The organism is Bradyrhizobium sp. 14AA (assembly GCF_054185205.1).
Genome location: NZ_JAVAYM010000003.1, coordinates 1 through 230686 on the forward strand (window position 1 = coordinate 1; position 230686 = coordinate 230686).

The window sequence follows — 230686 nt, forward strand, 5'->3', positions numbered from 1 at the left end:
CCCTTGTGCATGTCGAAGGACACGCCGTTGAGCGCAATGATGCCGCCGAACACGACGCTGACGTCGCGAACCGCGAGCAGGGGCGATGTCCCCTGCGCGAGCTGTGCCTGCGTCATCTCGTCTCGCCCACGATGTTCAGTGGGCGAAGGGGCGATGCGAACCGCTCCCGGTGATGACAAAGGCTATCTGATCCCCTCGGCCACACGCGCAACTTTTCCTCCTGATTTCAGCTTTTTGCTGACGTCTTTTTTGGAATGCGGCATCAGTCCCCCGAGTGCCGCTTCGATGTTCCTTACCATCGCAAGCAGACGCGGTCCAATGTCGTTGATCAAACGCTCTTCCGTGAAGCGGAATGCGGGCGCGCCGCAATTGAATGCGTAGGGACCGGTTCCGTCGTTGAGCCTGAGCGCGACGCCGGCAGCGCCGATGTCGTCGTGCCAGTCGCCGACGGAGATCGCAAAACCGTATTTCGCGACGGTTTCGCCGGAGCGTTCCAATCCGTCGCGCATCTTGGGCCAGCGGCTGCCGTAATGTTCGCGCAACAGACGCGACAGCTCTGCGCGGTCCGCGTCGTCGAGCGCCCAGAAATAGGCGCGGCCCATCGCGCTGGTTGCAATCGGCACGCGCGAGCCGACGTCAAGTTGAACTCCGACCGTCTCTGTGCCGCGGCTCTGCCCGAAATAGATCATGCTGTGGCGATCGCGGCCTCCGACGGCAACGGCGCCGCCGGTCGCGCGCATCACGTCCTCGCGAAACGGTTCGGACAAATGCCGAACGCCGAGATTGGCCAGCGCCGCGTAGCCGAGCGACATCGCGGCGGGCGTGAGCTGGTACTTCTCGAAGCGGGGAACCGGCGCCAGATAGCCGAGCTTGGTCAGCGTATAGGTCAGCCGCGACACGGTCGGCTTCGGCAGGTTGGTGCGGGAGGCAATCTCCTGATTGCCGAGCAGGCCGTCATTGGGTTGGAATGCGCGCAATACGTCCAGTCCGCGGGAAAGCGCGACGACGAAGTTCCGATCTGTCGCAGTCTTCTTTGCTGTACGCTTCATCCCTGATCTGCTTCTTGCGCGGAGTCGTTGACAAGCCACGTGCTTCAAAATAACCCTGCCGTCAAGATGCGGAATTAAATTCCGCAGTGCGAAATCCAACAAAAGTAAATCCCCACCAAGGAGGGACACCGTGAGCGAAGTGGTCAAGCTTGAGCGTCATGACGAAGTCGGGATCGTCACGGTCAACAGCCCGCCGGTCAATGCGCTGAGCGCCGCCGTCCGCGGTGGCATCCTGGAGTGCATCAAGGCCGCGGTCGCCGATCCCGCCATCAAGGGTATCGTGCTGACCTGCGCGGGGCGCACCTTCATCGCCGGGGCCGACATCACCGAATTCGGCAAGCCGCCGAAGGCGCCCGCGCTCAACGACGTGCTCGCCGAGATCGAGAACTCCCCCAAGCCGGTGGTTGCCGCGATCCACGGCACCGCGCTCGGCGGCGGCCTCGAGGTCGCGCTCGCCTGTCATTTCCGCGTCGCGGTCAAGGAAGCCAAGCTCGGCCTGCCCGAGGTCAAGCTCGGCCTGCTGCCCGGCGCCGGCGGCACCCAGCGCCTGCCGCGCGCGGTCGGGCCGGAGCTCGCCGTCAAGATGATCGTCGGCGGCGATCCGATCGGGGCGGCGGAAGCGCTCAAGAACGGCCTGATCGAGGAGATCATCGAGGGCCCGGCGTCGGGCGGCGAGGCTTTCGTGCGCAAGCTGCTGGCCGAGAAGCGTCCGCTGCGCCGCCTGCGCGACGACGATTCCAAGATCGCGGCCGCCAAGGCCGACCGCTCGATCTTCACCAATGCGGTTGCCGCCATGACCAAGAAGTCGCGCGGCCTGGAAGCGCCGTTCGCGGCCGCCGACGCCGTCGGCTACGCCATTGACCTACCCTTCGACGAAGGCCTGAAGAAGGAGCGCGAGGGCTTCCTGAAGCTCGTCGCCAGCGACCAGTCCAAGGCGCAGCGCTATGCCTTCTTCGCCGAGCGCGAGGCCGCCAAGATCGCTGGCGTCCCTGAAGGCACCAAGTCGCGTCCCGTGAACCGCGTCGCCATCCTCGGCGCCGGCACCATGGGTGGCGGCATCGCGATGTCCTTTGCCAATGCCGGCGTTCCCGTCACCCTGATCGAGACCGGCGAGGAGCAGCTCAAGCGCGGCATGGGCATCATGCAGAAGAACTGGGAAGCGACCGCCGCGCGCGGCGGCATCCCGGCTGACGCGCCCGCCAAGCGCATGGCGCTGATCAACGGCGTCGTCGGCATCGAGAATGTCGGCGATGCCGACCTCGTCATCGAGGCCGTGTTCGAGACCATGGCGGTGAAGAAGGAAGTGTTCGGCAAGCTCGACCAGTACGTCAAGCCCGGTGCCGTGCTCGCCTCCAACACATCGTACCTCAATATCGACGAGATCGCGAAGTCGACCAAGCGTCCGCAGGATGTGCTCGGCATGCACTTCTTCTCGCCGGCCAACGTCATGAAGCTGTGCGAGATCGTGCGCGCCGACAAGACCGCGCCGGACGCGCTGGTCACCGCGGTCAACATCGCGCGCAAGATCGCGAAGGTGCCGGCCGTGGTCGGCGTCTGCGACGGTTTTGTGGGCAACCGCATGCTGGCGCAGCGCGGCAAGCAGTCGGAGAAGCTCTTGTTCGAAGGCGCGCTGCCGCAGCAGGTCGATGCCGTCGTGACAAAATTCGGCATGCCGATGGGGCCGTTCGCGATGGGCGATCTCGCCGGCCTCGACATCGGCTGGCGCTCGCGGAAAGACCGCGGCATCAAGTCCGAGATCGCGGATGCGCTGTGCGAAGCCGGCCGCTTCGGCCAGAAGACCGGCAAGGGCTACTACAAGTATGAGGCCGGCTCGCGCTCGGCGCTGCCTGATCCCGAGGTCGAGAAGCTGATCGACGAGACGCTGCTCCGTCTCGGCCGCAAGAAGCGCGTCGTCAGCGACGAGGAGATCCTCGAGCGCATGATGTATCCGATGATCAACGAGGGCGCGAAGATCCTCGAAGAGGGCATCGCGGCGCGTCCCTCCGACATCGACGTGGTCTGGCTCTACGGCTATGGCTGGCCGATCTACCGCGGCGGCCCGATGTTCTGGGCCGACACCGTCGGCCTCAAGCACATCGCCGATCGCCTCGCCTTCTACGCCAAGGAGACCAACGACCCCAGCCTCGAGCCCGCGCCGCTGCTGAAGAAGCTCGCGGCCGAAGGCAAGACGTTCGCCTCGCTCGCGGCGGCGTCGAAAGCGGCGTGATGGGTTGGGCTCGGTGATCACGAACACCTTTGCGAGGGCAACACTCTCTCCGTTCCCTCCCCCCTTGTGGGGGAGGGGTAGGGAGGGGGGTAGCCCCAAGCGAGGTCAGTGTTCGTGGCATCCCCTTCCCCAACCCTTCCCCACAAGGGGGAAGGGAGCCCGGACATCGGTGCCCGCCTCACACGATATCGTCACGACCGCTCTGCAGAGTATCGACCGTTAATGACCCATCCCGGCGAACAGTTTTATCCCGCGGGCGTGCGTTGGGACGACACCATCGTCCAGGGCTCGCTGCCTGACCTGCTGTCGAAAGCCGCCGCCGAATACAGTCCGCGCACCGCGCTGGAATTCCGGGAACGTCCGATCACCTACACCGAGCTCGCCGCGATGGCCGAACGCGCGGCCGCGGCGTTCCTGCGCGCCGACTGCGGCAAGGGCACGTCCATCGCGCTGTTCCTCGGCAATACGCCGGATCACCCCGTCAATTTCTTCGGCGCGCTGAAGGCCGGCGCCCGCCTCGCGCATCTCTCGCCGCTCGACGGCGAGATCGCGCTGACCCACAAGGTCTCGGATTCCGGCTCGCGCCTGCTCGTCACCTCCAATCTCGCCGCGCTGCTGCCGACAGCGCTGAAATTCCTGGAGAAGGGGCTGATCGATCGCCTCGTCGTCTGCGAGGACGACAATTGGGGCAAGGTCGGCACGCCGCAGGCGCCGATCCCCGATGATCCCCGCATCGTCACCTTCAAGACTTTTGTGGAGGGCGCCACCGCGCCGGCCGAGTGGCCGAAAGTCACCGCCGAAGACGTCGCGCTGCTGCAATATACCGGCGGCACCACTGGCCTGCCCAAGGGCGCGATGCTGACGCACGGCAATCTCACCTCGGCGGTGTCGATCTACGACGTCTGGGGCAAGCCGTCGCGTGCGAGCCGCGGCGACGTGGTCGAGCGCGTGATCTGCGTGCTGCCGCTGTTCCACATCTACGCGCTGACCGTCGTGCTGCTGTCCTCGCTCAGCCGCGGCAATCTGATCTCGCTGCATCAGCGTTTCGACGTCGAGGCCGTCATGCGCGACATCGAGGTCAAACGCGCGACCTATTTCCCTGGCGTGCCGACCATGTGGATCGCGATCGCCGCGCTCCCTGATCTCGACAAGCGCGACTTCTCCTCGCTCGCGACCATCGGCTCCGGCGGCGCGCCGCTGCCGGTGGAGGTCGCGAATTTCTTCGAGCGCAAGGTCGGCAAGAAGCTGCGCAGCGGCTGGGGCATGACCGAAACCTGCTCGCCCGGCACCGGCCATCCGCCCACAGGCCCCGACAAGCCCGGCTCGATCGGCCTGATGCTGCCCGGCATCGAGCTCGACGTCGTCTCGCTGGACGATCCGACACGCGTGCTGCCGCCCGGCGAGGTCGGCGAGATCCGCATCAAGGGCCCGAACGTCACCAAGGGGTACTGGAACAAGCCGGAGGGATCGACTGATGCCTTCGTCGACGGCCGCTTCCTCACCGGCGACATCGGCTATGTCGACACCGACGGCTATTTCTTCCTGGTCGACCGCAAGAAGGACATGATCATCTCCGGCGGCTTCAACGTCTATCCGCAGATGATCGAGCAGGCGATCTACACCATTTCGGGCGTGCACGAGGTCATCGTGCTCGGCATTCCCGACCAGTATCGCGGCGAGGCCGCCAAGGCCTTCATCAAGCTCAGGCCGGAGGCAAAACCGTTCTCGCTCGACGAGCTGCGCGCGCAGCTTGCCGGCAAGCTCGGCAAGCACGAATTGCCGGCGGAGGTCGAGTTCGTCGACGATCTGCCGCGCACGCCGGTCGGAAAATTGTCGCGCCACGAGTTGCGCCAGCAGCAGAAACCATCACAATCCAAGCAACCAGGAGGTCGTTCTTGACCGACGCCGTCATCGTTTCCACCGCCCGCACCCCGATCGGCAAGGCCTATCGCGGCGCGCTCAACGCCACCGAGGGCGCAACCCTGCTCGGCCACGCCATCGGCGAAGCCGTCGCGCGTGCAAAAGTCGATCCGAAGGAGATCGAGGACGTCGTGATGGGCGCCGCGCTTCAGCAGGGCGCGACCGGCGGCAACATCGCGCGCAAGGCGCTGCTCCGTGCCGGCCTGCCCGTCACCGTTGGCGGCACCACCATCGACCGGCAGTGCGCCTCGGGCCTGCAGGCGATCGCGCTGGCCGCGCGCTCAGTGATCTTCGACGGCGTCGAGATCGCGGTCGGCGGCGGCGGCGAGTCCATCAGCCTCGTGCAGAACGACAAGATGAACGGCTTCCACGCCCAGGACCCGGCGCTGCTCAAGATCAAGGGCGAGGTCTACATGCCCATGATCGACACGGCGGAGATCGTCGCCAAGCGCTACGGCATCTCGCGCGAGGAGCAGGACGAATATTCGCTGGAGAGCCAGCGCCGCACCGCGGCAGCCCAACAGGGCGGCAAGTTCAAGGACGAACTCGCGCCGATCACCACGCTGATGGCGGTCACCGACAAGGCGACCGGCGCCGTGTCGATGAAAGAGGTCACGCTGTCGCAGGACGAGGGCCCGCGCCCCGAAACCACCGCCGAAGGCCTCGCCGGCCTCAAGGCCGTGCGCGGCGAGGGCTTTTCGGTCACCGCCGGCAATGCCAGCCAGCTCTCGGACGGCGCCAGCGCCAGCGTCATCATGAGCGACAAGGAAGCCTCAAAGCGCGGCCTCAAGCCGCTCGGCATCTTCCGCGGCTTCGTCTCCGCCGGCTGCGAGCCGGACGAGATGGGCATCGGCCCGGTCTTCGCCGTGCCGCGCCTCCTGAAGCGCCACGGCCTCACCGTCGACGACATCGGCCTCTGGGAGCTCAACGAAGCTTTCGCGGTGCAGGTGCTGTATTGCCGTGACAAGCTCGGCATCGACCCCGAGAAGATCAACGTCGACGGCGGCGCGATCGCGGTCGGCCATCCCTACGGCATGTCGGGCGCGCGCCTCACCGGTCACGCCCTGATCGAAGGCCGCCGCCGCAAGGCGAAGTATGCGGTGGTGACGATGTGCGTTGGCGGCGGCATGGGCGCGGCGGGACTTTTCGAGGTGTTGCAGTAATCGTCGTCCTGGCGAAAGCCAGGACCCATACTCCGCAGCAGGAGTTTGGCGGACAGACAAGAGTTGCCTTCGCAAAACGGAGGCCGGTGGTAATGGGTCCTGGCTTTCGCCAGGACGACGAGGAAACAGGAGGGTCCGATGGATCTCGCATTCACGAAAGAAGAGCAGGCGTTTCGCGAGGAAGTGCGGTCGTTCTTCCGCGACAACGTGCCGCCGGATACGCGGCGCAAGCTGGTCGAGGGCCGCCATCTCTCGAAGGACGAGATGGTGACGTGGTGGCGCATCCTCAACAAGAAGGGTTGGGGCGTCAGTCACTGGCCGACGCAATATGGCGGAACGGGGTGGACCTCCGTGCAGCACTACATCTTCAACGAGGAGCTGCAGTCCTATCCGGCGCCGCAGCCGCTCGCCTTCGGCGTCAGCATGGTCGGCCCCGTCATCTACACCTTCGGCAACGAGGAGCAGAAGAAGCAGTACCTGCCGCGCATCGCCAATGTCGACGACTGGTGGTGCCAGGGCTTCTCCGAGCCCGGCTCCGGCTCCGACCTCGCCTCGCTGAAGACGAAAGCCGAGCGCAAGGGCGACAAGTGGATCATCAACGGCCAGAAGACCTGGACCACGCTCGCCCAGCACGCCGACATGATCTTCTGCCTCTGCCGCACCGACAACAACGCGAAGAAGCAGATGGGCATCTCCTTCATCGTGTTCTCGATGAAGTCGAAGGGCGTCACCGTGCGTCCGATCCAGACCATCGACGGCGGCGTCGAGGTCAACGAGGTCTTCTTCGACGACGTCGAGGTGCCCGTCGAGAACCTGATCGGCGAGGAGAACAAGGGCTGGGACTACGCAAAATTCCTGCTCGGCAATGAGCGCACCGGGATCGCGCGGGTCGGCGTCTCCAAGGAGCGGCTGCGCCGCATCCGCGATCTCGCCGGCAAGGTGGAATCCGGCGGCAAGCCGATCATCCAGGATGCTGCCTTCCGCGAGAAGCTCGCGGCTTGCGAGATCGAGCTGAAGGCGCTCGAGCTCACGCAGCTTCGCGTCGTCGCCGACGAGGGCAAGCACGGCAAGGGCAAGCCCAATCCGGCCTCCTCGGTGCTGAAGATCAAGGGCTCCGAGATCCAGCAGACCACCACCGAGCTCCTGATGGAAGTGATCGGCCCGTTCGCCGCGCCCTACGATTTGCACGGCGACGACGGCTCGAACGAAGCCATGGAATGGACCGCCCAGATCGCGCCGAGCTACTTCAACAACCGCAAGGTCTCGATCTACGGCGGCTCCAACGAGATCCAGCGCAACATCATCGCCAAGGCGGTGCTGGGGCTGTGATGCTCTCTTCTCCCTCGCCCCGCTCTTGCGGGGAGAGGGTTGGGGTGAGGGGCCTCTCTCCGCGCAGAGACTTGTTAGTTTGAGGAAACAGAAATGGATTTTGATCTGAACGAGGAGCAGCGGCTTCTCAAGGAAAGCATCGACGGCCTCTTGACCGATTCCTACGATTTCGAGAGCCGCAAGAAGTACATGAAGGAGAAGGGCGGCTGGAGCAAAGCGGTCTGGCTCAAGCTCGCCGAGCAGGGCCTGCTCGGCCTGCCCTTCAGCGAGGCCGATGGCGGCTTCGGCGGCGGCGGCGTCGAGACCATGATCGTGATGGAGGCGCTCGGCAAGGCGCTGGTGCTCGAGCCGTATCTCGCAACGGTGGTGATCGGCGGCGGCTTCCTGCGCCACGCGGGCTCCGATGCGCAGAAGGCCGCGCACCTGCCCGGGATCATCGACGGCAGCAAGACGCTGGCGTTTGCCCAGCTCGAGAAGAACTCGCGCTACGATCTCTTCGACGTCTCCACGACCGCGAAGAAGAAGGGCGACGCCTACGTCATCGACGGCGAGAAATTCGTCGTGCTCAACGGTGAGAACGCCGACACGCTCGTCGTCACCGCGCGTACCAAGGGCGACCGCCGCGACAAGACCGGCATCGGCGTGTTCCTGGTTCCCGCGAATGCCAAGGGCGTCACGAAGAAGTCGTATCCGACGCAGGACGGCCTGCACGCCGCCGACATCACCCTCACCGGTGTCGAGGTCGGCGCCGATGCCGTGCTCGGCAATCCCGAGGATTCGCTCGCGCTGATCGAGCGCGTGGTGGACGAGGCACGCGTCGCGCTCTGCGCCGAGGCGGTCGGCCTGATGGACGAGTCGCTGAAGACCACGGTCGAGTACATCAAAACGCGAAAACAGTTCGGCGTCGCGATCGGCTCGTTCCAGTCGCTGCAGCATCGCGCCTCCGACATGTTCGTCGCCGCTGAACAGGCGCGATCGATGTCGATGTTCGCGACCATGGCCGGTGATTTCGAGGACGCCAGGGAGCGCTCCAACGCGATTGCCGCGGCCAAGGTGCAGATCGGCAAATCGCTGAAATTCGTCGGACAGCAGTCGATCCAGCTCCACGGCGGCATCGGCATGACCATGGAGGCGAAGATCGGCCACTACTTCAAGCGCCTCACCATGATCGAGAACTCGTTTGGCGACACCGACTACCACCAGCGCCGCGTCGCGGATGGTGGCGGGTTGATCTAGCCACACGACGACTGTCATCGCCCGGCCAAGCCGGGCGATGACACCGAGTAAATGGCGTCAGCGGAGCAACAACAATGAAAAACACCCCGTTCGATCTCACCGGAAAAGTCGCAATCGTCACCGGCTCCAGCCGCGGCATCGGCCGCTCTTCCGCCGAGCTGCTCGCCAAGTTGGGGGCCAAGGTCGTGGTCTCCTCGCGCAAGGCGGAAGCCTGCAAGGAGGTCGTGGACGGCATCATTGCGGCCGGCGGCGAGGCCACCGTCATACCCTGCAACATCGCGCGCAAGGCCGAGGTCGAGGCGCTGATCGCAGGCGCCACGAAGCATTACGGCAAGATCGACATCCTCGTCTGCAACGCCGCCGTCAATCCTTACTACGGCCCGCTGCTCGACATCACGGACGAAGCCTTCGACAAGATCATGGGCAGCAACGTCAAGAGCAACATCTGGCTCTCGGCGCTCGCGATCCCGCAGATGGCGGAACGCGGAGGCGGCTCCGTCGTCATCATCTCCTCGATCGGCGGCTTGCGCGGCTCCACCGTGATCGGCGCTTACGGCATCTCCAAGGCCGCCGACTTCGCGCTGTGCCGCTCGCTCGCCGGCGAGTGGGGCCCGAAGGGCGTCCGCGTCAACTGCATTGCGCCCGGCCTCGTCAAGACCGATTTCGCCCGCGCGCTGTGGGAAGACGAAGCCATGCTGAAGCGCCGCACCGCCACCACGCCGCTGCGTCGGATCGGCGAGCCCGACGAGATCGCCGGCGCCGTCGCTTATCTCGCGTCCGATGCCTCGAGCTTCATGACCGGACAGACCATCGTCATCGACGGCGGCGTGACCACGGCCGCGGTGTAACCGCGGCCCGCGCGCTCAAGGCCGGCGCGCGCCGTCGCGCCCGGCCAAAGCGCCCTCGATGCCGCGCACGACGATCAGCGCACTTCGTTCGTCGAGATGCACGCCGTCGGCCCAGCGCAACTCGCTCCGCGGCGGATCGATCGGCAGCCACAGCGCGGGATCCGGGAACGCCTCGTGGACGATCGCCTTGCTCGTCCGGGCGTGGCGGGAATTCTCGATCTCCGCGGCGAACGGCACTTCGATGAGGAAGGCCCGTGCCCCGCGTTGCTGGATCTCGTCGATCAGTTGCTTGATGATGGCCACATTCGCGCGCGCCGGCACGGTGGGGTCGCTGTCGTTCATCTGTTCCAGCGCGTGGTCGAGATAGGCCTTGTTGTCGAAGGTGCTCGGCGGCTGGCTCAGCACGCGCTCCTGCTCGGCGCGCGCCCGGGCGGGATTCGGCGGGGCGTGATTCCAGGTCTCGTAGGCTGCGACCGCCGTTCGCACCGGGCGCAGCAGCGGCGCTTCGGCCCGCGTGCCGCCCGAAAATCTTTCGACCAGCGCGCCGTCGGGCTCGCGGGAGAGGATGTTGGTTTCGATCAGCACGATCTTCGGTAGGCTCGGCTGCCTTGCGACGATCTCGAGGCCGGTCACCGGCGAGCCTCCCGCCAGCGCCAGATTACGGATGCGCGGCAGCGAGAAATAGTCCTCCTTCAGACGCCAGGTGACCGAGCTGCCGACCAGCACGATGTCGGGCACCGGCTCCTGCACATAGCGGTTGAGGGTGACGAGGCTGCCGTCGCGGGTGGTGACGGCCGGCTGCTGCAGCGCCGCGCCGAACCGCGCCGTGGCAAGGCCGCAGGCAAGGAGCAGCGCCGTCGCGACGCCCGCGCATCTGACCAGCCATGGAAGCGTTGAGGTCTGCCGCATCGTCAGAACTGGAAGTAGATGAAGGCGGCGTCGGGCCCCGCCTCGAGATAGGCCAGCGCCGCGAGTGCGCCATAGAGATACGGCTCCCAGCGCGAGAGCCTGCCGGCGGCGAGCGCACCGAAGCCGACATGCTGGATGATGACGGGCAGGGCGTAGAGCAGGGCGAGATTGTAGAACAGCTTCGTCGGATTGGGATTGTCGGTCGGCCTGAACATCCCGGCGAGGTAGCCCAGCGCGTGATCGAAGTTCGGCAGCTTGAAGAAGATCCACAGCATCGTCACGCAGAGGAAGACGACGCCCATGCGAACGACCCGCACGGCAGGGCCGGCCTCGCCCAGCACCTTCAGGAAGGGGCGTTCGACGACGAGCAGGAGGCCGTGCAGCATGCCCCACAAGGCGTAGCTCAGGCTGGCGCCGTGCCAGAGCCCTCCGAGCGTCATCACGATCATCAGGTTGAGGCAGGTTCTGGCCGGTCCATGCCGATTGCCGCCGAGCGGGATGTAGAGATAGGTCCTGAGCCAGGTCGACAGCGAGATGTGCCAGCGCGTCCAGAACTCGGAGAACGACGTCGAGATGTAGGGCAGGTTGAAGTTGACGGGCAGGCGGTATCCGAACAGCAGGGCGAGGCCGAGCGCGATCGCCGAATAGCCGAAGAAGTCGGCATAGATCTGGTAGCCGTACAGGAACACGAGCAGCCAGCGATCCTGCGTGCGCACCGTCTCATAGAGCGGATAGTCCATGTAGGACGTCATCTCGTTGAGATTGTTCGCGACGTAGAGCTTGAAGAAGAAGCCGACGAGAACCCACTTCGCGGCCTCGACGAAGGCAACGTCGCCGAGCCGCTTGGGCACGATCTGCGGCATGAACTGGCCCGCGCGCGTGATCGGCCCCGACACGAGCTGCGGAAAGAAGATGATGTAGAGGAAAACGTCGCTCAAGCGTGGTGGCCGCTTCTCGCGCGTGAGGTCGACCAGCAGGCTGATGTTGTGGAATACGAAGAACGAGATGCCGATCGGCAGCGGCAGGCGCAGCAGGAAGTCGAGCGGCGCAACTCCCGTCAGGTGAGCTGTGGCCACATCGACGAACAGGAGCTTGTATTTGAAGAACGCCAACAGGGCGAGATTGAAGACGATCCCGGCCGGCATCCACACCGCGCGGTTGTCGAAGGCCAGCACCAGGCACACGTAGGTTCCGACCACGGCGAGCAGCAGCAGCGGCAGCAGTTCCGGTTGGCCGGAGCCATAGAACACCAGGCTCGCAAGCACGAGCAGCTGGACCTGGAAGCGGCGCAAAGCCGGCAGGTAATAGGCGCCGAACACGACCGCGACGAAGATGCCGAACTGAAAGGAAGTGAAAGTCATGCCGCCCCGATGGTCCGGCCCGGCGTGTAGCATTTTTGCGGACGCGGTCCTAGTCTTGGCGACGGTCTGCTTTCATCACCCTCGAGGGGAGGAGAAGCCAGAGCAACCTTGACCTTCCGCCTCCAATCCGCTCCCTTTGGCGCGACACAATGATCCCTCCGGGATAACGCCAGGAAAACGCCAAGGTAAGCCGCCATGTCTTTCGTCCTCGCCATCGATCAGGGCACCACCTCTTCGCGCGCGATCGTGTTTCGCGGCGATATTTCCATCGCGGCGAAGGCGCAAGCCGAGTTTCCGCAGCATTTCCCGGCCTCGGGCTGGGTCGAGCACGAGCCGGAGGACATCTGGACCTCGACCGTGATGGTCTGCCGCGAGGCGATCGAGCAGGCCGGCATCACCGCCAAGGACATCGCCGCGATCGGCATCACCAACCAGCGCGAGACCACCGTGGTGTGGGACCGCGCGACAGGCCAGGCCGTGCATCGCGCCATCGTCTGGCAGGACCGCCGCACCGCCGACATCTGCGCGAAGCTGAAGCACGACGGCCGCGAGCCATTGATCTCGCAAAAGACCGGCCTGATCATCGACCCCTATTTCTCCGGCACCAAGGTCGCCTGGATCCTCGACCACGTCCCCGGCGCCCGCGCGCGCGCTGCGCGCGGCGAGCTGATGTTCGGCACGGTCGACTGCTACCTGCTCTGGCGCCTCACCGGCGGCAAGGTGCACGCCACCGACGCCACCAACGCCTCGCGCACGCTGCTGTTCAACATCCACACCGGCCAATGGGACGACGAGCTCCTGGAGATCATCGGCGTGCCGCGCTCGATGCTGCCCGAGGTGAAGGATTCCTCCGCGCGTTTCGGCGAGAGCACGCCTGATTTGTTCGGCGGCGCGATCGCGATCTCCGGCATCGCCGGCGACCAGCAGGCGGCGACCATCGGCCAGGCCTGCTTCCGCCCGGGCATGATGAAGTCGACCTACGGCACCGGCTGCTTCGCGCTGCTCAACACCGGCACCACGCCCGTGGTCTCGAAGAACAAGCTGCTCACCACCGTTGCCTACCAGCTCGACGGCAAACGCACCTACGCGCTCGAAGGCTCGATCTTCGTTGCCGGCAGCGCGGTGCAATGGCTGCGCGACGGCCTCGGCATCATCAAGCACGCGGCGGAGACCGGGCCTCTTGCCGACCAGTCCGACTCGATGCAGAGCGTCTATCTCGTTCCTGCCTTCGTCGGCATGGGCGCCCCCTACTGGAATCCGCGCGTGCGCGGCGCGCTGTTCGGCCTCACCCGCAACACCGGCCCCGCCGAGCTCGCCCACGCCGCGCTGGAAAGCGTCTGCTACCAGACCTTCGACCTCTGGGCCGCGATGCGCGCGGACTGGCCAAGCTCGGAAACCGCCAGCGTCGTGCTCCGCGTCGACGGCGGCATGACGGCGTCGGACTGGACCATGCAGCGCCTCGCAGATTTGCTCGATGCCCCTGTCGATCGCCCCGTGATTCAGGAGACGACCGCGCTCGGCGCCGCCTATCTCGCCGGTCTCCAGGTCGGCGTCTATCCCGAGCCGACCAAATTCGCCGACAACTGGCGCCTCGAGCACCGCTTCAAGCCGAACATGAGCCAGGCGACACGCGAGCGAAAGCTCGCGGGCTGGGCAAGGGCAGTGAAGGGCGTGCTGGCGAGTGATGAGGGAGAATAGCGGGTGCGCGCAACCCGCCCCGATAGCGGCGGACGCGATCACACTGACGGCGAGGTGAACGAGACGCGTCCTCAAACTCCGCCGTCGTCCTGGCGAAAGCCAGGACCCATAACCACCGAGCCAAATTGCTTTGGACCGCTATCGGCCCCAGCCTGCCGCAACAATGACCAATTGTGGTAATGGGTCCTGGCTTTCGCCAGGACGACACGGAGTGTGTGGCCGGCGTTCAACTTCAAAAGGACGCATCCCATGATCCTCCCCGACGGCTATTCCGACGTGCCCTCCGGCAAGATCGCCACGGTCGTCACGCATCTGGAGATGACCGCACCTCCCGCGCGCCGCGACGATCCACCGGGCAACTGGACCCTGCGCAAGGTCGACGCCCCCGCGCTTGACTGGTATCGCGACCTCTACCGCCGCGTCGGCGACGACTGGTTGTGGTTCTCGCGCGCGCGCATGACCGACGCCGAGCTCACGGCGGTCATCCACGTGCCGGGGATTGAAGTCTACGCCCTGGTCGTGGACGGTCACGACGAAGGCCTGCTGGAGCTGGATTTCCGTCAGCCCGGCCAATGCGAGCTGGTCTATTTCGGCGTCACCGCCGGGCTGATCGGCACAGGCGCCGCCCGCTTCCTCATGAACCGCGGGCTGGACCTCGCCTGGTCACGCGACCTCCGCCGCGTCTGGGTCCACACCTGCACCTTCGACCATCCCTCCGCCGTCGCGTTCTACCAACGCTCCGGCTTCCGTCCATTCCGCCTGCAGATCGAGATCGCCGACGATCCGCGTCTCGACGGCACGGCGCCGCGCGATGCGGCGCGGCATGTGCCGATCATTGAATGATGCGTCGAGACCTGTAGCCGGCGATCAATCGCCGGCCCGCCGTGATCTGGTAGACGGCCGGGTCTGGTCGTAATGGCCTAGCACAACCTTGTCTTGTTGCCATTTTGAAGTGTATCGTCTCTGCTTGCCCGACCAGAGGTCGTCATGCGCCATCTTATGGCATCGAATCGTCTGAAGACCTTAGTCGTCGCCTTGATTGGCATGCTGATGCTGAGCGTGCCAGCGCCGGGCCAGGATCGGATGGTGCTGGGGTCCCGTCAGTTCGAGGTCGACAAGAGTGGCAATGGCGCCGTTCTTTGCGCTTGGTCGATGTATCTTTCCATCCAGGCCGAAACGGCGGCGTGTGGGTTGACGCGGCGCCAGACGGACGATGCGATGGATGAGGCGATTGCAGCGATTGACGAGTTCATTCTTGCGAACTCTTCCCTGCATCCGACGCGCGCGATGTTGGACGAATTCAAGCAGCGCGCAGCAGAATCGCATCTCGGTTTGGCGCGGCGACAAGGCCTTCAGAATTTTTGTAGTCGACCCGACTTGGAGCATTTCCGGAGTATCAGTCCGGATCAAATCAGGGCAGGCGTGAAGAAGCTGCTAGAGATTCCGCGCGAGCCTGTCATGAATCCCTGCCTCTAATCTCCGCGGTGGCGTCGTTGCGCAGCGCTCGCCTTCAAAGGTATTTGTTGCAGGCGGCGGGCAATAACGATGAACTGGACGGCCCTGCCGGGACCTTCGACTGAGAGGCGCAAGAACATGTTCCTGATCGGCCAATACGATTCCCCCTTCGTCCGCCGCGTCGCGATTGCGCTGCGGCTTTACGGGCTCGCCTTCGAGCACAAGCCGTGGTCAACCTTCGGCGACGCCGACAAGATCGCGCCGTACAATCCGCTGCGCCGCGTGCCGACGCTGGTGCTCGACGACGGCGAGGCGCTGATCGAGAGCACGATCATTCTCGATTATCTCGACGAATGCGTCGGTGAGGAGAAAGCGATGCTGCCGCGCAGCGGCGCCGAGCGGCGGCATCATTTGCGCATCTGCGCGCTTGCCTCCGGCCTTGGCGACAAGGCCGTGAGCCTGCTCTACGAGCGCGTGCTGCGGAAGGAGCAGCTCGCGCTGTGGGTCGAGCGTTGCCAGGCGCAGATCGCTGACGTCCTGAAGGTGCTTGAGGCCGAGCGCGCGAAGGTGGCGACGCCGTACTGGCTGGGTGACCGGATCGGCCACGCCGACATCGCGGTCGCCTGCGTCGTCCGCTTTACCCGAGAAGCACATCCGCAATTGTTCGAGCCGTCGCGCTATCCGGCGCTGTCGGCGCATGCCGAGCGTTGCGAGGCACTTGCGCCGTTTCAGGAGATCGTACAGCCGTTGGCGCCGCCGAAGGGGTGAGCCGCATCAAGCGCCTCTATGCGAACCCGATTTTGATCAGGATTGTCAGGAAAAGGCCTCCGACGACCGCGCAGACCGCGGCACCGATCAACGGCCCCAGCGCGCCTTCCCGGCTCGCAGGCTCCAGCACCGCGTGTCCCGGCTGTTCCGGATCGTAATAGACTTTGACGTTCTGCCCGGGACGATGTTTCGCCGCGGCCTTTTCGGCGACCTCGCGCAGCCCGGAGATCATGGTGCCGCCCCAATCGACTTCTGTGCCGATGAAGTCGCGCTTGCCGACCCTGTAGGCGTAGCGGAGGTCGACCTGATAGCGATATTGGAGCTTGCTGGACCGTGACTTGTCGTCGTCATCGCTCTTCTCCTCGATGATTTCCTCGATCACGTCGCAATGGGTGACCCTGCCGGCCGCGGTCGGCCAGCGCAGGCTAGCGCTCGCCAGCCGGCGCGTCCGGACATACGCTGCGAGGCAGAACACGCCGCCCACGAGCACGATGATCGGCAGCGCGAACGCGAACAGCGGAACGCCGTTGCTGGTGTAGAGCACGTGACCCGCGAGCGAATGCGCGGTGAGCGTGGCGGCAATGACGCCGAACACGATGGTGAACGCCACCAGCGCCGCGAGGTTCTGCGCGGCAGCAGGTTCGAGCAGCGCCTCGGTTGGTTGCTTCGGATCGACATGGACGTCGACATGCGCGCCAACCGGATATCGTCCGATCAGTTTTGCGGCCAGTACCCGCGTCGTGATGACCTGGCCGCCGACAAAGACCTTGTCGCTTTCCAGCTCCTGGCCGCCGGCCTGATAGCGATAGCGGATGACGGGCTTGGCGTCGTTCTGATCGTCCGAGGCGTGCGTCGCCGGCTGATCGACCCTGGAAACCGTGATGACGCCCTCCACCTTGTCCCAGCTCCGCGCGGTCTGCATCCGGCCCCGCATGCGGACCAGATTGAACAGCATCAATCCAAACAGAAGCACGGCGACGCCGGCGGCAATCTGCGTCCACATCAATTGTTGGGCGTCCAGCATCCGATTCCCCCGCGCTTCGGCCGTGATCGCCATTGGTCGCGGCGAGCGCGCGTTGCGTTCACGGCACTGTCGCCGTTCCGGGAGATCGTGCAGCCGCAGGCCGCCGAAGGGATGAAAGCGCGGGGCGGGCCTTATTTCCGCGAGCACGGCCTGATCTGCTCGCCCGTCGCCGACGTCATGCCGACCGGACTTGGCGACAGTCGTATGCCAAAGAACAACTGAGAGCCGGACACCTTGTCGTCAGCCCCCTGGTGTACGTCCAGGTCGAGCTTCGCGGCGATCTCGGATGTCAGCTTGGCCTTCTCCTCCATCGAAATCGCATTGTGATATTTGATCTCGTAGACGACGTCGGCCTCCAGCACGGACCGCGTCTGGCACACGACGCCGCCGTTCGAAACGTTCTGGGTGACTGCGTCCGCGCATTCGGCCCTCAGCAATGCGTTCCGGGTCGATATCAGCGACTCGTCGGAAATCAACAAAATGTTGGCATTCTCGAGCTTGAGGTTGACCGCCTCGACCTGCTGCATCCCGGCGACGGCCGACAGCTTCTCCCTGACCTGGGCCGACACGTCGAGCTTTTTCTCGAGCGACTGCTTCAGGTCCCGGTCAACGGTCCGCGATCTCTGGATCTTGCCGGTCAGCAGCGTGGGATCGACGTCGCAGGTCGGATGCAGCTCCAGCCGGCCGTTGCTGAGATACTCGATCGTGTTGATCGTGCCGGGGCCGCCGAACGTGCTTGGCGGCACCACCTCGAAATATCCGGTCTCGGAGAGAATGGCCGTGATCGTTTGCTTCTTTCGCGGGAACCCGGCGTAGACCGAGACCATCACGAGTGCAATCGCGACAAAAACTCCGCCACCCAGCCAAAGCCATTTGCGGCTCGTTACTTCCCCGGGCAGCACAACTGATTTCGCTCGCCGCATGGCACGTAGCCTTTCGGACAGTCCGCAGCGGCAATCGTTGGCAGAACGACGAGAGCGATCGCGGCGACGAACAGTGCAATGAACTGCTTCATATGTTCGATCCCAAGCAAACCGTCGGTTCGAAGGTAGTAGACCGAGAGAATATCGAATCGAGGTTGAGCGGACAAGTGAACGAGTTCACACGTGCGCGGTTCCCGTGGGGGCAGGCTTGAGGCGAGTTGTAGGGCGCGACGGCGCATTCGCGCAGGTCGCCCGCTCAATGTGCTGGAGAAACCTGATTTGCATTTACTGCCTCCCAAGGGTCGTCCTGGCGAACGCCAGGACCCATACCGCGTGATCTATCGGTGACGGTTGCTGGCAATACCAAACGACGAATCTTCGCCAAACCGCTCCCCGGGGTCATGGGTCCTGGCGTTCGCCAGGACGACGGCAGAGGGTGTGGTGCGCGCCAACGAACGACGGCGATATGCGAGGCGAGAGGATCGGGCGCCGCGGTTGGCGATGATGGAATAGTACAGGTGTTTTGCCCGACGGAGCAAGTCGTTTCGGCAAGACCGAAATTGTTGAGATCTTTCAACCCCGTCGCTACTGTGCATGGGGTTGTTTTTCAGGTTTTAGTTTTGACGGCCCACTCTCCCCCCGGTCGTCCCGGCGGAGGCCGGGACCCATCGCCACAGGGAGCAGTTTGGCGAAGACTGGTAGTGGCGCTTCCTCGCCGGTACTGCGATCAAGCGTCAAAGATAGATCACGCGGTATGGGTCCCGGCCTTCGCCGGGACGACACCGCGGTGATGCGAGAGCCTACCCCGCCCCCGCGCGCTTCTTCTGCCAGACCAGATGCACCGCGCAGGTGCAGCCCGGCGGATGAGATGCCAGATCCTTCGACGTCTCGTCGTTCGCCGCCGTTGCCGCGAAGGCCTTGTCCTCTCGCGACGGGATGTAGTTCAGCACCGGCGCGAGCCAGCGCTCGGCTTCCGCCACCGTCATGCCCTTGCGTGCGGCGTAGTCCTCGACCTGGTCGCGCTCGATCTTGCCGACGCCGAAATAATAGCTCTCGGGGTTCGCGAAATAGAGCCCGGATACGCTGGAGCCCGGCCACATCGCAAAGCTCTCGGTCAGCTTGACGCCGGCGGTCGCCTCCGCATCGAGCAGCTCGAACAGCGTCGCCTTCTCGGTGTGATCGGGCTGCGCGGGATAGCCGGGCGCGGGGCGGATGCCCTGATACTTCTCGAGGATCAGGTCCTCGCTCGAAAGTGCCTCGTCCGGTGCATAGGCCCAGAACTCGCGGCGCACGCGGGCATGCATGCGCTCGGCAAAGGCTTCGGCGAGACGATCGGCCAGCGCCTTGCACAGGATCGAGGAGTAGTCGTCGTTGGCCATCTTGAAGCGGTCGGCGACGGCGTCCTCGCCGATGCCGGCCGTGACCACGAAGCCGCCGACATAATCTGGCACGCCGGCGGGCGCGACGAAGTCGGCAAGCGCGGCGTTGAAGCGGCCCTCGCGCTTCTCGAGTTGCTGGCGCAGCGTGTGCAGCGTCGCGATTGTCTTGGTGCGGCTCTCGTCGGCATAGAGCACGATGTCATCGCCTTGCGCATTCGCCGGCCAGAAGCCGACCGTCGCGCGCGCCCGGAACCACTTCTCCTTGACGATGAGGTCGAGCATCTTGCGCGCGTCATCATAGAGCGAGCGCGCGACCTCGCCGACCTTGGCGTCATCCAGAATGGCAGGGAAGCGGCCGGCGAGCTCCCAGGTCTGGAAGAACGGCGTCCAGTCGATGCAGTCGACGAGCTCGGCGAGGTCGTAGTCGTCAAAGCTGCGGATGCCCAGGAAAGTCGGCTTCACCGGCTTGTTGGCAGCGAAATCGATCGGCACGCGGTTGGCGCGCGCTGCTGCAAGCTTCAGGCGCTTCTTGTCGGCCTGCGCGCGCAGATGCGCGTCCGAGATCTTGGCGTATTCGGCACGCACCTCGGCGGCATAGGCCTCGCGCTTCTCGGGCGAGAGCAGCGAGGAGGCGACGCCGACGGCACGGCTGGCGTCGTTGACGTGGACGACGGGACCGGCGCGATAGCTGGGGTCGATCTTCACCGCCGTATGGACCCGGCTCGTGGTGGCGCCGCCGATCAGCAGCGGCAGCTTGAGGCCTTCGCGCTGCAATTCACCGGCGAAGAACGCCATCTCGTCGAGCGAGGGCGTGATCAGGCCTGAGAGACCAACGATGTCGGCCTTCTCCGCCTTCACGGTCTCGACGATCTTGGCCGCAGGCACCATCACGCCGAGGTCGATGACCTCGTAATTGTTGCACTGGAGCACGATGCCGACGATGTTCTTGCCGATGTCGTGGACGTCGCCCTTCACGGTCGCGAGCACGATCTTGCCGGCGGACGAGGAGCCTTCCGTGCCAATGCCATTGGCAAGGTTGCGCGCCTTCTCTTCCTCCATGAATGGCATCAGCCAGGCCACCGCCTGTTTCATCACGCGGGCGGATTTCACCACCTGCGGCAGGAACATTTTTCCGTCGCCGAAGAGGTCGCCGACCACGTTCATGCCGGCCATCAGCGGGCCCTCGATCACGTCGAGCGGACGCGAGGAGTTCTTGCGGGCTTCCTCGGTGTCCTGCTCGATGAACTCGGTGATCCCATGGACCAGGGAATGCGACAGCCGCTTCTCTACCGGCCATTCGCGCCAGGCGAGATCGGCTTCCTTGGTCTGGGTCTTGTTGCCGCGGAATTTTTCTGCGAGCGCCAGCAGGCGTTCGGACGCGCCCGCGTCGCGGTTGAGGACGACGTCCTCGCAGACCTGGCGCAATTCGGGGTCGATGTCGTCATAGACGATCATCTGCCCGGCATTGACGATGCCCATGTCCATGCCGGCCTTGATGGCATGATACAGGAACACCGAGTGCATGGCCTCGCGCACCGGCTCGTTGCCGCGGAACGAGAACGACAGATTGGAGACGCCGCCGGAAATGTGCGCGCCCGGCAGATTCTGGCGAATCCAGCGCGTCGCCTCGATGAAGTCGACGCCGTAATTGTTGTGCTCTTCGATGCCGGTCGCGATCGCGAAAATGTTCGGATCGAAGATGATGTCTTCCGGCGCGAAGCCGACGCGGTTCACCAGGATGTCGTAGGCGCGCTTGCAGATCTCGGTCTTGCGCGCGAACGTGTCGGCCTGGCCGACCTCGTCGAACGCCATGACGACGACAGCCGCGCCGTGGCGGCGCGCGACCTTCGCCTCGTGGATGAACTTCTCCTCGCCTTCCTTCATCGAGATCGAATTGACGACCGGCTTGCCCTGCACGCATTTCAGGCCGGCCTCGATCACCGAGAACTTCGACGAGTCGACCATGACGGGGACGCGGGCGATGTCGGGCTCGGCGGCGACGAGGTTGAGGAAGGTCACCATCACGGCTTCCGAATCCAGAAGTCCCTCGTCCATGTTGACGTCGATGATCTGCGCGCCGTTCTCGACCTGGTCGCGCGCGACCTGCAGCGCAGCCGTGTAGTCGCCGTTGGTGATCAGCTTGCGGAAGCGGGCGGAGCCCGTGACGTTGGTGCGCTCGCCGACGTTCACGAAGGGAATGGCGTCGGTCAGAATGAACGGCTCGAGGCCGGACAGCCGCAGGCGCGGTGTGATCTCGGGCACGATGCGCGGCTTATGCGGAGCGACCGCGGCCGCGATCGCAGCGATATGGTCCGGCGTGGTGCCGCAGCAGCCGCCGACGATGTTGACGAGGCCGTCACGCGCGAACTCGCCGACCAGGCGCGCCATGTAGTCCGGCGTCTCGTCATACTGGCCGAATTCATTGGGCAGGCCGGCGTTGGGGTAAGCACATACAAGAGTGTCGGCGACGCGGCCGATATCGGCGATATGGGCGCGGAGGTCTTCTGCGCCGAGCGCGCAGTTGAAGCCGATGGTGACGGGTTTTGCGTGCCGCACCGAATTCCAGAACGCCTCCGGCATCTGGCCCGAGAGCAGGCGGCCGGATTTGTCGGTGATGGTGCCCGACACCATCACCGGCATGTCGATGCCGCGCGCTTCGGTGATTTCGGCGATCGCATAGAGCGCCGCCTTGGCGTTCAGCGTGTCGAAGATGGTCTCGACCAGCAAGAGGTCGACGCCGCCGTCGAGCATGCCGTTGATCTGCTCGCCATAGGATTTGCGTAAGTCGTCGAAGGTGACGGCGCGATAGCCCGGATTGGAGACGTCGGGCGAGATCGAGGCGGTGCGGTTGGTAGGTCCGATGGCGCCCGCGACGAAGCGCGGCTTGCCGTCCTCGGCCTCGACGCGCCGTGCCGCGTTGCCGGCGAGGCGGGCGCCTTCGCGCGCCATCTCGTAGACGATGTCGGTGAGGTCGTAATCGGCCTGCGCGATCGAGGTCGTGGAGAAGGTGTTGGTGGCGACGATGTCGGCGCCGGCACGCAAGTACGCAGCGTGGATGTCCTCGATCGCCTGCGGCTGGGTCAGGATCAGCAAATCGTTGTTGCCGCGCAGGTCGCGATGGAAGTTCTTGAAGCGCTCGCCGCGGAAGGCGGCCTCGTCGAACTGCAGGTTCTGGATCATCGTGCCCATGGCGCCGTCGAGCACGAGGATGCGCTCGCGCGCGGCATTCAGCAGGGCAGTTCGCTTGGGAGAGGTGGGTACGGTCATTTTGTCTCAAGCCGCCTTCTGCGCGCTCTTGGCGCGAATGCCGAGCAAATGGCTGATCGCGAACACGAGATCGGCGCGGTTCATGGTGTAGAAGTGGAAGGTGTCGACGCCGTGCTTCGCAAGCTTCTGCACCTGGCCGGCGGCAACGGTCGCGGCCACCAGCTTGCGGGTCTCAGCGTCGTCATCCAGGCCTTCGAATTTCGCGGCGAACCAGTCCGGCACGGTCGTGCCCGCGCGGGTGACGAAATTGCGGGCCTGCTTGAAATTGTGCATGGGCATGATGCCCGGCACGATCGGAATGCTGATGCCGCGGGCACGCACGCGGTCGAGATAACGGAAGTAGAGGTCGTTGTCGAAGAACACCTGGGTGATCGCGCGCGTTGCGCCGGCGTCGACTTTTGCCTTGAGCGTGTCGATGTCGGCGTCGAAGTCGCGTGCCTCAGGATGCTTCTCGGGATAGGCCGAGACCGAGACTTCGATGTCGCCGTGCCGCTTCTTGATGCCGGCGATGAGGTCGGGGGAGCTCTGGTAGCCGTCGGGATGGCTGGAATAGGGCGTGCCGATGCCGCCGGCGGGATCGCCGCGCAAGGCGACGATGTGGCGGACGCCGACCTCGTGATAGCGGTCGACGATCTCGTCGATCTCGCCGCACGAGGCCCCGACGCAGGTCAGATGCGCGGCCGGCAGCAGCGCGGTCTCCTTCAGGATGCGGGCGATGGTCGAATGGGTGCGCTCACGGGTCGAGCCGCCGGCGCCATAAGTCACCGAGACGAATTTCGGGTCGAGCGGCGCCAGCCGGTTGATGGTGTCCCAGAGATTGCGCTCCATATCTTCCGTCTTGGGCGGAAAGAACTCGAAGGAGATCGCAGGCCGCTTCAGGTACCCGTCTTGCCCGTCGGATTGGGCAGGCGTCGTCAGATCGGTCATGGCACCACTCACTCCAGATGTGCCGCCAAATCTGGCGGCCGGCGGTCAGCTCTCGTTTGGGAGAGGCCAAGATACGGCAAAGGCGATTTGATCGACAGCCCATCGGATATGGGAAGTAGCCCACTTCACCCGCATCGTGTTGAATTTTTGCGCCGTCTTGTCCAGTTGTGGGAATTCCGCCTTTTAAGTATTGTGTTATAATATCAATATATTAGTTGGTATCCGAGCAGTTCGGAGGCCGATTTCGTTGAGTGGGCAGTATGAATCTAGGGTGATGGAAGCATTGTTTGGCCCAACGTCTTGCCCGGGGAACGCCTGCGGGCTCGCGGCTCGCGCGCGCCAGACCTGCGCGCTCCGCCCATTGCCCGGCTGCCGGCCTCCACTACGTTAGCCCGCCATGACCCCGCTCCCGCTCTCAGTCCTCGACCTTTCCGTCGTCACCACTGGCACCAAGCCCGCAGCGGCGCTGCGCAACAGCATCGATCTGGCGAAGCATGCCGATGGGCTGGGCTATGTCCGCTACTGGCTCGCCGAGCATCACAACCTCGCTTCCGTCGCGAGCCCCGCGCCCGACGTCATGATCGGGCAGATCGCGGCGGTGACGCAGCATATCCGCGTCGGCTCCGGCGGCGTGATGCTGCCCAACCACGCGCCGCTGGTCGTCGCCGAGCGCTTCAAGATGCTGGAGGCGCTGTTTCCCGGCCGCATCGACCTTGGCCTCGGCCGCGCCCCCGGCACCGACGGCGCCACGGCTTACGCGCTGCGCAGCCGGCTCGACCGCCGCGAGGGCGACGATTTCCTGGAGCGGTTGCACGAACTGATCCTGTGGGAGACCCGGGAATTCCCCTCCGGCCATCCTTACAACAACGTCGTCGCGATGCCCGACGACACGAAGCTGCCGCCGATCTGGCTGCTCGGCTCCAGCGACTATTCCTCGGAGCTTGCCGCGCAAGTCGGCATGGGCTTCGCTTTCGCCCATCATTTCGCGTCTCACGACGCGATCGATGCGATGGTGCACTATCGCAACCGCTTCCAGCCCTCGGCCTGGCGCGCGAGCCCGCATGCGATTCTCGCCGTTGCGGTCATCACGGCGGACACCGACGAGGAAGCCGAAAATCTCGCGACGTCGTTCGACCTCAACCGCCTGCGCCGCGACCGCGGCCAATATCTGCCGCTGCCGAGCGTCGAGGAGGCACTGGCTTATCCTTATTCCGACTCCGAGCGCATCTCGATCGCCCGCAATCGCTCGCGCCTGTTCGTCGGCAGCCCTGCGACTGTGCAGAAGAAGCTTCAGCCGATGATCGATGCCAGCAAGCCGGACGAGCTGATGGTGATCACGGCGGTGTACGACCACGAGGCGCGAAAGAAGTCGTATTCGCTGCTGGCGAAGGCGTTCGGGCTGGGGAAGCGGGCGGCGTGACTTACCCTCCCCTCGAGGGGGAGGGTCGCTAGGCATTGAGCGAAGCGAAATGCATAGCGGGGTGGGGTGATCTCTCCACTCGGGCGCTGTTGGACTAGGAGAGACCGTCACCCCACCCCGTCTCACATTTCGCTGCGCTCAACGTGAGCCGACCCTCCCCCTCCAGGGGAGGGTGGCAGATCAATCCTGCTGCGACTCGCTGAACGTGGCGCGGAACGGATGGCCCGGATAGACGCCGACGATGCGGAATTCGCGCGAGAAGAATTTCAGCTCCTCGATCGCGAAGGCGAGGCCCTTGTCCTCGGGGTGGCCGTCGACGTCGGCATAGAACTGCGTGGCGAAGAAATTGCCGTCGACCATGTAGCTTTCGAGCTTGGTCATGTTGACGCCGTTGGTGGCGAAGCCGCCGAGCGCCTTGTAGAGCGCGGCGGGCAAATTGCGCACGCGGAAGACAAAAGTGGTGACCAGCGAGCCGGACCCTTGCGCGGCCCATTTCGGCTCGCGCGCCAGCACCACGAAGCGCGTGGTGTTGTGCGCCTCGTCCTCGATGTCGTCGGCGAGAATGTCAAGGCCGTAGATCTTTGCGGCGAGGCGCGAGGCGATCGCGGCGACGGTCTTGTCCTTGCGCTCGGAAATGTCGCGGGCGCTGCCGGCGGTGTCGGCGTGCACGATCGGCTTGATGCCGAGCTTGCGGATGATGCGCCGGCACTGGCCGAGCGCGTGGACATGGCTCTCGACGCTCTTGATGTCTTCGAGCTTGGTCCCCTTCACCGCCATCAGCTGATGGCGGACCGGCAGAAACCACTCGCCGATGATGAAGAGGCCGGAGGCCGGCAGCAGATGATGGATGTCGGCGACGCGGCCGGCGACCGAATTCTCGATCGGGATCATGCCGAGATCGGCCTCGCCCGACGAGATCGCCGACAGCGCGTCCTCGAAGGTGGCGCAGGGCATCGGCTCGGCGTCGGGATAGGCCTCGACGATGGCGATGTGGGAATTGGCCCCGGGCTCGCCCTGGAATGCGATTTTCAGCTTGCTCATGTCTCGAAATGCTCCTGCGGCGCCTTGTAACAGCCGCTCAGGATTTGGAAAGGATGCTGCGCGCGGTTTCGAGGTCGGGCGGCGTGTCGACGCCACGCGGCACGCTGTCGACGATCATGATGTCGATGCGCATGCCGGCTTCCACCGCCCGGAGCTGCTCGAGGCTCTCCTGACGCTCCAGGGGCGAAGGCGGCAGCGACACGAACCGCTCCAGCGCTGCGCGGCGGTACGCATAGAGACCGATATGGTGGTAACGCGGTCCGTCGCCGTAGGGGGCGGTGGCACGGGTAAAATACAGCGCCCGCAGCCGCCGCGGCCCGATCGGCGAGCCGATGGCCTTCACCACGCTCGGAGCGCGGTCTTCCTCCTCGGTGTGGATCTGCGAGGCCAGCGTCACGATATCGACCGCGGGGTCGTCGAAGGGCGGCAGCACCTCGCGAATGGTCTGCGGCGTGATGGTCGGGAAATCGCCCTGGAGATTGATCACGATCTCGGCCTTGCCCTCGGGATCGAGCTTCTGCATGGCCTCGTGGATGCGGTCGGAGCCGGAGGGGTGGTCGGAGCGGGTCATCACGGCCTCGCCGCCATGGGCGGTCACGACCGAGGCGATCTCGTCCGTGTCGGTCGCCACCGCAACCCGGCCGATGCCGGCGGCTTCCGCACGGCGCATCACATGCACGATCATCGGCAATCCCGCGATATCGGCGAGCGGCTTGCCGGGGAGGCGGGTGGCGGCCATGCGGGCCGGGATCAGCACCAGGATGCGGGGATCGATCATTGGGTTCAAAGATCTGGGGTCAAGGGCCTGGAAAGGGAGCGTTTTCCGCGCCGGGAATGGGATGGGGACGGGCCTGAAGCCGGGTCGCTTATACGGGTTGCCAGACCCCGGGCAAACCGATATCTCAATGGCAAAACTCGGGGAAACAATAGGGAACGTTTTGATTCTCCCGAGGCTCGTCCTGGCGGCCGCCCGGCCGCTCAATCCTTCTTGCGGTGTGGGGCCTAGCCGGAAATGGACTCTTTCGAACTCAATAAGATTCTCGGTGCCGTGCTCGGCACCTGTCTCATCCTGCTGGTGACGAGCTTCACCGCGAGTGCGCTGTTCTCGCCCAAGATGCCGGAAAAGCCGGGCTTCGAGATCGCCGTGAAGGAAGATGCCGGCCACGGCAAGGAAGGTGGCGCCGCTGCGGCCCCCTCCGAGCCGATCGAAAAGCTGCTCCAGACCGCCTCCGTCGAGAAGGGCGCTGCCGCCGCCAAGAAGTGCGGCGCCTGCCACACCTTCGAGAAGGGCGGCCCGAATCGCGTCGGTCCGAACCTCTATGGCGTCGTCGGCGAGAAGCGGGGCGAGGGCCGCAATGGCTTCAACTTCTCGGCTGCCATGAAGGGCAAGGGCGGCACCTGGACGTTCGACGACCTCAACAAGTTCATTTCCAATCCGAAAGGCTTCATCCCGGGCACCGCGATGGGCTTCGCCGGTATCCCCAAGGATTCCGAGCGCGCCGACGTCATTGCCTATCTGAATTCGCTGTCCGAGCATCCGCAGCCGCTGCCGACCGCGTCGAAGTAAGGCCTCGAGAACCCGATCTTGGAATGTGCGGCCAGGCTGAAAAGCCTGGCCGTTTCCTTATCCGGACCTCGCAAGGTCGTTATCGGGGCGTTTGGCCGCAGCGAGTGGTGGGGGCGGGCTTCCAACATGAGGAAAAAGCAACATATTCCGTCGAAACCTCGCCTATATTGGGAACTTAAAGGAGTAGCCTCCTTCAAGACAGGAATGCTGATTTGGCCATTACCCGACGCGATCTCCTGCTCACCGGCACTGCTGCTGTAGCGCTCCCCGCCCTCGGTTCCGTGGCGGGCCTTTCCGTCGTCGGCGCGGCGCATGCGCAATCGGCTGGTGAGCCGCCCTGGCGCCACGCGCTTTCGCTGTTCGGAAAGGTCAAGTATCCCGCCGACTTCAAGCGCTTCGACTACGTCAATCCGGAAGCGCCCAAAGGCGGCGTCGCGCGCCAGATCGCGGTCGGCACATTCGATAATTTCAACATCGTCGTCTCCGGCGTGAAGGGGCAGGTCGCCGGTGCCGTGGCATTCGTCTATGAATCGCTCCTGACGCCCGCGCTCGACGAAGTCTCGACCGAATACGGCGCGCTGGCCGAGGCGGTCAGCCATCCGGACGATTTTTCCTTCGTCACCTATCGCTTGCGGCCCCAGGCCAAATGGCATGACGGCAAGCCTGTGACCGCGGACGACGTGATCTTTTCGCTCGATTCCTTCAAGAAGCACCATCCGCAGTACTCGGCCTATTACAGCCACGTGGTGAAGGCCGAGAAGGTCGGCGAGCGCGAGGTGAAATTCGTGTTCGACGCGCCGGGCAATCGCGAGCTGCCGCAGATTGTCGGGCAGCTCACGGTTTTGCCGAAGCATTGGTGGGAGGGGACCGACGCGCAGGGCCGCAAGCGCGATGTTTCCGCCACCACGCTCGAAGTGCCGCTTGGTTCCGGCCCCTACAGGGTCAAGGAATTCGTTGCCGGACGGTCGATCGCGCTGGAGCGCGTCAAGGATTATTGGGGCCGCGACCTCCCCGCCAATGTCGGCCGCAACAATTTCGACGAGCTGCGCTACGAATATTTCCGCGACGCCACCGTGGCGATCGAGGCCTTCAAGGCCGACCAGGTCGATTGGCGCACCGAGAACAGCGCCAAGAACTGGGCGACCGCCTACGACTTTCCGGCGGTCAGCGAAAAGCGCGTGATCCTCGAGGAATTCGCCAACCGCAGCTCGGGCGTGATGCAGGCCTTCGTGCCGAACCTGCGTCGTGCCAAGTTCAGTGATGCCCGCGTGCGCCGTGCGCTCAATCTCGCGTTCGACTTCGAGGAGATGAACAAGCAGATCTTCTACGGTCAGTACAAGCGCATCAGCAGCTATTTCGACGGCATCGACGACCTCATGGCGACCGGCTTGCCGCAGGGCAAGGAGCTCGAAATCCTCGAGACCGTTCGTGCCGAAGTGCCGCCCGAAGTCTTCACGACCGCCTACACCAATCCCGTCGGGGGCAGTCCGGAAGCCGTGCGCGACAATCTGCGTGAGGCGCTGCGCCTGTTCAAGGAAGCCGGCTACGAGGTGCGCGATCGCAAGCTGATCGACGTCAAGACCGGCACCCAGTTCTCCCTGGAATTGCTGAATTCGGATCCGAGCTTCGAGCGCATCACGCTGTTCTACAAGCCGTCGCTGGAACGGCTCGGCATTGCCGTCAACGTGCGGACGGTCGATCCGACGCAATACGAGAACAGGACACGCGAGTGGGATTTCGACGTCGTCACCAACTCATGGGGCGAGTCGCAGTCGCCGGGCAACGAGCAGCGCGAATTCTGGTCGTCCAAGACGGCCGACATCGCCGGCTCGCGCAATATTGCCGGCATCAAGAATCCGGCGGTCGACAAGCTGATCGAGCGGGTGATCTACGCCAGGGATCGCGACGATCTCGTCGCAGCGACCAAGGCGCTCGACCGCGTGCTGCTGTGGAATCAATACGTCGTGCCGCAATGGACCTACACCAAGGTGCGCACCGCGCGCTGGGATCGCTTCGGGCGGCCGTCGGAATTGCCAAAATACGGTCAATCCGGCTTCCCGTTCATCTGGTGGTACGACGCGGACAAGGCGGCGCGGATCGCAAAGAAGTCGTGAAGGATATTTCCCGCATGACGCAGATGTCACGCCGCCATGTGCTGGCCCTGGGTGTCGGCACCTTCGGTGCATCCCTCGGCGCACCGCTGTTGCGCGGCGCGCGTGCTTCGGAAGCGGGGACTGAAGCGCATGGCATCTCGGCGTTCGGCGATCTCAAATATCCCGCCGACTTCCGTCATTTCGACTACGTCAATCTGGATGCGCCGAAGGGCGGGACGTTCTCGCTGATTCCGTCGGTGCGCGCCTACAATCAGTCCTACCAGACATTCAACTCGCTCAATGCCTTCATCCTGAAGGGCGACGGCGCACAGGGCATGGACATGACGTTTGTGCCGCTGATGGTGCGCGCAAACGACGAGCCGGACGCGATGTACGGGCTTGCCGCCCAATCCGTGCGGGTATCACCGGACAGACTGGTCTATCGCTTCACGATGCGGCCCGAGGCGAAATTCCACGACGGCACCAGGCTCACCGCCCACGATGCGGCGTTTTCCCTGACGGCGCTGAAGACCAAGGGCCATCCGCTGATCATCGTGCAACTGCGTGACATGGTCAGTGCGGAAGCGATCGACGATGCGACCCTCGTTGTCACCTTTGCCAAGGGCCGCGCGCGGGACGTTCCGCTCTATGTCGCGGGCCTGCCGATCTTCTCGAAAGCGTATTACGCGTCTCGGCCGTTCGACGAAACGTCTCTGGAGATCCCGTTGGGCTCGGGTCCGTACAAGGTCGGCAGGTTCGAGGTCAATCGCTACATCGAGTTCGAGCGGGTGAAGGACTGGTGGGCGGCCGATCTGCCGCCCTGCCGCGGCAGCTACAATTTCGACGTCGTGCGCTACGAATTCTATCGCGACCGCGATGTCGCCTTCGAAGGATTCACCGGCAAGAACTATCTCTATCGGGAAGAGTTCACCTCGCGCATCTGGGCGACGCGTTACGACTTTTCTGCGGTGAAGGACAATCGCGTCAAGATGGAGGTCGTGCCCGACGACACGCCCTCCGGCGCGCAGGGCTGGTTCATCAACACGAGGCGCGACAAGTTCAGGGATCCTCGCGTGCGCGAGGCCTTGATCAATGCCTTCGACTTCGAGTGGACCAACAAGACCATCATGTACGGCGCCTATGCCCGCACGGTGTCGCCGTTCCAGAACTCGGACCTCATGGCGAGCGATGGGCCTCCTTCGCCGGAAGAGCTGAAGCTGCTGGCGCCGTTTCGCGGTCAGGTGCCCGACGAAGTGTTCGCCGTGCCGTTCTCGCCTCCGGTTTCGGACGGCTCAGGGCAGGACCGCAGCCTATTGCGCAAGGCGCAGCAATTGCTGAACGAGGCCGGCGTGCCGATCAAGGACGGCAAGCGGGTGCTGCCGAACGGCGACGTCTTCAAGATCGAGTTCCTGTTGGACGAGCCCTCCTTCCAGCCACACCACGCGCCCTACGTCAAGAATCTGGCGACGCTCGGCATCGAAGCGAGCGTGCGCCTCGTCGATGCCGTGCAACACAAGGCACGCCAGGAAGATTTCGACTTCGACATGACGATCCAGCGCTTCAGCATGTCGGCGACGCCAGGCGATGCCATGCGCGCGTTCTTCTCGTCGCAAGTCGCGGCAACCAAGGGCTCGTACAATCTCGCAGGCGTCGCCAGCCCGGCCATCGATGCCATGATCGAGAAGATCATGGCGGCGGAGAGCCGTGAGGAGCTGACCGTCGCCTGCCGCGCTTTCGATCGGCTGTTCCGCGCCGGCCGCTATTGGGTGCCGCAATGGTACAACAAGACGCACCGGCTCGCTTATTGGGATCAGTTCGGCCATCCGCAGAAGCTGCCGCGCTACGCCAACGGCGTCGGCGCCCCCGACATCTGGTGGTATGACCGCGCCAAGGCGACCAAGCTCGAGCAGGCGAAATAATCATGAGCGCCTATATCGCCCGCCGCATCCTCCTGATGATCCCGACCCTGCTCGGGATTCTCTTCGTCTCCTTCGTCGTCGTGCAGTTCGCGCCGGGCGGCCCGGTCGAGCGCGTGATCGCGCAGCTCTCCGGGGCGGACACCGGTGGCACCTCGCGCATCTCGGGCGGCGGCGATTTTGCGCAGCGGGCGCCCGGGCAGGTCGGCGCCGGCGGCGATGCCGTCAATTCGAAATATCGCGGCGCGCAGGGGCTCGACCCTGATTTCATCAAGAAGCTGGAGGTGCAGTTCGGCTTCGACAAGCCGGCGCCGGAACGCTTCGCGCTGATGGTGTGGAATTTCGCCCGCTTCGATTTCGGCAAGAGCTATTTTCGCGATGTCAGCGTGCTCCAGCTCATGAAGGAGAAGCTGCCGGTCTCGATCTCGCTCGGAATTTGGCTGACCTTGCTGACATATATGATCTCGATCCCGCTCGGCATCCGCAAGGCCGTGAAGGACGGCGCGCGCTTCGACACCTGGACTTCGGCGATCATCATCGTCGGCTACGCCATCCCGGGGTTCCTGTTCGCCATCCTCCTCATCATCCTGTTCGCGGGCGGCTCCTTCCTCAACTGGTTCCCGCTGCGCGGCCTGACGTCGGACGGCTGGTCGCAATTCCCGTGGTACTGGAAGATCATCGACTATTTCTGGCACATCACGCTGCCGCTGCTGTCGATGGCTCTCGGCGCTTTCGCCACCATGACGCTGCTGACCAAGAACTCGTTCCTGGACGAGATCCGCAAGCAATATGTCATGACCGCGCGGGCGAAGGGATGCAGCGAGCGGCAGGTGCTGTACGGCCACGTCTTCCGCAACGCGATGCTGATCGTCGTGGCCGGTTTCCCGGGCGCGTTCGTCCACGCCTTCATCTCCGGCTCGCTGCTGATCGAGACGATCTTTTCCCTGGACGGCCTCGGCCTGCTCGGCTTCGAGAGCGTGCTCAATCGCGATTATCCCGTGGTGTTCGGCACGCTCTACATCTATGCGCTGATTGGCCTCGTGATGAACTTGATCTCGGATCTCACCTATATGTGGATCGATCCGCGGATCGACTTCGCGGCGCGGGAGGTCTGATGACGCTGACCGCTCCGACCCCGATCGAAACCACCACGAGCTCGCCGCTCGGCGCGACCGCGCCGATCACGCGCAAGCCGTTCGCGCCGTCGCCGCTGAACAAGCGGCGCTGGCAGAACTTCAAGGCCAATCGGCGCGGTTACTGGTCGTTCTGGATCTTCATTGTCCTGTTCGTGGTGTCGCTGTTCGCCGAGCTGATCGCCAACGACCGGCCGTTCCTCATCAAATATGACGGTCGTCTCTACTGGCCGGCCTTCGTCACCTATTCGGAGACCACCTTTGGCGGTGATTTCGAAACCGCGGCCGACTACCGCGACCCCTATTTGCAGAAGCTGATCAAGGACAAGGGCGGCAGCATCGTCTGGCCGCTGATCCGTTATTCCTATTCGACGCATAATCTCGACCTGCCGACCCCGGCGCCGTCGCCGCCGACCTGGATGCTGTCGGAGAAGCAGTGCAAGCCCGTGGTCGAGAAGAAGGGGCTGAAGAGCTGCCGCGACCTCGAATACAACTGGCTCGGGACCGACGATCAGGGCCGCGATGTTGTGGCGCGATTGATCTACGGCTTCCGCATCTCGGTGCTGTTCGGTCTCTGCCTCACCATCGTGTCTTCGATCATCGGTGTCGCCGCAGGCGGCATCCAGGGTTATTTCGGCGGCTGGGTCGATCTCATCTTCCAGCGCTTCATCGAGATATGGGGCGCGATTCCGTACCTCTATCTGCTTCTCATCATCTCGTCGGTGCTGGTGCCGGGCTTCTTCGTCCTGCTCGGCATCATGCTGCTGTTTTCCTGGGTCTCTCTCGTTGGCGTCGTCCGCGCGGAATTCCTGCGCGGGCGCAATTTCGAGTACATCCAGGCCGCGCGCGCGCTGGGCGTGTCGAACAAGGTGATCATGTTCCGGCATCTGTTGCCGAACGCGATGGTCGCAACCATGACCTTCCTGCCGTTCATCATCTCCTCATCGGTGATGACGCTGACCGCACTGGACTTCCTGGGTTTCGGCCTGCCGCCCGGCTCGCCTTCGCTCGGCGAGCTCTTGTCGCAGGCAAAGGCCAACGTGCAGGCGCCGTGGCTCGGCTTCACCGGCTTCTTCTCGGTCGCGATCATGCTGTCGCTGCTGATCTTCATCGGCGAAGCCGTGCGCGACGCCTTCGATCCGCGCAAGACGTTCAGGTAGACCATGGACGCGATCAACCAGCCCCTGCTCAGCGTGCGCGATCTCTCGGTGGCCTTCCACCAGGGCGGCGCCACCACGCTCGCGGTCGACAAGGTCTCATTCCAGATCAAGCGCGGCGAATGCCTGGCGCTGGTCGGCGAGTCCGGCTCCGGCAAGTCGGTCAGCGCGCTTTCGATCCTCAAGCTGCTGCCCTATCCGAATGCATCGCATCCCTCGGGCAGCATCCGCTTCAAGGGGCAGGAGCTGATCGACCAATCCGAGCAGCAGATGCGGGAGATCAGAGGCAGCGACATCTCCATCATCTTCCAGGAGCCGATGACCTCGCTCAATCCGCTGCACACGATCGAGGCGCAGATCGGCGAGATCATCCAGCTGCACAATCCGACCAGCAATGCAGACGCGCGCAAGCGGACGCTGGAATTGCTGACGCAAGTCGGCATTCCCGAGCCCGAGACGCGGCTGAAGAGCTATCCGCACCAGCTCTCCGGCGGCCAGCGCCAGCGCGTCATGATCGCGATGGCGCTCGCCAACGAGCCGGATCTTTTGATCGCGGACGAGCCGACCACCGCGCTCGACGTCACCGTGCAGGCGCAGATCCTGGCACTGCTCGCCGAGATTCGTTCGCGGCTCGGCATGAGCCTGCTCTTCATCACCCACGATCTCGGCATCGTGCGCCGCATCGCTGACACCGTCTGCGTCATGAAAGGCGGCGAAATCGTCGAGCAGGGGCCGGTCGAGCAGGTCTTCAAGACCCCGAAGCATCCCTATACGCGCGACCTGCTCGCGGCTGAGCCGAAGCCGGATCCCGCGCCGCCGCAGCCGAATGCGCCGGTGGTGATGTCGGCCAACGACCTCAAGGTCTGGTTTCCGATCAAGCGCGGCTTGATGCGCAAGACGATCGGCCACATCAAGGCGGTCGACGGCGTCAGTGTCGCCGTGCGCAAGGGCGAGACGCTCGGCGTCGTCGGCGAATCCGGCTCGGGCAAGACCACGCTCGGGCTCGCATTGCTGCGGCTGATCTCCTCGAACGGACGCATCGTGTTCCTGGGGAAAGACATCCAGGGCCTGCGCTTCAAGGAGATGCGGCCCTTCCGCCGCGACATGCAGATCGTGTTCCAGGATCCGTTCGGCTCGCTCAGCCCGCGCATGTCGATCGCCGACATCATCGCCGAAGGCCTCTCCGTGCATCAGCCAAAACTGTCGCAGGAGGAGCGCGAGGCACGCGTCGTCAAGGCGCTGGAAGACGTCGGGCTGAAGCCGGACACCCGCTACCGCTATCCGCATGAGTTTTCCGGCGGCCAGCGCCAGCGCATCTCGATCGCGCGCGCCGTGGTGCTGGAGCCGGATTTCGTCGTGCTGGACGAGCCGACCAGCGCACTCGACATGCTGTTCCAGGCGCAGATGGTCGATCTCCTGCGCGAGCTGCAGCGCAAACGAGATCTCACCTACATGTTCATCTCGCACGATTTGCGCGTCGTCGCCTCGCTCGCCAGCCACCTGATCGTGATGCGCGGCGGCAAGGTGGTCGAGGAAGGGCAGGCCGCCGAGCTGTTCAAGAATCCGAAGACGGACTACACGCGCGCACTGTTCGCCGCGGCGTTCCGGCTGGAGACGGCGGAGAACGGGTCGGTGGCGACCTGATCCTGTTATTCCGGGGCGCGCGATAGCGCGCCCCCGGGGGACGCTTCTGCTTGTGGCCAGAGCGGGCTGCGCTTGACCCGTTGCGTCGATCTAGGCGGCGCGTTCCTTGTCTGACTGGTCCTCGGCTGCGGTCGCGGTTTCTTCCAGCCGCTTTTCGTAATTGCCCGCGAGTCTCTCGATGCTATCGGCCCACATCCTCAGCATTGAGATCTGAAAGTGCATCATCGGTTTCAAGGCATTCATGCCGATTGCTGTCGCTGCGGCGATGCGCCGTTCTGGGTCGCGCGCGAAACGGTCTGCATTGGTCTTGTCTGCCATTTTGCTCGCTCCTTTGCTCTGGTGTTATGGCCTAAAGGCTACCTGTCGTGTGGTGAATTGCGTGCTTCCAAGCACTTGGCCAAAACTTGATCTGCCGCGAGGCGCGCGCATTGGTTGTCCTGCAGTTCATCCAGTTTCTTCAGGTAGGCGACTGCGGCTATTTGCAGGAGATCGAAATCATCTTCGGCGGTATCGCGAAGATCGGCGATGTAACGGTAGAGGGCGGCACGCCTGTTATCATTCTCGCCGATGCCGCTGTGGAGCAGCAAGTAGTTCCGCCAAGCGAACGCACACGCACCTTCTTTGGCCTGAGAACTCATGGGCACCTCCCAAAGGCTGAGAAAGACTGACGACGCGTTTCGTTCCGCGAATCTCTCAGTTGTAACGTTGTTCCGTAGCTGCGCCGCGAGATGCCTATGAGCCGGCCGCGGGTTGCCCTTCGAATGACGGGTTGCGCGAATGATCGTGCACGTGTTCCCCGAAAATGAGCTTGGGGAACGTACGAGACTTCCGGTTCTATCTGCGCTGGAGTGTCGCGGTCGGCTTCGCTCAAACATATCGATATCGACGATAATATCCGCACCAACAGCTTACCGCGGAGGCGGTGATGGCTTCAAAGCTGTCTTCGGGCGTTGTTGCCTTGCTACTGGTTGGAACGACGGCGCTTTTGATCGGAATTCGGCCACCCGCGTGGCTACGAATTCATGAAGGCCCGCCCTAGAGCCGCTTGATCGCGACGATCTCGCTGCCTGCCGCCTTGATCCGCGCGACCGCCGGCTCGGTTGCCTCGATCACTGTTGCCATGTGATGCGCGTTGGCGTGAACCATGGTGCCGCCGTCGCGGACGATGGCGACATGGCCCTTCCAGAAAATGAGATCGCCGCGTTGCAGCTTGCTTCGCTCGTGCGGTTCCAGCGTGCGGCCGAGGCCAGCCTGCTGCATGTCGCTGTCGCGCGGGCAGCCAATGCCGGCGGCGGTCAGCGAGACCTGCACGAGGCCAGAGCAGTCGATGCCAAAACTGCTCTTGCCGCCCCAGAGATAGGGCGTGCCGACGAAGCGCTCGGCGACTGCGACGAAATCCGGCTCGCGATGATCGAGCGAGGCGAGATGGGCCCTGGGTAGATAGTGTCCGTCACGCGTCACGGCGAAGGTGCCGTCCTCGCGGGTCACCGTGAGCGTCGATCCGAGCGCGAGCGTGCCGGCCGGCGGCAACTTGATCGAGGGGCCGGGGAAGGCAAACGTCCGCAGCGCGCTCACCTTGTGGGTCGGTGCGGCCGATGGCTCCGCGAGCGCCGCGTCCGGCAGCCAGCCGACATAACCGTCGCCATTGAGCTGGCCCCAGGCCCAGCCCTCGCCATTGCGGTCGTAGACCGTGACGCGCTCGCCGCGCAGCGCTTCCGTCATCAGCATGGCGTTCGATGACGGCTGCTCGCGCACGGCTGCGATCGCCTCCACCACCTCGAATGCCTCGCCGGTGACGAAGCGATCCGCCTTCACCTTGCCTTCGAGATATTTCGCGGCGAGGTCGCCTCGCGCCGGTGTTACTCGCGGATCATGCATAGCGCTCGCTCAGCAATGCGTAGATGGCGCGCGCGGCCTGGCACTCGCCGCCTTCGGGCCGCGCCGGCTTGGCCGACGGCGTCCAGCCATAGATGTCGACATGCAGCCAGCTCTTGGCCTGCTCGACGAAGCGCTGCAGGAACAGCGCGCAGGTGATCGAGCCGGCAAACCCGCCTGATGGCGCGTTGGTGATGGTGGCCGCCTTGGAGTCCAGCCACGCATCGTAGGGCGGCCATAGCGGCATGCGCCACAACGGATCGTTCTCCTTCACCGCGCACCGCGCGACGTCGGCGGCCAGCGTCTCATCATTGGTGTAAAAGGGCGGTAAATCCGGGCCCAGCGCGACGCGCGCCGCGCCGGTCAGCGTGCCCAGATCGATCAGCAGGTCCGGCGTTTCCTCGTCGGCGAGCGCCAGCGCGTCGGCGAGCACGAGCCGGCCTTCGGCATCTGTGTTGCCGATCTCGACCGTGATCCCCTTGCGCGAGGTGAAGATGTCCAGGGGACGGAAGGCATTGCCGGCGACCGCGTTTTCCACGGCCGGAATCAGCACGCGCAGCCGGACCTTCAGCTTTGCGTCCATCACCATGCGCGCGAGCGCCAGCACGTTGGCGGCGCCGCCCATGTCCTTCTTCATGATCAGCATGCCGCTCGACGGCTTGAGATCGAGCCCGCCGGTGTCGAAGCAGACGCCCTTGCCGACCAGCGTCACCTTGGGATGGGCGGGATCGCCCCAGCCGATGTCGATCAGCCGCGGCGCGCGGTCCGAGGCCATGCCGACGGCATGGATCAGCGGAAAGTCGGTCTTCAGATCCTTGCCGATGGTGCAGGCGCAGCTTGCCCCGAACTCGGCCGCGAGCGCTTGCGCGGCGGCGGCCAGCTCTTCCGGCCCCATGTCGTTGGACGGCGTGTTGATGAGATCGCGCGCCAGCATCGCGGCATCGGCGATCCGCTCGATCTCGGCCGCGTCGACGCCATCGGGCGGCACCAGCCGGACGTCGGGTCTGTCGGCCTTGCGGTAACGCGCGAAGCGGTAGCGCCCGAGTGCGAAGGCGAGCGTCGCCAGTCGTGCATCATGCGGTGCATTGGCAAAGCGGTAAGTCCCCGGCGGCAGCAGGCCCGGCAGCGCGCCCGGCCGGAACAGGTCGCGCGATCTTGCACCCTCGTCCTCGAGGCCGAACAGCACTTGCGCGATCGCGCCGTCGGGCGCGGGCAGCGCCAGATAGCCGCCCGGCTTGGCCGTAAAGGCGCTCGCGGCGGCGAACTGGCGTTGCGCCGGCGGCAGCGTCTCGGCGACCTGATCCCAGCTCGACTTGGTGACGAAGGTGATCGGGATGGCGGTGGGCGACGTCTCGAAGACAGAAGGCATTGGCGGGTCCGGATCGTCAGGTCAAACAGGTCGTGCGAACCAGGGAGACTTCGCAGAGTTTCGCCGCCGCCGCAATCGGCTTTGCTGTCACCGCTCGGTGAGCCGCTACTCGCAGCAGGGGTGTCATGCTAGGTTCCGGCAAACGGCCGCCAGGTGTCGAAGATCGCCGGCGACCGACGACAATGCGCGCCGGGAGGAAATGCAATGGAATTTGTGTGGAGCGTGGTCACATTCATCGGCCAGGCCGTCGAGGCGATCTTTGGCTACGTTGAGCATCATCACTGGATCTTCGCGTTCCTCGCCGGCGGCTACGTCTTCTATCTCCACGATCGCTCGGTGCACGCGCGGTTCGATGCGCTCGACAAGCGCATCGACGAAATCCGCAAGCGGCTCGCCATCGAATATTGATCGGCAAGCGAAACCGTCATCGGGTGGGGCTCGTATCCATGTTGAGAACTGCCGTTCACGAGAGCGCGGCCGCGGGGCTTTACTAGCGCTGTGGTTGTGGCATTATCGACGGACATTTTAGATTGTGTGGTGCGTTTCTGCACGTATCGAGCGCAAGCCGGCGGCATGGCACGCGGTCGGATACCGGGCTGAATCTTTTCGTTAAAGGCATTTCTCTCATCGTTTGGGCGGCGCAGCATTCGCAATGAGCGGCGCAACATGGATAGATCGTTCGTTATTGTGCAGATTTCCGACCTGCATCTGGACGGATCGGGCCGTCTGCTCGCGACGATCGAGACGCTCACCGCCGCAATTCGCGAGAAGATGGCGGACTTCGCGGACATCCCCGATCGCATCCTGCTGATCACGGGCGATCTCGTGGACGACCCGACGCCGCGCGCGCTCGACGAAGCGCTCGCCGTCATCGCATCCTTCCGGCAAACCGGGCTGTTCACCGACATCCAGGCGGTCGCCGGCAATCATGATGTCAAGCGTCCGAGTCAGCGTGCGGGCCGCCACGACGTCTATGATTACCTGCATCTGCCACGGACGTCGAAGAGCGTCTATTACCGCCAGGCCGGCCTCGATCTGGTGCTGCTGGATTCCAACCGCGCAAGCCTGACGACGCTCGCGAGCGGCCTTGTCGATCAAAATGCCTACCACGCCACGGTCGCGGATTCTGCCCGGCTGAGCGTCGAGCTCGCGGGTTGCCTTGGGTCGGCTGGACGCGCCGACCATGCCGAGCCGGCGGAAAACCTGTTGCGCGCGCTGGCGCTGCACCATCATCCGCTGCCGCAGGCGACCGGAGAGGGAAAGCGGTTTCTCGGCGTGCCGGACGAGCCGCTGATGTATCTTGCCGCGCCCGCGACCTTCCTTGAAGCGGCGACCTCCCTCAATGTCGATCTGGTGCTGCACGGGCATCGGCATGTGGAGGGCCTAACCCGCTATTCGATCCCCGATCCGCGTGCGACGTCGAGCGAAAGCGGCGAAGCGTTTTGGCGCACGATCTACGTGCTGTCCTGTCCATCATCGACCGGGCAGGCCGGTGACGATGCCGGCTTCAACGTCATTCATTTTGGTCCGACGCTCCATGCCGGCCGCACGGAATACCGGTTCGCGATCGCCCGCTATTCGCGGCTGCGCAACGATGGCGCCTTCAGGCCGCTCGACTCGAACCTGCCGGACGGCGTCATCAGGTTGCCGGCAGGCCGGGACTTCTCCCGCGACCCGGCCGTCCAGGTGGCCATCGAGATCGGCTCGTGCACGACGCTGACGCGGGATCAGGTCGCGGCACTGGCCTGCCGGCTCCTGATGCGCCGCGCCTTCTACGCGGACGGCGAGCTGGACTGGTCAAATACGTTCCACACCTATCTCGTCACCGCTCACGCATGGGCCGATCTCGGCGGCAAGTTCGTGAGGTCGGCGCGCAAGCAGGAGGGTGAGGCGCTTGCCGCAGTCACGGTGCTGCTGCGCCGATTGATCGAGCAATCCGCCGGCGTGCTCGGTATCGAACAGGTTCGGCTCGACGAGCTAGGTGCGAAGCGTCTTTTCAATCGCGACGATCTGCGGCGCGAACTGCCGGGGATGCCGCACCCGGGGATCGAGGTCGAGGCGATGGCGCGGCAAAGGCTGCAATCGCTGCGGGACCTGAACGCGCAGGTGAAGCTGCTCGGCCTCGATCTCGGGCTTGGCGGGGAGGTACCGCCGCAGACGCCGCCGTGAGACGTGCGGGCGGCGCGGCGTTAACCGGCCATTAGGGTTAACAGTCTATTGCTGGCGCGTTCGGCTCGATCAATCGGCTCGCGAGTGAAAGCGTCATGCGTCAACGGTTCAGTCTTGCCCGGCTTCTTGCGTCCACCTCGCTGGTCGCGGTGGTCGCCATGGGTCTCGGCGGCTGCTCCGCCATGCCGAAACTCTCCGATGTCACCGGCTCGATCGGCCCCCGCGCGGATACCGCGTCCACCGATCGCGCTCCCGCCGATCCCGCGCGCGCCGTCGAGGTCTATGGCGAGCGCTACCGCGCCAATCCCAAGGACGTCGAGGCGGCACTCGGCTATGGCCAGGCCTTGCGTGCCAACGGCCAGCGGGCCCAGGCCGCCGCCGTGCTCGAGCAGGCGACCATCGCCAATCCCGGCAACAAGCCGATGCTCGCCCAATACGGCCGCGCGCTCGCCGACAATGGCAATTTCCAGCAGGCCTTCGACGTGCTGTCGAAAGCGCATTCGCCCGACAATCCGGATTGGCGCCTGCTCTCGGTGCAGGGCACCGCGCTCGATCAGATGGGCCGGCACCAGGAGGCGCGCTCCTACTATGCGAGCGCGCTGAAGATCGCGCCAGGCGATCCCGGCGTGCTCTCCAATCTCGGCCTGTCCTATATGCTGACGAAGGAGCTGCCGAAGGCCGAAGAGGTGTTGCGGCAGGCTTATGCTTCGCCGCGCGCAAGCGTCCGGGTGCGGCAGAATCTCGGCCTGGTCGTCGGTCTGCAAGGCCGCTTCACTGAGGCCGAGACCATCGTGAAGGCGGACCTGCCGCCGGATCAGGCCGCCGCCAACGTCGCCTATCTCAAGGAAATGCTGACCCGCAGCGACGCCCCGCGCGGCGCCCCAAAGCGGACACCGGTCGCCTCGCTCAGCCAGTCCGACTGATCAGAACTGATCGTCTCATCATGTTGATGCCGCCCGCGCCAACCGCGCGGGCCGCGTCTTGACGTCACTGCATCTCGGAGATCTTGATGCCGGTCGGTCCGAGAATGACGACGAACAGCACGGGCAGGAAGAACAGGATCATCGGCACCGTCAGCTTCGGCGGCAGGGCGGCGGCCTTCTTCTCGGCTTCGGTCATGCGCATGTCGCGATTTTCCTGCGCCATGACGCGCAGGGAATGGCCGAGCGGGGTGCCGTAGCGCTCCGCCTGCTGAAGCGCCAGACACACCGACTTGACGCCCTCGAGCCCGGTGCGCCGCGCCAGGTTCTCATAGGCGACCTTGCGATCCTGCAAATAGGACAGCTCCGCCGTGGTCAGGGTGAACTCCTCCGACAGCGCGATCGACTGGCCGACGATCTCGGTGGCAACCTTGCGGAACGCCATCTCGACCGACATGCCGGATTCGATGCAGATCAGCAGCAGGTCGAGCGCGTCGGGAAAGGCGCGCTTGATCGAGAGCTGGCGCTTGGAGATCGCGTTCCTGAGGAACAGCATCGGCGCCTGGAGGCCGAGATAGGCGGCGCCGATACAGATGCCGATCTTGACCGGCACCGGCTTCTCCATGTGCGCGATCAGGAACACGTAGAGGATCGCGCCGACGAAGAGCACCAGCGGTGCCACCATGCGGGCGAACAGGAAGGTGATGTAGGGCGCCTGGCCGCGGTAGCCCGCCATGATGAGCTTGTCGCGGGCGGCTTCCTGCGCCAGCCATTTGGTGAGATTGAAATCATCGACGACCTTGGAGACGATCTGCTTCGGCGTCTGGCGCAGCGAGACCTTCTCGTTCTTGTTGAGGCGCTCGCGCTCGCGCTGCCGGATGCGCTCACGCTCGCTCGCCACCGCCTTCATGCGCTTGGAGAGGCCCTCGCCGGCGAACAGCGGCATCACCAGCGTATAGACGGTGGCGCTGGCGGCGATGGCCGCCAGCAGCATGGTCATGAAGCGGACGTCATGTAGCTTCGAAACGAGAAACTCGACCATAGGGCACCGTCAGAAATCGAAGTTGATCATCTTCTTCATCACCATGATGCCGATCGCCATCCAGACGACGCAGCCGACCAGCATGAGCTGGCCGGTGGGATGGGTCCACAGCAGCGAGATGTAGTGTGGCGTCGTGAGATAGACGAGGAACATGACGATCGGCGGCAGCGAGCCGATGATGCCGGCCGAGGCCTTGGCTTCCATCGACATTGCCTGGATCTTTTCCCTCATCTTCTTGCGGTCGCGCAGCACCTTGGAGAGGTTGCCGAGCGCTTCGGAGAGATTGCCGCCGGATTTCTGCTGGATCGAGATGACGATGCCGAAGAAATTCGCCTCCGGCAGCGGCATGCGGTCATAGAGGCGCGAGCAAGCCTCGCCGAGCGGCATGCCGATCGCCTGCGTCTCGATGATGGCCAGAAACTCGCTGCGCAGCGGCTCGGGCGCATCGGCAGCGACGACCTTGATCGATTCGAACAGCGGCAGGCCCGCCTTGATGCCGCGAACGATCACGTCGACGGCATCGGGCAGCGCCGCGAGGAATTTGCTTTCACGACGCTTCTTCAGGAAACCCAGAGCCCAGCGCGGCAGGCCGAAACCGCCGGCAAAGGCGAGGCCGGCAGCGCCGATCAGGCCGCCGCCGGCAAACATGGCGACGACGAAGAACACGCCCGCCACGACGGCCGACACGATCCAGAATTTCTGCGGCGTCCAGTCGAGGCCGGCCTGCGATATCCGGACATTGAGCGGAACGCTCTTCTCCTGCTGGCGCCGTGCCTCGAGGTCCTTGAGCGAGGTCTCGACCTGCTCACGGCGCGATCGCAGGCTCTTCTCGGTCTGCTTGGCAGCGGGCGCGTCGGCGCGCGCGATCGAGGAGCGGCGGCTTTCGGCCTTCCGCTCTCCGGACAGGAGCGGATAGATGAAGACCCAGGCGATGCCGCCGACGGCGGCGGTGGCGAGGAAGGCGAGGGCGAGGACCTGCATGTTCATGGCGGCGCTGACCTCACGTCTTCGGCGCCACTTCCGCAGCGTCGAGCGCGGCGGCAAGTCGCTTCTCGTCGCCGTAATAGCGGGCGCGTTCCCAGAACTTCGGACGGCCGATGCCGGTCGAGCGGTGCTGGCCGATGATCTTGCCGTTGGCGTCCTCGCCGACCATGTCGAAGAGGAAGATGTCCTGGGTGATGATGGTGTCGCCTTCCATGCCCATCACCTCGGTGATGTGCGTGATGCGGCGCGAGCCGTCGCGCAGGCGCGCTGCCTGGACGATGACGTCGATCGAGGCGCAGATCATCTCGCGGATGGTCCGCGACGGCAGCGAGAAACCGCCCATCGTGATCATGGATTCGCAGCGCGACAGGGCCTCGCGCGGGTTGTTGGCGTGCAGCGTGCCCATCGAGCCGTCATGGCCGGTATTCATGGCCTGGAGCAGGTCGAAGGCCTCCGGGCCGCGGACCTCGCCGACGATGATGCGCTCGGGGCGCATACGCAGGCAGTTGCGCACCAGTTCGCGCATCGTGATCTGGCCTTCGCCCTCGATGTTGGGTGGGCGGGTTTCCAGCCGCACCACGTGGGGCTGCTGGAGCTGAAGTTCGGCGGCGTCTTCGCAGGTGATGACGCGCTCGTCGTGCTCGATGTAATTGGTCATGCAGTTGAGCAGCGTGGTCTTGCCCGAGCCGGTACCGCCGGAGATCAGCACGTTGCAGCGGACGCGGCCGATGATCTGGAGGATCTCGGCGCCTTCCGGCGAGATTGCGCCGAACTTGACGAGCTGGTCGAGCGTCAGCTTGTCCTTCTTGAACTTGCGGATGGTGAGCGCGGGGCCGTCGATCGACAGCGGCGGCACGATGGCGTTGACGCGCGAGCCGTCGGCGAGGCGCGCGTCGCAGATCGGCGAGGATTCGTCGACGCGCCGGCCGACCTGGCTGACGATGCGCTGGCAGATGTTGAGGAGCTGCTGGTTGTCGCGGAAGCGGATACCGGTGCGCTGGATCTTGCCGCCGACTTCGATGTAGACGGTGTTGGCGCCGTTGACCATGATGTCGGCGATGTCGTCGCGCGACAGCAGCGGCTCCAGCGGGCCGTAGCCGAGCACGTCGTTGCAGATGTCGTCGAGCAGCTCTTCCTGCTCGGCGATCGACATCACGATGTTCTTGATCGCGATGATCTCGTTGACGATGTCGCGGATTTCCTCGCGGGCCGACTCCGAATCGAGCTTGGCGAGCTGGGCGAGGTCGATGGCCTCGATCAGCGCCCCGAAGATGGTCGCCTTGACCTCGTAGTAATTGTCCGAGCGGCGGCTCTCCATCGGCGGAGGCGGTGGAGCCTTGATCGGCGCCAGGGGAGGCGAGGCGACGGCCGGGGGCGGCGGCGCGCGCGACACGGCGGGCGCCGGAGCCGGGGCAGGCTCTGGCGACACGGCGCCGGGCTTCGGGGCCCGAGTATCGGTGTCTGTTCCGCTACGCTTACCGAACACTTAACGACTCCATGCGGCGGCCTATTTTCCCCGCAACTTCTCAATCAGGGGTGAAAGCAGGGACGACTTTTGCTTCTTCGTCTCGCTGCGGCCGGTCAGGCGCTGGGCGATCTGAAGGAACATCTCAATCGACTTGTGGTTGGCCGAGATCTCCGCGATCATCTGGCCGTTGTTGGCGGCCGAGCCGAAGATCTGCGGCTCGAACGGGATCGAGACGACCGGCTGGCTCTCGATCGCCTTGGCGAACTCGGTGGCCGCGATTTCGGGCCGTTTCGGCACGCCGACCTGGTTCAGGCAGTAGAGCGGCGGCCGGTCGTTGGGGCGCGCGGCCTTCAACAGATCGAACAGGTTCTTGGTGTTGCGAAGGTTGGCGAGGTCGGGCGCGGCGACGATCAGGATGTCGTCCGCTCCGATCAAGGCGCGCTTGGTCCAGCCCGACCATTGGTGCGGAATGTCGAGCACGATGCAGGGCATGGTGGAGCGCAGCGTGTCGAACACCGCATCGAAGGCGTCGGTGCCGAAATCATAGACCCGGTCCAGCGTCGCCGGCGCTGCCAGCAGGCTGAGGTGGTCGGTGCATTTCGACAGCAGGCGGTCGATGAAGGCCGTATCGACCCGGTCGGGCGAGAACACCGCATCCGCAATGCCCTGCGGCGGATCCTGGTTGTAGTCGAGCCCGGCGGTGCCGAAGGCGAGGTCGAGATCGGCGACGACCGCGTCCATCGCGAGATCGCGCGCGATCGCCCAGGCGACGTTGTGGGAGATGGTGGAGGCCCCGACGCCGCCCTTGGCGCCGACCACGGCGATGATGCGGCCGACGGCCTTGGCTTCCGGCGCGGAGAACAGGTTGCAGATCGAGCGCACGACGTCGATCGGGCCGACCGGCGCGAGCACGTAGTCGCTGACGCCGCGGCGCACCAGCTCGCGGTAGAGCGTGACGTCGTTGATGCGGCCGATCACGACCACGCGGGTGCCGGCGTCGCAGACGGTGGCGAGGTGGTCGAGTCCGCCCAGCAGGTCGTTGCGGCCGTCGCTCTCTAGCACGATCACGTTCGGCGTGGGCGCCGAGCGGTAGGCTTCGATCGCAGCGGCCATGCCGCCCATCTGGATCTTCAGATGGGCCTTGCCGAGACGGCGATCCTCGCCGGCCGACTGGACCGCCGCGGCAGTTTCCACGGTCTCGCAGAAGGCCTGGACCGAGACGCGCGGCGCAGGCGCAATGTGCTCCTCGACCGGCGGGGGAGCCGCTTCCGGCTGCTCTTCGTGTGTCTGCCTAGCGTAGTTGATCATTTGCCGGTGTCACTGAGTTTGGCCCTGTCGGCTTCAGGATAGGCGACCGCCGTCGGCACTCCCTTGCGATACTTCTCGAACGCCGCGGTACGCCGCGGCGTGTAGGATGGCGTTTCGGGGCGCGGCTGCTCGAGGTCCGACGGATTGTCGACCATCGCCGCGAGGTTGCGCTGATAGGCGCAGCCGTAATTGTAATAGTCCTTGTTCTCGAACCAGCTCTTGTTCTTGATCGAGGGGCCGATGTCCTCCGGCCACAGGCCGCAGGGGCCGGCGACCGCGGCGATCTTGGAATAGGTCAGCCGGATCGGCGGCAGGAAGCGCCTGTCTTCCGGCTGATAGGGACGAATGTTGACGCCGCGCGGCGGGACGCCTGCGCCCGCCAGCATCGCCTGGATTTCACGCATCGTGTCCGCGACCGGGCGCGCATTGGGCGTGCCGGAGGGCACGTCGATACGAATCGCGCCGGTGCCTTCGTGCAGCCAGGCCGATGCGACGCCCATCACGTCGGCGCGTTGGGCGGCGGTCAGCCCGCCGCGGGCATGGCCGACGAACACGACGATGGAACGGTTCTGCTCCTCGATCGCGATCGGATGACGCTGCTTGTAGTCGTCGGGAATCGAGGCGGTGACCTCTTGGTCGTGCTGGCAGCCGCCGAGGGCGAGCGCCATGCCGACGAGCGCGCCACCGAGGCGGATGGCCTGTCTGCGAATCTGGGGTGGTTTTGTGATCATCGTGAAGTCCCCGTTCCGCCTCAATCGGTGATGAAGCCGTAGGTGCCGCGGTAGTTTTTGGCCGGTTCGGTCCGGCCGGGCACGCCATAGAGGCGGTTGATGTTGCCGAGCAGCTCGACCTGCGGATCCGCAGGCGCGGAGAAGCCGTCATCCGGCCGCGACAGGTCCTTTTGCGCGACCGCGCGGACGATATAGGGCGTCACGATCACGCAGAGCTCGGTCGCGTTGTTGACGAAGTCGCGGCTGCGGAACAGCGTGCCGAGGACCGGGAGCTGCATCAGGCCCGGCAATCCGCTGATCGCCTGCTTGGTCTGCTGCTGGATCAGGCCGGCCATCGCCATCGCGCCGCCGGAGGGAATTTCCAGCGACGTTTCGGCGCGGCGGGTCCTGATCGAGGGCACCGTCAGCGAGTTCACCGACGTCGAGGTCACGGCCTGGGACAGCGTGATCGCATTCTCGTTGGAGAGCTCGGAGACCTCGGTCATCACCCGCAGGCTGATCTTGCCCTCGGTCAGAACGATAGGGGTGAAGTTGAGCGAGATGCCGAACTTCTTGAAGCTGATCTGGGTGGTACAGACATGCGTGGTGGGATCGCACGCATAGCCCGCCGGCACCGGGAATTCGCCGCCGGCGATGAACGTTGCCGATTCACCGGAGATCGCGGTCAGGTTCGGTTCGGCCAGCGTCCGGATCACGCCCGCGGTCTCCATCGCGCGCAGGGTGGCCTGCACCGACGGGGTCGCGCCGAACTTCGTGGTCAGGTTGTTGCCGTCCACGAGGTTGTGGCCGAGAGCGGTGAACGGATTCGAGTTGGAGAAGCTCACCACCGACGTGCCGTAGTTGAGGTTCGCGGTCAGGTCGATGCCGAGCTGCTTGACGATGTTGCGCTGGACCTCGGCCACCGTCACCTTGAGCATGACCTGATCGCGGCCGCGGACCACGATCGAGTTCACCACCTTGTCGGAGCCGCCGGCGAGGCGCGCGGCGAGGTCGTTGGCCTGCTGGGCTTCGGCCGGGTTCGCCGCCGTGCCGGTCAGGACGATGCCGTCGCCGAGGCCGTCGATCTGGATGTCGGAATTGGGCAGGATCTGCTTCAGCGCGGCCCGCACGCCGTTGAGGTCGCGCTTGACCGCGATGTCATAGGCCGCGATCTGCTGGCCAGCGGAATCGAAGAACACGATGTTGGTCTGGCCGACCGAGGCGCCGATGATGTAGGCGCGCTGCGCCGAACGGACCACGGCATTGGCGATCTTCGGATCCGCGACCAGCACGTCCTTGATGTCGCGCGGCAGGTCGATCACGATCGACTTGCCGATGCCGAGCGAGAGGAAGCGCGCGTTCATCTGGCCGTCGGCCGCGCCCTGCGCCACGGGGCGGTAATCGGCGGCGACCACGGGGGTCAGCACCGGGTTGAGCGTCAGCGCAAAGGCGGCCGAAAACGACAGGGCGCGGACCAATGAGGTTCGCATCGTCGCCAAATCTGCCCTGCATCTCATATCGCCTGTCCTCATCGTGCCTTCGCCGTCTGACTGGGAATGCCGTAGCGGATGATCGAGACGCCATCGCGCTTCTGTGCGGAATCATCGAGCGTGATCTCGCTCATCTTGACGTCAACGATGCTGCGCAGCGCCAGCGACAGCGTGCCGCTCTGGCGGGCGGCGGAAAGCGTCGCCGTCTGAGCGGGATTGAGCTCGAGGGTAACGGTCTTGCCGACCACCGCGTTCTGGCCGTCCTTCTCCTTCGGCGCCTGGTCGATGGCCAGGACGCGGACATTGGCCAGGATGATCTCGGACGTGATGAGATCGGGGGCGCCGCTGCTCTGGTCCGGATTCTTCAGACGGCGAGTCAGAAGGACGTCGACGCGGTCGTTGGGGAGGATGAAGCCGCCCGCGCCGGTCTCCGGCGAGATTTCGGTCGAGATCGCCCGCATGCCGGTGGGCAGGATGGCGGCCATGAAGCCGGAGCCTTCGGCCTTGACCAGCTTCTGGTCGCGGATCGGCTCACCCTGGATGAAGGGGGCGCGCGCAATCGAACCGGTGACCTGGGTCGCGCCCTCGGGACGCTCGTTGCGGCGGATGAAGGTGGCGCTGGCGGTCGCGGCCGGCCAGGTCTGCCATTGCACGTCTTCGGGTTTCACGGTCTGGCCGAGGCCGATGTCGTTCTTGGCCACGAGGACGTCGATGGTCGGAAGCTGCGCGACCGGAGCCGCCGGAGGTGGCGCAGAATTGTCCGAGCCGCTCGCCAGATACGCGGCGACGCCGCCGGCGCAGATGGCGACCGTCAGGACGGCAATGCGTGCCCTATTCATACGCTTCACTTTCCACAAAACGCCGCGACGCAGCCGCCGCCGTAATCGGCAGTTGACCAGCTATTCGTCAAAGCATGGTTAATGAGGCGTATCTAAATCGCCTTAACGCCGGGTTTACCCGTTGCGTTCAACGCATTGCGAGATGGGTAAGGTCGATCGCCTTCACCCATTCGGTCTCCGGGTAGACCATCAGCGCGCTCAGTGCGAGCGCGATGCCGTAGGGAATGCCGCTCTCCTTGGCGTGGAGCCGCGCGAGCCAGGCCTGGCCCGCCAGCCCGTAGGGCAGCGGCCATTGCCGGAACTGAAGCAGGAGCAGCGTCAGCGCTCCCCCGAACAGCGAGGCGTAGAGCAGGAAATTCATCAGCGGTGCGAAGCCGAACCAGAGCGCGACGGAGGCCGCGACCTTGGCGTCGCCGCCGCCGACCCAGCCCATCGCAAAACAGGTGAAGGCCACGACCAGGACAAGTGCGCCGGCGCCGACGTGACTCAACATCTCGTAAGGTGCCATGCCACCGGCGAGTGCGAGCGCGAAGAAGCCCGCGACCAGAGCCAGCGACACGCGGTTGGAGATCGTCATCGTGAAGAGATCGCTCGCGGCGGCAAACGCGATCAGGGCCGGGAAGAGCAGGAGGCGCGCAAGGTCGAGGATCATGGGTTGCGTCTTGAGGCCTGGGTTTGTCGCGGGAGCTGGCGTCGCCGGATGCTAGCCGGCAGTGCTAAATAAACCGACAACGGTGGCAGCTGCCTCGATATGCGGACCCCGCCGAGGGCGCGCTCACCAGAGGCTGGCAATGCGCGCGGCGAGCGCCACCGTCGCAAGCAGCAGCGCAAGGCAGATCCAGTAGGCGGGCGAGCCGGCTTGCGCCGTCTCCGCCTCGTTCGCCGCGACCGCGGCATCTGTTCTGTACTTGCGCAACGCCACAGGAACTCGCCGTCTTCAAAAACAAAGGCCCCGGAGGTCCGGGGCTTTTGCCGTCGTTCGTCGGTCGCTTACTTCAGCGACGTGCTGATCGAGGTGAACTTGGTGTTCAGCGTGGTGCCGAGATTGTTGACGACGGTGATGATGGCCAGCGCGATACCGGCGGCGATCAGACCGTATTCGATGGCGGTGGCGCCGGATTCATCCTTCGCGAAACGTGCAATCAGGTTCTTCATGAACATAACTCCATCTGGGGTGGGATCGCCTCGTTCGGCGCCGTGCTTGACGCGATGACCATGAGAGCCGAGCTCTTTCGGTAGAGTTAATTCGATCAGGCAAACCCGCCTCCCGCGCGATGCTTTTGGCCAAAGTGAATTTCGCATTAAAAGGGCAGTTGCAATTCGCTCCGGTTCCGAATGTGCCGCAAGCGCGGCGCCGGCTTCACCCTCCCTTAAATTTCACGGAGTAGGCGTAAGCGGGACAGCAATTCGCAAGAGAGGCGACGATGTCGAGCCTGCCCATGCAAGTCGCCCTGATGCTCGGCGAGACCATCGCGAAGGTGATCCCCATCACCTTCGCGCTCGCGGCGGTCTTCACCGTGCTCGAGCATTTCTGGGCCTGCAATCCCGGCGTGGCGTGGTGGCGCAAGCGCGAGATCGTCACCGACATCTGCTACTGGTTCTTCGTGCCCGTGTTCGCCCGCACCATGCGGATCGGACTTCTGATCGTCGGCGCGAGCCTCGTCTTCAACATCCATGATGCCGACGATCTCATCGCCTTCTACGACAATGGCCACGGCCCGCTGGCGCTGTTGCCGCTCTGGGTCCAGGCCGTTCTGTTCCTGGTCCTGTCCGATTTCATGCTGTACTGGCTGCACCGGCTTTTCCATGGCGGCGGGTTCTGGAAGTACCACGCGATCCATCACTCCTCGGAGGAGATCAGCTGGATCTCGGCGGCCCGCTTCCATCCCGTCAATCTCGTGCTCGGCACGATCGGGGTCGACGTCGTGCTGCTGATGGCCGGCATTTCCCCGAACGCGATGGTCTGGCTCGCCCCGTTCACGACCTTCCATTCGGCCTTCGTGCACGCCAACCTGAACTGGAGCTTCGGACCGTTCAAATACGTGCTGGCGACGCCGGTGTTCCACCGCTGGCACCACACCTCGCTCGAGGAGGGCGGCGACACCAATTTTGCCGGCACGTTTCCGGTCTGGGACGTGCTGTTCGGCACCTTCCGCATGCCCGAGGGGGAGTTGCCGCAGGACTACGGCAAGGACGAAGCGACCATGCCGAAGGAGATCGCGGGTCAGCTCGCCTATCCTTTCCGCCGGTAGGGCCTCGCGGAGACCGCAAAAATGCAAGTCCGTTCAAACAATGGCCGGCGAATTTGCGGAACGTTCACGAATTGAGGGCAGGTTAGCCGGGTCGGGCACCGGCTCCGCTGTTATCTGATCGCTTCTGCCGGTTTGTGCGTCCCGGGGGTAAGAGTATGCGTAATGAACTGCTGCGCCGTCATGCGCGCGTCTGTCTACTGGTTGCGGCTGCGATGCTGGCATCGCCGGCTGCCAGCCTTGCCGAGTCCACCGCCGATACCATCGCCGTCAGTGTCGATCAGGCCAAGCTGGTGAAGCTGCCCGGCAAGGTGGCGACCATCGTGGTCGGCAATCCCCTGATCGCCGACGTCACGCTCCAGCCCGGCGGCATGATCGTCGTGACCGGCAAGGGCTATGGCGCCACCAACTTCATCGCGCTCGACCGGGGCGGCGAGATCCTGGTCGACCGCCAGATCCAGGTCGAAGGCCCGAGCGACCGGCTCGTCACCGTCTATCGGGGCGTCGAGCGCGAGTCCTACAGCTGCGTGCCGATTTGCCAGCGCCGCGTGACGCTCGGCGACAGCGACACCTATTTCAACAACACGATGAGCCAGGCCGGGACGCTGAGCAACAACGCCAGCGGCAACGGCGGGGCTGCCAAGACCAACTAGCAAGATCAACTGGCAAGTCTGGTTGGCGGGTCTGCCCGGGAAGGATCGTGCGATCCGCCCGGACACGTGCGCGTGCGAAGAGGAGTTCTTCTCTTCGCGCGCCTGCTTCGTCTGCCGGGCCGTTCGTGGTGAGCGTAACGGGCGCTCGGGCGGGAACCGCCGGAAACACTTAAACAATCAGTTCTTGCTATTGAGCGGGGCAGATGATCGCCGCTGGGGGATTCGACGCGATGCCATCGCCTGCACCTACGAGGTTCGCGCCTCGCGCCGCGCTCCGCCGGTTTTGCGGTAACCGCCGCGGCTCCGCGGCCATCGAGTTCGCCCTGGTGGCGCCGGTCTTCTTCGCGCTGCTGTTTGCCATCATCGAGACGGCGCTGATGTTCTTCGCGAGCCAGGTGCTCGAGACCATGACGCAGAGTTCGGCGCGCGTGGTGCTGACCGGGCAGGCGCAATCCGGCTCGGTGACGGCCTGTGCCGTATCCGGCGTGAGCATGCCCTGCACGCAGTCGACGTTCAAGAGCTACGTCTGCAGCCAGATCCCGGCGCTGTTCGATTGCAGCAAGCTCTATGTCGACGTCACGAGCTTCTCTTCCTTCTCCGCGGTAACGCTGTCGAGCCATATCGACGGCTCCGGCAGTTTCGACACGAACACGGGCTACAGCCCGGGCAGTGCGGGCGACATCGTGGTGGTGCGACTGTTCTATCAGTGGCCGCTGTTCGTCACCGGGCTCGGCTTCAACATCTCCAATCTCGCGGGCAACAAGCGGCTGCTGGTGGCCACGGCCGCGTTCAAGAACGAGCCTTACTAGGACGATGGATCGGGACGGAATAATGCAGGCGATCGTAACTTTCTGGCGGGCGTGCCGCTGCTCCGCAGGCGACTTCGTCGCCGACACCAGGGCGCTCGCTGCGACCGAATTTGCGGTGATCGTGCCGTTGATGCTGGTGATGTTCTTCGGCACGGTCGAGTTCTCGTCGGCCGTGGCGATCGATCGCAAGGTGACGCTGATGGCGCGCACGCTGTCGGACCTCACCTCGCAGTCGACTTCGGTCGGCGATACCGACATGACCAATTTCTTCGCCGCCTCGACCGGCATCATGACGCCGTACCCCACCGCGCCGGTGGCCGCCACGATCAGCGAGCTCTACGTCGATCCCACGACCCTGCAGGCGCATGTGCAGTGGAGCAAGGGCTCGGTGCCGCGGACGGCGAAATCCGCGGTCACGATTCCAACGACGCTTGCGGTCGGCGGCACCTATCTGATCTTCAGCGAGGTCAGCTACACCTACACGCCGATGGTCGGTTATGCGCTCAAGAATGCGATTAACCTGAGCGACGTCGCCTATACGCGTCCGCGCCAGTCCACCTGCGTCTATTACAGCCCGGATACGACCTGCACGACCTACTGAGCGCATCCGCTTCCGCAGGACATGAAAAAAGGCCGTGCGTCGCGCACGGCCTTTCCTTTTTGACTTGTTCGCTCGCGCGAAAGCGGCGGGCTCAGCCGGCGGCGCGGAGGTTGTCCGCGGCCGACTTGCCGGAGCGGCGGTCGGCCACGATCTCGTAGGAGATCTTCTGGCCTTCGCGCAGCGAGCCGAGGCCCGCGCGCTCGACGGCACTGATGTGAACGAACACGTCCTGGCCGCCGTCGTCGGGCTGGATGAAGCCGAAGCCTTTGGTCGCATTAAACCACTTCACGGTTCCCATGCTCATGGGGTAGTCCCTTCTCAGATAACACAATGCAAAAGCCCGCTTGCGCAGGCAGGTTAGATCGAATTTTTGGAAGGGTCGTCAGCGTGTCTGAACCGGCTGTACCGGTGGATGCTAATGTCGTCCGGCCGAAAATCGATTAATTCATTTTATCGGAATTAAGGCCTCAAAACAATCCTGACGCGCACGATTTTTTGATCCGCCGCGATGTCCACGGCGGATCAGCATACAGATCGGAATTTTACTTCCACGCCTTCGCGCGAGAACCGGCTAGCGGCGGCGGAACTGGCCGCCGCGCTGGCCGGGACGCGGAGGTCCACCCACTCCACTGGGGCGTTCGTCCTTGTGACGGAAAATCAGCCGGCCCTTCTCGAGGTCATAGGGCGACATCTCCACCGTCACGCGGTCGCCCGCGAGCGTTTTGATGCGGTTCTTCTTCATCTTGCCGGCGGTGTAGGCAACGATCTCGTGTCCGGCGTCGAGCTGCACGCGGTAGCGGGCGTCGGGGAGGATTTCGGTGACCAGTCCTTCGAACTGGATCAGCTCTTCCTTAGCCATGAATTTCTCCAGGTCGTGGACGGCTAGTGCGAATAGGGTTTGCGGTTCGGTTGGCCGTTCGGCCGACTCTCGCGGCGCAAAAAGGCAACGCCTTGTATCCCATCGGACGTCCCGGCGCTATGCGTGGAACGCTGTTCCGGACGATCGGCAGGTGAAGAATGCACCTTGCCACCGGAGCGGCGGCGACGAGAACCCTTCGAGGCCTTCGGGCCATTGCCGGGCCGTCCGTCAGCGTGCCTCGCCTCGCCATGCCGTCCCTCGCCGGGCCGTCCGTCGCCCTGCTTGCCGGCGCTGTGGTGGCGTCCGTCGGAATGCCTGTCGTCGGCACGCCGCCCGTCACCATGCCGTGCGCCCTGCGGACGCTGGCCAGGGCGGCCGCCCGGCCGGCCCTGTCGTTGCTGCGACGGGGCAGGGCCCGCATCGCGCCGGCCGGCGTCGGTGCGGAGGTCCTCACGGGGCAGCGCCACCTTGATCAGCCGCTCGATGTCGCGGAGGTAGCTGAGCTCCTCGCCGCCTGCGACCAGCGAGATCGCGGTGCCGTCGGCGCCGGCGCGTGCCGTGCGGCCGATGCGGTGCACATAGGTCTCGGGCACGTTGGGCAGGTCGAAATTGATGACGTGGGTGATGCCATCGACGTCGATGCCGCGGGCGGCGATGTCGGTGGCGACCAGGGTGCGGATTTCACCCGAGCGGAACTGGGCGAGCGTGCGCTCGCGATGGTTCTGCGACTTGTTGCCGTGGATGGCGCTGGCGGCGATGCCGGCCTTCTCGAGTGTCTTCACGACCTTGTCGGCGCCATGCTTGGTGCGGGTAAAGACCAGCGCGCGGTTGATCGGCTCGTCCTTCAGGAGCTTGGTCAGGAAGGCGGGCTTGGCGGAGAAGTCGACCTGGATGATGCGCTGGTTGATCCGCTCGGCGGTCGAGGAGACCGGGGTCACCGCGACGCGGGCGGGATCACGCAGCATGGCGTCGGCGAGCTCGGCGATGTCCTTCGGCATGGTGGCCGAGAAGAACAGCGTCTGCCGCTTGATCGGCAGCTTGGCGACGATTTTGCGGATGTCGTTGATGAAGCCCATGTCGAGCATGCGGTCGGCCTCGTCGAGCACGAGGAATTCGACGCTGCCAAGCTTCAGTCCGTTGCTCTGCACGAGATCGAGCAGGCGGCCGGGGGTGGCGACCAGGACCTCGACGCCCTGCATCAGCGAGCGGACCTGACGGCCCATCGGCACACCGCCGATGGCGAGGGTCGAAGACAGGCGGATGTGGCGGCCATAGGCGTTGAAGCTGTCGAGGATCTGCCCCGAAAGCTCGCGGGTGGGCGACAGCACCAGGACGCGGGCCGTCTTGGGCTGCGGCTTGATGCGGTGCTCGAGCAGGCGGTGCAGGATCGGCAGCGCGAAGGACGCGGTCTTGCCGGTGCCGGTCTGGGCGATGCCGACGACGTCGCGGCCGGTCAACGCCAGCGGGACGGTCTGGGCCTGGATCGGGGTTGGGGTGACGTAATTCTCTTCACGAAGAGCGCGCGCGATGGGTTCGGCGAGGCCGAAGTCCTGAAACGAAGTCAAAAGAGGGGTTCTTTCCATGTCAAAAGCGGGCGCCCGGCGCATTCAGCGCGGCGCGCGCAAAAGGGTGTCGAGAAGACACCTGCGTGTTTGGGGTGTCGGATGGCTTGGGAGATATGGGGCAAGCCAGACGCCCGTTGGGGCTTAAGAACACGCGGCTCGCTACGACCCCTTGATTCGCAAGAGGTCTCGGCTGCTCATATGGAACATTGACGGGGCGCTTTCAAGGCAGGCGCGTCCCAAATTCCGATTGCGGTGCAGAAATAGTTATGCCGGAAATTTAGCCAGAACTGGATATCTGCTCAGAAAATAGCCTGATTGCCGCTTTCGCGCACATTTGAATTGCCTGGTATTTAGGCGGATTGACCGCTGCCAAGCTTTGATTTCTGGCGATTTTATAAACAAAACCAATGGCTTGATGGGTGTTCAGTCCATGGCATGGTTCTTGCGATTCCGTTAATCGCAGGCGGCCGTGGGGCCGTTTCGCAGCGTCTTTTCCACGTCTGCGTCAGGGAGATGATTTACAAATGCTTACCAAATCCACTCACGATATAGCGGCGTCATTTAGCCGCCGCGGCGTGCTCGCCGCGACTGCCGGACTGATGCTCGGTCTGGCTTCCATTTCCGGTGCGAAGGCCGCGGACGACACCATCAAGGTCGGTGTGCTTCACTCTCTCTCCGGCACCATGGCGATCAGCGAAACCACGCTGAAGGACACCATCCTCTTCCTGATCGACGAGCAGAACAAGAAGGGCGGCGTGCTCGGCAAGAAGCTCGAAGCCGTCGTCGTCGACCCCGCTTCGAACTGGCCGCTGTTCGCCGAAAAGGCCCGCGAGCTGATCACCAAGGACAAGGTCTCGGTCGTGTTCGGCTGCTGGACCTCGGTGTCGCGCAAGTCGGTGCTCCCGGTGTTCAAGGAGCTGAACAACATCCTGTTCTACCCCGTGCAGTACGAGGGCGAGGAGAGCGAGCGCAACGTGTTCTACACGGGTGCCGCGCCGAACCAGCAGGCGATCCCCGCCGTCGACTATCTGATGAAGGACGAGAAGGTGAAGCGCTGGGTGCTCGCCGGCACCGACTACGTCTATCCGCGCACCACCAACAAGATCCTGGAAGCCTATCTGAAGTCGAAGGGTGTCGCCCAGGAAGACATCATGATCAACTACACGCCGTTCGGTCACTCCGACTGGCAGACGATCGTGGCCGACATCAAGAAGTTCGGTTCGGCCGGCAAGAAGACCGCGGTGGTCTCGACCATCAACGGCGACGCCAACGTTCCCTTCTACAAGGAGCTCGGCAACCAGGGCATCAAGGCGAAGGACATCCCGGTGGTCGCGTTCTCGGTGGGTGAGGAAGAGCTCGCCGGCATCGACACCAAGCCGCTGCTCGGCCATCTTGCCGCCTGGAACTACTTCCAGTCGATCAAGTCGCCGGAGAACGAGAAGTTCATCAAGGCGTGGCAGACCTACACCAAGAATCCGAAGCGCGTGACCAACGATCCGATGGAAGCGCACGTGATCGGCTTCGACATGTGGGTCAAGGCTGTCGAGAAGGTGAAGTCGACCGATCCCGACAAGGTCATCGACGCTCTCCCGGGCATCGAAGCCAAGAACCTGACCGGCGGCACCTCCAAGATGCTTCCGAACCACCACATCACCAAGCCGGTGTTCATCGGCGAGATCAAGGCGAACGGTCAGTTCGACGTAGTCTGGAAGACCCCGGGTCTCGTCGCTGGCGATGCCTGGTCGAAGGAGCTCGACGGCTCCAAGGACCTGATCGGCGACTGGGTCGGCAAGAAGTGCGGCAACTTCAACACCAAGACCAACAAGTGCCTCGGATCGGGCTCCTGATCCAGAGCTGACCGTCCATCGTACGCGACCGGAGAAGGCGGCGATCCCGCCGCCTTCTCCACTCATTTCTGCCGGGGTCATTCACAGTGCCAGCCCATTTGTCCGCCCGTCTCTGTTCGCTCCTTCTCTCGCTGCTTCTCATCGCGTTCGCACTGCCGGCCTTCGCCGGTCCGTTCGAGGATGCGGTCGCCAAATTCGCCAACGACGATTTCTCCGACACGGATGAGGCGATCGGCGTGGTCGCGAGCAGCGGCAACAAGCTGGCCTTCCCCATCATCAGCGCGCTCCAGGACGGCCGCCTGATGGCCGATCCTGATAGCAAGAAGGTTTACGTCACCGGCGCCGACGGCAAGTCGATCGATGCCGCGACCGGCGAGCCCGTCGCCAGCGTTCCCGACAGTGCGAGCGCGGTGCGCCTCAACAATCGCCTGCGCCGCAGCGTGGATGCCGCGCTCGGCAGCCTGACGCTACAGTCGCCGGACGTCGGAACGCGCCTGCAGGCCGCGCAATCCGTCTTCAAGTCGCACGAGGAGACCGCGCTCGAGCCTGTCGATGCCGCGCTCGCCAAGGAAACCAACAAATCAGTCAAGGCCGCGCTCGGCGAAGCCCGCGCGGCGATCCTGTTGTTCAAGCCTGATGCCGCCGAGGTCGAGAAGCTCGAGGCGGTCGCCCTCCTCAAGGCGCGCGGCGACCAGGAGGCGCTGGCGCTGCTCACCGGCATGGGCGACCAGCCGGCCTCGGTGACCAAGGCCGCCGCGAGCGCGATCAGCTCGATCCAGAGCTCGCTCGCGGTCTGGTCCACCGTGCAGAATGCCTGGTACGGCCTCTCGCTCGGCTCGGTGCTGCTGCTCGCCGCGATCGGCCTTGCCATCACCTTCGGCGTGATGGGCGTCATCAACATGGCGCATGGCGAGATGGTGATGATCGGGGCCTACACCACCTTCGTGGTGCAGGAGGTGATCCGCACCCGCTATCCCGGCCTGTTCGACTATTCCTTGCTGATCGCCGTGCCGCTCGCCTTCCTCGTTGCAGGCGCCATCGGCGTGCTGATCGAGCGCAGCATCATCCGCTTCCTCTACGGCCGCCCGCTGGAGACGCTGCTGGCGACCTGGGGCCTGTCGCTAGTGCTGCAGCAGGCGGTGCGCACCATGTTCGGCCCGACCAACCGCGAGGTCGGCAATCCCTCCTGGATGAGCGGCGCCTTCGAGTTCGGCCAGATCACCATCACCTACAACCGGCTCTGGATCCTCTGCTTCACGCTCGCGGTGTTCGCGATCCTGCTGGCGATGCTGCGCTACACGGCGCTCGGTCTCGAGATGCGCGCGGTGACGCAGAACCGCCGCATGGCGGCCTCGATGGGCATCGCGACCTCGCGCGTCGACGCGCTGACCTTCGGCCTCGGCTCGGGCATTGCCGGCATCGCCGGCGTGGCGCTGTCGCAGATCGACAATGTCAGCCCCAATCTCGGCCAGAGCTACATCATCGACAGTTTCATGGTCGTGGTGTTCGGCGGTGTGGGCAATCTCTGGGGGACGCTGGTCGGCGCCTTTACGCTCGGCATCGCCAACAAGTTCCTGGAGCCGGTTGCCGGCGCCGTGCTCGGCAAGATCGCCATCCTGGTTCTCATCATCCTGTTCATTCAAAAGCGGCCGCGCGGCCTGTTCGCGCTCAAGGGCCGTGCGGTGGAAGCATGACCCCTCACATGCTGACGCGATCGCTGGACCGCGGCGCGACGATCTTCCTCGCCGTCGTCGCGGCCTGCGGCATCCTGATCCCGCTCTCCAACCTGCTGCTGCCCGCGGGCTCGTTTCTCCAGGTGCCGACCTATCTCGTCGCGCTCTGGGGCAAATATGTCTGCTACGCGATCCTGGCGCTCTCGATCGATCTGATCTGGGGCTATTGCGGCATCCTCTCGCTCGGCCACGGCGCCTTCTTCGCGCTCGGCGGCTACGCGATGGGCATGTACCTGATGCGGCAGATCGGCACCCGCGGTGTCTACGGCAACCCGATCCTGCCCGACTTCATGGTGTTCCTGAACTATTCGAAGCTGCCCTGGTACTGGTACGGTTTCGACATGTTCTGGTTTGCAGCGCTGATGGTGCTGGTCGTGCCCGGCCTGCTCGCCTTCTGCTTCGGCTGGCTCGCCTTCCGCTCGCGCGTCACCGGCGTCTATCTGTCGATCATCACGCAGGCGATGACCTATGCGCTGCTGCTCGCCTTCTTCCGCAACGATTTCGGCTTCGGCGGCAACAACGGCCTGACCGACTTCAAGGACATCCTCGGCTTCAACGTCCAGGCGGAGGGCACCCGTGCCGCGCTGTTCGCGCTGAGCTGCCTGGCGCTGATCGCAGGCTTCCTGATCTGCCGGTCCATCGTCTCGTCCAAGCTCGGCAAGGTGCTGATCGCGGTGCGTGATGCGGAATCGCGCACGCGCTTCCTCGGCTACCGCGTCGAATCCTACAAGCTGTTCGTGTTCACGGTGTCGGCGTGCATGGCCGGCGTCGCCGGTGCGCTTTACGTGCCGCAGGTCGGTATCATCAATCCATCCGAATTCGCACCCGGCAATTCGATCGAGGCGGTGATCTGGGTCGCGGTCGGCGGCCGCGGCACGCTGATCGGCGCGGCGCTCGGCGCCGTCGTGGTCAATTACGCAAAAACGTTCTTCACCTCGGGCATGCTCGCGCCCTACTGGTTGTTCATGCTCGGCGCGCTGTTCATCCTGGTGACGCTGCTGCTGCCCAAGGGCATCGTCGGCACCTTCAACGCCTGGTGGGACCAGTCGAAGGAAAAGCGCGCCGCGACCTCGGTGAGTGCTGCGGCCGAAGACGGCGTCACTGAACCGAAGATGGCGGAGTAGCGGTCATGAACGTCATGGATACCCGCGCGACCTCCGCGATGCTCTATCTCGACGGCGTGCACGTCTCGTTCGACGGCTTCCATGCCATCAACAATCTGTCGCTGACGCTCGAACCCGGCGAGATGCGCGCCATCATCGGCCCCAACGGCGCCGGCAAGACCACGATGATGGACATCATCACCGGCAAGACCAAGCCGGACGAGGGCACGGTGCTGTTCGACGGTGTCACCGATCTGACGCGGCTCGACGAGACCCGCATCGCCGAGCTCGGCATCGGTCGCAAATTCCAGAAACCGACCGTGTTCGAGAGCCAGACCGTGCAGGACAACCTCCTGCTCGCGCTCAATGTCGATCACAGCGTCAAGGGCACGCTGTTCTGGCGCGGCAGCAAGGCCGAGTCCGAGCGCATCGACAAGGTGCTGGAGACGATCCGCCTCACCGAGGCCCGCAACCGTCTCGCCGGCAGCCTCAGCCACGGCCAGAAGCAGTGGCTCGAGATCGGCATGCTGCTCGCGCAGGACCCGAAACTGCTGCTGGTCGACGAGCCCGTTGCAGGGATGACCGACGTCGAGACGCATCTCACCGCCGAGCTGCTGAAAGAGATCAACAAGACCCACACAGTGATGGTCGTCGAGCACGACATGACGTTCGTGCGCGAGCTCGGCGTCAAGGTCACCTGCCTGCACGAAGGTTCTGTGCTGGCGGAGGGAACCATCGACCAGGTCTCGTCCAACGAGCGGGTCATCGAAGTTTATCTGGGACGCTGAGCGATGCTTGAGGTCAAGGACATCAACCTGTTCTACGGCGCCGCGCAGGCGCTGCGCGGCGTCTCGATCTCGGCGGAGCCGGGCAAGGTGACGTGCGTGCTGGGGCGCAACGGCGTCGGCAAGACATCGCTCTTGCGCGCCATGGTCGGGCAATATCCGATCTCCTCGGGCGCGATCGTGCTCGACGGCAACGACATCACCGGCCTCAAGCCCTATGAGCGGGCGCGCAAGGGCATTGGCTTCGTGCCGCAGGGCCGCGAGATCTTTCCGCTGCTGACGGTCGAGGAGAATCTCAAGACCGGCTTCGGTCCGCTCAAGCGCGAGGACAAGCACATTCCGGACGACGTGTTCTCGTTGTTTCCGGTGCTGCAATCCATGCTCGGCCGGCGCGGCGGCGACCTCTCCGGCGGTCAGCAGCAGCAACTCGCGATCGGGCGCGCGCTGGTGATGCGGCCGAAGCTGCTCCTGCTCGATGAGCCGACCGAGGGCATCCAGCCCTCGATCATCAAGGACATCGGTCGCGCCATCTCCTATTTGCGCAACCTCGGCAACATCGCCATCGTGCTGGTCGAACAATATCTCGACTTTGCCTGCGAACTCGGCGACAGTTTCGCCGTGATGGATCGCGGCGCGGTGAAGTTCACCTGTGATCGCTCCAATCTCGATCCGGGCGAGATCAGCCGCCAGATGGCGCTGTAAGCCGGAAAATCCTGCCGCGACCGGCTGGGGAGACGGATGCGCAGCGAACTTTCAGCCAATTCTCTTGACCTAGAGTCCACTGTATTCGAGGCGAACCGTGCCCGCGGTGCGGTGCGCTTCGACGTCCATGCGCGCGACGGCGTGACGCGGCGTGGCGTCTTGCATGAGTCCGGCTCGCTGCGCGTGCGCTTTCCCTCGCCGGAAGGCGAGGGGCTCTCCGGCGTGTTCGTCAACACGGCCGGCGGCGTCGCCGGAGGGGACAATTTCGATATCGACATTGCGGCGGCCGAGCGCTCGCGCCTGACCTTGACTACGGCGGCCGCCGAAAAGGTCTATCGCGCGCCGGGAGCGGCAGCACAGCTCAATATTTCCTTGAAGGTCGCCGCGGGTGCGCATCTCGGCTGGCTGCCCCAGGAGACGATCCTGTTCGATCGCGCCCGGGTTCATCGCCGCTTCGACATCGAACTCGACGAGGCCGCCTCGCTCCTGCTTTGCGAGATCGTCGTGTTCGGCCGCACCGCCATGGGCGAACGGATGGAGCAAGGCGAGTTCGTCGATCGCTGGCGGCTCTCCCGCGGCGGCAGGCTGGTGTTCGCAGAGACTGTCAGGCTCGACGGCAATATCGGCGCAAAACTTGGGCGATCGGCCGTTACCGGGGGCGGCGCCGCGATCGGCACGGCGCTGATCGTGCCCGGTGATGAGGCGCTGGTCGAAAAAATCCGCGAGGCGTCGGGCTCATTCTCCGGCGAGGTCGGAATCTCCGCCTGGAATGGCTTTGCAATGGCGCGGTTCTGTGCCCAAGATGCGGCGCGCCTGCGGGCCGACATGATGGCCGTGCTGGCGCGCACCGGTGCGGCGTTGCCGCGCCTCTGGCTGAATTGACGGTTGAATTGACGTGTTGAACGGAAGAGATTCTTCATGAACCTGTCTCCCCGCGAAAAGGACAAGCTTCTGATCTCGATGGCGGCCATCGTGGCCCGCCGAAGGCTCGATCGCGGCGTCAAGCTCAACCATCCCGAGGCGATCGCGATCATTTCCGATTTCATCCTCGAAGGCGCGCGCGACGGCCGCACCGTCGCGGAGCTGATGCAGTCCGGCGCGCAGGTCCTGACCCGCGACCAGGTGATGCCGGGCATTCCCGAGATGATCCACGACATCCAGGTCGAGGCGACGTTTCCGGATGGCACCAAGCTCGTCACCGTGCACGAGCCGATCAGGTAGGAGAGAAGCATGATCCCCGGCGAACTTTTCATCCAGGACGGCGAGATCGAGCTCAATGCCGGCCGCAAGATCGTGACGCTGACGGTGGCCAATACCGGCGACCGCCCGATCCAGGTCGGCTCGCACTACCATTTCTTCGAGACCAATCCCGCGCTGAAATTCGACCGCAAGAAAGCCCGCGGCATGCGCCTCGACATCGCCGCCGGCACCGCCGTCCGCTTCGAACCCGGCCAGACCCGCGACATCCAGCTCGTCGCCATGGCGGGCAAGAAGACGATCTACGGCTTCCGCGGCGACGTTATGGGGAAGCTGTGAAGCATGAGGCCGCCCGTCCGTTTCATTTCCGAAGCTGCCGAAGTGGCCGTTCGTCGGCATAAGGGCATGATGCGTAAGGGGCGAGACAACGAGCCCTACGCAAACCATCTTGCCGAAGTCGCGAACTTCCTTGCTATCGCAACGAATGGTGGGGATGCTGAACTTGTCGCAGCTGGCTGGCTGCACGATACGCTTGAGGACACTGAGACGACTATTGAAGAGCTCTCATTGAGATTTTCTGATCGTGTCGCCTCGCTCGTCATTGAATGCACGGATGACATGAGTCTGCCAAAGGCAGAGCGTCGGCGGCGACAAGTGGCCGATGCGCCGAAGAAGTCGGCTGGCGCCAAGCTGATCAAGATCGCCGATAAGATCAGCAATATCGGGGCTCGTATTCGTTCCAACCCGACCGCTGAGCGGCGTGCCGATCTGATCGAGTACACCGATTGGGCGGAGCAGGTCGTGGCGGGCTGCCGCGGCGGTAATGCCTATCTCGACGAAATGTTCGACGACGTGGTGAAACGAGCGAGAGCCTCGCTATGAACACCATCAAAACACCTAAACGTAAACGGGGCTTGTGATGTCCGTAAAAATAAAGCGTTCCGTCTATGCCGACATGTTCGGCCCGACCACCGGCGACAAGGTGCGGCTGGCCGACACCGACCTCATCATCGAGGTTGAGAAGGATTTCACTACCTATGGCGAGGAGGTGAAGTTCGGCGGCGGCAAGGTGATCCGCGACGGCATGGGGCAGTCGCAGGTCACCAACAAGCAGGGCGCGGCCGACACCGTCATCACCAATGCGCTGATCGTCGATCACTGGGGCATCGTGAAAGCCGACGTCGCGATCAAGGACGGGATGATCGCAGGCATCGGCAAGGCCGGCAATCCCGACATCCAGCCCGGCGTCACCATCGTCATCGGGCCCGGCACCGACGTGATCGCAGGCGAAGGAAAAATCCTCACCGCAGGCGGCTTCGACAGCCACATCCATTTCATCTGCCCGCAGCAGATCGAGCACGCGCTGATGGCAGGCGTCACCTCGATGCTGGGCGGCGGCACCGGTCCCTCGCACGGAACGTTCGCCACAACCTGTACGCCGGGGCCGTGGCACATGGGACGGATGATCCAGTCGTTCGACGCTTTCCCGGTCAATCTCGGCATCTCCGGCAAGGGCAACGCCTCGCGGCCCGCCGCGCTCGTCGAGATGATCAAGGGCGGTGCCTGCGCGCTGAAGCTGCACGAGGACTGGGGAACGACGCCGGCTGCGATCGACAATTGCCTGTCGGTCGCCGACGATTACGACGTTCAGGTCATGCTGCATTCCGACACGCTGAACGAATCCGGCTTCGTCGAGGACACCATCAAGGCGTTCAAGGGCCGCACCATCCATGCCTTCCATACCGAAGGCGCCGGCGGCGGTCATGCGCCTGACATCATCAAGGTCGCGGGCCTGAAGAACGTGCTGCCGTCCTCGACCAACCCGACGCGGCCGTTCACGCGCAACACCATCGACGAGCATCTGGACATGCTGATGGTGTGTCACCACCTCGATCCCTCGATCGCGGAAGATCTGGCGTTTGCAGAAAGCCGCATCCGCAAGGAGACGATCGCGGCCGAAGACATCCTGCACGATCTCGGCGCGCTCTCGATGATGTCCTCGGACTCCCAAGCCATGGGCCGGCTCGGCGAGGTCATCATCCGGACCTGGCAGACCGCCGACAAGATGAAGAAGCAGCGCGGGTCGCTGCCGCAGGACAAGGGCAAGGACAACGACAACTTTCGCGTGAAGCGCTATATCGCCAAATACACCATCAATCCGGCGATCGCGCATGGTGTGTCGAAGCTGATCGGCTCGGTGGAGAAGGGCAAGCTCGCCGATCTCGTGCTGTGGTCGCCGGCCTTTTTCGGCGTCAAGCCGGACTGCATCGTCAAGGGCGGCAGCATCGTCGCGGCCCCCATGGGCGATCCCAACGCCTCGATCCCGACGCCGCAGCCGGTGCACTACCAGCCGATGTTCGCCGCTTTCGGCAAGGCGCGCACGGCATCCTCCGTGGTGTTCACGTCGAAAGCCGCGATCACCGGCGGTCTCGCGCGAAAGCTCGGTATCGAGAAGAAGCTCTATGCGGTCCAGAACACCCGCAGCAAGATCTCGAAGAAGAGCATGATCCACAACGACGCCACGCCCAATATCGAGGTCGACCCGGAGACCTATGAGGTCCGCGCCGACGGCGAGCTGCTCACTTGCGCGCCCGCCGAGGTGCTGCCGATGGCGCAGCGATATTTCATGTACTGAAATAGCGCCTCAGCGCATGTCCCAGGAATATGGCTTGAGTGAGCGTCCGGGGACGGCTTTTTCCGGTTTTGCGTTCGGTCCCGCCTGGTCTAATGTCCCGCCCGGTATCTGACCTTTAGAAGAAAAGCCGGGAGGATTTCTCGTGATCTACGTCGTCGCCACCTTGACCATCAAGCCCGAAACGCGCGCCGAATTCATTGCGGCCGCCACCGCCTGCATCAAGGAGACCCGGAAGGAGCCCGGCAATATCGCCTATGATCTGCACGAGAGCGTGACCGATCCCAGCAAAATGGTGTTCGTCGAGCAGTGGGAGAATGCCGAGGCGCTGGTGCCGCACCGTGGCATGGCGCACATGAAGACGTTCGGCCGCGTCGCGGTGAAATGCTTCACGGCACCGCCGAAGATCGAGGTAATCACGCCCGAGAAGGTCGAAGTACGGTAACAGGATAAAGCGAATGATCCGGGCGACGCAGGTTAAGGGACAGCACCGCTTCACGGAGACTCCGGCGGATACGGTCGTGCTCGATTTCGACGATCGGCACCGCCGCCGCATGGCGATGACGGGCACGCGGGGGCTCGAATTCCTGCTCGACCTGGAAAACGCCGTCGCGCTACGCGGCGGCGACGCGCTGGTGCTGGAGGACGGCCGGCTGGTGGAGGTGGTCGCGGCGCCCGAGCCGCTGCTCGAGATCCGCGGTCGCGATCCGCACCATCTCATTCGCGTCGGCTGGCATCTCGGCAACCGCCATTTGCCGACGCAGATCATGGCCAAGAGCCTGCGCATCCGCCGCGACCACGTCATCGAGGCCATGGTGAAGGGCCTCGGCGCGCGCGTGATTGAGATCGAGGCGCCGTTCGATCCCGAAGGCGGCGCTTACGCAGATGCCGGCCATGCGCATGGCCACGATGATCATGCGCATCATGATCACGGGCATCATCATGATCATGGCCACGATCATCATGATCATCACGGTCGCGATCATCACCATCACGATCATGCCGCGCATGACCATGGGCACGATCACCACCATCACCACGACGAGCATTGCAACCACCCCGACCATCACCACGGCCACAAGCATGCTCATGACCACAAATGAGTCGGTCGGCGCCGGTGACCTCGCCGCAGGCGAGGCGGCGGCGCTGTACCGGCTGATGACCTGGTTGTCGCCGGCGTTTCCGGTCGGCGGCTTCTCCTATTCCAGCGGTATCGAGTGGGCGGTCGAGGCCGGCGACATCACCGACATCGCGACGCTCGCCGATTGGCTCGATGCGATGCTCGGCGACGGCTCCGGCTTTTGCGATGCGACCTTTCTGGTGCACGCCTATCGCGCCGCTGAAGCGGGTGACGACGTCACCTTGAGCGATATCGCCGAGCTTGCCGCGGCCTTCGTGCCGTCGCGCGAGCGGCAGCTGGAGACGACCTCGCAGGGCCGCGCCTTTATCGACATCTCCCGAGCAGCGTGGGATGCGGAAGGTCTGGATACCATGGTCGCTGCATGCCGCACGCCACTGGTCTATCCCGTCGCGGTCGGCGTGGTTGCCGCGACGCACGGCGTGCCGCTGGCGCCGACGTTGCACGCCTTCCTGCATGCGCTGGTCTCCAACTGGATCTCGGCGGCAAGCCGGCTCATTCCGCTCGGCCAGACCGATAGCCAGCGCGTGCTGGTGAGGCTGGAAGCCGCCGTCACTGCGACCGCCAATCGTGCGCTGCACGCGACATTGGATGATCTCGGCAGCGCAACCTTCCGCGCCGATCTCGCCAGCCTGCGGCACGAGACGCAATATACGCGGCTGTTTCGGTCGTGAACCTACCGCACCATATTCAGCCGTCGTCCTGGCGAAAGCCAGGACCCATAACCACAACGGCCCGTGGTGATGGACGGCTGCGGCTCCAGCCTGCCGCGGCAACGAACTTCGGTGGTAATGGGTCCTGGCTTTCGCCAGGACGACGATAGGAACGATCAATGTCGAAATCTCACGGTCCCTTGCGTGTCGGCATCGGCGGTCCGGTCGGGTCGGGCAAGACCGCGCTGATGGACCTGCTCTGCAAGACCATGCGCGAGCGCTACGACATCGCCGCAATCACCAACGACATCTACACCAAATGGGACGCGGAATTCCTGGTGCGCTCGGGCTCGCTGACGCCGGATCGCATCGCTGGCGTCGAGACCGGGGGCTGCCCGCACACCGCGATCCGCGAGGATGCCTCGATGAACCTGGCTGCGGTCGCGGATATGCGCGCGAAATTTCCCGGGCTCGACCTCGTGCTGATCGAATCCGGTGGCGACAATCTCGCTGCCACTTTTTCCCCGGAGCTTGCCGACCTGACCATCTACGTCATCGACGTGGCGGCCGGCGACAAGATCCCGTCCAAGGGCGGCCCCGGTATCACCCGCTCCGATCTCCTCGTCATCAACAAGATCGACCTGGCGCCCCATGTCGGCGCCTCCCTGGAAAAGATGGACACGGACGCCAGGCGCATGCGCGGCGAGCGTCCCTTCGTCATGACCAACCTGAAGAAAAGCGAGGGGCTCGACCGCATCATTGGCTTCATTGAGGCCAAAGGCGGCTTGAAACGGGCCGGCTGACGGACGCGACGACTTGGCGCAGGCGTTTTTCGCGGTTAACGCCGGGCAAAGCCGTCATCCGCGGAACAAATTTCGGACACGGCGATTAACTACCTCCGGTACCCCCGGGGCAACCCGTCCCGGCCGGACCATCGGCCGGGACGGATTAAGCTTTTCGGGCGACCCAAGTTGCGTACTGATGCCTCCTCCTCCATTATCTCCGCCATCGGGGTTCATCCTGTTTCGGCACATGGCCGTTCGAGCGGCGTTCATATGCTCCGTGTTTATTGCCGACCTCCTGCTTTCGCCTGAGTAGTCGCGTGGTCCGGCTGGGTTTCATCATCGGCTTCATCGCTCTGCTCGGAGCCTTGCTTTCCGGGCTTGCGGCTTATCGCGTCCACGACCAGGAGCTGGCGCTGGACCGGATTGCGCTGGCACGTGCGATCGACGTTCATGCGAGCCTGGTCCAGGATCGGCTCACCGAGCGCGAGCTGCTCGCGCGGGTCGCCTCCGGCCTGTTCCGCGCGCCGTCGGTGATGAAGCCGAACATGCTGGAGCCGCTGCGTTCGGCCATCTACGCCTTCAAGACCGATTTCGTGGTGGCCGGCTGGGTCGCCCGGTTGAAGCCGAACGAGCTCACGGCGGCGCAGGCCGCCATCGCCGGCGCGGGCTTCCCGAATCCGCGGATCCGCACCTATGACGACAAGCCGATCGACCCTGCCAATGTCACCCAGCCGATCGACGTCCTGATGGACCTCGAGCCGCGCAGCAATGAGACCAAGGCGCTGCCCGGCCGCAGCTACGACCAGGACCCGGTTCGCAGCGCCATGCTGACGCGTGCCCGGATCGAGAAGAGGTCGGTGGCCTCGGATCCGGTTCCGCTGTTGCGCAACAACGGGCCGGTCGGCGTCATCGTGGCTGCGCCCGTCATTCCCGAAGGGGCAACGGAGCCGGCGGGTTTCGTCACATTTTCATACGAGCTCGCCTCGCTGATGCTGACCAATGACGACATGTCGTTGTTCTCGGTCGCGCTCAGGGATCCGCGCAAGGAAGGCGGCGAGCTCACAGCCAACGACCAGGGCTTGGTCTCCGCGCGCATGACGCCAACAGACGGGCCGGCGCCGTCGGCGACGCGCACGGTGAGCTTCGGCGGCCGCGACTGGCAGCTCAGCTATTACGCCAAGACCAACTCGGCGCGGCGCGCCGAGCAGACCGCGATCATCGTGGCCGCGATCGGCTTTGCGATCACCGCGATGGTGTGCGGCCTGTTCGGCTATGTCGCCTACAACAATCTGCGGCTCAGCCGGGAAATCCAGGTGCGGATCGGCTTCGAGCGCCGGCTGACTGCGGTCATCGACGAGCTCAACCACCGGGTCAAGAACATCCTGGCGGTGATCCAGTCGATCGTGACGCGAACCTTGCGCCACGGCGCGGACATCGACGTCGCACGCGAACTGCTGATCGGCCGCATCCATGCCATGTCCAACGTGGTCTCGCTGCTCAGCGAGAGCCAGTGGCAGGGCGTCAAGCTGAAGGGCCTGTTCGAGGCGCGCGCCATTCCGCATGCCGACCGCATCGCGGTCACCGGTCCCGACATCGCGGTCAGCGCGCGCGCGGCGCAGAGCCTCTCGCTGCTGTTCTTCGAACTCGCCTCTCACTCCGACGAGGGCCTGTCGCTGGTCGGCAAGCATCCGCACATCACCGCCAACTGGACGGTGACGGGCGAGGAGGCCGACGAGGTCTTCCATTTCCGCTGGGAGGAGTTCAACACCAGCGAGGCGACACGCCGCCCCGATTCCGATTTCGGCTTGATCCTGCTCGACCGCGTCGCGCCCGAGGCGCTCGGGGGCACCGCCAAGCGCTATTTCACCGATGTCTCCTATGTCTACGAACTGACCGCGCCGATGGAAACGGTGGTCGACATGACCGAGCGCGATCGCACGGACAAGATCTCGGCACCGGTCCGCCCCGCGCGCAGCTAGCCCTTCGGCCGCAGCACCAGGTCGACCAGATTGCGCGCATAGGCCGGCGTGATCGGCGCGATGCCGAAGACGTAGCGGTAGAACAGGCCGCCGTAGATGGCGTCGTAGAGATCCTCGGCCGGTCCCTCGGCGAGGATGCTGCCATCCTTCTGGCCCGCGGCAATCATCTCCACCAGCGCGTCGCGGCGGAATTGCAGATAGCGGGCGTAGAACAGCTCGGCGGAGCCGGTCTTGGAAATGCACTCGGAGATGACGGCAAGCTGCACCTTGCCGAATTCGCCCTGGAGCGCCTCGGCATAGGCTGCGGCATGGCGGCGTGCGCGCGCCGCCGGGCTGCCGGAGCTCACCGGCGGCAGCGGCAGCATCTGCGCGGCATGGTGGAGAAAGGCGTCGATCAAAAGCGCCTCGCGGGACGGCCACCATTTGTAGATCGTCATCTTGGAGACGCTGGAGTGTCGGGCGACCGCGTCGATCGTGGTGGCGGCAAGGCCCGTGGCGGCCATCAGCGCATAGGCGCTTTCAAGGATGGCGTTGGTGGTCTCGATCGATCTTGGCCGGCCGCGCCGGGGCGCGCTGTCGGCCTCTTCACCCCCGCCTTTCGCCATCGCCACGCCGGTCTCCTCACGCAGAGCTACCCCGCATAGCGCAGCAGCCGCTTTCGGCCTAGCAGAATCGCACGATTATGTTGCCGGAGCGACCTAGCGCGAGGCCTGCTGCCGCAGGGCGGCAGGCAGGTCCTGCCGTTTCGACCAGGTGATGTAATAGGCGACGGCGGTCATCGCAGCGAAGCCGATGATGCTCACCGCGATCTGCATGACCACGAGGTTCGGCCCGGTGATCAGGATGAGGTGGCCGGCGAAGGACAGGAACACGCCAACGCAGAACACGGCGAGCCATTCCTCGCCGCATCTGATGACCGCCTGAAGCGGCTTCAATTGCAGCCCGGGATGATCGGCCGGGATGAGATGGGTCGCGACGAAGGCGAGCGCGAGGAAGTGAACCACGCGATAGGGCGCGAGGTTCTCCTTGTCGGTCGGCGCGATGTCGTTGAGGAGAAGGTCGGGCAGGTAGGCGGACAGCGCCGGCGAATGGCGCATCAGGGTGACGGCCATCGCGAACACGAGATAGGCGCCCGCGAGGATTCGCAGCCAGGGCAGGTCGCGCAGTGCCCGCCCCGATGCGCCTGTCACGGCAAACCATCCGCCCAGCACCATCAGCATCTGCCAGCACAGCGGATTGAAGGTCCACTCCTGATCCGGATAGACCCGAAAATTCCAGTCGAACCAGCGAGCGGCGAGATACAGCGCGACCGATGCCGCCAGCGTCACATTCGGCCTCCGCAACAGGCCCCACAGCGCAAATGGAAAGAATGCCATCAGCGGGATCATCAGCTGCAGGAGGTCGAGGTTCAGCGGCTCTTCCTGGAGCACGAGACCGCGGACCAGGATGCGCAGCGGATGCTCGAGAATGCCCGAGATGTTGTATTCGTGGATGATTTCCGGCGCCATCGACTGCGAGGCGACATAGGCGATGGTGTCGATATAGATCACGAACAGCACGACATAGGCGGCGTAGAGCCGCCAGACGCGGCGAAAGATGCGCGTCGCCGCGACGACGTAACCGCGCTCCAGCGCCATCCGGCCGTGGATGATCGCGACGCCATAGCCCACCACGAATACGAACAGGTCGGCCGCGCCGCTGAAGCCGAAGTTGCGCAGCGTCAGCAGGTTGACGACGTTATTCGGGATGTGGTCGACGAAAATCGACCAATTGGCGATGCCGAGCGTCAAATACAGCCTGGCGTCGTGATGAAATGCGGCGAGGTTCGCCTTGACGGACGGTTTCATTGAGTAAAATAGCTTTGGGAATCAGGGTGATGCTTTTACCGGCAACCGCCTGCCTATCCGAGTAGCGTTTGCGTGAGCGGGACCGATTTGTCACCGGCAGGCGCAAAATTGCGTACGGCGCGCCGGGGCGTTCGTGTGCCGCCGTTAACGTCGCCCGTGACGCAATTTCCGGAAAGACGGGATTTGCCATCGGCACGCTCGATCCACGCTCGAAGTCTGCGCTGCGGCGTCTGCCGCGGTCGGTGCTGCATGATTCTGCTCATGGCTGCAGCACTTCTCCAGCTTAGAAATGGAAAATCTCCAGTCTGGAGGCGTTCTATCACTCAGGGTTGAACCGCTGCGGTACCCGTTCTCCCGGCTGCGAGCATGCACAGCCGAGGGAATTGGGGAAGTTGCAGTGGGCGTTTTGGAAGTGGGGCGCTGTCGGCTCGCTTGGGCCGTCAGCTCGGTTGTTTTGATCATGGCTGCAGGAGGGGCGGCGGCACAATCATCGACGGCGGGTGCGTCCGCCGGGGCGGGCACCGAGCTCAGTCCGGTCATCGTCGAGGGCCGAGCGGCTCCGAAGCGTGCCAGTGCATCATCCTCGCGCAGCCGCAGTGCGGCCCGCGCGCGAGCGGTCTCGCGCGCGAATGCGCCCGCCAGCGCGGCGGCGGCCGCTGCAGCCGGGGCTGGAGCCGGTGCGGGTCGCAAGGAAACGGCTTTCGGCCATGTCGATGGCATGGTGGCCACTCGCAGCGGCACCGGCACCAAGACCGACGCAGCGCTGATCGAGACCCCTGTCGCGATCTCCGTCGTGACGCAGGACCAGATCCAGGCGCAGGGCGCGCAGAGTGTCTCGCAGGCGGTGCGATATACCTCGGGCGTGCGGGCCGAGGCGCAGGGAGCCGATGCGCGCTTCGACCAGATCTACATTCGCGGCTTTCTGGCCGACCAGTATCTCGACTCGCTCCGGCTGGTGAATGCGAGCATCTTTGCCTATCCGATCGTCGAGCCGTTCAATCTCGAGCGCGTCGAGATCCTGCATGGGCCGGCCTCGGTGCTGTACGGCCAGGCTTCACCCGGCGGCGTGGTCGATCTCGTCTCCAAGCGGCCGACGCTGGAGCCCTATCACGAGATGTTCGTCTCGACCGGTAGCTATGGCCGCGCCCAGGCGGGCGTCGATCTGTCCGGGCCGATCGACAAGAACAAGGAGTTTCTCTACCGCTTTACGGCGTCGGGCTTCGATGTCGGCAGCCAGGTCGATCACACCAGCTATCAGCGCGTCTCGATCGCGCCCTCGCTGACATGGCGGCCGGACAACCAGACCACGTTCACGGTCCTCGGCACCTATCAGCGCGATCCCAAGGCCGGCTTCTTCAACCTCTTGCCGGCCAACGGCACGGTCTTTCCCGCCGCCGGCGGCGCGAAGATTCCGACCAGCTTCTATTCGGGCGAACCCGGCGTCGACAAGACCGATCGCACGGTGGGCTCCATCGGCTATCTGTTCGAGCACCGCTTCAACAACGTGGTCACGGTGCGGCAGAACCTGCGCTACATGGACAATTCCACCGATTTCGCGGTGGTCTCTCCAACGGTATTGACCAATCCGTTCAGTCTGCCGCGCGGCGTCTATTCGACCTATGAGACGCTGCGCTCCCTTGCGCTCGACAACCAGGGCGAATTCAAGTTCAAGGCCGGCCCGCTCGATCATACCGCGTTGCTCGGCGTCGACTATCGCAACTCCGTCGATACCGCGCTTGGGCGCAGCACGACTACGGGTGTGCCGGCGATCAATGCCTTCAATCCGGTGTACGGCCTGCCGCTCCCAACCCCGCCCGTCACCTCCTACAATCGTCAGAGGCTCGAGCAGGCCGGGTTCTATGGCCAGGACCAGATCAAATTCGGCGGTTTCGTCGCACTGCTCGGTCTGCGCTACGACCAGGCCGACCTCAACACCGACAATCTCCTGACCCGCACGACCGCGCCGAAGTCGGATGGTGCCCTGACCAAGCGTGCGGCGCTGCTCTACAAGTTCGACAATGGCGTCGCGCCCTATGTTCAGTATACCGAGTCCTTCCAGCCGAGGCTCGGCACCAACTTCTTCGGTCAAGCGTTCAAGCCGACGCGAGGCCAGCAGGAGGAGGTCGGCGTCAAGTACCAGCCCGATCCGAAGACGCTTCTGACCTTGGCGGTTTTCAACCTCGAACAGCAGAACGTGCTGACGCCCGATCCCGACCCAACCCATATCATCGGAGGCGTACGTTCCAACGTGCAGACCGGCAAGGTGCGCTCGCGTGGCGTCGAGCTGGAAGGCAAGAGCGAGATAAGCCGCAATCTCACGATGCTTGGCGCCTACACCTATACCGAGATCGTCAATACCGAGTCGAACACGACGAACCTCGGCAAGCGCGTTCCCGGCATACCGCTGCACGCCGCGTCGCTCTGGGCGGATTACACATTTCATGGCGGCGCGCTTGATGGCTTCGGCCTGTCGGGCGGGGTCCGCTATCTCGGCGCCGCGCCCGGCAACTCGCTCAATACATTCGACGTTCCCGCCACCACCCTGTTTGATCTCGGCGTGCACTACGACCTTGCGGCCCTTGGTCCACAATTCAAGGGCTTTCTCGCCAGCGCCAACGCGACCAACATTTTCGACAAGTCGTATGTGGAGGTCTGCCAGGACACCGGTTGCTACTACGGCCTGCGCCGCAACGTGATTGCGACGCTGCGCTACCGTTGGTAGAGGAGCGGGATGAGCGAGCAGGCAGCCTTCGACGATCGTGTGTATGAGCGGAAGCCCGTGCTGCGGCGCTGGCTGTTCGTGCATAAATGGGCGAGCCTGATCTGCACCCTGTTCCTGCTGCTGATCTGCATCACCGGCCTGCCGCTGGTGCTGCGCGACGAGATCGACGGTCTGCTCGACGACGCCTTGCCGTATGCGCAGGTGGCGGAGGGGACGCCTAATGTCAGTCTCGACCGCGTCGTCGAGGCCAGTCGGAAGCTGTATCCCGGCGAGACCGTCATCTCCGTGTTCGTCGACGATGACGAGCCCAAGATCATGGTGTTCATGGCGAGCTCCTGGGAGGCGTTCAAGGCCAACCGCAGGTCGCTGCACTCGATCCGGTTCGACGCCCACACCGGTGACGTGCTGAAACAAACGAAACCGTTCGGCGAGGACGGGCTCACCTTCATGCAGCTGATGCTGTCGCTGCACCGCGATCTGTTCGCGGGGCTCGCGGGCGAATTGTTCCTCGGCGCGATGGCGCTGCTGTTCATCGCGGCGATCGTCTCGGGAATTGCGATCTACGGGCCCTTCACGCGCAAACTCGACTTCGGCACCGTGCGTGGGGCCCGGTCGCGGCGGCTGAAATGGCTCGACCTGCACAATCTGCTCGGTGTCGTCACGCTCGGCTGGGCGCTGGTGGTCGGCGCGACCGGCGTCATCAACGAACTCTCGACGCCGCTGTTCGCGCTATGGCAGCAGACCGACGTGGGTGCGATGCTGGCGCCGCTGCAAGGCAAGCCGGTGCCGCACACCTCCGAACTGTCCTCGCCGCAGGCTGCATATGACACGGTGAGGGCGGCGTTTCCCGATATGATCACGACCAGTGTGGTGTATCCCGGCGCGCCGTTCGGTTCGCCCTTCCACTACGTGGTCTGGACCAAGGGCAAGGAGCCGCTGACCTCGCGCTTGTTCAGCCCCGTGCTGGTCGATGCGAGACGCGGCGTGCTGGCCTCCGCGGTCACCATGCCCTGGTACCTGCGCGCGCTGGAGCTTTCGCGTCCCCTGCATTTCGGCGATTACGGCGGGATGCCGCTGAAGATCATCTGGGTGCTGCTGGACCTCGTCACGATCGTCGTTCTCGGCAGTGGGCTCTATCTCTGGTTCGCGCGATCGCCCGTCACCAGGACGGAAGGCCGGCCGGCTGCCGCCGTGCCGCTGGCTTCGCCTGAAGGTGCCGAGTGACCAGCCGCCGTTCGCTCGTTCTGATCTGGCGCTGGCCGGTGCTGCTCGCCGGCTCGAGCCTGTTCGGCCTGTTGTCGGCACTGCTCGGCCAAACCGGACTTTGGCTACCGATGTCCTGGATCGCGCTGGCGACCCCGCTCGCCGTGGCTGCGATCTGCATCGGCCGTAGCCGGGGATGATTTCGGCTGGAGCACTGCCTGCTACTCCGCAGGTTCAGCCGATGCCTCGTCGGATACGCCGGCGCGGCTCGCCATGATGCCGAGGGCAACGCCGCCGATCGCCAGGATCGGCAACAGCCGCTTGACCCCGATGGCACGAACGATCTGGAGCCCCGTGGCGAGCAGCATGGGGTCGCTGAGCATGCTCGAGGCCGCCGACTTCGCGGCGCGCTCGGCCGCGACACGGGCGCGCTTCTGCACCGCGCGCTTGTAGCCCCAATAGGTGCCCGCAGCAGCGAGCGTCAGCAGGAAGAAGATGCCGGCGCCGGCGAGGCAGGCCTGCACCGGGCCATATGTCTCCAGGACGGCGATGAAGGCGGCGGCACAGAGGAAGCATGTCGTCACCAGCAGCGCGAATGCCGCGGCGGCGGCGAGCGAGGTCAGCCGCACGGTCGTGCCTGTCGATGCACTGATCCCGTCGATGATGCGTTGAAACATGGCCTTGCTCCTCACATGCCCGCAAGCCGAATCGCCACGACCCGGCACCGGCAGCGCCGTAGCGCCGCCGTCCCAAGACCTGTTCGCAACCTTACCGGCGCCAGGCGACTCCGATCAGGAAGCCGATGCCGAGCGCGAGCCCGACGGTCGCGAGCGGCCGCTGCGTGATCGCGTCTTCCAGCGTCTCCTCGATCGAGCCGTAGGCTTCCTGTGCCGCGCCCATCATCGCGCTGCCGCGCTCCGACACGTCGTCGATCGCAGAATCCATGTTCTCGCGCGCCTGGCGATAGCCGCGGCGGGCCTGCTTGCTGGTGGAGTTGGCAAAGGTGTTGAGCGCGTCGGTGATCTGGTCGGTGAGGGCGGCGATATCGCTTTTCACGGCTGCTACATCCTTCTCGAGGCGTTCCCTGGTGGCTTTGTCGGTCCAGTCTCTCATCCCGGCTTCGGCATTGGTCGTGGACATCAGGAGCTCCGAACTGTTGACGGCTGAGATAGCCGGAAAACGCTTCGTCGTCGGGTAAGTTCCGTTCGCGGAAACCGGTCAGTCCTGCGGAAGCTGCGGCGAATCCGGCGGCAACAGATGCTCCTTCAGGATCAGGGCGACGATCAGCAGCGGCGACGACAGGAACGCGCCCATCGGCCCCCACAGCCAGGTCCAGAACGCCAGCGCGAGCAGCACGGCGAGCGCATTCAGCGCCAGCCGTCGCCCGATGATGGTCGGCGTGACGAAGTGTCCCTCCAGGAAGGTGATGCCGCCGAAGGCGAGCGCCGCCATCAGGCCGCCGCCGATGGTCGGGAAGGCGACCAGACCCACCACGACCAATACCGCGAACATCGCGATCGGCCCGATGATCGGGATGAAGTTGAGGGTTGCCGCGAGCGCGCCGAGTCCGGCTGGATTGGGCATGCCGGTGAGCGCGCAGACGAGGCCGGTGGCGATGCCGACGCCGATATTGATGAGGGTGACGGTCAACAGGTAATTGCCGAGATGGACCTCGATCTCGTTCAGGATCCGAAGCGTGCGTAGCCGCGCGTCGCGATCGCGGAAGGTCATGATCATCGCCCGCCGCAGGTCGCGCCAGCTCGCGATGAACAAGATGAGGGTGACGAAGAACAGCAGGAATTCGGTGAAGGTCGGCGTCAGGAATTCCAGCGTCGGCTGCACCCATTCGAATTTCGGCATCTGGATGGTCGGGAGTCCCTCCGAACCGCCGACCAGGCTTTGCAGCTCCCGCCACAACGCCAATGGCCGGTCGAACACGTGCAGCTTGTCCTTCAACTGCGCGCCGAGCTCCGGCAGGCGCGAGCTCCATTCCATGACGGGGGAGGCGATCAGGGCGACGACAAAGGCGACCACGGCCGTCATGGCGACCACGATCAGGACGGCGCCCAGCGCGCGCGGCACCTTGCTTCGTTCCAGGAAGCTCGCCGCCGGCGACAGCATGGTGCCGGTGACGAAGGCCATCACCACGGGGAGGAAGAACGCCCTGCCGACATACAGCACGGAGACGACTGCGATCAGAAGGAGCCCCGCGAGCGCGAAGGCGACGAACTCGGTGCGTCGGATGACCGGCGGCAGCTCGACATGGCTGTCGGGAAGCGGGTCGCCTTCGCTGTTGCCGGAAATCAGACGGTCGCTCGGAAGGACGCGCACAACACCTCTCCCGCACGGAAGCCATCGGTCCGCGCGCCCATTGCTGACGGGAGAACGTGCGGGGCGCCGCACGAGTTCCATCGCGGCTTCGTGAATATGCGCTCGCTTGACTGTTACCTGCCCACCGCAGATCCGCGCGGAACTTGAGTCGGCCCGACTGCGTTCTAGGATTGCGCATCACCCAGATGCATGCATCCAACGGGGCAGCACATGACAAAGCTCTTTGCAGTCCATCGCCGGCCTTCGCCGCGCGCGCTCACCACGTTTGCGTTTGCGGCAGCTTTGCTGACCGTGCCCTTTGCGGCGCAGGCACAGACGTTCGGCTATGTGCCGATGCAGTCGCAGGGCCTTTCGCAGGACCAGGGCTATATCGGTCAGGAGCCGCAGGCCGCCGACGAGGATGCCCAGCTGCCCGATCGCCTGCGCAAGCAGATCGTCAGCTTCGACCGGAGCGAGCCGGCGGGGACCATCGTCATCGATACCAACAACACCTATCTCTACTACGTGCTCGGTAACGGCCGCGCCATCCGTTACGGCGTCGGCGTCGGCCGCGAAGGCTTCACCTGGTCTGGCGTGCAGAGCGTCAGCCGCAAGGCGGAGTGGCCGGACTGGCATCCGCCGGTCGAGATGATCACGCGCCAGCCCTATCTGCCGCGCTTCGTCGCCGGCGGCCCCGGCAATCCGCTCGGCGCGCGCGCGATGTATCTCGGCTCGAGCGAATACCGCATTCACGGCACCAACGATCCCACCACGATCGGCAAGTTCGTGTCGTCCGGCTGCATCCGCATGACCAACGAGGACGTCATCGACCTGTTCGGCCGCGTCAATGTCGGCGCCAGGGTCGTGGTGCTGCCGAAGAACGCACCGTTGATGGCGCGAGGCGGGGATGCCGTGCGCAAGCGTCCGGCCGTGACGGCGATGCCGTCGGGCCGGCAGGCGCTGAACATTCCGGCGTCGTCGGTGAACTAGGAGTTGAGTGAGGTCACATGAGGAAACGCTCGATCGGCAGGCTGGCGGGCGGTGCGGCGGCCGCGCTCACCGTCACCTTCCTTGGCCTCGCGTCGACGCCGTCGGCGCATGCGGAGGATTTCTTCTCGGCGCTGTTCGGCGCGTTCGGGGCGCGGCCTCCGCAGATCCGGACGCCGTTCCCGAACGATGACATGCCGCGCTACGACGTCCCACGCCAGCGGGCCGCTTATGGCGGCGGCACGGCCTATTGCGTGCGCGGCTGCGACGGCCGCTATTTCCCCGCGCAGGGAGCCGATGCCGAGAGCAAGGCACAGTCCTGCAAGAGCTTCTGCCCGGCCTCGGAAACCTCGCTGGTCTATGGCAGCAATATCGACGACGCCGCGACCGAGAACGGAAAATCCTATTCCGAGCTGCCGAACGCCTTCCGCTACCGCAACGAGATCGTCGCGGGCTGCACCTGCAACGGCAAGGATCCGGCCGGGCTCGCCCAGGTCAAGGTCGAGGACGATCCGACCTTGCGCAAGGGCGACATCGTCGCGGGTGCCGATGGCCTGGTGGTCGCCAGCCGCAACGCCAACGACCGCCGCGGCGTCGCGATGAATTTCTCGCCGCTGCCGGAATCGGTCCGCGCGAGATTCCGCCAGGTGCCGGTGGTGGCGAAGGAGTAGTCGGACACACTCTCCACGTCGTCCTGGCGAAAGCTAGGACCCATTACCCCGAATGTGAGTTTGGCGGCACACCGATCACCACTAGCCTGCCCATTGCGGAGGCCTGTGGTTATGGGTCCTGGCTTTCGCCAGGACGACATCGCGAGTGTGGTTGCCGCCTCTACTGCAACCCCCGCCTACGCAGCCCGGATCTTCCCCAGGAAATCACTCACCTGATGGCCGAGCTGGCGGCTCTGCGTCTCCAGCGTTTCCGAGGCCTGCTTGACGTTCTCGGCGGCGCCGGCAGCGGTGTCGGCGTCGGCCTTCACCCCGGTGATGTTGTCCGAGACGTTCTTGGTGCCCTGCGCCGCATATTGCGTGCTGCGCGTGATCTCCTGGGTCGCCGCGCCTTGCTCCTGCACGGCGGCGGCAATCGCGGTGGCGACTTCGTTGACCTCGCCGATGATGCCGCCGATCGCCTGGATCGCGTTGATGGCATCGCCAGCGACCTTCTGGATGTCGGCGATCTGCTCCGAAATCTCCTCGGTCGCCTTGGCAGTCTGGCTCGCCAATGACTTCACCTCGGAGGCCACGACCGCAAACCCGCGGCCCGCTTCGCCGGCGCGCGCGGCCTCGATGGTGGCGTTCAGGGCGAGCAGATTGGTCTGCGCCGCGATGGTGTTGATGAGGCCGACGACTTCGCCGATGCGCCCGGCGGATTGCGCCAGCCCCTGGACGGTGCTGTCGGTCTCGCGCGCCTGGTTGACGGCGCGGCTGGCAATGCCTGCGGCATGCGCGGCCTGCTGGCTGATGTCGTTGATCGAGGCGGAGAGCTCCTCGGCGGCCGCCGCGACGCTGTCGACGCTCATCGAGGCATCGTTCGAGGCCTTGCCGGCGATCTCGACGCGTTCATTGGTCTGGCGCGAGACGGCGGAGAGGTCGCCCGAGGTCTTGCGCATCTCGCCGGACGCCTCGCTCAGCTCGCCCAGCGATTTATGCACCACGCCTTCGAACTCGCCGACATAGGCCTCCATCGCGCGCTGGCGCGCGGCGGCGCCCGCGTTGCGCTCGCGTTCCTGTTCCTCGATCTTGAGCTTGTCGATCGCCTGCTGCTTGAAGGTCTCCAGCGCGCCGGCGAGCGAGCCGATCTCGTCCTTGCGATCGAGATAGCCGCTGTCGACGGTGAGGTCGCCGCCGGCGACCTTCAGCATCGCGTCGCGAATCCTGTGCAGCGGCGTGATCACGCGGCGGCTGACCGCCAGCATGGCGGCGCCGGTCAGGACGATGGCGGCGACGAGCAGGGCGGTATTGAAGATCAGCAATTGCACCGCGGCCGCGCGCTGGGCAGCGGAGTGGTCCTTGGCGGCCTGCAGGGCCGCGTCGGCGAGCCTCACTGCGGCCATCATGCGGGGGACCGAATAGGGGCTCCACTGGTTGGCGGTCATCGACGGCTTTTCGCCCTTGGCGATGGTCGTGATGACGCCGTCGCGCGTGGTGGCATATTGCGGGTCGAAATAGGTGGTCTTGGTCTCGGTGATTGCAGCCGCCAGCGCCGCCGGCAATTGCATGCCCGATGCGGCAAGCTCGATCGCGGTCCAGGCGGTATCGGTGCCGCCGACCAGCTTGGTGTAGGCGAGCTGCACCTCGGGAGCGATCTTGCCGGCATTGAGCGCGTTACCGACGATCTGCGAGGATTCGCCGGCGGTGTTGCGCAGCAGCCAGGCCATCTGCTTGATGGTCAGGAGCTGGTCGATGGTCGCATCCTGGTGGTTGACGCTCGCGGCGAGCGCGCCCGAGAGCTTTTCGAGCTGCGCCATCAGCGCGTCCTCAGTTGCCACATATTCCTTGGCGAGGCCCGCGCGGCGCTCGGCTTTCGGCTTGACGGCCTCGGTCCAGAACTCGGCCTGTGCTGCCAGCAGCGTCTTGTTGAGTGCGCCGACGTCGCCGAGGAACGTCTCGCGCTGGGCGATTTCGGTCGTGGGCAGGATCTCGAGCGTGCGGGACAGCGCCGGCATCAGGGCCTCGCGAATCTCGCGGATGTACTTCTCGATGTCCTTGTCCATCGCGACATCGGAGGTGAGCTGGCGGTTGCTGGTCGAACGATCGGCCCGGATGTTCGCCATCGCCTTGAACACTTCGGCCGACGCGGCAGAGACCGCCACGATCCGGTTGGCCTGCTGAAGCCGGCCCCATGAGCTCCATGCGCTGATCGAGAAGCCGATGACGACGACGAGTGCGGTGGACAGGATCACCGCCTTCAGCAGCGTGGATACGGTCAGGCGATTGAGCATCGGACACCCCGGGGTACGCGTTTCGAAGTTCGTGGCGCGAACGGCAGCCCCCACGAACTTCGAAAGACCAAAGGGATGCACGCGATAGGTGCGCCGGCCAGCGGCCGGCGCGTGAAGCGCATTTGGCCCGAAAAGGGTAAAAACTTAGACAGTGCTCCCGCCGTAAAATTACGGGCGCCCCCATCGTCGTCCTGGCGAAAGCCAGGACGACGATAGGGCATGCGCCTTAGCCCTACGCCGCGCGGATCTTGCCGAGGAAGTCGCTGACCTCGTGGCCGAGCTGGCGGCTCTGGGTCTCCAGCATCTCGGAGGCCTGCTTCACATTGTCGGCGGCCGCTGCTGCGGCGTCCGCATCGGCTTTGACGCCGGTGATGTTGTCCGAGACGTTCTTGGTGCCCTGCGCCGCGTATTGCGTGCTGCGGGTGATTTCCTGGGTCGCCGCACCCTGCTCCTGCACGGCGGCAGCGATTGCGGTGGCGACCTCGTTGACCTCGCCGATGATGCCGCCGATGGTCTGGATCGCGTTGATGGCGTCGCCCGCGACCTTCTGGATGTCGGCGATCTGCTCCGAGATCTCCTCGGTCGCCTTCGCCGTCTGGCTCGCCAGCGACTTCACCTCGGAAGCGACCACGGCAAAGCCGCGCCCGGCTTCGCCGGCGCGCGCGGCCTCGATCGTGGCGTTGAGCGCCAGCAAATTGGTCTGTGCCGCGATGGTGTTGATGAGGCCGACGACCTCGCCGATGCGTCCGGCGGACTTCGCCAGCCCCTGCACGGTGCCGTCGGTCTCGCGCGCCTGCGTGACGGCGCGGCCGGCGATGCCCGCGGCGTGCGCGGCCTGCTGGCTGATGTCGTTGATCGAGGCCGAGAGCTCCTCGGCGGCCGCAGCCACGCTGTCGACGCTCATGGAGGCGTCATTGGAGGCCTTGCCGGCGACCTGGACGCGGTCGTTGGTCTGGCGCGACACGGCGGACAGATCGCCCGAGGTCTTGCGCATCTCGCCGGAGGCTTCGCTCAATTCGCCCAGCGTCTTGCGCACGGCGCCCTCGAACTCGCCGACATAGGCCTCGACGGCGCGCTGGCGCGCGGCCGCGCCGACGTTGCGTTCGCGCTCATGCGCCTCGATCTTGAGCTTCTCGGTCGCCTGCTGCTTGAAGGTTTCCAGCGCGCCGGCGAGCGCGCCGATCTCATCCTTGCGATCGAGATAGCCGCTGTCGACGGCAAGGTCGCCGCCGGCGACCTTCAGCATGGCGTCGCGGATGGTGGTCAGGGGATGGATGACGCGGCGGCTGACCAGTATGACGGCGCCGACGGCGAGGCCGATGGCGAGCGCCAGCAACACGAGCTGCACGATCAGCGCGCGCAGCGCCGCACTGCGCTGGTCCAGCGTATGGCTCTTGGCGGCATCGAGTGCCGTCTCGGCGACGGCAACCGCGCTCGACAGACGGCCCACCGTGACCGGCGTCCATTGGTTCGCCGTCATCTCGGCCTTTTCGCCATTGGCAAGCGTGTTGGCGAGGCGATCGCGAAGGGCCAGATATTGCGGATCGAAATAGGCGGACTTGGCCGCAGCCATTGCGGACGACAATGCGGGCGGCAGCTGCATGCCCGACGTCGACAATTCCAGTGCCTTCCACATTGCGGCGGTTCCGCCGACATATTGGGTATAGGCGAGGCGGGCTTCCGGCGCGATGCGGCCGGTGTTGAGTCCGATGGAGATGATCAGCGACGCTTCGCCTGCGGTATTGCGCAGCAGCCAGGCGTTTTGCTTGATCGACAGCAGCTGGTCGATCGCGGCGTCCTGGTGATTGACGGTGGCAGCCAGGACGCTTGAGAGCTTGTCGAGCGTGTCGAGCAGGCCCTGCGTCGTCTCCATATATTCCTTCGGCAGGCCGGCGCGGCGCTGGTCCTTGGGCTTGGCGATGTCCTCCCAGAACTGCTTCTGCTGCTCACCGGCCGATTTGTGAAGGCGCGCGAGCTCGGGCACCAGCGTGCCCGATTGCGGGAAGTCCATCGCCGGCAGCAGCTCCAGTGCGTGCGCCATGGCAGGCATCTCGGCGTCCCGGATCGCGCGCAGATATTTCTCGATCTCGCCATCCATCGGCTCGGTCGAATTGAGCAGCCGGTTGGTCGTCGAGCGATCGGTGCGCAGATTGTGCATCGCCTTGAACAAGTCGGCCGAAGCGTCGGCGATCTGCGAGATGCGGTTGGCGGTCTTGAGGCGATCCCACGATTCGTAGGCGGTGAGCGAGAGTGCGATCACCACGCAGACCGACGTGATCGCGATTACCGCCTTCAGCAGTGCGGATACGGTCAGACGATTCAGCATCGAGGTCCCCCAAATTCCCATTTCAAAGTTCGTGACGACGCCCGGCAACTTCGACAAACGTGGGCGCGGCAGATCGGCAATCGCATGCCGTTTGTGGCTCAGGGCCAAAAACGGTTTCCGCATCTGAAAGGAAAAGGGTAAAGTTTTAGGCAGAAGGCCGATCGTAGAACTACGTAATTACTAGAAGTTGCAATGGGTTGCCGGAATGGAACCGGCGCGGGAGACAGGCGTTAGTACATTGTTGCAATTTGCCTGAAGGGGGGTCCTAGCAATGCTGGTCGGCGCACTCGTCACCTTTCTCGTCGTCATTCTCGTGCTTTATCTCATCAACATGCTTCCGATGGACGGCCGCGCCAAACAGATCGCGCGCGTGATCATCATCATCATCGGCGTCGTGTCGCTGCTGAAATATTTGACGGTGTTCTAGCGAAAGTATCGCAGCCCGGATGAGCGAAGCGACATCCGGGAGGCCGCAATGAAGGTCCCGGATGTCGCTGCGCTCATCCGGGCTACGGCTGCTACGGTTGCCCCACAACAAGCCCCGGCGTGAGCCGGGGCTTCATTGCTGCTGCTTCAGTGCAGCGACTTCAGCCAGTCGTCGACGTCCTGACGAACCTGGTCCTTGGCCTTGCCGTAGCGTTCCTGGAGCCGGCCCTCGAGCTGCTCGCGGCGTCCCTCGATCAATTGCAGATCGTCGTCAGTGAGCTTGCCCCATTTCTCCTTGGCCGAGCCCTTGAACTGCTTCCAGTTTCCTTCGATCCGATTCCAGTCCATGACCATCTCCCATTGGGTTGATGGCCGGACAACGCGAGGCGCGCGCAGCCGTTCCGCAGCGTGTCGCGACGTTTCGTCCACCACGAGCGATGACCTCGTAGCCCGGATGAGCGAAGCGATATCCGGGGGGCTTGCCCCAAGTGCTGCCGGTCCCGGATGTCGCTTCGCTCATCCGGGCTACCGGGGGCCAAATGAAAAAAGCCCCGGCGCACGCCGGGGCTTTCGACAGTTCAGTGACGCAACCTCAGCCCGCCGCCTTGTCAGCCAAGCGCCTTGGCTTCGCGGCGGCGCGCGGTGAGGATGTATTCGGTGTAGCCGTTCGGCTGCTCGCGGCCCTTGAAGACGAGATCGCAGGCGGCCTTGAAGGCGACGCCGTCGAATGCGGGCGCCATCGGCTTGTAGATCGCGTCACCCGCGTTCTGCTTGTCGACGACGACGGCCATGCGCTTCAGGGATTCCATCACCTGGGCCTCGGTGATCACGCCCTGGTGCAGCCAGTTGGCGAGATGCTGGCTGGAGATACGCAAGGTCGCGCGGTCCTCCATCAGGCCGACGTCGTGGATGTCGGGCACCTTGGAACAGCCGACGCCCTGGTCGATCCACCGCACCACGTAACCCAGAATGCCCTGGCAGTTGTTGTCGATCTCCTGCTTGACGTCGTCGGGCGCCCAGTTCGACTTCGACACCGGGATGGTGAGGATGTCCTCGAGCTTCGCGCGCGGTCCGCCCTTGGTCAGCTCCTGCTGGCGCGCGATCACGTTGACCTGGTGGTAGTGCAGCGCGTGCAGCGTGGCCGCTGTCGGCGAGGGGACCCAGGCGGTGGTGGCGCCGGCCTGCGGATGGGCGAGCTTCTGCGTCAGCATGTCCGCCATCTTGTCGGGGGCGGCCCACATGCCCTTGCCGATCTGGGCGTGGCCGGGCAGGCCGTCGATCAGGCCCATGTCGACGTTCCAGTCCTCATAGGCCTTGATCCAGGCCTGTGCCTTCATCTCGTTCTTGCGGATCATCGGGCCCGCTTCCATCGAGGTGTGGATCTCGTCGCCGGTGCGGTCAAGGAAGCCGGTGTTGATGAACATGATGCGCTTGGAGGCGCGCTGGATGCAGGCCTTGAGGTTGACGGTGGTGCGCCGCTCCTCGTCCATGATGCCGACCTTCAGCGTGTTCTCCGGCAGGCCCAGCATCTTCTCGACGTGGTCGAAGATCTCGCAGGTCAGCGACACCTCGTCGGGGCCGTGCATCTTCGGCTTGACGATGTAGGCCGAGCCGGTGCGGCTGTTCTTGACCTTCGAATTGCCCTTGAGGTCATGAATGGCGAGCAGGCCGGAGACGGCGGCGTCGAGCAGACCTTCCGGAACCTCTTCGCCCTTCTCGTCCAGCACCGCGTCGGTGAACATGTGGTGACCGCAATTGCGCATCAGCAGCAGGCTGCGGCCGTGCAGCTTGACCTCGCCCTTTCCGTCCGGGGTCTTGTAGCTGCGGTCCGCGTTGAGCGAGCGCGTCAGCGTCTTGCCGCCCTTTTCGAAATCGGCCGACAGCGTGCCGTTCATCAGGCCGAGCGTGTTGCGGTAGACCAGCACCTTGTCTTCGGCGTCGACCGCGGCGACCGAGTCCTCCATGTCCAGGATGGTGGAGACCGCGGACTCCATGATCATGTCGGCGACGCCGGCCGGATCGTCCTTGCCGATCGCGCTGCTGCGGTCGATCTTCACCTCGACATGCAGGCCGTTGTTGACGAGCAGCACCGCGGACGGCGCGGCCACATCGCCCTGGAAGCCCGCGAACTGAGCGGCGTTCTTCAGCGCGGTGGCGTTGCCGCTCTTCAGCTTCACCGCGAGCTGGCCCGCGACGACGCTGTAGGCGGTGACGTCGGTGTGGCTGCCGGTCGCGAGCGGCGCGGCGGCATCGAGGAACGCCTTGGCCTTGGCGATCACCTTGTCGCCGCGCGCCTTGTTGTAACCCTTGCCGCTCTCGGCAGCGTCGTGAGGTATAGCGTCGGTGCCGTAGAAGGCGTCATAGAGCGAACCCCAGCGCGCGTTCGCCGCGTTCAGCGCGTAGCGTGCGTTGGTGAGAGGCACGACGAGCTGCGGGCCGCAGATCTTGCCGATTTCCTCGTCCACATTGGCGGTCTCGACCTTCTGCGTCGCCGGCTCCGGGACGAGATAGCCGATCTCCTTCAGGAAGGCAGTGTAGGCGTTGAGGTCGAATGCCTTGCCCTTGCTGGCGCGGTGCCAGTCGTCGATCTTGGCTTGCAGCGTGTCGCGCACCGCCAGCAATGCGCGGTTCTTCGGCCCCAGATCCCTGATGATGGCGGCAACCCCGGCCCAGAACGCATCCGGCGCGATCCCCGTTTTCGGGGCCGCTTCCTTGGCGATGAAATCGAACAGGACGGGAGCGATCTTCAATCCGTGGGCGTCGACGCGTTTCATGATGGGCTTTCTTGTTGGAAATGGCTGTTTTTTGGCTGCTTTTGACCCGACAGCAGCAAAATGCGCCCACAGGGGGCGGCTTTCGGGGCCCTATTAGCCCCAAAATCGGGGCGGTGAGAAGACCCCCGGGGGTTTGTCAAAATGTCAAGATTGGGTGTGGGGATTGCCGTTCGGCCTGTACCCATGGCGTCCGCTGCTAATGCAATGGGCGCGATCTTTCTCCCGGGTCGTCCTGGCGAAAGCCAGGACCCCCGCGCGAGCGCTTGCGCTCGTCGCGATTACCTCTGGGAGGAGTTTGACGATGACTCGTCGTTCGGGACTGTCACTTGGCCCCACAGGCAGATCACGCGGTATGGGTCCTGGCTTTCGCCAGGACGACACCGTTGGTGAGGCGCGGAGTGTGCTCCTTGAGCGGAGCGCACCCCTCAAATATTCGCGGCGAGGTCCACGGCTTCGTCGAACAGCACGCCCGTGGTCTTCAGCATCTGCTCGATCTCGTCGGCCGCCTCGGCAACCGTCCGCGTCGACGTGTCGATCACGAGCTCGGCCGCCTGCGGCGCCTCGTAGTCGTTGCCGATGCCGGTGAACGAGGCGAGCGCGCCGGCGCGGGCCTTCTTGTAATGGCCCTTGGGGTCGCGTTCCTCGCACACCCCGGCCGGTGTCGCGACATGGATCTCGCGGAACGCGGTGTCGGCGATGCGGCGCGCGGTGGCGCGGTCTTCGCGGGCGGGCGAGACCGCGGCGACGATCGCGATGTGGCCGTTGCGGGCGAGATGCGTCGCGACCTCGGCGAGACGACGGATGTTCTCGCTGCGGTCCGTGGCAGAGAAGCCGAGATCGCTGTTGAGTCCGGCGCGCACCGTGTCGCCGTCGAGCAGGATCGGCGAGCCGCCATTGGTGAACAGCCGCCGCTCCAGCGCCTTGGCCAGTGTCGACTTGCCCGAGGCGGGCAGGCCGGTGAGCCAGACCACGGCGCCGTTGTGCTGATAGCGCGCAGAGCGCTCGTCGGGACGGAGCGCGGATTCCACCGGCACGATGTCCACGGGCACGGCGCGCTGGCCGGCATCGACCGACAGCACCAGGCCACCGCCGGCGATGCGCCCGGAGACCTCGATCACGAGACGGCCGGTGCGCGGATTCTCGGTGTAGGGATCGGTCGCGATTGGATTGGACAGAGAAATATCGATCTCGCCGACATGGTTGCGGCCGATCGCCTTGTTCTCGGTGCTCGACAATTCGCCGGGATCGACCGCCTTCTCGATCGCCACCACGGTGGCGCGGCTTTCCTTCGGCCCGCAGCGAACCAGGAGCTGATCGCCCTTGGCGAGCGGCTTGTCGTGCAGCCAGAAGATCCGCGCGCGTAGGCGCCGCGTCTCGCGCGGGGCACTGCCGGCATGCGCGACGATGTCGCCGCGCTCGATGAACAATTCGCGGTCGAGCGTGATGCCGACCGAGCGGCCTGCACCTTGCCGGCCCGCGACCGGTGTCACCGGCCAGCTCTCGACCGTCTTGATCCTGGCGATCTTGCCGGCCGGCATGATCACGATCTCGTCGCCGGCAATGAGGCTGCCGGACTCGATGCGGCCCGCCACGATGCGGCGGTCGTCGAACTTGTAGATCGCCTGCACCGGCAGCCGCAGCGCCAGCGCTTCCAGCGGCCGCGCCGGCTCGAGGGCGTCGAGCGCCTCGACCACCGTCGGGCCCTTGTACCAGGAGATGCGGTCGGTGTGCTCGGCGACGCCGTCGCCGTCGCGCGCGGAGATCGGGATCACCGCCGTGGGTTTTACGCCGAGGCCGTTGAGATGTGCGGAGATCTCGTCGCTGATCTCCTTGAAGCGCTCTGCGGAGAAGTCGACGCGGTCCATCTTGTTGACGACGACCGCGACCTGCTTCACGCCGAGCAGATGCAGGAGATAGCCGTGCCGCCGGGTCTGGTCGCGCACGCCTTCGAGCGCGTCGATGATCAGCACCGCGCCGTCGGCCTGCGAGGCGCCGGTGATCATGTTGCGCAGGAATTCGGCATGGCCGGGCGCGTCGATCAGCACGATGTCGCGCGAATTGGTGCGGAAGCGGATCTGCGTGGTGTCGATGGTGATGCCCTGGTCGCGCTCGGTCTGGAGCGCATCGAGCAGGAACGACCATTCGAACGGCATGCCGCGCCGTGCGCTGACGGCTTTCAGCATCTCGAGCTTGCCGTCGGGCAGGCTGCCGGTCTCGTGCAGCAGGCGGCCGACCAGCGTCGACTTGCCGTGGTCGACATGGCCGACGATGACGATGCGGACCTGGGGGCGCGTGGTGCCGTTCGGGGTGGCCGGCGCAGCGGGAGTAACGATCATGTTCATACGACGCTCGCGTCCTTGATCAGAGATAGCCGGCGACGCGCAGGCGCTCGAAAGCGTCCTCGGTCTCGTGGTCGAGCGCGCGACCCGCACGCTCCGGCACCTTGGTCTGTTCGAGCTCGATCAGGATCTCGTCGATGTTCGACGCCGTCGAAGCGACCGGATTGGTGATGTCCTGATCGCCCAGCGAGCGGTAGCGCTTGCCGTTCTGCGAGAGATAAAGCGGGATGATCGGGATGTTCTCGCGCTTGGTGTAGGCCCAGATGTCGGCCTCGGTCCAATGCAGGATCGGGTGTATGCGCAGATGCGCGCCCTGCGGCGGCGAGGCGTTGAAATGGTCCCAGAACTCCGGCGGCTGGTCGCGCACGTCCCAATTGCCTTCGAGACCGCGCGGCGAGAACACGCGCTCCTTGGCGCGCGTTGCTTCCTCGTCGCGGCGGATGCCGGCGATCAAGCCGTCAAAGCCGTATTTGCCGAGCGCCATCTTGAGACCTTCGGTCTTGCGCGCGGCGGAACGGGCGGCCGGCGGCAGCGTCGGGTCGACGGCATCGATGGGCGGGCAGGGCTCGACACGCAAATCGAGATCCCACTCTTTTCCGTAATGATCGCGGAAGCGATACATCTCCGGAAACTTCTTGCCGGTGTCGACATGGAGGGCCGGGAACGGCAGGCGGCCGAAGAAGGCCTTGCGCGCCAGCCAGATCATGACGTTGGAGTCCTTGCCGAGCGACCACAGCAGGGCGATCTTCTTCAAACGGCCAAAGGCCTCGCGGAAGATGTAGATGCTCTGCGCTTCCAACTGGTCCAGATGATCCATGCTGGGGGCGGTCAGCCCGACGGGAATTTGCTCGGAAACGGGAGTCCGGGAGTCTCGTTGATCTGCACCGGAATTGGTCCTGAGAAGATGCATCTCTGCCACTTTGCGTTTGGAGGCGAAAATTCTATAGTTGCGCTGCGGAAGAGAAGAAAAAATTTTCTCTTTGCGCGCTCGAAACGACACATATATAGAAAATAATTCCAGTCAACCCCGTATGTGGGGGAAGCGAGTATCGCATGCGGTTCCTGCCGGTGTTCCTCGATCTCAAGACCGGTCCGGTGGTTCTCATCGGCGCGGGTGAGCTTTTGCGCGCCAAGTTGCGCGTGCTCGCCGCTGCCGGCGCGCGCATTCGCGTGCACGCGATCGATGGCAATCACGATCTGGGCCTGAGCTCCGAGGACGCGGCGCGTATCGAGATCACGGCTGCCGATCCGCTCACGGCCGATCTCTCGGGCGTTATCGCGATCGTTTGCGCCGGCGCTGGCGATGTCGGCGTTGCCATGTCGGTCCGTGCCAAGGCGCTCGGCCTGCCCGTCAACGTCATGGACGATCTCGAGCATTCCAGCTTCATCTTCCCGGCGATCGTCGATCGCGGCGATGTCGTGGTCGCTGTCGGCACCGGCGGCACCTCACCGGTGGTGGCGCGGCGCGTGCGCGAGAAGATCGAGGCGCTGCTGCCGGCGCGCATCGGCGAGCTCGCCGAGTTCATCGGCGGCTTCCGCAAATCCATCAACGAGCGCATTGCCGAGTTTCCGCTGCGCCGCCGCTTCTGGGAGCGCGTCATCGACGGCCCGATCGGCGCCGCGGTGCTTTCGGGACGCAAAAGCGAGGCGGACGCCGCGCTCAAGGCCATCTCAGATCCGTCGGCGTTCGCGCGCGCCGACAAGCCGGAAGGCTCGGTCGCGCTTGTGGGCGCCGGTCCCGGCGACCCTGACCTTCTCACCATCAAGGCGCTGCGTGCCTTGCAGGACGCCGACATCGTCTTCCACGACGAGCTGGTCTCAGGCGAAATTCTCGACCGCATCCGCCGCGATACCACGCGCGTTCCGGTCGGCCGCCGCGTCGGCAAGCCCGGCATCGGCCAGGACGCCATCAACAGGCGCATGATCGAGGCCGCGCAATCCGGGCAGCGCGTGGTGCGGCTGAAGGGCGGCGATCCCTTCGTGTTCGGCCGCGGCGGCGAAGAGGTGGAAGCCCTGCGCGCTGCTGGCGTCGCCTATTCGATCATTCCCGGTATCACCGCAGGGCTCGGTGGCGCCGCCGATTTCGAGGTGCCGCTCACCTACCGTCATGAAGCGACCCGCATCACCTTCCTCACCGCGCACAAGGCGCGCGATGCGGAAGTCGTGGATTGGTCGACGCTGACCGACACCAGAATGACCGTCGTGGTCTACATGGGCATGACCGCGGCGCCAGCCGTGCGCGCGGGCCTGTTCGCCGCCGGCCGCTCGCCGGAGACGCCGGTCGGCGTGTTCGCGCGCGTCACGCGGCCCGACGCGCAGGGCGCGATCGGCACGCTGCGCGACCTGCCCGAGCTCGTGCGGCGGATCCATGGCGGGCCCGCCATTCTCATCATCGGCGACGTGGTCCGGCATGCCGGTTCTCTTCGCCGCGAAACCCCAAAGCAAATCATCTCTGACCTATTGGATGCAGCCGAATGACCTCCCCGCTCGAACAGAAGAAGATCAAGATCGCCGGCCCCTCGGTCGTGACCGCCAACCGCACCTGGGACGGCATCGTGGTCTATCGCACCGCTGCCAAGAGCTGGTCGGCGGACCTCTCGGAAGCCGCCATCGTGCGCAACTCAGACGAGGCCAAGGCGTTGCTTGCGGAGTCCGTGGCCGATGACGTCGGCGCGATCGGTCCCTATATCGCCCCGGTGCAGGTCAGTGCGGACGGCAAGATCGAGCCCGGCAATCTGCGCGAACAGATCCGCCTCACCGGCGTGACCATCGGACAGCCGGCCCAAGTTTAAGGCACTCACTATGTATGCTTACGACGAAATCGACCGCACGCTCGTCAACGAGCGCGTCTCGGAGTTCCGCGACCAGGTGAAGCGGCGCCTCTCCGGCGAGCTCACCGAGGACGAGTTCAAGATCCTGCGACTGCAGAACGGCGTCTATCTGCAGCTGCACGCCTACATGTTCCGCGTCGCGATCCCCTACGGCACGCTGGCGACGAACCAGTTGCGGGCGCTGGCTCATGTCGCACGCAAATACGACCGCGGCTACGGTCACTTCACCACGCGGCAGAACATCCAGTTCAACTGGATCAAGCTTGCCGAGCTGCCGGATGCGCTGGCCGATCTCGCCGAGGTCGGCATCCATGCGATGCAGACCTCCGGCAACAACATGCGCAACGTCACCTCGGACCAGTGGGCCGGCGTCGCGCCTGGCGAGATCGAGGATCCCCGCATCTGGTCGGAGCTGATCCGCCAGCACACCACGCTGCATCCGGAATTCTCGTTCCTGCCGCGCAAGTTCAAGATCGCGATCACCGCGTCGGACCACGACCGCGCCGCGATCAAGATCCACGACATTGGCCTCAGGCTGATCAAGAACGAGAAGGGCGAGACCGGCTTCGAAGTGCTGGTCGGCGGCGGTCTCGGCCGCACGCCGTTCATCGCCAAGACCATCAAGCACTTCGTGCATGGCCGCGATATCCTCAGCTATATCGAGGCGATCCTGCGCGTCTACAATCAGTACGGCCGCCGCGACAACATCTACAAGGCGCGCATCAAGATTCTGGTGCACGAGCTCGGCATCGAGAAGTTCTCCCGCGAGGTCGAGGAGGAGTGGCAGCACATTCGCAACTCCTCGCTCCAGATCGACGACGAGGTGATCGAGGACATCCGTTCGCGCTTCACCTATCCGTCCTACGAGAAGTTGCCGCACAATCCGGACGAGCTGCGTCAGGCCGCGGCCGATAGCGACTTCGAGGCGTGGCGCAAGAACTCGGTGGCCCCGCACAAGGTGCAGGGCTATTCGATCGTCACGATCTCGCTGAAGCCGATCGGCGCGCCTCCGGGCGATGCGACCGCCGAGCAGATGGATGCGCTCGCCGATCTCGCCGACAAATATTCCTTCGGTGAGATCCGCGTCGGCCACGAGCAGAACCTCGCGCTGCCGCATGTCGCCAAGCGCGACCTGCCGGCGCTGTGGAAGGCGCTGGACAAGCTCGGGCTGGCGACGCCGAACGTCAACCTGATCACCGACATCATCGCCTGCCCTGGGCTCGACTATTGCTCGCTGGCGAATGCGCGCTCGATCCCGATCGCGCAGGAGCTGACGCGGCGCTTCGCCAACCACGAGCTGGCCAACCTGATCGGCCGCCTCCACATCAACATCTCCGGCTGCATCAATGCCTGCGGCCATCACCATGTCGGCCATATCGGCATTCTCGGCGTCGAGAAGAACGGCGAGGAGGTCTACCAGATCACCATCGGCGGCCGTGCCGACGAGGGCGCCGCACTCGGCACCCTGATCGGACCGGGCGTCAAGTTCGACGAGGTCGCCGACGTCGTCGAGGACATCGTGGAGGCCTATCTGGCGCTGCGCGAGCGTCCGGAAGAGTTGTTCATGGATACGGTGAAGCGCCTTGGCGTCGAACCCTTCAAGGAGCGCGTCTATGCCACTCGTTAACGGCGGAAAAATCGCCGACGACAGCTTCGTCAAGCTGGCCGTCGACACGCCGCTGCCCGAGGGCGGCGACATCCTGGTGCCGGCCGAGCGCTTCGTCGCCGAGGCGGACGCGCTGCTCAAGCGCGCCGGCAAGGTCGGGGTGATCTGGCCGAACAGCCGCGACATCGACGAGCTCGTGCCGTATCTCGGCAAGATCGCCGCCGTCGCGCTGGTGTTCCCGACCTTCCGCGACGGACGCGCCTACAGCCAGGCGCGGCTGCTGCGCGAGCGTTACAATTACCGCGGCGAATTGCGCGCCACCGGCCAGATCCTGCGCGACCAGTTCGTGTTCATGCTGCGCGCCGGTTTCGACTCCTTCGAGGTGAAGAAGCAGGCCGACGCGGAAGCCTTCATGCAGACGGCCAAGCGCTATTCGGTGTTCTACCAGCCGACCGGCGATGGCCGCATCACGGCGCTGCACCGGCGCATGCAGTTGCGCCATTCGGAAGGTGTCGGCACGTGAACGCGATCGCGCCTCAGGTCTCATCGGTGTCCGTCTCCAGGCCGCCTTTGGCGGAGGAACTCGATCGCGCCTTGCGCGATGCTTCGCCCGCGGAGGTGATTGCCGCGGCGCTGAAGGCCGTCGGGCGCGAGAAGCTGGCGCTGGTGTCGTCCTTCGGCACGGAATCGGCGACCTTGCTGAAGGTCATGGCGGACGTCGACCCGGCGATCCCCGTGATCTTCCTCGATACCGGCTGGCTGTTCGAGGAGACGCTCGCCTATCGCGATACGCTGATCGCGACGCTCGGGCTCAAGGACGTCCGCTCGATCCAGCCGGCCGAGGAGGCGTTGTCGCGCGAAGATCCCGATCGCGACCTCTGGTTCTCCGATCCCGATGCCTGCTGCCGCATCCGCAAGGTGGAGCCGCTGGCGCGTGCGCTGAAGCCGTTTTCGGCCTGGATCAACGGCCGCAAGCGCTTTCAGGGCAATGCGCGCACCGACATTCCGGTCGTCGAGAACGATGGCGCGCGGTTGAAGTTCAACCCGTTTGCCAACGTCTCTCGCGAGGAACTCGAGGCGATTTTCGTCCGCGCCAAATTGCCGCGTCATCCACTTGCGTCGTCAGGCTTTCGTTCGGTTGGGTGTATGCCTTGCACGAGCAGAACGGCTGAGGGCGAGGATGAACGCGCCGGCCGCTGGCGCGGCCGGGCCAAGACAGAATGCGGCATTCACACGATGAAGACTTCGTAGCACAGTCCGCCTGTCACGCTGCGAACAAGAAAATCCGGTTCCGTTGACTTAAGAGCGTTTCGCCCCGAGTTATGCCCGCATGCCATCGACGACGCTGATGTCGCCGAGGTGAATGGAGATGGACATGATCCGCCGTATCGTTCCGCTCGCGGCAGGCCTCCTCTGGGCAAGCTCGGTTTTCGCTGCTGACATCAATCTGCTGAACGTGTCGTATGATCCGACGCGCGAGCTCTACGGCGAGTTCAACAAGGCGTTCGCAACCGCCTATCAGAAGGAGACCGGCAAGAGCGTCGAGATCAAGCAGTCGCATGGCGGCAGTGGTTCTCAGGCGCGTGCCGTGATCGACGGATTGCAGGCCGATGTGGTGACGCTCGCGCTCGCCTACGACATCGACGCGATCGCGACCAAGGGCCTCACCGCGGCCGACTGGCAGAAGCGCCTGCCGCAGAATTCATCGCCCTACACCTCGACAATCGTGTTCCTGGTGCGCAAGGGCAATCCCAAGGGCATCAAGGACTGGGATGATCTGCTCAAGACGGGCGTTGCCGTGATCACGCCGAACCCGAAGACGTCGGGCGGCGCGCGCTGGAATTATCTCGCGGCCTGGGGCTTCGCGCAGAAGAAATACGGCTCTGCCGACAAGGCCAAGGATTTCATCGGAAAGCTTTACCAGCAGGTGCCGGTGCTCGATACCGGTGCGCGCGGTGCCACCGTGACCTTCGTCGAGCGCGGTGTCGGCGACGTGCTGCTCGCCTGGGAGAACGAGGCCTATCTCGCCCTCAAGGAGTTCGGCCCGCAGAAATTCGAGATCGTGGCGCCGCCGCAGTCGATCCTGGCCGAGCCGCCGGTCGCAATCGTCGACAAGGTTGCCGACAAGAAGGGCACACGCAACGCCGCCGACGCCTACCTCCAGTATTGGTATACCAAGGAAGGCCAGGAGATCGCGGCGCGCAATTTCTACCGTCCGCGCGATGCCGAGATCGCCAAGAAGTATGAAAACGCCTTCGCCAAGGTCGAGCTGTTCACGATCGACGACGTTTTCGGCGGCTGGACCAAGGCGCAGAAGGAACATTTTGCCGACGGCGGCGTCTTTGATCAGATCTACAAGAACTGATCGGGCGCCGTCGGAGGGGTAACAGGGGGCCTGGTGAGCGCAATCGCAGCACGACGCCGGACATTGCCGGGCTTCGGTCTCACGATGGGACTGACGCTTTCCTGGCTCTCCGTCATCATCCTGATTCCGCTCGCCGGGCTATTCCTGCGCACGTTCGAGCTCAGCCCGGAGCAGCTCTGGGCCATCCTCTCCAGCCGCCGCACCCTGAACGCACTCCGCGTCTCCTTCGGCCTTGCCTTCGCGGCGGCCTGCGTCAATTTGGTGATGGGCAGCATCATCGTCTGGGCGCTGGTGCGTTACCGTTTTCCCGGCCGGCGAATCTTCGATGCCATCGTCGACGTGCCCTTCGCGCTGCCGACGGCGGTCGCCGGCGTCGCGCTGACTGCGCTGTTCGCCGAGAAGGGCTGGCTGGGCGCACCGCTCGCCGCGCTCGGCATCAAGGTGGCGTTCACGCCGGTCGGCATCTTCGTCGCCATGATCTTCATCGGCATTCCCTTCGTGGTGCGCACGGTGCAGCCGGTGCTCCAGGATCTCGACCCCGAGATCGAGGAGGCCGCTGGCAGCCTGGGGGCCAGTCGCTGGCAGACCATCGTTCGCGTGATCCTGCCCTCGCTCGCGCCGGCGCTGCTCACGGGCCTTGCGCTCGCCTTCGCGCGCGCGGTCGGCGAATACGGCTCGGTGATCTTCATCGCCGGCAATCTGCCGAATGTCTCCGAGATCGCACCGCTGCTGATCGTGATCCGGCTCTCCGAGTTCCGCTACGCCGATGCGACCGCCATTGCGGTGGTCATGCTCGTCGTGTCCTTCGTCATCATTTTCGCCGTCAACCGGCTCCAGCGCTGGGCGCAGAGCCGGATCCCGGCGCGCTGAGGGCGGATCATGACGATGCAGATCGCAGATTCCGTTTCGCTCTCGGCCTCCGACGCCAAGGCGCGCGCCCATGCGGCGGCCGCCCGGGACAACCTTCGTACCGAGCCGCGCGCGGTGCGCATCACCATCATCGCGCTGGCGATCATCTTTCTTTCCATCTTCGTCGTGCTGCCGCTGGTGGTCGTGTTCGCGCAGGCGTTCTCGAAAGGAATTCTCGCCTATCTCGCCGCGCTGTCCGAGCCGGAAGCGCTGGCTGCGATCAAGCTGACGCTGCTGGTCGCGGCAATCTCGGTCGGCCTCAATCTCGTGTTCGGCCTCGTCGCCGCCTGGGCCATCGCCAAGTTCGAGTTCAGGGGCAAGACGTTCCTGATCACGCTGATCGACCTGCCGTTCTCGGTGAGCCCGGTGATCTCGGGCCTCGTCTTCGTGCTGCTGTTCGGCGCGCAGGGCTATTTCGGCGGCTGGCTCAGGGATCACGATATCCAGATCCTGTTCGCAGTGCCCGGCATCGCGCTCGCCACCACCTTCGTGACGTTCCCGTTCGTGGCGCGCGCGCTGATCCCGTTGATGCAGGAGCAGGGCACGCAGGAAGAGGAGGCCGCGATCTCGCTCGGCGCCTCCGGTCTTCAGACCTTCTTCCGCGTCACGCTGCCCAACATCAAATGGGGCGTGCTCTACGGCGTCCTGCTCTGCAACGCGCGCGCGATGGGCGAGTTCGGCGCGGTCTCCGTCGTCTCCGGCCACATCCGCGGCGAGACCAACACCATGCCGCTGCTGGTCGAGATCCTCTACAACGAATACCAGTTCGTCGCCGCCTTCGCGATCGCCTCGCTTCTGGCGATGCTGGCGCTGATCACGCTGATCGCCAAGACAGTTCTCGAACGTCACCTCGATGAAGGAGACGACGCAAGTGACCATTGAAGTCAGGAATCTCGTCAAGAAGTTCGGCAGCTTCAAAGCTCTCGACGGCGTCGACCTCAAGGTCGACAACGGCGAATTGCTGGCGCTGCTCGGCCCCTCCGGCTCCGGCAAGACCACGCTGCTGCGGATCATCGCCGGGCTCGATTGGCCTGATGCGGGCGAAGTCTCCTTCAACGGCGAGGATGCGCTGGCGCAGGGCGCGCGCGAGCGCCATGTCGGCTTCGTGTTCCAGCATTACGCGCTGTTCCGCCACATGACCGTGTTCGAGAACGTCGCTTTCGGCCTGCGCGTGCAGCCGCGCGCGGTGCGCAAGGATGAGTCCGCGATCCGCGCCCGCGTGAAAGAGCTGCTCGACCTCGTGCAGCTCGACTGGCTCGCCGACCGCTATCCGAGCCAGCTCTCCGGCGGCCAGCGTCAGCGCATTGCGCTCGCCCGTGCGCTCGCGATCGAACCGCGCATCCTGCTGCTCGACGAGCCGTTCGGCGCGCTCGACGCCAAGGTGCGCAAGGAGCTGCGCAGATGGCTGCGCTCGCTGCATCACGAGATCAACGTCACCTCGATCTTCGTCACCCACGACCAGGAGGAGGCGCTGGAAGTCGCCAACCGCGTCGTGGTGATGGACAAGGGCAGGATCGAGCAGATCGGCTCGCCCGACGACGTCTATGAAACCCCGGCGACGGCCTTCGTCCACGGCTTCATCGGCGAATCCATCGAACTGCCGGTCCAGGTCGAGGGCGGCGTGATCAGGCTCGGCGACCGACAGCTTCCCCTCGCGGCGGACGGGCTTGCGCCTGGCGCGTCAAAACTGTTCGTGCGGCGACATGACATGCTGGTTGGCCCGCCCGGCAGCGGCGCCTTCGAGGGCGCCGTGCAGCACGTCCGCAATTTCGGCCCCGTGCAGCGGGCGGAGGTGGCATTGTCCGGCGGCGAGACCATCGAGATCGACGCGCCCCGCGACAGGGAACTGCGCGCCGGCGACACGATCGGCCTGGAGCCCCGCCGCTACCGGATATTTGCGGGTTAAGGCACCGTCATTCCGGGGCGCGCGTTAGCGCGAACCCGGAATCTCGAGGTTATTGAGCGAGATTCTCAGGTGCGCAGTAGCGCATCCTAGTTCGATGCTTCGCATCGCCCCGGGACGACTTGCGTCGATTTTCCTCAAAATTCACCTTTCAGCCACGGTTGGTATGCAACAACGGCCCCTCATTGGGGGCTCCTGACCATGCGCGCTGCGGCCGCAATATCCATTACTTTGCTGCTCGCCGGCTGTGCCGGCAACGAAGCGCCGGTCCAGCAGCCCTCGATGTATGCCGACATGGCGGCCCCGGGCTCCAAGCTCGACGCACAGGCGGCCGCGATCATGATCTCGCAATACCGCCAGAACAACGCCCTCGGCACCGTCGTCATCGATCCAGATCTGATGCGGCTCGCCGAATCCCAGTCCCAGGCCATGGCTGCGGCCAACAAGATGGACCACGACGTCCGCGCGCCGCTGGCCAAGCGCCTGGCCACCGGCGGCTATCCCGCCACCGTTGCCGTCGAGAACGTCTCGGCCGGCTATCATACGCTGGCGGAAGCGTTTTCCGGCTGGCGCGACTCGCCGCCCCACCGCGCCAACATGCTCAAGGGCGGTGTCACAAAATTGGGCATAGCGGCAAGCTATGCTCCGGGCACCAAATACAAGGTGTTCTGGACCATGATCCTGGCCTCCACCGAGCCCCGATAAGCCAGACTTGATCCCGGGATGCATTGACGCCGCGGCGGACTGTCGCCACGGTGGCTCGCCTTTTGCTATTGTTCCCACATGACCGATCATAGCCCGGAAGTCGCAACAGTCCCCGCGAATGCGCAACGCGTCCTGGTCCTCCAGGGCGGCGGCGCGCTCGGCTCGTACCAGGCCGGCGCCCATCAGGCGTTGTGCCATGCCGGCTTTGAGCCGGAATGGGTGGCCGGCATTTCGATCGGCGCGGTCAATGCCGCCATTATCGCCGGCAATGAGGGAGAGACCCGCGTCAAGCGGCTCAAGGAATTCTGGGAGATGGTCTCCGCGCCGGTGCCGTGGAAGCCGATCGGCAAGAGCGACCACAGCCGCGAGCTGTTCAACTCGACCAGCGCTGCGCTGATCGCGACCTTCGGCGTGCCCGGCTTCTTCACGCCGCGCATCCCGCCCGCGCCGCTCTGGCCGCCGGGCAGCTCGCAGGCCGAGAGCTATTACGACACCGCGCCGCTGAAGAAGACGCTGGAGCGTCTGGTCGATTTCGACCGCATCAACGATTTGAAGACGCGCCTGTCGGTCGGCGCGGTCGGCGTCACCTCGGGCAACTTCAAATATTTCGACAATTACGAGTTCAAGAAGCTCGGCAAGAAGATCGGCCCCGAGCACATCATGGCCTCCGGCGCGCTGCCGCCTGGTTTTCCGTCCGTCGTTATCGACGGCGAACATTATTGGGATGGCGGTATCGCCTCCAACACGCCGCTCGACTATGTGCTCGATGCCGAGGTCGATCGCGACATGCTGATCTTCCAGGTCGACCTGTTTTCCGCGCGCGGAGATTTGCCGAATTCACTGCTCGAGGCGACCGAGCGCGAGAAGGACATCCGCTTCTCCAGCCGCACGCGGATGAACACCGACAAGAACAAGCAGATCCACAACGCCCGCAGGGCCGTGCGCGACCTGATCGGCAAGTTGCCGGACTATCTGAAGAACGACCCGTCCGTCGAATTCCTCGCAAAAGTGTCGCGCGAGAGCACGGTCACGGTGGTGCACCTGATCTACCGCAGCAAGAACTACGAATCCTCGTCCAAGGACTACGACTTCTCGCATGTCGCCATGGTCGAGCATTGGGAAGCCGGCGTGCGCGACGTGCATCTGTCGATGCGCCACAAGGATTGGCTCGAGCGGCCGCAGTCCGGCGAGACCATGGTGACCTACGATCTCACGGGGGACGTCACCGCGCCCCCGCCAAAAAGGAGCGAATGATTATGGGTAGTCTGTCAGGCAAGAATGCTGTCGTGACCGGGTCGACCAGCGGTATCGGGCTTGCTTATGCGCGGGCTTTCGCCGCTGCCGGTGCCAATGTGGTCATCAACGGCTTCGGCTCGCCCGAGGACATCGAGAAAGAGCGTGCGAAGATCGAGTCCGATTTCGGCGTCAAGGCGGTCTACTCGCCGGCGGACATGACCAAGCCGGCCGAGATCGCCGGCATGATCGCGCTCGGCGAGAAGAGCTTTGGCTCGGTCGACATCCTCGTCAACAATGCCGGCATCCAGTTCGTCTCGCCGATCGAGGAGTTCCCGGTCGAGAAATGGGACCAGATCATCGCGATCAACCTGTCCTCGGCCTTCCATGCGATCCGCGCCGCCGTCCCCGGCATGAAGAAGAAGGGCTGGGGCCGTATCATCAACACGGCGTCGGCACACTCGCTGGTCGCCTCGCCCTTCAAGTCGGCCTACGTGTCGGCCAAGCATGGCATCGCGGGTCTCACCAAGACCGTGGCGCTCGAAGTCGCGACCCACAAGATCACCTGCAACTGCATCAGCCCCGGCTATGTCTGGACGCCGCTGGTGGAGAAGCAGATCCCCGACACGATGAAGGCCCGCAATCTGACGCGCGAGCAGGTCATCAACGACGTGCTGCTCGACGCGCAGCCGACCAAGGAGTTCGTCACCTCCGAGCAGGTCGCGGCCCTGGCCCTGTTCCTGTGCGGCGACGATGCCGCGCAGATCACGGGTACCAACCTCTCGATCGATGGCGGCTGGACGGCGGAGTAAGGTTCCGGAACGAGGAGCCGTAGGGTGGGCAAAGGCGCGTCAGCGCCGTGCCCACCATTCTTCCGAGATCACACCAGAAGCGGTGGGCACGCTTTCGCTTTGCCCACCCTACGATTTCGTCGTTCGGTCAGGCCTCAATGCGTCCAGGCCAGTGCCGTCACGATGGCCGACGACAGGTTCAGCTCCGCGAACATGATCTTGCCGGCGACCACGAACAGCACGCTGGCAAGTGTCAGGCGCAGCACCGACTCGGGGACGCGCGTTGCGCTGAAGCTGCCGACGACGATGCCGGGCAGCGAGCCCAGCAGCAGCACGCCCATTAGCGACCAGTCGACATCGCCAAGCGCCCAGTGCCCGATGCCCGCGACCAGCGTCAGCGGCACCGCATGGGCGATGTCGGAGCCGACGATGGTCGCCATCGGCAGGCGCGGGTAGAGCAGCAGCAGCACGGTCACGCCGACCGCGCCGGCGCCGACCGACGAAATCGACACCAGCACGCCGAGCACGATGCCGGTGACGACGGTTGCGATTGCCGTGGTGCGCTCGTCGACCTGCTCGAGGCGGCGGCGATAACGCTCCATGATCGACTTGCGGAAGATCAGCGAGGTCGCGGTCAGCAGCAGCGCGAAGCACAGCACGAGGTTGACCAGAGTGCGCTCGGAATCGTTCTTGAGGTCGAGCTTCCACAGCACGAACAGCGTCAGCGCGCTTGCCGGAATGCTGCCGCAGGCAAGCCGCATCACCGCCGGCCAGTGCACGCTGCGCGACCAGCCGTGCACGAAGCTGCCGCCGGTCTTGGTGGCGGCGGCATAGAGCAGGTCGGTGCCGACAGCAGTGGAGGGATGGATGCCGAACAACAGGATCAGCAGCGGCGTCATCAACGAGCCGCCACCCACGCCGGTCATCCCGACAAGCAGGCCGACGCCAAAACCGGAGGCGACATAGAGCGGATCGATCATGGTCTGGGAATCTTAGGTTTATCTCGTTGGTTGGGCAATACGACGTAGAATAAAGTTTCCCTGAGAGGCAACCTCTTGGATCAAATAAGAAAAATCATTCTAAAAGGCAGAGTAGGAGGGATGTTTCCCCTCTTTCCCGAGCCTCCCGCGAAACAGCCGTCCCGCGGGGCCCCGATCAAGCATACTGCCTTCCGGGCTCGTTCAGCCCCGCGAGCGGCCGCCGAGACGTGTGCCGTATGTGGACAATATGGATGATGTCACCACTGACGCGGTAAAATATGCGGAATGGATAGTGGACGACCGCCGCTACGCGGATCTGAGAACGGTGCGCGACGCGCGGCGCCGAGAAAGGCGCGTCCCGAAGGCGCTCGACGACGTCCATAAACTTGATCCAACAGCTTCGGCGATCACGGGGCTGGCGTTGGTCGCGTAATATGTCGCGATGTCCGCGAGATCAGCAAGCGCTTCTCGCGTCCAGACGATTTTCATCCGCGCCGAAATTTCGCGAAGGCGTCCGCAACTTCAGCATCCGTAGCGACCTCGCCACGATCGATCGAGGCCAAGGCCGCGTCGATGCTCCGCAATTCCTCTTGCGTTGCCAAATATTCGCCGCCGTGCAGCTCGCTTTCGATTTCGTTGGCAATCGCAACCAGCTCATTCTGAGCCTCTTCAGGCCAAGTCTGAGCACGTTCCAGAAGGTTTCGCAGATCGCTTGCAGACATGGCCCCAATTATATCAGGTGCCGCATTGCTTTCCAATTGCCTTGAGCCGCTCGCTAGCGCCCAAACGCCAGCACGTGCAGCCCCAGCCGCTGCCGCACGATCCAGAACAGCAGCACGGTCTCGAAGGTGAGCGAGATCGAGGTCGCGGCCGCGGCGCCGTGGCCGCCGTAGCGCGGCACCAGGGCGATGCAGAGCACGAGGTTCATCACGAAGGCCAGGCCATAGGCGAGGGCGCAGAGCTTCTGCTGGCCGAGCATGTTGAGCAGGCGCTCGACCGGCCCGATCGCAGAGCGGACCACGAGGCCGATCGCGGCGACGAACATGATGTCGTAGCCGATCACGAATTGCGGCCCGAACAGCCAGAGCAGCGGCTTGCCGAGCGCGAGCAGCACGATGGTCGCCGCAAGCGAGGGCCAGAACGTCCAGTTGATAGCGTGCGCCACGTAGGCCGACAGCCGCGCCTTGTCGCCGCTAGCGTTGTATTCGGCGAAGCGGTGCGCGGTCGTTGCCGACATCGCGTAGTGGATGAATGAGACCAGCGCCAGCGTCTTCACCACCGCGAAATAGACGCCGACCTCGTCGGAAGGGCGGAACTGCTGCAGCACCAGCACATCGGTGTAGGACAGCAGCAGGTAGAAGCTCTCGACCAGCAGGATCGGCAGCGAGACGGCGAGCCAGCCGCTGACGTCGTAAGTCTTCGGTCCCGGCTCGATGTGGTCGGCGAGCTTGCGGTTCAGCACCACCATCTGCCCGGTCATCGCGATCCACACCGCGACCGCGCTCGCGACCATCGCGGCGACGGCGCCGAGATGATAGCCGAGCAGGAAAGCAGAGGCTGTGATGCCGATGATCAGCGCCTGGCGGATGATGAATTGCGGCATCAGGCCGAGCTGCATCCAGTCATGCGAGCGCGCGATGCCGTCCTGGGTATTGGCGACGACGAAGGCGGGCAGCGTCATGCAGCCGATATAAAGCGGCAACGCCTCGGCCGGATCGATCCAGGGCGACAGCAGTTTTACGATGCCGGCAAGGCCGAGCGACATCAGCGTGGACGCGGCAAAGGTCAGCCAGCGGCTGCCGGAGAGAAAGCCGCGCAGCAGCGCGTCCTCGCCGCCGGTGCGGTACTCCGGAATGATTTTCTGCGCGGAAGCCGAGATGCCGAAATCCATCATGCTGCCGAGCAGCAGCACCCAGGTCCAGACATAGACATAGATGCCGTAGTCGGACGTACCCATCCAGCGCGCCAGCAGAACCTGCGAAAAATAGGCGAGCCCTGCGCTGATCACCCGGATGATGAAGATGGTGCCGGCCAGCCGCCGCGTCAGCGACGCTTCGCTCGAACCGCCCGTCAGCTTGGCCCGCAGCCGCGCGATCAGCCCGGCCGGTGCGGTCGTTGCGGGTTGTGCATCCATCACGGCCAATTCGAACAGCCCCCAGGCGTTCCGCATGCTGCGGCAGGCTTGATGCGGTAGTCTTGGGGATTAGCAACCATTCGTTAAGATTCGGTTGGGTGAGGGCGCTATGGGCCGGTGTCGTCCCGGCGAAGGCCGGGACCCATAATCCCAGGGAGTGGTTGCGGCGCGCACTGGCAACTCCGAGTCCTCGCCAAACCACTCCCTATGGTTATGGATCCCGGATCGACGCGCGCTCGAGGCGCGCTTGTCCGGGACGACAGCTGAAAGTGGGGCGCCAGCAGAGCAACTCACGCGCCGTCGTCCGGCCTTCGCCAGGACGACAGCAAGGGCTCACTCCAAATTCGTATTGAACTCGTACGATTTGTCCGGCCCGACCAGCGTGAACTTCAGCGCGGCGCCGTCGGGCTTGGCGCCCGGCGGCAGGCCGTCGAGCTCGAACGAGAAGCGCTTCACGCCCGGCGGGCTGTGTTCGACCGGCGCCGGAATCGGCAGTGCCCAATCCGCCGTCGGCCCTTCCACGAACAGATTGACGTTGCGTGCGTCTGCCGGCGCGACCACGTCCACCACCACGTTCTTGGGCCCGTCGCGCTTGACGTCGCGGATGGTCAGCGCATTGGGATCGCCGATATTGGCGGGTTTGGGCACCGTGTCGAGCGCTGCGCGCAGATTGGCGTCCTCGGTCGAGGCGACGCTGTTGAAGCCGAGCTCGGCGCTGGCCTCGACGGGAATGCAGAGCTTTTCGCACACCGCGTAGTTGATCTCGGCACGCAAGGTCACCGGCTTGTCGGCCGCCTTGGCGACGATGCGCAGGGGCAGCACGATCTGGTCGTGATAGCCGATCGAATGGCCGCCGGCGCCGTCGTCGAATTTCAGCGGCGCCGGCCACATGATCGTCACCGCCTCGACATTGTCCGATTTCGAGAAGTCGAACCGCGGCGGAACGCCGGAATCGCCGGGCGCGCGCCAGTAGGTCTTCCACCCCTGCTGCAGCTGGAAGGCGATACCGCCGAGCAGGACCGCGCCGCTGCGCGACCCCGCGAGCAGCCGCACCGCGGAATGTCCGTCGCGCTGCCAGGGTGATGCGTCGTCGGCACGAGCTGCGAGCGCCAGCGACGACGCAAGCAGGGTTGTCGCGACGCCAATCGCCGCACGCGTGGGAACTATGCTGAACATGGCACGTCTTTACAGGGCCACCCGGGGGCAAACCATTGAATTGCCTGTGATGGATGCACCTGAATCTTGTCTGTGCAAGCCTTGATTTGACAGCGGCCGGGCCCGACATCAGGATAGGAATTCAAACCGGAGTGCTTCAGCGATGGCTCCCGTAGGCAAGAGAACTGGCGGCGGTACCCGGAGCGCAGGCCCGGTGTTACCCCATTCGGCCGGCTATCTCGACGGCCGGCTCCTGATCGCGATGCCCGTGATGGGCGATTCCCGCTTCGAGCGCTCGGTGATCTATCTCTGCGCTCATTCGGCCGAAGGCGCGATGGGCATCATCGTGAACCATCCGGCCGGCAGCATCGACTTCCCCGAGCTCTTGCAGCAGCTCGGCATCATCAAGAAGGGCGAGCACATCAAGCTGCCCGAGAATGCCGAGAGCATGAAAGTGCTGCGCGGCGGCCCGGTCGACACCGGCCGCGGCTTCGTGCTGCATTCCAGCGATTTCTACATCGAGAACGCGACGCTGCGGATCGATGACGGCGTCTGCCTCACCGCGACCGTCGACATCCTCAGGGCGATCGCCAACGGCTCCGGCCCCAAGCACGCCATCCTCGCGCTCGGCTATGCCGGCTGGGCGCCGGGCCAGCTCGAGACCGAGATCCAGAGCAATGGCTGGCTGCATTGCGACGCGGATGCCGATCTGATCTTCGGCGACGACGTCGACGACAAATATTCGCGCGCGCTCCGCAAGATCGGCATCGATCCCGGCATGCTCTCGAACGAGGCGGGGCACGCGTAGCTGGACTACCGTCGTCCTGGCGAAAGCCAGGACCCATTACCCCAGGGAGCGGTTTGGGGCAGGCTGGTCACCACCGGCCTTCGTCAAACTATGTTCGGTGGTAATGGGTCCTGGATCAGCGCTCGCTTTGCTCGCTTGTCCAGGACGACGAAGAGGATTTGGCGAGGCGCCTCAACCAAGCTGGTGTCGTCCGGCCTAGCCGCGCAATTGCGCGGGGGGGGGGGGCCGGGACCCATAGCCACCGAACGTGGTTTGGCGAAGGCTCGGAGTTGTCGGCTCGTACTACAATTCGCTCTCTGGAATATGGGTCCCGGCCTTCGCCGGGACGACAGCGGTGTGTGCCGCGCTACTCCGCCGCCTGCTGCTGCACTGTCGGCTCGGTCCCCGCCACTGTCGCGCGGCGCATGTCGCGGGGCTGGGACTGGTCGTAGCGGCGGACGCGGTGCATGGTCTGGCGGTTGTCCCACATCACGAGATCATGCAGCTTCCATTTGTGGACGTAGACGAACTCGGCTTGCGTCGCGTGCTCGTTGAGATCGCGCAGCAGAAGCCGTCCCTCCGGCACGCTCATGCCGACGACCTTGCCGGCATGCGATGACAGATAGAGCGACTTGCGGCGATGCACGGGATGGGTCCGCACCAGCCGCTGCAGCACCGGCTTGAACATCTCCTTCTCGTCGTCGGTGTATTCGGTGAAGCCGAGCGATCCCCGCGAATACATCAGCGAGTGTTCGCAGACGAGATCGTCGATCTCCGCTTTGGTCTCGCCGTAGAGCGCATCATAGGCCGCGCGCATGTCGGCGAACTCGGTATTGCCGCCCTTCGGGTTCACGACGCGCGCCGACAGCAGCGAGAACTTTGCCGGGATCGGGCGGAACGAGCTGTCGGAATGCCACAGGCAGTTGCCGAGATTGAACAGATTGGCGCGGCTGTCCCTGGCGAGCGGCTTGCCGTCCTGGCCGAGGTTTGAAACATCGTTCAAGCCCGAGTTGAGGCGGTATTCGCTGGCCTTGGTAATGTTACCGCCACGCGCATCCTCGCGCTGACCAAAGTTCAGCGCGAAGGCCATCTGCTGCTCGTCGGTGATGTCCTGGTCGTGGAAAACGAGAACCGCATATTTGTCCATGGCGGCCTCGACCTCGCGCGCCTCGTCCGGTGTGAGCGGCTTGCGCAGGTCGAGGCCCGAAACCTCGCCGGCAAAATGCTTCTGAAGCTGCCGGATGGCGATCGTCATGGCGTTTTCTCCCGCGGGTCGCGAGCGGTTGGTCCCGCTCTGTCGGTTGAAAAAGCTACTCCCGCGTGCGTGGTTGTCAACGCTCGGCGCGCATGGCTGCCCGTAGCAGGCACGAAGTAGCCCGGGTGAGCCAACGGGTCGGCGCGAAGCGCCGCCCGATGACAGGCTCCGCGATACCCGGGAACGATGCGCGCAAAGTCCCGGATGTCGCTTCGCTCATCCGGGCTACGCACCTTTGATGCCTCTCACGCGTTCCGCGCCATCAGCCCGCCGTCGACCGGGATCACCGCGCCGGTGAGGAACGACGCCGCCGGCAGGCACAGGCTCAGCGTCATGTGCGCGACCTCCTCGGGATCGCCGTAGCGACCGAGTGCGGTGCGGCGCCTGGCGTAGATGGTCTTGTGCTCCTCCGAGATGCGGTCGGTGATGGCGGTGCGGATCGGTCCCGGGCAGATGCAGTTGACGGTGATGCCCTCGCGGCCGAGCTCCACGGCGAGCGAGCGGGTGAGGCTCGCGACGCCGCCCTTCGCCGCCGAATAGGGGCTGTGCAACGCGGTGGCGCCGAGCGCCTCGGTCGAGGCGATGTTGACGATGCGCGGGCACTTCGACTTGCGCAAGTGAGGTAGCGCGGCGCGGATGATGCGCGGATGCGCCGTCAGCATCACGGCGAGGCCCCTGGCCCAGGCATCCTCATAGGAATCGTCGTCGATCGCGACGCGCACGGAGATCCCGGCATTGTTGACGATGATGTCGAGCCCGCCGAAATGCGCGGCAACATCACCAACGATACGCTTGATCTCGCCGCCGTCGGCGACGTCGAGCTTCCAGGCCTTCGCCGAACCGCCGCTTGCCGTGATCTCCTTGACGACCGCATGCGCGCCTTGCTCGTCGTAATCGGTGACGGCGACGTTCGCACCCTCGGCCGCGAACACGCGCGCGGTCGCGCGCCCCATGCCGTTGGCCGCGCCGGTGACGAGAACGGTCAGGCCTCTCACCGACCGGCTGAGCTGCTTGAACTCCGACATGCTGTTTCCTAGCGCCCTGCTTGTTCTTGTTATGATTGACAAGGCTGACATCGATCCGCAGACAGGTCAAACAAGCAAAACAAAAGGGGAGGCCGCGATGGCGAACGAGCTCGATTTCTCAGGCAGGCAGGTGCTGGTCGTCGGCGGTTCCAGCGGCATCGGCAACGGCATCGCGCAAGCCTTTCGCGCCAGGGGAGCGCACGTCGCAGTTTGCGGCACACGTGCTCACGCAACGGAATATTCGGCAGAGGAAGGCTCAGATCTCACCGGTCTTTCTTACGCGCAGCTCGATGTCGGCAACGCCGGTGCGATCGAAGCATTCAAGCCGTCGTTCGATCGGCTCGACGTGCTCGTGCTCGCGCAAGGCGCGGTGCTCTATCGCCGCGGCGAGTTCGAGATGAGCGGCTTCCGCAAGGTGGTCGAGGTCAATCTGATGAGCCTGATGGCCTGCGCCACGCGATTTCATTCCATGCTGCGGGATGCGCAGGGATCGCTGATCATGGTGTCCTCGACCGCGGCCTATCATTCCACCATGGGCAATCCCGCCTACAACGCCTCGAAGACCGGCGCGGTCGGATTGACGCGGACCTTGGGCGAGGCCTGGGCCGAGGACGGCATCCGCGTCAACGGCATCGCGCCCGGCCTCGTCGACACCAAGATGACGAAGGTGACGACCGACAATCCCAAGCGGCTCGAAGGTGCATTGTCGCGCATTCCGCTGCGGCGCCTGGGCACGCCGGCGGACATGGCGGGCGCGGCATTGTTCCTGGCCTCGCCGCTGTCGTCCTACATCATCGGACAGACGCTCGTCGTCGATGGCGGGCTGATCCTGTAGAGCGGGTGAGCGCAGCGATACCCGGGAACGGTGCAAGCAAAGTCCCGGATGTCGCGGAGCCTGTCATCGGACGGCGCTTCGCGCCGATCCGTTGGCTCATCCGGGCTTCGTACTACACTTTCGTCATGACAAGGAACTGCGCCGCGCCTGATCGGTTACTTCGGCTGACCACCGAGGAGGATCATCATGGATACGGATCGCATTGTTGGATCGGCCAAGGAATATGCCGGACGCGCGGAAGGCGCAGTCGGAGACATGGCAGGCGATGCCAAGACACAGGCGTCGGGCAAGGCGCGGGAAGCCGCGGGCACCGTGCAGAATCTCTACGGCCAGGCCAAGGACGCCGTACGTGATGCCGGCGAGACTGCAGCCGGCTACGCCAAGGATGCCTACGACAACAGTGGCGAGACTCTTCGCGATGGCACGCAGGCCTTGTCGAAGAAGGTGCAGGACAATCCGCTCGGCGCGCTGCTGATCGCCGGCGGCATCGGCTTCGCGCTCGCGCTTCTGATGTCGCGGCCCGCCCGTCGCCCGCCGCCGCGCTGGCGCTATTACGGCTAGCAGCCAACGCTCGATCGCTCGTGCCCCGGCCCAGCGTCGCATCACCAAGAGGTGCTGCGCCGCGTCCGGGACATGAGATCTCAACTTGAAAAAATTACCGAGCCATTTCCGCGGAGCGCCCGACATTGCCAGGCGGACGCGGGACTCCCGGATTGGGATTCGGATTGCGCGGCCCCGGCGCGGGCGTCATTTGACGCGGCGCTGGTTGCGGAGCGCCGAAGCCGAAGAAATCCCGGAATGACGGCGCGGCCTGTGCCGGCTGCTGCGGCACCGGCGGCTTTTTCGGTGCAAGCTTTGGCGGAGCGATCGCCGCGGCGGCGCCCGGCGAGCCGGAAGCAGCACCGCCGTCAGGCGTCGTCGCCGCAACAGGCGTATCGCCCTTGGCCTGCTCGCGGCCGACTTCGCGGCGCGGCCAGGCATAATCGTCGGCACGCCCGGCGGGCGCCGTCAGCGGTTCGCCCTTCACCATCGTCTTCGCGGCGAGCGCATCGACGGCGGCGGGACGCGAGCCCGGGCCGCCCAGCAATTGATCGGTCGAGATCGAGGCCGCAACCAGCGGCACGATCGGCCCGGCCAGCGGCCGCGGCGCGGGCTTGCCTGGCTCGGCGCTGGTATCGGGCGTCGCCGGTTCGCTCGGCAGCGCGATCGGGCCGGAGCGGCCCGCCAGCAGGCGCGTGATCTCGCGCTCGACATAGTGGGCGAGTTTTCGCGCGCCCGGTTTTGTGAAGTAGACGCCGTCACCGCTGCGAAGCTGGCGGATCTGGCCTTCGAAGTCCGGACCCTTCTGCAGGAAGCGGCCGGCTTCGTCGACAAAGCCGTCCCAGACATCGACATAGGTGATGCCGGCCTTGGCCGCGCCCTCGCGATAGAGCGAATCCAGGAATAGCATGTCCGCGGTGCCCTTGGGCCCGCGGATCGCGGGCAGGCCGACCCAAAGCACCGGCACGCCCTTGGATTTGAGGACGTTGGCGAGCTCCTCGATCTTCTTGCCGTAGAGCTCGACCCAGCGCTCGTCGCGGAATTCGTAGAGGCCGTTCGGGTTGCGCGCCGTCTTTTCCGGCGCGGCCGCAGGCGTGTCGGCATTGTCGGCATCATCCTGCGGCAGGTCCGCGTCGGCAGGCTTGTCGTCCGGCTTCGCGGCGGTGTCGCCGGGCTTGGCATCGCCGGGCTTCGCCGGCTGCTTGGCGCGCGCGCCCTTGTCGTTCTTCTTGTCCTTGTCCGTGGCCTTGTCCGACTTCTCGGCGACGGGCTCGCGGATCGCGATGCGGTCATTGAGGCCGAGCATGACGACGATGATTTCGGGCTTCTCGGTCTCGAGGATGCCCTTGGCAGCCGCCGCCCAGTCCGAAGGCTCGCCGCGCGGCTGGTACTTGATCAGGCCGGACGTGGTCTTGTGCTTGCGGATCACGCCCATGTCGGGCTGCTCGGCATAGGCATCTTCGAGGCCATAAGCGAGCCAGTCCGCCATGCCGTCGCCGATCACCAGCACGTTCTTGTCGGCGACGGTGTCGCGCTTGCTGGGTGCCGGCGCGCGCGAAAAGTCCTGGCGCGGCGCCTGCGGCTGTTGCTGCTGGAATGGCGCGAAGAAGTCACCGCCGAACCAGCCACCTCCTCCGCCTCCTCCGCCTTGACGCGGCGGCGGGGCCGAACGCTGCGGCGGACCGCCGAAGCCGGGGAAGTTGAAGAACTGCGCCGAGGCGGGCCCCGCGATCGACACCAGGATCGCAAGCGCCGTCCCCAGCGCGATCAACGGGCCGGTCTCGGTCAGCGCCTTGAAGAAGGACTTTGGCTTCGACATGCGATCTCGGGCACGCGCAATGGGAGCTGGGATGGTCTCAATATAATAACGGAATCGGGCGCCAAACGGGCAGATTCCATTGCAGATTTTCTACGGATTCTCGCGCCATACACCGGGGAACAGCCGCCCCCGTCAAGGCCGGCGGCCAAAATCCCTGTTCAGGGTTACTTTCGGCGCGATTTTACCGCCCGCGCAGCCGGTCCAGCACGTCGGAGGAGGCAAATCCGTCCGCGGGCACCCCGATCGAGGCCTGGAAGTTGCGGAGCGCTTCCCTTGTCTGGCCGCCGAACTGGCCGTCAGGGGTGCCCTTGTAGAAGCCGCGCTGGGCCAGCAGCTGCTGCAGTTCCAGCCGCTCGGTGCGGGACAGCTCCCGCTCCTGGCGCGGCCAGGGCTGCACGAAGGGCTGCCCCCCGCGCAGGCGGTCGGCGAAATGGCCGATCGCCAGCGCATAGGCCTCCGCCGGGTTGTATTTCATGATGACGCGGTAGTTCTGCAGCATCAGGAAGCCCGGTCCCTGCGCGCCGGCCGGCGCCAGCAGATAGGCTTTCTCGGCGGGATGCGAAAAGGGTTGGCTCGCCGGGCGCTTCAGCCCGAGCTTCTCCCACTGCGCGATCGTCATCGCCTTGGCGCGGTCGGCCAGCATGTAGTTGAAGCCTTGCGGCACCACGACCTCGAAGCCCCAGGTCTGGCCGGCCTGCCAGCCGTCCTTCTTCAGATTGTTGGCGGTGGAGGCGATCAGATCGGTGGGATTGTCGACGACGTCGCGCCGCCCGTCGCCGTCGCCGTCCACGGCAAAGCGCTTGAACGCGGTCGGCATGAACTGGGTCGGGCCGAAGGCGCCGGCCCAGGAGCCGCGCATCTGCTCCAGCCTGAGATCACCGCGGTTGAGGATCTCCAGCGCCGACAGAAACTCATCCTTGAAATAGGCCTGGCGGCGCCCGATGCAGGCGAGCGTCGCGGTCGATTGCAGCACGCTGCGGTCGCCCATCTGCGTCGAGTAGTTGGACTCGATGCCCCAGATCGAGGCGATGATATAGCGGTCGACGCCGGTGGCCTTTTCGGTGGCGTCGAACTGCGCCTTGTATTTGGCGAGCACCTCGCGGCCCTTGGCGAGGCGGTTGTCGTTCACGAGGATGTCGAGATAGTCCCAGATCGACTTTGTGAACTCGGGCTGCGAGTCCATCAGATCCATGATGCGCAGATCCGGCGAGAGCCCGGCCGTGAAGCGCTGAAAATTCTCCTGGGTGATGCCGCGCCGTGCGGCATCGGGCCACATCCCCGCGACACAATTGTTGAAATTGGAGGCCGCTTCGCGGATCGCGGCGGCCGTCATCAGCGGATGGCCGGAGGCGCCGTCCTCGCCGCTCCAGGGGAGGGCGCCGCCGGGGCCCGGCGCGGGTTGCGAGGGCGCAGGATTCGAACCGGAGAAAATGCCGCCGAACAGATTGGACAGGCCGTTCTGCGCCTGGGCGTGCGCGTGAACCGGCAGCAACAAGGCGGCCGCAATCATCGTTCCGCCGGTCACTAATCCAGCACGTTTTGCCAGCTCTGCCACTGATTGCATCATGTCCCACCCGTCGGCCTGAAATCCGCCATCAGGAGGCCTGGTACCGGTTGCCAATAGCCTAACAAAGGTGAAATTTTGGTGACGGCCTTTTTCTCAACTCCGTGAGGCCGAGGCCCCACATCCGCCTTTGTTAGCGGCTGCAAACAAGCTAGCAAGATGCCATTGCTCCCGTCACATGTGTCCTCAGGTATTCGATCAATCACATGAAAATTCGCAAAGCCGTATTCCCCGTCGCCGGTCTCGGCACCCGCGTCCTGCCCGCCACCAAGGCGATGCCGAAGGAAATGCTGACCATCGTCGACAAGCCGCTGATCCAGTACGTCTATGACGAGGCGAGGGAAGCCGGCATCGAGCATTTCATCTTCGTCACCGGCCGCAACAAGAACGTCATCGAAGATCATTTCGACCGGATGTTCGAGCTCGACGCGACGCTGGCTGCGCGCGGCAAGAAGGCCGAGCAGGAGATTTTGGCGCAGAACCAGCCCGAAGCCGGCGCTGTCAGCTTCACCCGCCAGCAGGCGCCGCTCGGCCTCGGTCACGCGGTCTGGTGCGCGCGCGACATCGTCGGCAACGAGCCGTTCGCGGTCGTGCTGCCCGACGAACTCGTGCTCAACACGCCCGGCTGTCTGAAGCAGATGATCGAGACCGCCAGCAAGCTCGGCGAAAAGTCCAACGTCATCGCGGTCGAGGCGGTGCCCGATCATCTCACCCACCAATACGGCATTTGCGGCGTCGGAAAGCGCAACGGCAAGATGTTCGAGGTCGACGGCATGGTCGAGAAGCCGGCCAAGGGCACCGCGCCCTCCAACCTCTCGATCACCGGCCGCTACATCCTGCAGCCGGAGATCTTCAAGATCCTGGAGACCCAGGAGCGCGGCGCTGGCGGCGAGATCCAGCTCACCGACGCCATGATCGGCCTCGCCAAATCGCAGAAATTCTACGGCGTCGAGTTCGAGGGCGAGCGCCATGATTGCGGCTCCAAGCCCGGCTTCCTCCGCGCCAACATCGCCTACGGCCTGAGGCGGCCGGAGCTGCGGGATGGCTTGATCGCGGAGATGAAGAAGTATCTGGGGCAGTAGGCCCCACTGTCGTCCTGGCGTAAGCCAGGACCCATACCGCGTGATATATCGATTGCGGTCGGTAGTTGTACCGAACTGCAAGTCTTCGCCAAACTGCTCCCTGGGGTAATGGGTCCTGGCTCCCGTGCGCAATTGCGTACTAGGCCAGGACGACGCCGAGTATTTGGCGCGCTGCTCGTTGTAATGACGGCGGTGCGCCGCCCCTCACGCCACCAGCGACAGCTTCGGGATGCTCGCAACCACGGACTGGTTGCGGCCGCCGGCTTTCGCGGCATAGAGCGCCTTGTCGGCGGCGGCGACCAGAATCGACCAGTCCATGCCGGCGGCGGGGACGAGGCTGGCGATGCCGCAGGAGACGGTCGAGCTCGTCTGGTCGTCCGACCAGCCCTGCACCTTGCCGCGGATCGCCTCGGCGATCCTGAAGGCATCGGCGGCGGCGGTGTCCGGCAGCAGCACGGCGAATTCCTCGCCGCCGTAGCGCGCGGCGCAATCGCCGGCGCGGCTCACCGAATCGGAAATGCAGATGGCGATGCCGACCAGCACCTGGTCGCCGGCCTGATGGCCGAACGTGTCGTTGTAGGCCTTGAAGTGATCGGCATCGATCATCAGGAGCGCCACCGGCGTCTTCTGGCGCATGGCGCGCCGCCATTCCACGTCGATGACGATATCGAACTTGCGGCGGTTCTTCAGGCCGGTGAGCGCGTCCGTCGTCGCCATCTCCTCGAGCTTGCGCTCCGCCTCGGCGCGCCGGCCGATCTCGCGCGCGAGCACGAGCGTCGATCCCAGCACGAACAGGGCGAGTGCCAGCACCACGGCGCCGATTCGATAGGCCTGCTTCCGCCAGAGCTCGAACACCGCGCTCAGCGGCTTGCCGGCCACGACGAACAGCGGATTGTTGCTGCTGCTGCGGACATACAGCCGCGGGGTCGTGTCGACCGGGCCCTTGCCGGCATAGGCGCCGCCGGCGCGCAAATTGTCCGGCTTCCAGTCCTGGCGCGTGCCCAGGTTCTTGCCGATCACGTCGAGGTCGAACGGCCGCCGCATCATGATGGTGCGGTCGCGCTTGAGCACGGTGATGGTGTCGTCAGGATCGAGATTCAGCCGCTCGAACAATTCGTGGAAATAGCTGAAGCGGATCGAGCCGGCGACGACGCCCATGAAGCCGCCGTCGGTGTCGCTGATGCGCCGGCTCAGCACGATCGAGTAGGCGCCGCGGAACAGCATGGGACGGCTGATGAAGAGCCCGACATAGGGATTGTCGCGATGGACCTTGAAGTAGTCCTCCTCGCTTCTGTTCTCTTGCACGGGATCGAGCGTGGAGGCATCGATCGTCAGCCTGCCCTCGGCATCGAACACCTGGATCGCGCCGAAATGCCTGGCCGTCATGGCATGGTCGAACAGGATCAGGTGGCGGATCGGCTTCGAGACAGTTGTCAGCTCCGGCAGCAGCATGCTGCTGGCGACCGCCTTCAGGGACAGGTCGTAGATCTCGATGTTGCGGCTGACGTCGGACTCGATGCTCGTCGCCAAATTCTCCAGCGTCTGGCGGGCGAGCGCCTCCTCGCCCCGGCGCATGTCGAGCATGACATTGACGCAAATGGCGGAAAAGCCGATCACCGTCACCACGGACGAGATGATCAGCAGCTTCGCCGAAATTCGCCACGGCCGGCGGGCCATGACTTCGCGCCATCCAGACAGCATCGTTTGCTCCCGATCCCTGATGGATGCGCCCGAATTCTTGAGTAGTGTTTAAGCCGGGACGGCGCTGCCGCAATGAGTTAAGAATTGGTTTATGCGACTGCCGGTTTTCGGCAGATTTGATCCGGTGAAGCCGGGCTTCGGACGAGAGGACGATTGTGAACGACTACGACGCGTTGCGCGACTATCTGATGCGGCAGAAGCAGGATGAATTCGTGCTGACCTTCGAGCAGATCGAGGAGGTCATCGGTGCGGCCTTGCCGCGCGCGGCCAACCGTGCCTCGTGGTGGGACAGCCTGCGCAGCCCCGACATCCAGATGCCGCAGCGCGAAGCCTGTCTCGCCGCGGGATTCGTGGCGACACGGATGCCGGACGGCGCGAGCGTGCGGTTCAGGAAGAAGAGCGAACGGCGGCGTTGATATCGGTGCGGTCCGTTCTTCCCCTCTCCCCTTGTGAGAGAGGGTGGCTCGCCGCGTAGCGGCGAGACGGGTGAGGGGTCTCTCTCCGCGCGCAACTTCGTGCATCTGAATTCGCCGATGCAGCCCCTCATCCGGCGCCATAGCCGATGCAAAGCATCGGCGTTCCTAAGAACGGCGGCCGAAGTCCGCCTACGCCACCTTCTCCCACAAGAGAAGGAAGAAGAGCGCTCAGCTCGCCGCTTCCAGCCGCACTTCCGTCAGCAGCCGCATCGCTGCGTCGGCGTCCATCGGCTCGCCGAAGGCAAAGCCCTGCGCGTATTCGCAGCCCATCTGGTAGAGCTCGACCGCGTCGGAATCGGTCTCGGCGCCTTCGGCTACCACGTCCATCCCGAGGTCGTGTGCGAGCGCGATGATCGACTTCAGGATCACCGGGCGGGTGCCGCGGTTGGTGGTGCGCACGAACGACTGGTCGATCTTGATGGTGTCGAACGGGAAGCGCTGCAGATAGGCCAGCGAGGAATGGCCGGTGCCGAAATCGTCGAGCGACAGGCCGGTGCCGAGCTCGCGGATCCGCGTCAGCATTTGCGCTGCGTGCTCCGGATTCTCCATCACCAGCGATTCCGTCAATTCCAGCTTCAGCGTGCCGCGCGCCACCGAGGAGCGCGACAGCACGGTGCGGATGTCGTGGATCAGGTCGTGGCGCAGCAATTGCCGCGACGACACGTTGACCGAAGCGAAGATCGGCTCGCGCGAGCGCATCGCGCGCTGCCAGATCGACAGTTGCTTGGCGGTCTGGTCGAGCACGAACATGCCGAGATCGACGATCAGCCCGGTTTCTTCGGCGATGGTGATGAATTCCGACGGCGCCATGCGCCCGAGCTTCGGGTGGTCCCAGCGCACCAGCGCCTCGAAGCCGGCGACCGAACGATCCTCCAGCCGCACGATCGGCTGGTACAGGATCGTCAGTTCCTGCCGCTCGATGGCGCGGCGCAATTCGCTCTCCAGCGTCAGGCGATCCGTCTTCCGCGCGCGCATCGCCGGCTTGTAGACGTCGATGCGGTCGCCGCCGATGCGCTTGGAGTGATACATCGCAAGCTCGGCGTCCTTGATGATCTCGTCCGTCAGCTGCGTCTGTGGATCGGAAAGGGCCAACCCGATCGAGGCTGTCAGGAATATCTCGCGGTCGTTGAAGGCGATCGGCGCGCGGATGGTCTTGCGGATGGTCTCGGCGAAGGCGGTGATGCGGGCGGGGTCCTGCTCGGACAGCAGGATCAGGCCGAACTGGTCGCCGGCGAGCCGCGCCAGCGTGTCCTGCGGCTTCAGGATGCGGGTGAGGCGGCGGGCCAGCGTCAGCAGGATGGAATCGCCGACCGCAATGCCGACGGAATCGTTGACCTGCTTGAAGCGGTCGAGGTCGATCACCATCAGCGTCGGCCGCAGCGTCGGCATGGATTTGGCGAAATGCGCGACCGCGCCGAGCCGGTCCATGAACAGTTTGCGGTTGGGCAGGCCGGTGAGGTTGTCATGCACGGAATCGTGCAGCAGGCGCTCCTCGGCGTTGCGCAGTTCGGTGACGTCGGTGAGCGTGCCGACCACGCGCGAGACCTCGCCGTCCGAGCCGACCACCGGGCGCGCCTTGAGCGCGAACCACATGAAATGGCCGTCCGGCGTGCGCAGCCGGAAATCCTGCACCAGGCGGCCGCGGCGCTGGTCGAGCACGCTGTCGAGCGCGGCGCGGAAACGGTCCTGGTCGAGCGGATGCAGCACTTCGAGCCACGAGGCTGCGGGCCCTTCGAGCGTGCCGCGCTTCAGGCCAAGCAGGGCTTCCGTCTCGGGGCTGGTAAAAACCTTGTCGGCGGAGACGTCCCAGTCCCAGATCAGATCGCCGGAGCCGGCCAGCGCCAGCGCCCGCCGCTCAATGTCGGAGACGACGCCGGTGGTGGCGCCGCCGCCGGCGAAGGCGTGCTGCATGACCGTGAAGCCGATCAGCATCACGATCAGCACGAGGCCGCCGAGCAGCGCCGGGCCGACGATGTCGTTGGTGACCGAGCCGGCGACCGTCATGCCGGCCGCGACCACCCAGACCACCAGGAGGAACCAGGTCGGGATCAGCAGCACGGCGCGGTCGAAGCCGTGGGTGGAGAGATAGACGATCAGTGCGAAGCCGGCGAAGGCGATCAGCACCAGCGAGATGCGCGCGATGCCGGAGGCAACGGCGGGATCGAACAGCGCGAGCGCGACGAGGGACCCGAGGAACGCCAGCCAGCCCACCGTGATGTGCGAATAGCGTACGTGCCATCGACTGAGGTTGAGATAGGCGAACAGGAACACCAGCAGCGTGGCCGCCAGGATCGCTTCGCCCGCCGCGCGCCAGATGCGCTCGGCGTTGTTCGACATGTCGAGCACCTTGCCCCAGAAGCCGAAATCGACGCCGATGTAGACCAGCACCGCCCAGGCCAGGGCCGCCGCCGCCGGGAACATGATGCTGCCCTTCACCACGAACAGAATGGTGAGAACGAGCGCCAGCAGCCCGGAGATGCCGATCACGATGCCCTGGTACAGCGTGAACGAATTGACCTTGTCCTTGTAGGCTTCCGGCTCCCACAGATAGAGCTGCGGCAGCTTGTCGGTGCGCAGTTCCGCGACGAAGGTGACGACGGCACCGGGGTCGAGCGTGACGCGGAACACGTCGGCGGTCGGGCTTTCCTGCCGCTCCGGCCGGTCGCCGGTCGAGGGCGTGATGGTCGCGATGCGCGAGAGGCCGAGGTCGGGCCACAACAGGCCCGAGGACACGATACGGTAATGCGGGGCGACGATCAGGCGGTCGAGCTGGTCGTCGGTGTTGTTGGCGAGCGCGAACACCACCCAGTTCTGGCCGCCCTCGCGGGCGCGCACCTCGATGCGGCGGACGATGCCGTCGGTGCCGGGCGCGGTGGAGACCTGGATGCGATCGGCGTCGCTGCGCTGATGATCGAGGACGCCGGTGAGGTCGATCGCGGGCGCGTCACCGCGGACGCTGACGGCATCGAGCGAGCGCGCCGGGGACGCGGCGACGAGAATCATGAGGCCCAGCGCGATGGGCGCGAGGCACCTGATCAGACGCAAGGCCAGTTCTCCGCGTTCGACGCAACTCAGTGTGCAAGACGTTTCTAAAAGACGATTTCACGCCGGACGCAACAGGTTCGGCGCGTCGCGATAGATGCCACGAAAGCGAGGAAAATCAAAGGGTTTCCGCTAACCCTGTGGGTCAGAGGCCTAGACCTCCAACACAATTTTGCCAATATGTGCCGAGGTCTCCATGCGCCGGTGCGCATCGGATGCCTTTTCCAGGGGGAAAGAGCTGTCCATCAGCGGTTTGACGCGGCCTTCGCGCAAAAGCGGCATCACTTTCGCCTCGATCGCGGCCACCATCGCCGCCTTGTCCGCATTACTACGGGGGCGCAGCGTCGAGCCGGTATGGGTCAGGCGCTTCACCATCACCTTGGCGATGTTGACGCTGACCTTGGGGCCGTTGAGGGTCGCGATCTGCACGATACGGCCGTCGACCGCGGCGGCGTCATAGTTGCGGTCGACATACTCGCCCGCGACCATGTCGAGGATCAGGTTGACGCCGGCCTTGTCGGTCTCTTCCTTGACCACGGCGACGAAGTCTTCGGTCTTGTAGTTGATGGCGCGGTCGGCACCGAGCTTGAGGCAGGCGTCGATCTTGTCCTGCGATCCCACGGTGACGAACACCTTCGCGCCGAATGCCTTCGCGAGCTGGATCGCCATGGTGCCGATGCCGGAGGAGCCGCCATGGATCAGCAGCGTCTCGCCGGCCTTCAGGCCGCCGCGCTCGAACACATTGTGCCAGACCGTCATCAGGGTTTCCGGCAGCGCGCCGGCTTCCTTGATCGACAGTGCCGGCGGCACGCTCATGGCCTGGGCGTCCTGGGCGATGCAGTACTGCGCGTAGCCGCCGCCGGCGACCAGCGACATCACCTTGTCGCCGATCTTGTGCCGCTTGGCGTTGCTGCCGACCGCGACCACTTCGCCTGCGATTTCGAGGCCGGGCAGGTCGCTGGCGCCGGGCGGCGGCGGATAGGCGCCGGAGCGCTGCGCCACGTCGGGCCGGTTGACGCCGGCAGCCATCACCTTGACCAGGATCTCGTCGGGGCCGGGCTGCGGAAGGCTGCGTTGTTCCGGCACCAGCACCTCCGGTCCGCCGGGCTTGGAGATGGCGACCACGGTCATTTGCGCGGGCAGCTTGTCCATGATGTGTCCTTGAGCAAAGGTGCGGGAGGAAACGAGGCCATTGCTTAGCCAGCGGGGTTCACGCTGGCAACCGCCTCGGCCGGGTGCTCTTGGTAACGTGTCCTGGGAACGCAGGAGGAACGAGAATGGCGACGGAAGACGACGACCGCCCGCGCAAGAAGATCACGCATGAAATCGGACAGGATCTCTCACTCTTGTCAGTGGAGGAGCTGACCGAGCGCGTCGCCCTGCTCAAGACTGAGATCGCAAGGCTGGAAGAAGCCGCCACCAAGAAACGCGCTTCGCGCGATGCGGCGAACAGTTTTTTCAAGTCGTAGGACGCGCGCCTGTCCTCGCGTGTCCCGGGCGCGCTGCGGCGCGTAAGCGCTGCCGCGCAGAACCGGGACCCACGTCTCTCCGAATTCCTCAGCCAAGGAACTGGGCCCCGGCTCGGCAGCGCGGCACTTCGTGCCGCACTGCGTTCGGGGCACGATGGTGGCTCGGCCTCTGGCCGACATGGCTAACGAACCCTCAAAAAATTCGCTCGTTTACGGTCGATTAAGCTTTCGGGTTTATGACTGGAACTGTCCTCGTTTGGACACCGAGTGGCTCCTGTCCACTCTGTTTGACGCCTCCCTGTTATCAACTTTCAAAGCCGCCGGTCTCCGGCGGCTCTTTTTTTGCGTCTATTCCCGGTTGAATTCCCGGGAATGACCCGCGGAAACCATATCCGCGCTTGTCACTGGACTCCGCGTCTCGCCCGCGCAATGATTTGTTCATCATAAGCCGGCGCCAAAGCCGGATAGGTAAACAGTTGCGTAAGGGGCGTTAACCATGGAACGTTTGCAAGCCGACGGCGCTCTCGTTCAGCTCAGCGAGCGATTCACCAATTCTGCGGCGTTCGGCGTCCTGTTCCGCGAGGGCATGGATCTGGTCGAAGAGACCGCGGCCTATCTCGACGGCGCCGGCCGCACCGAGGCCAAGGCGCTCGACCGGGCCGTCAGCCTCACCTACGCGACCGAGAGCATGCGCCTCACCACCCGCCTGATGCAGCTCGCCTCGTGGCTGCTGCTGCACCGCGCGGTGAAGGAAGGCGAGATGACGCTGATCCAGGCCAACCGCGAGAAGACCAAGGTCAAGCTCAGCGCCGCCGATCCCGGCCCCGGCGACACCATCGAGAAGCTGCCCTCGCAGCTCCAGGACCTGATCCACCGCTCGATGAGCCTGCAGACCCGCGTCCGCCGCCTCGACACCACCATCCACACCCCGCCGGCCGAGCACGTCGCGATCGGCAATCCGCTGGTGCCGCACCTCAACGCGCTGAAGGCGGCGTTCGAGCGGTAAGCCACGGTGCAGTAGGGTGGGCAAAGGCGCGCAGCGCCGTGCCCACCATCTCTCTCCAGGACCGCGATAAAGAATTGGTGGGCACGCTTCGCTTTGCCCACCCTACGAATTCTCGGTTTTAGTCGAGAGCGCAAAACAAAAACGCCCCCGGTCTGCCGGGGGCGTTTTTCGTTGCGGCCGAAACGGCCGGATCAATCCTTCTTGAGGAAGCCCGAGAACTTCTTCTGGAAGCGCGAGACGCGGCCGCCGCGGTCCATCAGCTGGGCGTTGCCGCCGGTCCAGGCCGGGTGCGACTTCGGGTCGATGTCGAGGTTCAGCGTGTCGCCTTCCTTGCCCCAGGTCGAGCGGGTCAGGTACTCGGTTCCGTCGGTCATCACGACCTTAATCGTATGATAATCCGGATGAATTTCGGCTTTCATGGCAATTCCTAGGGCGCCCGGCGCCTCGCTTGAGTGGCTATCGAATGACGGATTTGGCCGGGTCTATACCCCACGGGCCCCTTTAAAACAAGCCATTGTGGCGACAGGAGAACCGGGGCGCCCCCTAAGGGACATCCCGGATTTGCCACTCCCCCGGCAGCGGCCTATGTGGAGTTAACTCCTCTCCTTGGGTCGGATCTCATGAGCGCTGTGGAACGGCTTGACGATCAGTATCGCGACGAGGGCCAGAGCGTGCCCGCCGAGGCCCCGTCGATCGAGGCCGAGCTGATCGAGCAGCCCGCCAAGGGCCGCGCGAAGCTGCGGCCGCTGGTGGCGCTGGCGCCCTATGTGAGCCGCTATCGCGGCCGCGCCGCGCTGGCCTTCGTCGCGCTGACGGTCGCCGCGCTGACCACGCTGCTGGTGCCGGTCGCGGTGCGCCGAATGATCGATTTCGGACTGACGCCCGAGGGTATCGAGCTGATCAACAGCTACTTCTCGGTGATGATCGCGGTGGTCGCCGTGCTCGCGCTCGCCAGCGCCGCGCGCTACTACCTCGTGATGACGATCGGTGAGCGCATCGTCGCCGACCTCAGGCGCGACGTGTTCGGTCATCTGCTCTCCCTCTCGCCCGCCTTCTTCGATTCCGCACGCAGCGGCGAGCTGATCTCGCGCCTCACCGCCGACACCACCCAGATCAAATCCGCCGTCGGCGCCTCCGTGTCGATCGCGCTGCGCAATCTGATGATGTTCTTCGGTGCCGCCGCGATGATGGTGATCACCAGCCCTAAGCTGTCGGGCTTCGTGCTGCTGGCCATACCTCTGATCGTGCTGCCGCTGGTCGCCTTCGGGCGCTGGGTGCGGCGTCTGTCGCGCAATGCGCAGGACACGCTCGCCGAGGCCTCCGCCTATGCCGGCGAGCTGGTCGGCGCGATCCGCACCGTGCAGGCCTATACCAGCGAGAACTTCGCCGAGAAGCGTTTCGGCGGCGAGGTCGAGCAGGCCTACGAGGCGGCGCGCACGTCCACGCAGGCGCGCGCGGTGCTCACCGCCATCATCATCTTCATCGTGTTCGCAAGCGTGGTCGCGATCCTCTGGATCGGCTCGCATGACGTGCTGACCGGCGCCATCTCGCCGGGCCGGCTCGGCCAGTTCGTGCTCTATGCGGCGTTCGCCGCGGCCGGCCTCGGCCAGCTCAGCGAGGTCTGGGGCGAGGTTTCGGCCGCCTCGGGCGCAGCCGAGCGCCTGTTCGAGATCCTGCATGTGCAGCCCGACATCAAGGCGCCCGCCTCTCCGCGCGCGCTGCCGGTGCCGCCGCGCGGCGAGGTCGGCTTCGACCGGGTCAGCTTCGCCTATCCGGCGCGGCGCGATGTCAACGTGCTCGACGCGGTCTCGTTCACCGTGCGCCCCGGCGAGAAGGTCGCGATCGTCGGCCCGTCCGGCGCCGGCAAGAGCACCATCTTCCATCTGCTGCTCCGCTTCTACGATCCGCGCAGCGGAGCGATCTCGCTCGACGGCGTGCCGGTCAAATCCGCCGATCCCCGCGATTTCCGTTCCCGCATCGCGCTGGTGCCGCAGGAATCCAACGTATTCGCCGCGAGCGCCCGCGAGAACATCCGCTTCGGCCGGCCTGATGCGACCGATGCCGAGGTCGAGCGCGCCGCCGAGCTCGCGCACGCCGCCGAGTTCATCCGCCGCCTGCCCGAAGGTTTCGACACGTCGCTCGGCGAGCGCGGCGTGACGTTGTCTGGCGGCCAGCGCCAGCGCATCGCGATTGCCCGCGCCATCCTGCGCGATGCGCCGCTGCTGTTGCTCGATGAAGCGACCTCCGCGCTCGACGCCGAGAGCGAGACGCTGGTGCAGACCGCGCTCGAAGAACTGATGCGCCACCGCACCACGCTGGTGATCGCGCACCGCCTCGCAACCGTCCTGTCCTGCGACCGCATCCTGGTGATGGACCAGGGCCGCATCGTCGAGCAGGGCACGCATGCCGAGCTCGTGGCCGCGAACGGGCTCTATGCCAGGCTCGCGAGGTTGCAGTTCGAGGGCGCGTGAGACGCTAGCGCGGCGTGAGGCTCTGCGATCGTCACCACAACCACGGTGTCATTCCCCGCGCAGGCGGGGAATCCAGTACTCCGAGACACCGGTGAAATGCGGAAAGGCCGCGGAATACTGGATGCCCCGCCTGCGCGGGGCATGACGGCGGAGTGTTAGGAGAATTCCCTCGATTACCGGCACTTCGGCGAGAGCGCCGGCACGTTCGGCCACGCCCAGTTCTTCCAGCTGCCGTCCTCACCGACGCAGGCTGATGGCGCAGGGCCGTTCGTTGGAATAGGCGCACTTGTAGTCTCGAGCGATGCGAAGCGCTGGTCGACATAGGTCGTCGACAGATAGCCGGCGACGATCACGCCCAGCATCACCGAGGCCCCCTTGGCGAGCTCGCTCAGCTTCATCGATCGTCTCCATCCGCTTGTCATCGCTGAGACAACGAATAACCGGCGCCGCGGGATCCCTGCGTGACAGGCGTCACGCCCGCCAAGTCATCTTCAGCACCGGCCGGCCCGAGGTCGGGTTCACATCGTCGCCGGCATGGGCAAAGCCGTTGCGCTCGTAGAAGCGGATGGCGCGGGCATTGTCCTTGTTGACGAGCAGCGTGACGCCTGATGGCGATAGCCGCTTGGCCTCGTCCACCAGCAGCCGCGCCGCATCCGAGCCCCAGTGATCCGGATCGACCACGAGCTGGTCGAGATAACCTTCGCGATCGATGGTGACGAAGCCGGTCAGCGCACCGTCCTGCTCGGCGACGACGATCGAGGCGTTCGGCACCAGATCCTTGCGCCAACGCTCGCGCCACCAGTCCAGCCGCGCGGCGAAGTCGATCTGCGGATAGGCCTGCTGCCAGGTGCGATGCCAGAGATCGATCGAGGCCGCTTCGTCGGAGGCCGCGTAGGGGCGGAGGTGGAGGGCGCTCACTACCGCTCCGTCAGCTTCAGCTCGATGCGCCGGTTGCGCTTGTAGGCCTCTTCCGTGTTGGCGGTGTCGAGCGGCTGGAATTCGCCGAAGCCGGCGGCGACGAGGCGCTGGGCAGGCACGCCGAGCGAGATCAGGTATTGCACCACCGAGATGGCGCGGGCTGCGGACAGGTCCCAGTTGGACTTGAAGTTCGCACCGCTCACCGGTCGCACGTCGGTGTGGCCGTCGACACGCAGCACCCAGGCGATCTCGTTCGGGATCTTCTTGTCGAGCTCGATCAGCGCGGTCGCCAGCGTGTCGAGTTCGGCGCGGCCTTCGGGCAGCAGCGTCGCCTGGCCGGTGTCGAAGAACACTTCGGACTGGAACACGAAGCGGTCGCCGACGATGCGGATGTCGGGGCGGTTGCCGAGGATGGCGCGCAGGCGGCCGAAGAACTCCGAGCGGTAGCGTGACAATTCCTGCACGCGCTGCGCCAGGGCTACGTTCAGGCGAGACCCCAGATCGGCGATCCGGTTCTGCGATTCCTTGTCGCGCTTCTCGGATGCGTCGAGCGCCTCTTCCAGCGCCGCCAATTGCCGCCGGAGCGCGCTGATCTGCTGGTTCAGCACCTCGATCTGCGCCAGCGCCCGCGCCGAGACCGCTTTCTCCGAGTCCAGCGCCTTGCCGAGCTCGGAGGTCTTGCCCTGCGCGTCATTGCCGGCGGCGGCGAGCCCGTCATAGAGGCCCTTGATGCGATCGCGCTCGGTTTCGGCCGAGGCAAGGCCGGCCTTGAGTTGCGAGACCTGGTCGTCGAGCGTGAGCTTGCCGAGCTTCTCCAGCGACAAGAGCTCGTTGAGCTGCGCGATCTTGGCGTTGAGCAGCTCCAGCGCCTTGTCCTTGCCGGTCACCTCCTGCGACAGGAAGAACTGCACCACCAGGAACACCGACAGCAGGAACACGATCGACAGCACCAGCGTCGACAGTGCGTCGACGAAGCCGGGCCAGTAGTTGAAGGCGCCTTCGCTGCGGCGTCCGCGCGCTAGAGCCATGTCGCTAACCCTTCTCCGGCTGGCGCGCGAGCCGCTCCAGCAGGCGCCGGATCTCGCGGTTCTGCTCGCCCTGGCCGTCGGCCCATTCGCGGATCATCTGCTGCTCGGTCCGCATGTGCGAGACCAGCGCCTGGATGGCTTCGGCAAGGCTCGCCATCGCCGCGGTGGTGCCGCGGCTGGCGCTGCCCTCCTCGAGCACGGAGCGCAGCCGCTCGACCACGGCCTGAAGCTCGCCGCTGGCAACGCCGCCGCCGACGGCTGCGACGGAAACCTCACCGCTGCCGTATTCGCGCACGGTGGTGGCGAGCCAGTCCTCGAGGTCGGTGTAGAAGCGGTTCTGGGCCTGGCTCGATTGCAAATCGAGGAAGCCGAGGATCAGCGAGCCGGCAAGGCCGAACAGCGAGCTGGAGAACGAGATGCCCATGCCGCCGAGCGGGGCCGCGAGGCCCTCCTTCAGCGTGTCGAACAGGGCGCCGGAATCGCCGCCGACCTTGAGCCCGTCGATGACCTTGCCGACCGAACCGACGGTCTCGATCAGGCCCCAGAAGGTGCCGAGCAGGCCGAGGAAGACGAGTAGCCCGGTCATGTAGCGCGAGATGTCGCGGGCTTCATCGAGGCGGGTTGCGATCGAATCGAGCAGGTGCCGCATCGTCGTCTGCGTGATCGACATCCGCCCCGAGCGCTCGCCGCCGAGGATCGCCGCCATCGGCGCCAGCAGCTTCGGGTGCCGGGCCGGCGCCAGGCCCGGATCGGCGATGCGGAAATTGTTGACCCAGGACACTTCAGGGTAGAGCCGGATGACCTGGCGGAAGGCCAGCACGATGCCGATGAACAGCACCGCCCCGATCAGGGCGTTGAGCCCGGGATTGGCGAAGAAGGCCTGGATGATCTGCTTGTAGAGCACCACGCCGACCAGTGTGCAGAGCACCAGGAAGACCAGCATCCGCACCAGGAAGACGCTGGGTGAGGAGAGTTTTGTGTAGTCGATGTCGAGGGTGGAGCGGGGCGAAGTGCCTGGCGGCATGGCCGGTATCATCCATTACGAAGCTTGCTTGCGGTGCGCACTATGGCACAGCGCCAGCCCAAAAAAAGCGCCGGATGCGCCGATTTCGGGGAGGGGCGGGGAACTCAATGCGCAAACCGCGCTTTGATAGGAGGTAATTTGCAAAACTCAGGCATTCCGCAGGCCGCAGGTCCTGTGGCTGCCCCGGCTGTCGCCGGCATCTGCGCGTTCTCCCCTCGCTGCCCACGAGACCTGACCCAAGGGAGTGGTCGCATGAGTGTCGTTTCCGCGATCATCGGGACTGCCGAACGCGTGCCGTTGCCGGACGTGGTGATCCGCGCCGCAATCCAGCGCCTGTGCTCCCGCACCGCAACCCGGCTCGCCGCGCATGATGCCGCCGATGACGCCGCCTTCGCCGGGCGGATGATGCTGCGGCCGATCGCCGAGGACGCGGATGCGGCCGACGGCCGGCATGACGAGATGCCGGCCTCCTTCTTCGCAGAGGTGCTCGGCCCCAACCGCAAATTTTCGTCCTGCTTCTACAAGACCGGCGCGACCACCTTGCAGGAGGCCGGGGAAGAGGCGCTGCGCCAGACCGTCGGGCATGCCGGCCTCGCCGACGGCCAGACCATCCTCGAGCTCGGCTGCGGCTGGGGCTCGCTGTCGCTGTGGACGGCGCGGCAGTTTCCGCACGCGAAGATCACGGCGGTGTCGAACTCGCAGGCCCAGCGCGCCCATGTCGAGGAGCAGGCGCGGCTGCGCGGGCTGTTGAACGTGCGCGTGGTCACCGCTGACATGAACGTGTTCGCGCCCGAGGGCCAGTTCGACCGCATCGTCTCGGTCGAGACGTTCGAGCAGATGATGAACTGGCGCAAGCTGATGACGCGCCTGCGGTCGTGGCTCGCGCCGGAGGGGCGCTTCTTCATGCACATCGTCGCCCATCGCTCCGGCTCCCATCTGTTCGACCGGGCCAATCGCGAGGACTGGATCGCGCAGCACATCTTCACGGGCGGGCTGATGCCGAGCCATCACCTCATCAGGCAATTCGACGACATCTTCGCGGTCGAGAGGGAATGGCGCTGGAGCGGCACGCATTATCAGCGCACCGCCAATGACTGGCTTGCCAATTTCGACGCCCATCGCGAGACCATCGAGGCCGCCTTCCGCAGGGTCCATGGCGACGAGACCTCTCTGTGGATGCGGCGCTGGCGGTGGTTCCTGCTCGCGACATCGGGCCTGTTCGGCTATGCCGACGGAACCGAATGGGGCGTCAGCCACTACCGGATGAAAGCCGCGGAATGATTTGCGATGTTCTGTCGCAGCTAGTCGCGATGGAACCCGACTCACAATCCGGTGAGTCGCAAAAAGCCCCCAGAACTCAGCATCATAAGCCGTGTGACATTGAGCCGCCCGCGCGATGCGTTGCATCGCAGCAGGTGCATTCTATTTTAACGGCATCAGCCGCGAGACGTCGCCCAGAACGGGCTTCGCGTCGCGTGACCAGTTTCAACAATATCGGGGCACTTACCTTCATGTCAGGACTTCGCGCGCGATCGGCATGCGTTGCAATGATGCTCGCGGCCTTTACGCCGCTGTTGGCGGGCTGCAATGAATCCAGCTCCGCCGTCTCCGCGGCCCAGCCCGCCGATCCTGACGTCAGCATCGTCATCGTCAAGCCGCAGCCGCGCGCCGTGGTGCGCGAGCTGCCGGGCCGCATCGCGCCGACGCGCGTCTCCGACGTGCGGCCGCGCATCTCCGGCATCGTGGTCGAGCGCCTGTTCCGCCAGGGCAGCGAGGTGAAGGCCGGCGATCCGCTCTACCGCATCGATCCGCGTCCGTTCGAGGTCGAGGTGATGGCCAACGAGGCGGCGCTTGCCAAGTCCGAGGCCGCGCTGATGCAGGCGAAACAGCAGGCGCACCGTATCGCCACGCTGACCAGCCAGCGCGCCGCGCCCGAGGCCGAGAACGAGAAAGCTGTGGCGGCCGAGCGCCAGGCCCATGCCGAAGTCGAGGGCCGCAAGGCCGAACTCGCGCGCGCAAAACTCAATCTCGACTATGCCACCGTGCGTGCGCCGATCGACGGCGTCGTCGGTGCGGCCCTCGTCAGCGAGGGCGCGCTCGCGGTGCAGAACGAGACCAATCTTGCCACCATCCAGCAGCTTGATCCGATCTATGCCGACTTCACCCAGTCGGTGACCGAGCTCAACCAGCTCCGCCGTGCCTTCGAGACCGGCGACCTCGAGCGCATCGCGGCCGACGCCGCCAAGGTGCGCCTCGTGCTCGACGACAACACCCTTTATTCGCTCGACGGCAAGCTGTTGTTCTCCGATGCCAAGGTCGACGCCCACACCGGCCAGGTGACCTTGCGCGGCGAATTCCCCAATCCCAAGCGCGAGCTGCTGCCGGGCATGTATGTCCGCGTCCGCATCGACCAGGGTCTCGATTCCGACGCGATCGCGGTGCCGCAGCAGGCGATCCAGCGCAATGGCGGCGGCGGCAGCGAGGTGTTCGTCGTCAAGGACGACAACCACATCGCGGTGCAGCCGGTGCGCACCGGCTCGGTGCAGGACGGCGTCTGGTTCGTCACCGACGGCCTCAAGGCCGGCGACAAGGTCGTGGTCGAAGGCTTCCAGAAGTTCGCCGCCGGCGACAAGGTCAAGCCGCAATCCTGGTCGGAGGCGGACGCGACTGCCGACAACCGGCACGCCCAGAAGCTCACGCGGTAAACCACCATGGCGAGCTTCTTCATCGACAGGCCGATCTTCGCCTGGGTGGTCGCGCTGTTCATCTGTCTGGTCGGCGCGATCGCGATCCCGCTGCTGCCGATCGCGCAATATCCGATCATCGCGCCGCCCTCGATCTCGATCTCGACCAGCTATCCCGGCGCCTCGCCGGAAAACCTCTACAACAGCGTCACCCGGCTGATCGAGGAGGAGCTCAACGGCGCGTCCGGCATCCTCAATTTCGAATCGACCAGCGACTCGCTCGGCCAGGTCGAGATCATCGCCAACTTCCAGCCGGGTACCGATACCAGCGCGGCTTCGGTCGAGGTGCAGAACCGCATCAAGCGCGTCGAAGCGCGCTTGCCGCGCGCGGTGATCCAGCAGGGCATCCTGATCGAGGAAGCCTCCAGCGCGGTGCTGCAGATCATCACGCTGAACTCGACCGACGGCAGCCTCGATGAGGTCGGCCTCGGCGACTTCATGATTCGCAACGTGCTCGGCGAAATCCGCCGCATCCCCGGCGTCGGCCGCGCCACGCTCTATTCGACCGAACGCTCGCTGCGCGTCTGGGTCGATCCGGCAAAGCTCGTCGGCTATGGACTGACCGCCGACGACGTCAACAAGGCGATCGCCGCGCAGAACGCCCAGGTCGCCTCCGGCAGCATCGGCGCCGAGCCGTCGACCTCGAGCCAGCGCACCTCGGCACTGGTGCTGGTCAAGGGCCAGCTCTCCTCGCCGGACGAATTCGGCGCCATCATCCTGCGCGCCAATGCCGACGGCTCGACCGTGCGCCTGCGCGACGTCGCGCGCATCGAGGTCGGCGGCCTCAGCTACCAGTTCAACACGCGCCTCGACGGCAAGCCGACCGCCGGTCTCTCCGTGCTGATGTCGCCGACCGGCAATGCGCTGGCGACCGCGAGCGCGGTCCAGGAGAAGATGAAGGAGCTGTCGCGCTTCTTCCCGGCCAACATCTCCTACGAGATCCCCTACAACATCACGCCGGTGGTCGAAGCCTCGATCAAGAAGGTGCTGATGACGCTGGTCGAGGCCGTGGTGCTGGTGTTCGTGGTGATGTTCCTGTTTCTGCAGAACATCCGCTACACCATCATCCCGACCATCGTGGTGCCGGTGGCGCTGCTGGGGGCCTGTACGACGCTCTTGCTTGCCGGCTATTCCATCAACATGCTTTCGATGTTCGGCATGGTGCTCGCAGTCGGCATCCTCGTCGACGACGCCATCGTCGTGGTCGAGAACGTCGAGCGCATCATGGCCGAGGAAGGCCTGTCGCCGAAGGAAGCGACGCGCAAGGCGATGTCGCAGATCACCAGCGCCATCATCGGCATCACGCTGGTGCTGATGGCCGTGTTCGTGCCGATGGCGTTTTTCCCGGGCTCGGTCGGCATCATCTACCGCCAGTTCTCGGTGACCATGGTCGCCGCGATCGGCTTCTCCGCGTTCCTGGCGCTGTCACTGACGCCGGCGCTGTGCGCGACCCTGCTCAAGCCCGTTACCGCCGGCCACGGCCATGCGAAGAAGGGCGTGTTCGGCTGGTTCAACCGCATGCTCGAAGGCGGCAAGGAGCGCTATTCCCGCACCGTCGGCTTCTCGCTGAAGCGCACCGGCCGCCTGATGCTGGTCTATGTCGCACTTCTCGTTGGCCTGTCCTGGGCCTTCGTCAGCCTGCCCGGCGGCTTCCTGCCAGTCGACGACCAGGGTTTCGTCACCACCGACGTGCAGACGCCGTCGGACTCGTCCTACGGCCGCACCGAGGCCGTGATCGAGAAGGTGGAGAAATATCTGGCGCAGCGGCCCGGTGTCGACAACGTCACCTTCCTCACCGGCTTCAGCTTCTCCGGCCAGGGCATGAACACCGCACAGGCCTTCATCACGCTGAAGGACTGGTCGGAACGCGGGCCGAAGGATTCGGCCGCCGCGATCGTTGCCGACATCAACCGCGATCTGGGGGCGTCGATCCGCGACGCCAAGATTTCAGCGCTGCAGCCGCCGCCGATCGACAATCTCGGCAACTCCTCGGGCTTCTCGTTCCGTCTCCAGGACCGCGGCCAGAAAGGCTATCCGGCCTTGATGCGCGCCGCGGACCAGCTGATCGCGGAGGCCAATGCCAGCTCCGTGCTTCAGAAGGTCTATATCGAAGGCCTGCCCGAGGCGGGTGTGGTCAATCTCGTGATCGACCGCGAGAAGGCCGGCGCCTTCGGCGTCACCTTCGAGGACATCAACAACACGATCTCGACCAATCTCGGCTCGAACTACATCAACGACTTCCCGAACCGCGGTCGCATGCAGCGCGTCGTGGTGCAGGCCGACGCCCGCGACCGCATGCGGACCGAGGACATCCTCAACTACAACGTCAAGAACAGCCGCGGCCAGCTCGTGCCGTTCTCCTCCTTCGCGACGGTGGAATGGGCGCGCGGTCCGACGCAGATCGCCGGCTTCAACTACTATCCGGCGGTGCGCATCTCCGGTGAGGCGAAACCCGGCTTCACCTCGGGCGATGCCATCGCGGAGATGGAGCGGCTTGCCGGCAAGCTGCCGCGCGGCTTCGGCTATGAATGGACCGGCCAGTCGCTCCAGGAAAAACTGTCGGGCTCGCAGGCGCCGTTCCTGCTCGCCCTCTCGGTGTTCGTGGTGTTCCTGTGTCTCGCCGCGCTCTACGAGAGCTGGACCATTCCGCTCGCGGTGCTGCTCACCGTGCCGCTCGGCGTCGTCGGCGCCGTGGTCGCGGCGATGCTGCGCGGCCTGCCCAACGACGTCTATTTCACCGTCGGCCTGATCACCATCATTGGCCTCGCCGCCAAGGACGCGATCCTGATCATCGAGTTCGCCAAGGATCTGCGGAAAGAGGGCAAGCCACTGGTGGAAGCCACCATCGAAGCCTGCCGCCTGCGCTTCCGCCCGATCCTGATGACGGGCCTCGCCTTCATCTGCGGCGTGCTCCCCATGGCCATCGCCCACGGCGCCGGCGGCGCCAGCCAGCAATCGCTCGGCACCGTCGTGATGGGCGGCATGATCGCGGTGGTGATTTTGGCGCTCTTGATGGTGCCGGTTTTCTTCGTCTCGGTGCAGCGCGTGCTGGCGGGAGATCGGGAGAAGGTGGCGAGGGACGGCGAGGCGTATGGGCCGCCGGCGCCGGTCAAGCCGTAAGGCAAGCTGTCATGCCCCGCGAATCAGGGCGCGTGTCAGGTCCGTTATACCCCTGTAGTGGCGGCAACCAGCGTTGGAGCTTTCCCGTGTAATGCGGGCCTACCGCGGGTTTGCTTACAGGCCGGACGCCTCGACTCTTTATGCCCCCAAGCGTACCGGCAGCGCAGTCAGAGCACGAATACCGACGCGCTTGTGCCATTGAACGCCCACCTTGGGATCGAGCCGTATGCGGGGAAAGCGCAAGAGCAGGCGTTCGAATCCGATGGCGGCCTCCGCCCGGGCGAGTTGAAAGCCCAGGCAGAAATGCACCCCTGTGCCGAACGAGAGATGCGGATTCGGGTGGCGCGCGATGTCAAATGCGTGCGGACGCTCAAATTTCGCGGGGTCGCAGTTCGCCGCAGCCAGAAGCGCGGCGAACATGTCTCCTCGCCGGAACGTTCGGCCCATCCATTCCATGTCGCGCGTGAGGAAACGCGGCTTGGTCATTTGAACCGGCGATACATGGCGAAGGCATTCTTCAACGCAGCCGGGCATGAGCCCTGGATCGCTGCGCAGCCGATGCAGCTGATCTTCGCGTGAAAGTAATTCCAGAAGGCCGCCTGCAATGAGGTGGGTCGTCGTTTCCTGCCCTGCTCCAAACAGGAGGAAGATCATCGACACAAGCTCGTCTTCGCTGAGCGTCTGCCCGTCAACTTGCACGTCGCGGAGCGCGGCGATCAAGCCCTCGGGCTGCGCGCCGCCGCCAGGTCTTGAAGCGCGCCGAAGGTATCGGACGACGCGGATCACCCCGGGAATGGCGCGGATGACGGCGACAATATTGGCCGTGTCTTTCAGCCCGCCGAGCCAGTCCTTGAAGCGATCATGGTCCTTCTCGGGAAGCCCGAGCATGGCACAAATGACCGAAAGCGGCAGGTCACGGCAATATTCGACCATAAGGTCAGCGTCAGACCGTCCTTCCAGCCTGTCGAGCAACCGATCCGCAGTTTGAGTGATCAAGGGTCTCAGAATCGCAATCGAGCGTCGCTGGAATGCGCGATCGACAAGGCCTCGCAATCGGCGGTGCTCGGGGTCATCATGGCCAAGCATGTTCAACGCCAGGAGACCGATGGTTCTTGGCAAGAATCTCAAGATCCGTTCTTGAGTTCTGCTTCCTGCGTTGGCCGGATCGCGTGCAAAATACTCATGGCTCTTCAATAATTCCGCACAAGCGTCGAATGTCACAGTGAGCCAAATGCGCCCAACGATCGGCAGCTTTATCGACACCACGGGCCCTTCTGTCCGCATGCGATCGAGCACAGGATGCGGATTTGCGTGGAAGCTCGATGAAATGATGTCGAACGTCCGCTTGTCGAACATGCCAAGCCTCATTGTTGTCGTCCCAAGCCTGGTGATGTGGTTTTCAGCGCCTGCGTCGAACGTAGATCGCGCCCCAACCGAGACCGAGTATGGCGGCGCCAATCGAACCCGAAAGCACGCCCAGTTTCGCTGCGGTCAATAACTCTTCATCGGAGAATGCAAGCATTGCGATGAAGATAGACATGGTAAAGCCGATCCCGGCCAGCAGGCCGACAAGGCAGACGCCGCCCCACGAAACGTCGGGCGCAAGCCGGCAACAGCCGAGCCGTACCGCGATCCAGGTTGCGCCGATAATGCCAAGCGGCTTCCCGGCAACCAGCGCAACAGCGGTGCCCAGCATCACGACATGGGCGGAGGCGGAGAGATCGGCGCCCGTCAAGCTGACACCGGCGTTCGCCAGCGCGAAGATGGGCATGATGCCGTAAGCCACCCACGGGTGCATCGCCATCTGAACCCGCGATACCGGCGGCAATATCTCGCGATGGGCCACGCGAAGGTCGCGCAAGGGCCGCTGCAGCCGGCGCGAATCCTTCATGTCGACCGCGTCGTCGCTCCGCAACTGCTTGAGCACGCGCGAGACTGCTTCCAACGGGGGTTCCCGCATGGGCAACGGCCGCACCGGGGTCATCAGGCCGAGCACCACGCCCGCAAGGGTTGGATGGATGCCGGCCATCAGGAATCCGATCCAGACTAGCGAACCCGGCAGCACGTAGGCGGGGGCCGCGCCGATCCCGATCCGCTGGAAGGCTAAAGCCGCGAGAATACCAATCGACGCGATCGCAAAGCCGCTGAACTGAAGACCGCCCGTATAGAATAAGGCAATGATCAGCACCGCGATGATATCGTCGATGATCGCCAGCGTGAGCAGGAAGACGCGCACATTGACCGGAATCGATCGTCCTAGAAGTGCGAGTATGCCAACGGCAAAGGCGATGTCGGTCGCCGTTGGCACGGCCCAGCCATGGCTTCGAACCGGATCGCCGTTGAAGCCCAGGTAAATGAGCCCGGGAACGATGACGCCGCCGCCCGCTGCGATCAGCGGCAGAAGGGCCTGGTCTAGCTTGCCCAGCGCACCCTCATGGATATCGCGCCGGATCTCCATGCCGACAACGAGGAAGAATACCGTCATCAGCGCGTCGTTGACCCAGAAATGTAGCGATCTGGACAAGACGAACTCACCGAGTCCGATTGTGAGCGGCAGGTTCCAGAAGGAATGGTAGTTGTGGGCAAACGGAGAGTTGGCCCAGATCAGCGCAGCCGCGGCGGCAAGAAGAAGCACGCCGCCGCTGACGGCCTCGACATGTAGGAAGCGTTGCAGCGTAGTAAGGGCCTGCTCGGCAAGGCGTTGAGCCCGGGGCAGGCCTTCGAATGAAGGTCGGTCGTTCATCGGCGCACGCTCTCTGCGTGGCGGCCCGACCATCGCTTGACCTGTCGCTGCTGCGCGCAGCGAACACCCGTGGTGTTGTTCTACACGGCTATGATGTGGAGGCAAACCTTATTCGACGGCGAATTCGTGCGGCCAACGTCGCATGGGTTCCGAGGGAACGATAGGGACTTAGCTGCCAGCCTTTATGAAATTCCTATATCGCCGGCCATCTCACATCATCGATTCTATATGCCAACGGACCAATCTTTCCCGTGGCCGCAGGTCGCAGCTGAAACGGATACCGAGATTGAGTTAGGCGCGCCCAGGTCGTCATTCACGGACGGAACTCCCGTTTCGGCGCTTGGTCGTCAAGAAAGACCATATGTTTGGTTATGCTCTCAGGCGTCCTCCTGACGGTCGGTATCGCTCAACGTGTTGATCGTCATTGCCGCCGGCCATAGCAGTGATGACGTCCCAATGCATCGCAAGCTTAAGCGCCAAATGGGGAGTCGGAGCATGACTGATATTGGATCGAAGCTGCAGCCGGAGATCATTGAGGAGACCAATGCCGATCCCTTGGCGCCGGGATGGGTGCGCTATCTGGCTTCGATTGCGCTGACCGCGGCCGCGACTGTCGTGGCCATCGCGGTCGACAGCAAGGTGACCATCCCTAACATTTCCCTGATATTTGTAATTCCGGTGATCGTCGCGGGCGTTAGCCTTGGCTTGGGTCCGTCACTCTGCTCGGCGATAGTTGGCGCTCTGGCCTTCAATTATTTTCTTACCGAACCTCGCTACTCGCTGACCGTCGACGACCCGGCGAACGTTTGGGCAATCGGGCTGCTGTTTGTGATCGGTCTCATAACGAGTGGTGTCGCGTTTACTTCGGGCCGGCGGGCGGCCGAAGCGGCGCAGTTGAGGCAGCAGGCGACCGTCTTGCAAGGCTACAGCCGGGACGTCGTTGTGGCCGATAGCGTGGATGCGATCCTTTCAATCACGTCCCAGACTCTCGCAGCGCTCTACCGGGTTCCCGCGGTCGCAATGCTTGTGAGGCAGGGCAGCGTCGTTTCCATCAAGCGAGTTGGCAACTTGGCCCCCAAGGAGGCCGAACTGGAAGCGGCGCTCTCGTGCCTGGAGACTGGATCCGTCGCGCCCAGCGGGGTCTATCCGAATCTCGCCTCTCGGTTTGATTTTTGGCCTGTGCAGACGGATAAAGGCCAAAGTGCCGTCATTGGACTTGCCTTTGACCGGGACGAACGTCCTTCACCGCCGCATACGTCCGTCAACATCGTAGCCACTGTGTTGGCGTTGGTACTCGAGCGCCAGTGTTCAACCTGATCCTCTCGGCTCGCCACAGGCACGGAGTCCGCCGCGCAGCCGAACTGTTGTAATCCGTTGTTACAAATCCTTGTTAGAGACGGTGCCAAGACGCAGAAGCTCGAGCGCCGGACGACACGATGATGATGACAGGCGATCTATGGGCGTTAGCCGCGGCAATGTTGCTGGCAGTTGTTCAGCTTACGCTATCCAGTGTGCTGACACTCCGGCAGCAAGGAGGTGCTTGGGTCGTAGGACCTCGGGACGAACCGCGCGAGGTTACAGGTGTTAGTGGGCGCTTTGTTCGGGCGCACCGTAACCTGCTTGAGATATTTCCGCAGTTCGTCGCCGCGTTGTTTCTGGCACATGCGGCTAACGCCGTCGGCTCGCTATCGACAATCGGGGCTTGGGTGTTCGTCGTTGCCCGACTGCTTTACGTTCCCGCCTATGCCTTCGCTCCTCCGGGTGTACGGCCAATCTGTTGGCTCGCTGCACAGGTTGGAATTTTCATGATCGTGGCCGATTTGTTTGTCTGATGCGTCGGTCCCGGACTCTCGACGTTTATCGGAAATTCGGGCAGGGTCTTGCCGCCAATTCCGCTTCAGTCCTTATCTCACCGTAGCCGGGTGACCGATATTTCAAAGAAGTTAGAGCGCGGACTCATACGCGCGGAGCCACAGCCTGATTGACGCAAGCTGCGCGAACGCAGCATCGTAGGCCGCCAGCTTATCGTAGCGGGTCACAACCCGACGGCATCGATTGATTCAGTTGAAGAAACACTCGATCCGGTTGCGATGGCAACGGAGTGTGAAACGCGCGCCTTCGCCTTACGCAGGCTTCCGCAAAATCTTCACCAGCTCCCCGTGCACGTACTCATTCCCGCACACGACATTGCCCGTCACCAGCGCATCGCCGGGCGTCTCGGTGTCGCTCACGGTGCCACCGGCTTCGCGCACCATCAGCATGCCGGCGGCGATGTCCCAGGATTGCAAATTGCGCTCCCAGTAGCCGTCGAGGCGGCCGGCGGCGACGAAGGCCAGGTCGAGGGAGGCGGCGCCGAAGCGGCGGAGCCCTGCGACGCGGTCCTGGATCGCGGTCATCTCGCGGCGGAATTCCTCGTGGTCGCCGCGGCCGATATGGGGCAGGCCGCAGGCCACCACGCATTCGTTGAGCTGGCGGCGGCCGGCCACCCGCAGGCGCTGGTCGTTGAGGAAGGCGCCCTTGCCGCGCTCGGCGATGTAGAGCTCGTCATTGGCGGGATTGTAGATCACGCCCGCGATCACCGTGCCCTCGCGCACGAGCCCGATCGAGATCGCGAATTGCGGGATGCCGTGCAGGAAGTTGGTGGTGCCGTCGAGGGGGTCGACGATCCAGGTGTGGCTCTTGTCGCTACCTTCGCGGGTGCCGCCTTCCTCGCCGATGAAGCCGTAGCCGGGCCGGGCCTTGGCGAGATCCTGGTAGAGAATTTCCTCGGCGCGCTTGTCGGCGAGCGAGACGAAATTGGCCGGCCCCTTCAGCGAGACCTGGAGATGCTCGATCTCGCCGAGATCGCGCTTGAGGCTGCGGCCGGCGCGGCGCGCGGCCTTGACCATGACGTTGATAGTTGCGGAATACAGCATGAGCTTCCGGTCTTGATCGGGGGAAATGGCGCGAAATCGCGCCTGTTTGAGGGATTGGGTGCCCTGCGAGGGGCCGCACGTCAAGTCATTGCGTCAAGTCATTTGGCCCCGAGCCATTTCCGCGCGGCAGCCTCCGCCTTGGCGCGGTCCTCGGCCGGCAGATCCGACAATTGCTTGTCGAGCTCAGGGTCGCCCTTTCCGGCGGTCTTGGCCACCAGATGCCACTTGAAGCCCTCGATCTTGTCCACGGACGTACCCATGCCGTTGATCAGGACCCAGGCCAGCCGGTTTTGCGCGATGGCGCTGCCCTGGCGGGACGCCTTGCGAAGCAGAGCTACGGCCGCCGGCTGGTTCTTCGGCGTGCCGGTGCCGTTGAACATGGCGATGGCGTATTCGACCTCGGCGTCGACATTGTCGGTCAGCGACGCGGCCTGGAGCAGCCGCACCGCCCGTTCCGGATCCTTCGGTACGCCGGTGCCTTCCTTGTAGAACGTGGCGAGCGCGTATTGCGCCTCGGGAAGGCCGGCATCGGCGGCCAGGCGCAGCAGCTCGGCCGAGCGCTTGACGTCCTGCGGCAGCGTCTGGCCGTCCAGGTAGAGCAGCGCGAGGTTATAGGCCGCCTTGGGCTCGCCGAGCTTGGCGGCGGAGGCCATCAGCTTGACCGCCTCGTTTTTGTCGACCGGACCGCCGCGGCCGGAAATGCGCAGCATGGCGAGCGCGAACATCGCCTCGCGATCGCCGGCATCGGAGGCGCGCTTGTACCATTCCAGCGCCTTGGCGTAGTCGCGCCGGATGCCCATGGCATTGGAATAGAGCTCGCCGAGCATGGTCATCGCCTTGGGATCGCCTCCTTGCGCGCGGGCGGTGGCGAGCTCGAACGCCGTCTTGTACTGGCCGCGCTGATAGGCGCCGTACACCAGGTCGACGTTGGAATTGTCGGTCGGAGGCGCCGGGATCACGGTCGCGGGCAATTGAGGTTTTGGAGATGCGGCCGGCTTGGGCGAGGCCGAAGGCTTCGGTGCCGGTGCGGCTTCCTTCTTCTTGGGGGGAGCGGGCGGCTTGGGCTTGGCTTTCTCTGCCGGCGCGCTCGGCGTTGCGGCCGGCGGGCTGATCTGGAGCTGTGCGGCCGCGGGTGCCGTCAGCAGCAGCGTGGCCAGGATGGTGATGCGCGGGAGCTTCATGTCGGGCGCTAGCCGTGCTCCTGACCCGCAGGATTCTGGCCCGCAAGCGCTGTCGCGTGGGCCTTCTTGATCGCGGCGTCGATCTCGATCAGCGCGGCCTTGGGCCCGCGCGGATCGGCCCAGACGAACTCGCCGACCAAGACGAAATCGGCGCCGCTGGCGGCGAAGTCGTGGGCCTCCTCCAGCGACGTGGCAAAGCCGACGCAGGGCGGCTCGAACAGCTCGGCCCACCAGTCCAGCCGCTCGGCAATCGCCTGTGACGAGGGCCGCTGGCCCTTCGCGTCGGGCTCGCCGAACAGCAAATAGTCGGCGCCGATCTCGCCCGCATCCATGGAATGGTGTCGCGTCGTCAGCCCGCTGACGCCGGCGATGCGATCGGGCTTGAGCGATGGCAACGCCTCTTTCAGCGCGGCGATGCCGGGGAGGTGCGCGCCGTCGGCGCCGCCGCGCGCGACCAGCTCGGCGTGGCCGTCGACGAGCAGTGCGGCGCCCGCCTTCTGCACCGGCGCTGCGAAGGCCTTGATGCGCGTGATCATGGTGCGCTGGTCGGTCTCCTTCAGCCGCAGCAGCACCGCCGCGATATCGGCGGAGGCGAGCAGGCCCGGCAGTTCGGCGACGAGCGAAGCGGGATCATCGACGACAGGCGTCGCAAGATAAAGGCGCGGCGCCGGGCGCGGCGGAGGCGATTTGTTCGACAAGATCTAGGCTGCCTTCTTTTCCAGACTGCTTTGCCATTCGCCTTTGGAGGCGAGGCCGTTCATCCGGGCGCGGTGGCTGAAAGCGCGCTGGCCGGCCGCGACATTCTCGGCCTTGCCGGACCAGGCCTTCTGCGGCGCGGCTTGCAGCGCGCGGCCGTAGGAGAAGGTCAGGCCCCAGGGCAGCGGCCCGAGCTTGTGCATGGCGTTGAGATGGGCGGTTGCCTCCTCATCCGACTGGCCGCCGGAGAGGAAGGCGATGCCGGGCACGGCCGCGGGCACGCAAGCTTTGAGCAGCCGTATGGTCTTCTCCGCGACTTCATCCACGGAAGCCTGCTTCGCGCATTTCTTGCCTGATATCGCCATGTTCGGCTTCAGCACCATGCCTTCGAGCGCGACGCGTTGCACGCGCAATTCCTGAAACGTCTTGTTGAGCACGCGGTTCGTCACCTCATAGCAGCGGTCGATGTCGTGGTCGCCGTCCATCAGCACCTCCGGCTCGACGATCGGCACGATCTGCGCGGCCTGGCACAGCGCGGCATAGCGCGCCAGTGCGTGGGCGTTGACACTGATCGCGGTCATCGAGGGGACGCCGCTGCCGATGTCGATCACCGCGCGCCATTTGGCGAAGCGCGCCCCGCGCTCGTAATATTTCTTCAGGCGCTCGGCGAGCTTGTCCAGCCCGACGGTCACTGTTTCACCCGGGCACATCGGCAGGGCTTGCGTGCCTTCGTCGACCTTGATGCCGGGAATGGCCCCGCTCTGTTCGATCAGCTTCACCAGGGGCGTGCCGTCCTTCGCGTTCTGCCAGATCGTCTCGTCATAGAGGATCACGCCGGAGATATACTGGCTCATGGCCTCCCTGGAGCGGAACAGCATCTCGCGATAGTCGCGGCGGTTGTCTTCGGTCGATTCCACGCCGATCGCGTCGAAACGCTTCTTGATGGTGCCGGAGGATTCGTCGGCGGCGAGGATGCCCTTGCCTGATACGACCATGGCGGTCGCGACACTGTTGAGCTCAGTCAGATTCATCGAGAGGTCCTCCCAAAACGATTCTGCCCTTGCCTGTGAAAATAGACCGTTCTCGGGCAAATGCCGAGTTAACGTTCGTCGCAGGGTAAAGGGGGCAGGAGGCCGTTTACCTCTCCGCGCCTGCGCGGGCAATCACGTATGAGGACAGAGTCTTCGGGCGCCAAAGCTTCCACAGCGTCATGGCCGGGCTTGTCCCGCCTGCGCGGCCGAAACCGCTTCGGCGAGGCGGAGGCCCGGCCATCCGCGGCCTGCCCCCCGGCACCTAGAACGTGGATGCCCGGGACAAGCCCGGGCATGACGACCTTTCGTGAATGTTCAAGTGCGACTGCCTCGCCCCAAGCGGGGAGAGGGCAGAGCGTGCCGGTCCTTACGCCACCTTGGGGTCGAGTTCGCCCTTGGCGTAGCGCTTGGCCATTTCGGCGGTGGTCAGGACCTTCTTGATCTTGGAGGCTTGCCCCGCGGTGTTGAACTCCTGGAGCCGCTGCTTGCACAGCTTGGTCATCGCTTCCATCGCGGGCTTCAGGTACTTGCGCGGGTCGAACTCTTCCGGATTGTCCTTGAGCACCTTGCGGATCTGGCCGGTCATGGCCATGCGGTTGTCGGTGTCGATGTTGATCTTGCGCACGCCGTGCTTGATGCCGCGCTGGATCTCGGCCACCGGCACGCCCCAGGTCGGCTTCATCTTGCCGCCATAGGCGTTGATGATGTCCTGGAGGTCCTGCGGTACCGACGAGGAGCCGTGCATCACCAGATGCGTGTTCGGCAGCTTGCGGTGGATCTCCTCGATCACGTTCATGGCGAGGATGTCGCCGTCCGGCTTGCGGGTGAATTTGTAGGCGCCGTGAGACGTCCCCATCGCGATCGCGAGCGCGTCGACCCTGGTTTCCTGCACGAACTTCACGGCCTCGTCCGGATTGGTCAGGAGCTGGTCATGGCTCAGCTTGCCCTCAGCGCCGTGGCCGTCTTCCTTGTCGCCCATGCCGGTCTCGAGCGAGCCGAGCACGCCGAGCTCGCCCTCGACCGAGATACCGCCGAGATGGGCCATGTCGGTCACGGTCTTGGTGACGCCGACATTGTAGCCCCAGTCGCCGGGGGTCTTGCCGTCGGCCTTCAGCGAGCCGTCCATCATGACGGAGGTGAAGCCGGCCTGGATCGCGGTCATGCAGGTCGCGGCCTCGTTGCCGTGGTCGAGATGCACGCAGACCGGGATGTGCGGATAGATCTCGGTGACCGCGTCCATCATGTGCTTGAGCATGATGTCGTTGGCGTAGGAACGCGCACCGCGCGAGGCCTGGATGATGACGGGCGCGTCGACCTGGTTGGCCGCGTCCATGATCGCCAGCGCCTGCTCCATGTTGTTGATGTTGAAGGCCGGTACGCCGTAATCGTTCTCCGCCGCATGGTCGAGCAATTGACGCAACGTGATCCGAGCCATGTGTTTTTTTCTCCGTTTGGGTCTTGAGCGGCTCTTGGGCCGCCGACGACTTGCCGATTGTTACTTGACGCGCAGGACCTCGACGCCGGGCAGGGGCTTGCCCTCCATCCATTCAAGAAATGCGCCACCGGCGGTCGAGACATAGGTGAAGTCACCGGCCACATGGGCCTGGTTGAGGGCCGCGACGGTGTCGCCGCCGCCCGCGATCGAGATCAGCTTTTTCGACTTGGTGCGCTCGGCCGCATGCCTTGCGGCCGCGACCGTGCCGCGGTCGAAGGGCTGCATCTCGAAGGCGCCGAGCGGTCCATTCCAGACCAGCGTCGCCGCGTCGTCGATCGCGGCGTGGACGCGCGCGATCGATTGCGGGCCGACGTCGAGGATCATGCCCTCGGCCGGGATCGCATCGAGCCCATAGGCATGCGAGGGCGCGTTCGCCGCGAAGTGATAGGCGACGGTGGCGTCGACGGGGAGGATGATCGCGCAGTTGGCGGCTTCCGCCTTCTCCATGATGCGCAGCGCGGTCGGAGCGAGATCCTTCTCGGCCAGCGACTTGCCGACGGCGACGCCCTGGGCGTGCAGGAAGGTGTTGGCCATGCCGCCGCCGATCACGAGCGCGTCGACCTTGTTCACGAGGTTTTCCAGCAGGTCGATCTTGGTCGAGACTTTGGCGCCGCCGATGATCGCGATGACGGGCTTGGTCGGCGAACCCAGCGCCTTCTCCAGCGCGTCGAGCTCGGCCTGCATGGTGCGGCCGGCATAGGCCGGCAGCTTGTGGCCGAGGCCCTCGGTCGAGGCGTGGGCGCGGTGCGAGGCCGAGAACGCGTCACTGACCCAGATGTCGCCGAGCTTTGCGAGCTCCGCGACGAAGCCCGGATCGTTCTTTTCCTCTTCCTTGTGGAAGCGGGTATTTTCCAAGCACAGGATGTCGCCGTCATTCAGCGCCGCCACGGCCTTGGCCGCGGGCTCGCCGATGCAATCGTCGGCGAAGGCAACTGGCTTCTTCACCACCTTCGACAGCGCCTCGGCGACGGGCTTGAGCGAGTCCTTGGCATCGCGCCCCTTCGGCCGGCCGAAATGCGCGAGCAGGATGACCTTGCCGCCCTTGTCCGAGATTTCGGTGATGGTCGGCGCGACGCGCTCGAGCCGCGTTGCGTCGCTGACGCGCCCGTTGTCCATGGGCACGTTGAGATCGACGCGCAGCAGCACGCGCTTGCCCTTCACGTCGACGTCGTCGAGGGTGCGGAATTTGTTCGCCATCGGACACTCTCTCTTGTCCCGGGCGCTGCGCTAGCCGCAAAGCGGTGCGCTGCAGAACCGGGACCTACGCAGGAGGGACATGGGTCCCGGATCTGCGAAGCAGCGCTTCACGCTGCATCGCGTCCGGGACACGAGAGCGGAGTTAGATCTTCTTCGCGATCGCGACGGCGGTGTCCGCCATGCGGTTCGAGAAGCCCCACTCGTTGTCGTACCAGGACATCACGCGCACCAGCGTGCCGTTCTGCACCTTGGTCTGGTCCTCGTGGAAGGTCGAGGAGTGCGGATCGTGGTTGAAGTCGATCGAGACGTTCGGCGCGGTGGTGTAGCCGAGGATGCCCTTGAGCTGCTGCTCGGAGGCGCGCTTCATCGCCGCGTTGATTTCCTTGGCGTCGGTGGCACGCTTGGCGATGATCTTGAGGTCGACGACCGAGACGTTCGGGGTCGGCACGCGGATCGCGACGCCGTCGAGCTTGCCCTTCAGCTCGGGCAGCACGAGACCGATCGCCTTGGCGGCGCCGGTCGAGGTCGGGATCATCGACATCGCAGCCGCACGGCCGCGATAGAGATCCTTGTGCATGGTGTCGAGGGTCGGCTGGTCGCCGGTATAGGCGTGGATCGTGGTCATGAAGCCGGTCTCGATGCCGACCAGGTCGTTCAGCACCTTGGCAACCGGCGCGAGGCAGTTGGTGGTGCAGCTTCCGTTCGAGATGACCAGATGATCCTTGGTCAGCGTGTCGTGGTTGACGCCGTAGACGATGGTGGCGTCGGCGCCATCGGCGGGCGCGGAAACGAGAACGCGCTTGGCGCCTGCGGTCAGATGCGCGGAGGCCTTGTCCTTCGAGGTGAAGATGCCGGTGCATTCCATCGCGATGTCGACGCCGAGATCCTTCCAGGGCAGCTTCGAGGGATCGCGCTCGGCGGTCACCTTGATCTTGCTGCCGCCGAGGCTGATCGTGTCACCATCGACGGTGACGGTGCCGGGAAAACGGCCATGCACGGAGTCGAAGCGAAGCAGATGAGCGTTGGTCTCGACCGGGCCGAGGTCGTTGATGCCGACGACCTCGATGTCCTTGCGGCCGGACTCTGCGATAGCCCGCAGGATGTTGCGGCCGATGCGGCCAAAACCGTTAATTCCGACGCGGACTGCCATGTTTCATCTCCTTATGACCGTTCAATGACGGGTTCGATAACGCCTAATCTTCCCGCACAACGCGCTCTACGCGCCTGCGAGGGTTTTTTAGGGGCGGACGCCCGGTTCGGCCGGGCGGTGCTTGATCATATGAGAGATTACGTAGTCCTTTTTTTTGGCAAGCTCAACTCTCAGGTAACGCGCTTCAGCACGGCGTTGACCGCAGCCTCGGCGGTAATGCCGAAATGCTTGTAGAGATCCTTCGCCGGCGCGCTCGCGCCGAACGAATGCATGCCGATAAATTCGCCATCCTGGCCGATCACGGCATCCCAGCCCCAGCGCACCGCGGCCTCGATCGCGACCTTCACCGGTGCGTTCCCGATGATTGCGGCGCGTTTGGCTTCTGGTTGCGCTAACAACAGCTCGAGCGAGGGCACCGAGACGACCCGCGACGGGATGCCGCGTTCCGCAAGCTGCTTCTGGGCCGCGACCGCGATCTCGACCTCGGAGCCGGAGGCGAACAGCGTCGCCTTGGCCTCGCCCTGGGCCGGGACCAGCTCGTAGGCGCCGGCCGCGCAAGAATTGTCGTTCGGCGCGGTGGTGCGGAGCTGCGGCAGGTTCTGGCGCGTCAGTGCCAGCACGGTCGGACCGTCGATGCGGTTGAGCGCGAGCTCCCAGCATTCGGCGACCTCGACGGAATCGCAGGGACGGAACACGCGCATGTTCGGAATCGCGCGAAGCGCGGCGAGATGCTCGACCGGCTGATGGGTCGGGCCGTCCTCGCCGAGGCCGATGGAATCGTGGGTCATCACGTAGACGACGCCGGCGCCCATGAGCGCGGCAAGGCGCATCGCGGGCCGCGCGTAGTCAGTGAACACCAGGAACGTCGCGCCGTTCGGCGCGAAGCCGCCATGCAGGAAGATGCCGTTCATCGCAGCCGCCATGCCGTGCTCGCGGATGCCGTAGTGAATGAAGCGGCCCTTCGGCGTCTTGGCCGAGAAGGCGGTTGCCGATTTCGCCTTGTTGTTGTTGGACCCCGTGAGATCGGCCGAGCCTGCGAGGAATTCCATCGGCATGGCACCGGCGATGACTTCGATCACGGCTTCCGAGGATTTGCGGGTGGCAGCCGTCATCGGCTTTTCCAGCAGCTCCTTCTTGTAGGCGCGCACGGCCTTCGCGAGCGATGCGGGGCGTTCATGGCGCAGGCGGCGCTCGAACTCGGCGCGCTTGCGGCTGCCGAGCTCACCGAGCCGTGCTTCCCATTCCTGCCGTGCCACCGCGCCGCGGCTGCCGGCGGCGCGCCAGGCCTTCAGCACGTCTTCGGGCACCGAGAACGGCTCGAGCGAGATGCCGAGATTTTCCTTGGTGGCCTTGAGCTCGTCGGCGCCGAGCGCCTCGCCATGCACCTTCGACGTCCCGGCCTTGTGCGGCGAGCCGAAGCCGATGGTGGTGCGGCAGGCGATCAGCGTCGGCTTGTTCGACTTCTTCGCGCGCGTGATCGCAGCCGCGATGGCGGCCTGGTCGTGGCCGTCGATCTTCTCGGCGGCCCAGCCCGCCGACTTGAAGCGCTTTACCTGGTCGACGGAGTCGGAGATCGACGTCGGGCCGTCGATCGAAATGCCGTTGTCGTCGTAGAGCACGATCATCTTGTTGAGCTTCCAGTGCCCGGCCATCGCGATCGCTTCCTGCGACACGCCTTCCATCAGGTCGCCGTCGGAGGCGAGCACGAAAGTGTGGTGGTCGACGATCTTCTTGCCGAACTCGGCGGCGAGCATCTTCTCGGCGAGCGCCATGCCGACCGCGGTCGAGATGCCCTGGCCGAGCGGGCCGGTGGTGGTCTCGATGCCCTTGGTGTGGAAGTTCTCGGGGTGGCCCGGGGTCAGCGAGCCGAGCTGGCGGAAGTTCTTGAGCTGGTCCAGCGTCATCGCGTCATTGCCGGTGAGATACAGCAGCGAATAGAGCAGCATCGAGCCGTGGCCGGCGGAGAGCACGAAGCGGTCGCGATCGGGCCAGTTGATTGCTGCGGCATCGAATTTCAGGAACTGCGTGAACAGCACCGTAGCGATGTCGGCGGCGCCCATCGGCAGGCCGGGATGACCCGATTTCGCCTTCTCGACGGCGTCCATCGAAAGGCCGCGGATCGCGTTGGCCATACGGGTGTGGTCGACCTGCGTATGGGCCATACGGGTGGCATCGAGCTGCATCATGATGAAAATCCGTCTGGAATGAGGTGCTTGATGGCCGTGTGCGCCGCGCTGGATCGAGCCTGGCGGTCACCGGAGGTTGGGGGCTGGATAGCATCTCGGTTCCGGGAGTCCAAGGCAATCAAACGCCGGTTTGGCCGCAAAAGTTGCTTACGGCATGATCCGGAAAAAGCCGCAGCCGCGGATCATGCAGATCCGGAACCAGCCGGCCGGCATGCCGAGGGCCGATCTATCGGTGCATAGTTTCGCGGCGGCGTTGCGCTAGGCTAGCTTGCCACGTAAATTTCTGCTTGTAACCGCTTGCCGAACCGAGTCTTTTGCCGGGCGGCAAGCCCCAGGAAAAGGCCACTGGGCAAAGGCCGCCAGGTTCCACCGCTGACTATATGAACGATCGCGTGTCCAACAGTTCCGCCATGACGGAGTCCTCCGCGGTCGAGATCGAGATCGCGACCCGCAGGCTGATGGCGGCGCTCGACGCGCTCGAAAGCGCGGTGGAGCGGCGGCGCGATGCCGATCGCGACGAGAACGAACTCGCGGCGCGAATCCAGGCGCTCGGCGCGGACCGCTCGCGGCTCGCCGACGAGCTCGACGGAGCGCTGGTGAAGGCGCGCAAGCTCGAGCGCAGCAGTCGCGAGATTTCCGATCGGCTGGATTCCGCGATCGTCACGATACGTTCGGTGCTCGATACCGGGGAGGACGGATGAGCCACATCAACGTCACCATCAACGGCCGGCAATACCGCATGGCCTGCGAGGAGGGCCAGGAGGTGCGGCTGCTCAAGCTCGCCGAAAGCCTGGAGACGCGGATTCAATCGCTGCGCGGAAAATTCGGCGAGATCGGCGACGCGCGCCTCACCGTGATGGCGGCGCTGACCGTCTGCGACGAGCTGGTCGATGTCGGCAACCGCGTCCGTACCATGGAGCAGGAGCTGACCGAATTGCGGGATTTCCGCAACGCCGCCGTCGAGCGCGCCCGGATGACGCAGACCGCGGTGGTGAACGCCCTGAACGCCGCGGCCGAACGCATCGAGAAGTCCACCCAGGTCCTGAACCGGACCGTCGGCAACGGGATCGCGATCGGGTAGGGGCCACGGATCGCAGCTAATTTGCTCGATGTGTCCGCGCGCTTACCCTCCCCTGGAGGGGGAGGGTCGCTACGCATGCAGCGAAGCGAAATGCGTAGCGGGGTGGGGTGACGGTCTCTCCACCTCCAACAGTGTCCGTGTCCCCACCCCGCTCGCGCTACGCGCGATCGACCCTCCCCCTCCAGGGGAGGGTGGCACCGTGAGGGCCGCGAAAGCAGGGCTGCTCGTCGGGCTGGCGATTCGTCAGTATCGTTGTTACATTGCCCGGGCGAGGCTGCGACGCGCGTCAGGAGCCATATATCCCCGGGGCCTTATCGATCCTTTAGGGAACTGTCCCTGGCCGGGCCCGTGGGCCCGGACATATGGTGCCCACCTACTTTCGTAGGGAACTCCGGGATCGAGTGCTTCAACGGCGTTTGCGGCTTCGCACTTTTGTTTGGTTTGTACTTGTTGAAACGACTGCGGCCAGTTCAGCAGGTGTCATGCCCCGCTAGTGCGCAATTGCGCACGGGGGACCGGGGCATCCAGTAGGCCGCGGCCTTTGTGTGAATCATCACCGCCTCTGGAATACTGGATCACCCGCTCCAGTGCGCAAGTGCGCACAAGGCGGGTGATGACGTGGGGGACCAATGCGCATGTCCAATTCGAAAGCCGAACTCCGTGCCAAAGCGCTGGCGGCGCGCGACGCGCTCAGCGAGAAGAAGCGCGTCGCCGCCGCTGCAAAGCTCGCCAAGCGCGGGCTGCCGTTTGATCTGCTGCCCGGCAGCATCGTCTCCGGCTATTCGCCGATCCGTAGCGAGATCGATCCGATGCCGCTGCTGAAGAAGCTCGCGGAGGAGGGCGCAAAGCTGGCGCTGCCTTGCGTCACCGCGCGCGGCCAGTCGCTGATCTTCCGCATCTTCCATCCGAACGATCGCCTGATGCTCGGCCCGCTCGGGATTCCCGAACCGTCGCCGGCAGCAAGCGAGGTCATCCCGGACATCATGCTGACGCCGCTCGCGGCGTTCGACCGTCTCGGCCATCGCATCGGCTATGGCGCCGGGCATTACGATTTCACCTTCGCGCACTTGCGCAAAGCCAAGCAAATCGTCGGCATCGGGCTCGCTTTCGCGGCGCAGGAGATCAAGGCGGTTCCGGCACTATCCCACGACGTCGCGCTGGATTATGTGCTAACGGAATCGGACGTGTTCGATTTCCGGAGTTCTGAAGTTGCGCATTCTCTTCGTGGGTGATGTCGTCGGCCGTAGCGGCCGCAACGCCATCGCCGAATATCTGCCCGGCATGGTCAAGGACTGGTCGCTCGATCTCGTCGTCGTCAACGGCGAGAATTCCGCGGGCGGCTTCGGCATCACGGAAGCGATCTACCAGGAGTTTCTCGACGCCGGCGCCGATGCGGTGACGCTCGGCAATCATTCCTGGGACCAGCGCGAGGCCCTTGTCTTCATCGAGCGCGCCGACCGCCTGGTGCGACCCGCGAACTACCCGCGCGGCACGCCCGGCCGCGGCGCCGCTTTGGTCGAGACCAAGAACGGCAAGCATGCGCTCGTCGTCAACGCCTTGGGCCGCGTCTTCATGACCCCGTTCGACGATCCCTTCGCAGCGCTCGAGCGCGAGCTCGGCGCCTGTCCGCTCGGCGTCGCTGCGGATGCCATCGTCGTCGATTTCCATTGCGAGGCGAGCAGCGAGAAGCAGGGCATCGGCTTCTTCTGCGACGGCCGCGCCAGCCTCGTCGTCGGCACGCACACCCACGTGCCGACCGCCGACCACCAGATCCTGTCAGGCGGCACCGCCTACATGACCGACGCCGGCATGACCGGCGATTACGACTCCATCATCGGCATGCAGAAGGAAGAGCCGCTGCGGAGGTTTACGTCGGGGATTCCGTCGGGGAGATTCGAGCCTGCGGCGGGCGCTGCGACGTTGAGCGGTGTCGCCGTGGAGACGGATGACGCAACGGGGCTCGCGCTGAAGATTGCGCCGGTGCGTGTGGGCGGAAGGCTGGAGCCGGCGACGCCGAGGTTCTGGTTGAGCTAGCTAGCGCAACAAATTCCGCTGCACCTTCTCCCCTTGTGGGAGAAGGTGGCGCGAAGCGCCGGATGAGGGGTTCTCTCCGCGCGCTCAATCGAGATGGGACTCGCGGAGAGAAACCCCTCACCCGGCTTCGCTTCGCGAAGCCACCCTCTCCCACAAGGGGAGAGGGTGCAGCGGTGTTCGCGGAAAGATTACTCCGCCGTCTGCCCTCTCAGCTCCGCCACATCCTTCGCCGTCAGCTTCGAGCCCTTCGCACCAAACCGCGCCGTCACATAATTCGCCACCGCCGCGATCTCGTCGTCCGTATACGCATTGCCGAACGCCGGCATCGACAGGGCGCCATCCGGCGTATGCCGCTTGGTGCCCGACAGCACGATCTGCGCGACGTTGGTGGCGGCGGGGTCGTTGACGGCCCAGGTGCCGGTCAGCGTTGCCATCGGCGACACCGGGCTCTCGCCGCTCCAGCCGTGGCAGCTGGCGCAGGCGCTGGCGAACACCTTCTTGCCGCGTGCATCCGCCGTGACGCCGTCCTTGTGCGAGGCGGGCGCGACGGGTGCCGTGGTGGCGGGCAGGTCGGGCGAGGGCTGCGGCGGCACGCTGCGCAAGTAAGCAACGATGCTGCTGATGTCTTCGGGGGCGAACTGGCTAAAACTGTGATCGACCGCTTCACCCATCGGGCCCGAGGCCGAGCCGTGGCCCGGCGCATGGCCGAGCGACAGATACGAGATCAGGTCCTCGTCGCGCCAGTTGCCGAGACCCGTCGCCTTGTCGGAGGAGATGTTGAAGGCACGCCAGCCGGCCGTGATCGCCCCGGCAAATTTCTTGCGGTTGTCCAGTGCGAAGCCGAGATTGCGCGGCGTGTGGCACTCACCGCAATGCGCCAGCGCTTCCGCGAGATACGCGCCTCTGTTCCACTCCGGGCTTTTCGAGGTATCAGGCGTGAAGCGCGTGTCAGGATTGAACACGGCTGACCAGACAATCATCGCCCAGCGCTGGTTGAACGGGAACGACAGCGTGTTGTCGGGCGCCTTCGCGCGCACTGCCGGCAGGCTGAACAGGTAGGCCTTCACCGCCAGCACGTCCTCGTCCGTCATGTAGGTGTAGGACGTGTACGGCATCGCCGGATAGAGCCGCGCGCCGTCATGACGCTTGCCGCGCTGGACCGCGTTGAGGAAATCCTGGTCGCTGTAATTGCCGATGCCGGTGTCCTTGTCCGGCGTGATGTTGGTCGAATACAGCGTGCCGAACGGCAGCTTGAAGGCGAGCCCGCCGGAATAGTCCTTCCCGCCCGGTTTGGTGTGGCAGACCATGCAGTCGGCGGCCTTGGCGAGGTATTCGCCGCGTTCGACCAGGCTTGCCTTCTCCAGCCTGGCCGGCACACCGGTCGGCTTGCCGGCGCGGTAATCCGCCAGCGCCACCTTGCTGCCGCCGGCGAAGTCGAGCGGGCCGGGGCCGCGGATGATGAAGATACCGATCCCGACCGCGACGATGGCGATCACGACGAGGCCAGTGAGGATACGCATTGTCCTGCTCATGCCTTCTTCCCCGCAGCCAGCAGTTTCCGGTCGATCGGCAGGCGCCGCAGCGCCACGCCGGTTGCGGCGTAAATCGCATTGCGCAGCGCCGGAGGTCCGGCGGTCGTGCCGGTCTCGCCGATCCCGCCAGGTGCCTCGCCGCTCTTGACGACGTGAACCTCGATCTTGGGTGTCTGATTGATCCGCAGCATCCGGTAATCGTTGAAGTTGGATTGCTGGACCCGTCCCTTGTCGATGGTGATCTCGCCGTAGAGCGCAGCAGTGAGGCCGAAGATCAGTCCGCCCTCGACCTGCGCCACGATGGTATCCGGATTGATCGCGATACCGGTGTCCACCACGGAGGTCACGCGGCGCAAATTGATCTCGCCCTGCTCGTCGACTTCCGCCTCGACCACGGTGGCGATGCAACTCGCGAAAGACGGCTGCAAGCACACGCCGCGCCCGACGCGCGCTGGCAGCGGCTGACCCCAGCCCGCCTTGTCCGCGGCGAGGTTGAGGACCGACAGGAAGCGCGGCTGGTTGCCGAGCATCGCGCGACGAAACTCGATCGGATCCTTTCCTGCCTTGCGCGCCAGCTCGTCCATGAAGCATTCGGCGGCAAACACGTTGTTGTTGGGGCCGACCCCGCGCCAGAACCCGGTCGGTATCGCCGGCGGTTCGGCCCGCACATATTCGACGTGGAAATTCGGAATGTCGTACGGCACGTCGGTGGCACTATCGATCGCGTCGATATCGATACCTTTCTGGAAGGCCGGCGGCAGCCAGCGCGCCAGGATCGCCGCACCCGTGATCTTGTATTTCCAGCCGACGATCTTGCCGCCGGACAGGCTCGCTGCGATCGTGTCGCGATAGACCGGTCGATAGACATCGTGCTGCATGTCCTCCTCCCGGGTCCACACCACCTTGACCGGCCCGTCGACCTGCTTGGCGATGCGAACGGCCGCGACCACCATGTCCGGCTCGAGCTTGCGGCCGAAGCCGCCGCCCAGCAGGTGATTGTTGACGGTCACCTTGTCGACCGGAAGTCCGGCCGCCTTCGCCGCTTCCGACTGCACGCGCGCCATGATCTGCGTTCCGGTCCAGATTTCGCAGGAATCGGGCTTGCAATGAACCGTGGCGTTCAGCGGCTCCATCGTGGCGTGCGCAAGAAACGGCAGTTCGAACGAAGCTTCGAGTTTTTCACCAGCTGCGAGGCCCTTGGCAATGTCGCCGGTGGATTTGGCGACCACACCGTCCTTCTCACTGGCGGCGCGCAGATGATCCCAGACCGCTTTCGAATTGATCTTCGCGTTGGGTCCCTCGTTCCACTCGATTACAAGTGCATCAAGACCTTTCTTCGCCGCCCACATGTGATCGCCGACAACGGCGACGAGATCGTCGAGCACCACGATCTGACGTACGCCGGGAATCTTCCTGGCGGCGCGGTCATTGACCTTGCCGACCTTGCCGCCGAAGACCGGGCACTGCGCCAGCGTCGCGAACTTCATGCCCGGCACGATGGCGTCGATGCCGTAGACGGCCTTGCCATTGACCTTGTCGGGAGTATCGAGCCGCTTGAGCGGCTGGCCGATATAGACGAAATCCTTGGGGTCCTTGAGCGGGACATCCTTGGGCGGCGTCTGGCCGGCTGCGGCGGCCGCCAGCGCGCCATAGGAGAGCGTCCGGCCACTCGCCTTGTGCGTCACCTGGCCCTTCGATGTCGTGCAACTGGCGGGATCGACCTGCCATTGCGCGGCTGCGGCCTGCACCAGCATGGCGCGCGCGCTTGCGCCGGCCTCACGCAGCGGTTTCCAGAACGCCCGGACCGATGTGGAGCCTCCGGTTGCCTGAATGATGAAAATCGGATTGCCGTAGAGCTTCTCGTTGGCGGGGGCGTGCAGCAGCTTGACCTGCGACCAGTCGGCGTCGAGTTCCTCGGCCAGGATCATCGAAATCGAGGTGTAGATGCCTTGGCCCATCTCGACTTGCGGCATCACCAGCGTCGTCGCGCCATCCGCGTCGATGCGGATGAAGGCGTTAGGGGCGAACTTGCCGTCGGTCACGTCAGGCGGCTGCACCGGCTCGTTGACGGCGGCACGCAGCGGCAGATGGAAGGCGAGCAGGAAACCGGTGGCGAGGCCGCCGGTCAGCAGCGAACGGCGGGAGACGCTGTTGTGTGCATTCATGGCGAACCTCACGACTGCCGGCCGTTGGCCGCGTGCTTGATGGCCTCGCGGATGCGCACATAGGTGCCGCAGCGGCAGATGTTGCCGGCCATCGCGGCGTCGATGTCGGAATCGTCAGGATTGGGCGTTGCCGCCAGCAGCGCGGCGGCCGACATGATCTGGCCGGACTGGCAGTAGCCGCACTGGATCACTTCGGCGTCGAGCCAGGCCTTCTGCACTTTCGCGCCCGATGGCGTGCTGCCGACATGCTCGATGGTGGTAACGGCGCGGTTCGCGACGGCGCTCACCGGAAGCACGCAGGAGCGCACGGCCTTGCCGTCGACATGCACCGTGCAGGCGCCGCATTGCGCGATGCCGCAGCCGAACTTGGTGCCGGTCATCCCGAGGATGTCGCGCAGCACCCACAGCAGCGGCATGTCCGGTGGCGCGTCGAACGATTTCGTTTCGCCGTTGATGGTGAGAACAGTTGCCATATGCATCCCCTTGCTCGACGAGCGCTTGCGGCGTCGGCGATTTGCGCGCGACCCTAATCATAACGACGCGAAGCGATGAAGCTTCCAAATTCGCAGCAATGCATATTTGCGCGCTCGGCACGTCAGACCATGACGTTCACGAATTTGTGCGGCGATCGCTGCGACGGTCTGGGCTATTTGGTATGATAATCGTCATGTTTTGACGCATTTTCGTCGCGCGCATCGTCGATCGCCGCAGGCGATCGTGCGAAAGCGCAAAATCATGCGATGACGAAAGTCGTGCGATTTGGAAAGTCAGGGACGGCTCGCCTGCGGTCCATCCTTCGAGACGCCCGCCTATGGCGGGGCCCTCAGGATGAGGGCGGAGTGCGAGGCACCAATTTTAGCGGGCGCTGACGCTGCTGAGCCTCATCCTGAGGGACCGGACCGCGGAGCGGTCGTCTCGAAGGACGAGGCGCTTGCTCAGGCGGCCGCCAGGAAGTTGCCCGCGATCGTTCTATCTAGCTGGAGAAGGCTGGGACGAGATTACGCGATTTCGGAATAATAGCATTATGCCTCTGTTTTGCCCGACGGGTCAACCGATTGATGGTGCATCAGTGTGCGTCCGACACTCGAAGCACCTCTCCCGTCGGGGAGAGGTGAACCACGCCCAGCCGACAGCGTTCACCGGGCGCCCAACTCATTGATTTCGCACGCCCCGGCTACTGTGCATGGGGTTGTTTTCGAGCTTTTTTGTTTCAGGCACGCCGGAGTGCCGGCGCCGCGGCCGTCAGCTCTGCCGGAAACCCATCCGGAAGGCACCCCAGTGCTTGCCGCGGATCATGATCGGCGAGGACAGATCCTTCATCAGCACGAACTGCCCGCCGCCCATGTCGCGGCGGTAGGTCTGGAGCAGGAACGGCTTGGTGTTGGCCGCGACCTTCTTCACCGCGCGATCGGTGAACAGGCGGCGGTTGCGGCAATTGGCGTTGTTCCAGACCGGGTCCTTGCCCTGCGGCAGGTGGTAGTTCGGGTTGTGCGTCGGCAGATAGCCGCCCTTGGCCCAGGCGACGCAGAACACGATGCGGGGATCGGATTTCTGGATCGGGTCCTGGATCGCGGGCAGCACGCGGTCGGTGAACTCGACGTAGTTGGTGTTGTACTGCTTGGGATCGGTGCGGGGGATTTCGCGGTAGGTCTCGTCCATGAGCTGGTCGAGCGTGATGTCGCCGCGATCGATCGCGGCCTCGAACTCGGCCGAGATGCGCTTGGCGGTCTCGACGACGACGCGGATCAGCGGCGCGTCCGACGTCTCCACGCCGCTGTCGGCGATCAGTGCGATCAGCGCTTCCGACGTGTCGAGCAGTTTTGTCACGCGCTGATCGGCGTTCTTGAGATCGCGCGAGGAGAGGTCGACGCCCTTGGCGAGCTCGTTGAGCTCGCTGATGACGGTGTCGCAATGTCCGAGATTGGAGGTCGCCGCGCGCGTGACGCTGTCGATCTCCGCTTCCACGGATGCGAAGCCCTGCTGGACCCGCGAGATGATGCCGGAGATCTGCTGGGCGCCTTCGCCCGCGGTCTTGGCGCGCTGCGAGGCGTCGCTGCTCTCGCCGATCAGGCCTTCGATCTGGCCGTCGAGATCGCGCACGGTGTCGGAGATCTGGTGCGTGGCCTGGCGGGTGGCTTCCGCGAGGTTCTTCACCTCGCTTGCGACCACCGCGAAGCCGCGGCCGGCATTGCCGGCGCGGGCGGCTTCGATCGTTGCGTTCAGCGCGAGCAGATTGGTCTGCTTCGCGATCGCCTCGATCGAGCCTGACACCTTGGCCACCTGTGCCAGCGCCGAGCCGACGGCGCTGAGGCGCGCCTCGATGCGTTCCACGGCTGCGACGAGCTCGGAGATGTGGCTGACCGCGGCGTCGACCGCGCCGCGCGACTGCGTGATCTCGCCGACCGCGGCCGACGTGGTCGTTTGCACCGCCTGCGATGCATTGGCGATGTCGTGGTTGGCCGAAACCATCGTCTCGGCCGTCTTCTGGAGGTGATGGAACCGTTCCGACTGGTTGGCGACGCGGTTTGCAACTTCCTGGACGTTGCCGGCAATGTCGGCGAGCTCCACGCCGAGGCCGCCGATGCGGTCGGCAAGCTGATCGATCAGCCGTTCGGCGAGCGTCCGGTTGGATCCGGTGTCCAATACTGCAAGTTGTGCGAAGGACATTTACGGGCTTTCTCCAGGCGGAGCCGTTCATCGGCTCACCGCGGCATTCCCATTCCAATTTCGACTTTAGAGGATGATTCGCGCGCGGCGTCTTGCCTGAGCGTGCACTAGAGCTTGTATGCCGTGCGGAATCCGCCCCAGTGCCGGCCCTGCACGCGGATCGGGACGTCGATCTCGCGCATCATGACCGTGTTCCCGTTGCCCATGTCGCGCGCATAGCTCTGCACCAGGTACGAGCGCAGGTTGCGTGCGGCAGCCAACCCCGCCGGATCGTTGAATATCCGCCGGTTGCGGCTGTTGGCTGTGTTCCATGCGACGTCGCCCGGCCGCTGCGGTTGCGAATAGATCTTGTTGTGCACCGGCAGGAAACCGTTGCGGTCGACCATGGCGCAGAACGCCATGCGCGGGTCCTTCGCCAGGAAGGCTTCCTGGAATGGCGGCAGCGCGCGGTCGGCCCAGTCGAGATATTTCGTGCGGTATTGCTGCGGATTGGTCCCGGCGATCTCGGCATAGTCGGTGTCGAAGAGGTCGTCGAGCTTGACCTCGCCGCGCGCTACCGCCTGCTCGAAGATTTTGGTCAGCGCGTTGCCCGCTTCCATGGCGCGGGTGACGAACTCCGTGTTCTCCTCGTGGATCGACCAGAGCTTGTCCTCGACCTTCTCGTTGAGCTCGGCATTGGCACCAACGAATTGCGCACGGGCGCCGGCCTTGGATTGCTCGACCACGCGCAGGCGGCAGGCGCCGACGGCTTCGAGGGTGCCGTCGATGATCGCCTGCGGTGCAAGCCGGCCTGCATCCGCGCCGCCGATCAGCACGCCGTCCATCGCGATCTCGTAGACCGGCATCACGCCGCGCGCGCTCTCGAATTTGAGATGGCAGGGCAGCCGCTCGGTCTTGCGGCGGTCGTCGTGCTCGCTCTGGCGGAGCAGCACGGCGCAGCGCGATTTCAGCTTCTGCGCAAAGGTGGTGACGGCCCGGCCGGCACTGGCGACGTTCTCGCCATGGCTCTCGGCGGCCTTGGTCGCGGCATCGATCTCGGCCGCGCTCTCGCCGACCGAGATGATGAATTCCGACGCGCTTGACGCATTGCCGGAGACTTCGCTGGTGGTGGCGTTCTGTTCGGCGACCGCGCCGTTGACGGTCTCGAACACCGGGCGGATCGCCTCGATCGCCTGCGAGATGCGGTGCACCGCGTCCGCGGAGCCGGCGGCGTCGCGCTGGAGCGCGTCGATCTTCCTGGTGATCTCCTCCGTGGCTCCTTGCGTCTGCACCGCGAGGGCCTTGACCTCGGTGGCGACGACCGCAAAGCCTTTTCCCGCAGCGCCGGCACGGGCGGCCTCGATGGTCGAGTTGAGCGCGAGCAGCGTCGTCTGCCGCGCGATCTGCGCGATCAGATTGACGACGTTGCCGATCGCGGCCGAGGACTCGCGCAAGCGGTCGACATTGGCGCGGGCTTCCTGCGCCGCGGCGCTGGCCTCGTCGGCGAGCTTGCCGGCCTCGCGGACCTGCGCCCCGATGCCTTGGGCGGACTGGGTGAACTTGTCGGCGGCATGGGCGAAGGTGGAGGCGGTCGATTGCGCGGCGTTGGTCCGGCCGGTCAGGGCGTCGGTGCGGTCGCGAATCGCGGAGAGCGTCGCGGCGGTCGCCTCGGCGCCGCCGGCCACCGAATTGGCGGCGCGCTCGAGCTGGCGGATCATGGCGCCGAGCTCGAGTTCCAGCAGTTCCAGGATTTCCCGGGCCGAATCACTTTCGGTCGCGGGAACGGGCTCGGAGCTGGCTGCCGATTGCGCAGCCTGCGGGGCCGCCGCAGGCGCAGCCAAAGCCGCAGCCATGTCCGGCAGACGCTTTCGAAATAGTCCGAACGCCATCAGATCTCTCTTGTCGGGGATGGTCGCGTGCTATTTTCGCAGGCCGGAATGAAATCAGGGTTAACAATGCCCGACATCTAGGCACGGGCCATTACGGCGGCTACCTTTACAGTGCTACCTTAAAGCAGCAGAGCCCTTTGATTCCGGTGGGTTGGCGGCCTATAAGGCCGCGCTTCCCTCGCTCACCTTTGGCTGACTATTCCTCAAGAGACCACGCATGGCCGGACATTCCCAATTCAAGAACATCATGCACCGCAAGGGGCGGCAGGATGCGCAGAAGTCGAAGCTGTTCGGCAAGCTGGCGCGGGAAATCACCGTCGCGGCCAAGCTGGGCACGCCCGATCCCAACATGAACCCTCGCCTGCGTGCGGCCATCATCGCGGCGCGCCAGGAGAACATGCCGAAGGACAATATCGAGCGCGCCGTCAAAAAGGCGCTCGGTAATGAGGGCGAGAACTATGACGAGATCCGCTACGAGGGCTACGGCCCCGGCGGCGTCGCCGTCATCGTCGAGGCGCTGACCGACAACCGCAATCGCGCCGCCTCCGACATCCGTTCCTTCTTCACCAAGTCGGGCGGCAATCTCGGTGAAACCGGCTCGGTGTCCTTCATGTTCGACCGCACCGGCATCATCGAATACGACCGCAGCGTCGCCTCCGACGACGCGGTGCTCGATGCCGCGATCGAGGCCGGCGCCGACGACGTCGTCTCCAGCGAAGGCGGCCACGAGATCTACGCCTCGACCGAAGGCTATCGCGACGTCGCCAAGGCGCTGGAAGCCAAGTTCGGCGAGCCGCGCAAGACCGCCTTGATCTGGAAGCCGCAGAATACGGTCGCGGTCGATGACGAGACCGGCGAGAAGCTGCTGAAGCTGATGGATCTGCTCAACGAGCACGACGACGTCCAGAACGTCTACGCCAATTTCGAGGTGTCGGACGCGCTGGTCGCGAAGATGGGCGGGTAGGGGCTATTCGTGTCCCGGACGCGCTGCAGCGTGAAACGCTGCTGCGCAGAACCGGGACCTACGGCGCCACACGTGCCGGCGGCCGCATGGGCCCCGGTTCAGCAGCGCAGCACTGCGCGCCGCGCCGCGCCCGGGGCACAAGACCCGGGGACTTCTGTTCTGTTTCTGTTTCGCTATCATGGGCCAACCGCTATCACTGGCCCATGACCGCGCTCCCGATTCGCCAACCCGTTCGCATCATCGGCATCGACCCCGGCCTGCGCCGCACCGGCTGGGGCGTGATCGAGGCCGAGGGCAACCGCCTGATCTACGTGGCCTGCGGTTCGGTGGAACCGCCGGACGATCTGCCGCTGGCGAGCCGGCTGCTCGCGATCCATGAAGGGCTTGCGGCCGTCCTGTCCAACCACCAGCCGATGGAAGCGGCGGTCGAGCAGACCTTTGTCAACAAGGACGGCGTTGCGACGCTGAAGCTCGGTCAGGCCCGCGGCGTTGCCATGCTGGCGCCCGCGATGTTCGGTATCAGTGTCGCCGAATATGCGCCGAACCAGGTGAAGAAGACGGTGGTCGGCGCCGGCCACGCCGACAAGCAACAGATTGCGATGATGCTCAAGATTTTGCTGCCTAAAGCAGAGCCGCCGTCCGCGGACGCCGCCGACGCGCTCGCCATCGCCATTACGCATGCCCATCACCGCCAGAGTACGGCGCTCAGGCTGAAGGTGGCTGGCTTATCGTGATGATGGAGCACGTTGTGAGCGACAGGCACACACTTCTCCCTCCCCCCTTGTGGGGGAGGGTTGGGGAGGGGGGTAGCCCCGGGCGCCGGCGCGTGTGGCTTACCCCCCTCCCGGATCGCCTTCGGCGATCCGACCTCCCCCACAAGGGGGGAGGTAACGAAGAGAGCGCTGAGCAATCATGATCGGCAAGCTTAAGGGCCTGATCGATTCCTACGGCGAGGATTATGTGCTCCTCGACGTCGGCGGCGTGGGCTATCAGGTGCATTGCTCGGCGCGTACACTGCAGCATCTGCCCTCGCCGGGCGAGGCCGCCGTGCTGTCGATCGAGACCTATGTCCGCGAGGATCAAATAAAACTGTTCGGCTTCCGCACCGACCAGGAGCGCGAATGGTTTCGCCTGCTCCAGACCGTGCAGGGCGTCGGTGCCAAGGTCGCGCTCGCCGTGCTCGGCACGCTGGCGCCTTCCGAACTCGCTAACGCGATCGCATTGCGCGACAAGGCTGCAGTGGCCCGCACACCCGGCGTCGGCCCCAAGGTCGCCGAGCGCATCGTCACCGAATTGAAGGACAAGGCGCCGGCCTTTGCCAATGTGGACCCGGCCGTGGTGCATCTCGCCGGCGCCGTCGACGACCATCGCGCGCCGCGGCCCGTCGCGGACGCGATCTCCGCGCTGGTCAATCTCGGCTATGGCCAGCCACAGGCTGCCGCGGCGATCGCAGCGGCCTCGCGCAGCGCCGGTGAGAACGCCGAGACGGCGCAGCTCATCCGCCTCGGCCTGAAGGAGCTCGCGAAGTGAGCGATCCCAAGGCCAACCGCATGGTCTCGCCCGAGCGCCGCAGCGACGATGTCGGCGACACCGCGCTGCGGCCGCAATCGCTGTCCGACTTCGTCGGCCAGCAGCAGGCGCGCAAGAATCTCTCGATCTTCATCGAGGCGGCGCGCAAGCGCGGCGAGGCGCTGGACCACGTGCTGTTCGTCGGCCCTCCGGGCCTCGGCAAGACCACGCTGGCGCAGATCGTGGCGAAAGAGCTCGGCGTCGGCTTTCGCGCCACGTCGGGCCCGGTGATTGCCAAGGCCGGCGATCTCGCAGCACTGCTCACCAATCTCGAAGAGCGCGACGTGCTCTTCATCGACGAGATCCATCGCCTCAGCCCTGCCGTGGAAGAGGTGCTCTATCCCGCGATGGAGGACTTTCAGCTCGACCTCATCATCGGCGAGGGCCCGGCGGCGCGCTCGGTGAAGATCGAGCTGTCGAAATTCACCCTCGTCGGCGCGACGACGCGCGCCGGCCTTCTCACCAATCCCTTGCGCGACCGGTTCGGCATTCCGGTGCGGCTCAACTTCTACACCATCGAGGAGCTCGAAAGCATCGTCAGCCGCGGCGCGCGCGTGCTCAATGTCGGCATGAGCGCGGACGGCGCCAACGAGATCGCCCGCCGCGCCCGCGGCACGCCGCGCATCGCCGGTCGCCTGCTCCGCCGCGTGCGCGATTTCGCCTCGGCGGCCGATGCCGACAAGATCGACCGCAAGATCGCCGACCATGCGCTGAGCGCTCTCGAGGTCGACGCCGCGGGCCTGGATGCCATGGATCGCCGCTACCTCATGACCATCGCGCAAAACTATGGCGGGGGCCCGGTCGGCGTCGAGACGATGGCCGCCGCACTGTCCGAGCCGCGCGATGCGATCGAGGACATTATCGAGCCCTATCTGATCCAGTGCGGCTATCTCCAGCGCACCCCGCGCGGCCGCCTGCTCACCTCGCACGCCTTCCGCCATCTCGGTCTCGCCGAGCCCACGCGTGACGCGGCACAGTTCGGCCTGTTCGGCACCGACCAGGCCGAGGACGACTGACGGTCGCAGGCGATGAACCGACCGGTTCTGTCCCATCACTAATCCGAACGCGCGGCGAACGGGATCGCCGCACCCGGATTGGAGTGGGAAGACATGAGGCCGGAAGACCTGAGGCCAGAAGACTTGAGGCCAGAAGACTTGAGGCCAGAAGACTTGAGGCCAGAAGACTTGGGGCCGACAGGCGATGCGCGATTGCTCGAGGCCATCGCGGCCGCGGCCCGGCTGGATACGCCCGACGAGACCGAGGCGTTTTTGGATCCGATGCCGCTGGGTGAGCTGGCGTCGATGTGGTGCGCGCTTCAGCGCGTCAGCCGCCGCGATCAGGTCGGCAGCATCTGGGCCATCAAACTCTATTTCGAGCATCTGCCGCATCGCAAGCCGCAAAGCGCGCTCGATCTCCTGTTGGAGGTCCTCAGGACCGAGGTCGACAAGCCGACGGTGATGCAGCTCAACGATAAATTCCTGCCGGCACTGCTCCATGCGCACGGCACGGAGGTGATCGAACGGATCGAGCATGAGGCCGCGCACAATGACCGGCTGCGCTGGCTGCTCGGCGGCGTCCATGTCGGTCCCGACGATCCCTTGATGCCGCGTATCGCAGACATCGCCGACAGCGAGGCCTGGCAGGCCGACCACCTGGCGCAGCGCACGCCGCGCGAGCCGCTCGACTGCGCGAATATGTCGGTCGCAAAGCTCGCCCGCGCCTGGGTCGAGCAATATTCCAGGTCCGAGCGCGACCAGGACGACAATCTGTTCGCGATCATGGATTTCGAGCGCGATCTGCGCGAGGACGATCCCGACGGGATAATCGACCTCATCCTGGAGATCCTGAAGATCGAATCCAATCCGGTGCTGCTGTCGCTGCTGGCTGCAGGTCCCCTCGAAGACGTGATCGGCATCGCGACGATCGACCGCATCGAGCGCGAGGCGCGGATCAACGAACGTTTTCGTGATCTGCTCGGCGGTGTCTGGTACTATCGCTCGTCCGACGAGGTGAAAGCGCGGCTGGATGCACTGATCGCCGAGAGCCGCTGGTAGTCCCTGTGCAGGCGGTCTGCACGTGAATGCAGACGGTCTGCACGAGTGGACCCCAATTCTGCTCCAATCCGGCTGCATCAGGGAGCCGCATCAGAAGCGGGTTTTCATGATCACTCGGCGTGGTTTCATCCGTTCCATCGGCGGTCTGTCCGCCCTCGGCGTCTCGACCGCCGCCTACGGCGTCGGCATCGAGCCGCAGCGACTCCGCGTCACGCGCTATCATCCGACCCCGCGGCAATGGCCAGCGGATTTTCCGCTCAAGATCGCCGTCGTCACCGACATCCATGCCTGCGATCCCTGGATGTCGCTGGAGCGGATCGAGGGCATCGTCGATCGCACCAATGCGCTCAATGCCGACCTCATCGTACTGCTCGGCGACTATGTCGCCGGTGTTCACCAGGTCACGCGCTTCATTCCGTCGAGCGAATGGGCCAAGGTGCTCGCGGGCCTGAAAGCACCGCTCGGCGTCCACGCCGTGATGGGCAATCACGATTATTGGGTGGACAAGGCCGTGCAGCAAGCCGGGCACGGGCCGACGGTCGCCCATCGCGCGCTGGAGGCGGCCGGCATTCCCGTTTACGAGAACGACGTCGTGCGTCTCACCAAGGACGGGCGCTCCTTCTGGCTCGCTGGCCTCGGCGATCAGCTCGCATTCTTGCCGGCGCGGCGCTTTCGGAGCACGGGGCGCTTCGGCGCCGACGATCTCACCGCGACGCTCGCCAAGGTCACCGACGATGCGCCCGTCATCCTGCTCGCGCATGAGCCTGACATTGCGCCGCGCGTGCCCGCGCGCGTCGCGCTGCAACTGTCCGGCCATACCCATGGCGGCCAGGTCCGCCTGCTCGGCTGGTCGCCGGCCGTTTCGCCGAAGCACGGCCTGCGGCTCGCCTATGGCCACTTCCGGCTGAAATGCGACCTCATCGTCTCCGGCGGTCTCGGTTGCAGCCTCATGCCCGTCCGCGTCGGGGTGCCGCCCGAGATCGTCGAGGTCACGCTGGGGCGTGCCGTCTCGGTTGTGTCCTAACACGCTTGCGCGGCCAGCCGTTTTTGCGCAAAACGGACCTGTAGCGACAAGCGAAGAGGCTCGCGACGTGACAGCTCATCTCGACGGCGAGATCCGCGACGGCCGCCATCATATGCAGGTCCGCGTCTATTACGAGGACACGGACTTCCCTGACTTGCCATTGTCGTAGTAGGCAAACGTGCTGATTTCTCCTGCCTTGCGGTTTTCGGGGAAAAGTTTCTCACCGAGAAGGGCGGCGCTGTTCAGGTAGGGCGTATATTCGTAGGGCATCCGCTTGCGAACCGGATGCACTACAATGCAGTCGATCAACTTGCGGAAGGCGATGCGAGTTTCGATCGCCTTCGGGTTGATCTTGAGCGCCGCGACCAGTCTTCTAGTCTCCGAACGGTATCGGTCACTGAATTTCGGGTGGTCGAATGGGATCACATTTTCGTCGCCACAGCCCATCAGCCGCAAACGCTCTTCAACAGTTTCCCGTTCCAGGTCGCACTCATCGATCCGCTTGAGTAACTCATCCGGTTTGCGACGGCTGTTTGCGATGGCATATGTCAGCCGTTCGATCTCTGTCGTCAACACACGGCGTCGACGGTTTAGCTTAGCGCGTTCGCTGCCGCCCTTGTTCCGATCGTTTTTGCGTTCCTCCTTCCAAGCATGCATCGCCTCTTCAATGGCTTTCGGCGAAAGCAATTTCGCTTCGATTTTTTCGGAGGCATCCTTAAGCAGAACGTCCATGTCAAAACTACGGGTGTGCTCGCAGGTGCCCCGCTGATGCGCGTTGGCGCATGCGGCGCGCGGCGCGCCATTGCGGGAGGATTGAGCGATTCGCATATGGCCGTTGCAGACGCCGCACCGGAGGACGCCGGCAAGCGGGTGTTCATTGTTGCGCGGAATCACGAGGCGGCGCCGCGGCTTGCCCGTCGGCCCGAACATACGTATGGCGCGGGCGCTACGAACCTTCTGCGCTCTATCCCAGAGCGCTTGCGGAATGATCCGCAGCTCGGGCTTCTTGACGATGATGTGGCGTTCTTCGGGATTGCGCCGCTTCTGTTTCTTCTGTGTTTCCGGGTTGATAATTGTTGAACGAACGTTCCAATGTATTTCGCCGATATATAGATCGTTCCCGATAATGCCGCGGCCATGGCGACCGCCAGTAATGCACTGGTGATTCCAGGTGGTGCGACCAGCCTTGTTCTTGTGACGAGTGGCCCCAGGTGACGGCACGCCTTGGCGGGTAAGATCAGCGGCGATACTTCGGGTCGAGCGGCCCGACGCATATTCGGTGAAGATGCGCAGCACAATCTTAGCTTCGTTCTCGTCGATCATGCGCTCGCCTGGCACGCCCGGCCTCGGCCGATAACCATAGGCGTGTGAGCCAGGAATTCTTCCGTTGGCAACAGCGTTGTCATGGCCACGCCGAACCTTGTCGGCGAGCTGCGGCTTGTAAATCGTGTTGTAGAGACTTGCGATGCTGATGTCGGTGGCGGTCGCATAGACGCCCTTCTGATCCATCAGCTCAACGCGGTTGAACTCGAAAACCTGCTTGAGACGCTGGATGGTTGCGGGATCGCGCGACAAGCGGTCGAAGTGCTCAACGACGACCACGTCAAAGTCATGATTTCGCACACCGTTGAGCAGGCGTTGATAGCCGTCCCGCGCACCTTCGGTAAGACCAGATTTTGCGGCATCCACAAATTCCCCGATGACATCGAGATTGCTGCCCAACGCAACCTTCCTGCAGAGCAATAGCTGACCGTCAATCGAGGTCGCCTTTTGCATGTCGCTGGAATAGCGGGCGTACAGTACGGCCGTTTTCTTGGATGACGCTGTCGTCATGCCGGTCCTCTATCGGCTGCTCCAAACCGTCGTTTTCATCCCGTGCGATCTGGCGTCCGATGGCGCGCGCCAGGTCAAACCAGATTTCCTCATTGTCGGGATTATCCCAGCTCTGAGGGTGGGAGGGGTCAAGCGGTCGAATGATCGCCCGTTGTCCTCGGAGAGATCGGATGCGGGTACGCATTTGCAAACTCGCCAGCAGAAGCTAACGTAAATTTCCGCCCTGCGCTACAGCCGTGCGGCTGTGATTACTTGCGGCGCTTGCTTCCACCATTCGCATCTCCGATCGCTCCTGTGCCCGCCAGAACTTCTCCGCAATTTCACGACTTTTGTTGCTGCGATGATCCGATCCAGATCGTCGTTCAGCCACAGCTTCTCTCGGCCGTGGCCGCGACCCGACAGGAATCACAGGACCACACGTGACCTTTGCCTGTGGAGCATTCATGGAAGTCTCGATCTGCGCAGTTGTGAGTCCATTCATGTTGACCGCGGCGGCGGCGAATGAAAATGAGATTCTTCAAATATCTCAATGCTCCGTATCGGGTGTTAGCGCACTCCTGCGATGGTGGTCGTAGGCGGGAGCAGACTTGCTAAGCAAAGCGGAGTAAAAATACTTGCGCGTGACGGCGGCGAAGGTCCCAAGACCTGCGTCCAACTCTCTTAGGAGTTCTCTGGCATTGCCGCGCTCTCCAGCGGCAACGCCGTATGTTTGGAAGCGATCCGCATCGACACGCCGACCGCCGTCCCGAACATCAAGAAGATTATCGAGCACGAAAGGGGTCAGTTTACGGATAACGCGGATCGAGGAACAGCAACGCGAAGGGGCCGATCGTACGCCTATCCGTTAGGCATCAGCTCCTTCGCGTTGCGATAGCCGTCGCCGCGCTCCTGCGCAGCTGCGCCAGAAGTCCGCGTGCGTACCGAGATCGTCCGAATATATGCTCTGGCCCACGAGCTGGACCTTGCGGACCAGCCCGTCGAAACCTTCCTCCATCGCGCGCAGCGCCTGACGCACGAGGTGGTGCCCCTGTGCCAGTTCGTCCCGAAGCAGCACGTTGCGGGCGATCTCGCAAAATCCCGACAACTTCGGCTCGAGAAGCTGGGCCGCCATCCGTCTGGCACCGTGGCTGAGGTGATGACCGTAGATCCAGCGACGCCAATCGCCCTCGCGCGCGACGGACGCGAGGATTGTCGCCGCGTGGGCCGTCTTCGTCGCCTCAGCAGGCTGTCCTGCACGTGCGCCGCCGGCTTGCCGGTCAGGGAGGCGTCGTTGTCCAACCAGACGGCGAGCGGCGGCCAAGCTTGGCGCACCGCCTCTTCGGCCTGTTCGCGTTCCAGATCATCCAACAGCGCGTTCCCGCCTACCACGATCTCGCGCAGACACACACGATGGCTTTCGCGAAGATCGACAATGCGGTCGCGGAGAAAGGCGCGAAGCCGCTCGGGATCCTCCTGGGCCTAATTGAAGAAAAGGAGCGATCGGGTCGTCCATCTTGAGCCACGGTAACTTGACCCGAATCAGGTCCGACTTGAGATCGTAGCCGTCTTCAACGGTCTCGATGCTGGAACGGCCGACGAGTGGCTCGCGGTGGAAGCTGCGCTGAAACGTGTGCGGGAGCATTTGACGGAACTTGCTTGGCAAATCCGTTTATCGAGATGCAGGTTCTCGATCGCGGATCGATGGTCGCACCATCCGTTTCTCGCCTTGTCGATGAACTCCCGCGCTCGTCCGCGCACCGCACGTTCAATCGGATCGAACCAATCGTCGAAAAGCTGGGAGCCGTCTGCCTGTCACACCGCGGAGAATGTATCTTCGCGATATTGCTGCTCATGGCGTGGTCTCCGATCCGGAGCTCCAACGTCGGACGATTCGAGGTTGATCACCTCGGAAACTACGCCACCTTCAAATCCAACCAATCTCGCGACGGGACCGCGCGTTCAAGGTACAGGTTGGCGCCGTCGATAAAGAACGCGATTTTGTCGGCTGGCGCATTGGCGTTCGACCGCTGCCGCCACTCATTCGGCCGCATGAAATCCATCCAAAAAAGATACCCGATGCTCGCTCATCCGAGTTTAAGAGATAGTTCAAGAGTGTCCCCTGTTAGAAGTTGACCAATGCCGTACAACACAGACAACGCAACAATCACAGCGTAGAGATAGGCCGCAAATTGAGACCAGAATTCACCGTCACGGCTGAACATTAGCGCGCCACTGAAGCTCAGAAGCAATTGCTACCATCGCCTACAACAAGGCGCGTTTGCTCTGTCCAGCCCGTCATCAATGTGTCTCCTGACCTATCCCGCGCTTCCAACTAAAAATCCCCTGGAGCACAAGGGCGGGAGCCGCTTCCCATGCCCCCCAAGACGGTAAGCCGCGCTGCTTGGAAACAGCGCGCCTCTTCGGGGTCACTCAGAGACCCACGGGCGTGCCGATTGTCGCCCCCCGCCGCTCTCTACGACGTTGCGCAAGGCAATTTCAGAAAGCTGCACAACCAGCTGTCTGAGACGCGCAATCTCTTGCTTGCAGCGCTCCAGCTCGCGCTGTTCGTCTGTCATCGCCGGTGCTTCACGGCGATTCCTCCTTGCATCATGATACATCTAGAACCATTGTCCGCGAAGGGCTCAAACTATTGCGTTCGGCAGACGCCTTTTCGACCACGAATTGCGCGGGCTCGCCGTGATTGCCTTCGACAAAGCCCCTCGCCACCAACAGCTCGCGGGCATCGCGCACCAGTGCAGGGCTGCCGCAAATCATGACGCGGTCATGCTGCGGCTCGAATTCCGGCAGCTCGATCTCCGTAAACAACTTGCCTGACGCGATCAGATCGGTGATCCTACCGCGGTTGTGGAAGGGATCGCGCGTCACGGTCGGATAATAGATCAGCTGGTACCGCACGAAGTCGCCGACCAGCTCATCGCTCGGCAGTTTTTCCGTGATCATTTCGCCATAGGCGAGCTCGGCGATCCGGCGGCAGCCATGCAGCAGCACGACATTCTCGAATCGCAGATAGGTTTCAGGATTCTTGATCACGCTCAGGAATGGCGCAAGCCCGGAGCCCGTGCCGATCAGATAGAGATTGCGGCCGTCCTCGAGATTATCGATAACTAGCGTCCCCGTCGCCTTGCGGCTGACGATGATCTCGTCACCCTCCTTCAGATGCTGCAGACGCGAGGTTAAGGGACCATCCGGCACCTTAGTCGAGAAGAATTCGAGCCGGTCCTCGTAATGGGCGCTGGCGAGGCTGTAGGCACGTAACAACGGCTTCTCGTCGACCCTGAGCCCGATCATCGTGAGTTCGCCGCTGCGGAAGCAGAATGATGGATTCCGCGTGGTGGTGAAGCTGAAGAGATTGTCGGTCCAGTGATGAACGCTCAGCACGCTTTCCTGGTTGAAATTGCTCATTGTGACCGCTTGCGAAAAAATTAGAGCATAATCATCGTTCCGAGTTGCCGAGCATCTCATCCTCAAACGGAACCTTGAATGGCAAGAGCGCGAAACGCACCAACGCGTTCTCCTTAGGTAAAGGCAAAGGCGAGCAGGCTTGAGCTGAGCAGCACGAGACCGACTCCGGTCAGCGCCAGGAAGCTGTCGGAGACAAGGTCATGATTGCCCATGAAATACCCTCGACAAGACGTCGCCGCTGGAGAGATACGTAAGTCGCGCTCGGGTGCGGAAACAGGATCATGACCGCGCCTCCGTCACGCTGAGATGAAGCTTCTGCCCACCCTCCAGCAAGAGAGATAGCAGTGGGCAGTCGCTGGTTGGCTTGCTGATAGAAATCGCGACCTTGCGCCGCCCAGAATAGTATCTCAGAAGGGCTTCCTTCACGTCCTCTGCAAGGATTTCTCGAGGATCTGAAAGCACGGTGGTTGTCATGGCTTTTGGTTTCCCGGTTTGCTGGGGGGTCGTATCTGCCAAGTGCGGACCGCCGGGTGGTTGGGTTGATGTCCTAATTGCCATCATTCAGCAGCAGAGGTGTAGCAAAACTGTCATTCAGCATACCGGTGTCGTATAACTGTTTTCGTTGCATTTTCCTGTTATTCGGAGGACTTTCTGCATCGCATGGGCATCTGACGACGGAATCCACCTAAAAGGGAGGAGCCGATTGTGCGATACGACCGAACGGACGCCCGCATCCTCGAGATTGTGCAAAAGAACAAACGTCTAACTTCCGAGGCGATCGGCGAATTGGCCGGGCTTTCTGCGACCGCATGTCAACGACGACTGAAGATCAATGGATTCTACGTCACGGGCGACGCTGACTTTGTCCTCTACATTACCGCGTGTACCATGGATGATTATGAGCAGTTCACCCGGCGATTCTTCTATCAGAACCCGGACATTAAGGGCTTCAAGACGATGGTCATAATGGATCGTGTAAAGGCGGGCTTTGCCGTTCCAGTTGAGGTCCCGTCCGAGGATTGACGAAACTCGGATGCAGATGTCTCATCCCCCGGATCCTCTCGGCGCAGGGATTTAAGAGGCACCGAAGCTGACAACAAAACCGGCTTGAAGAACGTCCATACGCGCACGTGCGCGAGTGCGCGACTACATTCCCAATCGTTCGATAAGCGAAGGTGCCAGGCGGAGTCTTTTGCCACCCTCGCCCACCGCTCACAAAAGCCTCGGCGACGCCAGTTCCGAAAACGGGGCCGATTTTCGTCCCGCGCCTTGTCTGGCCCGCCATCCTCGCCTATTAACGCCCCCCAATCACAGGGGCCGCTGCTCCTTACTTGGTGCCTTCAGGAGAGGTGGCAGAGTGGTTGAATGCACCGCACTCGAAATGCGGCATAGGTGCAAGCCTATCGGGGGTTCGAATCCCTCCCTCTCCGCCATGATAAAACTGTCCAGCCCGAAGAGATGGGTAACGCATCGTACCTAAGAGATGGGTGACAACCTCGTGCCGAACGGGTTGTCGAGGGGCTGCAGGGTCTTCTGCTCCAGGTCGAAATATCCAAGATCATAGTGCATGAAGCTGACGAGCCAAATGCCCTCGTCGACCTCCTTGATGCCGAGCTTCTGGCCGGCCAACACCAGGGAGATATTGATTCTCTTGCGGTGGAGGCAGAGGCGCCCGCAGGAGGTGACGACGACGTCGCGATCGTGAAAGGGATAGGCCAGTTCCGGCAAACCCTCGTAGTGGCGGGCTGAGGCGGTGTAGAGATCTGCCGGGCGCTTCATGTCGAGAGCCTCATGCGGTCGCTCCTCATTGAACTCGTGCAGGAAGCTGTCGAAGCGATCTTGCTGTTGCAGGCTGTTGAACCCCGGCGGACGGGTAGCTTCCTTCTTGAGGGTGAGATGCATGCGCTCATGCCGGCCGTTCTGCTGAGGATGGCCCGGCTTGATGCGCTCAATGGCAATGCCGAGCCTGAGCCACCACACCGACAGCTTTGAGAGGTTGAACAGAGCGTTGGGGCTGGCAAAGGGCACGCCGTTGTCGGAGCGGATGGCAAGCGGCAGGCCGCGCTCACGGAACAGCCTTTCGAAGGCGGTTATGGCGGGGTCTTCTCGTGTCGAGTCCAGCGCTTCACAAAGCAGCAGGAAGCGCGAGGCATGATCGGTAACGGTCAGCGGATAACAGTATCGGCCATTGCCGAGCTTGAACTCGCCCTTGAAGTCGGCACACCACAGATCATTGGGGCGTGTGCCCTGGGATAGCGGCGTGCCGCGCGCGCGGTGGCGCGGCCCGCCGCCGCGCTTGACCAGGCCATGGCGGTCGAGCACCGCGTGGATGGTGCTTTTGGCTGGAACCCTGAGGTCGCCGTCGAGCCGCCTGACCAGGAGCTCACGTATCTTCCGTGCACCCCAATGCGGTCTTCTCGGCCTTGAGCTGCACGATCAGGGTCTCGATCTGGCTTGGCAGCTGATTGGCATAGCGGACCGGCCGCCGGGAGCGATCGCTCAGGGCCTCGAGACCGTGCTCTTTATAGCGATCGAAGATCTTGTAGCCGGTCTTCCGCGAGATGCTGAACTCGCGACAGACCTCGGACATCGCTTCTCCTTCCAGAAGCCGGGCGACAAAGCGAAGGCGTTCTTCCATGACCGAACTCGCTCTCCACGGCATCGCCACCTCCCGCAGAACAAAAGCGGAAAGTGTAACCCATGTGTCCGGTACGTTCTGTCACCTATGTCTCGGGCCGCTCAACGGCTTCGAGAAAGCCCCGTAAAATCAGGCCTTACTGCACGCCAGAGGTCTCTGGTGTAGCCCCAGGGTGTAGCCCTTGAGGCGAACGTCAGAATGCCATGGCGGCCTTACATGCCGGAAAGCGAGAGCGAATTCCTGAAGCCTGAAGAAGATAAATCTCAGGCGCCGACCTGATCGAGGTGCCTGATAGTTCCCCTGGTGAACGATGGAGGTCCCATGACCGTTCTGCTGTTCAGGTTCAAGAATTCGTCGTGCGACCAGGAATTCGAAGTGCATGATCGGGTCGACACGTCGGCGAATCCGACCGCGACGATCTTCGTCGTCGGTGCGGAATATTCGCGATAGATTGCCTGCACGGCGGAGATTCGCTGCAATCAGGGGATTCACTAAGCGGCGTGAATGAGCAAGGGGAGATCGAAAAATGGTCAAAATCGTCGTAGCGGCCTCCGGCGGCGCGGTTGCCGACGGAACCGAGCTTGATCGACGCGCCCGCATTGCAGGTCGGATCATCGCGGAGCATGGATGCGACTTGCTGACCGGCGGCGGGGGCGGCGCGATGGAGATTGTCGCCAAGTCGTTCTGTGGGACGCCGCTCCGGGTCGGACGCTCGATCGGAATCATTCCGGGAAGCGCGGAAGGCTTTGCAGGAGCAAGAGTCGGACACGTGTCGCCATACGCGCTCACTCCGAAATCCGGCTATCCGAACCGGTGGATCGAGCTCCCAATCTTCACCCATCTTCCCGGTAAGGCGCCAAAGAGTGCCGAGTCGCGCAACATCATGAACATGGCCTCGGCCGATGTCGTCATCGTTCTGGCGGGCGGTGAAGGTACCCAGGCCGAATTCGAAATTGCTTTGGGCCTGGGAAAGCGGGTTATCGCCTTTGTCGGTCCCGAAGAGCGTATCGGAAATTATCAGGCGGGCTCGCTTCCGAAGGACGTGATCGTCGTACCCGATGAGCTCTCGTTGCAGGACGCCCTGCGCGACATGCTCTCGCCGTTTGCCCTGACGAGGCCTGCGTTTTCGGCCATCCGGGCCGTCTACAAGACGGATCCGACACAGATTCATAACTGCACCATGCACTTTCCGAACACCTGTGCGATTCGCATGAGTGAGGCTCTCGACAAGACGGTCACCGGGATCAAGGAGAAATTTGCCAACAGCGGGGTCAACCTTTGCCCCCACAATTTCGTTCGGGGCGCGGGCGATCTGGCCGGCATTCTGCGCAAGGCGGAGGTGTTCGGCGTTTACGACATCGGGTTCAATGCGCCGGGCACCGCCCCCGCGAGCGTTCAGGGAAAAAAGGGGCTGGTTGCCTACCTCAACATTCCTGATTTCCCGGGGCAGGGCCATATTGACCTGTGGGACGGCAGCAATCCCGTCGGAGCCGACTATTGGAACGCCGATCCCATCTGGTTCTGGAAATTGCCGTAGCGTCTTATGACCTCTTGATTGGCTCGATCTGGCGACGGGCTCAGACACCTCTCCCGCTTGTTCCCAAGCTGCATACGAGGGTTCGATCCCTTCGCCCGCTCCAATTCAAGAAAGGCCAGTGAAACAAGGGTTTTTGGCACTTCCAAATGGCGGTTTTCTCTGCATTTCTAGCAATTCCGTACGACACAACGCCCGTACGAACATCTTCGTCGATCCAGATAGAGTGCGCTCTCTTATACGGAAGCGGGGGCGGCTTGCGCTGCGCCGCCAACACTTCGACTGCCGGTCGCTTCGCTTTGGGGTGATCTGGCCACCATTCCTCGCGCGGCGCGTCATTGCGCTGTGCTCGCATGGCTTCGACGACGTCAGGCGACAACCCGGAATCGTCCGCATCGGGTTCATTTGTAGAGTTATTGGTGTTTTCCGTAGATGCCTCTGGTATCGCTGAACTGGCTGTCAATTTCAGTTTGGTGGTTTGGGCCGCCTCGAGGGACGAACGTGGGACGCGCATCACGCCAAGTTTCGGATACGCGACATCCTCGGATGTTGCTGCCGATAGCAACACCTTGATTTCAAGGTCGCGCTCGATCGGAGCGATCCGAGCCGTGAACCTCCAGTAGGCGGACCAAGGTGGTATCTCTTGCGCCGCGAGCGATCAGAGTAGCCAATACGCCGCTATCCACTACCCCCCTCGTCATCTCTTCGAAGTTCACAGAGTATGAGAGCCAATAATGTTTGCCGATAGCCGTGCCGCCAAATCCCAGAGTCGAGCCCAGGGCATCGGAACGTCGGTCTAGCCGATGCAAGGAGCTCAAAGGCTCATTGCACAAGCCGGTGGGCGGAATCACTCCGTCAGACCCGCACTACGAGCGAAGTCACGCGGGCGCGCCCAATCTTGATCCGTCTAAGCACCGGCTGGGCTCCGAATGCTCAACGTAAACACTGAGGTATTTCTCCTCCTGCCTCGCCAGAACGCTCTCATTTTTTTTCAGAAGTATCTGTAGGATTAGGCTTTTTCGCATCCTGCGTCTTGGAAACGAGATACGTCGCGTGGCTGACGAACAGCAGGGACGTGAACGCGACGCCAAGTTCGGGCAGCGAAGTGAAGATGGCGCCCTTGGCTCCCAGCATGGTTTCCGCTGTTATGCGGCTCATCATCTCGATGAGCAGCGAGAAGAAGCCCACGACCAAGGTCACGGTGATGACGACGTTCTGAAGGCGCGACACGTCCACCGTGTCGCTATTGGCCCTTTCCTCGCCCATGAATATGTCCGCGATAGAAGCAAGTGCCGGAGACGGACGTCTGTCGAGACCGTCAGACTCAGCTCCAAAGAACGTCGCTCCGCGCCTGCGAAGATCGCCGTCGCTGCCCGCGATCGAGAAGTCCACGTCCTTCCCGCTTGCGTCCTTAGTGGGAAGGATGAGGGACGAAATCATCGGTGACACCGCCGCTATTCCGAGAGCGGCAGCTACCGAGGCCGGTATAGTCGGAAAGGCCGCGAACTTCGCGATGTCGCCGGCGGCGCTGACTATTCCAGCGAAGCCGATGTTGAACAAGGCGAAAGCGGCGTAGCCGGCGAGTGCCACGGCGGTCCAGAGTGTCACCTGCGCGCGTGCGAGCGAAACGCGGTTGCGCGTGTCGATCCAAACTCCCGTGACACGCTGTTTGGTTCCCAGTCCCAGCGCGACGATCAGCCCGCCTATGCCTGTGACCAGCATCAGGAATGGAAAGAGAATGGAAGTAGATCCGGCTGCGGGATCCGTGCCGGTCAGGAAAGCGGAGACCGTGTGCAGGAAGCCGAAGATGCTTGCCTTCCAGGTCTGATCCTGATCGAGGGCGACCGCCGCCCGCCAGATCGTGTTGCAGCCATCTCCTGCCGAAGCGCCGGGGCACGCCTTGGCGTCGTCGAGCACCGTCGCCGCATTGGCGGGGTTGGGCCACACGAATTGCTTGGTCGTCTTGTCGGTATCGGGGAGCTTTCCGTTGTTCAGGACCTTGGAGCAGAGGGTCGACTGCTTCCCGGCGGGAAACGCCTGCAGATCGGCCGCGCAAGTGGTCGTGACCTCGGCGAGCAATGCATACTGGGTGGCGGGATTGTTGGTGACGAGGATGCTTCGCGCCCCGCTCATCGACCGGCCCGACCAGACCGACAATGAGCCCCCGGCCAGGAATACGACCGCAGCGAGGATTCCGATGCTCCAGGCGATCTTGGAATAGGATCGTTCCACGGGAGGCAGACCCGTGAGGGTGACCGCCGAAACAAAGGGCAGCTCGTTATCAGCCGGTGGTTGATCGGACTCGAAGAGACGGTAGACGCGTCCGTCCGAAGCGTCGCCGACCACGAAATCTCCGCCATTCGACACGCCCTGATCGAGAATCCAGCTTGCGGCCTTTGGTAGCGTTTTGTCGACACGAGGTGCGCCTGTGACCGTAACCTCCCAAAGCGCGGCTTTCGCCGGGAGCGGACTTCCGGGCCAGTTGTCCGCCTCGACTCTGTCCACGATGGCGGTCATCTTCTGATAGCTCGCGGCTTGCGGCCTATTGACGCGAGGAGCCGACATCGAACGCATTTTGTCCGTCAGGCCTCGTTTCTTCGCCGCTGCGGCTAGCTTCGCGACGACCGCGTCGAGTCGAGCCATGGTCTCGTCGGCGCCGTCCTTCGGCGTGAGGGTACTTGTCTCCCCCCAAACAATCGCGAGCAATTCGCTGTCTGCCATCGCCGGTCCCTACAAATAAAACAATCACAGCTTGTCAAAAGGCGATCAAATATGTTGTGATCGGAAATTACAACCAAAAACTGCATTGAGTTATTTTAGAAAGTTGGGGCATGGCGGGGATCGTCCAGCTCTATTCCAATGCCAACAGCAACTACTCCGTTCGTGTCGACGCACGAACCCCGGATGGAAGCCTCGCGGTCGGAGCGATCGTCGTCAGCGCTCACGACGGCGCAGGCATTCTGCTTGGTCAGGGCGAATTCAAGGTCGCGTTCACGCTTCCGGCGCAACTCGTCGACGGCGGTCGGCTCAGAACCTGGAGCGAGATTCAGGCCGAGATCAAGGCGTTAAGAGATGCGGCCGATGTCGCGTCTGCTGCGCTGATGGAGCAGGCAAGGGACCGTTTGCGCGAGGCGTTGATGGACCTTTCGATCGACCTGAACGCGAACGCCGGAGCCTTTCTAGGGATCGACGGCGTGGGACTGGCCGGCGCGAGCGCGACGGCGCGGCTGACGATCGATCTCGTTCTTTTGGATCCCGCCATCAAGCCCAAGCCCGCGGACGACGCCGTGTTGCTGACGGCAAAGCTCGGCGCGACGGGGACCGTGGACGTCGCCGGCAACGTCTGCACCGCCGCCATGCAAGTCGAACTCTTCGTCACGAGGGGCGCACTCATCAACGCGATGCCTTCTTTTTCGGTCGACTCTCTTGCCGCCGCCAAGATTCCTCCGTTCGACTTCCGTTGGCCGAAAATCGACTGGCCTACGCTGAGTTGGGCAACGCTCGATTTGTCGCGTCTCGCCAGTCTGCTGCGCTTCGACTTGCCTATTCCTAAGTTCGGGGACGTCGATCAACCGCTGCATGTCAACTGGAGCACTCCGCCGAGGATTGCGTTCTCGATCGGTGCGAACAATCGGCTCGCGATCTCGACCGCGCAAGACGGTGTCGGCGAGCTCGTCTGCGATACCAAGGATGCCGCCGGCAATCCGGTGGTGACGCAGATCGCCGATATAACGGGTTTCAGGATCGCGCTGACGGCTGCCGGAGGGCTCACGGTGGCCGGCACCATCAGGGCGGCGGCGGTGCCGATCGATCTTCCACGGAAGAGGATAGAGCAGCCCGACGCGCTCCCCTTCACGATCGAGAGCGATCCGGGCAAATTGACGATCGCGATAACGACCGACATCGACCTGCCGCATGCGGCAACTGCGGACATCACAGCGGTACTGGATCTGCCGCGTATCTTGATCCGCGCCAAGAGCGATCCCGCGTTGCTCTTGGCGTTCGCCGCGACCTACGAACAGACATACCACTCCGCAACCGGCGCTTCGTCCGGCAAGCTCACGCGGCTCGCAATCGTCGAGCCCTATCCGGTCGCGCTCGTCGCCGTCGCCATCGGAAAGGCAGAAGATGCCGCGCAAGCGTTGATCCGCTTTCTCGGCACTATCCACCTGCCGACGCCGGGGGTCCCGGACACCGGCCTTCTCGCGGTGCTCGAGCGCATGGGCGCCATGATAGGTGCGGCCGTCTCCTGGCTTGCGCGCCAGGCGGGCTCCGCGGTGGACGCGCTGCTCGGCGTCGCCGAGGCGGTCGGCAACGCGCTGCAGGCTATGGTGCGGTGGCTGACCGATGCACTCGGCGGCGTTGCCGCTGGCGGCCCGCGTATCGCCATTGAAGTTCGGCTGGACTCGCGCACTTTCTCGTTGCGGCAGATCGTCGTTTCTCCGGTTTGGGACACCGCTCCGGCAACCCCCTTCAAAGGGGAGGCGCTCGGCCTGGCGATTTCGGTTCCGCTGGACTGGAGACCGTCCCTCGTCATTGATTTGGATGGCCCCGCGAGCGTGGCACTCATAGCGGTTCAGGGGCAGGCCGCTTCTGCCATTACGCTGGGGACTGACCTTTGGTTGTCGCGGGACGCCGGTGTCGAAGCGGTTCGCGATACCGATACGAAGGGCGAGCGTCCGGACGAGCGGCTGATTCAGATCTCCGCGAAGCTCACGGCGGCGCAGGCCGTGTCCGTGTTTCGTTTCCGCGCTGGCAAGGCCACGTTCTTCGAGTCGATGTCGGCGTCGGTGGACGAGGTCGTCGACGGTCAGTTGAAGATAGCCCGCATCACCGGTCCCATCACCTACAAGAAGATCGACTGGAGCCAAGTTGTCGTCGAGGGGCAGGTCGCTCACGATGCGAAGGATCGCCTGCTGCCGTTCCTGCAGTCGTCCAAGGGCGACAGCGGCGGTAGTTTTCTCGATAGCCTCGGTCAGTACATAACCGTCACTGTCGGCGACAAGCAGGAGGGAAAGGACGGAACGGTAGCATTGCCGCTCAAGGCGAAGCTGACGGTCAAGGGCACGACCGTCGACTTTCCCCTGACCATAACTCTCGACCTGAAGACCTTCGATGTCCGCTTCAAGGGCCCCGAAGTCATCGAGATCAAGGGAACGCCGGCAACAAACGGATTTGATATATTCGGTCTGACCGGGCGGATCCTTCCCAAGACCTACAAACAGAACGACGCGCTTCCCGCCGAATACGGCTTCTACAAACTCGACTTTTCGAAGGGGGATGTACGCCTAGCTCTCGCCGATACGGCGCGGTTAGATCTTGCGTATGGCAAGGTTGCGAGCGGCGGACGCGGGATCGTTTTCCGTATCGACGAGTTCGGCATGTCGCGGAGGGGGCTCGATCTCGCCGCCAAAGTGGACCCGGAAACTCCCGTTCAGCTTGCCGGCGTCGATATGCCATTCCGCTTCGACAGTGGTGGATTATCGATCAAGAGCAGCGAGATCCAAGCGTTCTCCATCAAGGGGTCCGGACAGCTTCCGCCGGAATTGGTTGGCGAAGCCAACGCCACGATCTCCATTTCCATGGGACGTGGGAAGGATGGCTCCCTCATCGTGCAGAGCGCCGAAGCGACGCTCGACAAGTCGAGTGACCCGATCGTTTGTCACGGCACCCGCTTCACACTTACGCTTTCGGCGATCGGCTTCGAGTTTCACGACTTCTCGTCCGATGGGGCAGGATACCACTTCTATTTCACGCTTACAGGGACCGCGGAATTCAAGCCGCGCGCAGGCGAGTTCACGGACGGCTTGCTGAAGAATTTCGGCAGCCTCACAATCACGCTCGACAAGGCACCGCTCGCGCGCGACGCGTCGATGTTGCTGCGTGCCATAGAATTCCAGGTCTCGGTCGAGCCGAAGAAGCGCGTCAATTTCTTCAATCTGTTCACCTTCGAACTGCGAGGCATCGGCTTCCATCCCGCGTCGCCGGCGTTCGGGGGCAAGCCTGCGATGTCGATCTCGGGTCAGGTCAACTTCGTCGAGGCGGGAGACATCGTCAGTCCGAGATTCGATTTTCATAAACTTTGGATCGCGCCCCCGAAGGATGGCGATTGGCGGCCGCAGGTCCGGTTCGACGGATTGACTGTAGGCGTGCGCTTCGGCGGAGCCGCTTCGATCGAAGGCACCGCGATCGCGGTCGACGATAAGCTGCCGAGCCTATACAAGCCAGGAGCCCTTCCAGCCGACGTGACGGCACACGGGTTCCTCGCCTCAGGCAAGCTGACGATCAAGGGGTGGGGCCAGATGGCCGCCTCCATGGGCTTCCTCGAACTGCAGAAGCAGGGCGGTGAAGTCCGGCAGGCGTTCTTTCTTTATGCGCAGGAGGGCGAACTTTCGATCGAGATCCCGACTCCGCTCGGGTCGATCTATCTCCGCGAGGTCGGCTTCGGTTTCGGATACCGCTTCACTTTGGCCGCGTTCAACCGCGCGGACAAGGTCCACAGCGTCAAGGAATTGATCCAGGTCCTCGACGATATCTCGAAGTATCAGGGCGAACTGGCGACGGTGACCGCGTGGGAGCCCGAAGCCGAGGGCAATCGCCTGACCCTCGCGTTGCGTGGCCTGATCAGCATTTCGAGCGCGTCGGAGGAAACCGACTACAATGCCGACGGAGAAAAGGACCTTCCGAACCCCGTACTGTTCGACATCGTGGCGGCGCTGCGTAGCGACCTGACCTTCTTTCTGAACGCGCGCGTATGGATCGCGCGCAACTATGCGGACTGGCACGATTCGAGCGCGACGGCCGATGCCTGGCGCACCAATCCGACTTTGCGGGGCTACGTTTACCTGTCGGTGCCGCGCAAGGAATTTCTTGCCCGTATGATCGCCGACGGCACAGGCGACGTCGAAGGGAAGCATCCGGAATTGCCCGCGCCGCTGGTGCAGGCGATGAAGGCGATCCGCTGGTCCGCGACGACGTACATACGCCCCGGTCTATTCCATCAGGAATTCGGCTGGCCATACGAGCTCGGATTCACGTTCGAGCGCGGCTCCAATTTCCAAATCGTCTGCCAGGGCGGCCTGGTAAACCGCATCGAGGATCTCTCGATCCTTTACGGCATTGCGTTTCGCGCCAAGGGCTTTGCGCAGATCGGTGGCTCGATCGGCGGACGCTCGTTTGGAGCGTCGGTGGTCGCGCGCGCCGATTTCTCGATCGATGCCAAATTCATCGCCTACCTATCGATCAAACGCTTCAACGACACGCTCTTTTACGGGGCCCTCGCGTTCGATGTCTCGATCTCTCTGCAGGTAAGAGTTTGGCTCGAGTTCTCCGTTGGGTTCACCGACATCCATCTCGAGGTGGGCTTCTCGCTCTCGTTGACGATCTCGATTGCGCTCGAGGTCGCGGTCTCACCGAACGCGATCGGCGGACGCGCGGCGGCCTCGGTCGGCGTAGGAGGGTTCGGCCGGTCGATCCGCCTCGGAATCGGCGTCGGATTCAACGAAGGAGCGCTCGTTACCGCGCGCAGCCGCGTCGAACGCTTCTTGTCGCTGGGCTTGACGGTCGCGACACCCGATGCCGAGCAGGGCGTCGCTCCGCCTGCACCGGAGCAGCCGCGCGGTCCGGCTTCCCGCGATGCGGACCAGGCCGTAGATCATGCGCTCGAGAAGCACGACGAAGTGTCGGGCGTGGCCGTGCCCGGGGTGCCTGCGCCGGCGCCGCAGGGGCGCGCACTCGAGCCGAGCGGCTATTGGGCGATGCTGTTCCCGGTGGCCGGTGAGGCCGCGAAGGGAGATGACGAACGATTTGTGATGACTTTCGTGCCGCGAGACCATTCGGAGACCGGCCTCGATTCCTCCGTCCTTCCGCGCAGCACCGCAGGCGGCAAGGCGTTGGGCACGTTCTACGCACCGCCATATGCGGCGGGCCCGAATCCGGACGCGCTGGAAATTGTCGGCGTGCACCTGCGCGAGGCGGTGACCGTCACTCAACTGTTTCCCGACGGGAGAAGCGCCGATCACCTCTTCGACGACACGTTGGAGCTCAAATACGATCTGGATGCCGTGGTCTTCCGAAACAAGGACGATGTCATCAAACTCGGTAATTTTCTGGCCCAGTGTTTCGTCGTCCGATCGAAGGAGACCACCGCCGCGGCCCTCGGTGAACCCGACGCCAAGCCTATTCAGGCTGGTTCTGAACGACTTCCTAATGCGCGCGAGGCAGCCGCTCAGCGCCTGGCCGATGCGGGCCGCGACCAGGTCGCGCTCGGGGTCGAGCAGCGGGCCGCCAACGACATCGAAGAACGCAGGTCGGCCGCCGTCGCGGCATTGTGCGAGTCGGCCGCTAGGCTGGCGGCAGGCGGACCGGAATCCTGGAAGGTCGCGGCGCCCGAAGGTCTCGATGCGCGTGGACTCGGCATCGCCTTCGTCATCAAGCGCAAGGATATCAGCATCCTTTTTGGACCAGCGGCGGACGACAAACCGCGCCCGGCGAACTTCGATCTCAGGGCGCGGGACACCGTTGCGGTCACGCCGCTTCCAAGGGGGACGAGCGTCCACCTTTTCAACTCTCCGGAGCGGATGTTCCGCACACTCGGCCCGAAACTCGCCGAACCCATCGTCGAGGCGACGCGCAGCGGCATCCGGCTCGATTGGGATCTCGAGCCGGCATTCGGGCGGTCGACCGGAGTCTGGGACGACCCGGAGTTCGACCTCAAGCACTACCGCATAGAGCGTATCCTCACCGACATGCAGGGTGGCACGGCGCCTTACCCCGCCCGTCGAGTGACGGTAAAGGCGGCAGCGCCGATGCGGCTCGTGCGCGACCTCGGCACGGGGGAATTCGTTTGGCGTTTCCTGCGGCCGAATGCGCAGTTCGTCGACGATCTGTCCGATCTGCCGTCGGACGTACGCGCAGCCATCCTGCCTCCGGGGTCCGGCCAGACGACACAGTCCTTCGGGATGGTGCGTTACGTCATCGTGCCGGTCGACACGGCGGGCACCGACGGCGCCCCGACGCCGCTGCAACTGGTTCTGGCGAAGCCGCGTAAGATTCGTGACGGCGTCCGCCGCGCAGTCCTCCATTTCGAGTACACAGGAGACAACGGTCAGATCCCCGGGATCGATGCGCGTCCCGCGAAGCCCGCCCTCAAGCTGGGCCTCGACGACGGCAGGGACGGACCGCTGCCTAAGGACCAGCAACCGGACGATAGAAAGACGGTCGAAGGGGAGCGCAAGTATGTCTTGAGGGTGCGCAAGGAACGCAGCGTACCGACAGGGCTATACGGCGGCGACGCGGTCACCGACGCGCTGGCACGTCCATCAGCGGGCGACTTCGCGCAGAAGCAAGTGGCCGACGAGGATTTCGAACTCACGTTGCCTCTGAACAGGTCGAATGCGACTCGGAACAGAATTCCGCTGTTCGAGGATCCGCTTCTGCTCGCGGACCGCGACGGCTATGGCTTCAAGAGGGTCGAGCCAGGCAATGGGGCCGACCTCGACGCCTTCTTCAAGGCGATCGGAGTGGACGTGCCCGCGGACATCCGAATCCGCGACGGCGCTCTCGGAGTGCGTTTCGCCATTCGCCCAAAGGAGTCGCCTGCTGAAGCGCCCGCTCCCTGGTGTCCGGTCGACATCACGATGATGATCGACCCCCGGGAGGATGCTTCCGCAAAGCTGCCGCCGATCGCGGCGCCGATCGAGATATTCGAGCATCCGGTCGCCGTCGACGCGGCGCCACTGCTGTTCGATGACCTCGGAGGCGAGGCAGGACGCGTGCTCGTGTGGCATCCGGATCAGAGTGGACTGCTGAGCAAGCTGCTGAATCCGACACCTGACGATGGGGCGCTTGTCCTGCTGCGCGACGGCTCCCGCCGCGTCGCCACACGCGTGCGATGGAACGGGCGACCGGCGGTGGATGACGACGCCTACGCCGGCAAGAGCAGCTCTAAGCGACTTGCCCGGTTTTTCGGCGGCTTCGACGTGTTCGAGATCGATGCCGCCGGCGAGGTAGAGGGCGCGACGAGCGCACCTGCGGCAGTCGCAATCGCATACAAATTCAGTACGAAGACCGCGGACACCGATCCGGGCGCAGGAGCCCTGCGGCTGAACGACGTGGACCAAGCGCGGGCGACCGGGATCTTCCTCGACCTTCTCGACAAGTCCGGCAGGGATCGTTCGGACGGTCTCGACCTGCTCGATCAATCCTCCGAGCACATCAAAGGGCAGGTCCGGCTCGTCAAGGCCGACGATCCGTCGCGCTGGCTCGCCTTCGACCTTTCTGCTGCGGTCAAGGGCAAGGGCTACCGAAAACTGATGCTTGCGTGCACCGACGCCAGCGGACCGCGACCCTTCGCGGACAATGACGGCGTCGTCCTACTGTTCACGCGTTTGCCGGCTCGCCACATCGCGCGAATGCAGGCCCTCCCGGGGTCGATGGCGAGGCTCGATCCTGCGGAGATCGCCGACTTCGCGAAGGTTGAAGCGCATTATCCGAGCGAGACGCGCAGGCTCCAGAAAAAGGCCTCCGGTCGCCGCGCAGCATGGTACTCTCCAGCCGAGAGCTTCATCGCCTGGCCTACGCAAGCACTTCGTCGCTCGCTGTCCATCAACGTCGATGAGTCCATCCTCACCGAGCTGTTGTCGAACGGGCGACCCACTCGATTTGAGGCCAGCCTTAAAATAGGCGACAAGGTCTACGCGGTGTCACGACTTGGAACGGGTCCCAGTCCGTTTGACTCTGATCCAAGTCGGCCGTGGACCGCAAGGACACTTCGCGCACTTTTGCAGGGCCTTACTTGGGAGCATGCGGCCGGCGAAGTGGATTTCAAGGACAACCGCGACCCACTTCGGAGCGCACGCGTAACGATCGCGGCCCGCAAGATCGAGAACGGGGTTCTTCCCGGCACTCTTCTTGCGAGCGCAGAATGGCAGGTCGATCTCAATCCGGCACTGCATCCCGTGCTCGCCGACGCGATTGATTGGGCGCGCTATCAGGCGACGCCAGCCGCGGCATATCCGGCGCTCAAGCTCAATGATCCGTTAGATACCCTCGTAACCCCACCGACCCTTGCGGACTGCACCGGAGTAGCGTTCTCGCTTTCCGCATGGCCTGAACCGCTGCCGCGTCCGGCACTCGGATTCCGCGCCGGCAGCGAAACCACTTTCCCGGCCCAAATTACGTTCCCGCAGACTGCCAGGACCGGTGAAGAGAAGTTCAAGATCGTTCAGTCCGCGCTTGGGCGAATGGTCACGAGCCTCTCCGCGCGCGGGAGAGCAAGTCTGATCTCGGATATCGACGACGCACGCACACCAGGAAAATATGACGGCGTAGTGCTTCGAATGAGCTGTGTGACCCGGGCGGGTGATCCGCCGGTGGCGGACGTATCGTTCCGCGTCGATATCCGCTCGATGGTCGAGGATCTCGACGCTTCCGTATACCGCCGCTACGAGCCCGTACTCGAGCCGCTTCCGAAGAACGGTGCGACGGACGTCGCCGGCTGGTTCAACGAAAGTCCCGCGGAGCGCGATCCCTATGGCTGGGGCATTCTCCGCACGCTCGGGCTAGGCGTCGGCTTACGGCTGTATGATACCGAGACGCGGGATTACGCGACGCCGCGGGAGACGCTGCTTCGTCTGCAAGCAGCACTGTCCACCTCGCTCACGTGGTACGCTGATCTCGACGTCGGTGCGCCGTTCGTCGATGTGGTGACGCGGGCGGGTGGTACCATGAAGTTGGCCTCGTTCGACGGCGGCACGCCCGGGACCGATCAGGACGACGTCCGAAGCGTGCTCGATCACGATGCACTGGCGCTGACGCAGATGTCGCTGCGGCCGTTGCCGGACAGGTGGCAGAGGACGGCTGATGGACACATCGGCCCTCCGCCGGCAAAACCCGTGGCCTACCTTGCAGTTAGGAAACATGCCTCGGTCGACGCGCTCAAGATCGACATGACGCTGGTCAATGTGGTTGGCGGAATTGCGGTTGCCGACGTGCGCGACCTAACGGCGGGTCTCGCGAAACCACCGTCGGTGATTCTGTCCAGCCCCATCACGGAAACGGACGAGGAGCAGAAGAAACTACGCAAGGCGCTCACGGACAACGCGGGAGCGCAGTCGACGTTGACCATCGATGTCTCCCGGGCAGCTATCGGTGACGTGGTGGTGCTAGTGCGCGCCACGGTGACCAACGGTGATGCGGCCGCGATCTTCGGCGATGCGTGGATCGACGGCGGCGCGTCCCGAGTCGTGGAGGAGGTTGTCGATCCCATCCATGATGGCGAGCCGTTCGTCGAGCCGTTTGGACGCTTCGGAGACATGGCGGCCGAGCGCTATGGTGCGCTGGCCCGTACTCATGAGGGGATAAGGGCGGCCAACGCGGTACTGCGCGGTTACGCCGTACGCCGATGGCCGGACGGATGGCCGACGGCGGAGGCGGAAAGCGCCTTGCTGGCCCGCATTCCCGATTGGAGCCGGCGTTTCGTGGACCATGGACCCGGCTTGAAACCGTCGCGCGACGTGCACTTCTCGCTGGCCGAGGTGACCCGGCCCGATCCATGGCGCGTCGGGGTGCAGGACGACGGCACGATGGAGGTCCTTTTCACCCACGACGACCGAAAGCGCCGTTTGAAGCGCTATGCTGTAAGGCCATTCGGTCGCTACGAGGGTTTCGTCGACGCGTTGCGGGCAGGGAAGAGCGACAGCGCCCCGCGCGTGCCGCAACTGACCGGCGCGTGGAGCGACTGGCTTGCGGGTTTTGACGACGCGCAGAAGCGTTTCGCGGACAGTTGGAGCCGGCGAATGCTCGACATCGTCATCCCCCGCACCGAACCACTCGCGCCCCCGGTGCTGGTCGATGCCAAGCGCATCGAGATCCTGCCGCCCGGCGAACGTGATCCGAAGAAGTCGCGTCGAGTGCTTGAATTTCTCTACAAGCGGCACGCGGAGGAGATCCTTTCGGAGACGAGTGTCACGGTCGAGGGAGCGCTCTCGTTCGAGACCGTTTCCGTCGGCTTCTGGCGCGAGTTCGGCATGGAGCGCTGGGCGCAGGATCTTGTGAAGGGCACGGAGCCGCCGCTTCCGATCAACACGGCCGAACCGTTCGGCAACTGGGACAGGCCCAAGCCGCCCGCGTTGATCGAGAGCCACGACCATTTCGGAGGCCTTGCGGTCGTCGAGGGCCGCGATGGAGCCGGCCGTGTAGCCGAGTTGCCCGGTCGTTATGCGGACGGATGGCGCGGTGTCCTCGCTTTGCGGACGGAAGCGCTACCCTTCTTCTTCCGTGTCCACGCAGCAGCCTTCGCATCGGCCGGCGTAGTCGTGTCGGAGCCGGTGATCGCTACGGTGGAGGAGGGCCATTACGATCTATACCTCCCTTGGAAACAGCCGCTCTTCGGTACGACGACCCCGGGGCCACGTTGGTCGGTGCAACGCCGGGTACCGCAACACGGTGAGGTATTCGAGCCAGGCGTCTATCTCGCATTCGGTTTGCCGCTTGTGCGGTTGGTCGACGGGATGCCCCTCGACACGCGACCGATCTGGCTTTCCGAGGAGGCCGTGCCGGAAGTCTTCACGCTTCCGGATCCGGCCGCCCGCTACGAGATCAGGGCGATCGCAGCCGATAGTGCGGGTTTGTCGGCGGCGTCCGCAGAGCTAGATGTCTTCGGACAGCAGCGCGCCGAGGCCGACCCGAACGAGCCGGCCAAAGTACCGCCGCAGTCCGGCTACGGCTTGAACATCGTTGGCCCCTTGTTCAAGGGTGGCACCGCTTCCACCCAGCATCCGCATCGTTGTACCAATCATCGGGTCTGGTGGCAGCTCGAGATCTCCGCAAAAGTTGCACAGAAGGATGTGCTGCCCGCAGAATCCTTTGCACCAACGATCGAGGGCGGTGTCGGAAGTCCCTTGCTTCTGTTCGAACTGCACCCGGATGCCTTTGCGAACGCGGCGTGGCGGAGTATGGCGCCGAAAAATGCCGCTACGGTGACTGTGACTGCGGTGCCCACCACGAACGCCGGCTGGACGCAGTTCAAGGCCGACGTAAGGGCATGGCGGGACATCTACGCGCCATATGCGGCTGACCCCACCGGCAGGCAGGTCCTGGATTTCCTCCAGCGCTGGGTCGACACCGACGGAAATGGTCCACCTCCGGCGAACCTCGATGTGCCGGACTTTGTCTGGGGTCTTCCGCGTCTGCCCGACGGTCGGCCGGCTGCGGTGCAGATCGCTGTCGGTGCGGTCGAGGCCTGGCAAAAGCCGGACGCTGCCGGTATCGCGGAGCGCGAGATGGTGGCTGCACTTGAGATCGGCAAGGCAGCAGCAGGTTACGATCAGAATAAGTTCGACGAAGGCATTCGTGATCCACTGCGTGCCGAGATGCGCCGGCTTTTCATAGCTCGCAAGGAATACGCGATGGAAAACCGGTTCCTTGATTTTCCGCCCTTTGCCGCCCCGCTGCCGGCCTCTTTGGCAGCCGCTGCGCGAACGGCCGGTCTTGCGCGGGAGGACGGCTCGCGCCTGATGCCCGATTGTGTGGATGTGATCGCCTCGGTGGCTATCGAGATAGATCCGCGAATCGACAGGGCAAGGATCGTCGATCTGATAACGGCGGTCGAAGCCGCTCCGTTCACCGCACTTGCGATCGCGGATCTCGGCGCACTGGAGAATGGCGCGGCAAGCGCGGTGGTCCATCTGCCGTACGGTGCTCTAGCCAGAGCGGACGTAGTCGCGGCGTTGACCGCGGTCGGCGCCGGAGATCAGAACTCATGGCGCGCGGTTTCCTTGCTCTTGCGGATGCCGCCCGAGGACGAGGAACGAGATGCCATCATGAAGGCGATTTCGACCGTCGCCGACGAAACGGTCCGTCGCGACCTGTTGGCGCTCGCCGACGAAGCGATGGCCGGCCAGGTATTCGGTCCTGGGCGCACGCCGGGTCTCAAGGTCTTTCGAGGCGCTGCGGATCCTGCCGAGGATGCGATCGTCCGTGCCGAAGGGGAGGCGTCGCCATGCCGATGATACCGTTCCGCCGCGTCTTCATCGATGGTCCGGATTTCGGGCTCGGCGATCGCGTTTGGAGAGCGCGCGTCAATCTCGGGCACCCCTTCGATGCGAGAAAAGACGTTCCCGTCGTCCGAAATCATTCGATCCGCCTTCTTTCGCAGGCAGCGATACCGTCCGACGCCACTATCGTGGGAGAAAAGGAAACGGGCAAGAAGACAACCGCGTCGTTCCATGAACCATTGTTGCTGACGGCCGCGATTGCGACCCGAAAGTTCGGGACCGATGATGAAGCTGCGGCGATCGACATTCTATCGGCGACATTCGATCCCGTTCAGCTAGAGGGCGAAGCAGATCGGTACAGCGAACTTCACGTAGTGCCGGCCGCCGATTGGCCGGACGGTGTATTCGAGAAGATCGCCGGATATTTCGAGCTGACCGCTCCAAGGCTCAGGGCCACGAGTGGAGCGATACGTGTCGGTTACGCAAACCCAGCGCAGTATGGCAAAGCCCAGCTTTCCGCCCGGCTTTCGATGAATTGGACTCCGCTCCCGACAGGGAGGGTGAACATTTTCGGTGCGCTGCAGATCGATACCTTCCCGACAGAAAATCGCTATAGCGGACAAAAGGCGAGGGCTGTTGCGTTCGAGTTGGTGCCCGAAGGGGTCGAGTTCGACGCATGGGTTCCAAATCCGTTCAAGGATACGATAGAGCTTCTCCAGGTGCGGTTGCGGCTTGCCGTCTCACCGGCGAACGGCACCGGTATGCGGCTCGATCTGGTCGGTGGGCCAGGTGCGCAGAGCCTGTCCGAAGGACTTGCCTGGATGTCACGCGACCTTGCGGCACGTGGCGGCAATGTGGTGCTGCAGGTCGACACGCGCGGGGTGCCGCCACTGTCGTGGCCGCTCGACTACGACAAGGTTGCGAAGGCTTACACTTGCGGTGCGCCGCAATCGATACCGGCGGTGCAGCTGCGGCCGGACGGCATCGGTGTGAAATTGCTGACCCGCGCGGATCCTTCCGGGGGCGAGCCCGGCGTTGCCGATCTGGTCCGTCACGTAGCGACCCTACGTGTGCGCAAACCGTCTGACCCGCCGGTGCTTCGCATCGAGGCCCGGAGCGATGCCAACTCGCCGTTACCAGCATCGAAGATTGCGTTTTCATGGACCGATCCGCCGGACGCTCCGAGGCCTGCTGGTGGGAATCCGGATACCGTGACAGTGCAATCCTTCAGCGGAACTGCCGCAAGCGAGTCGCTCGCGACGCGCCTGTCGAAGGTCTGGGGCGACTCCGGTGCCATACCGACCGCGTCTCGTCCGCCATTCGCATTCGTTGCATTGGACCGTGGCTGGGTCCAGATTCCGCTGCCCGATCCGCCGGCCCCCGACGCCGAGGAACCTGCGAGCGCGTCGGTCGGGCCCTCGGCTTTCGCCGGACTCATGCGCGTCGACGTGCCGATCGGATCCGCTCCAGCCGCCGTCGGAGCGGACGGCACAAGTTGGCCCGGTCTCTCGATCGTCTCGTCCGCGAACGTGTCGCTCACCATCACTTGGTCCAGAGCGCTCGACGGCAATGCGTCGAGGACGATCACGGTGGAGCTTTACGATCCGTACGGCACGCTGGACGGAGTGCTGTGGGCAGGAGAAGGGAGCCCTTCGCCGGTCGAGGTTCTTCCTCCGCGTGACGCCGGTCCGGCTTCGCTCGACAGCATTCCGATCGTGTTCGGCGGCCGCAACATCTCCGGATGGAAGGTCGAAGTCGGCAAAATCGATGCGCGCAAGCTTGGCGACATCGGCTTTCCGCTTCCGTTGCTATCGGGACCGGAGAGCGGGCCGCCATTGCTCGTGTGGCACGCGAACAGCGACATCGCGATGGTTTCATCGGTGGCCATGACGCGCACGGCGGAAAGCGCCATACGACCCTCCGCCACCCGCGAGCTTGTTCCGACGCAGGTTGGTCGGTCGGGGCGGTTGGTTCTCAATTTCGGCGACGGTACCGCCCGCCTTCCGCGCGCCGTTGTTCCGTTCGGTACAAGCGTGCATGGGGATGGAAGCTGGCGCTGGCCGTGGCCGTCGAGGTTCGCGGCGGGGCAGGATCCATATCTTTCTTCGCCGCGGGAAGCGGCAGGCGTGGCCGTCGCGGCTCTCACCTTGCCTGGCGTGGAATTTACGCTCGGAGAGGGAGCAGAGATGCTGTCCTCGGATGAGAGCCTTCTGGTATCATTGCGCTACGATCTGCCGATCCTCGACGAGCTGTTCGCGAACGCCAAAGCTCCCGATCCCAAGGCAGTTCCTGTCAAGAAAGAACCCGCTCAGGAAACGCGTCCTACGGCGCTCGACCTCCGGGGACTGTCGAACGTCTGGTTCGAGAACGCTCGACGAATCGCGCGGGCGCGGACCGAGGTTGATCGCGTCGTCCAGGAGGAAACCGACCTCGGGAACGGCCAGTTCCGGATCTCTCTCTGGCATTCATCGAACGCGGAAATGAAAAACGGATCGGTGCGCGGGCTGGTCGAGCCCTACGTATGGAAGCCCGACGCGTTTGCCTTCAAGGTCACGCGGGCCGGTCAAAACGTCAATCTAGGCGCCTTCTGTCTGGGATCGACTGCAAAGGGTGACGACTGGTTCGCGGGCACGAAGGCACTGGGCGGCCTTACCGCGAATTATCGCATCGAGGCTGACAATCGGCTGGTGCAGGACGGCGCGGGGCTCGTTAAGATCGACGGGTTCGCATCCTCGTCGTTCAAAGCCAGCCCGAAGCCGGCGATCGCCGGCGACCCCGACCAGCTGCATGATGCGCGTGGTCTGTCGCTCGCGTTCGACCCGAACACTTCGTCGGCCGTATTTACGACGCGAGACATCTCGGTCCGCCAAGCCCCCGACGACCGCCGCCTGATGCTCGCCACTCGGTGCGCGCCGATTCCGCTCGCGATCGGTCCGAACGAGCTGAGGTTCTGGTTCCGAGATATTCCGCTGCAAAAGAACGGAAACAAGCTCGTCTTTGACCGTTCGGGCGTACTCGAAACTGGCGCCGGTCCGGACCCGGAGGGCATCAACCGCAATCGCGTCGCTAAGACGCTCTACGAGTGGCGCTTCTATCCCAGGGTTGGTGCCGACGATCTCGGTGAATTCGAAATTCCGCTCGGGGGGCCTTTGGTGGCGCGGCCGCTGCGGCTCGTTGCGTTCGAGATGAGAGCTGATAGCGGCGCGCCTTCCCTTCTCCAGATACTGGCATCGGTCAAGCTTGCCGGGGCGAAGCCCGAAGCCGGCAGCCCGAAGCAGATGGTGTTCGGCGCCGAAAATGCATACGGATCCGGCAATCTGGTGTTGCTGAAGTTCGACGACTCGGCGGGAGCATTCGAGTTCCGGGAGATCTCACAGGTCATCGTCGGCGACTCGGCCGACGACCCGTTCCCGGCTTCCCCGACAGCCGAACTCGTCTTTCGCGCCACCGCGGCGGTCAAGCCGGTATCCGAAGTGCCGATCGCCCTTAGCCTCAAATTGAAGGCGAACGGGGGGGGAGTGGACATTGCAACGGCCAGTCTCACCGCAAGACTGTTCGGTCAAGCCTGCATGTTCGGCTTGCGCAGTGCGGCGTTTTCGGCAGACGGCGTCACCGCGTTCAGTGACGGCGACCCCGGCACAAGCCCATTGCAGCTGAAACGGATTGATCTGGCCTGGCCAAAGGTCGGCAGTCCCTCACTGACTCTTACGTCGGCCAAACTTCGAGCACCGCTGCGGAATGAAGATCCCAAAAGCCCCTTTGCTTTCGAGCGCGACTACGGCGCTGACAATGTGCGCTGGCTCGAGCTGACTTCGGCTAGACCTTGGATAGAGGAAATCGACCACGACGCTGGCGTGGTTCGGATGGCGATCAACGACACTACCGAGATCTCGGAGCTGTTCCGCGGTTTCCTACTTCCCGCCGGTCGACTTCGCGCCGTGATCGCTTTCGTTTTCAAGCGTACGATGTCGGGGACCGTCGGCAAATGGCCGGTGGCCGATCTCGGGTCGGCATTTGCGGAGTTTGCGTTCGACGCGCAGGGGGAGGGGGCCACGACCCAGCGGATTAAGTCGATCCGTCACCGGCACACGGGACGTTCGTCTCCTCAAGTGGCATGGTCCTCTTCGCTGCGGATCGATGCCGATTTCGCGGCGGCCGCGACGAGTTCGATCGGGTGGCCGGTCGGACACGCATCCGTGGACAAACCTAAATTCGACGCGCTTCCGGGCAACAAGGACGACTGGAAAGCCGTGCTTACGATGGACCCGAAGAAGAGTCTCGCCCTGGAGCACAAGGCGATGCCGCGGCTGAGCGGCCACCAGTTGCCGCTGAACCTGCTTATCATCGAGAATGCGCGCGTTGTGTTGAACGAGCCGTGGCTTTTTCGCGCCGTGGTCGATCACGAGCTCACACCGATTGGCGACATCGAGTGGCCCGGTAGTGGTGGCAAGGCGCCGCTCGCTTGGACGTCCATCGACGAACTGAGCCTGTTCGACATGAATCGTCTGGCGCGCGCGGCACGCTCGGAGTTTCAACCTACGAACAACTCGTCGGACTACGCCTTTATGGCGCGATACCGCGACGGAGGAAACGAGGCCGATATTCGGATAGCCGGGGTGGTGCGTCGCGCGCTCGCCAACGCGGGCTTTCCGGTCCGGGCAATTCTCGAGCAGGTGCGCAATTCCTATCCTAGGGACGATAGCCCTGTGCCCAATTCCTTGTTGTTGACTGGATCGAGCGTGACCGAGGCGGTCACGACAAGCGCCGAGTTCGAATTCGGCGTCTCGTTTGTCCCGCAATGGATCTTGCCGTGGGCGCAGACGGGTAATGAACCGACCATAGCTCCGTTGGACAAATGTCCGCAGGCCGGCACGGCCTTGTCTCAATATAGCATTGCCGCCTACGACGCTGCTGCGGCAGCGCCGCGACGTCTCGACGGTCCAACGGCGAAATCCTTCTCTGCGCAGGACGGAACGCAAAGTCTCGTTGAGGAGCGCTTCGGCGCGGTGGTCGCCGCATCTGCGGCGGGTGCGACGGCCACGATGGCGGTCGATCAGTTTTTCCTGGAAAAGAAAAACAACGTCCCTGCAAACTTGCTCGAGCGTCCGTTGTTCGTCCGCACATTGTTGGCACTTTCGACGGTTGCGGAAGCGTTCGGACGTACGACCGACAAGCGCCGTTTCGGGCAGGCCTTGCGTTGCGTCGTGCCGAGCCAGGATACTCCGCGCCGGGAGGTGAAATTCACCGTGACTGCGTGGCCACGCGACGGTGGTCCGCTCGACGTGCCGCAGCCGGCAGTCACCCTCCTGGTCGCGGACGACCGATCGGTAGGAGCCGAAATGCTCCCGGCGGGACTGTCCGCGACCTTGTCGGATCCCTCGAGCGACGAACTATCCGTGCAAGGCCCCCAACGGGCCGATGCGGCGTTGCGCGCATTCGGCCTGAGCGCTGCACCGCGCATCGTGATGCTCGCCCGCGTCGATACGTCGTACTTGACCATTCATGACGCCAAGCCGGGGAAGGATGCAGAGCGCACGACGATCGGCGATGCGATGATGCCGCTGCCGCACGTCGACTGGAAGTTCGCGGAAGTGACGACGCCGGGCTTGGTCGGACAACCATCGCTCGCTTTGCGAGACCGTGCGGTAACGATCTACGCATCGCCTGCGCTTGGGTGGCCGAACGATGAGCGTATCGCCGATCTCGCTCAGGCTCATGCGCGGCTCGGCGGCGAGGAAGTTCGGCGCAGCGATCATGCCTGGGCCGGCCGCGTCCGGAGTGTGTCTTGGTCCGCCAAGGCCTGGGGCTTGGAAGAAGGTCCGGAAGAGCCGCAGGACGTGCGCGACGGAGAGGAAGCCGGGAACGCGGCGTTCATCGCGGTGGGCCAGCGTACGGCATTCCGCCGGCGCGCCGCGAAGAATTTCCGTTCCCCGCCCGACCGTCTAACCGTACTAGCGCCACCTCGAGCGCGGGCACCGACGGTCGAAAGCATGGTTGCTGCATTCCGCGACTCAAGGATCCCGGGCGAGCCCGCGAAGCCTGCCGACCGCTCGCGGCTGGCGCCTCTTCTCCCTGGGCAGGTCGAGATCACCACGACGGGGCAACGGCCCGGCGCGATGATGACTTTGCATGAAGGGGTTCTGCTGACCTGGCCGCACGCTGCGTTCGATCCCGAGTTTGCGCGGTTCGGCCGCCCCGCTGCACGTGGTCCGCTGATCGCACGGCAATTGCGGGCGCCGCGGTCGTCCGTGCTGCCGGACGAACAAGATCTGCAATTGCGACGCAGGACATTCATCGCCGGCGACGAAGTCGTGGCGGGGAGTTTGAAACCGTTCAAGTTGGTGGAGGGTCCCGCAGTCGTCGCGCGGTTCGACCGCAGCCTCGACGAGGACGACCGCAAGCTCAATCCGCGCAGCGTGACGCTTACAGTCGACTCGCCATCGTTGGGCTGGCTCTCGCCCACGTGGGACGGCAGAATTCGTCTCGTCGCCAAGGTTCCCGGCGACATGCCTGCGCGCATCGCGCTGGCCCGCATCGGTTTGCTGCCGCCCAGACATGGTGACCCGATGACGTACCTGCCGCACGTCACGCTTCAAGTCGGACCTGCGGTGATCAGGTTTCAGCAGATGGTGTGGGGCGAAACCATCGACCAAGGCACGCATACAGGTGATCCGAACGCGAAGCGCCTGCTCGTAGAATTCGGAACGGACGATGGCGCGGCCCGGGAAGCCGCACGGAGCGCGATTTTGATTGCGCTTCGTGAAGCGAGTGCCGATACGCCGATGCGGCTTACCGTCCGCTGCGGGACGCCGATCCCGGCGACGACGGCGGATACGGCTCTGAGTCCCGATCCGCACGAAAAGCTGACGCTCGCGCCGGACCGGCCTGCAGCGGCCGGCGGCGATGAGGACCTCATTCCCGGACCCCCCAACGTCCTGGTATTCGATCTTCCCCACATTCCGCCCCGGCGGCGTTGGCTACCGATCGTGCCCTTCACTCTCGCTTTCGGAGATCCTGCGTACGATCGCGAACTCGGCAGCCCCGCACGAACCAACGTCCTCGCCATAGACGACGTCCCGCACGTGCTTGCGGTCGATCGGGCGGAATACGACGTTGGAGCGACGATCCATCTTGCATTTTGGAAGCGCGAGCGGAAGACGGATGCGCCGATAGATGCTCCCACCGGAGCATGGCTGCTGAAGATCGAATTGGTGCCGCGCGAGGGTGGTCCGGCGCGACCGCTCGGCATTACTGCCACGGCCACCAATGCGATCCGTTACCAGGTCAAGGGTTGCCGTCCCTACGCGGTAAGCATTGCCAGCCTGCGCGAGGTTCAGGACGGCACGCCGCTGAACGACGTGCCTGCAAGGCTCTCTGCAGGTGACCGCCTTCGGATAACGATCCTCAAGGACGATATCTCTCTCGCGGTGGACGTCGGTATCGTCGCGGAAGCCGTCCTGCCTCCGCCGGCCTCATCGTACGGCTTGGCAACGCTGCAGGCAGGAGGCCCCTCCGTCGGAACGGCGTTGTTTGCCACCGCGCCGCTGCCACAGAAGATAGATTTTCCGGATCTGTTGGGCGATCTTGTCGCCGGTCACGTGCGCCGCCGGGCACTATTCCTTTGGCCGTTCGTCGTTTCGCGCGCACCGCGGCCGGAAGAACCGTTCGCCTATCTAGTCAAGGTCGACCGCACGGGAGGCGGCCAGCAACCGAATGCGCTTTCGGATTTCGCTGCTTATGACGCCTAATGACAGCCGGATCACGTCCAGTGGAATTGAGGATAGCAGCAAGGAGAGGAAACGATGGCAGGAAATTCGACCGAAGTGGACGCACCGGAAATAGTGAAGACCCGCAAATCGTTGAGCGCGAGCATACTTCCTTCGCCCTTCGTCAACGGACTCTATCCGAGTCAGGACGGTACGCACACGATCGGCCTGGCCGGCGAATACAGAGGAGCCTATGGAGATAAATGGAGGCCGAAGTCCAGCTTCTTCGACGCGCCGCGGGATTCAGGAAAGCGCCATGGCGGCGCGGATATCTATGCGACGATCGGGACGCCGCTCGTTGCCGTAGTGGACGGCGAACTGGAGCAGCACCCGGCAGACGGCGACGGGATCGGGAATCGCACCTGGCTGACGTTCGAGGATGGCGGCGAGCGCTGGCGGTTGATTTACGGTCATCTATCCAGTTTTGTCGGAGGTCCGCGGACGGCGACGCAAGGGGAAGTGATCGGTAGTTCCGGGTGCTCCGGCAACGCCGACTACGATGGAACATGTACGGGTCACAATCGCTGCAACATGTCATCCTCGCACGTCCATGTGCAGCTCGTTCGCGTATCCGACAACACCAAATTCAATCCCATCGAAGTCCTGCGGTGGCTGGTGAGATTCCAAGACGACGACAGGGACGTGGATTGCGACCGGTTCCCGTAATCTAAGTACGATGAGATGGCGTTCTCTTGCGGGCACCGGGCTTTTCCAGATGCTTCCGATGCGTGTCGCGGAACGGCACCCCCGCAGGACCTTAAAAAGATCTGCTAGGCACGCCGAGACGGGCGGAAACCATGGATAGCAGCAGCCCCGCCTATCTTCCTTGGCCCGTTTTGCCTTCGATTGCGTCTAGAAGAAGCAGCTTTGAACCGTGTTGTTCCCGATCGCCACTCCATTGCGTTCATAGTCAGGGCGCTGAAGGAAGTTCGAGGTCGGAACGCTTGGCCGCATGTCGTCGGGCAAGCTGATCATGTCGTATCCGTTTTCGTCGCCGGTCAAATTAGTCATCTCGAATTCTGCCGCCGTCAACGGCTCCGTTCTTCCCTTCCGCCTAGCGAACAGCACTGAATCCAGGCGCTTCTGCCTTTGCAATACTGGACCCACGTCGATATCGAGGTTTAAGGATGTATCGCGAGGCCTTTTGGGGGGCGCCGCAAGCCGCTCGTGTTCGGACCAGTCGTCCGGAACCGTTCGGCTGAAAGCAATCATGGCTTTCACTGTCTCTACTTTGGTTTCGTCTCTACTTTGGTTTCGAACGAGGCCTTTGCATCGCAACTAAGCACCACGCTTTTCGCGTAGAGAAGCTCCAGAAAACTGTCTCCCTGTTCGGCGAGGAGTTCAACACTGTTGGTGCCGAGCAATTGGTTGCAGCCAAGGGCGGTCGAGATGGCGCGTGCACCCGGCGTTTCGTATTCGAGCCCTTCCTGGACGTCGCACCTACCGTTTCCGCCCGACTCAAAGCCGCAGATTCGGACGGCCTGCTGTTTCGTGATTCCCACTGGCGGCAAACCTGGCGTAAGTACTCTTAAATTCGTTCTCGGCGTTGGCCCTATTGGGCAGAAAGCCATACTCGGCCGCAGCACTTTTGGCAGATCTGCGACTACGGGTATGGGCTTACGCGGCGGAGTTGGCGATTGCTGATCATCCGGATAGGACCCCAGCGGCGAGTAAGGGCTCGTGCGCCTTGTTGACCGTCCGCGCACTCACAGTCTGACAGCGGCACTGCCGTGACCGATTGATTTTCCGCCGGCAGTTCTCGGCCGCTTCCGTTGCGCCCGCGCGTGAATGCCGCCCTTGACCCCGGGCATCTCAGGCATGTCGAAGGGTTCGCCGCGTTCTGAGATGTGGGCGATGACCTCGTCCAACGTCCGCAGAGCCTCGGCTCTGGGAGGCGGGGCCGCGAGCCACGCGCTCGAACTCTACTTATCTACCTTGGTGCAGTACCAGCGAGGTTGCTTCTCGAAGCCAAGCTTGCAGCCGTAGCAGAATCCTGCGTTCCCCGTCCCGGGAAGCGTGTTCCAGTTGCAGTTCGCCACTCGCACGATTTCCGCGTTGCCGTCCATGCAATGAAGTTGATTGTAAGCCTGATCGTCCACGCTGCCCTGGGCGGCATTCAACGGTGAGTTGTCCTTGTTAACGTCGATCCAAGTCTTGTCTTTCTGAAACAACCTTAGTGTTGTCAGTGTTCCGCAATTCGATGGTCAATGTGTTCAAGGTCGCATTCCTCTTTTCACGATGACCTTCATTTCCCGCCCAAGCTGCTCATGGCTTGGCGACGGTATTGCGGGCAACAAACCCGTCCGTTCCAACGGGCCCGGCGCGGCCATAGCGCGCGAACAGGCGAACGACCGAAATTGCTTGAATCAAGCGACGTCCTTCCTGGCGTGCCGATGCCGGTTTCGCCTCACTGCTTTCCCGGAGACAGTGATGCCTTTCAACTTGATCCTGCCCGGCGGGCGGGTGAGCGACCCGTCCGGGAAGCTCGATGCCGCGGTATGCTAAGTGCCGGTCAGCAACCAGTTCCGCGCACGCAGTATGCTAATTGTTCATGCGCACGTTCGTAGCAACGCTGCGCTTGCGCATCAGTAAAATTTCCACAAGCTCGCATGTCTAGTTGAAAATTGCGATTGCAGTTCGCCCTGATATCCCTGCAATCTGCCATTGCAGCGACAGAATAGGTCGACACAACGATGCTGAAAATCAATACTTTCCCTAGCTTTTTCATCGCTTGCTCCTGAAAAATTAGGCTGGAAAGTTAAATAGTTGACATTATCAACTTAAAGTATAACGGCGTGAAGATGTATTCGCAAGTTATTTCGCTTCGCTAAGCAGCGTATGTTGCGCGCTAATGGCCATTCCGTGGAGAGACGTATGCTCTCAGCACGATTGTTTCTGTGCCTTGCGATCTTACTTGGAATCGCTTCCAGCGATCCCGTGAAGTCTGAGGAAAGCGGGCCCCAGCTCGCCCGGCAGATACTTTTGCCGCTTCTGACAAAGTCAGATTGGCAATCCTCGTCCTTTAGCGATGATGGGCGCCTTCTGCTGGTCATCGACCAAACCCGATCCTTTGTGCTGGATGTCCAGAGTGGACGTGAGCTCCGGCCAGTAAAAGTGATGGGGGGAGACGTCCTGATTTGGGCCAGGCCGCGTCCAACTTCCTATGAGTGGATTGCCGCTACGACCACAGGTCGCTTCCTTCGGGTCGATGCAGCCACCGGCATGACCGAAACCCTATTTGAACTCAGGGACCGCCTTGGCCAAGCCGCCTATCGGTCAAAAGCTATATCATTCGAGTTTCTCAGCGGCACCGAGTTCGTCGCCTTCGTAAGGACCCCGCGGGAGCGCCCCAACGAAGGCGGTGGCACTTATGGTTGGAATGACCAGACCCTGTTTAGCTATGATGTTGGCTCAAATAAATTCACGGGGTTTCGACCCGTTACCTCCAATGAGTTTATGACAAATCTCGATGCCTCGGTCGCCGTGCTGCCGAGGCGGGGCCTTGTGGCCGTCTTTGACCCGAAGTCCACCGCTGCGATAACGATATGGACCGCCAAGACGGCCAGTACCGAAACAGATCGCTTTTCGCTTTCGTGCAGAATCAGCCAATCCTCTGAAAACTACGCGGTCGAGGTTGCTCCGTATCGAAATGGTTTTGTTGCATTCGGGAAAGCGGCCACCGCTGACTATATTGGCGAGGAAATGTTCACGACGGCGGCCTGCCATGAGCCGGTCCCTGGGGAGGAAAAGGCCGGCCCGGCTGCGCCGGCGGTTTGCCACTGGATTTTCGAGGGCCCCCCGATTGTGACCGCCAGCGCCGGACCGGCAGACGGAGAATTTCTCTTGGTTCGACAAACGCTCGACTTTGAACGCGCGCTGCTCAACCCATCCGATTGTATATCAACGCGTCAGTCCATCGCGAATATTGGAGAATTTTATCGGCCATGGAAAATGGCAAGCGATGCCAAGATTATCGCCGATAAGACACTGGCCGAAGGCGAAGAGTTCAACGTAAGAGCTCTCCCGGACAAGCACGGGTATGTAGTCAACGCCGCTGGAATGCTGGCATGGATTCCAGTCGACGGAACGAGACCACGTCAGATTGTCGAACTGGTGGGAAGCCCTACAAGTGTGCTCGAAATCGAAGCTGGGCCCGGGTTTATCATCAATGGCAATATCCTCGGGCCACTAAAAATATTCGACACCCAAGTCTCGCGTCTTCGAAATGTAACTTACGACTACGGCACCTATTATGAGAAGGCGTGGATTTACAACAAGCCGTACGCCGTAGTTCGCGGCCTCGGCGCCGTCGCCGTTCTGGAATTCAATGGCGAGCTGGCCTTTTATGCGGCGCGGTCCGACGTGGACGAGGCGACGATTCCCAAGCCAGCGCGCCTCAAGGTCAACAGGCCTGGAGGCCTCTGTGTGTCCGATGACGGACGCCGCGTCCTCGTTGTCTCCGAGGAAAACGTCATTCAACGTTTTCAGCACAAAGCCGGGACTGGAGAATTCACCGAGACGGCGCGCCTGTCGCTCGGCCCCGGCCTCGATCTTTATAAGATAGCCTGCGATGCAACTGCAGATCAGGCCGCGATCTCCGACTCGTTGACCGACAAGATATTCATTGTTGAGGCTGGAAAAGCAAAACTGTCGATTTTCCAGACGATGAGCGTGAAAGGGTCGAGCAGTCTGACGGCGCGACCTTCTTTTTCAAGCGACGCACGCCTGCTTGCTGTTGGCGGTGACCTGTTTTCTCGGGCCGATCGCACCCGTCGCTTTTCCAAGACCAAACTTCAATTCGATCCCACGCGCATCGTCTTCAGCGACGATGGCAAAAATGTCCTGTCGATCGGCAGCAAGACATCTTTGTATCGCGTAAACCGTGCGAAGCGTGGCGGGATAGTGCTGCTCCCGTTGGCAGGAGATTTTGGCAACGCGAGCGATGGTGCGTTTGTCGACAACAACGCTATTATTTTATCAAGGTCTTTGGAAGACTTGGAAGTGCGATCCCTATCGAATCGGTTGATAGGTCAACTTCTGTTGGGCAAGGACGAGGACTGGGTCTTCACCGACGCGGCAGGTCGATTTGATCTCAATGACATCGAGAAGCAGGCAGCAGGATACTGGGTAATGTCCGATGACCCCTTGCGCGCTCTGCCACCCGCGATTTTCATGCGAGATTACTATGAGCCACGCCTCATGCGGCGACTGATAGACTGCCGCGCAAATCAAACCGCAAGCGACCCATCATGTTCCGATTTTCGGCCGCTTCGAGCCGTCACCAGTCTAAATCGCGTGCAACCAGACGTGAAGATCGTCTCGATCGATCCTGAGACAGATAAACAGGATGAAGTCGTCGTGACGGTGTCAGTCAGCAGCGTGGTGGCTCCCCCCTCAGCCGCGGGAGTTGGACAGCGCCGTGAAAGCGGAGCGTATGATTTGCGTCTCTTCCGTCGTGGGCAGTTGGTCAGACAATCGCCGGAAATTGAAAAGCCCGATGTCCTCGACAGCGGTACGCAGGAAGAAGAATTGGCTCGCTGGCGGGCACAGCGTTCGCTCCTGAACGGCTTGCACAACGCGGTGTTTACCTTCCGTCATGTACCGCTGCCGGGAGGCGCTGCAGGATCGACTGTTGAGTTTTCTGCCTATGCCTTCAACGAAGATCGTGTCAAGAGCGAAACATTTTATCGACCTTTCGAGTTGAAAGCTCCCTTGGAAAAGAAGCGGCGCGCCTACCTGATAGCGGTCGGTGTTGGCGCCTACGAAAGTCCGGCGTGGGATCTCCGGTATGCGGAGAACGACGCCCGTCGCTTAAACTCTATCCTTGAACCGCGCCTCAAGGCCACAGGTAAATACGAAGAGGTCGTATCGGTCGCGATCACGAGTTCATGGGCCCTCAAGAAAGACGGTCAACGGTCGTTGATCACGAAGGACGCGACGAAGGCGAACGTCAAAGCGGTGCTTGACGTTCTCTCAGGGCTCGGCCGCGCCGAAGATCTGCCTCCCGGCCTCGTCGCTCATGGGACGCTTGGGAAAGCGCAGCCCGATGACTTGGTGGTGATCCTCTACTCGAGTCACGGCTACGCGGACCGGAACGGAAATTTCTTTGTGTTCCCGTACGATATCGGCGTGATGCCGTCCAGGAAAGTAACGGATGATGTTCTGGCGCGGGCCATATCGAGTAGCGATCTATCTTTCTGGCTACGGCACGTTGACGCGGGCGAAACGGTGATGATTATCGACGCCTGCCACTCGGCGGCAAGCGTGGAAGGGGGCGCTTTCAAGCCGGGTCCGATGGGGTCTAGAGGGCTCGGCCAATTGGCGTATGATAAAGGCATGCGAATTTTGGCCTCTACCCGCGCGGACGATTTGGCTTGGGAAAGCGAAACCACGAAACAGGGCTTGCTAAGCTTTGCCCTGATCCAGGACGGAATCGTTAACGGAAAAGCTGATAATCGGCCGACAGACGGGCGCATTGGCATCGGCGAATGGCTAACCTACGGCACCGAACGCGTGCCTCAGCTTTACAGAGATGATCGGACTCGAACGGGAGCGCGATCGGGGGGGCGGCTAACGGTTTTCGACAGCAACACGCACTTTTCGCGTGTTGTCGAATCTGAGAACGGCGATGTGACCAACCAAACACAGCGCCCGGCGCTTTTTAGCTACCGCCGGGAAAAAGATCCCGAGTTGGTCAGAAGGTGATTGAAGCCAAACGAAGTTCAGAACACATCGGGCCGCTTTTTCCAGTCGTCCCATCGCGTCGTTGGATCATCGGGAAATCGTTTCAGGGTTCGCTTCTCGCCTGAAGCCTTTAACCGTTTATTGCCGGCCCACGCACTTCCCCCGCCGGCGCGAACCCCCGCGTAGATTGTGTTGATGGTCGCGGCATCGATCTTAAAGTCCTGCATCGCAAATTTTAAAGTCATATCCGATGTGTCTTTGGACCGATCCTGCTCCCAATAGAGCCAATCATGGATTACCGCCGCATAGGCGTATATCCCGTCCGGCCGAAGGAGCGACCAGAAGGCACGCGGGATGCTGGCGAAGTCCGTCACAAAACCGACCGGTACGGTCACCGCCTTGTACTGTTCCTGTCCCGGGTTCGGCTTCCAGCTTATAGGCTTCGTTATGAAATAGGTCGGATCGGCAAAGCGCCCGAGGTACAACGCGCCTTCGACTGCTCGCGCATCGTTGATCCATTTGTCCATCCACTCTGCGGGAGTAGGAATGGGCTGTCGCTTCGGTTTGGCGGCCAGCACAGGACCACTCAGAAAAGTGGCGCCCCCCAGTAATGCCGATTGAGTTAAAAACTTACGGCGATCAAAACTATCCATGCTGCAACTCCAGAAAGAAAATTCAGTTATTAGAGTGTGGATGAAATACCGAACCGGGCTCGAAGAACCCTGCTGTTCGAGTGGTAAGCATGCAATTCTGATTTGTAATCAAGGAAGATGCTTGTTTCAAGCGCCTACGAGGTCTGACGGCCCGAAAGCGGACTCCGACCACCTTTCGGAACGCCCGACGTTGTTGCTGGGTTTCAATAGTGACGCGGAGGCTCAAAGAGAGTCGATGCGGAGACTGAAGTAAATATCGCAGATTTGCGTGGTCTACATTGCCAACACCAGCAAGCGGCGATGGGTCTGCTTAGACGGCTTTGCCGGCGATTAGCCCTTACCGCCCAGCTATTCGCTCGAGGATCTCCTAGGCGCGCGCGCCCTTTCTAGCAACCGTGGCAATGTGCGCGGTCCTCCTATCGTGGAGGGACAGCGGGGATCGATGGCGGAAAAGAAGAAGGCCGGTAGGCCAGGACGGCAGCCGCCGCCGGCGTCAAGAAGCAGCGCCTCACGTCGATGGATTCCCGAGATCATCACGAGGATCAAGTCGGCGGCCGCGCTGCGCGAACGATGGCCTCGCTGGTGATGGAGCAGGCCGCTGCCGAATGGCTCGAGCGGCATCAAGACGGCATGAAGTGAAGAGAGCCTAGTTGTCGCTCTCCATCGCTTCCAACTCGGCTGCGATGCGGCGCGCGTTTCTCACCCAGACGGGTACGTCGGCCAAGCGTTCGTCGTGCCGCCTGATCGCGGCCAGAAGCCTCATTTCGTCCAACAGGTAGAAAAGCAACGCCCTGCGCACGGTCACGGTCTTCATGCCGTCGCGCATGCCGAACTCCTTGGCGGTCGTCATCTTTTACGGGATGACCGACGAGCGAGTCGTTCTAACGGTACGCTATGCAATGCTGTTCTATGTCTTAAAACGTCTCGGACTTTTAGGAGACGCAAGTCAGTTGGATCCTCGTAGCCAACATATCGTCGCGCTGAATGCCGTGGAGACCGCCGAGGCGCTAAAGCGGGCCGAGATCGAGCTTGATCAAATCGACTGGGCGCCAAGAATTGCGGGGGCGCTTGAATCTCCAAGACCCGCCGCGGCTCCTAAGGCGGACGACCGCTCGAAGTGATTGATCATCTTCATTGTTTTCGCTTTTGTCTTGACGGCAAGTCCAGGTTGCAATGATATCGCTGGCCAGTGCTCGGGCAGTGCCGACAGGTCGGGTTGACGCGGTTCCCCTTCACCGATCGCGCTCATTGATTTCGGAAATTTGGGGTTCCCCAGTTCTCTGCCACGCCGGGGAGGGTTGAACTGAAGTTCAGTTGTCAGTCGAAGACGGAAATGTAGTTTCCGCGAATATCAATTTGGGGGCAGAGTTGAGTTTCTTCGGTTCATCGTTGCTTTGGCGTGGCTGGTTCCGCATTGCGCTCTTTTGGAGCGCTTTCGCGGCTGCTCTCTTAGTATTGGCCCGGGTTGCGCCTTTCTCGGAATGGAGTCACGTCCTCGAAGTATTCCGTGAAGTCGCAAATGGCGATACCGTCTTCGGCCAAAGTCACGGGTCCAGTATCGCGGACCCAGATGTCTTCGTACTCCATGGGCAGAACGGTCACCCCTGGATGCAGTAAGTGGGTTGTGATGGGATTGAGGCCCTTTGCAAAGCCAATTCTGACTTGCCCAAATCGAGCAATGACATTCACAAGATCTGCTACAGCCTTTTGGCCATAGCGCGCCGAAGAGCGCCAGTTATCAGATCGATAAGGCCAGAGTAGATAGGTATGGCTGTGGCGTTCGAACTCAGCGGGCAATCGTAGCATGGAAAAGGCTCAGCCTAACCTTCTTTGAAAATAAAAGTCGAAATCGTTTTCAGAAGCCATGATCGCTAAGCCAACGTCAGGTTTATAAACGAAAGCGCCTTTGCTGCCAACAGTGATCTTGAACAGACGAGCTGCACATGACGGGAGGCCGTGCTACCGCCCTCTACAGAGAGGGCTGAAGCTTCGCAGGCTCAACCCCAATCCCGGTCTGTACGCTGAACAGCGTCGCCACGTCCGTCGCCAGGGACATGTAATCGTCATACGCCGTCTGACTGGCCGGTACGACCGCCGCATGAAGACCTGCTGGTAGAACACCGGCATTCGCGGTGATGGCCGTTGCCCGGAATTTCTTCTCTGCCTGCCGCAGATCATCGATGGATTTGTTGAGGTCGGCCATCGAAGTCGGTGTCACCATCTTGCCGCCGATGTAGACCACCTGGCTAAGCCCGAGGATGCCAAGGAGGGTCTGCGGAATCTCAAAGGAAGAGAGCTGGGTGACACCGCCGATGATGAGCGCACCGGCCACGACCAGGCTGAAGATGAAGCTCTGATAGCGATAGACGTCGAACTCTCCATCGGTCGTGAACAGATCCCGCCAATGAGCATCAATGTTGTTTGGATTGAAGGTCGACGACAGCCATTGCTTGCGCAGGAGCCACGCCTTGTTCTCGGGCGTGATAGTCGTCCGCGAGTTATCCGCGCCCTTGGCAACGGTCGATCCGATGCCTGTGATACCGAGGAGCAAGAGGACGGTACTCGATATATCGGTTAAAACACCGGTTCGTAAAAGGAAATAGGTGATCAGTCCGAAGACGATCAAGGAGAACATGATGATCTGGAGCTTGCCGAGGCTCGCCCGTCCGTCCGAGCCAGCGCTCATGGCGATGGGATCGAGATATCCAAACCAACGCGGAGGTCTGCTCGTCCGGAAAGCGAATGCGGCGATAAGATAGCCCAGGATGACGCTCAGCCAGGCCACTCCGGAGCTGTAGATGCCCGGACTGACCCTGACAGTCGTCTCGGAGACTTGAAAAGGAGAGCCGCCCTGGCATGTAAAGATGTAGAGTTGGGCTTGCCTCCATGGCGCATCGACAACATCGGGAAGGCGGAGATTGAGGATTGTCCGGTCCTTCTTCATCAGGCCCTTCTTGATGATGGGGTCCGTATCGGCCGCCTGGCGCGCCTTGACGTCGGGCCTGTCGAGGATCACTGGCGTCGGAGTTCCAACGTCGACGGCCCCGAAGTAGTGTTCGGCGTCCGAGAACGGCTCGTCCAGACCGACATCAACGTTTCCACCCGTCGGGAGCAGGAACGTGTCCATGATGATGCGGCCGCCGATCTGCCGCCGCCTATTGAGGAGCTCAGAGCTCGCGTCCTCCTCCGTGATGCAGACGTCGCGCGGGTCGTATTTCTTCTTCGCGGGCGCGGCGGGCTGCCCAGGTGCAGCGGGAGTGGGAGGCTTCTCGGCTTCCGCAGGCACAGGGGCTGCCTGCGGAGCGGGACCTTGGGCATGTGCACCGAAGCTCATGAGCGTTGCGAAGGCCAGCGTCGCCAAATTCAAACGCAACCGCATATTTCGTCTCCTACCCCTGAAATCGGCGCAAAAAATGCCGGAAGCTGAAGTGTCGCCTATGGCACGTGTACGGTTTCGATCAGATGCGGCTTCAAGCCATTCTTGGCGATGAACACCGGCTCGTACGGGTTGTTGCGGGCGGCCGGACAGTTCGGATTGGCAGCCCAGTCATCGCGATGGGGGATGTCGTCCAGTCCGACCGCGTAGACATCGACATGGTCGCCGTCGATGCGGAGCCGCAGGAAATTGTTATACCGGCCAAGGCGCAACGCGCTGAAGGCATCGTTGCGGTTCATGCGCATCCACCGGCAGGTGATCAGGAGATTGATCCCAAAGAGCGTGCTGCCGATAAGAAAGCCCACCGATCCCATCTCGATGAGTAGTCGTATCAGCCGGGCCCAGACGTCGAACCATCGGCTGGGAAAGAGCGGGTTTGCATCGTTGCAAAGCTTGAAGAGGCGTCCTGCCGAGATGACCGTGACCGCCTGCGCCAAGGCGTGAGCCGCGCTGCTGATGAGCACTCCCCATCCGCGCGACTTTTCCTGGTTTATGGTGTAGCCTATGATCGCCCAGGCGAAGATGCCGGTGATGATGATGTAGACGTCCCATTCGTCACGAAGGGAGATGGCAATCCCGCAAAGCGAGTAGACGGCTCCCATCGACAATGAGAAATCCCAGTTCGTGAAGGCGAAGAACAGGTTTCGCCAGACCAGCGACCGGCAGATGTCCATGGAGGGATAGCAAGCCGGGGCTGGCTGCTTGTTTGGCTGTGCCGGCGGTATCTGGCCGAGCTGCAGATTCTTCTTCGTCGTCAGCCACTTGAGCGACACGCTCTGCTCGAGGTGATGGGTCGGATGCAGGAACGCCCCACCACCGCCCGAGGTGATGAACTGGGTATCGGCCGACGCGTACCGGCTGTAGTGGTGGGTGTCACCCGAAAGAAGAATGGGAACGGTGTGTCCCTTGAATGTGCCATCCGGCTTCCTGGCCTCGACCGCAAGGCCTACCGCAAAGTCTGTGATCTCCCATGATTTGCTATTGGTGTCGGTGTAGAGCCATCCCGGCTCGGCGCTGCACATGATGATCTTGGAGTTGTCGGGCATGCTGGCCGCCACCTGGCTGAAATAGTCGGCTTGGGGCTGGTCCATGGTATCGGCGAGCTGGATGTCGGTAGCCCAAAGCCACCAGGTGTCGGTCATTTGGATCGCGAAGTAGCTGCGCCGTTGCTGGCTGCGCCAACTCCCGAGGTGCCAGTGTTTTTCCCGGCAGAAGAACGCGAGGAACAGATCAAGGCCATCGTACCAGTCGTGATTGCCGGGGATGGCGAATACTGGAACGCCGTCACCCGAGTGGCGATCATGGTCGGGGGAGGCCCAGGCATAGGGTTGCCGGAGTTGATTGGTGTAGGCTTGTCGGCTTGCCTTCGGATAGACCTCGTCGCCGCCCATCACGAGGAGCTGGCCGCGCGGAAGCGTCTGGCCGTCGACAACGAGATCCTTCTGGCCCAGCAGGGTTGCCATTGCGTAGGTGCTATCGAAACCATCGCCAAGGTCGGCGACGAAATCGAACCAGACCACGCCCCCGTGGTCCGATGCGAGCTTTGCCTTGAGCGCGGTCGCGCGCTTCATGTGTTCCTCGACAGTGACGGTATCGAGGGCCGCAATCGTCAGGCGGCGATCGGCGTAACGGCCAAAGATAGATGACAGGATCACGTTATTCAGAAGCGCGAGCAGAAGGCGGGGGCTAAACCAGTGCGCCATGCGCGGAAAGCGGGCGTAATCATCCAGCGGCTGCACGGCCATGCGAAATCCCCCAGTGTCAAATAAATTAAATCAATTGGTTGAGCGTATCATCCACATCCGGCAATGCAACCAGTGATAGCGCCACCATCCAGAGAGACCCTGCCTCTGCAGAGCTTGTCGCTGTCGGGCATCTGGTGCTCTGCCGGCGGCTTCCCAAAAGCGCACTGGAAAAAATCGGCAGCACCGTCCGTGCAAGCTGCGTTTGCAATCCCCGGCATGAAGATCAACAAAAACAACGCAAACAGGAGTTTCATTTAGTCCTCCATCCAAAAAAAACAGTTATCCAGAAATGCATGGCGATTCGTCAGCGGTCACGGTCCCGATCCGGTTCTCGCGACCATTCGTCCCGGTTGAGTGGCATCAACCAGTCGAGACGATCCTCCATTTCCCGATGTGACTTCGACGGCGCCGCCGCTTGCGCCGTGCCCAGCCAATCGAGCCGGCTCTCGTGCGGGGCCAAATGGTAGCCGCGCGCCTCGGTATCGGACACGGGCAGGGCATTCTGCCGCTCGACCGCGTCGCGGGCGTCTTCACGCTCGGCCGTGTGTTCGGGCGTGGCGTGGCGGCAATCTTAGAGAGTGGCCGTTCATACTCCTCGACCAGGCGCTGCTCCACTTCCGCGAGTTCACGCGGCGAGATGGACCGCCCGTCCGGATCGGGCAGCGGCTCCAACGAAACGTGCTCGGTTCCCTCCAGCCGGACCTGAGTCAGCTGCGCGTCGATCTCCCGCAACGACTTCTCCATGTTGGTCCAGTCGAGGAGCGGGTGATTGGTATCAAGGGCTTCGGCACGCATCCGCTCGACCATGGCGCCGTGAAGTTCACGCCAATGGGGCAGGGCGTTCTTCAGGGGCGCTTCCCGGACGGCAGCTCCTCGTCCGATCTCCTCGGTCAGCTTATGGAGCACCTTGGAGCTCCTCGCCCCACGTGCGCTTGTCGACCTCATGCCAGAACGTCTTCCACTCGCGCGCTTCATGGTCGCTCAGCCCGGGTACAGGGTCACGGCGCTCGGGCGGCCAGTCCGCCCGCGCCGTGAGCAAAGCGAAGCGCTCGCGGACGCCGCGCTCGGCGAGAAGCTCGCGCCGGGCCTCAAGCATGTCGTGATTCATTTTTTCCCCCATCGTCGCGCCCGGCGCAGTGCCGGGTCGGGTCCTTGGTGCTTGGTCGGTGTGGTGTCGATGCCGCGGCCGGCGTTGCTGCGTGCGTCGATCTCGACCTCGGCGCCCGCCTTGCCCAGGGCGGCGTTCGCGATCTTCGCCCAGGTCTCGCGCGCCTCGCTCACGACGGCGACGCCATCGGCGTCGCGCAGCTTCAGCTTGAACCGGTCCGCGCCGACGGCGCGGGTGGTGAGCATCAGGTGGGCGTGCGGATCGTTGCCCTTGCCGTCCTCGTGGATGGCGGCATCGACGATGTGACCCAAGGTCACATAGGTGTCGGCCATCTCGCGCGCGACCTCGATCCAGATCGCGCGGTCCAACTCACGCGGCAGGGCGAACTCGATCTCCTTGGCGAGGCAGGCGTCCTTGCGCTTCTCAGCAGCCTCGACCGCGTTCCAGAGTCTGGCCCGGTCCGGCATCCAGGCCGTGGCGTCGGCCGGCAGCCTGATCTCGGTGAACACCACGTCGCGGCGGCCGCCGAACGCGCTGTCCTTTTCCTCAGCCTCGTTCGGAAGAGTCTCGCCCGCCCTGTATGCCGACGACGCAACGGCCGATCGGCCGTCGCGTCTGCTGATGTTTTTGACGTGCAGGTGGTAGATGGCCACGGACGCGTCACCCGATGCGGTTGAAGCGCGCCCATCTTGGGGCGCGCCGGGGTCCAGGGGTCTCCCCTGGCGCAGTCGCCGGTTTTCCCCAACGCGGGTCCGCGTTGGTCGGAAAACCGAGCGACGCGTCGCCGCCGCTCCTAAAATACAATGCGTACATGGTGGTGGCGATGCGTAAGTGCACTGTTCTTTGCCGAAAAACTGCAAGATATTGGCACACTTCATGGTTGTGCGACCAAAGGGGTGTGGCTAGGCTCGCTCCCGGGTTGTGGGGGATGGCGTTGAGTAAACCGTTCGATCTCTCTCTCGGGAGCTGAATATCCTGAGGTCAGCCGGCCCGTGGGCCCGTCGGACGGTTAAGGCCGGCCGCTACCTCAAGGCGGGCCTCGTCCGCCGCCAGATCGAGCAGGAGTACGCGCTGAGACTACCGAGGCGGTCGCCGCGGCGATTGCGTCCGGCCGCAGCTACCAAGCCATCCTCGAACGGGCCAGCAAGCGGAAGGCGGAGACCGCCGAGCGTGAGAGGCTCCTGGTCGAGCCCCCGCCGCTACACGGGTCGGCAGCCTAGGCGACCGGCGAAGGACCTGCCGCGCTTCCTCAGGAGACGCGACCAGTTCGACGACCCGTCGTCGATCCTGCTCGGCACCTTTCTTGAGGAGGGCGCATCGGATCCAGCGGGCTTCGTTCATTGGGACGGTGATGGTCACCTGCTGACCCTCGCACCGCAAATCCGTTACGACAATAATCCCGAACCTGCTCCGCTACCGGGGCAGCGTTGTCGTGTTCGACCCGAAGGGTGAACTCTACAAGGAGACGTCCGCCTGGCGCGCAAAGAATGTCGGGCCGGTCTACCGGATCGCGCCGTTCGATGACGGCGCCGATCCAGCCACCCACCATTTTTCCAGACACGGGTTCAACCCGTTAGCGAGCATCCGCTCGCAGCATCAGGCGCGCGGACTCGCGCAGCTGATGTTTTCGCGCGACCTCAACGGCCAGGAATTCTTCAACGACGACGCCGTGGGCCTCCTCAGGGGGGCATTCTCTGGATTCTGGATTCAGCGCCTGAGCACCTCAGCGAAGATTTTCACCAACGGCGCCTGTCGGATCGCGAACGTCACCCCGTGCGCGCGGGCACCACATCATAAACCGGGAAGACGCCATTAAGCGGAAAGTCGTGGTATCCGAATCGCGGGATAGGCAGCACTATGCGGCGTTTCACCCAGGGATTGGGTATTTCAGTTGGGTCGCGACGACGGTTTTAAAGGTCGTCGATAAAGACGGATTTTCAGAAGATGTTTGCAGACGGTAGCCGCACTGCAAGCTGGTTCCCCATTGTCGCCCTCGAAGGACCGAGCGGAATCGGGAAGTCCACGCTGCTTCACTTGATCTCGGACCATCTGATCCGAGACGGGATCAGATTTGAGCAGTGCAGCAACAACGATAGCGGCCGTTGGAGTACGGTCATCCGGGAGCTTGCCAGTGCGCCTAACAGGCCTTTGACCCTGGCGCTGGCGACGGCTGCAGCCCGCGGTGAGCTGAGAGAAGGGGCGCTGCGGCCGCAGCTTTGCGATCGCTTCGTCATCTCGACACTTGTTTATCAGCGTTTCGCCGGCCTGCCCTTGGAGTACCTTTACGCAACAAATCGCCCTTTGCTGGCAGCATCAGTGACCTTCGTCTTGCGCCTTGATGCAGAGGCACTGCTTGCGCGGCGCGGCAGCCGAGCGCGCAAGCCGGATTGGTTTAAGCAACGGCTCGGGGGTGGCGAGGAAGTCGAACTCTACGATCAGGCTGCGGCGTTGCTGACGGCGAACGGTCATGACGTGCGGATGAAGGATGCATCGTCCGACGAAGCGACTTTGGCGGCACAGCTTGCCGCCGAGATCGCGCCGATTTTCCAGAGGAACGGCGCGTCATGACGGGCGGGCCGGCGATTGAGAGCGGCCTCGACCTCGTCCTCGTGAACTCCCCCTTAAGGGATTACGATCAGTCGGTGCGGCGAAACGACTTCACGCTGCCGACCCTCGGGCTCGCTTATATTGCGACCTGTGCCAGCCAGAACGGCTTCTCGGTTCGGGTGCTAGATGCCGAAGCACGGGGCCTTGGTCTTTCGCAGGTTGCCGCCTTGCTCAACGAAGCGAGCCCACGCTGGGTCGGTCTGAACCTGCTGGCGCCGACCTACGCGCATAGCGTCCGGCTACTGCATCTGCTCGATCCGTCCATATCGGTGATGTTGGGTGGCCACCAGGCCAAAGCAATGCCACGCGCCATACTCGAGGACCCGCGTATTCCTCGAATTGACGCGCTTGTGCTTGGCGAAGCCGAGACGAGGGTGCCCATTCTTCTCGCGGATGTGAAGTCCCGGACGGAGCTGCCAAGCGTTTTTTGGCGGGACGGTCGAACGCCGGTGATGCCAGTGATACGCAGCAAAGACCGGCTTCTGCTGGCGCCCGACGTCAACACAATGCCGTTGTTGGACAGGAGCCATTTGGACAAGGATCCCTACTGGGATAACGGAGTTCTGGAATCGGCGATGGTCGCGTCGCGCGGATGCCCCTTCGACTGCTCGTTTTGCGGCGCAGCCGTAAGCAGCAATCCCGACGTGACCGTCCGGATGCGAATGCCGGAGCGCATCATGGAGGAAATCCTCGATCTCAAGACGCGGTTCGGGGTGCAGAGGGTCAGGTTCGTCGATGACCTGTTCTTGGCGAACCAGCGCCTCATGCGAATGACGCTTAAGGCTTTTGTCGACGCTCGTCTGGACATGAGGTGGGACGCAACGGGACGGATCAACGTGCTGGCGGGAGCGCGAGACGAACTCTTCGATCTCATGGTGAGCGCGGGCTGCCGCGAAGTCGCCCTCGGCATTGAGAGTGGAAGCGATCGCGTCCTCGGGTACGTGGACAAGAAGATCACGGTGGCCCAGACCGTGCGGACCGTGACAAGACTTTGCCGGGTGGGGATCGATGTTAAAGGTTATTTCATTCTTGGACTGCCTACTGAGACGCGCGACGAGCATCAGGCGACCCTGGGCCTGATCAGGCGCCTGTGGGACCTGACGGACGGGATGCCGGGGCGTTTCCGTTGCAGTGTCTTCGAGTACAGGCCTTATCCGGGGACACCGGACTGGCAGCGGCTGGTTGATGCTGGTCACTCACCGAGAGCCATGTTGGACTACTCGGACCGGATGGATGACGCAGACTTTCCGCCGGATCGGGCTGAGTTCAACTTTTCGACCGGTTTACAGTTTGGCGAAGTGCCGGTCGATATCATTCGCCACAGTTTGGCGATGATCATGCGGGAGCAGCGATTGCGATGAAACGGGCGACGATTTTGTTCTTGGGACCGTGCCGCAAGTTCGATCCCGCGACGTCCAAGCCCTTTCCCGCATTCTCTCCGAATTCTCGCTCGGGCAAGTTTCTGCGAAACGCGATTGACGCGACCGCCGCGTCCGACGATGTCATTCTGCGCTTTGACAACGTCATCCCCCGCGCACTTTTCGACAAGGAGGGTCGTGAACGCTACCCGAGTTGCGGCGAGCTCGTGGAGGAACTAGAGGTACATGCCTTGTGGCGTCTGGGCAGTTCTGATGTGGTGATCGGACTGAGCTCGATCGTCGGCGAGGCTCTCCAGAAGGTCCAGAGCGCGCGTCTCGAAGCCGGCCGTCGCCCAGGACCGACACTGGTCCGGCTGGAGCATCCGTCCTTCATAATGCGCCGGCCTATCCATGAGCGAACGGACTATGTCCGAAGGTTGCGAGAATGCATTCATTCGGCGGTTGATGCGGCGATCAATCCGAGAGCCGCTGCGCTGGCCGTCGGCTGAGCCTGCCGCATAGACTGCGTCGGTTTCGGATCGTTTTTGTCACCAAAGAACTGGATCCAGCCTCACCTGCGCTACTCTGTTGCTTCCGAAAAGATTTCAGCTTGGGATTTGCGCCTGAGCCACCGTTCCTCACCGTAGCGGCCGCGATAAATTGCACCCCTCAGCGCTTCTGCATTCGGCAGGCCAGTATCCGCGGCGATCGCTGCCTGCACTTGAAGTTCCAGCCAATTCGACCACAGCGTCATGTTCTGCTTCTTCTTTTGGAGTATCGGATCCAAAGCGTAGCGCTCAGCCATAACGTCGCGAGGCGGAGCAGCTTCAGAGTGATCCAGGATCAGCTTAACAGTCGCTGACCGACAGCCCGACGAGCTTTACTTCAATTTTCTAGCCGGCCGTGAAGGCGACTTCATGGAAGCGGTCATGGAAGATCTTAAGGCTGGGCCATGTCCGAGGAGGACTAGCAGTTCGTGGGCTATTACAAGGCGCGGCCATTCAACCGCAAGCTTGTTATCGAGCGCATTAAGAAGACCAAACTGGAGGCCGAACTTCAGGAACAAGCCATAAACGCTGTGCGCGGACTTCGCGATGGGCCGAAGTCCGATGCTGCGCAAAGCTCCTGAGCGGCAGGCGGTTATCACGAGTTTCTGTCGCAATCCCTGCAATCCGCCCACAGCCCCGCGCGCGAAACCGTGCGATGAGCGGCTAGCCAAGCCTGAAGTCGAACCGATTCCGCTTGGTCCGTGCGTTGTTCCCAAGGCGCGTCGGCTCTTGGTCAGTTCTCATCAGACATTATGGCCGCCTCGAAGCGCTGACGCGTGGAAACTGCGAGCCGGCCGAGTCCAAAGTGCTCCTGCATGCCGCGGATCAGGTCTTCATCCTCCTCAAGGCCCTGGGCACGAAGAACATCGCCAAGGCCCGCCAATTCGGGCAGCGGAACGTCGCCGTGCTCGCGACCGCCGCCGCGGTAGGGCGACTTAGCGCTGGGCGCCGTGTTTTGCGGCCAAATGATCTCTCGATCGCCGTCTCGGCTAGTGGGGAAGCGTTCTCGACCAAGCGCTGCCCGGATGATTCGCTGCACCGTTTCGCCCGAACGTTGGAAGCCGTGTGCGCGTGCGACGCGGTCGATTAAAACGTCGAAATAGATCGGTCCTTCGATTTCGATCACATGGTCAATCATGTTGCGGAGAGTGCCCCGGTAGCCAACGTCGTAGAAGCGCTCTCGGTCGGGGGCCACGACGGTGCTGGGGTCAGCTTTTGTGTACATCCTCGGCATTGCGGCAGGGTCGGCGGCAGCCGACTCTGGTCCGCGCGCGTAGATCCTCGGCTCCTCGTCAGGCTCGCTGTCGTTTACGGGAGCAGGGAGAAGCGGCTGCGAGTACGGAGGATCGTTCTCGACGGCAAGAGCCGGATCCGCCTGCTCGTCAGAAGGTGCAACCTCCGCTGTTTCCTCGGCATCCTGAGCACTGACCGACATCTCCCCCATGAAAGGAGGCGCACCAATATCGATGGTCTCTTCCGGGGAGGTGGCAGATGGGCGTGACGCGCGGTCCGCTTGGAGATCGGCTGTCAACCGCGTATGGATCTTTCCTGCGGCCGAGGAGCTGTCCATCCACCATTCGGTGCTCCAGATGCGCAAAATACGCCAACCGAGGTCCGTCAGGACCATCTCGCGGAGGCGGTCGCGATCGCGGGCGGTAGCCGAGCGGTGATAGGTGGCGCCATCGCATTCGATGCCAGCGAGATAGCGGCCCGGTAAGTCCGGGTGCACGACGCCGAGGTCGACTCGGAAGAACGAAACGCCTACTTGCGGATGGACTTCCCACCCCCGCTTTTGCAGCGCGTCCATCACGGCATCCTCAAACGGCGAATCCGTCCCGCGACCGGTCGGCGAGAACGCCTCGGCGATGGCGCGTGCGCCGTGCTCGGCGAATTCCAGAAAGTGCTTGAAGTCGACCACGCCTTTGGCCCTGGTGCGCCCTAGGTCGATCTGCTCGGGACGAAGAGTCGCGAACACCAGAAGCTCGCTGCGTGCACGGGTGATTGCGACATTGAGTCGGCGGTGGCCGCCCTCGCCATTGAGCGAGGAGATTTGCGCGGTAACTCGGCCGGTCTTATCGGGACCGACGGCGACCGAAAAGATGATGACGTCACGCTCGTCGCCCTGCACGTTCTCGATGTTCTTGACGAGAATCGGCTCGCGAGCTTGGTTCTTGTCGAAATGGGGCTCCAGGGCGGGATCGCTGCGTCGGGCCTGATCGAGCATATTTTCGATCAGGCGCTGTTGGTCGCCGTTGAAAGTGACCACCCCGATCGATTTTGACGATGTCTTCAGGCGTCGGACAACCTCGGCGACGACCGCTTCGGCTTCCTTCCGGTTTACCTTGGCACCGCCGCGTTCGTAGATGCCGCCCTCGACATGCACGTAGCGAACCGCGGTGTCGCGGGTCACCGGTGACGGAAAGGTCATCAGTTCGCCGCGGTAGTATTTTGCGTTCGAGAACGCGATCAAGCTCTCGTGGCGGCTGCGGTAGTGCCACGAGAGCCGCATGCTCGGGATGTTCGAGGCGAGACATTCGTCCAGGATGCTCTGCTGACTCTGAACTGTTGAACCGTCGTCGTCCTCATCCTCGACGCCGCGCTGGCCGACACTGGTTGGCGGAAGCTGCTCAGGGTCGCCGACGATGATCACTTGGCTGCCGCGAGCGATGGCGCCGATGGCGTCCCAAACGGGAATTTGCGATGCTTCGTCAAAGATCACGACGTCGAACGGTTTCGCTTCCGCCGGAAGGTATTGCGCGATCGAAAGCGGGCTCATCATGATGCACGGCGCAAGCTGGGTCATGACGTTCGGGATCCGCCCGAAGAGCTGGCGCAGCGGTATGTTGCGTGCCTTCTTGTTGATCTCACGCGCTAGCGTCCCCCATTCCGGATCCTTGCCGAAATTGGTCTGTGTCGGCACGGAGGCGCCAATCCGCGCCTTGACGATCTGCCTGGCGAGCTCGCAGACCTTCTGGTCGGCGGCGACGAAGGCATCGATGAGAGCCTCATGCCTCTCGGCCAAGAACCCGCTCAGCACCTCGTCCTCGTTCACGATCGTCTCCGCGACCCAACGCGCGTAAGCAAAGTCAAACGCGCCGGCGAGCTCGTCGCGAGTAACTCGGCCGTCCTCGACGGCATCCACGAGCGGCGAAAGTCCGGCCGCGCGCGCAGTTTTTGCAGCCGCCCGCCATGTCGCCCATTGCGGAGCCTTGATAATGTTGGCCTTCCACCGTGCCGTGCGTTCCTGCAACTCGTTGATCCATCCGGGCTCCAGCTGGATGATCTCTTCAGGGCGATCGAGGCCGATATACATGCCAACATCCTTGGCCGCCTGATGCATGGCCGGGAAAGCCTGCTGCATGGTGTCAAACGCCCTGCGTACCTGACCCCCGGGACGAAAGCGTGAGACGTCCTGGGTGAGGAGGACGGTGATGTGTGCGGCTATCTGTTCTGGTGGCACGTCGTCGATCTCGAAGCCGTCGACGGCAGCTTGCAGGTCTGGAGCCCATTTGATGAGCGCTGCGATGCGCGCCGGGTCGCTATCCAATCCCCGCCACAACCGCTCGATACCGCGGAAATGCGGCCTCAGTGCTTCCAGTCCGCGAATCAGATCGCAAAGATCTTGCAAGACGATGAGGTCACGCCCGATCTCGTCTGGCACATCGCCGGGGCAGTACGGCTGCAGATGGACACGTATCTTTTTTCTGCGGCCGCCGCGCACCAGCATGTTGGATGCGCAAGCCTCGGTCCATTCCCGCTGCAGGACCGGTAGGTCGAGCAGCGCCGCCGCCTTGAGATCGTATTCGGCCGACAATTCGGACGCCTTGTCGCGGATGCGGCCAACCACGTCGGCCAGGGCGGTCAGCGCACGGATACGATGGTGAGCCTCTTCGCCAAACAGCAGCGCACCGTCTGCGGCGTCCGGGTTCAGCATCAGCGCAACCAACTTGATGAGTTGCGGCAACGAGCTGTCGTGGACCACCTCATTCAGTCCAAGGGAGGTGACGAGCGCGTCCGCCGCCTCGCGCATTTGCTGCAGCGTGTTCTGCAGCCGATCGATCGCCTGCTGCAAGGATTGCGCCCAGGCCGGATTCCAGCGCGTTTGCTCGATACCCTGCAACGGATGGACGGACGGGTCTCCGACCGCCTCCAATGCGGTGCGGATGTCCGCGCAGCTCTCACGCATCCTGGCGAGCTCCTCCGCCGAATGCACTGTTCCATCGGGCCATGCCAGTTCGATGTCGGCGAGGCGGTCGCGATCTGCGACCACGCGTCCGAAAGCCTCGTAGGCCGTCATGCCGTTCGCGCGCCTGCGGTGCAGCGCCGAGACCAGCCTGTTCAACTGATCGCGCTTCTTCTTCAGGTCGCCGGCGGCCGTCGACCAGTGCTCTTCGGTCACCAGATTGCGCTCGCGCCAGGCGGTCGCGAGTTGCTCCAGCACGCTGGACTTCTGGGCCTTGGTCGAGTGCACTTCGAGACAATAGTTGCCGAGTCCGATGGCCTGCATGCGCTGCCTGACGACTTCGAGCGCTGCAGTTTTCTGTGAGACGAACAGCACCGTCTTCTCGTGGGCAAGGCAGTTCGTGATGGCGTTGGCGATGGTCTGGCTCTTGCCGGTGCCGGGAGGGCCGAACAGAACGTAGTCCGCGCCCCGCTGGGCGGCGACCACGGCAGCGATCTGCGAAGAATCGGCCGAGAGCGGCGCGAACAGTTCAGCCGGCTCGACGATTTCGTCGATGGCTCTCGCGTCGATGAAGCCTGCTCCGGATCCCTCATAGCTGTGGGTCGGGGTATCGATCAGGTGGCGCACCACGGGATTGCGCTTGAGCAGATCGGTGCGGTCGACGAGGTCCTTCCACATCAGATACTTGGTGAAGGAGAGTGTCGAGAGCGTAACCTGCTCGGTGACCTCCCAGCCCTTGATGCTCTTGATGTGGCGGCGGACGGTCTTCCAGATCCCACCGACATCGATGCCCGAGGCGTCCTGCGGCAATTCCCCATCGAACTCCGGCATCGACAGATCGAAATCCTGCTTTAGCATCTGCAGGAGTGTCGGATTGAAGCGCGCTTCGTCTTCGTGCAGCGCGAGGCGGAAACCAGAGCGCACGCTTTTGCGCTCGAGCTGCACGGGTACCAGGATCAGCGGCGCTCTGTAGGGCCCGGCCCCGTCCTGCGGCGTCCATTTCAGGAAGCCGAGGCACAGATAGAGGATGTTCGCGCCCCCCTCCTCGAAGGCGAGTCGCGATGCCCGGTAGAGATCCGTGAGCCGGCTTTCCAGTTCGGTGTCGGCGACGTTCGTATGCAGATCGCCCCGTTTCATCGCGTCCAGGATGAAGTCCTTGCGTGCGTCGTCATTCTGGCGGTCGGCGAGCAGCGTCGTATCGCGCCCGTCGCTGCCGTCGAGCACCGTGGTCTTGCCCAGCAGTTTGAAGCGCTCGCCATCGGAGAGCCTGTCCTCGAGCAACGCGCAATCAGGGCAGTCGATTGCGACGGTCGATTTTGCATCCTTGAAATTGAGCAGCCGGTTCTTCAGCGAGAGGTCGAGAAGGTTGCGCTTCCAGATCTCGAGCCTGTCGAGGTTCTTTTCGGGGGCCGGCTCACGACGCTTGTCGAGATCCTCTTCGAAATGCGGAACTTCGCCAACTTCCTGCGCGATCGTCGCAGTCTCGGTGACGGGCCGGATTGCCGGTTCGGCCGAGCCCGACAGGTCGAGAGGACGGATCTTGGCACTTCGCGCCCGACGTACGTCGATGGCGAGTTCGAACGGCGAGGTGGCGTCCTCAGCAATCAATTTCTTGGCCGCTTCGACCGCCTGCCTGAAGCGCGCCGGGTGCGCACCCGTGAGCAGGGTTGTCTCAACCACGACCATTTCTTCCAGCTGTACGCGCTTGCGCAACATCTGGGGGTCGTCGATGACGAGGCCGGAGAAATCCTCGTCCACCAGCCAGATGCCGACAAATGCATGGCCGTCGGTGAGGGCAATGACGGGATTGAGGCCCGCTTGTTCGAGGCACGACGCGTACAGCAGCGTCAGATCGAGGCAGGTGCCGACCTTGCGTGAAAGAATTTCGCTAGGGCCACGGACCATCTGGCCAGAACGTTCGAAGCTTTTCGGCGGCAAGACGTAGGCGATCGAATGTGACACCAGCGCCGCCCAGATCGCCTCGGCGATCTCCCAGGCGCGAGCCTTGGTCCCCTTGCGGTAGCCATCCAGGGCCTCGTCGCGACCGGCGGATGCAAGTTTGTTCGAGGCTTCGCGCAGGATGACATCGATGCTGGGATCGGTCGGCCGGACGAAAGCCGCAAGCAGTTCCGGCGCTGAATTGACGCCGCCCCAGTGCGAGGGCGGTAGCAGATTGATTTCGATGGCGTGATCGCCAAGCACGGTCCCCGCCGCTTCGACGCGGATGCGAAGTTCGCCGCGCCGTGAGGCGTTGATGCCGGCGAGAAAGGCAGGATCAAGCTTCAGATCAAGACTGCGAATATGATGGACAGTTTGGTCAGCAATACGATCGATGCGCCAAACCCCGGGGGTGAGGAATGGTGGTTCCGACGTAAGATGGACCGCAACTCCCGTTAGATCGCTGCCCAGCGCGTTTTCGACCGCGAGATCCCGGATGATGGGCACGGCGTTCTGATAGAACGCGACGTTGACGTTATCAGCGGCGATGCAAGCGATTTTTACGGCTCCGCTCACCGTATTCTCTGATTGGATCCGCTCCAGCATGATTCGCCCTCAGAAAGCCCCATGCAACTCGTGCCCGCCCGGCACCTGACGTGCTTGAGAGCATCGCTGGTGCGGTCCGATCATGAGCTGTTTCGTGTATGGGAGGCGTCGGATATTCTACACGACGGATCAAATGGATAGGTCAAAAAACCCGATTGCATTATATCGCACAGCGATCTGGCCCCTACCGGCCGAATCCTCAAAACCAATGCCCCCACGCACTCTTTTGACGCGATTATAAGTCGATTGCTCGCCCAGTTCGAGCACATTTACAAGCTAATCTCTGGGAAGATCGAATAATGTTGGAGCTTGGATCGAGGGTGCCGGGAGCTTCAGCAGTCCGGAAGAAGCTGGCTCACGTATAAGTATCTCTCTATCCAAAAGCATAAGGTCACGATTGATACCGAGCTGGTGTGACGATCAAATCGATAGATATAAAGTAGGGTCTTCCGGGCTCCGGACTGGCCAGCCGCAGATAGGGATGAACCCTGCGAGACTGGCCGTCATTTCTCACCCCGCCTTGCGACCAGGGTCGCCCCCATTCTCCAACAGTGGCATGTCCAGACTTGGGATGTCCGGCATCGCCTTGCCGGCAATGGCCTGAAGATCTCCCACCATTCCGACGGTGGAGTCGATGACAGCCAATATCTGGGTTTCCCGCTTGGCCCACTGTCGGCCCAGGAATTTGCGTTCTTTGTCGAGATCTTCCCGCATGTCGTTGAACTTCTCGACCACGGCTTCCACGCGCTGCCTGAACTTTGTGCCTGTCAGATAGTGATAAACCTCCTCCATTTTGGTTTTCTGGCCCTGCTGGACGAGTCGCGAACCGCTGATGTCAATGAGCGCCTGACGGAGAGCAACGGCAACCGGCAGTGCACAGCGGGGGTGCGTCACCCACACGCCGTCGACGAGGTCGAAGTGCTCAACTTGCTTGGGAAGTGTTTGCGATACTATGAGAGCAACATCAGCCCCACACCGGCGTTGATCGTCCCGAAGCTTGCCGAGCCATCCGTCGCTCCAAGCTTTGGTACGCTTCGATTCCCAGAGAATAATGCCCGCCGGCTGTCCAAGCGACCCATTGACTTGCTGAATCACGTCAGCGCCAAGCTCACCTTTTCCCACTGGCTCGACCAGGTCGGTCGGAAAACGACCGCGCAGAAGCCCTTCGAGTTCAAGTTCCAGGACCTCGCCCTGTGACTGCTGCGATCCCTGCTCGGCCTTACGCTTCAGCTCCTCGATCGTTCGGGACATCGATTCAATCATCTGATCTTTCTCCGCGACCCGCAGCCGGGCCGCCTCGTCAGCCTCTTGCCTGGCCTTTATCTGTATCTGATCGACCGAGGCCTGGACCCGCTTCTCAACTGTTAAGTCCAACTCTCGCTTCTCCTCGTCGAGAGCCCGCTGCCTGCGCATGAGTTCAGCCTGTACCTGTTGCGCCTCAGCCAGCTTGACGTTGTTGGCCTCAAGCGCCAGCCGAAGCTCCGTCGCTTCATCTGTTCGCGCCTGCAACTCCGACGCCGCAGCGTCCCGGGCTTTCTTGGCTTCCGCGGCGACGAGCCGGCTGCGTTCGGTGGCCAATCTTTGCGTCACTTGGTCTTCGACCTGCTCGCGATCCTTTTCGAGCTGTTCGTGCTCCGCTCGGAGGGCTTCCGCTTTACGTGCGATTTCCGCATCCTTGTTGGCCAGCTGTTCCTGAAACTTCTGACGTGTTTCCGCAAGAAGGGGCGCGGCAAGCGATTCCGTCAACCGAATTTCGTGATTGCAATTCGGGCAATGAAGGGTCGGTTCATGTGCGGCACCAGCCGCGGTCGCGTTGAATGTCATGAACTCTCCCGTTCCGTGGCACCAAGCCACGACAGCCATGATCCGGCCAGCTTCGTTAGGCTTGCGATATGCCTTAGCGCTATTTCAACGCTCTGGTCGAACGCCGTCGGCATGTGCGGCGGCTTTTCCACTGAAACCAACCCGAAATGCGCTCGAAGCAGCTTTGACAGGCGAGGGTGCTTCATCTCAGCCAGCTTGGCGCCCTCCGTCCGCGTTATCTCTCGCTTGCCACGAGCGGCCACAGCTGGACAACGAAGAGCGCTTTCAGTTGATGTTTTTCGGCGTGAAATAGACCTAGATCGACAAAAAACGGTGCCGGGGCCCGTGCTATCGTTCGGCACCTCTTTGTGCTCATCACACTCTCGCTCGCTTTGTTGCGTTGTGGATGACGGGACTATCAATTGGGGGCTAAGTGCGTGGAAGGTGAAGCAGAGCCGGCAGATTCGCCGGAGATATTTCTTACGACACTGGGAGAAAGCCTGAAGCAGAGAGAAAGTCTCGATGCCGGGTTGGCGGAGATCCTGAAGGCGCACATCCTGAAAGCTGCTCCTGCGCAGAATGCCGTCGCTCAGGCCAGGGATGCCATCCTGAAACTAGCAGCCGAACGTGCTAACCCTCCGAAATCGGAGGTGGCCAATGGCTGACCCTTACTTTCTACGGTCCTTGGGACTTGCAGGGTTCCGCGCATATCTCCAACCAAAGACGTTCGATTTCAGCAAAAAGCGCTGTCTGGCGATTTTCGCGCCGAACGGCAGCGGCAAATCCAGTGTCATCGATGCGCTGGAATTCATGTTCTCCAAGGATGGCACACTCGAAAGGCTCGGGCAGCGCACTATCAACAACCAGGCCGGCCCCGTCGCATTGGCGCACAATCTGGCGGAGGAGGCGAAGATCGCTCCGGCGGTCACGATTGGCGTCGTCTCAGGCAAGGATGCCACCAACGGCAGCCGATCGGCGATAGGGGCGAAGCGGCCGATGCCGGCAGCGGCCACGACTGTGAATGCCTGCTTCGCGGTGCCGCCAATTATCCGCGGGCACACGCTGCGTACCTTCGTCGAAATTCACACGCCCGAACAGCGCTATGCGGATGTCGCCAATTGGCTGCAGCTCGGCCCGCTGGTCGAGGTGCAAAAGAATGTTCGAGCGCTGCGCACGCAGGTGAAAGCTGCCTCAGAGGACGGGACGGCACTGCAGCGGGCAGACACCCAGCTTGCTAGGGAGACGGTCCAGGTGGTGCAAGCCTGGGATGCGGCGGCGATCCTTGCTTACGTCAACACGTCGGTTCTGGCTCCGTTCGGCGCGGCGCTAGTGCTGGTGGCGCTGACGGCTGGTGATCCGGCCTATCTCGAGCTGGAAGCGCGCGCTAAGGCCGAAGAGAACAAGATAGGACTTGCTGGCCTGCGTCAGATCCGCAACGCGGCGGCGGCTTTGTGGGTGGAGGTAACGGACGCGGAGAGCGGCGCGACCGTTATCGGCGGCGCGATTCCGACCTTTGATGCTGCCGTAGGGGCGCTGTCGGCCGCAGTCGTCGAGGAAGCGGAAGAACGCGGCAAGGCGGCGAGCACCATGTTTCAGGCTTTGTGGAATGCCGCAGAGCCGCTTTTCGCCGAGGGTGTGCCGGCCCCCGCTATATGCCCAGTCTGTGAAACGCCGGTAGCCGACACGGCGGCGGGCAGCGCCGAGGCGATCCGGGGCCATATCGCCAAGCATCTGGAAGAGCTGGCCGATTATGCCGCCGCCAAGAAGGTGCTCGACGCGGCCAATACCGCGGCGACCAAAGCTCACACCCAATTGGTGGCGGCGTTGCCGGGGCTTATCGGTCTCCTCGGCGACGATGACGCGGAACTGAAAGCCGATCTCATCGCGTATCAAGCTAGCACCACCGGCTGGCCTCAGGCTGCAGTGCCAGCCTCGGCCGATATCGTTGCGTCGATCGCCAAGCTGCTCGCCACTCTCGATCGGGCCATCACCGACATCGAATCGAAGCAAGGCGACCACACTTACATCAAGGCCAAGGCGAAGATCGATCGGCTGCTGGAGCTACAAACCGAGCGGGACCTTGCGCTGCGCACGCGAGATGAGCTGGGGAAGCTCTCCGACGCCTTGACGGCGCAGGCGACGATAATCTCGGCCGAGATCCGCAAGAAGGTGCAGGCGCTGCTCGACAGGCTTCAGACACCGATGAACGACATCTACAAGCTGATCCAGGGCGCTGGCGCCGCGCCGATCCGGTTGGAGCTGCCGGCGGAAGACGACACGAACCAGCAGCGGCTCAACCTCCTGATCGATTTCGCCAAGAACCGCACAGGCGTGCAACCGGGCGGCTATTTGAGCGACTCACAGATCCATTCGGTGGCGCTGGCGTTGAGAATGGCTGCGATCCAGCAGTTCAATGTCGGCGCGCCCATCATCGCGCTGGATGACATCGTCACCTCCTACGATGCCGATCATCGGCGCACTATTGCCGGCCTCATCGCGACCATGTTCGGGAGCAGCCAAATCCTGATTACCACCCATGACGAGCGGTTTTTCAACTATTTGAAGGACCAGCTCGAGGCAAAGACGTGGCACTTCACTCGGATCATTGGCCTCGATCCAGCCTACGGGCCGCGTTTCGCTGACCACAAAGTGAGCGACGAGATGATCGAGGCGCGTTGGGCTGCGGGCCAGTCGGCGGCCAACGAGATGCGCCAGGCCGAGGAGGAATGGCTTCTCGGCATCTGTCGGGATTTCGGGGTAAGCGTGCGGATCCGGCCGCTGGAGAGGCCCTATTCTTACGAACGCGGCGAGTTGGCCTCGGCGCTTGCCGGCCTGCTCAAGGGTGCCAAGCTCGCGCCTGCGCTGGCGCCCGGGGTCAACAATCGCTTTCTCGATAGCTTGGTGAAGGGCGAGATCGAGAATTTTGGCAGCCACTTCCAGGACGGACCTTATGGCGACGGCTCGATAGGCGACGAGAAGGCGCGCTGGGAGGAGTTCAAGACTTTCCGCAGCCAGTTCGCCTGCAAGAAGTGCAGCCGGACGAAGTTCCAGCGGCCCTTTACTCTCAAAAAGCCGGTATGCGCGCATGATAGTTGCGAGGCGCAGTTCGAGTTTGCGGCAGCAGCGGCAGGGGAGGCGTGAATGGGAGGGCGTTCAAAACCCGTGGAGCTGGCGACGCGCAGCTTCGAAAAGCAATGCGACGCCACGGCTTTCTTCAAGGCCATGCTTAACCGCTACCGGCCCGGTGAGCGGGTGAGTGATGAGGATGGCCTCGACGTTGCGACCCTTCTTGAGCGCCACACTGAATATGTCGCCAAGGTGGGCTGTGGCGTCAGCCATTTCCAAGTCATGATGACCGAGCATGGGACGCAATGCTTCCGGATCATCCGCACGGATGGCAGCGGCACGGATTTCTCTTATCCACACTGCATCTCCCAGCGACCACCCAGCCGTAAGCAGGAGGTCGCCCAAGCCTTTCGACGTGCGGTGCGTTTCGATCTCTACAAGGCCCGCGATAATTTCTTCGCCGTCGCCGGTGCGAGCCGGATCACCTCTGGCGTTACGCGCGCAAGGCGCGGGTCTGGTCGGTCATGCGTCCTTACATCGAAGCAATGGTGTGTCCGATCGCGCGTGAGCCGCGCAACATCGGCGCATCAGTGCGAGCGCGACTCTTCGAGCGGGCACGTGCCGAACGATCGGTTTTGCGGGTTCTGATCGTGGAAAAGCCGACAGCTTATGAATGGGGCCCATTTACTCGATCTCCTCCTTGGAATACCTTTCAACCAAGCCTTGTAGTGGGTACATCACTCGCTTGATCCCGCGACTTACTCGACGATCGCTTTTGACGCTGCTTTCCACAGCGCCATGCTACATGTTCACTCCAGCCAGGTCTGCCAACATGAATGAAAAAAAAGAGATTCTTGCTGCAGATCAGAACCCGATCCCAGCGCTCCATATTCGGCGCGGCGGCAAGCGGCTGATGGTCGCCAGCCACGGCATCGATTCGGAGAAAACCGAAAGCGGCTTATATCTGAGGTTCGCCGAGTTGCTACCCAAAGACTATGACCTTCTGCTGTTTGACTTTCGAGGGAGCGGCGACTCGTCCCTAGATTCGATGGGTATGACGGTTGCCGGTGCGTTATTGGACCTGATGGCGGTCTTCAACTGGGCGAGGGAACAGAAGTATTCTACCTTAGAGCACATAGCGACGAGCTTTGGTGCCAGCATTACGCTACTCGCTGCGTCTGTTTACGATCTCTCGTTTCTTCGCAAAGCCGTCTTCTGGAATCCGGTCATCAGCTATCAGAACACGTTCATTCAAGGAATGCCCGAGTGGGGACGCACGTTTTTCAATCAGCGTAGAACGGATGAACTTTCGAGAAGGCCCTATACCAAGATTACGGATTCGGAGTTCAAGATCTCGCCGTTGCTGACGCAGGAGCTGTTGCTCCTAAATCCGGAAAAAGTTGCTTGGCCCAAAACGATCCCACTCTTGATCGTGCATGGCAGCAACGACACCCTTGTGCCGGTTTCGGATGCGCAGGATTACGGACAACGTAACGGCGTCCGCGTCGAGGTCCTGTCGGGCGTCGATCACGGGTTCGACCACAAAGAGCGGGAGGCAATTGACCTCACGATTTCATGGCTCACGGAATGAGTGTATCGACCGTCGCGATCACTCAAGCGCTGATCGCGGAGACAGCGATCATCCGTGGCGATGTAAGCGTCGGCCATGGCTCATCGGTAGGAGCTTGGTCGATCATTGGGCATCCCAATCATGACCAGGATATCTTCACAGATCAGGAGACGCGCCGCGTCCAGATAGGGGCTGGGGTCTCTGTTGGACTGTGGGCCCTTATCCACGAAGGTGCAGTGATCGGTGACAATGTTCAGATTTATGACCGATGCACCGTTGGCTCGCTTACGAGGGTGGAAACAGGCAGCCGGCTCCTCTACGGCGCACAAGTTCATGACGGCGTCAGCAT

General features: G+C 63.7%; 189 protein-coding genes, 1 tRNA gene, 1 other RNA gene and 4 pseudogenes (1 of these 195 cut by a window edge). 102 read left to right on the forward strand and 93 right to left on the reverse strand.

Going from position 1 to position 230686, the window contains the following annotated elements; genetic code table 11:
* A pseudogene (gene livG / locus RAD15_RS07820) lies at positions 1–116 on the reverse strand (high-affinity branched-chain amino acid ABC transporter ATP-binding protein LivG); the annotation flags it as partial.
* A 66-nt stretch (positions 117–182) separates the two neighbouring features.
* Entirely contained in the window at positions 183–1049 is an 867-nt protein-coding gene (locus RAD15_RS07825) for an IclR family transcriptional regulator (protein ID WP_458176745.1), read from the reverse strand.
* Positions 1050–1179: 130 nt separating this feature from the next.
* On the opposite strand from RAD15_RS07825, the gene RAD15_RS07830 reads away from it, so the two are divergent.
* From RAD15_RS07830 to RAD15_RS07855, 6 genes are all read left to right on the forward strand, one after another.
* On the forward strand, positions 1180–3276 hold the full coding sequence (locus RAD15_RS07830) for a 3-hydroxyacyl-CoA dehydrogenase NAD-binding domain-containing protein (protein WP_458176086.1): 2097 nt from the start codon (positions 1180–1182) through the stop codon (positions 3274–3276).
* Between the two features lie 222 nt (positions 3277–3498).
* Positions 3499–5175, forward strand: coding sequence for a dicarboxylate--CoA ligase PimA (gene pimA, locus RAD15_RS07835; protein ID WP_458176088.1), 1677 nt, complete (start codon positions 3499–3501; stop codon positions 5173–5175).
* Positions 5172–6359, forward strand: coding sequence for an acetyl-CoA C-acyltransferase (locus RAD15_RS07840; protein ID WP_458176090.1), 1188 nt, complete (start codon positions 5172–5174; stop codon positions 6357–6359). Before pimA ends, RAD15_RS07840 begins: the two co-directional genes overlap by 4 nt.
* 138 nt (positions 6360–6497) lie before the next feature.
* Positions 6498–7688 (forward strand): pimeloyl-CoA dehydrogenase large subunit, encoded by a 1191-nt coding sequence (gene pimC, locus RAD15_RS07845; RefSeq protein WP_458176092.1) that lies wholly within the window; start codon positions 6498–6500, stop codon positions 7686–7688.
* Positions 7689–7781: 93 nt separating this feature from the next.
* Positions 7782–8924, forward strand: coding sequence for a pimeloyl-CoA dehydrogenase small subunit (pimD, locus tag RAD15_RS07850; RefSeq protein ID WP_458176094.1), 1143 nt, complete (start codon positions 7782–7784; stop codon positions 8922–8924).
* A 74-nt stretch (positions 8925–8998) separates the two neighbouring features.
* On the forward strand, positions 8999–9772 hold the full coding sequence (locus tag RAD15_RS07855) for an SDR family NAD(P)-dependent oxidoreductase (protein ID WP_458176096.1): 774 nt from the start codon (positions 8999–9001) through the stop codon (positions 9770–9772).
* A 15-nt stretch (positions 9773–9787) separates the two neighbouring features.
* On the opposite strand, the gene RAD15_RS07860 is transcribed toward RAD15_RS07855, so the two are convergent.
* The gene (locus tag RAD15_RS07860) at positions 9788–10681 is read right to left on the reverse strand and encodes a hypothetical protein (RefSeq protein ID WP_458176099.1); all 894 of its coding nucleotides are present in this window, start codon (positions 10679–10681) and stop codon (positions 9788–9790) included.
* Positions 10682–10683: 2 nt separating this feature from the next.
* Positions 10684–12042, reverse strand: a complete 1359-nt coding sequence (locus RAD15_RS07865) for an MBOAT family O-acyltransferase (RefSeq protein WP_458176101.1) — start codon at positions 12040–12042, stop codon at positions 10684–10686.
* Between the two features lie 195 nt (positions 12043–12237).
* Here RAD15_RS07865 and glpK point away from each other — a divergent pair, with 195 nt between their 5' ends.
* From glpK to RAD15_RS07885, 4 genes are all read left to right on the forward strand, one after another.
* Positions 12238–13740, forward strand: coding sequence for a glycerol kinase GlpK (gene glpK, locus RAD15_RS07870; RefSeq protein ID WP_458176103.1), 1503 nt, complete (start codon positions 12238–12240; stop codon positions 13738–13740).
* A 249-nt stretch (positions 13741–13989) separates the two neighbouring features.
* Positions 13990–14583: a GNAT family N-acetyltransferase gene (locus RAD15_RS07875; RefSeq protein WP_458176105.1), complete on the forward strand. Its 594-nt coding sequence runs from the start codon at positions 13990–13992 to the stop codon at positions 14581–14583.
* Positions 14584–14727: 144 nt separating this feature from the next.
* Positions 14728–15216 (forward strand): hypothetical protein, encoded by a 489-nt coding sequence (locus RAD15_RS07880; RefSeq protein WP_458176107.1) that lies wholly within the window; start codon positions 14728–14730, stop codon positions 15214–15216.
* 117 nt (positions 15217–15333) lie between these two features.
* Complete coding sequence (locus RAD15_RS07885; RefSeq protein WP_458176748.1) at positions 15334–15963, forward strand: glutathione S-transferase family protein; 630 nt, start codon at positions 15334–15336, stop codon at positions 15961–15963.
* Positions 15964–15979: 16 nt separating this feature from the next.
* Here RAD15_RS07885 and RAD15_RS07890 read toward each other — a convergent pair whose 3' ends face one another.
* From RAD15_RS07890 to metF, 4 genes are all read right to left on the reverse strand, one after another.
* Positions 15980–16987: a DUF3592 domain-containing protein gene (locus RAD15_RS07890; protein WP_458176109.1), complete on the reverse strand. Its 1008-nt coding sequence runs from the start codon at positions 16985–16987 to the stop codon at positions 15980–15982.
* A gap of 131 nt (positions 16988–17118) precedes the next feature.
* On the reverse strand, positions 17119–17814 hold the full coding sequence (locus tag RAD15_RS07895; protein ID WP_458176750.1) for a hypothetical protein: 696 nt from the start codon (positions 17812–17814) through the stop codon (positions 17119–17121).
* A gap of 896 nt (positions 17815–18710) precedes the next feature.
* Entirely contained in the window at positions 18711–22556 is a 3846-nt protein-coding gene (gene metH / locus RAD15_RS07900) for a methionine synthase (RefSeq protein ID WP_458176111.1), read from the reverse strand.
* Between the two features lie 6 nt (positions 22557–22562).
* The gene (gene metF, locus RAD15_RS07905; RefSeq protein ID WP_458176113.1) at positions 22563–23483 is read right to left on the reverse strand and encodes a methylenetetrahydrofolate reductase [NAD(P)H]; all 921 of its coding nucleotides are present in this window, start codon (positions 23481–23483) and stop codon (positions 22563–22565) included.
* 397 nt (positions 23484–23880) lie between these two features.
* Between metF and RAD15_RS07910 the strand changes: the two genes are divergently transcribed.
* Positions 23881–24903, forward strand: coding sequence for an LLM class flavin-dependent oxidoreductase (locus tag RAD15_RS07910; protein ID WP_458176115.1), 1023 nt, complete (start codon positions 23881–23883; stop codon positions 24901–24903).
* A gap of 180 nt (positions 24904–25083) precedes the next feature.
* Here the strand turns inward: RAD15_RS07910 and RAD15_RS07915 are convergent, their stop codons facing one another.
* Positions 25084–25944, reverse strand: a complete 861-nt coding sequence (locus RAD15_RS07915; protein WP_458176117.1) for a prephenate dehydratase — start codon at positions 25942–25944, stop codon at positions 25084–25086.
* 37 nt (positions 25945–25981) lie between these two features.
* Positions 25982–26722: a 3-deoxy-manno-octulosonate cytidylyltransferase gene (locus RAD15_RS07920; protein WP_458176119.1), complete on the reverse strand. Its 741-nt coding sequence runs from the start codon at positions 26720–26722 to the stop codon at positions 25982–25984.
* Positions 26723–26956: 234 nt separating this feature from the next.
* Between RAD15_RS07920 and RAD15_RS07925 the strand changes: the two genes are divergently transcribed.
* The 6 genes from RAD15_RS07925 (at position 26957) to RAD15_RS07950 (ending at position 35454) form a co-directional block, all read left to right on the forward strand.
* Positions 26957–27511, forward strand: coding sequence for a c-type cytochrome (locus RAD15_RS07925; RefSeq protein WP_458176121.1), 555 nt, complete (start codon positions 26957–26959; stop codon positions 27509–27511).
* A 212-nt stretch (positions 27512–27723) separates the two neighbouring features.
* Positions 27724–29625 (forward strand): extracellular solute-binding protein, encoded by a 1902-nt coding sequence (locus RAD15_RS07930; protein ID WP_458176123.1) that lies wholly within the window; start codon positions 27724–27726, stop codon positions 29623–29625.
* A gap of 14 nt (positions 29626–29639) precedes the next feature.
* A complete protein-coding gene (locus RAD15_RS07935) occupies positions 29640–31523 on the forward strand; it encodes an extracellular solute-binding protein (RefSeq protein WP_458176125.1) in 1884 nt (627 codons plus the stop codon).
* Positions 31524–31525: 2 nt separating this feature from the next.
* Positions 31526–32635, forward strand: a complete 1110-nt coding sequence (locus RAD15_RS07940; RefSeq protein WP_458176127.1) for a microcin C ABC transporter permease YejB — start codon at positions 31526–31528, stop codon at positions 32633–32635.
* On the forward strand, positions 32635–33813 hold the full coding sequence (locus RAD15_RS07945; protein WP_458176129.1) for an ABC transporter permease: 1179 nt from the start codon (positions 32635–32637) through the stop codon (positions 33811–33813). The genes RAD15_RS07940 and RAD15_RS07945 overlap by 1 nt, the downstream gene beginning before the upstream one ends.
* Before the next feature lie 3 nt (positions 33814–33816).
* Positions 33817–35454, forward strand: a complete 1638-nt coding sequence (locus RAD15_RS07950; RefSeq protein WP_458176131.1) for an ABC transporter ATP-binding protein — start codon at positions 33817–33819, stop codon at positions 35452–35454.
* 90 nt (positions 35455–35544) lie between these two features.
* Here the strand turns inward: RAD15_RS07950 and RAD15_RS07955 are convergent, their stop codons facing one another.
* From RAD15_RS07955 to RAD15_RS07970, 4 genes are all read right to left on the reverse strand, one after another.
* Positions 35545–35772, reverse strand: coding sequence for a hypothetical protein (locus RAD15_RS07955; RefSeq protein WP_458176133.1), 228 nt, complete (start codon positions 35770–35772; stop codon positions 35545–35547).
* Positions 35773–35810: 38 nt separating this feature from the next.
* Positions 35811–36092 (reverse strand): hypothetical protein, encoded by a 282-nt coding sequence (locus RAD15_RS07960; protein ID WP_458176135.1) that lies wholly within the window; start codon positions 36090–36092, stop codon positions 35811–35813.
* 397 nt (positions 36093–36489) lie between these two features.
* Positions 36490–37332 (reverse strand): C40 family peptidase, encoded by an 843-nt coding sequence (locus RAD15_RS07965; RefSeq protein ID WP_458176137.1) that lies wholly within the window; start codon positions 37330–37332, stop codon positions 36490–36492.
* Positions 37325–38698 carry a leucyl aminopeptidase family protein gene (locus RAD15_RS07970; RefSeq protein ID WP_458176139.1) on the reverse strand — a complete coding sequence of 458 codons (1374 nt, stop codon included), beginning with the start codon at positions 38696–38698 and terminating at the stop codon, positions 37325–37327. Before RAD15_RS07970 ends, RAD15_RS07965 begins: the two co-directional genes overlap by 8 nt.
* A 204-nt stretch (positions 38699–38902) precedes the next feature.
* Here RAD15_RS07970 and RAD15_RS07975 point away from each other — a divergent pair, with 204 nt between their 5' ends.
* The 3 genes from RAD15_RS07975 (at position 38903) to RAD15_RS07985 (ending at position 41790) form a co-directional block, all read left to right on the forward strand.
* Positions 38903–39106 (forward strand): hypothetical protein, encoded by a 204-nt coding sequence (locus tag RAD15_RS07975; RefSeq protein ID WP_018454690.1) that lies wholly within the window; start codon positions 38903–38905, stop codon positions 39104–39106.
* Between the two features lie 258 nt (positions 39107–39364).
* Entirely contained in the window at positions 39365–40867 is a 1503-nt protein-coding gene (locus tag RAD15_RS07980; RefSeq protein WP_458176142.1) for a metallophosphoesterase family protein, read from the forward strand.
* Positions 40868–40962: 95 nt separating this feature from the next.
* Complete coding sequence (locus RAD15_RS07985) at positions 40963–41790, forward strand: tetratricopeptide repeat protein (RefSeq protein ID WP_458176144.1); 828 nt, start codon at positions 40963–40965, stop codon at positions 41788–41790.
* A 64-nt stretch (positions 41791–41854) separates the two neighbouring features.
* Here the strand turns inward: RAD15_RS07985 and RAD15_RS07990 are convergent, their stop codons facing one another.
* The 10 genes from RAD15_RS07990 to RAD15_RS08035 form a co-directional block, all read right to left on the reverse strand.
* On the reverse strand, positions 41855–42829 hold the full coding sequence (locus RAD15_RS07990; RefSeq protein ID WP_458176146.1) for a type II secretion system F family protein: 975 nt from the start codon (positions 42827–42829) through the stop codon (positions 41855–41857).
* Positions 42830–42838: 9 nt separating this feature from the next.
* A complete protein-coding gene (locus RAD15_RS07995; protein WP_458176148.1) occupies positions 42839–43816 on the reverse strand; it encodes a type II secretion system F family protein in 978 nt (325 codons plus the stop codon).
* 13 nt (positions 43817–43829) lie between these two features.
* On the reverse strand, positions 43830–45299 hold the full coding sequence (locus RAD15_RS08000) for a CpaF family protein (RefSeq protein ID WP_458176150.1): 1470 nt from the start codon (positions 45297–45299) through the stop codon (positions 43830–43832).
* Positions 45300–45320: 21 nt separating this feature from the next.
* The gene (locus tag RAD15_RS08005; protein WP_458176152.1) at positions 45321–46589 is read right to left on the reverse strand and encodes an AAA family ATPase; all 1269 of its coding nucleotides are present in this window, start codon (positions 46587–46589) and stop codon (positions 45321–45323) included.
* Positions 46586–47320: a CpaD family pilus assembly protein gene (locus tag RAD15_RS08010; protein WP_458176154.1), complete on the reverse strand. Its 735-nt coding sequence runs from the start codon at positions 47318–47320 to the stop codon at positions 46586–46588. Before RAD15_RS08010 ends, RAD15_RS08005 begins: the two co-directional genes overlap by 4 nt.
* A gap of 20 nt (positions 47321–47340) precedes the next feature.
* Positions 47341–48816, reverse strand: a complete 1476-nt coding sequence (locus RAD15_RS08015) for a type II and III secretion system protein family protein (protein WP_458176156.1) — start codon at positions 48814–48816, stop codon at positions 47341–47343.
* A gap of 11 nt (positions 48817–48827) precedes the next feature.
* The gene (gene cpaB, locus RAD15_RS08020) at positions 48828–49628 is read right to left on the reverse strand and encodes a Flp pilus assembly protein CpaB (RefSeq protein WP_458176158.1); all 801 of its coding nucleotides are present in this window, start codon (positions 49626–49628) and stop codon (positions 48828–48830) included.
* A gap of 127 nt (positions 49629–49755) precedes the next feature.
* Complete coding sequence (locus RAD15_RS08025; protein ID WP_458176160.1) at positions 49756–50280, reverse strand: A24 family peptidase; 525 nt, start codon at positions 50278–50280, stop codon at positions 49756–49758.
* A 123-nt stretch (positions 50281–50403) separates the two neighbouring features.
* Positions 50404–50544, reverse strand: coding sequence for a hypothetical protein (locus RAD15_RS08030; protein WP_458176800.1), 141 nt, complete (start codon positions 50542–50544; stop codon positions 50404–50406).
* A gap of 74 nt (positions 50545–50618) precedes the next feature.
* A complete protein-coding gene (locus tag RAD15_RS08035) occupies positions 50619–50783 on the reverse strand; it encodes a Flp family type IVb pilin (protein ID WP_027544253.1) in 165 nt (54 codons plus the stop codon).
* A gap of 269 nt (positions 50784–51052) precedes the next feature.
* Here RAD15_RS08035 and RAD15_RS08040 point away from each other — a divergent pair, with 269 nt between their 5' ends.
* The 4 genes from RAD15_RS08040 to RAD15_RS08055 all read left to right on the forward strand — a co-directional run bounded on the left by RAD15_RS08040 (position 51053) and on the right by RAD15_RS08055 (position 53940).
* Positions 51053–51880, forward strand: a complete 828-nt coding sequence (locus tag RAD15_RS08040) for a sterol desaturase family protein (protein ID WP_458176162.1) — start codon at positions 51053–51055, stop codon at positions 51878–51880.
* Positions 51881–52035: 155 nt separating this feature from the next.
* A complete protein-coding gene (locus tag RAD15_RS08045; RefSeq protein ID WP_458176164.1) occupies positions 52036–52530 on the forward strand; it encodes a pilus assembly protein N-terminal domain-containing protein in 495 nt (164 codons plus the stop codon).
* A gap of 230 nt (positions 52531–52760) precedes the next feature.
* Positions 52761–53339, forward strand: coding sequence for a TadE/TadG family type IV pilus assembly protein (locus tag RAD15_RS08050; protein ID WP_458176166.1), 579 nt, complete (start codon positions 52761–52763; stop codon positions 53337–53339).
* 22 nt (positions 53340–53361) lie between these two features.
* Positions 53362–53940 carry a TadE/TadG family type IV pilus assembly protein gene (locus tag RAD15_RS08055; protein WP_458176168.1) on the forward strand — a complete coding sequence of 193 codons (579 nt, stop codon included), beginning with the start codon at positions 53362–53364 and terminating at the stop codon, positions 53938–53940.
* 91 nt (positions 53941–54031) lie between these two features.
* Here the strand turns inward: RAD15_RS08055 and RAD15_RS08060 are convergent, their stop codons facing one another.
* From RAD15_RS08060 to RAD15_RS08070, 3 genes are all read right to left on the reverse strand, one after another.
* The gene (locus tag RAD15_RS08060; protein WP_014439634.1) at positions 54032–54244 is read right to left on the reverse strand and encodes a cold-shock protein; all 213 of its coding nucleotides are present in this window, start codon (positions 54242–54244) and stop codon (positions 54032–54034) included.
* A 267-nt stretch (positions 54245–54511) separates the two neighbouring features.
* Complete coding sequence (gene infA / locus RAD15_RS08065) at positions 54512–54799, reverse strand: translation initiation factor IF-1 (protein ID WP_008131890.1); 288 nt, start codon at positions 54797–54799, stop codon at positions 54512–54514.
* Between the two features lie 23 nt (positions 54800–54822).
* Positions 54823–56406, reverse strand: a complete 1584-nt coding sequence (locus RAD15_RS08070) for a DEAD/DEAH box helicase (RefSeq protein ID WP_458176171.1) — start codon at positions 56404–56406, stop codon at positions 54823–54825.
* Positions 56407–56888: 482 nt separating this feature from the next.
* Here RAD15_RS08070 and urtA point away from each other — a divergent pair, with 482 nt between their 5' ends.
* From urtA to RAD15_RS08145, 15 genes are all read left to right on the forward strand, one after another.
* Entirely contained in the window at positions 56889–58211 is a 1323-nt protein-coding gene (urtA, locus tag RAD15_RS08075) for an urea ABC transporter substrate-binding protein (protein WP_027544248.1), read from the forward strand.
* A gap of 86 nt (positions 58212–58297) precedes the next feature.
* Entirely contained in the window at positions 58298–59905 is a 1608-nt protein-coding gene (urtB, locus tag RAD15_RS08080; protein WP_458176173.1) for an urea ABC transporter permease subunit UrtB, read from the forward strand.
* Positions 59902–61068 (forward strand): urea ABC transporter permease subunit UrtC, encoded by a 1167-nt coding sequence (gene urtC, locus RAD15_RS08085; RefSeq protein ID WP_458176175.1) that lies wholly within the window; start codon positions 59902–59904, stop codon positions 61066–61068. Before urtB ends, urtC begins: the two co-directional genes overlap by 4 nt.
* Before the next feature lie 5 nt (positions 61069–61073).
* On the forward strand, positions 61074–61835 hold the full coding sequence (gene urtD / locus RAD15_RS08090; RefSeq protein ID WP_011084268.1) for an urea ABC transporter ATP-binding protein UrtD: 762 nt from the start codon (positions 61074–61076) through the stop codon (positions 61833–61835).
* Positions 61836–61838: 3 nt separating this feature from the next.
* On the forward strand, positions 61839–62534 hold the full coding sequence (gene urtE / locus RAD15_RS08095; RefSeq protein WP_458176177.1) for an urea ABC transporter ATP-binding subunit UrtE: 696 nt from the start codon (positions 61839–61841) through the stop codon (positions 62532–62534).
* Positions 62535–62570: 36 nt separating this feature from the next.
* Positions 62571–63416 (forward strand): urease accessory protein UreD, encoded by an 846-nt coding sequence (locus RAD15_RS08100; RefSeq protein ID WP_458176179.1) that lies wholly within the window; start codon positions 62571–62573, stop codon positions 63414–63416.
* A 36-nt stretch (positions 63417–63452) separates the two neighbouring features.
* Complete coding sequence (locus RAD15_RS08105; protein WP_007605424.1) at positions 63453–63755, forward strand: urease subunit gamma; 303 nt, start codon at positions 63453–63455, stop codon at positions 63753–63755.
* A 9-nt stretch (positions 63756–63764) separates the two neighbouring features.
* Complete coding sequence (locus RAD15_RS08110; protein WP_458176181.1) at positions 63765–64070, forward strand: urease subunit beta; 306 nt, start codon at positions 63765–63767, stop codon at positions 64068–64070.
* Between the two features lie 3 nt (positions 64071–64073).
* Complete coding sequence (locus RAD15_RS08115) at positions 64074–64613, forward strand: HD domain-containing protein (RefSeq protein ID WP_458176183.1); 540 nt, start codon at positions 64074–64076, stop codon at positions 64611–64613.
* 37 nt (positions 64614–64650) lie between these two features.
* Positions 64651–66366, forward strand: coding sequence for an urease subunit alpha (ureC, locus tag RAD15_RS08120; protein ID WP_458176185.1), 1716 nt, complete (start codon positions 64651–64653; stop codon positions 66364–66366).
* 142 nt (positions 66367–66508) lie between these two features.
* On the forward strand, positions 66509–66808 hold the full coding sequence (locus tag RAD15_RS08125) for a putative quinol monooxygenase (RefSeq protein ID WP_458176187.1): 300 nt from the start codon (positions 66509–66511) through the stop codon (positions 66806–66808).
* 13 nt (positions 66809–66821) lie between these two features.
* Positions 66822–67466, forward strand: coding sequence for an urease accessory protein UreE (locus RAD15_RS08130; protein WP_458176189.1), 645 nt, complete (start codon positions 66822–66824; stop codon positions 67464–67466).
* Positions 67447–68175 (forward strand): urease accessory protein UreF, encoded by a 729-nt coding sequence (locus tag RAD15_RS08135; protein WP_458176752.1) that lies wholly within the window; start codon positions 67447–67449, stop codon positions 68173–68175. Before RAD15_RS08130 ends, RAD15_RS08135 begins: the two co-directional genes overlap by 20 nt.
* Positions 68176–68333: 158 nt before the next feature.
* Positions 68334–68957 (forward strand): urease accessory protein UreG, encoded by a 624-nt coding sequence (ureG, locus tag RAD15_RS08140; protein WP_458176191.1) that lies wholly within the window; start codon positions 68334–68336, stop codon positions 68955–68957.
* A gap of 299 nt (positions 68958–69256) precedes the next feature.
* Entirely contained in the window at positions 69257–70918 is a 1662-nt protein-coding gene (locus RAD15_RS08145; protein WP_458176193.1) for a CHASE domain-containing protein, read from the forward strand.
* Here RAD15_RS08145 and RAD15_RS08150 read toward each other — a convergent pair.
* Together RAD15_RS08150 and RAD15_RS08155 are read right to left on the reverse strand one after the other, a co-directional pair.
* A complete protein-coding gene (locus RAD15_RS08150; protein WP_458176754.1) occupies positions 70915–71523 on the reverse strand; it encodes a TetR/AcrR family transcriptional regulator in 609 nt (202 codons plus the stop codon). The two genes, RAD15_RS08145 and RAD15_RS08150, sit on opposite strands and share 4 nt — an antisense overlap.
* Before the next feature lie 93 nt (positions 71524–71616).
* Entirely contained in the window at positions 71617–72765 is a 1149-nt protein-coding gene (locus RAD15_RS08155) for an OpgC domain-containing protein (protein ID WP_458176195.1), read from the reverse strand.
* Positions 72766–73225: 460 nt separating this feature from the next.
* Here RAD15_RS08155 and RAD15_RS08160 point away from each other — a divergent pair, with 460 nt between their 5' ends.
* From RAD15_RS08160 to RAD15_RS08170, 3 genes are read left to right on the forward strand one after another with little or no spacing between them, the layout of a single operon-like run.
* Entirely contained in the window at positions 73226–75487 is a 2262-nt protein-coding gene (locus RAD15_RS08160; RefSeq protein WP_458176197.1) for a TonB-dependent siderophore receptor, read from the forward strand.
* Positions 75488–75496: 9 nt separating this feature from the next.
* Positions 75497–76711 carry a PepSY-associated TM helix domain-containing protein gene (locus RAD15_RS08165; RefSeq protein ID WP_458176199.1) on the forward strand — a complete coding sequence of 405 codons (1215 nt, stop codon included), beginning with the start codon at positions 75497–75499 and terminating at the stop codon, positions 76709–76711.
* Complete coding sequence (locus RAD15_RS08170; protein ID WP_458176201.1) at positions 76708–76890, forward strand: hypothetical protein; 183 nt, start codon at positions 76708–76710, stop codon at positions 76888–76890. Before RAD15_RS08165 ends, RAD15_RS08170 begins: the two co-directional genes overlap by 4 nt.
* Before the next feature lie 21 nt (positions 76891–76911).
* Here the strand turns inward: RAD15_RS08170 and RAD15_RS08175 are convergent, their stop codons facing one another.
* The 3 genes from RAD15_RS08175 to RAD15_RS08185 form a co-directional block, all read right to left on the reverse strand.
* Complete coding sequence (locus RAD15_RS08175; protein WP_458176203.1) at positions 76912–77367, reverse strand: hypothetical protein; 456 nt, start codon at positions 77365–77367, stop codon at positions 76912–76914.
* A 91-nt stretch (positions 77368–77458) separates the two neighbouring features.
* Positions 77459–77830 (reverse strand): DUF883 family protein, encoded by a 372-nt coding sequence (locus tag RAD15_RS08180; RefSeq protein ID WP_458176205.1) that lies wholly within the window; start codon positions 77828–77830, stop codon positions 77459–77461.
* Positions 77831–77908: 78 nt separating this feature from the next.
* Positions 77909–79021 (reverse strand): AI-2E family transporter, encoded by a 1113-nt coding sequence (locus RAD15_RS08185; RefSeq protein ID WP_458176207.1) that lies wholly within the window; start codon positions 79019–79021, stop codon positions 77909–77911.
* 210 nt (positions 79022–79231) lie between these two features.
* Here RAD15_RS08185 and RAD15_RS08190 point away from each other — a divergent pair, with 210 nt between their 5' ends.
* A complete protein-coding gene (locus RAD15_RS08190) occupies positions 79232–79990 on the forward strand; it encodes a L,D-transpeptidase (protein WP_458176209.1) in 759 nt (252 codons plus the stop codon).
* 17 nt (positions 79991–80007) lie between these two features.
* Positions 80008–80658, forward strand: a complete 651-nt coding sequence (locus tag RAD15_RS08195) for a DUF2865 domain-containing protein (RefSeq protein ID WP_458176211.1) — start codon at positions 80008–80010, stop codon at positions 80656–80658.
* A gap of 176 nt (positions 80659–80834) precedes the next feature.
* Here RAD15_RS08195 and RAD15_RS08200 read toward each other — a convergent pair whose 3' ends face one another.
* Positions 80835–82928 (reverse strand): methyl-accepting chemotaxis protein, encoded by a 2094-nt coding sequence (locus RAD15_RS08200; RefSeq protein ID WP_458176213.1) that lies wholly within the window; start codon positions 82926–82928, stop codon positions 80835–80837.
* A 232-nt stretch (positions 82929–83160) separates the two neighbouring features.
* A complete protein-coding gene (locus tag RAD15_RS08205; RefSeq protein WP_458176215.1) occupies positions 83161–85254 on the reverse strand; it encodes a methyl-accepting chemotaxis protein in 2094 nt (697 codons plus the stop codon).
* 271 nt (positions 85255–85525) lie between these two features.
* On the opposite strand from RAD15_RS08205, the gene RAD15_RS08210 reads away from it, so the two are divergent.
* The gene (locus RAD15_RS08210) at positions 85526–85681 is read left to right on the forward strand and encodes a Thivi_2564 family membrane protein (protein WP_458176217.1); all 156 of its coding nucleotides are present in this window, start codon (positions 85526–85528) and stop codon (positions 85679–85681) included.
* A gap of 146 nt (positions 85682–85827) precedes the next feature.
* Here the strand turns inward: RAD15_RS08210 and RAD15_RS08215 are convergent, their stop codons facing one another.
* The 4 genes from RAD15_RS08215 to cysD all read right to left on the reverse strand — a co-directional run bounded on the left by RAD15_RS08215 (position 85828) and on the right by cysD (position 91610).
* On the reverse strand, positions 85828–86028 hold the full coding sequence (locus RAD15_RS08215) for a CsbD family protein (protein ID WP_008546815.1): 201 nt from the start codon (positions 86026–86028) through the stop codon (positions 85828–85830).
* A 260-nt stretch (positions 86029–86288) separates the two neighbouring features.
* A complete protein-coding gene (locus RAD15_RS08220) occupies positions 86289–88454 on the reverse strand; it encodes a malate synthase G (protein WP_458176220.1) in 2166 nt (721 codons plus the stop codon).
* 425 nt (positions 88455–88879) lie between these two features.
* On the reverse strand, positions 88880–90796 hold the full coding sequence (gene cysC, locus RAD15_RS08225) for an adenylyl-sulfate kinase (protein ID WP_458176222.1): 1917 nt from the start codon (positions 90794–90796) through the stop codon (positions 88880–88882).
* A gap of 19 nt (positions 90797–90815) precedes the next feature.
* Positions 90816–91610, reverse strand: coding sequence for a sulfate adenylyltransferase subunit CysD (cysD, locus tag RAD15_RS08230; RefSeq protein WP_458176224.1), 795 nt, complete (start codon positions 91608–91610; stop codon positions 90816–90818).
* Positions 91611–91846: 236 nt separating this feature from the next.
* On the opposite strand from cysD, the gene cysG reads away from it, so the two are divergent.
* From cysG to RAD15_RS08290, 12 genes are all read left to right on the forward strand, one after another.
* Positions 91847–93271 (forward strand): siroheme synthase CysG, encoded by a 1425-nt coding sequence (gene cysG / locus RAD15_RS08235; RefSeq protein ID WP_458176226.1) that lies wholly within the window; start codon positions 91847–91849, stop codon positions 93269–93271.
* On the forward strand, positions 93268–93585 hold the full coding sequence (locus tag RAD15_RS08240; RefSeq protein WP_458176228.1) for a DUF2849 domain-containing protein: 318 nt from the start codon (positions 93268–93270) through the stop codon (positions 93583–93585). The genes cysG and RAD15_RS08240 overlap by 4 nt, the downstream gene beginning before the upstream one ends.
* A gap of 10 nt (positions 93586–93595) precedes the next feature.
* A complete protein-coding gene (locus tag RAD15_RS08245; RefSeq protein ID WP_458176230.1) occupies positions 93596–95251 on the forward strand; it encodes a nitrite/sulfite reductase in 1656 nt (551 codons plus the stop codon).
* Positions 95238–95753: a DUF934 domain-containing protein gene (locus RAD15_RS08250; protein ID WP_458176232.1), complete on the forward strand. Its 516-nt coding sequence runs from the start codon at positions 95238–95240 to the stop codon at positions 95751–95753. Before RAD15_RS08245 ends, RAD15_RS08250 begins: the two co-directional genes overlap by 14 nt.
* The gene (locus RAD15_RS08255; protein ID WP_458176234.1) at positions 95750–96481 is read left to right on the forward strand and encodes a phosphoadenylyl-sulfate reductase; all 732 of its coding nucleotides are present in this window, start codon (positions 95750–95752) and stop codon (positions 96479–96481) included. Before RAD15_RS08250 ends, RAD15_RS08255 begins: the two co-directional genes overlap by 4 nt.
* Before the next feature lie 112 nt (positions 96482–96593).
* The gene (locus tag RAD15_RS08260; RefSeq protein WP_458176236.1) at positions 96594–97595 is read left to right on the forward strand and encodes a sulfate ABC transporter substrate-binding protein; all 1002 of its coding nucleotides are present in this window, start codon (positions 96594–96596) and stop codon (positions 97593–97595) included.
* Positions 97596–97628: 33 nt separating this feature from the next.
* Complete coding sequence (cysT, locus tag RAD15_RS08265; protein ID WP_458176238.1) at positions 97629–98465, forward strand: sulfate ABC transporter permease subunit CysT; 837 nt, start codon at positions 97629–97631, stop codon at positions 98463–98465.
* A gap of 9 nt (positions 98466–98474) precedes the next feature.
* Positions 98475–99386, forward strand: coding sequence for a sulfate ABC transporter permease subunit CysW (cysW, locus tag RAD15_RS08270; RefSeq protein WP_458176240.1), 912 nt, complete (start codon positions 98475–98477; stop codon positions 99384–99386).
* A complete protein-coding gene (locus tag RAD15_RS08275; protein WP_458176242.1) occupies positions 99376–100410 on the forward strand; it encodes a sulfate/molybdate ABC transporter ATP-binding protein in 1035 nt (344 codons plus the stop codon). The genes cysW and RAD15_RS08275 overlap by 11 nt, the downstream gene beginning before the upstream one ends.
* A gap of 198 nt (positions 100411–100608) precedes the next feature.
* Positions 100609–101112, forward strand: a complete 504-nt coding sequence (locus RAD15_RS08280) for a CAP domain-containing protein (protein WP_458176244.1) — start codon at positions 100609–100611, stop codon at positions 101110–101112.
* A 78-nt stretch (positions 101113–101190) separates the two neighbouring features.
* The gene (locus RAD15_RS08285; protein WP_458176246.1) at positions 101191–102366 is read left to right on the forward strand and encodes a DUF3734 domain-containing protein; all 1176 of its coding nucleotides are present in this window, start codon (positions 101191–101193) and stop codon (positions 102364–102366) included.
* A gap of 2 nt (positions 102367–102368) precedes the next feature.
* A complete protein-coding gene (locus tag RAD15_RS08290; protein ID WP_028157423.1) occupies positions 102369–103157 on the forward strand; it encodes a 3-hydroxybutyrate dehydrogenase in 789 nt (262 codons plus the stop codon).
* A 134-nt stretch (positions 103158–103291) separates the two neighbouring features.
* On the opposite strand, the gene RAD15_RS08295 is transcribed toward RAD15_RS08290, so the two are convergent.
* From RAD15_RS08295 to RAD15_RS08315, 5 genes are all read right to left on the reverse strand, one after another.
* On the reverse strand, positions 103292–104116 hold the full coding sequence (locus RAD15_RS08295; protein ID WP_458176248.1) for a sulfite exporter TauE/SafE family protein: 825 nt from the start codon (positions 104114–104116) through the stop codon (positions 103292–103294).
* Positions 104117–104291: 175 nt separating this feature from the next.
* Complete coding sequence (locus tag RAD15_RS08300; RefSeq protein ID WP_458176250.1) at positions 104292–104498, reverse strand: type II toxin-antitoxin system RelE/ParE family toxin; 207 nt, start codon at positions 104496–104498, stop codon at positions 104292–104294.
* A 103-nt stretch (positions 104499–104601) separates the two neighbouring features.
* Entirely contained in the window at positions 104602–104838 is a 237-nt protein-coding gene (locus RAD15_RS08305) for a hypothetical protein (RefSeq protein ID WP_458176252.1), read from the reverse strand.
* Positions 104839–104891: 53 nt separating this feature from the next.
* Complete coding sequence (locus RAD15_RS08310) at positions 104892–106259, reverse strand: oligosaccharide flippase family protein (RefSeq protein WP_458176756.1); 1368 nt, start codon at positions 106257–106259, stop codon at positions 104892–104894.
* A gap of 324 nt (positions 106260–106583) precedes the next feature.
* The gene (locus RAD15_RS08315) at positions 106584–107426 is read right to left on the reverse strand and encodes a protein-disulfide reductase DsbD domain-containing protein (protein ID WP_458176254.1); all 843 of its coding nucleotides are present in this window, start codon (positions 107424–107426) and stop codon (positions 106584–106586) included.
* A gap of 142 nt (positions 107427–107568) precedes the next feature.
* Between RAD15_RS08315 and RAD15_RS08320 the strand changes: the two genes are divergently transcribed.
* Positions 107569–108213, forward strand: coding sequence for a YqgE/AlgH family protein (locus RAD15_RS08320; protein WP_458176256.1), 645 nt, complete (start codon positions 107569–107571; stop codon positions 108211–108213).
* Between the two features lie 346 nt (positions 108214–108559).
* Here RAD15_RS08320 and RAD15_RS08325 read toward each other — a convergent pair whose 3' ends face one another.
* Both RAD15_RS08325 and RAD15_RS08330 read right to left on the reverse strand, forming a co-directional pair.
* The gene (locus tag RAD15_RS08325; RefSeq protein ID WP_458176259.1) at positions 108560–109447 is read right to left on the reverse strand and encodes a TauD/TfdA dioxygenase family protein; all 888 of its coding nucleotides are present in this window, start codon (positions 109445–109447) and stop codon (positions 108560–108562) included.
* A 245-nt stretch (positions 109448–109692) separates the two neighbouring features.
* The gene (locus tag RAD15_RS08330) at positions 109693–110472 is read right to left on the reverse strand and encodes an SDR family NAD(P)-dependent oxidoreductase (protein WP_458176261.1); all 780 of its coding nucleotides are present in this window, start codon (positions 110470–110472) and stop codon (positions 109693–109695) included.
* Between the two features lie 97 nt (positions 110473–110569).
* On the opposite strand from RAD15_RS08330, the gene RAD15_RS08335 reads away from it, so the two are divergent.
* Positions 110570–111307, forward strand: a complete 738-nt coding sequence (locus RAD15_RS08335) for an SDR family NAD(P)-dependent oxidoreductase (protein WP_458176263.1) — start codon at positions 110570–110572, stop codon at positions 111305–111307.
* 186 nt (positions 111308–111493) lie between these two features.
* Positions 111494–111868, forward strand: a complete 375-nt coding sequence (locus tag RAD15_RS08340) for a CsbD family protein (RefSeq protein ID WP_458176265.1) — start codon at positions 111494–111496, stop codon at positions 111866–111868.
* A 94-nt stretch (positions 111869–111962) separates the two neighbouring features.
* On the opposite strand, the gene RAD15_RS08345 is transcribed toward RAD15_RS08340, so the two are convergent.
* Together RAD15_RS08345 and RAD15_RS08350 are read right to left on the reverse strand one after the other, a co-directional pair.
* Positions 111963–113666, reverse strand: coding sequence for a DUF459 domain-containing protein (locus tag RAD15_RS08345; protein ID WP_458176267.1), 1704 nt, complete (start codon positions 113664–113666; stop codon positions 111963–111965).
* Positions 113667–113847: 181 nt separating this feature from the next.
* Positions 113848–115233, reverse strand: a complete 1386-nt coding sequence (locus tag RAD15_RS08350) for a lytic murein transglycosylase (protein WP_458176269.1) — start codon at positions 115231–115233, stop codon at positions 113848–113850.
* Positions 115234–115436: 203 nt separating this feature from the next.
* Between RAD15_RS08350 and galU the strand changes: the two genes are divergently transcribed.
* Positions 115437–116312, forward strand: coding sequence for a UTP--glucose-1-phosphate uridylyltransferase GalU (galU, locus tag RAD15_RS08355; protein WP_458176271.1), 876 nt, complete (start codon positions 115437–115439; stop codon positions 116310–116312).
* Positions 116313–116516: 204 nt separating this feature from the next.
* Here the strand turns inward: galU and RAD15_RS08360 are convergent, their stop codons facing one another.
* Positions 116517–118013 (reverse strand): sensor domain-containing diguanylate cyclase, encoded by a 1497-nt coding sequence (locus tag RAD15_RS08360; RefSeq protein ID WP_458176273.1) that lies wholly within the window; start codon positions 118011–118013, stop codon positions 116517–116519.
* Between the two features lie 155 nt (positions 118014–118168).
* Here RAD15_RS08360 and RAD15_RS08365 point away from each other — a divergent pair, with 155 nt between their 5' ends.
* A complete protein-coding gene (locus tag RAD15_RS08365; RefSeq protein WP_458176275.1) occupies positions 118169–118429 on the forward strand; it encodes a DUF7662 domain-containing protein in 261 nt (86 codons plus the stop codon).
* A gap of 228 nt (positions 118430–118657) precedes the next feature.
* Here RAD15_RS08365 and RAD15_RS08370 read toward each other — a convergent pair whose 3' ends face one another.
* A complete protein-coding gene (locus tag RAD15_RS08370) occupies positions 118658–121534 on the reverse strand; it encodes an EAL domain-containing protein (protein WP_458176277.1) in 2877 nt (958 codons plus the stop codon).
* A gap of 150 nt (positions 121535–121684) precedes the next feature.
* Positions 121685–122683: an NAD(P)H-quinone oxidoreductase gene (locus RAD15_RS08375; RefSeq protein ID WP_458176279.1), complete on the reverse strand. Its 999-nt coding sequence runs from the start codon at positions 122681–122683 to the stop codon at positions 121685–121687.
* A 125-nt stretch (positions 122684–122808) separates the two neighbouring features.
* On the opposite strand from RAD15_RS08375, the gene RAD15_RS08380 reads away from it, so the two are divergent.
* The gene (locus tag RAD15_RS08380; RefSeq protein WP_458176281.1) at positions 122809–123000 is read left to right on the forward strand and encodes a DUF1192 domain-containing protein; all 192 of its coding nucleotides are present in this window, start codon (positions 122809–122811) and stop codon (positions 122998–123000) included.
* Positions 123001–123496: 496 nt separating this feature from the next.
* The gene (rcdA, locus tag RAD15_RS08385; protein ID WP_458176283.1) at positions 123497–124006 is read left to right on the forward strand and encodes a protease adaptor protein RcdA; all 510 of its coding nucleotides are present in this window, start codon (positions 123497–123499) and stop codon (positions 124004–124006) included.
* A gap of 191 nt (positions 124007–124197) precedes the next feature.
* Here the strand turns inward: rcdA and rpmE are convergent, their stop codons facing one another.
* Complete coding sequence (rpmE, locus tag RAD15_RS08390; RefSeq protein WP_027530154.1) at positions 124198–124425, reverse strand: 50S ribosomal protein L31; 228 nt, start codon at positions 124423–124425, stop codon at positions 124198–124200.
* A 201-nt stretch (positions 124426–124626) separates the two neighbouring features.
* On the opposite strand from rpmE, the gene RAD15_RS08395 reads away from it, so the two are divergent.
* Positions 124627–126477, forward strand: coding sequence for an ABC transporter ATP-binding protein/permease (locus RAD15_RS08395; RefSeq protein ID WP_458176285.1), 1851 nt, complete (start codon positions 124627–124629; stop codon positions 126475–126477).
* A gap of 173 nt (positions 126478–126650) precedes the next feature.
* Here the strand turns inward: RAD15_RS08395 and RAD15_RS08400 are convergent, their stop codons facing one another.
* The 4 genes from RAD15_RS08400 to RAD15_RS08415 all read right to left on the reverse strand — a co-directional run bounded on the left by RAD15_RS08400 (position 126651) and on the right by RAD15_RS08415 (position 129447).
* The gene (locus RAD15_RS08400) at positions 126651–126875 is read right to left on the reverse strand and encodes a hypothetical protein (protein WP_458176287.1); all 225 of its coding nucleotides are present in this window, start codon (positions 126873–126875) and stop codon (positions 126651–126653) included.
* 73 nt (positions 126876–126948) lie between these two features.
* Positions 126949–127395: a GNAT family N-acetyltransferase gene (locus RAD15_RS08405; protein WP_458176289.1), complete on the reverse strand. Its 447-nt coding sequence runs from the start codon at positions 127393–127395 to the stop codon at positions 126949–126951.
* Complete coding sequence (locus RAD15_RS08410) at positions 127395–128423, reverse strand: peptidoglycan -binding protein (protein WP_458176291.1); 1029 nt, start codon at positions 128421–128423, stop codon at positions 127395–127397. The genes RAD15_RS08405 and RAD15_RS08410 overlap by 1 nt, the downstream gene beginning before the upstream one ends.
* A 4-nt stretch (positions 128424–128427) precedes the next feature.
* Positions 128428–129447, reverse strand: a complete 1020-nt coding sequence (locus RAD15_RS08415) for a flagellar motor protein MotA (RefSeq protein ID WP_458176293.1) — start codon at positions 129445–129447, stop codon at positions 128428–128430.
* Positions 129448–129699: 252 nt separating this feature from the next.
* Here RAD15_RS08415 and RAD15_RS08420 point away from each other — a divergent pair, with 252 nt between their 5' ends.
* The 3 genes from RAD15_RS08420 (at position 129700) to RAD15_RS08430 (ending at position 135311) form a co-directional block, all read left to right on the forward strand.
* Entirely contained in the window at positions 129700–130728 is a 1029-nt protein-coding gene (locus RAD15_RS08420; RefSeq protein ID WP_458176295.1) for an SAM-dependent methyltransferase, read from the forward strand.
* Between the two features lie 230 nt (positions 130729–130958).
* Positions 130959–132152 carry an efflux RND transporter periplasmic adaptor subunit gene (locus tag RAD15_RS08425; RefSeq protein ID WP_458176297.1) on the forward strand — a complete coding sequence of 398 codons (1194 nt, stop codon included), beginning with the start codon at positions 130959–130961 and terminating at the stop codon, positions 132150–132152.
* A 6-nt stretch (positions 132153–132158) separates the two neighbouring features.
* The gene (locus RAD15_RS08430) at positions 132159–135311 is read left to right on the forward strand and encodes a multidrug efflux RND transporter permease subunit (RefSeq protein WP_458176299.1); all 3153 of its coding nucleotides are present in this window, start codon (positions 132159–132161) and stop codon (positions 135309–135311) included.
* A gap of 138 nt (positions 135312–135449) precedes the next feature.
* Here RAD15_RS08430 and RAD15_RS08435 read toward each other — a convergent pair whose 3' ends face one another.
* A complete protein-coding gene (locus RAD15_RS08435) occupies positions 135450–136667 on the reverse strand; it encodes a cytochrome P450 (RefSeq protein WP_458176301.1) in 1218 nt (405 codons plus the stop codon).
* 43 nt (positions 136668–136710) lie between these two features.
* Positions 136711–138054, reverse strand: a complete 1344-nt coding sequence (gene nhaA, locus RAD15_RS08440) for a Na+/H+ antiporter NhaA (RefSeq protein ID WP_458176303.1) — start codon at positions 138052–138054, stop codon at positions 136711–136713.
* Positions 138055–138549: 495 nt separating this feature from the next.
* Between nhaA and RAD15_RS08445 the strand changes: the two genes are divergently transcribed.
* Together RAD15_RS08445 and RAD15_RS08450 are read left to right on the forward strand one after the other, a co-directional pair.
* A complete protein-coding gene (locus tag RAD15_RS08445; RefSeq protein WP_458176305.1) occupies positions 138550–139371 on the forward strand; it encodes a DUF4118 domain-containing protein in 822 nt (273 codons plus the stop codon).
* 119 nt (positions 139372–139490) lie between these two features.
* A complete protein-coding gene (locus RAD15_RS08450; RefSeq protein WP_458176307.1) occupies positions 139491–139886 on the forward strand; it encodes an MAPEG family protein in 396 nt (131 codons plus the stop codon).
* Between the two features lie 111 nt (positions 139887–139997).
* On the opposite strand, the pseudogene RAD15_RS08455 reads toward RAD15_RS08450, so the two are convergent.
* The 9 genes and pseudogenes from RAD15_RS08455 to tkt all read right to left on the reverse strand — a co-directional run.
* Positions 139998–140144: pseudogene (locus tag RAD15_RS08455) on the reverse strand (IS5/IS1182 family transposase); the annotation flags it as partial.
* 33 nt (positions 140145–140177) lie between these two features.
* Positions 140178–140969, reverse strand: coding sequence for an inositol monophosphatase family protein (locus tag RAD15_RS08460; protein ID WP_458176309.1), 792 nt, complete (start codon positions 140967–140969; stop codon positions 140178–140180).
* A 98-nt stretch (positions 140970–141067) separates the two neighbouring features.
* Entirely contained in the window at positions 141068–142150 is a 1083-nt protein-coding gene (locus tag RAD15_RS08465) for a tetratricopeptide repeat protein (protein WP_458176311.1), read from the reverse strand.
* A gap of 8 nt (positions 142151–142158) precedes the next feature.
* Entirely contained in the window at positions 142159–142848 is a 690-nt protein-coding gene (locus RAD15_RS08470; protein WP_458176313.1) for a thiamine phosphate synthase, read from the reverse strand.
* A 3-nt stretch (positions 142849–142851) separates the two neighbouring features.
* Positions 142852–143877 carry a class I fructose-bisphosphate aldolase gene (locus RAD15_RS08475; protein WP_458176315.1) on the reverse strand — a complete coding sequence of 342 codons (1026 nt, stop codon included), beginning with the start codon at positions 143875–143877 and terminating at the stop codon, positions 142852–142854.
* Between the two features lie 367 nt (positions 143878–144244).
* On the reverse strand, positions 144245–145312 hold the full coding sequence (fba, locus tag RAD15_RS08480) for a class II fructose-bisphosphate aldolase (RefSeq protein ID WP_453947846.1): 1068 nt from the start codon (positions 145310–145312) through the stop codon (positions 144245–144247).
* A 60-nt stretch (positions 145313–145372) separates the two neighbouring features.
* Positions 145373–146569 (reverse strand): phosphoglycerate kinase, encoded by a 1197-nt coding sequence (locus RAD15_RS08485; RefSeq protein ID WP_458176318.1) that lies wholly within the window; start codon positions 146567–146569, stop codon positions 145373–145375.
* A 142-nt stretch (positions 146570–146711) separates the two neighbouring features.
* Positions 146712–147719 carry a type I glyceraldehyde-3-phosphate dehydrogenase gene (gene gap, locus RAD15_RS08490; protein WP_458176320.1) on the reverse strand — a complete coding sequence of 336 codons (1008 nt, stop codon included), beginning with the start codon at positions 147717–147719 and terminating at the stop codon, positions 146712–146714.
* Between the two features lie 170 nt (positions 147720–147889).
* Positions 147890–149905, reverse strand: coding sequence for a transketolase (tkt, locus tag RAD15_RS08495; protein WP_458176322.1), 2016 nt, complete (start codon positions 149903–149905; stop codon positions 147890–147892).
* Positions 149906–150285: 380 nt separating this feature from the next.
* Here tkt and RAD15_RS08500 point away from each other — a divergent pair, with 380 nt between their 5' ends.
* From RAD15_RS08500 to RAD15_RS08520, 5 genes are all read left to right on the forward strand, one after another.
* Positions 150286–150606, forward strand: coding sequence for a DUF4164 domain-containing protein (locus RAD15_RS08500; protein WP_458176324.1), 321 nt, complete (start codon positions 150286–150288; stop codon positions 150604–150606).
* On the forward strand, positions 150603–150986 hold the full coding sequence (locus RAD15_RS08505; protein ID WP_028150902.1) for a cell division protein ZapA: 384 nt from the start codon (positions 150603–150605) through the stop codon (positions 150984–150986). Before RAD15_RS08500 ends, RAD15_RS08505 begins: the two co-directional genes overlap by 4 nt.
* A gap of 268 nt (positions 150987–151254) precedes the next feature.
* Positions 151255–151415: non-coding RNA, 6S RNA (gene ssrS, locus RAD15_RS08510), on the forward strand.
* Between the two features lie 206 nt (positions 151416–151621).
* The gene (locus RAD15_RS08515; RefSeq protein ID WP_458176326.1) at positions 151622–152218 is read left to right on the forward strand and encodes a 5-formyltetrahydrofolate cyclo-ligase; all 597 of its coding nucleotides are present in this window, start codon (positions 151622–151624) and stop codon (positions 152216–152218) included.
* Positions 152196–153020: a TIGR00282 family metallophosphoesterase gene (locus RAD15_RS08520; protein WP_458176328.1), complete on the forward strand. Its 825-nt coding sequence runs from the start codon at positions 152196–152198 to the stop codon at positions 153018–153020. The genes RAD15_RS08515 and RAD15_RS08520 overlap by 23 nt, the downstream gene beginning before the upstream one ends.
* Positions 153021–153208: 188 nt before the next feature.
* On the opposite strand, the gene RAD15_RS08525 is transcribed toward RAD15_RS08520, so the two are convergent.
* From RAD15_RS08525 to RAD15_RS08545, 5 genes are all read right to left on the reverse strand, one after another.
* Positions 153209–154552, reverse strand: coding sequence for a c-type cytochrome (locus tag RAD15_RS08525; RefSeq protein ID WP_458176330.1), 1344 nt, complete (start codon positions 154550–154552; stop codon positions 153209–153211).
* The gene (locus tag RAD15_RS08530) at positions 154549–156717 is read right to left on the reverse strand and encodes a molybdopterin cofactor-binding domain-containing protein (RefSeq protein WP_458176332.1); all 2169 of its coding nucleotides are present in this window, start codon (positions 156715–156717) and stop codon (positions 154549–154551) included. The genes RAD15_RS08525 and RAD15_RS08530 overlap by 4 nt, the downstream gene beginning before the upstream one ends.
* An 8-nt stretch (positions 156718–156725) precedes the next feature.
* Entirely contained in the window at positions 156726–157190 is a 465-nt protein-coding gene (locus RAD15_RS08535; protein WP_458176334.1) for a (2Fe-2S)-binding protein, read from the reverse strand.
* Between the two features lie 769 nt (positions 157191–157959).
* Positions 157960–159384 (reverse strand): methyl-accepting chemotaxis protein, encoded by a 1425-nt coding sequence (locus RAD15_RS08540; RefSeq protein WP_458176336.1) that lies wholly within the window; start codon positions 159382–159384, stop codon positions 157960–157962.
* 107 nt (positions 159385–159491) lie between these two features.
* Positions 159492–161252: a methyl-accepting chemotaxis protein gene (locus RAD15_RS08545; RefSeq protein ID WP_458176338.1), complete on the reverse strand. Its 1761-nt coding sequence runs from the start codon at positions 161250–161252 to the stop codon at positions 159492–159494.
* A gap of 217 nt (positions 161253–161469) precedes the next feature.
* On the opposite strand from RAD15_RS08545, the gene RAD15_RS08550 reads away from it, so the two are divergent.
* The 6 genes from RAD15_RS08550 to RAD15_RS08575 all read left to right on the forward strand — a co-directional run bounded on the left by RAD15_RS08550 (position 161470) and on the right by RAD15_RS08575 (position 166863).
* Positions 161470–162216, forward strand: coding sequence for a YebC/PmpR family DNA-binding transcriptional regulator (locus tag RAD15_RS08550; protein WP_458176340.1), 747 nt, complete (start codon positions 161470–161472; stop codon positions 162214–162216).
* Between the two features lie 203 nt (positions 162217–162419).
* Positions 162420–162950: a crossover junction endodeoxyribonuclease RuvC gene (gene ruvC, locus RAD15_RS08555; RefSeq protein ID WP_458176758.1), complete on the forward strand. Its 531-nt coding sequence runs from the start codon at positions 162420–162422 to the stop codon at positions 162948–162950.
* A 178-nt stretch (positions 162951–163128) separates the two neighbouring features.
* A complete protein-coding gene (ruvA, locus tag RAD15_RS08560) occupies positions 163129–163746 on the forward strand; it encodes a Holliday junction branch migration protein RuvA (protein ID WP_458176342.1) in 618 nt (205 codons plus the stop codon).
* Positions 163747–163766: 20 nt separating this feature from the next.
* Positions 163767–164801 carry a Holliday junction branch migration DNA helicase RuvB gene (gene ruvB, locus RAD15_RS08565; RefSeq protein ID WP_458176760.1) on the forward strand — a complete coding sequence of 345 codons (1035 nt, stop codon included), beginning with the start codon at positions 163767–163769 and terminating at the stop codon, positions 164799–164801.
* A 192-nt stretch (positions 164802–164993) separates the two neighbouring features.
* Positions 164994–165839: a DUF6869 domain-containing protein gene (locus tag RAD15_RS08570; RefSeq protein ID WP_458176344.1), complete on the forward strand. Its 846-nt coding sequence runs from the start codon at positions 164994–164996 to the stop codon at positions 165837–165839.
* 106 nt (positions 165840–165945) lie between these two features.
* Entirely contained in the window at positions 165946–166863 is a 918-nt protein-coding gene (locus RAD15_RS08575; protein WP_458176346.1) for a metallophosphoesterase, read from the forward strand.
* A gap of 129 nt (positions 166864–166992) precedes the next feature.
* Here the strand turns inward: RAD15_RS08575 and RAD15_RS08580 are convergent, their stop codons facing one another.
* The 3 genes from RAD15_RS08580 to RAD15_RS08590 all read right to left on the reverse strand — a co-directional run bounded on the left by RAD15_RS08580 (position 166993) and on the right by RAD15_RS08590 (position 169807).
* Positions 166993–168696, reverse strand: coding sequence for a recombinase family protein (locus RAD15_RS08580; protein WP_458176348.1), 1704 nt, complete (start codon positions 168694–168696; stop codon positions 166993–166995).
* Positions 168617–168880 carry a hypothetical protein gene (locus tag RAD15_RS08585; protein WP_458176350.1) on the reverse strand — a complete coding sequence of 88 codons (264 nt, stop codon included), beginning with the start codon at positions 168878–168880 and terminating at the stop codon, positions 168617–168619. The genes RAD15_RS08580 and RAD15_RS08585 overlap by 80 nt, the downstream gene beginning before the upstream one ends.
* 660 nt (positions 168881–169540) lie before the next feature.
* Positions 169541–169807 (reverse strand): hypothetical protein, encoded by a 267-nt coding sequence (locus RAD15_RS08590; protein WP_458176352.1) that lies wholly within the window; start codon positions 169805–169807, stop codon positions 169541–169543.
* Between the two features lie 191 nt (positions 169808–169998).
* Here RAD15_RS08590 and RAD15_RS08595 point away from each other — a divergent pair, with 191 nt between their 5' ends.
* On the forward strand, positions 169999–170193 hold the full coding sequence (locus RAD15_RS08595; RefSeq protein ID WP_458176354.1) for a hypothetical protein: 195 nt from the start codon (positions 169999–170001) through the stop codon (positions 170191–170193).
* Between the two features lie 395 nt (positions 170194–170588).
* On the opposite strand, the gene RAD15_RS08600 is transcribed toward RAD15_RS08595, so the two are convergent.
* Together RAD15_RS08600 and RAD15_RS08605 are read right to left on the reverse strand one after the other, a co-directional pair.
* Positions 170589–170726 carry a hypothetical protein gene (locus tag RAD15_RS08600; RefSeq protein ID WP_458176356.1) on the reverse strand — a complete coding sequence of 46 codons (138 nt, stop codon included), beginning with the start codon at positions 170724–170726 and terminating at the stop codon, positions 170589–170591.
* Positions 170727–171282: 556 nt separating this feature from the next.
* Positions 171283–172098 (reverse strand): ferredoxin--NADP reductase, encoded by an 816-nt coding sequence (locus tag RAD15_RS08605; RefSeq protein WP_458176358.1) that lies wholly within the window; start codon positions 172096–172098, stop codon positions 171283–171285.
* Positions 172099–172803: 705 nt separating this feature from the next.
* Here RAD15_RS08605 and RAD15_RS08610 point away from each other — a divergent pair.
* Both RAD15_RS08610 and RAD15_RS08615 read left to right on the forward strand, forming a co-directional pair.
* Positions 172804–173121 carry an Lrp/AsnC family transcriptional regulator gene (locus RAD15_RS08610; protein WP_458176360.1) on the forward strand — a complete coding sequence of 106 codons (318 nt, stop codon included), beginning with the start codon at positions 172804–172806 and terminating at the stop codon, positions 173119–173121.
* A gap of 320 nt (positions 173122–173441) precedes the next feature.
* Positions 173442–173531: transfer RNA gene (locus RAD15_RS08615), tRNA-Ser, on the forward strand.
* Between the two features lie 43 nt (positions 173532–173574).
* Here RAD15_RS08615 and RAD15_RS08620 read toward each other — a convergent pair.
* Positions 173575–174760 (reverse strand): annotated as a pseudogene (locus RAD15_RS08620) (IS481 family transposase).
* A gap of 297 nt (positions 174761–175057) precedes the next feature.
* Here RAD15_RS08620 and RAD15_RS08625 point away from each other — a divergent pair.
* Together RAD15_RS08625 and RAD15_RS08630 are read left to right on the forward strand one after the other, a co-directional pair.
* The gene (locus tag RAD15_RS08625) at positions 175058–175186 is read left to right on the forward strand and encodes a hypothetical protein (protein ID WP_458176362.1); all 129 of its coding nucleotides are present in this window, start codon (positions 175058–175060) and stop codon (positions 175184–175186) included.
* A gap of 76 nt (positions 175187–175262) precedes the next feature.
* Positions 175263–176273 (forward strand): T6SS effector amidase Tae4 family protein, encoded by a 1011-nt coding sequence (locus RAD15_RS08630; RefSeq protein ID WP_458176364.1) that lies wholly within the window; start codon positions 175263–175265, stop codon positions 176271–176273.
* Between the two features lie 978 nt (positions 176274–177251).
* On the opposite strand, the gene RAD15_RS08635 is transcribed toward RAD15_RS08630, so the two are convergent.
* The gene (locus RAD15_RS08635; protein WP_458176366.1) at positions 177252–178991 is read right to left on the reverse strand and encodes a hypothetical protein; all 1740 of its coding nucleotides are present in this window, start codon (positions 178989–178991) and stop codon (positions 177252–177254) included.
* A 110-nt stretch (positions 178992–179101) separates the two neighbouring features.
* On the opposite strand from RAD15_RS08635, the gene RAD15_RS08640 reads away from it, so the two are divergent.
* From RAD15_RS08640 to RAD15_RS08650, 3 genes are read left to right on the forward strand one after another with little or no spacing between them, the layout of a single operon-like run.
* Positions 179102–191281, forward strand: a complete 12180-nt coding sequence (locus tag RAD15_RS08640; protein WP_458176368.1) for a hypothetical protein — start codon at positions 179102–179104, stop codon at positions 191279–191281.
* Complete coding sequence (locus tag RAD15_RS08645) at positions 191272–199014, forward strand: hypothetical protein (RefSeq protein WP_458176370.1); 7743 nt, start codon at positions 191272–191274, stop codon at positions 199012–199014. Before RAD15_RS08640 ends, RAD15_RS08645 begins: the two co-directional genes overlap by 10 nt.
* A 54-nt stretch (positions 199015–199068) precedes the next feature.
* Positions 199069–199698, forward strand: a complete 630-nt coding sequence (locus RAD15_RS08650) for a M23 family metallopeptidase (protein ID WP_458176372.1) — start codon at positions 199069–199071, stop codon at positions 199696–199698.
* Between the two features lie 186 nt (positions 199699–199884).
* Here the strand turns inward: RAD15_RS08650 and RAD15_RS08655 are convergent, their stop codons facing one another.
* The 3 genes from RAD15_RS08655 to RAD15_RS08665 all read right to left on the reverse strand — a co-directional run bounded on the left by RAD15_RS08655 (position 199885) and on the right by RAD15_RS08665 (position 201203).
* Positions 199885–200253 (reverse strand): hypothetical protein, encoded by a 369-nt coding sequence (locus RAD15_RS08655; protein ID WP_458176374.1) that lies wholly within the window; start codon positions 200251–200253, stop codon positions 199885–199887.
* A gap of 5 nt (positions 200254–200258) precedes the next feature.
* Positions 200259–200534, reverse strand: coding sequence for a hypothetical protein (locus tag RAD15_RS08660; RefSeq protein ID WP_458176376.1), 276 nt, complete (start codon positions 200532–200534; stop codon positions 200259–200261).
* A 420-nt stretch (positions 200535–200954) separates the two neighbouring features.
* Positions 200955–201203 carry a hypothetical protein gene (locus RAD15_RS08665; RefSeq protein WP_458176378.1) on the reverse strand — a complete coding sequence of 83 codons (249 nt, stop codon included), beginning with the start codon at positions 201201–201203 and terminating at the stop codon, positions 200955–200957.
* Between the two features lie 703 nt (positions 201204–201906).
* On the opposite strand from RAD15_RS08665, the gene RAD15_RS08670 reads away from it, so the two are divergent.
* Entirely contained in the window at positions 201907–205737 is a 3831-nt protein-coding gene (locus tag RAD15_RS08670; protein ID WP_458176380.1) for a caspase family protein, read from the forward strand.
* A 17-nt stretch (positions 205738–205754) separates the two neighbouring features.
* On the opposite strand, the gene RAD15_RS08675 is transcribed toward RAD15_RS08670, so the two are convergent.
* Entirely contained in the window at positions 205755–206369 is a 615-nt protein-coding gene (locus tag RAD15_RS08675; protein WP_458176382.1) for a DUF1353 domain-containing protein, read from the reverse strand.
* 516 nt (positions 206370–206885) lie between these two features.
* Here RAD15_RS08675 and RAD15_RS08680 point away from each other — a divergent pair.
* Positions 206886–207008, forward strand: a complete 123-nt coding sequence (locus tag RAD15_RS08680) for a hypothetical protein (protein WP_458176384.1) — start codon at positions 206886–206888, stop codon at positions 207006–207008.
* A gap of 7 nt (positions 207009–207015) precedes the next feature.
* Here the strand turns inward: RAD15_RS08680 and RAD15_RS08685 are convergent, their stop codons facing one another.
* A complete protein-coding gene (locus tag RAD15_RS08685; RefSeq protein ID WP_458176386.1) occupies positions 207016–207195 on the reverse strand; it encodes a hypothetical protein in 180 nt (59 codons plus the stop codon).
* A 10-nt stretch (positions 207196–207205) separates the two neighbouring features.
* Between RAD15_RS08685 and RAD15_RS08690 the strand changes: the two genes are divergently transcribed.
* Positions 207206–207490, forward strand: coding sequence for a hypothetical protein (locus RAD15_RS08690; protein WP_458176388.1), 285 nt, complete (start codon positions 207206–207208; stop codon positions 207488–207490).
* Positions 207491–207818: 328 nt separating this feature from the next.
* On the opposite strand, the gene RAD15_RS08695 is transcribed toward RAD15_RS08690, so the two are convergent.
* The 7 genes from RAD15_RS08695 to RAD15_RS08725 form a co-directional block, all read right to left on the reverse strand.
* Entirely contained in the window at positions 207819–208175 is a 357-nt protein-coding gene (locus tag RAD15_RS08695) for an agmatine deiminase family protein (protein WP_458176390.1), read from the reverse strand.
* Between the two features lie 163 nt (positions 208176–208338).
* Positions 208339–209748, reverse strand: coding sequence for a hypothetical protein (locus tag RAD15_RS08700; protein WP_458176392.1), 1410 nt, complete (start codon positions 209746–209748; stop codon positions 208339–208341).
* 56 nt (positions 209749–209804) lie between these two features.
* On the reverse strand, positions 209805–211550 hold the full coding sequence (locus RAD15_RS08705; RefSeq protein ID WP_458176394.1) for a metallophosphoesterase: 1746 nt from the start codon (positions 211548–211550) through the stop codon (positions 209805–209807).
* 47 nt (positions 211551–211597) lie between these two features.
* On the reverse strand, positions 211598–211804 hold the full coding sequence (locus RAD15_RS08710) for a hypothetical protein (protein ID WP_458176396.1): 207 nt from the start codon (positions 211802–211804) through the stop codon (positions 211598–211600).
* A 106-nt stretch (positions 211805–211910) separates the two neighbouring features.
* Positions 211911–212456, reverse strand: a complete 546-nt coding sequence (locus RAD15_RS08715; protein ID WP_458176398.1) for a hypothetical protein — start codon at positions 212454–212456, stop codon at positions 211911–211913.
* The gene (locus tag RAD15_RS08720) at positions 212446–212658 is read right to left on the reverse strand and encodes a hypothetical protein (RefSeq protein ID WP_458176400.1); all 213 of its coding nucleotides are present in this window, start codon (positions 212656–212658) and stop codon (positions 212446–212448) included. Before RAD15_RS08720 ends, RAD15_RS08715 begins: the two co-directional genes overlap by 11 nt.
* Positions 212655–213311 (reverse strand): MobA/MobL family protein, encoded by a 657-nt coding sequence (locus tag RAD15_RS08725; protein WP_458176402.1) that lies wholly within the window; start codon positions 213309–213311, stop codon positions 212655–212657. The genes RAD15_RS08720 and RAD15_RS08725 overlap by 4 nt, the downstream gene beginning before the upstream one ends.
* Before the next feature lie 737 nt (positions 213312–214048).
* Here RAD15_RS08725 and RAD15_RS08730 point away from each other — a divergent pair.
* The 4 genes and pseudogenes from RAD15_RS08730 to RAD15_RS08745 form a co-directional block, all read left to right on the forward strand.
* Positions 214049–214474, forward strand: a pseudogene (locus RAD15_RS08730) (type IV secretory system conjugative DNA transfer family protein); the annotation flags it as partial.
* A gap of 128 nt (positions 214475–214602) precedes the next feature.
* Positions 214603–215226, forward strand: coding sequence for a dTMP kinase (locus RAD15_RS08735; protein ID WP_458176404.1), 624 nt, complete (start codon positions 214603–214605; stop codon positions 215224–215226).
* On the forward strand, positions 215223–216626 hold the full coding sequence (locus RAD15_RS08740) for a B12-binding domain-containing radical SAM protein (protein ID WP_458176406.1): 1404 nt from the start codon (positions 215223–215225) through the stop codon (positions 216624–216626). The genes RAD15_RS08735 and RAD15_RS08740 overlap by 4 nt, the downstream gene beginning before the upstream one ends.
* A complete protein-coding gene (locus RAD15_RS08745) occupies positions 216623–217132 on the forward strand; it encodes a hypothetical protein (protein ID WP_458176408.1) in 510 nt (169 codons plus the stop codon). The genes RAD15_RS08740 and RAD15_RS08745 overlap by 4 nt, the downstream gene beginning before the upstream one ends.
* A gap of 71 nt (positions 217133–217203) precedes the next feature.
* Here RAD15_RS08745 and RAD15_RS08750 read toward each other — a convergent pair whose 3' ends face one another.
* The gene (locus tag RAD15_RS08750) at positions 217204–217428 is read right to left on the reverse strand and encodes a hypothetical protein (RefSeq protein ID WP_458176410.1); all 225 of its coding nucleotides are present in this window, start codon (positions 217426–217428) and stop codon (positions 217204–217206) included.
* Positions 217429–217599: 171 nt separating this feature from the next.
* On the opposite strand from RAD15_RS08750, the gene RAD15_RS08755 reads away from it, so the two are divergent.
* A complete protein-coding gene (locus RAD15_RS08755; RefSeq protein WP_458176412.1) occupies positions 217600–217752 on the forward strand; it encodes a hypothetical protein in 153 nt (50 codons plus the stop codon).
* 152 nt (positions 217753–217904) lie between these two features.
* Here the strand turns inward: RAD15_RS08755 and RAD15_RS08760 are convergent, their stop codons facing one another.
* Positions 217905–223898, reverse strand: a complete 5994-nt coding sequence (locus tag RAD15_RS08760; protein WP_458176414.1) for a DUF3320 domain-containing protein — start codon at positions 223896–223898, stop codon at positions 217905–217907.
* Between the two features lie 510 nt (positions 223899–224408).
* Positions 224409–225722, reverse strand: coding sequence for a DUF2130 domain-containing protein (locus RAD15_RS08765; RefSeq protein ID WP_458176416.1), 1314 nt, complete (start codon positions 225720–225722; stop codon positions 224409–224411).
* A gap of 416 nt (positions 225723–226138) precedes the next feature.
* Between RAD15_RS08765 and RAD15_RS08770 the strand changes: the two genes are divergently transcribed.
* The 5 genes from RAD15_RS08770 to RAD15_RS08790 form a co-directional block, all read left to right on the forward strand.
* Positions 226139–226366: a hypothetical protein gene (locus RAD15_RS08770; protein WP_458176418.1), complete on the forward strand. Its 228-nt coding sequence runs from the start codon at positions 226139–226141 to the stop codon at positions 226364–226366.
* Positions 226359–228842, forward strand: a complete 2484-nt coding sequence (locus RAD15_RS08775; RefSeq protein ID WP_458176420.1) for an AAA family ATPase — start codon at positions 226359–226361, stop codon at positions 228840–228842. Before RAD15_RS08770 ends, RAD15_RS08775 begins: the two co-directional genes overlap by 8 nt.
* Complete coding sequence (locus RAD15_RS08780) at positions 228843–229415, forward strand: DCL family protein (protein WP_458176422.1); 573 nt, start codon at positions 228843–228845, stop codon at positions 229413–229415.
* A 184-nt stretch (positions 229416–229599) separates the two neighbouring features.
* Positions 229600–230358: an alpha/beta hydrolase family protein gene (locus RAD15_RS08785; RefSeq protein WP_458176424.1), complete on the forward strand. Its 759-nt coding sequence runs from the start codon at positions 229600–229602 to the stop codon at positions 230356–230358.
* On the forward strand, positions 230355–230686 hold the 5' portion of the coding sequence (locus RAD15_RS08790; protein WP_458176426.1) for a DapH/DapD/GlmU-related protein. It continues 277 nt past the right edge of the window; 332 of the gene's 609 nt are visible here — the first part of the coding sequence; it begins with the start codon at positions 230355–230357; the stop codon falls past the right edge of the window. The genes RAD15_RS08785 and RAD15_RS08790 overlap by 4 nt, the downstream gene beginning before the upstream one ends.

Bases quoted from the DNA above. Each gene is read 5' to 3' on its own strand.
- RAD15_RS07825 (WP_458176745.1), bottom strand. From the start codon at position 1,049: ATGAAGCGTACAGCAAAGAAGACTGCGACAGATCGGAACTTCGTCGTC.
- pimA (WP_458176088.1), top strand. From the start codon at position 3,499: ATGACCCATCCCGGCGAACAGTTTTATCCCGCGGGCGTGCGTTGGGAC.
- pimC (WP_458176092.1), top strand. From the start codon at position 6,498: ATGGATCTCGCATTCACGAAAGAAGAGCAGGCGTTTCGCGAGGAAGTG.
- pimD (WP_458176094.1), top strand. From the start codon at position 7,782: ATGGATTTTGATCTGAACGAGGAGCAGCGGCTTCTCAAGGAAAGCATC.
- RAD15_RS07855 (WP_458176096.1), top strand. From the start codon at position 8,999: ATGAAAAACACCCCGTTCGATCTCACCGGAAAAGTCGCAATCGTCACC.
- RAD15_RS07860 (WP_458176099.1), bottom strand. From the start codon at position 10,681: ATGCGGCAGACCTCAACGCTTCCATGGCTGGTCAGATGCGCGGGCGTC.
- RAD15_RS07865 (WP_458176101.1), bottom strand. From the start codon at position 12,042: ATGACTTTCACTTCCTTTCAGTTCGGCATCTTCGTCGCGGTCGTGTTC.
- glpK (WP_458176103.1), top strand. From the start codon at position 12,238: ATGTCTTTCGTCCTCGCCATCGATCAGGGCACCACCTCTTCGCGCGCG.
- RAD15_RS07875 (WP_458176105.1), top strand. From the start codon at position 13,990: ATGATCCTCCCCGACGGCTATTCCGACGTGCCCTCCGGCAAGATCGCC.
- RAD15_RS07880 (WP_458176107.1), top strand. From the start codon at position 14,728: ATGCGCCATCTTATGGCATCGAATCGTCTGAAGACCTTAGTCGTCGCC.
- RAD15_RS07885 (WP_458176748.1), top strand. From the start codon at position 15,334: ATGTTCCTGATCGGCCAATACGATTCCCCCTTCGTCCGCCGCGTCGCG.
- RAD15_RS07890 (WP_458176109.1), bottom strand. From the start codon at position 16,987: ATGCTGGACGCCCAACAATTGATGTGGACGCAGATTGCCGCCGGCGTC.
- RAD15_RS07895 (WP_458176750.1), bottom strand. From the start codon at position 17,814: ATGGTCTCGGTCTACGCCGGGTTCCCGCGAAAGAAGCAAACGATCACG.
- metH (WP_458176111.1), bottom strand. From the start codon at position 22,556: ATGACCGTACCCACCTCTCCCAAGCGAACTGCCCTGCTGAATGCCGCG.
- metF (WP_458176113.1), bottom strand. From the start codon at position 23,483: ATGACCGATCTGACGACGCCTGCCCAATCCGACGGGCAAGACGGGTAC.
- RAD15_RS07910 (WP_458176115.1), top strand. From the start codon at position 23,881: ATGACCCCGCTCCCGCTCTCAGTCCTCGACCTTTCCGTCGTCACCACT.
- RAD15_RS07915 (WP_458176117.1), bottom strand. From the start codon at position 25,944: ATGAGCAAGCTGAAAATCGCATTCCAGGGCGAGCCCGGGGCCAATTCC.
- RAD15_RS07920 (WP_458176119.1), bottom strand. From the start codon at position 26,722: ATGATCGATCCCCGCATCCTGGTGCTGATCCCGGCCCGCATGGCCGCC.
- RAD15_RS07925 (WP_458176121.1), top strand. From the start codon at position 26,957: ATGGACTCTTTCGAACTCAATAAGATTCTCGGTGCCGTGCTCGGCACC.
- RAD15_RS07935 (WP_458176125.1), top strand. From the start codon at position 29,640: ATGACGCAGATGTCACGCCGCCATGTGCTGGCCCTGGGTGTCGGCACC.
- RAD15_RS07940 (WP_458176127.1), top strand. From the start codon at position 31,526: ATGAGCGCCTATATCGCCCGCCGCATCCTCCTGATGATCCCGACCCTG.
- RAD15_RS07945 (WP_458176129.1), top strand. From the start codon at position 32,635: ATGACGCTGACCGCTCCGACCCCGATCGAAACCACCACGAGCTCGCCG.
- RAD15_RS07950 (WP_458176131.1), top strand. From the start codon at position 33,817: ATGGACGCGATCAACCAGCCCCTGCTCAGCGTGCGCGATCTCTCGGTG.
- RAD15_RS07955 (WP_458176133.1), bottom strand. From the start codon at position 35,772: ATGGCAGACAAGACCAATGCAGACCGTTTCGCGCGCGACCCAGAACGG.
- RAD15_RS07960 (WP_458176135.1), bottom strand. From the start codon at position 36,092: ATGAGTTCTCAGGCCAAAGAAGGTGCGTGTGCGTTCGCTTGGCGGAAC.
- RAD15_RS07965 (WP_458176137.1), bottom strand. From the start codon at position 37,332: ATGCATGATCCGCGAGTAACACCGGCGCGAGGCGACCTCGCCGCGAAA.
- RAD15_RS07970 (WP_458176139.1), bottom strand. From the start codon at position 38,698: ATGCCTTCTGTCTTCGAGACGTCGCCCACCGCCATCCCGATCACCTTC.
- RAD15_RS07975 (WP_018454690.1), top strand. From the start codon at position 38,903: ATGGAATTTGTGTGGAGCGTGGTCACATTCATCGGCCAGGCCGTCGAG.
- RAD15_RS07980 (WP_458176142.1), top strand. From the start codon at position 39,365: ATGGATAGATCGTTCGTTATTGTGCAGATTTCCGACCTGCATCTGGAC.
- RAD15_RS07985 (WP_458176144.1), top strand. From the start codon at position 40,963: ATGCGTCAACGGTTCAGTCTTGCCCGGCTTCTTGCGTCCACCTCGCTG.
- RAD15_RS07990 (WP_458176146.1), bottom strand. From the start codon at position 42,829: ATGGTCGAGTTTCTCGTTTCGAAGCTACATGACGTCCGCTTCATGACC.
- RAD15_RS07995 (WP_458176148.1), bottom strand. From the start codon at position 43,816: ATGAACATGCAGGTCCTCGCCCTCGCCTTCCTCGCCACCGCCGCCGTC.
- RAD15_RS08005 (WP_458176152.1), bottom strand. From the start codon at position 46,589: ATGATCAACTACGCTAGGCAGACACACGAAGAGCAGCCGGAAGCGGCT.
- RAD15_RS08010 (WP_458176154.1), bottom strand. From the start codon at position 47,320: ATGATCACAAAACCACCCCAGATTCGCAGACAGGCCATCCGCCTCGGT.
- RAD15_RS08015 (WP_458176156.1), bottom strand. From the start codon at position 48,816: ATGAGATGCAGGGCAGATTTGGCGACGATGCGAACCTCATTGGTCCGC.
- cpaB (WP_458176158.1), bottom strand. From the start codon at position 49,628: ATGAATAGGGCACGCATTGCCGTCCTGACGGTCGCCATCTGCGCCGGC.
- RAD15_RS08025 (WP_458176160.1), bottom strand. From the start codon at position 50,280: ATGATCCTCGACCTTGCGCGCCTCCTGCTCTTCCCGGCCCTGATCGCG.
- RAD15_RS08035 (WP_027544253.1), bottom strand. From the start codon at position 50,783: ATGAAGAACCTGATTGCACGTTTCGCGAAGGATGAATCCGGCGCCACC.
- RAD15_RS08040 (WP_458176162.1), top strand. From the start codon at position 51,053: ATGTCGAGCCTGCCCATGCAAGTCGCCCTGATGCTCGGCGAGACCATC.
- RAD15_RS08045 (WP_458176164.1), top strand. From the start codon at position 52,036: ATGCGTAATGAACTGCTGCGCCGTCATGCGCGCGTCTGTCTACTGGTT.
- RAD15_RS08050 (WP_458176166.1), top strand. From the start codon at position 52,761: ATGCCATCGCCTGCACCTACGAGGTTCGCGCCTCGCGCCGCGCTCCGC.
- RAD15_RS08055 (WP_458176168.1), top strand. From the start codon at position 53,362: ATGCAGGCGATCGTAACTTTCTGGCGGGCGTGCCGCTGCTCCGCAGGC.
- RAD15_RS08060 (WP_014439634.1), bottom strand. From the start codon at position 54,244: ATGAGCATGGGAACCGTGAAGTGGTTTAATGCGACCAAAGGCTTCGGC.
- infA (WP_008131890.1), bottom strand. From the start codon at position 54,799: ATGGCTAAGGAAGAGCTGATCCAGTTCGAAGGACTGGTCACCGAAATC.
- RAD15_RS08070 (WP_458176171.1), bottom strand. From the start codon at position 56,406: ATGCGCCGGGCGCCCGCTTTTGACATGGAAAGAACCCCTCTTTTGACT.
- urtA (WP_027544248.1), top strand. From the start codon at position 56,889: ATGCTTACCAAATCCACTCACGATATAGCGGCGTCATTTAGCCGCCGC.
- urtC (WP_458176175.1), top strand. From the start codon at position 59,902: ATGACCCCTCACATGCTGACGCGATCGCTGGACCGCGGCGCGACGATC.
- urtD (WP_011084268.1), top strand. From the start codon at position 61,074: ATGAACGTCATGGATACCCGCGCGACCTCCGCGATGCTCTATCTCGAC.
- urtE (WP_458176177.1), top strand. From the start codon at position 61,839: ATGCTTGAGGTCAAGGACATCAACCTGTTCTACGGCGCCGCGCAGGCG.
- RAD15_RS08100 (WP_458176179.1), top strand. From the start codon at position 62,571: ATGCGCAGCGAACTTTCAGCCAATTCTCTTGACCTAGAGTCCACTGTA.
- RAD15_RS08105 (WP_007605424.1), top strand. From the start codon at position 63,453: ATGAACCTGTCTCCCCGCGAAAAGGACAAGCTTCTGATCTCGATGGCG.
- RAD15_RS08110 (WP_458176181.1), top strand. From the start codon at position 63,765: ATGATCCCCGGCGAACTTTTCATCCAGGACGGCGAGATCGAGCTCAAT.
- RAD15_RS08115 (WP_458176183.1), top strand. From the start codon at position 64,074: ATGAGGCCGCCCGTCCGTTTCATTTCCGAAGCTGCCGAAGTGGCCGTT.
- ureC (WP_458176185.1), top strand. From the start codon at position 64,651: ATGTCCGTAAAAATAAAGCGTTCCGTCTATGCCGACATGTTCGGCCCG.
- RAD15_RS08130 (WP_458176189.1), top strand. From the start codon at position 66,822: ATGATCCGGGCGACGCAGGTTAAGGGACAGCACCGCTTCACGGAGACT.
- RAD15_RS08135 (WP_458176752.1), top strand. From the start codon at position 67,447: ATGCTCATGACCACAAATGAGTCGGTCGGCGCCGGTGACCTCGCCGCA.
- ureG (WP_458176191.1), top strand. From the start codon at position 68,334: ATGTCGAAATCTCACGGTCCCTTGCGTGTCGGCATCGGCGGTCCGGTC.
- RAD15_RS08150 (WP_458176754.1), bottom strand. From the start codon at position 71,523: ATGGCGAAAGGCGGGGGTGAAGAGGCCGACAGCGCGCCCCGGCGCGGC.
- RAD15_RS08155 (WP_458176195.1), bottom strand. From the start codon at position 72,765: ATGAAACCGTCCGTCAAGGCGAACCTCGCCGCATTTCATCACGACGCC.
- RAD15_RS08160 (WP_458176197.1), top strand. From the start codon at position 73,226: ATGGCTGCAGGAGGGGCGGCGGCACAATCATCGACGGCGGGTGCGTCC.
- RAD15_RS08165 (WP_458176199.1), top strand. From the start codon at position 75,497: ATGAGCGAGCAGGCAGCCTTCGACGATCGTGTGTATGAGCGGAAGCCC.
- RAD15_RS08175 (WP_458176203.1), bottom strand. From the start codon at position 77,367: ATGTTTCAACGCATCATCGACGGGATCAGTGCATCGACAGGCACGACC.
- RAD15_RS08180 (WP_458176205.1), bottom strand. From the start codon at position 77,830: ATGTCCACGACCAATGCCGAAGCCGGGATGAGAGACTGGACCGACAAA.
- RAD15_RS08190 (WP_458176209.1), top strand. From the start codon at position 79,232: ATGACAAAGCTCTTTGCAGTCCATCGCCGGCCTTCGCCGCGCGCGCTC.
- RAD15_RS08195 (WP_458176211.1), top strand. From the start codon at position 80,008: ATGAGGAAACGCTCGATCGGCAGGCTGGCGGGCGGTGCGGCGGCCGCG.
- RAD15_RS08200 (WP_458176213.1), bottom strand. From the start codon at position 82,928: ATGCTCAATCGCCTGACCGTATCCACGCTGCTGAAGGCGGTGATCCTG.
- RAD15_RS08205 (WP_458176215.1), bottom strand. From the start codon at position 85,254: ATGCTGAATCGTCTGACCGTATCCGCACTGCTGAAGGCGGTAATCGCG.
- RAD15_RS08210 (WP_458176217.1), top strand. From the start codon at position 85,526: ATGCTGGTCGGCGCACTCGTCACCTTTCTCGTCGTCATTCTCGTGCTT.
- RAD15_RS08215 (WP_008546815.1), bottom strand. From the start codon at position 86,028: ATGGACTGGAATCGGATCGAAGGAAACTGGAAGCAGTTCAAGGGCTCG.
- RAD15_RS08220 (WP_458176220.1), bottom strand. From the start codon at position 88,454: ATGAAACGCGTCGACGCCCACGGATTGAAGATCGCTCCCGTCCTGTTC.
- cysC (WP_458176222.1), bottom strand. From the start codon at position 90,796: ATGAACATGATCGTTACTCCCGCTGCGCCGGCCACCCCGAACGGCACC.
- cysD (WP_458176224.1), bottom strand. From the start codon at position 91,610: ATGGATCATCTGGACCAGTTGGAAGCGCAGAGCATCTACATCTTCCGC.
- cysG (WP_458176226.1), top strand. From the start codon at position 91,847: ATGCGGTTCCTGCCGGTGTTCCTCGATCTCAAGACCGGTCCGGTGGTT.
- RAD15_RS08240 (WP_458176228.1), top strand. From the start codon at position 93,268: ATGACCTCCCCGCTCGAACAGAAGAAGATCAAGATCGCCGGCCCCTCG.
- RAD15_RS08245 (WP_458176230.1), top strand. From the start codon at position 93,596: ATGTATGCTTACGACGAAATCGACCGCACGCTCGTCAACGAGCGCGTC.
- RAD15_RS08250 (WP_458176232.1), top strand. From the start codon at position 95,238: ATGCCACTCGTTAACGGCGGAAAAATCGCCGACGACAGCTTCGTCAAG.
- RAD15_RS08260 (WP_458176236.1), top strand. From the start codon at position 96,594: ATGGAGATGGACATGATCCGCCGTATCGTTCCGCTCGCGGCAGGCCTC.
- cysW (WP_458176240.1), top strand. From the start codon at position 98,475: ATGACGATGCAGATCGCAGATTCCGTTTCGCTCTCGGCCTCCGACGCC.
- RAD15_RS08280 (WP_458176244.1), top strand. From the start codon at position 100,609: ATGCGCGCTGCGGCCGCAATATCCATTACTTTGCTGCTCGCCGGCTGT.
- RAD15_RS08285 (WP_458176246.1), top strand. From the start codon at position 101,191: ATGACCGATCATAGCCCGGAAGTCGCAACAGTCCCCGCGAATGCGCAA.
- RAD15_RS08290 (WP_028157423.1), top strand. From the start codon at position 102,369: ATGGGTAGTCTGTCAGGCAAGAATGCTGTCGTGACCGGGTCGACCAGC.
- RAD15_RS08295 (WP_458176248.1), bottom strand. From the start codon at position 104,116: ATGATCGATCCGCTCTATGTCGCCTCCGGTTTTGGCGTCGGCCTGCTT.
- RAD15_RS08300 (WP_458176250.1), bottom strand. From the start codon at position 104,498: ATGGACGTCGTCGAGCGCCTTCGGGACGCGCCTTTCTCGGCGCCGCGC.
- RAD15_RS08305 (WP_458176252.1), bottom strand. From the start codon at position 104,838: ATGTCTGCAAGCGATCTGCGAAACCTTCTGGAACGTGCTCAGACTTGG.
- RAD15_RS08315 (WP_458176254.1), bottom strand. From the start codon at position 107,426: ATGTTCAGCATAGTTCCCACGCGTGCGGCGATTGGCGTCGCGACAACC.
- RAD15_RS08320 (WP_458176256.1), top strand. From the start codon at position 107,569: ATGGCTCCCGTAGGCAAGAGAACTGGCGGCGGTACCCGGAGCGCAGGC.
- RAD15_RS08325 (WP_458176259.1), bottom strand. From the start codon at position 109,447: ATGACGATCGCCATCCGGCAGCTTCAGAAGCATTTTGCCGGCGAGGTT.
- RAD15_RS08330 (WP_458176261.1), bottom strand. From the start codon at position 110,472: ATGTCGGAGTTCAAGCAGCTCAGCCGGTCGGTGAGAGGCCTGACCGTT.
- RAD15_RS08335 (WP_458176263.1), top strand. From the start codon at position 110,570: ATGGCGAACGAGCTCGATTTCTCAGGCAGGCAGGTGCTGGTCGTCGGC.
- RAD15_RS08340 (WP_458176265.1), top strand. From the start codon at position 111,494: ATGGATACGGATCGCATTGTTGGATCGGCCAAGGAATATGCCGGACGC.
- RAD15_RS08345 (WP_458176267.1), bottom strand. From the start codon at position 113,666: ATGTCGAAGCCAAAGTCCTTCTTCAAGGCGCTGACCGAGACCGGCCCG.
- RAD15_RS08350 (WP_458176269.1), bottom strand. From the start codon at position 115,233: ATGATGCAATCAGTGGCAGAGCTGGCAAAACGTGCTGGATTAGTGACC.
- galU (WP_458176271.1), top strand. From the start codon at position 115,437: ATGAAAATTCGCAAAGCCGTATTCCCCGTCGCCGGTCTCGGCACCCGC.
- RAD15_RS08360 (WP_458176273.1), bottom strand. From the start codon at position 118,013: ATGCTGTCTGGATGGCGCGAAGTCATGGCCCGCCGGCCGTGGCGAATT.
- RAD15_RS08375 (WP_458176279.1), bottom strand. From the start codon at position 122,683: ATGGACAAGCTGCCCGCGCAAATGACCGTGGTCGCCATCTCCAAGCCC.
- RAD15_RS08380 (WP_458176281.1), top strand. From the start codon at position 122,809: ATGGCGACGGAAGACGACGACCGCCCGCGCAAGAAGATCACGCATGAA.
- rcdA (WP_458176283.1), top strand. From the start codon at position 123,497: ATGGAACGTTTGCAAGCCGACGGCGCTCTCGTTCAGCTCAGCGAGCGA.
- rpmE (WP_027530154.1), bottom strand. From the start codon at position 124,425: ATGAAAGCCGAAATTCATCCGGATTATCATACGATTAAGGTCGTGATG.
- RAD15_RS08395 (WP_458176285.1), top strand. From the start codon at position 124,627: ATGAGCGCTGTGGAACGGCTTGACGATCAGTATCGCGACGAGGGCCAG.
- RAD15_RS08400 (WP_458176287.1), bottom strand. From the start codon at position 126,875: ATGAAGCTGAGCGAGCTCGCCAAGGGGGCCTCGGTGATGCTGGGCGTG.
- RAD15_RS08410 (WP_458176291.1), bottom strand. From the start codon at position 128,423: ATGGCTCTAGCGCGCGGACGCCGCAGCGAAGGCGCCTTCAACTACTGG.
- RAD15_RS08415 (WP_458176293.1), bottom strand. From the start codon at position 129,447: ATGCCGCCAGGCACTTCGCCCCGCTCCACCCTCGACATCGACTACACA.
- RAD15_RS08420 (WP_458176295.1), top strand. From the start codon at position 129,700: ATGAGTGTCGTTTCCGCGATCATCGGGACTGCCGAACGCGTGCCGTTG.
- RAD15_RS08425 (WP_458176297.1), top strand. From the start codon at position 130,959: ATGTCAGGACTTCGCGCGCGATCGGCATGCGTTGCAATGATGCTCGCG.
- RAD15_RS08430 (WP_458176299.1), top strand. From the start codon at position 132,159: ATGGCGAGCTTCTTCATCGACAGGCCGATCTTCGCCTGGGTGGTCGCG.
- RAD15_RS08435 (WP_458176301.1), bottom strand. From the start codon at position 136,667: ATGTTCGACAAGCGGACGTTCGACATCATTTCATCGAGCTTCCACGCA.
- nhaA (WP_458176303.1), bottom strand. From the start codon at position 138,054: ATGAACGACCGACCTTCATTCGAAGGCCTGCCCCGGGCTCAACGCCTT.
- RAD15_RS08445 (WP_458176305.1), top strand. From the start codon at position 138,550: ATGACTGATATTGGATCGAAGCTGCAGCCGGAGATCATTGAGGAGACC.
- RAD15_RS08450 (WP_458176307.1), top strand. From the start codon at position 139,491: ATGATGATGACAGGCGATCTATGGGCGTTAGCCGCGGCAATGTTGCTG.
- RAD15_RS08460 (WP_458176309.1), bottom strand. From the start codon at position 140,969: ATGCTGTATTCCGCAACTATCAACGTCATGGTCAAGGCCGCGCGCCGC.
- RAD15_RS08465 (WP_458176311.1), bottom strand. From the start codon at position 142,150: ATGAAGCTCCCGCGCATCACCATCCTGGCCACGCTGCTGCTGACGGCA.
- RAD15_RS08475 (WP_458176315.1), bottom strand. From the start codon at position 143,877: ATGAATCTGACTGAGCTCAACAGTGTCGCGACCGCCATGGTCGTATCA.
- fba (WP_453947846.1), bottom strand. From the start codon at position 145,312: ATGGCTCGGATCACGTTGCGTCAATTGCTCGACCATGCGGCGGAGAAC.
- RAD15_RS08485 (WP_458176318.1), bottom strand. From the start codon at position 146,569: ATGGCGAACAAATTCCGCACCCTCGACGACGTCGACGTGAAGGGCAAG.
- gap (WP_458176320.1), bottom strand. From the start codon at position 147,719: ATGGCAGTCCGCGTCGGAATTAACGGTTTTGGCCGCATCGGCCGCAAC.
- tkt (WP_458176322.1), bottom strand. From the start codon at position 149,905: ATGATGCAGCTCGATGCCACCCGTATGGCCCATACGCAGGTCGACCAC.
- RAD15_RS08500 (WP_458176324.1), top strand. From the start codon at position 150,286: ATGAACGATCGCGTGTCCAACAGTTCCGCCATGACGGAGTCCTCCGCG.
- RAD15_RS08505 (WP_028150902.1), top strand. From the start codon at position 150,603: ATGAGCCACATCAACGTCACCATCAACGGCCGGCAATACCGCATGGCC.
- RAD15_RS08515 (WP_458176326.1), top strand. From the start codon at position 151,622: ATGTCCAATTCGAAAGCCGAACTCCGTGCCAAAGCGCTGGCGGCGCGC.
- RAD15_RS08525 (WP_458176330.1), bottom strand. From the start codon at position 154,552: ATGAGCAGGACAATGCGTATCCTCACTGGCCTCGTCGTGATCGCCATC.
- RAD15_RS08530 (WP_458176332.1), bottom strand. From the start codon at position 156,717: ATGAATGCACACAACAGCGTCTCCCGCCGTTCGCTGCTGACCGGCGGC.
- RAD15_RS08535 (WP_458176334.1), bottom strand. From the start codon at position 157,190: ATGGCAACTGTTCTCACCATCAACGGCGAAACGAAATCGTTCGACGCG.
- RAD15_RS08540 (WP_458176336.1), bottom strand. From the start codon at position 159,384: ATGTCCTTCGCACAACTTGCAGTATTGGACACCGGATCCAACCGGACG.
- RAD15_RS08545 (WP_458176338.1), bottom strand. From the start codon at position 161,252: ATGGCGTTCGGACTATTTCGAAAGCGTCTGCCGGACATGGCTGCGGCT.
- RAD15_RS08550 (WP_458176340.1), top strand. From the start codon at position 161,470: ATGGCCGGACATTCCCAATTCAAGAACATCATGCACCGCAAGGGGCGG.
- ruvC (WP_458176758.1), top strand. From the start codon at position 162,420: ATGACCGCGCTCCCGATTCGCCAACCCGTTCGCATCATCGGCATCGAC.
- ruvA (WP_458176342.1), top strand. From the start codon at position 163,129: ATGATCGGCAAGCTTAAGGGCCTGATCGATTCCTACGGCGAGGATTAT.
- ruvB (WP_458176760.1), top strand. From the start codon at position 163,767: ATGGTCTCGCCCGAGCGCCGCAGCGACGATGTCGGCGACACCGCGCTG.
- RAD15_RS08575 (WP_458176346.1), top strand. From the start codon at position 165,946: ATGATCACTCGGCGTGGTTTCATCCGTTCCATCGGCGGTCTGTCCGCC.
- RAD15_RS08580 (WP_458176348.1), bottom strand. From the start codon at position 168,696: ATGACGACAGCGTCATCCAAGAAAACGGCCGTACTGTACGCCCGCTAT.
- RAD15_RS08585 (WP_458176350.1), bottom strand. From the start codon at position 168,880: ATGCGTACCCGCATCCGATCTCTCCGAGGACAACGGGCGATCATTCGA.
- RAD15_RS08590 (WP_458176352.1), bottom strand. From the start codon at position 169,807: ATGGCGGCCCAGCTTCTCGAGCCGAAGTTGTCGGGATTTTGCGAGATC.
- RAD15_RS08600 (WP_458176356.1), bottom strand. From the start codon at position 170,726: ATGCGGCCGAATGAGTGGCGGCAGCGGTCGAACGCCAATGCGCCAGCC.
- RAD15_RS08605 (WP_458176358.1), bottom strand. From the start codon at position 172,098: ATGAGCAATTTCAACCAGGAAAGCGTGCTGAGCGTTCATCACTGGACC.
- RAD15_RS08625 (WP_458176362.1), top strand. From the start codon at position 175,058: ATGACCGTTCTGCTGTTCAGGTTCAAGAATTCGTCGTGCGACCAGGAA.
- RAD15_RS08630 (WP_458176364.1), top strand. From the start codon at position 175,263: ATGGTCAAAATCGTCGTAGCGGCCTCCGGCGGCGCGGTTGCCGACGGA.
- RAD15_RS08635 (WP_458176366.1), bottom strand. From the start codon at position 178,991: ATGGCAGACAGCGAATTGCTCGCGATTGTTTGGGGGGAGACAAGTACC.
- RAD15_RS08640 (WP_458176368.1), top strand. From the start codon at position 179,102: ATGGCGGGGATCGTCCAGCTCTATTCCAATGCCAACAGCAACTACTCC.
- RAD15_RS08645 (WP_458176370.1), top strand. From the start codon at position 191,272: ATGCCGATGATACCGTTCCGCCGCGTCTTCATCGATGGTCCGGATTTC.
- RAD15_RS08650 (WP_458176372.1), top strand. From the start codon at position 199,069: ATGGCAGGAAATTCGACCGAAGTGGACGCACCGGAAATAGTGAAGACC.
- RAD15_RS08670 (WP_458176380.1), top strand. From the start codon at position 201,907: ATGCTCTCAGCACGATTGTTTCTGTGCCTTGCGATCTTACTTGGAATC.
- RAD15_RS08675 (WP_458176382.1), bottom strand. From the start codon at position 206,369: ATGGATAGTTTTGATCGCCGTAAGTTTTTAACTCAATCGGCATTACTG.
- RAD15_RS08680 (WP_458176384.1), top strand. From the start codon at position 206,886: ATGGATTCCCGAGATCATCACGAGGATCAAGTCGGCGGCCGCGCTGCG.
- RAD15_RS08685 (WP_458176386.1), bottom strand. From the start codon at position 207,195: ATGCGCGACGGCATGAAGACCGTGACCGTGCGCAGGGCGTTGCTTTTC.
- RAD15_RS08695 (WP_458176390.1), bottom strand. From the start codon at position 208,175: ATGCTACGATTGCCCGCTGAGTTCGAACGCCACAGCCATACCTATCTA.
- RAD15_RS08700 (WP_458176392.1), bottom strand. From the start codon at position 209,748: ATGCGGTTGCGTTTGAATTTGGCGACGCTGGCCTTCGCAACGCTCATG.
- RAD15_RS08705 (WP_458176394.1), bottom strand. From the start codon at position 211,550: ATGGCCGTGCAGCCGCTGGATGATTACGCCCGCTTTCCGCGCATGGCG.
- RAD15_RS08710 (WP_458176396.1), bottom strand. From the start codon at position 211,804: ATGAAACTCCTGTTTGCGTTGTTTTTGTTGATCTTCATGCCGGGGATT.
- RAD15_RS08720 (WP_458176400.1), bottom strand. From the start codon at position 212,658: ATGAATCACGACATGCTTGAGGCCCGGCGCGAGCTTCTCGCCGAGCGC.
- RAD15_RS08735 (WP_458176404.1), top strand. From the start codon at position 214,603: ATGTTTGCAGACGGTAGCCGCACTGCAAGCTGGTTCCCCATTGTCGCC.
- RAD15_RS08740 (WP_458176406.1), top strand. From the start codon at position 215,223: ATGACGGGCGGGCCGGCGATTGAGAGCGGCCTCGACCTCGTCCTCGTG.
- RAD15_RS08745 (WP_458176408.1), top strand. From the start codon at position 216,623: ATGAAACGGGCGACGATTTTGTTCTTGGGACCGTGCCGCAAGTTCGAT.
- RAD15_RS08750 (WP_458176410.1), bottom strand. From the start codon at position 217,428: ATGGCTGAGCGCTACGCTTTGGATCCGATACTCCAAAAGAAGAAGCAG.
- RAD15_RS08760 (WP_458176414.1), bottom strand. From the start codon at position 223,898: ATGCTGGAGCGGATCCAATCAGAGAATACGGTGAGCGGAGCCGTAAAA.
- RAD15_RS08765 (WP_458176416.1), bottom strand. From the start codon at position 225,722: ATGACATTCAACGCGACCGCGGCTGGTGCCGCACATGAACCGACCCTT.
- RAD15_RS08775 (WP_458176420.1), top strand. From the start codon at position 226,359: ATGGCTGACCCTTACTTTCTACGGTCCTTGGGACTTGCAGGGTTCCGC.
- RAD15_RS08780 (WP_458176422.1), top strand. From the start codon at position 228,843: ATGGGAGGGCGTTCAAAACCCGTGGAGCTGGCGACGCGCAGCTTCGAA.
- RAD15_RS08785 (WP_458176424.1), top strand. From the start codon at position 229,600: ATGAATGAAAAAAAAGAGATTCTTGCTGCAGATCAGAACCCGATCCCA.